At 30.0% G+C, this 202,980-nt stretch carries 191 protein-coding genes and 1 tRNA gene; 69 read left to right on the forward strand and 123 right to left on the reverse strand.

Annotation, left to right across the window (positions count from 1 at the left end):
* Nucleotides 1-214 precede the first annotated feature (214 nt).
* The 16 genes from OWK30_RS01055 to OWK30_RS01130 form a co-directional block, all read right to left on the reverse strand.
* A complete protein-coding gene (locus tag OWK30_RS01055; RefSeq protein ID WP_423322730.1) occupies nucleotides 215-676 on the reverse strand; it encodes a nucleoside deaminase in 462 nt (153 codons plus the stop codon).
* Nucleotides 663-1,373, reverse strand: coding sequence for an RsmE family RNA methyltransferase (locus OWK30_RS01060; protein ID WP_423322732.1), 711 nt, complete (start codon nucleotides 1,371-1,373; stop codon nucleotides 663-665). Before OWK30_RS01060 ends, OWK30_RS01055 begins: the two co-directional genes overlap by 14 nt.
* Nucleotides 1,361-2,122 carry a metallophosphoesterase family protein gene (locus OWK30_RS01065; RefSeq protein WP_423322734.1) on the reverse strand — a complete coding sequence of 254 codons (762 nt, stop codon included), beginning with the start codon at nucleotides 2,120-2,122 and terminating at the stop codon, nucleotides 1,361-1,363. The genes OWK30_RS01060 and OWK30_RS01065 overlap by 13 nt, the downstream gene beginning before the upstream one ends.
* Entirely contained in the window at nucleotides 2,116-2,892 is a 777-nt protein-coding gene (locus OWK30_RS01070) for a 50S ribosomal protein L11 methyltransferase (protein WP_423322736.1), read from the reverse strand. Before OWK30_RS01070 ends, OWK30_RS01065 begins: the two co-directional genes overlap by 7 nt.
* 7 nt (nucleotides 2,893-2,899) lie before the next feature.
* The gene (locus tag OWK30_RS01075; protein ID WP_423322738.1) at nucleotides 2,900-3,964 is read right to left on the reverse strand and encodes a hypothetical protein; all 1,065 of its coding nucleotides are present in this window, start codon (nucleotides 3,962-3,964) and stop codon (nucleotides 2,900-2,902) included.
* Between the two features lie 436 nt (nucleotides 3,965-4,400).
* Nucleotides 4,401-5,378, reverse strand: coding sequence for a DctP family TRAP transporter solute-binding subunit (locus OWK30_RS01080; RefSeq protein ID WP_423322740.1), 978 nt, complete (start codon nucleotides 5,376-5,378; stop codon nucleotides 4,401-4,403).
* Nucleotides 5,375-6,718, reverse strand: coding sequence for a sigma-54-dependent transcriptional regulator (locus OWK30_RS01085; protein WP_423322741.1), 1,344 nt, complete (start codon nucleotides 6,716-6,718; stop codon nucleotides 5,375-5,377). Before OWK30_RS01085 ends, OWK30_RS01080 begins: the two co-directional genes overlap by 4 nt.
* Before the next feature lie 10 nt (nucleotides 6,719-6,728).
* Complete coding sequence (locus tag OWK30_RS01090) at nucleotides 6,729-8,897, reverse strand: PAS domain-containing sensor histidine kinase (protein ID WP_423322743.1); 2,169 nt, start codon at nucleotides 8,895-8,897, stop codon at nucleotides 6,729-6,731.
* A complete protein-coding gene (locus OWK30_RS01095) occupies nucleotides 8,884-9,354 on the reverse strand; it encodes a tRNA (cytidine(34)-2'-O)-methyltransferase (RefSeq protein WP_423322745.1) in 471 nt (156 codons plus the stop codon). The genes OWK30_RS01090 and OWK30_RS01095 overlap by 14 nt, the downstream gene beginning before the upstream one ends.
* Complete coding sequence (locus tag OWK30_RS01100; protein ID WP_423322747.1) at nucleotides 9,351-9,623, reverse strand: transcriptional regulator; 273 nt, start codon at nucleotides 9,621-9,623, stop codon at nucleotides 9,351-9,353. Before OWK30_RS01100 ends, OWK30_RS01095 begins: the two co-directional genes overlap by 4 nt.
* A 9-nt stretch (nucleotides 9,624-9,632) precedes the next feature.
* Entirely contained in the window at nucleotides 9,633-9,968 is a 336-nt protein-coding gene (gene rsfS / locus OWK30_RS01105) for a ribosome silencing factor (protein ID WP_423322749.1), read from the reverse strand.
* Nucleotides 9,968-10,606: a nicotinate-nucleotide adenylyltransferase gene (nadD, locus tag OWK30_RS01110; RefSeq protein ID WP_423322751.1), complete on the reverse strand. Its 639-nt coding sequence runs from the start codon at nucleotides 10,604-10,606 to the stop codon at nucleotides 9,968-9,970. Before nadD ends, rsfS begins: the two co-directional genes overlap by 1 nt.
* 15 nt (nucleotides 10,607-10,621) lie before the next feature.
* Nucleotides 10,622-11,860, reverse strand: coding sequence for a glutamate-5-semialdehyde dehydrogenase (locus OWK30_RS01115; RefSeq protein ID WP_423322753.1), 1,239 nt, complete (start codon nucleotides 11,858-11,860; stop codon nucleotides 10,622-10,624).
* Complete coding sequence (gene proB, locus OWK30_RS01120; RefSeq protein WP_423322755.1) at nucleotides 11,861-13,003, reverse strand: glutamate 5-kinase; 1,143 nt, start codon at nucleotides 13,001-13,003, stop codon at nucleotides 11,861-11,863. It lies immediately after the preceding gene.
* An 11-nt stretch (nucleotides 13,004-13,014) separates the two neighbouring features.
* Nucleotides 13,015-13,087 (reverse strand) — tRNA-Gln (locus OWK30_RS01125).
* A 144-nt stretch (nucleotides 13,088-13,231) separates the two neighbouring features.
* Nucleotides 13,232-15,997 carry an ATP-binding protein gene (locus OWK30_RS01130; RefSeq protein WP_423322757.1) on the reverse strand — a complete coding sequence of 922 codons (2,766 nt, stop codon included), beginning with the start codon at nucleotides 15,995-15,997 and terminating at the stop codon, nucleotides 13,232-13,234.
* 109 nt (nucleotides 15,998-16,106) lie between these two features.
* Here OWK30_RS01130 and OWK30_RS01135 point away from each other — a divergent pair, with 109 nt between their 5' ends.
* The 7 genes from OWK30_RS01135 to nhaB all read left to right on the forward strand — a co-directional run bounded on the left by OWK30_RS01135 (nucleotide 16,107) and on the right by nhaB (nucleotide 22,434).
* The gene (locus tag OWK30_RS01135; protein ID WP_423322759.1) at nucleotides 16,107-16,628 is read left to right on the forward strand and encodes a nitroreductase family protein; all 522 of its coding nucleotides are present in this window, start codon (nucleotides 16,107-16,109) and stop codon (nucleotides 16,626-16,628) included.
* Nucleotides 16,621-17,091 carry a hypothetical protein gene (locus OWK30_RS01140; protein ID WP_423322761.1) on the forward strand — a complete coding sequence of 157 codons (471 nt, stop codon included), beginning with the start codon at nucleotides 16,621-16,623 and terminating at the stop codon, nucleotides 17,089-17,091. Before OWK30_RS01135 ends, OWK30_RS01140 begins: the two co-directional genes overlap by 8 nt.
* Nucleotides 17,092-17,096: 5 nt before the next feature.
* Entirely contained in the window at nucleotides 17,097-18,782 is a 1,686-nt protein-coding gene (locus OWK30_RS01145; protein WP_423322763.1) for a thioredoxin domain-containing protein, read from the forward strand.
* A complete protein-coding gene (locus tag OWK30_RS01150) occupies nucleotides 18,775-18,972 on the forward strand; it encodes a DUF1858 domain-containing protein (protein ID WP_423322765.1) in 198 nt (65 codons plus the stop codon). The genes OWK30_RS01145 and OWK30_RS01150 overlap by 8 nt, the downstream gene beginning before the upstream one ends.
* A gap of 182 nt (nucleotides 18,973-19,154) precedes the next feature.
* Nucleotides 19,155-20,159 (forward strand): aminodeoxychorismate synthase component I, encoded by a 1,005-nt coding sequence (locus tag OWK30_RS01155; protein ID WP_423322767.1) that lies wholly within the window; start codon nucleotides 19,155-19,157, stop codon nucleotides 20,157-20,159.
* The gene (locus OWK30_RS01160) at nucleotides 20,143-20,757 is read left to right on the forward strand and encodes an aminotransferase class IV (protein ID WP_423322769.1); all 615 of its coding nucleotides are present in this window, start codon (nucleotides 20,143-20,145) and stop codon (nucleotides 20,755-20,757) included. Before OWK30_RS01155 ends, OWK30_RS01160 begins: the two co-directional genes overlap by 17 nt.
* A 177-nt stretch (nucleotides 20,758-20,934) precedes the next feature.
* A complete protein-coding gene (gene nhaB, locus OWK30_RS01165; RefSeq protein ID WP_423322771.1) occupies nucleotides 20,935-22,434 on the forward strand; it encodes a sodium/proton antiporter NhaB in 1,500 nt (499 codons plus the stop codon).
* A 43-nt stretch (nucleotides 22,435-22,477) separates the two neighbouring features.
* Here nhaB and OWK30_RS01170 read toward each other — a convergent pair whose 3' ends face one another.
* On the reverse strand, nucleotides 22,478-23,899 hold the full coding sequence (locus OWK30_RS01170; protein ID WP_423322773.1) for a nitronate monooxygenase: 1,422 nt from the start codon (nucleotides 23,897-23,899) through the stop codon (nucleotides 22,478-22,480).
* A gap of 459 nt (nucleotides 23,900-24,358) precedes the next feature.
* On the opposite strand from OWK30_RS01170, the gene OWK30_RS01175 reads away from it, so the two are divergent.
* Entirely contained in the window at nucleotides 24,359-25,186 is an 828-nt protein-coding gene (locus tag OWK30_RS01175; protein ID WP_423322775.1) for a DUF4405 domain-containing protein, read from the forward strand.
* A 40-nt stretch (nucleotides 25,187-25,226) separates the two neighbouring features.
* On the opposite strand, the gene recO is transcribed toward OWK30_RS01175, so the two are convergent.
* The 10 genes from recO to deoC are packed head-to-tail and all read right to left on the reverse strand — an operon-like array spanning nucleotide 25,227 to nucleotide 35,728.
* A complete protein-coding gene (gene recO, locus OWK30_RS01180) occupies nucleotides 25,227-25,916 on the reverse strand; it encodes a DNA repair protein RecO (protein ID WP_423322777.1) in 690 nt (229 codons plus the stop codon).
* Nucleotides 25,916-27,271 (reverse strand): magnesium transporter, encoded by a 1,356-nt coding sequence (mgtE, locus tag OWK30_RS01185; RefSeq protein ID WP_423322779.1) that lies wholly within the window; start codon nucleotides 27,269-27,271, stop codon nucleotides 25,916-25,918. Before mgtE ends, recO begins: the two co-directional genes overlap by 1 nt.
* Nucleotides 27,272-28,156, reverse strand: a complete 885-nt coding sequence (era, locus tag OWK30_RS01190) for a GTPase Era (RefSeq protein WP_423322781.1) — start codon at nucleotides 28,154-28,156, stop codon at nucleotides 27,272-27,274. It abuts the gene before it with no gap.
* Nucleotides 28,156-29,433, reverse strand: a complete 1,278-nt coding sequence (locus OWK30_RS01195) for a hemolysin family protein (RefSeq protein WP_423322783.1) — start codon at nucleotides 29,431-29,433, stop codon at nucleotides 28,156-28,158. The genes era and OWK30_RS01195 overlap by 1 nt, the downstream gene beginning before the upstream one ends.
* Before the next feature lie 11 nt (nucleotides 29,434-29,444).
* Nucleotides 29,445-30,143, reverse strand: a complete 699-nt coding sequence (locus OWK30_RS01200; RefSeq protein WP_423322785.1) for a diacylglycerol kinase — start codon at nucleotides 30,141-30,143, stop codon at nucleotides 29,445-29,447.
* A 3-nt stretch (nucleotides 30,144-30,146) separates the two neighbouring features.
* A complete protein-coding gene (gene ybeY, locus OWK30_RS01205) occupies nucleotides 30,147-30,626 on the reverse strand; it encodes an rRNA maturation RNase YbeY (RefSeq protein WP_423322787.1) in 480 nt (159 codons plus the stop codon).
* Nucleotides 30,595-31,566: a PhoH family protein gene (locus tag OWK30_RS01210; RefSeq protein WP_423322789.1), complete on the reverse strand. Its 972-nt coding sequence runs from the start codon at nucleotides 31,564-31,566 to the stop codon at nucleotides 30,595-30,597. Before OWK30_RS01210 ends, ybeY begins: the two co-directional genes overlap by 32 nt.
* Nucleotides 31,550-34,183, reverse strand: a complete 2,634-nt coding sequence (locus OWK30_RS01215) for a CBS domain-containing protein (protein WP_423322791.1) — start codon at nucleotides 34,181-34,183, stop codon at nucleotides 31,550-31,552. Before OWK30_RS01215 ends, OWK30_RS01210 begins: the two co-directional genes overlap by 17 nt.
* Before the next feature lie 2 nt (nucleotides 34,184-34,185).
* Complete coding sequence (gene xerA, locus OWK30_RS01220; RefSeq protein ID WP_423322793.1) at nucleotides 34,186-35,067, reverse strand: site-specific tyrosine recombinase/integron integrase; 882 nt, start codon at nucleotides 35,065-35,067, stop codon at nucleotides 34,186-34,188.
* On the reverse strand, nucleotides 35,054-35,728 hold the full coding sequence (gene deoC, locus OWK30_RS01225) for a deoxyribose-phosphate aldolase (protein WP_423322795.1): 675 nt from the start codon (nucleotides 35,726-35,728) through the stop codon (nucleotides 35,054-35,056). Before deoC ends, xerA begins: the two co-directional genes overlap by 14 nt.
* A gap of 118 nt (nucleotides 35,729-35,846) precedes the next feature.
* On the opposite strand from deoC, the gene OWK30_RS01230 reads away from it, so the two are divergent.
* Both OWK30_RS01230 and OWK30_RS01235 read left to right on the forward strand, forming a co-directional pair.
* On the forward strand, nucleotides 35,847-38,141 hold the full coding sequence (locus tag OWK30_RS01230) for an NADP-dependent malic enzyme (RefSeq protein ID WP_423322797.1): 2,295 nt from the start codon (nucleotides 35,847-35,849) through the stop codon (nucleotides 38,139-38,141).
* Nucleotides 38,142-38,291: 150 nt separating this feature from the next.
* On the forward strand, nucleotides 38,292-39,524 hold the full coding sequence (locus tag OWK30_RS01235; protein ID WP_423322799.1) for an NAD(P)/FAD-dependent oxidoreductase: 1,233 nt from the start codon (nucleotides 38,292-38,294) through the stop codon (nucleotides 39,522-39,524).
* Nucleotides 39,525-39,528: 4 nt separating this feature from the next.
* On the opposite strand, the gene der is transcribed toward OWK30_RS01235, so the two are convergent.
* Both der and gltX read right to left on the reverse strand, forming a co-directional pair.
* Nucleotides 39,529-40,848, reverse strand: a complete 1,320-nt coding sequence (gene der / locus OWK30_RS01240; RefSeq protein ID WP_423322801.1) for a ribosome biogenesis GTPase Der — start codon at nucleotides 40,846-40,848, stop codon at nucleotides 39,529-39,531.
* A 22-nt stretch (nucleotides 40,849-40,870) separates the two neighbouring features.
* Complete coding sequence (gene gltX, locus OWK30_RS01245; protein ID WP_423322803.1) at nucleotides 40,871-42,334, reverse strand: glutamate--tRNA ligase; 1,464 nt, start codon at nucleotides 42,332-42,334, stop codon at nucleotides 40,871-40,873.
* Nucleotides 42,335-42,407: 73 nt separating this feature from the next.
* Between gltX and OWK30_RS01250 the strand changes: the two genes are divergently transcribed.
* Entirely contained in the window at nucleotides 42,408-43,715 is a 1,308-nt protein-coding gene (locus OWK30_RS01250; RefSeq protein ID WP_423322805.1) for a diguanylate cyclase, read from the forward strand.
* 174 nt (nucleotides 43,716-43,889) lie between these two features.
* Here OWK30_RS01250 and OWK30_RS01255 read toward each other — a convergent pair whose 3' ends face one another.
* Genes OWK30_RS01255 through OWK30_RS01275 form a run of 5 tightly spaced genes read right to left on the reverse strand, consistent with a single transcriptional unit; the run spans nucleotide 43,890 to nucleotide 52,194 of the window.
* The gene (locus OWK30_RS01255) at nucleotides 43,890-44,837 is read right to left on the reverse strand and encodes an MBL fold metallo-hydrolase (protein ID WP_423322807.1); all 948 of its coding nucleotides are present in this window, start codon (nucleotides 44,835-44,837) and stop codon (nucleotides 43,890-43,892) included.
* A gap of 42 nt (nucleotides 44,838-44,879) precedes the next feature.
* Nucleotides 44,880-46,658: an acyl-CoA dehydrogenase family protein gene (locus OWK30_RS01260; RefSeq protein ID WP_423322809.1), complete on the reverse strand. Its 1,779-nt coding sequence runs from the start codon at nucleotides 46,656-46,658 to the stop codon at nucleotides 44,880-44,882.
* Nucleotides 46,659-46,707: 49 nt separating this feature from the next.
* A complete protein-coding gene (locus OWK30_RS01265) occupies nucleotides 46,708-47,886 on the reverse strand; it encodes a thiolase family protein (RefSeq protein ID WP_423322811.1) in 1,179 nt (392 codons plus the stop codon).
* Between the two features lie 31 nt (nucleotides 47,887-47,917).
* Nucleotides 47,918-50,305 (reverse strand): 3-hydroxyacyl-CoA dehydrogenase/enoyl-CoA hydratase family protein, encoded by a 2,388-nt coding sequence (locus OWK30_RS01270; RefSeq protein ID WP_423322813.1) that lies wholly within the window; start codon nucleotides 50,303-50,305, stop codon nucleotides 47,918-47,920.
* A 59-nt stretch (nucleotides 50,306-50,364) separates the two neighbouring features.
* Nucleotides 50,365-52,194 (reverse strand): AMP-dependent synthetase/ligase, encoded by a 1,830-nt coding sequence (locus OWK30_RS01275; RefSeq protein WP_423322815.1) that lies wholly within the window; start codon nucleotides 52,192-52,194, stop codon nucleotides 50,365-50,367.
* A gap of 428 nt (nucleotides 52,195-52,622) precedes the next feature.
* On the opposite strand from OWK30_RS01275, the gene OWK30_RS01280 reads away from it, so the two are divergent.
* From OWK30_RS01280 to OWK30_RS01295, 4 genes are all read left to right on the forward strand, one after another.
* Entirely contained in the window at nucleotides 52,623-54,050 is a 1,428-nt protein-coding gene (locus OWK30_RS01280; protein ID WP_423322816.1) for an OmpP1/FadL family transporter, read from the forward strand.
* Between the two features lie 69 nt (nucleotides 54,051-54,119).
* On the forward strand, nucleotides 54,120-54,974 hold the full coding sequence (locus OWK30_RS01285; protein WP_423322818.1) for a PHP domain-containing protein: 855 nt from the start codon (nucleotides 54,120-54,122) through the stop codon (nucleotides 54,972-54,974).
* An 82-nt stretch (nucleotides 54,975-55,056) separates the two neighbouring features.
* Nucleotides 55,057-57,465 (forward strand): FapA family protein, encoded by a 2,409-nt coding sequence (locus tag OWK30_RS01290; protein ID WP_423322820.1) that lies wholly within the window; start codon nucleotides 55,057-55,059, stop codon nucleotides 57,463-57,465.
* On the forward strand, nucleotides 57,462-57,860 hold the full coding sequence (locus tag OWK30_RS01295) for a molybdenum cofactor biosynthesis protein MoaE (protein ID WP_423322822.1): 399 nt from the start codon (nucleotides 57,462-57,464) through the stop codon (nucleotides 57,858-57,860). The genes OWK30_RS01290 and OWK30_RS01295 overlap by 4 nt, the downstream gene beginning before the upstream one ends.
* Nucleotides 57,861-57,936: 76 nt before the next feature.
* Here OWK30_RS01295 and OWK30_RS01300 read toward each other — a convergent pair whose 3' ends face one another.
* The 12 genes from OWK30_RS01300 to OWK30_RS01355 all read right to left on the reverse strand — a co-directional run bounded on the left by OWK30_RS01300 (nucleotide 57,937) and on the right by OWK30_RS01355 (nucleotide 71,523).
* Nucleotides 57,937-58,935: an MBL fold metallo-hydrolase gene (locus OWK30_RS01300; protein WP_423322824.1), complete on the reverse strand. Its 999-nt coding sequence runs from the start codon at nucleotides 58,933-58,935 to the stop codon at nucleotides 57,937-57,939.
* Nucleotides 58,925-60,472 (reverse strand): bifunctional aminoglycoside phosphotransferase/ATP-binding protein, encoded by a 1,548-nt coding sequence (locus OWK30_RS01305; RefSeq protein WP_423322826.1) that lies wholly within the window; start codon nucleotides 60,470-60,472, stop codon nucleotides 58,925-58,927. Before OWK30_RS01305 ends, OWK30_RS01300 begins: the two co-directional genes overlap by 11 nt.
* Nucleotides 60,472-60,987 carry a cysteine hydrolase family protein gene (locus OWK30_RS01310; RefSeq protein ID WP_423322828.1) on the reverse strand — a complete coding sequence of 172 codons (516 nt, stop codon included), beginning with the start codon at nucleotides 60,985-60,987 and terminating at the stop codon, nucleotides 60,472-60,474. The genes OWK30_RS01305 and OWK30_RS01310 overlap by 1 nt, the downstream gene beginning before the upstream one ends.
* Nucleotides 60,987-61,832, reverse strand: coding sequence for a deoxyribonuclease IV (locus OWK30_RS01315; protein ID WP_423322830.1), 846 nt, complete (start codon nucleotides 61,830-61,832; stop codon nucleotides 60,987-60,989). Before OWK30_RS01315 ends, OWK30_RS01310 begins: the two co-directional genes overlap by 1 nt.
* Nucleotides 61,832-62,827 carry a class 1 fructose-bisphosphatase gene (gene fbp, locus OWK30_RS01320; RefSeq protein WP_423322832.1) on the reverse strand — a complete coding sequence of 332 codons (996 nt, stop codon included), beginning with the start codon at nucleotides 62,825-62,827 and terminating at the stop codon, nucleotides 61,832-61,834. Before fbp ends, OWK30_RS01315 begins: the two co-directional genes overlap by 1 nt.
* Before the next feature lie 9 nt (nucleotides 62,828-62,836).
* Nucleotides 62,837-64,408 carry a SpoIID/LytB domain-containing protein gene (locus OWK30_RS01325; protein WP_423322834.1) on the reverse strand — a complete coding sequence of 524 codons (1,572 nt, stop codon included), beginning with the start codon at nucleotides 64,406-64,408 and terminating at the stop codon, nucleotides 62,837-62,839.
* Entirely contained in the window at nucleotides 64,389-65,498 is a 1,110-nt protein-coding gene (locus tag OWK30_RS01330; protein ID WP_423322835.1) for a flagellar assembly protein T N-terminal domain-containing protein, read from the reverse strand. The genes OWK30_RS01325 and OWK30_RS01330 overlap by 20 nt, the downstream gene beginning before the upstream one ends.
* Nucleotides 65,499-65,534: 36 nt before the next feature.
* The gene (locus OWK30_RS01335; RefSeq protein WP_423322837.1) at nucleotides 65,535-66,539 is read right to left on the reverse strand and encodes a hypothetical protein; all 1,005 of its coding nucleotides are present in this window, start codon (nucleotides 66,537-66,539) and stop codon (nucleotides 65,535-65,537) included.
* Between the two features lie 16 nt (nucleotides 66,540-66,555).
* Complete coding sequence (locus OWK30_RS01340) at nucleotides 66,556-67,767, reverse strand: S-layer homology domain-containing protein (protein WP_423322839.1); 1,212 nt, start codon at nucleotides 67,765-67,767, stop codon at nucleotides 66,556-66,558.
* Nucleotides 67,768-67,779: 12 nt separating this feature from the next.
* Nucleotides 67,780-68,988, reverse strand: coding sequence for a CsgG/HfaB family protein (locus OWK30_RS01345; RefSeq protein WP_423322841.1), 1,209 nt, complete (start codon nucleotides 68,986-68,988; stop codon nucleotides 67,780-67,782).
* 325 nt (nucleotides 68,989-69,313) lie between these two features.
* Nucleotides 69,314-70,576, reverse strand: a complete 1,263-nt coding sequence (locus tag OWK30_RS01350; protein WP_423322843.1) for an ammonium transporter — start codon at nucleotides 70,574-70,576, stop codon at nucleotides 69,314-69,316.
* A 410-nt stretch (nucleotides 70,577-70,986) separates the two neighbouring features.
* Nucleotides 70,987-71,523 carry a 50S ribosomal protein L11 methyltransferase gene (locus tag OWK30_RS01355; protein WP_423322845.1) on the reverse strand — a complete coding sequence of 179 codons (537 nt, stop codon included), beginning with the start codon at nucleotides 71,521-71,523 and terminating at the stop codon, nucleotides 70,987-70,989.
* Nucleotides 71,524-71,662: 139 nt separating this feature from the next.
* Between OWK30_RS01355 and OWK30_RS01360 the strand changes: the two genes are divergently transcribed.
* On the forward strand, nucleotides 71,663-72,682 hold the full coding sequence (locus tag OWK30_RS01360; protein ID WP_423322848.1) for an aspartate-semialdehyde dehydrogenase: 1,020 nt from the start codon (nucleotides 71,663-71,665) through the stop codon (nucleotides 72,680-72,682).
* Between the two features lie 40 nt (nucleotides 72,683-72,722).
* Here OWK30_RS01360 and OWK30_RS01365 read toward each other — a convergent pair whose 3' ends face one another.
* From OWK30_RS01365 to murJ, 3 genes are read right to left on the reverse strand one after another with little or no spacing between them, the layout of a single operon-like run.
* On the reverse strand, nucleotides 72,723-73,346 hold the full coding sequence (locus tag OWK30_RS01365) for an MBL fold metallo-hydrolase (protein ID WP_423322850.1): 624 nt from the start codon (nucleotides 73,344-73,346) through the stop codon (nucleotides 72,723-72,725).
* A gap of 11 nt (nucleotides 73,347-73,357) precedes the next feature.
* A complete protein-coding gene (gene dtd / locus OWK30_RS01370) occupies nucleotides 73,358-73,816 on the reverse strand; it encodes a D-aminoacyl-tRNA deacylase (RefSeq protein WP_423322851.1) in 459 nt (152 codons plus the stop codon).
* On the reverse strand, nucleotides 73,813-75,294 hold the full coding sequence (murJ, locus tag OWK30_RS01375; RefSeq protein WP_423322853.1) for a murein biosynthesis integral membrane protein MurJ: 1,482 nt from the start codon (nucleotides 75,292-75,294) through the stop codon (nucleotides 73,813-73,815). Before murJ ends, dtd begins: the two co-directional genes overlap by 4 nt.
* Before the next feature lie 170 nt (nucleotides 75,295-75,464).
* Between murJ and OWK30_RS01380 the strand changes: the two genes are divergently transcribed.
* Entirely contained in the window at nucleotides 75,465-75,755 is a 291-nt protein-coding gene (locus tag OWK30_RS01380; RefSeq protein ID WP_423322855.1) for an integration host factor subunit beta, read from the forward strand.
* A gap of 246 nt (nucleotides 75,756-76,001) precedes the next feature.
* Here OWK30_RS01380 and ptsP read toward each other — a convergent pair whose 3' ends face one another.
* The 30 genes from ptsP to OWK30_RS01530 are packed head-to-tail and all read right to left on the reverse strand — an operon-like array spanning nucleotide 76,002 to nucleotide 102,519.
* Complete coding sequence (gene ptsP / locus OWK30_RS01385) at nucleotides 76,002-77,747, reverse strand: phosphoenolpyruvate--protein phosphotransferase (protein ID WP_423322857.1); 1,746 nt, start codon at nucleotides 77,745-77,747, stop codon at nucleotides 76,002-76,004.
* A complete protein-coding gene (locus OWK30_RS01390) occupies nucleotides 77,744-78,022 on the reverse strand; it encodes an HPr family phosphocarrier protein (RefSeq protein WP_423322859.1) in 279 nt (92 codons plus the stop codon). The genes ptsP and OWK30_RS01390 overlap by 4 nt, the downstream gene beginning before the upstream one ends.
* Nucleotides 78,023-78,024: 2 nt before the next feature.
* Nucleotides 78,025-78,726 carry a PTS system mannose/fructose/sorbose family transporter subunit IID gene (locus OWK30_RS01395; protein WP_423322861.1) on the reverse strand — a complete coding sequence of 234 codons (702 nt, stop codon included), beginning with the start codon at nucleotides 78,724-78,726 and terminating at the stop codon, nucleotides 78,025-78,027.
* The gene (locus tag OWK30_RS01400) at nucleotides 78,723-79,385 is read right to left on the reverse strand and encodes a PTS sugar transporter subunit IIC (protein ID WP_423322863.1); all 663 of its coding nucleotides are present in this window, start codon (nucleotides 79,383-79,385) and stop codon (nucleotides 78,723-78,725) included. The genes OWK30_RS01395 and OWK30_RS01400 overlap by 4 nt, the downstream gene beginning before the upstream one ends.
* A complete protein-coding gene (locus OWK30_RS01405) occupies nucleotides 79,382-79,864 on the reverse strand; it encodes a PTS sugar transporter subunit IIB (protein ID WP_423322865.1) in 483 nt (160 codons plus the stop codon). The genes OWK30_RS01400 and OWK30_RS01405 overlap by 4 nt, the downstream gene beginning before the upstream one ends.
* Nucleotides 79,857-80,255, reverse strand: coding sequence for a PTS sugar transporter subunit IIA (locus tag OWK30_RS01410; RefSeq protein WP_423322867.1), 399 nt, complete (start codon nucleotides 80,253-80,255; stop codon nucleotides 79,857-79,859). The genes OWK30_RS01405 and OWK30_RS01410 overlap by 8 nt, the downstream gene beginning before the upstream one ends.
* 6 nt (nucleotides 80,256-80,261) lie before the next feature.
* Nucleotides 80,262-81,116, reverse strand: coding sequence for an RNase adapter RapZ (gene rapZ, locus OWK30_RS01415; protein ID WP_423322868.1), 855 nt, complete (start codon nucleotides 81,114-81,116; stop codon nucleotides 80,262-80,264).
* Nucleotides 81,113-82,090, reverse strand: coding sequence for an HPr(Ser) kinase/phosphatase (gene hprK / locus OWK30_RS01420; RefSeq protein ID WP_423322870.1), 978 nt, complete (start codon nucleotides 82,088-82,090; stop codon nucleotides 81,113-81,115). Before hprK ends, rapZ begins: the two co-directional genes overlap by 4 nt.
* Nucleotides 82,090-82,554 (reverse strand): PTS sugar transporter subunit IIA, encoded by a 465-nt coding sequence (locus OWK30_RS01425; protein WP_423322872.1) that lies wholly within the window; start codon nucleotides 82,552-82,554, stop codon nucleotides 82,090-82,092. Before OWK30_RS01425 ends, hprK begins: the two co-directional genes overlap by 1 nt.
* 8 nt (nucleotides 82,555-82,562) lie before the next feature.
* Nucleotides 82,563-83,099: a ribosome hibernation-promoting factor, HPF/YfiA family gene (hpf, locus tag OWK30_RS01430; protein WP_423322874.1), complete on the reverse strand. Its 537-nt coding sequence runs from the start codon at nucleotides 83,097-83,099 to the stop codon at nucleotides 82,563-82,565.
* Nucleotides 83,100-83,107: 8 nt separating this feature from the next.
* A complete protein-coding gene (gene rpoN, locus OWK30_RS01435) occupies nucleotides 83,108-84,496 on the reverse strand; it encodes an RNA polymerase factor sigma-54 (protein WP_423322876.1) in 1,389 nt (462 codons plus the stop codon).
* 1 nt (nucleotide 84,497) lies between these two features.
* Nucleotides 84,498-85,217: an LPS export ABC transporter ATP-binding protein gene (gene lptB / locus OWK30_RS01440; RefSeq protein ID WP_423322878.1), complete on the reverse strand. Its 720-nt coding sequence runs from the start codon at nucleotides 85,215-85,217 to the stop codon at nucleotides 84,498-84,500.
* Nucleotides 85,218-85,673, reverse strand: a complete 456-nt coding sequence (locus tag OWK30_RS01445) for an LptA/OstA family protein (protein ID WP_423322880.1) — start codon at nucleotides 85,671-85,673, stop codon at nucleotides 85,218-85,220.
* Complete coding sequence (locus OWK30_RS01450; RefSeq protein ID WP_423322882.1) at nucleotides 85,657-86,196, reverse strand: hypothetical protein; 540 nt, start codon at nucleotides 86,194-86,196, stop codon at nucleotides 85,657-85,659. Before OWK30_RS01450 ends, OWK30_RS01445 begins: the two co-directional genes overlap by 17 nt.
* Nucleotides 86,169-86,660: a KdsC family phosphatase gene (locus tag OWK30_RS01455; RefSeq protein ID WP_423322884.1), complete on the reverse strand. Its 492-nt coding sequence runs from the start codon at nucleotides 86,658-86,660 to the stop codon at nucleotides 86,169-86,171. Before OWK30_RS01455 ends, OWK30_RS01450 begins: the two co-directional genes overlap by 28 nt.
* Entirely contained in the window at nucleotides 86,657-87,619 is a 963-nt protein-coding gene (locus OWK30_RS01460) for a KpsF/GutQ family sugar-phosphate isomerase (RefSeq protein WP_423322886.1), read from the reverse strand. The genes OWK30_RS01455 and OWK30_RS01460 overlap by 4 nt, the downstream gene beginning before the upstream one ends.
* Complete coding sequence (gene kdsA, locus OWK30_RS01465; RefSeq protein WP_423322887.1) at nucleotides 87,610-88,380, reverse strand: 3-deoxy-8-phosphooctulonate synthase; 771 nt, start codon at nucleotides 88,378-88,380, stop codon at nucleotides 87,610-87,612. Before kdsA ends, OWK30_RS01460 begins: the two co-directional genes overlap by 10 nt.
* Nucleotides 88,381-88,382: 2 nt before the next feature.
* On the reverse strand, nucleotides 88,383-90,002 hold the full coding sequence (locus tag OWK30_RS01470) for a CTP synthase (protein WP_423322888.1): 1,620 nt from the start codon (nucleotides 90,000-90,002) through the stop codon (nucleotides 88,383-88,385).
* The gene (kdsB, locus tag OWK30_RS01475; RefSeq protein WP_423322890.1) at nucleotides 89,995-90,723 is read right to left on the reverse strand and encodes a 3-deoxy-manno-octulosonate cytidylyltransferase; all 729 of its coding nucleotides are present in this window, start codon (nucleotides 90,721-90,723) and stop codon (nucleotides 89,995-89,997) included. The genes OWK30_RS01470 and kdsB overlap by 8 nt, the downstream gene beginning before the upstream one ends.
* A gap of 10 nt (nucleotides 90,724-90,733) precedes the next feature.
* Nucleotides 90,734-91,078, reverse strand: coding sequence for a holo-ACP synthase (gene acpS / locus OWK30_RS01480; RefSeq protein WP_423322892.1), 345 nt, complete (start codon nucleotides 91,076-91,078; stop codon nucleotides 90,734-90,736).
* 3 nt (nucleotides 91,079-91,081) lie between these two features.
* Nucleotides 91,082-91,810 (reverse strand): pyridoxine 5'-phosphate synthase, encoded by a 729-nt coding sequence (locus tag OWK30_RS01485; RefSeq protein WP_423322893.1) that lies wholly within the window; start codon nucleotides 91,808-91,810, stop codon nucleotides 91,082-91,084.
* Nucleotides 91,807-93,165 carry a phosphoglucosamine mutase gene (gene glmM / locus OWK30_RS01490; RefSeq protein WP_423322895.1) on the reverse strand — a complete coding sequence of 453 codons (1,359 nt, stop codon included), beginning with the start codon at nucleotides 93,163-93,165 and terminating at the stop codon, nucleotides 91,807-91,809. Before glmM ends, OWK30_RS01485 begins: the two co-directional genes overlap by 4 nt.
* Nucleotides 93,162-94,061: a CdaR family protein gene (locus OWK30_RS01495; RefSeq protein ID WP_423322897.1), complete on the reverse strand. Its 900-nt coding sequence runs from the start codon at nucleotides 94,059-94,061 to the stop codon at nucleotides 93,162-93,164. Before OWK30_RS01495 ends, glmM begins: the two co-directional genes overlap by 4 nt.
* Entirely contained in the window at nucleotides 94,051-94,818 is a 768-nt protein-coding gene (cdaA, locus tag OWK30_RS01500; RefSeq protein ID WP_423322899.1) for a diadenylate cyclase CdaA, read from the reverse strand. The genes OWK30_RS01495 and cdaA overlap by 11 nt, the downstream gene beginning before the upstream one ends.
* Nucleotides 94,802-96,013: a dihydropteroate synthase gene (gene folP, locus OWK30_RS01505; protein WP_423322901.1), complete on the reverse strand. Its 1,212-nt coding sequence runs from the start codon at nucleotides 96,011-96,013 to the stop codon at nucleotides 94,802-94,804. Before folP ends, cdaA begins: the two co-directional genes overlap by 17 nt.
* Nucleotides 95,988-97,811, reverse strand: coding sequence for an ATP-dependent zinc metalloprotease FtsH (ftsH, locus tag OWK30_RS01510; protein WP_423322903.1), 1,824 nt, complete (start codon nucleotides 97,809-97,811; stop codon nucleotides 95,988-95,990). Before ftsH ends, folP begins: the two co-directional genes overlap by 26 nt.
* Nucleotides 97,812-97,820: 9 nt before the next feature.
* On the reverse strand, nucleotides 97,821-98,354 hold the full coding sequence (hpt, locus tag OWK30_RS01515; protein WP_423322905.1) for a hypoxanthine phosphoribosyltransferase: 534 nt from the start codon (nucleotides 98,352-98,354) through the stop codon (nucleotides 97,821-97,823).
* The gene (gene tilS, locus OWK30_RS01520; protein WP_423322907.1) at nucleotides 98,332-99,597 is read right to left on the reverse strand and encodes a tRNA lysidine(34) synthetase TilS; all 1,266 of its coding nucleotides are present in this window, start codon (nucleotides 99,595-99,597) and stop codon (nucleotides 98,332-98,334) included. The genes hpt and tilS overlap by 23 nt, the downstream gene beginning before the upstream one ends.
* The gene (locus tag OWK30_RS01525) at nucleotides 99,581-100,939 is read right to left on the reverse strand and encodes a glucose-6-phosphate isomerase (protein WP_423322909.1); all 1,359 of its coding nucleotides are present in this window, start codon (nucleotides 100,937-100,939) and stop codon (nucleotides 99,581-99,583) included. The genes tilS and OWK30_RS01525 overlap by 17 nt, the downstream gene beginning before the upstream one ends.
* Before the next feature lie 26 nt (nucleotides 100,940-100,965).
* Nucleotides 100,966-102,519 (reverse strand): cyclic di-GMP-binding domain-containing protein, MshE-related, encoded by a 1,554-nt coding sequence (locus OWK30_RS01530; RefSeq protein WP_423322911.1) that lies wholly within the window; start codon nucleotides 102,517-102,519, stop codon nucleotides 100,966-100,968.
* Between the two features lie 174 nt (nucleotides 102,520-102,693).
* On the opposite strand from OWK30_RS01530, the gene mobB reads away from it, so the two are divergent.
* The 5 genes from mobB (at nucleotide 102,694) to mltG (ending at nucleotide 107,928) form a co-directional block, all read left to right on the forward strand.
* Nucleotides 102,694-103,362, forward strand: a complete 669-nt coding sequence (gene mobB / locus OWK30_RS01535) for a molybdopterin-guanine dinucleotide biosynthesis protein B (RefSeq protein WP_423322913.1) — start codon at nucleotides 102,694-102,696, stop codon at nucleotides 103,360-103,362.
* On the forward strand, nucleotides 103,346-104,512 hold the full coding sequence (locus OWK30_RS01540; RefSeq protein ID WP_423322915.1) for a molybdopterin molybdotransferase MoeA: 1,167 nt from the start codon (nucleotides 103,346-103,348) through the stop codon (nucleotides 104,510-104,512). Before mobB ends, OWK30_RS01540 begins: the two co-directional genes overlap by 17 nt.
* Nucleotides 104,482-105,723 (forward strand): trypsin-like peptidase domain-containing protein, encoded by a 1,242-nt coding sequence (locus OWK30_RS01545; protein WP_423322917.1) that lies wholly within the window; start codon nucleotides 104,482-104,484, stop codon nucleotides 105,721-105,723. The genes OWK30_RS01540 and OWK30_RS01545 overlap by 31 nt, the downstream gene beginning before the upstream one ends.
* Nucleotides 105,724-105,789: 66 nt before the next feature.
* A complete protein-coding gene (gene carA / locus OWK30_RS01550; protein WP_423322919.1) occupies nucleotides 105,790-106,908 on the forward strand; it encodes a glutamine-hydrolyzing carbamoyl-phosphate synthase small subunit in 1,119 nt (372 codons plus the stop codon).
* A gap of 12 nt (nucleotides 106,909-106,920) precedes the next feature.
* Entirely contained in the window at nucleotides 106,921-107,928 is a 1,008-nt protein-coding gene (gene mltG, locus OWK30_RS01555) for an endolytic transglycosylase MltG (RefSeq protein WP_423322921.1), read from the forward strand.
* On the opposite strand, the gene OWK30_RS01560 is transcribed toward mltG, so the two are convergent.
* Nucleotides 107,925-108,803 carry a LysR family transcriptional regulator gene (locus tag OWK30_RS01560; RefSeq protein WP_423322923.1) on the reverse strand — a complete coding sequence of 293 codons (879 nt, stop codon included), beginning with the start codon at nucleotides 108,801-108,803 and terminating at the stop codon, nucleotides 107,925-107,927. The two genes, mltG and OWK30_RS01560, sit on opposite strands and share 4 nt — an antisense overlap.
* Nucleotides 108,804-108,888: 85 nt before the next feature.
* Between OWK30_RS01560 and OWK30_RS01565 the strand changes: the two genes are divergently transcribed.
* Nucleotides 108,889-109,821, forward strand: a complete 933-nt coding sequence (locus tag OWK30_RS01565; RefSeq protein ID WP_423322925.1) for a YeiH family protein — start codon at nucleotides 108,889-108,891, stop codon at nucleotides 109,819-109,821.
* Nucleotides 109,822-109,843: 22 nt separating this feature from the next.
* Here OWK30_RS01565 and elbB read toward each other — a convergent pair whose 3' ends face one another.
* Nucleotides 109,844-110,509 (reverse strand): isoprenoid biosynthesis glyoxalase ElbB, encoded by a 666-nt coding sequence (gene elbB / locus OWK30_RS01570; RefSeq protein WP_423322927.1) that lies wholly within the window; start codon nucleotides 110,507-110,509, stop codon nucleotides 109,844-109,846.
* Nucleotides 110,510-110,646: 137 nt separating this feature from the next.
* On the opposite strand from elbB, the gene OWK30_RS01575 reads away from it, so the two are divergent.
* A complete protein-coding gene (locus OWK30_RS01575; protein ID WP_423322929.1) occupies nucleotides 110,647-111,471 on the forward strand; it encodes an SIR2 family NAD-dependent protein deacylase in 825 nt (274 codons plus the stop codon).
* Nucleotides 111,472-111,621: 150 nt separating this feature from the next.
* Here the strand turns inward: OWK30_RS01575 and OWK30_RS01580 are convergent, their stop codons facing one another.
* Nucleotides 111,622-112,119, reverse strand: a complete 498-nt coding sequence (locus OWK30_RS01580; RefSeq protein WP_423322931.1) for a flavin reductase — start codon at nucleotides 112,117-112,119, stop codon at nucleotides 111,622-111,624.
* Nucleotides 112,120-112,270: 151 nt separating this feature from the next.
* Between OWK30_RS01580 and OWK30_RS01585 the strand changes: the two genes are divergently transcribed.
* A complete protein-coding gene (locus tag OWK30_RS01585) occupies nucleotides 112,271-113,530 on the forward strand; it encodes a hypothetical protein (protein ID WP_423322933.1) in 1,260 nt (419 codons plus the stop codon).
* 176 nt (nucleotides 113,531-113,706) lie between these two features.
* On the opposite strand, the gene OWK30_RS01590 is transcribed toward OWK30_RS01585, so the two are convergent.
* From OWK30_RS01590 to OWK30_RS01605, 4 genes are read right to left on the reverse strand one after another with little or no spacing between them, the layout of a single operon-like run.
* Complete coding sequence (locus OWK30_RS01590; protein ID WP_423322935.1) at nucleotides 113,707-115,146, reverse strand: M14/M99 family metallopeptidase; 1,440 nt, start codon at nucleotides 115,144-115,146, stop codon at nucleotides 113,707-113,709.
* Nucleotides 115,143-116,384: a L,D-transpeptidase family protein gene (locus tag OWK30_RS01595; protein WP_423322937.1), complete on the reverse strand. Its 1,242-nt coding sequence runs from the start codon at nucleotides 116,382-116,384 to the stop codon at nucleotides 115,143-115,145. The genes OWK30_RS01590 and OWK30_RS01595 overlap by 4 nt, the downstream gene beginning before the upstream one ends.
* Nucleotides 116,381-117,664: a diguanylate cyclase gene (locus tag OWK30_RS01600; RefSeq protein ID WP_423322939.1), complete on the reverse strand. Its 1,284-nt coding sequence runs from the start codon at nucleotides 117,662-117,664 to the stop codon at nucleotides 116,381-116,383. Before OWK30_RS01600 ends, OWK30_RS01595 begins: the two co-directional genes overlap by 4 nt.
* On the reverse strand, nucleotides 117,661-118,992 hold the full coding sequence (locus OWK30_RS01605; protein ID WP_423322941.1) for an NOL1/NOP2/sun family putative RNA methylase: 1,332 nt from the start codon (nucleotides 118,990-118,992) through the stop codon (nucleotides 117,661-117,663). The genes OWK30_RS01600 and OWK30_RS01605 overlap by 4 nt, the downstream gene beginning before the upstream one ends.
* Nucleotides 118,993-119,174: 182 nt before the next feature.
* Between OWK30_RS01605 and OWK30_RS01610 the strand changes: the two genes are divergently transcribed.
* The 34 genes from OWK30_RS01610 (at nucleotide 119,175) to OWK30_RS01775 (ending at nucleotide 150,084) form a co-directional block, all read left to right on the forward strand.
* Nucleotides 119,175-119,600, forward strand: a complete 426-nt coding sequence (locus OWK30_RS01610) for an FKBP-type peptidyl-prolyl cis-trans isomerase (protein ID WP_423322943.1) — start codon at nucleotides 119,175-119,177, stop codon at nucleotides 119,598-119,600.
* A gap of 98 nt (nucleotides 119,601-119,698) precedes the next feature.
* Nucleotides 119,699-120,661, forward strand: coding sequence for an ADP-glyceromanno-heptose 6-epimerase (gene rfaD / locus OWK30_RS01615; RefSeq protein ID WP_423322945.1), 963 nt, complete (start codon nucleotides 119,699-119,701; stop codon nucleotides 120,659-120,661).
* A gap of 190 nt (nucleotides 120,662-120,851) precedes the next feature.
* Complete coding sequence (speD, locus tag OWK30_RS01620) at nucleotides 120,852-121,247, forward strand: adenosylmethionine decarboxylase (RefSeq protein WP_423322947.1); 396 nt, start codon at nucleotides 120,852-120,854, stop codon at nucleotides 121,245-121,247.
* A 31-nt stretch (nucleotides 121,248-121,278) separates the two neighbouring features.
* A complete protein-coding gene (gene speE, locus OWK30_RS01625; RefSeq protein ID WP_423322949.1) occupies nucleotides 121,279-122,112 on the forward strand; it encodes a polyamine aminopropyltransferase in 834 nt (277 codons plus the stop codon).
* Nucleotides 122,109-122,939, forward strand: a complete 831-nt coding sequence (gene speB / locus OWK30_RS01630) for an agmatinase (protein WP_423322951.1) — start codon at nucleotides 122,109-122,111, stop codon at nucleotides 122,937-122,939. The genes speE and speB overlap by 4 nt, the downstream gene beginning before the upstream one ends.
* A 70-nt stretch (nucleotides 122,940-123,009) precedes the next feature.
* Nucleotides 123,010-123,282, forward strand: coding sequence for an HU family DNA-binding protein (locus OWK30_RS01635; protein WP_423322953.1), 273 nt, complete (start codon nucleotides 123,010-123,012; stop codon nucleotides 123,280-123,282).
* A 30-nt stretch (nucleotides 123,283-123,312) separates the two neighbouring features.
* Nucleotides 123,313-123,867, forward strand: a complete 555-nt coding sequence (locus OWK30_RS01640; protein ID WP_423322955.1) for a helix-turn-helix domain-containing protein — start codon at nucleotides 123,313-123,315, stop codon at nucleotides 123,865-123,867.
* A 92-nt stretch (nucleotides 123,868-123,959) separates the two neighbouring features.
* Complete coding sequence (locus tag OWK30_RS01645; protein ID WP_423322957.1) at nucleotides 123,960-125,261, forward strand: phenylacetate--CoA ligase family protein; 1,302 nt, start codon at nucleotides 123,960-123,962, stop codon at nucleotides 125,259-125,261.
* A gap of 13 nt (nucleotides 125,262-125,274) precedes the next feature.
* A complete protein-coding gene (locus tag OWK30_RS01650) occupies nucleotides 125,275-125,706 on the forward strand; it encodes an ACT domain-containing protein (protein WP_423322959.1) in 432 nt (143 codons plus the stop codon).
* A 20-nt stretch (nucleotides 125,707-125,726) separates the two neighbouring features.
* A complete protein-coding gene (locus tag OWK30_RS01655) occupies nucleotides 125,727-126,851 on the forward strand; it encodes an ABC transporter substrate-binding protein (RefSeq protein ID WP_423322961.1) in 1,125 nt (374 codons plus the stop codon).
* 61 nt (nucleotides 126,852-126,912) lie between these two features.
* Nucleotides 126,913-127,776: a branched-chain amino acid ABC transporter permease gene (locus OWK30_RS01660; protein WP_423322963.1), complete on the forward strand. Its 864-nt coding sequence runs from the start codon at nucleotides 126,913-126,915 to the stop codon at nucleotides 127,774-127,776.
* Nucleotides 127,773-128,708 carry a branched-chain amino acid ABC transporter permease gene (locus OWK30_RS01665; protein ID WP_423322965.1) on the forward strand — a complete coding sequence of 312 codons (936 nt, stop codon included), beginning with the start codon at nucleotides 127,773-127,775 and terminating at the stop codon, nucleotides 128,706-128,708. Before OWK30_RS01660 ends, OWK30_RS01665 begins: the two co-directional genes overlap by 4 nt.
* The gene (locus tag OWK30_RS01670; protein ID WP_423322967.1) at nucleotides 128,695-129,450 is read left to right on the forward strand and encodes an ABC transporter ATP-binding protein; all 756 of its coding nucleotides are present in this window, start codon (nucleotides 128,695-128,697) and stop codon (nucleotides 129,448-129,450) included. The genes OWK30_RS01665 and OWK30_RS01670 overlap by 14 nt, the downstream gene beginning before the upstream one ends.
* Nucleotides 129,443-130,171, forward strand: coding sequence for an ABC transporter ATP-binding protein (locus OWK30_RS01675; RefSeq protein ID WP_423322969.1), 729 nt, complete (start codon nucleotides 129,443-129,445; stop codon nucleotides 130,169-130,171). The genes OWK30_RS01670 and OWK30_RS01675 overlap by 8 nt, the downstream gene beginning before the upstream one ends.
* 1 nt (nucleotide 130,172) lies before the next feature.
* Complete coding sequence (locus tag OWK30_RS01680) at nucleotides 130,173-131,474, forward strand: phenylacetate--CoA ligase family protein (protein ID WP_423322971.1); 1,302 nt, start codon at nucleotides 130,173-130,175, stop codon at nucleotides 131,472-131,474.
* Between the two features lie 60 nt (nucleotides 131,475-131,534).
* Nucleotides 131,535-132,410 carry a DMT family transporter gene (locus OWK30_RS01685; protein ID WP_423322973.1) on the forward strand — a complete coding sequence of 292 codons (876 nt, stop codon included), beginning with the start codon at nucleotides 131,535-131,537 and terminating at the stop codon, nucleotides 132,408-132,410.
* A gap of 111 nt (nucleotides 132,411-132,521) precedes the next feature.
* Entirely contained in the window at nucleotides 132,522-133,505 is a 984-nt protein-coding gene (locus tag OWK30_RS01690; protein WP_423322975.1) for a response regulator, read from the forward strand.
* A complete protein-coding gene (locus tag OWK30_RS01695; RefSeq protein WP_423322977.1) occupies nucleotides 133,498-134,991 on the forward strand; it encodes an ATP-binding protein in 1,494 nt (497 codons plus the stop codon). Before OWK30_RS01690 ends, OWK30_RS01695 begins: the two co-directional genes overlap by 8 nt.
* Before the next feature lie 5 nt (nucleotides 134,992-134,996).
* The gene (locus OWK30_RS01700) at nucleotides 134,997-135,668 is read left to right on the forward strand and encodes a flagellar brake protein (RefSeq protein WP_423322979.1); all 672 of its coding nucleotides are present in this window, start codon (nucleotides 134,997-134,999) and stop codon (nucleotides 135,666-135,668) included.
* A gap of 17 nt (nucleotides 135,669-135,685) precedes the next feature.
* A complete protein-coding gene (locus OWK30_RS01705) occupies nucleotides 135,686-136,030 on the forward strand; it encodes an STAS domain-containing protein (RefSeq protein ID WP_423322981.1) in 345 nt (114 codons plus the stop codon).
* Complete coding sequence (locus OWK30_RS01710) at nucleotides 135,984-137,225, forward strand: CheR family methyltransferase (protein ID WP_423322983.1); 1,242 nt, start codon at nucleotides 135,984-135,986, stop codon at nucleotides 137,223-137,225. Before OWK30_RS01705 ends, OWK30_RS01710 begins: the two co-directional genes overlap by 47 nt.
* Entirely contained in the window at nucleotides 137,222-138,535 is a 1,314-nt protein-coding gene (locus OWK30_RS01715) for a GGDEF domain-containing protein (RefSeq protein ID WP_423322985.1), read from the forward strand. Before OWK30_RS01710 ends, OWK30_RS01715 begins: the two co-directional genes overlap by 4 nt.
* Nucleotides 138,532-139,575 (forward strand): dual-specificity RNA methyltransferase RlmN, encoded by a 1,044-nt coding sequence (gene rlmN / locus OWK30_RS01720; protein WP_423322988.1) that lies wholly within the window; start codon nucleotides 138,532-138,534, stop codon nucleotides 139,573-139,575. Before OWK30_RS01715 ends, rlmN begins: the two co-directional genes overlap by 4 nt.
* A 21-nt stretch (nucleotides 139,576-139,596) precedes the next feature.
* A complete protein-coding gene (locus OWK30_RS01725) occupies nucleotides 139,597-140,076 on the forward strand; it encodes a peroxiredoxin (protein ID WP_423322990.1) in 480 nt (159 codons plus the stop codon).
* Nucleotides 140,069-140,299, forward strand: a complete 231-nt coding sequence (gene xseB / locus OWK30_RS01730; RefSeq protein ID WP_423322992.1) for an exodeoxyribonuclease VII small subunit — start codon at nucleotides 140,069-140,071, stop codon at nucleotides 140,297-140,299. Before OWK30_RS01725 ends, xseB begins: the two co-directional genes overlap by 8 nt.
* Nucleotides 140,292-141,194 carry a polyprenyl synthetase family protein gene (locus OWK30_RS01735; protein ID WP_423322994.1) on the forward strand — a complete coding sequence of 301 codons (903 nt, stop codon included), beginning with the start codon at nucleotides 140,292-140,294 and terminating at the stop codon, nucleotides 141,192-141,194. The genes xseB and OWK30_RS01735 overlap by 8 nt, the downstream gene beginning before the upstream one ends.
* Entirely contained in the window at nucleotides 141,194-143,056 is a 1,863-nt protein-coding gene (gene dxs / locus OWK30_RS01740) for a 1-deoxy-D-xylulose-5-phosphate synthase (protein ID WP_423322996.1), read from the forward strand. Before OWK30_RS01735 ends, dxs begins: the two co-directional genes overlap by 1 nt.
* Nucleotides 143,038-143,844, forward strand: coding sequence for a TlyA family RNA methyltransferase (locus OWK30_RS01745; protein WP_423322998.1), 807 nt, complete (start codon nucleotides 143,038-143,040; stop codon nucleotides 143,842-143,844). Before dxs ends, OWK30_RS01745 begins: the two co-directional genes overlap by 19 nt.
* On the forward strand, nucleotides 143,819-144,670 hold the full coding sequence (locus OWK30_RS01750; RefSeq protein WP_423323000.1) for an NAD(+)/NADH kinase: 852 nt from the start codon (nucleotides 143,819-143,821) through the stop codon (nucleotides 144,668-144,670). The genes OWK30_RS01745 and OWK30_RS01750 overlap by 26 nt, the downstream gene beginning before the upstream one ends.
* Entirely contained in the window at nucleotides 144,670-146,313 is a 1,644-nt protein-coding gene (gene recN / locus OWK30_RS01755; RefSeq protein ID WP_423323002.1) for a DNA repair protein RecN, read from the forward strand. Before OWK30_RS01750 ends, recN begins: the two co-directional genes overlap by 1 nt.
* On the forward strand, nucleotides 146,306-146,902 hold the full coding sequence (locus OWK30_RS01760) for a DedA family protein (RefSeq protein ID WP_423323004.1): 597 nt from the start codon (nucleotides 146,306-146,308) through the stop codon (nucleotides 146,900-146,902). The genes recN and OWK30_RS01760 overlap by 8 nt, the downstream gene beginning before the upstream one ends.
* On the forward strand, nucleotides 146,899-148,017 hold the full coding sequence (locus OWK30_RS01765) for a M23 family metallopeptidase (protein ID WP_423323006.1): 1,119 nt from the start codon (nucleotides 146,899-146,901) through the stop codon (nucleotides 148,015-148,017). The genes OWK30_RS01760 and OWK30_RS01765 overlap by 4 nt, the downstream gene beginning before the upstream one ends.
* Before the next feature lie 51 nt (nucleotides 148,018-148,068).
* Nucleotides 148,069-148,632 carry a CHASE3 domain-containing protein gene (locus OWK30_RS01770; RefSeq protein ID WP_423323008.1) on the forward strand — a complete coding sequence of 188 codons (564 nt, stop codon included), beginning with the start codon at nucleotides 148,069-148,071 and terminating at the stop codon, nucleotides 148,630-148,632.
* A 72-nt stretch (nucleotides 148,633-148,704) separates the two neighbouring features.
* Nucleotides 148,705-150,084, forward strand: coding sequence for a methyl-accepting chemotaxis protein (locus OWK30_RS01775; RefSeq protein ID WP_423323010.1), 1,380 nt, complete (start codon nucleotides 148,705-148,707; stop codon nucleotides 150,082-150,084).
* Nucleotides 150,085-150,199: 115 nt separating this feature from the next.
* Here the strand turns inward: OWK30_RS01775 and OWK30_RS01780 are convergent, their stop codons facing one another.
* The 20 genes from OWK30_RS01780 to OWK30_RS01875 form a co-directional block, all read right to left on the reverse strand.
* A complete protein-coding gene (locus OWK30_RS01780; protein ID WP_423323012.1) occupies nucleotides 150,200-151,549 on the reverse strand; it encodes a sigma-54-dependent transcriptional regulator in 1,350 nt (449 codons plus the stop codon).
* Nucleotides 151,549-153,705: an ATP-binding protein gene (locus OWK30_RS01785; RefSeq protein WP_423323014.1), complete on the reverse strand. Its 2,157-nt coding sequence runs from the start codon at nucleotides 153,703-153,705 to the stop codon at nucleotides 151,549-151,551. Before OWK30_RS01785 ends, OWK30_RS01780 begins: the two co-directional genes overlap by 1 nt.
* Nucleotides 153,705-154,517, reverse strand: a complete 813-nt coding sequence (locus tag OWK30_RS01790; protein ID WP_423323016.1) for an ExeA family protein — start codon at nucleotides 154,515-154,517, stop codon at nucleotides 153,705-153,707. The genes OWK30_RS01785 and OWK30_RS01790 overlap by 1 nt, the downstream gene beginning before the upstream one ends.
* A gap of 8 nt (nucleotides 154,518-154,525) precedes the next feature.
* Complete coding sequence (locus tag OWK30_RS01795) at nucleotides 154,526-156,766, reverse strand: tetratricopeptide repeat protein (RefSeq protein WP_423323018.1); 2,241 nt, start codon at nucleotides 156,764-156,766, stop codon at nucleotides 154,526-154,528.
* Complete coding sequence (locus OWK30_RS01800) at nucleotides 156,767-157,480, reverse strand: 7-carboxy-7-deazaguanine synthase QueE (RefSeq protein ID WP_423323106.1); 714 nt, start codon at nucleotides 157,478-157,480, stop codon at nucleotides 156,767-156,769. It abuts the gene before it with no gap.
* On the reverse strand, nucleotides 157,455-157,814 hold the full coding sequence (queD, locus tag OWK30_RS01805; protein ID WP_423323020.1) for a 6-carboxytetrahydropterin synthase QueD: 360 nt from the start codon (nucleotides 157,812-157,814) through the stop codon (nucleotides 157,455-157,457). The genes OWK30_RS01800 and queD overlap by 26 nt, the downstream gene beginning before the upstream one ends.
* Complete coding sequence (locus tag OWK30_RS01810; protein WP_423323023.1) at nucleotides 157,802-158,521, reverse strand: pseudouridine synthase; 720 nt, start codon at nucleotides 158,519-158,521, stop codon at nucleotides 157,802-157,804. The genes queD and OWK30_RS01810 overlap by 13 nt, the downstream gene beginning before the upstream one ends.
* A complete protein-coding gene (gene scpB / locus OWK30_RS01815; RefSeq protein WP_423323025.1) occupies nucleotides 158,497-159,009 on the reverse strand; it encodes an SMC-Scp complex subunit ScpB in 513 nt (170 codons plus the stop codon). Before scpB ends, OWK30_RS01810 begins: the two co-directional genes overlap by 25 nt.
* Nucleotides 159,002-159,709, reverse strand: a complete 708-nt coding sequence (locus OWK30_RS01820) for a segregation and condensation protein A (protein ID WP_423323027.1) — start codon at nucleotides 159,707-159,709, stop codon at nucleotides 159,002-159,004. Before OWK30_RS01820 ends, scpB begins: the two co-directional genes overlap by 8 nt.
* Nucleotides 159,710-160,690 carry a tryptophan--tRNA ligase gene (trpS, locus tag OWK30_RS01825; protein WP_423323029.1) on the reverse strand — a complete coding sequence of 327 codons (981 nt, stop codon included), beginning with the start codon at nucleotides 160,688-160,690 and terminating at the stop codon, nucleotides 159,710-159,712.
* A gap of 12 nt (nucleotides 160,691-160,702) precedes the next feature.
* Entirely contained in the window at nucleotides 160,703-161,335 is a 633-nt protein-coding gene (locus tag OWK30_RS01830; protein ID WP_423323031.1) for a site-2 protease family protein, read from the reverse strand.
* Nucleotides 161,336-161,449: 114 nt separating this feature from the next.
* Nucleotides 161,450-162,133: a 2-C-methyl-D-erythritol 4-phosphate cytidylyltransferase gene (ispD, locus tag OWK30_RS01835; RefSeq protein WP_423323033.1), complete on the reverse strand. Its 684-nt coding sequence runs from the start codon at nucleotides 162,131-162,133 to the stop codon at nucleotides 161,450-161,452.
* Entirely contained in the window at nucleotides 162,130-163,098 is a 969-nt protein-coding gene (locus OWK30_RS01840) for a PIN/TRAM domain-containing protein (protein WP_423323035.1), read from the reverse strand. Before OWK30_RS01840 ends, ispD begins: the two co-directional genes overlap by 4 nt.
* Nucleotides 163,099-163,101: 3 nt before the next feature.
* The gene (locus OWK30_RS01845; protein WP_423323037.1) at nucleotides 163,102-164,103 is read right to left on the reverse strand and encodes a potassium channel family protein; all 1,002 of its coding nucleotides are present in this window, start codon (nucleotides 164,101-164,103) and stop codon (nucleotides 163,102-163,104) included.
* Complete coding sequence (locus tag OWK30_RS01850; RefSeq protein WP_423323039.1) at nucleotides 164,104-164,925, reverse strand: YggT family protein; 822 nt, start codon at nucleotides 164,923-164,925, stop codon at nucleotides 164,104-164,106.
* 15 nt (nucleotides 164,926-164,940) lie between these two features.
* Nucleotides 164,941-165,621, reverse strand: a complete 681-nt coding sequence (locus OWK30_RS01855; RefSeq protein WP_423323041.1) for a YggS family pyridoxal phosphate-dependent enzyme — start codon at nucleotides 165,619-165,621, stop codon at nucleotides 164,941-164,943.
* Nucleotides 165,618-166,358, reverse strand: a complete 741-nt coding sequence (locus tag OWK30_RS01860; protein ID WP_423323043.1) for a purine nucleoside phosphorylase YfiH/LACC1 family protein — start codon at nucleotides 166,356-166,358, stop codon at nucleotides 165,618-165,620. The genes OWK30_RS01855 and OWK30_RS01860 overlap by 4 nt, the downstream gene beginning before the upstream one ends.
* Nucleotides 166,334-167,911: a radical SAM protein gene (locus tag OWK30_RS01865; RefSeq protein ID WP_423323045.1), complete on the reverse strand. Its 1,578-nt coding sequence runs from the start codon at nucleotides 167,909-167,911 to the stop codon at nucleotides 166,334-166,336. Before OWK30_RS01865 ends, OWK30_RS01860 begins: the two co-directional genes overlap by 25 nt.
* A 196-nt stretch (nucleotides 167,912-168,107) precedes the next feature.
* Entirely contained in the window at nucleotides 168,108-169,943 is a 1,836-nt protein-coding gene (locus OWK30_RS01870; protein WP_423323047.1) for a hybrid sensor histidine kinase/response regulator, read from the reverse strand.
* The gene (locus OWK30_RS01875) at nucleotides 169,943-170,776 is read right to left on the reverse strand and encodes an HDOD domain-containing protein (protein ID WP_423323049.1); all 834 of its coding nucleotides are present in this window, start codon (nucleotides 170,774-170,776) and stop codon (nucleotides 169,943-169,945) included. Before OWK30_RS01875 ends, OWK30_RS01870 begins: the two co-directional genes overlap by 1 nt.
* A gap of 130 nt (nucleotides 170,777-170,906) precedes the next feature.
* On the opposite strand from OWK30_RS01875, the gene OWK30_RS01880 reads away from it, so the two are divergent.
* The gene (locus OWK30_RS01880) at nucleotides 170,907-171,821 is read left to right on the forward strand and encodes an AEC family transporter (protein WP_423323051.1); all 915 of its coding nucleotides are present in this window, start codon (nucleotides 170,907-170,909) and stop codon (nucleotides 171,819-171,821) included.
* Between the two features lie 306 nt (nucleotides 171,822-172,127).
* On the forward strand, nucleotides 172,128-173,726 hold the full coding sequence (locus OWK30_RS01885; protein WP_423323053.1) for a DUF342 domain-containing protein: 1,599 nt from the start codon (nucleotides 172,128-172,130) through the stop codon (nucleotides 173,724-173,726).
* Here the strand turns inward: OWK30_RS01885 and OWK30_RS01890 are convergent.
* From OWK30_RS01890 to panB, 5 genes are all read right to left on the reverse strand, one after another.
* A complete protein-coding gene (locus tag OWK30_RS01890; protein WP_423323056.1) occupies nucleotides 173,718-176,594 on the reverse strand; it encodes a bifunctional diguanylate cyclase/phosphodiesterase in 2,877 nt (958 codons plus the stop codon). The genes OWK30_RS01885 and OWK30_RS01890 overlap by 9 nt on opposite strands.
* A 217-nt stretch (nucleotides 176,595-176,811) precedes the next feature.
* Nucleotides 176,812-178,524: a methyl-accepting chemotaxis protein gene (locus OWK30_RS01895; protein WP_423323058.1), complete on the reverse strand. Its 1,713-nt coding sequence runs from the start codon at nucleotides 178,522-178,524 to the stop codon at nucleotides 176,812-176,814.
* Between the two features lie 335 nt (nucleotides 178,525-178,859).
* The gene (gene panD, locus OWK30_RS01900; protein ID WP_423323060.1) at nucleotides 178,860-179,231 is read right to left on the reverse strand and encodes an aspartate 1-decarboxylase; all 372 of its coding nucleotides are present in this window, start codon (nucleotides 179,229-179,231) and stop codon (nucleotides 178,860-178,862) included.
* A gap of 1 nt (nucleotide 179,232) precedes the next feature.
* The gene (gene panC / locus OWK30_RS01905; RefSeq protein ID WP_423323062.1) at nucleotides 179,233-180,078 is read right to left on the reverse strand and encodes a pantoate--beta-alanine ligase; all 846 of its coding nucleotides are present in this window, start codon (nucleotides 180,076-180,078) and stop codon (nucleotides 179,233-179,235) included.
* 15 nt (nucleotides 180,079-180,093) lie between these two features.
* Complete coding sequence (gene panB, locus OWK30_RS01910; RefSeq protein ID WP_423323064.1) at nucleotides 180,094-180,906, reverse strand: 3-methyl-2-oxobutanoate hydroxymethyltransferase; 813 nt, start codon at nucleotides 180,904-180,906, stop codon at nucleotides 180,094-180,096.
* A 224-nt stretch (nucleotides 180,907-181,130) separates the two neighbouring features.
* Between panB and OWK30_RS01915 the strand changes: the two genes are divergently transcribed.
* The 8 genes from OWK30_RS01915 to OWK30_RS01950 all read left to right on the forward strand — a co-directional run bounded on the left by OWK30_RS01915 (nucleotide 181,131) and on the right by OWK30_RS01950 (nucleotide 189,222).
* Nucleotides 181,131-182,291 carry an MFS transporter gene (locus OWK30_RS01915; protein ID WP_423323066.1) on the forward strand — a complete coding sequence of 387 codons (1,161 nt, stop codon included), beginning with the start codon at nucleotides 181,131-181,133 and terminating at the stop codon, nucleotides 182,289-182,291.
* A gap of 180 nt (nucleotides 182,292-182,471) precedes the next feature.
* Nucleotides 182,472-182,693, forward strand: a complete 222-nt coding sequence (locus tag OWK30_RS01920; protein ID WP_423323068.1) for a 4Fe-4S binding protein — start codon at nucleotides 182,472-182,474, stop codon at nucleotides 182,691-182,693.
* Nucleotides 182,694-182,696: 3 nt separating this feature from the next.
* Nucleotides 182,697-183,749 (forward strand): 3-methyl-2-oxobutanoate dehydrogenase subunit VorB, encoded by a 1,053-nt coding sequence (locus OWK30_RS01925; RefSeq protein WP_423323070.1) that lies wholly within the window; start codon nucleotides 182,697-182,699, stop codon nucleotides 183,747-183,749.
* A gap of 1 nt (nucleotide 183,750) precedes the next feature.
* On the forward strand, nucleotides 183,751-184,497 hold the full coding sequence (locus OWK30_RS01930; protein WP_423323072.1) for a thiamine pyrophosphate-dependent enzyme: 747 nt from the start codon (nucleotides 183,751-183,753) through the stop codon (nucleotides 184,495-184,497).
* 1 nt (nucleotide 184,498) lies between these two features.
* Nucleotides 184,499-185,044: a 2-oxoacid:acceptor oxidoreductase family protein gene (locus OWK30_RS01935; protein WP_423323074.1), complete on the forward strand. Its 546-nt coding sequence runs from the start codon at nucleotides 184,499-184,501 to the stop codon at nucleotides 185,042-185,044.
* 9 nt (nucleotides 185,045-185,053) lie between these two features.
* Entirely contained in the window at nucleotides 185,054-185,329 is a 276-nt protein-coding gene (locus OWK30_RS01940) for an acylphosphatase (RefSeq protein WP_423323076.1), read from the forward strand.
* 70 nt (nucleotides 185,330-185,399) lie between these two features.
* Complete coding sequence (locus tag OWK30_RS01945; protein WP_423323078.1) at nucleotides 185,400-187,523, forward strand: Tex family protein; 2,124 nt, start codon at nucleotides 185,400-185,402, stop codon at nucleotides 187,521-187,523.
* A gap of 64 nt (nucleotides 187,524-187,587) precedes the next feature.
* On the forward strand, nucleotides 187,588-189,222 hold the full coding sequence (locus tag OWK30_RS01950; RefSeq protein WP_423323080.1) for an oxygen-binding di-iron domain-containing protein: 1,635 nt from the start codon (nucleotides 187,588-187,590) through the stop codon (nucleotides 189,220-189,222).
* Nucleotides 189,223-189,346: 124 nt separating this feature from the next.
* On the opposite strand, the gene ruvA is transcribed toward OWK30_RS01950, so the two are convergent.
* The 12 genes from ruvA to OWK30_RS02010 all read right to left on the reverse strand — a co-directional run bounded on the left by ruvA (nucleotide 189,347) and on the right by OWK30_RS02010 (nucleotide 202,886).
* Entirely contained in the window at nucleotides 189,347-189,922 is a 576-nt protein-coding gene (gene ruvA / locus OWK30_RS01955) for a Holliday junction branch migration protein RuvA (RefSeq protein WP_423323082.1), read from the reverse strand.
* Nucleotides 189,906-190,400 (reverse strand): crossover junction endodeoxyribonuclease RuvC, encoded by a 495-nt coding sequence (gene ruvC, locus OWK30_RS01960; RefSeq protein ID WP_423323083.1) that lies wholly within the window; start codon nucleotides 190,398-190,400, stop codon nucleotides 189,906-189,908. Before ruvC ends, ruvA begins: the two co-directional genes overlap by 17 nt.
* A gap of 4 nt (nucleotides 190,401-190,404) precedes the next feature.
* A complete protein-coding gene (locus OWK30_RS01965; RefSeq protein WP_423323085.1) occupies nucleotides 190,405-191,154 on the reverse strand; it encodes a YebC/PmpR family DNA-binding transcriptional regulator in 750 nt (249 codons plus the stop codon).
* A 182-nt stretch (nucleotides 191,155-191,336) separates the two neighbouring features.
* Complete coding sequence (locus OWK30_RS01970) at nucleotides 191,337-192,887, reverse strand: 2-isopropylmalate synthase (protein ID WP_423323087.1); 1,551 nt, start codon at nucleotides 192,885-192,887, stop codon at nucleotides 191,337-191,339.
* Between the two features lie 70 nt (nucleotides 192,888-192,957).
* A complete protein-coding gene (gene pssA / locus OWK30_RS01975) occupies nucleotides 192,958-193,695 on the reverse strand; it encodes a CDP-diacylglycerol--serine O-phosphatidyltransferase (protein WP_423323089.1) in 738 nt (245 codons plus the stop codon).
* Nucleotides 193,692-194,312: a phosphatidylserine decarboxylase family protein gene (locus OWK30_RS01980; RefSeq protein ID WP_423323091.1), complete on the reverse strand. Its 621-nt coding sequence runs from the start codon at nucleotides 194,310-194,312 to the stop codon at nucleotides 193,692-193,694. Before OWK30_RS01980 ends, pssA begins: the two co-directional genes overlap by 4 nt.
* Nucleotides 194,313-194,394: 82 nt before the next feature.
* On the reverse strand, nucleotides 194,395-195,411 hold the full coding sequence (gene ilvC / locus OWK30_RS01985; protein WP_423323093.1) for a ketol-acid reductoisomerase: 1,017 nt from the start codon (nucleotides 195,409-195,411) through the stop codon (nucleotides 194,395-194,397).
* A 26-nt stretch (nucleotides 195,412-195,437) separates the two neighbouring features.
* Nucleotides 195,438-195,944 (reverse strand): acetolactate synthase small subunit, encoded by a 507-nt coding sequence (gene ilvN, locus OWK30_RS01990; protein WP_423323095.1) that lies wholly within the window; start codon nucleotides 195,942-195,944, stop codon nucleotides 195,438-195,440.
* Nucleotide 195,945: 1 nt separating this feature from the next.
* Complete coding sequence (gene ilvB, locus OWK30_RS01995; protein WP_423323098.1) at nucleotides 195,946-197,637, reverse strand: biosynthetic-type acetolactate synthase large subunit; 1,692 nt, start codon at nucleotides 197,635-197,637, stop codon at nucleotides 195,946-195,948.
* A 12-nt stretch (nucleotides 197,638-197,649) separates the two neighbouring features.
* Nucleotides 197,650-199,305: a dihydroxy-acid dehydratase gene (gene ilvD / locus OWK30_RS02000; RefSeq protein WP_423323100.1), complete on the reverse strand. Its 1,656-nt coding sequence runs from the start codon at nucleotides 199,303-199,305 to the stop codon at nucleotides 197,650-197,652.
* Nucleotides 199,306-199,480: 175 nt separating this feature from the next.
* Complete coding sequence (locus OWK30_RS02005) at nucleotides 199,481-202,684, reverse strand: SpoIIE family protein phosphatase (protein WP_423323102.1); 3,204 nt, start codon at nucleotides 202,682-202,684, stop codon at nucleotides 199,481-199,483.
* A 1-nt stretch (nucleotide 202,685) separates the two neighbouring features.
* Nucleotides 202,686-202,886, reverse strand: a complete 201-nt coding sequence (locus OWK30_RS02010) for a hypothetical protein (RefSeq protein ID WP_423323104.1) — start codon at nucleotides 202,884-202,886, stop codon at nucleotides 202,686-202,688.
* Nucleotides 202,887-202,980 lie beyond the last annotated feature (94 nt).

The raw sequence follows: 202,980 nt of genomic DNA on the forward strand, positions 1-202,980 counted from the left end.
ATTAAACTCACCTATTTTTTTGTAAAACATAAGTTTGAGAAAAACACATTTTGGTTCACTATAAAGAAACTGTTTACTTAATGCTCAGGCTACGTAAAACTGATATCACCAGCAAAGAGGAAAACAGTGAACCGTAAAGAGAAACTAAGGGAAATTATCTATATTATCTCTAATATCAGTGCCACTTTTTAAACGTAAATTGAATACATCACTACTATTGGCGCAATTTCCTAAAAAATCTTTTCATAATATATTTTATTTCATTTGCCAATAAACCATATTTATATATAATTTTATGATTGTAAGGAATGTCAAAAAGTCTTGCATTAGAAATAACTCCACCAAATTTGGGTTCAATAACCCCAAATATTATTTTATCTAATCTACAATGAAGCAACGCACCTGCGCACATTACACAAGGCTCACACGTAACATACATCTTACAATCTTTTAAACGCCAATCTCCCAACAGTTTAATAGCTTTATTTAAAGCATCAATTTCCGCATGTAATAATGCATTCCTTTTTTCTTCTTTTCTATTCCTTCCGTACGCAATAATTTCATTATTTTTCACAATAACAGCTCCTACAGGCACATCACCTTTCTCACAGGATATAAGTGCCTGAGAAATAGCTTTCTTCATAAAATATATATCCCAATTATTAAACAAATTCATTGCAATCCATCAACGATCTAACCATGCCTGCAAAAACTACTGCAGCCGTTTCAGCCTTAATTACACCTTTTAGTGGTGATATTAAAACAAACCCTTGTTCTTTTAGTGCAGTTACCTCATTATCCGACAAACCGCCTTCAGGACCAATAAATATAGAAACTGTTTTTTCAATTTTGTTAATAAATTTCTTTTTTTCAACTTTTTCATAAAAACATAGCTTCATAGCACTATTATCATTAATATTAAATACTGACTCACACAAACTTAATTTTGGTAAAAAGTTCAAATCTGCCTGCATAGCTCCATTAATCAATAATTTTTTATATCTTAGTAATTTTTTTTCTGTAACATTTTTTATACTGTATTCAGTTAACACTATAATTACCTCATAAACCCCTAATTCACCATACTTCTCAATCACAAAATCCATATATTCACGTTTCATATTTCCTTGATAAACTTTTATTATTTTTTCACTCACCTCATATTGTTTTACTTCAATCCTTTCACAAAGTATAAACTTCTTTTTTATACTTTTTATGTTATATAACCCTTTTTCCAATTTTGAATAAACATATAGATTATCACCAACTTTTTTCCTTAAAACATTTTTTACATAATGTGTATTTTCGTAAGACAACAAAATTTCTTTAGATAGTCTATCGACATCCTCGTAAACAGATGCTAATCCAGACATCGTACTACCTCAAAATCAAACTCTCCGGTTGTTTCATTAAGTATTAAAGCACTTAAATTAAAACCATAAACACAACCAGTATCAATATTAATTGAAACTATCCCTTCTTTATTCCTATTCACAAAAGGCTTATTTTCCTCACTGAATTTTTGTACGGGTGTATGTCCATGAATAATAATCGTATTTTCAATTTTTTTATTAAAACTATCAATCTCTCTGCTCCAAATGTAAGGATAAAATATCTTTTTTTCATTCTCTGTAGCTATATCGTTATGAAACTCAGGTGGGATATTCATTTTTAAACACCCAGCATGACTAAAAAAGTATTTCTCAACCCCCTTCACGATATAATAAATTTTAAAATTTTTTATAATGTTTAAATAATCACCATATTTTCTAACAAAATCTTTTTTTATATCCTGAAAAGAAATCAATCGTAAACACATCTCATCGTCAAAAGATTTTACAGTCATTCTACCTCCATTTTCAAACCAAACATTAACATCATACTTACCTTCAGAAAAAAAATAATCTAACATCATATCTTCATGATTACCTAATAGAAAAATTGAATTGTAATGTTTGGAAAAATTATTAATAAAATCCAATACAACTTTAGAATTACTGCCTCTATCAATCAAATCACCTAAAAAAATAAACGTTTCTACATTATACTTAGCAAACAATCTATCCATAAGTTTATTTAATGTTTTTATACATCCATGAATATCACCAATAGCAGCTAACATCTTTTTAATCTTACTCCCCACCAACCATCAACAATACTTTCCCTATCAATTTGGTAATTATTTAATACTTCGTTAAGAAATATATCTCTCTCCCCATACAATATACCTGAAAATATAATAAATTTAGGATTCAACCCAAAGATTAGGTCTTTAATCGCCAGAAGAACGCTGCTTACAATATTTGCAACCACAATATCCACATAAACAGATGTTTTAAAAGAATCAACTGAACCACACCACATATGAATATTACTAACATTATTCAATTGGCAATTTTCTTTAAAGTTAATAAATGTGTTAATATCATAATCACATGCATAAACTTTTTTAGCACCTTTCATAGCAGCAAATATCGATAGTATTCCACTTCCAGCACCAACTTCTAACACCACACTATCTTTTACTAATGTTTCCAATAGTCTTGCTGCAATTTTCGTAGTGGGGTGTTCACCTGTACCAAAAGCCATTGAGGGATTAATATATATAACATCTCTATCATCAAATTGTTTTAAAGAATGTGTATAATATGTAGTATATGTAAGCCAACCATCTTTTAAATATTCTTTCCATTTTATACTCCAATCTTCATCTTTAATTATTTGTAGATCAAATCTTACATTATATTTTTTTAATTTTTCAGTTAAATCATCTTCTGAATAAATGTTATACTCTTTTTCATCTTTAAAAAATTCTTCCACAACCATTGATGATAAGTCCTCATCCTGCTCTAATAAATAAAAATCATCTTTGTTGATTTTAAATTTGTACATAACACCCTCATATAAAAATCATAATAACAGAAGATAAAAGTGAAATTAATAACATTATTTTTAAAAAATAATTCCCAAGGTATTCATAACTTATCTTAAATTTTAAAATATAATTTTCAATTACTAAATTTTTAATATAACTAAAAAAACCTAAAGATAAAAACAAAATGTAACCCATACCAAAAACATATTTATTAAAATTATATTCATTTATTAAAATGCGATAAAAAGGATAAAGAATAATAAGTACAGCCATAGGATCTATAACCTGCAATAAAATAAAACTCACACATAATAGAAATACAATAATTATATATCTATCAGAAAAAAAAGAAGTAAAAAAATTTGATGTAAGTATATTATATTTACCATAAATAATTACCATATTCATAAAAAAAAGCATAATTAGAATAGAAACTATCACACCACTTCTAAATAAAACATCCCTAACCAACAAAGCATTTTTCACAACATTTAATTTACCTGTAAATAAAAAAAATAAAAATGTAAACATTACAGTAACAGATATAACCTTCATAATTGATTCTGGAATAAAAATATAGTAGTAAAAAAAGATTGTAATAAATATATAAAACAACACATCAAACATATCAGTTTTTTTATTTATAAATCTAAAATTTTTATTTCTCAACAAAAACAGATAACCTACTAAAAAAAAGATATGCGATAACAATATAAACATTATTATAACTGTTTTTATAGGTAACCTTAAAAGATAAGCATATATCAATATAGGAATAGAAATTGGACTTATAAAATTAAATACTGAAAAAAATTGCGCTAAACATATTTTATTTTCATCACTAGCAAAACAATTTATTTTAAGAAACCTAACTATATAACTATTCGCAAATACTGCTGAAGGTAAAAAAGTAGTAGTTAAAAAAAACATCATATAAAACTTAAAAAATTTAGGAATTTTTAACTTCAAAATACAAAACAAAATACTATCAAACACTTTATATTTTATCAAAAACTGTGATAATAACAACAAAAACGGAATCACGAACAACTCATCAGATGCTACAACTCTTTTTAATGAAATGTACATTAGAAACTGCAACTGATCTAAATTTATATTTAAAAAAAAAGCAAACAGCAAGGAAATACTTACCAAATATGTAAAAATGTTAACTCTAAGATATAAAAAAAGCACTGTTAAAACAAAAACAAATATCAAAACCATTTTTTCATTCTGCCATAAATAAAAATCATCATTATACTAATATAAAAATAGAAATATTTTGTATTATAAGTAAATAAAGCAATAAATACTATTAAGAATAAGTTATTCAAGACGTTCTGTTGTTTATTTTTATATTTTTCAAAAGAATACATTTTTCCACTAATCAATGATATGATAGAGATTAAAACTAAGAAATTTATCAAAAAATTATGCAAATTTATATTAATATCAAAATCATTAAAATTATTTACATATACCAAAGAAATAAAAAGCATAAAAGCAAATATTAAGTTGTAAAATATTATTCTAATCGAAACACCTCATCTACAATTTTTTTATCAACAAACTCATAAAATACATTATAATGTTTGTAATAAAAGTTCTCCCAAACTTTTTTCTCTTTATCAGTTAATGGTATAATCTGAATATTGGAATGTAATATAATCCTGTAATAATCATCAAAATTTATTTTTTCAGCCAATTTATATTCATATATAGTTGCCTTCTCTAATGCATCTAAAATTATTTTTTTAGTTTTCAAATTTAGTTCTTTCCAAAATCTCACGCTACTAATAAAAGCATACCCTAAAAAACCATTATTGGTAATAGTTAAATATTTTTGATACCTAAAAAATTGCTGTGTATAAATATTATTGTAAGTGTTTTGCTGACCATCTATCAAACCCGCTTTAAGTAAATCCACTACAATCCTAAACGGTTTTGTAACAGGGACTGCATCAACAATCTCTAGAGATTTATTTATAACTTTACTTCCCTGGGTTCTTATCTTCAGTCCTTTTAAATCTTGTGGATATTTTATTCTTTTTTTATTATTTGTAAAAACTTTAAATCCATTATCCCACATAGCCAATAAAACATAACCTTTTTCATATGATTTATTTCTCAATAAACTACCAATTTTACCAAAATAACTTCTATGAACATGCTGAATATTCTTAAACAAATATGGTATGTCATAAATCTGAAATTCCGGTACTATATCTGCAAATTTTGAAAAACTAGGAACTGCAAATTGTATCAAACCTTTCTTTAAAGCAACTAATGCTTCTCTATCATCAAAGAGAATACCTTCTGGATAAATTTCTATCTTTATTGCACCTTTGCTCTCTTTCTCCACAATTTTTTTAAAGTATACTACAGCTCTTCCTTTAGGACTATTATTTTTGACCACATGACTAATTCTCAACAACAATTGTGACCAAACAATTCCATTGAAGAAAAAAAACAAAAATATTGTTAGTAAAATTTTGTTCTTCATTTCTTTAAATATTTATTAATTTTTCTATGAAGAGTTGAAATATCAATTTTTGCAAACTTGGCAGCTTCAGACATATTGTTACCAGAAATCATTAAAAGTTTTCTAATATAATCCTTTTCAAATTCTTCCTTTGCAATTTTATAAGGTTTAATCCTCTTTATATCTACTTGACTTAACTCATTTGGTAAGTATTTATCTGTTAAAACTTCTCCATCTTCTAATGCAACACACCTTTCAATTACATTTTCCAATTCTCTCACATTCCCGGGCCACTCATACTCATAACAAAACTTATAAAATTCGGATGAAATCTTTTTAATATTTTTACAAAACTCTTTAGAGTATTTTTTCACGAAATACTCCACTAAATATGGGATATCCTCTTTCCTTTCCCTTAATGGTGGGACTTCAATTTTTATCACATTCAGTCGATAATATAAATCTTCCCTAAAACTACCTTTAGCCACCTCTTCTTTCAAATTTTTATTAGTTGCAGCTATAATTCTAACATTCACATTAACTATATTAGAAGACCCCAATCTTTTTATCGTTCTTTCTTGAATTACCCTAAGCAACTTTGCCTGAAAATTAAGCGTTGTTTCAGCAATTTCATCCAAAAATATAGTACCACCATTTGCTTCTTCGAAATACCCCTTTTTATTAGTATATGCACCGGTAAAAGCTCCCTTTTCATATCCAAAAAAAAGACTTTCATATAAATTTTCTGGTATTGCAGCACAGTTTACTGGTAAAAATCGATTATTCCTTCTGTCACTCAAACTATGAATAGCCCTTGCAATCAACTCTTTGCCTGTGCCTGATTCTCCAGTAATTAGCACATTACTATTGATACTAGCAATTTTTTTTATAAGAGACAAAATATCAAGCATTTGTTTACTTTTAGCAATAATATTCTCAATACCATAAACTTCTTTAATATTTTCTTGTAAATTTTTTAACTCAGTTTTTAATTGACTATTTTCGAGGGCTTTTTTTATTCTAACAGTTACTTCTTCCAAATCATCAAACGGCTTTGTTATAAAATCAAAAGCTCCTTTTTTAATAGCTTCTACAGCTTTCTCAATGGAAGCATAAGCTGTAATTAATATAACAGTGATATCTGGATAGTTTTTGATTATATAATCTAATACTCCCAACCCATCTATTTCAGGCATTAAAATATCAGTAATCACTAAATCAGGATAAATCTTATCTATGTCTTCTAATGCTTTTAAGGGAGAATCATATTTATACACCATTATATTTTTATCATCCATCAATAAAGCCTCAAAAAAATCAAGAGTATAACGTTCGTCATCAATAACAAATATTTTATTCATTGCTACTACCTCATGAGATAATTATTTTAAATTCCGTATAAAAATTTTCTTCCGATTTCACAGCAATATTCCATCCATGCTCTTCCACTATGCTCTTAACAATAGCAAGCCCCAAACCAGTACCCTTTCCAACCTCTTTGGTAGTAAAAAAAGGATCAAAAATTTTAGATTTAACATCACTTGATATACCTATACCATTATCTCTCACAGTAAGAACCTTTTTCCCTTCAATATATTCAAATTTTATATCAATATTTCCGCCAATATTTAATGCATCTATAGCATTGGATAAAATATTAATGATTACCTGATGAACTTTGCCTCTATTACCATAAATTATGGAATCACATGAAATTTCTACATTAACATTTATATTTTTCTTTTTTAAAGATGAACCAAGAATTTTTAGAGCAAAATCAATTGACTCCTTTATATCAAAATTACTGTATTCTCCCTCCTTATGTCTTGCAAACAATAATAAATTAGAAACAATATTCTTTGTATCCTTGCTAGCATCTATAATTGTTTTAACAAGTTTTTTTTCATAACTACCCTCAGGAAGTCTCTTATCCAAAAGCTGAGCAAAATTTAAAATTCCTACAAGTGGATTATTGATTTCATGTGCAACTCCCCCGGCAAGCAACCCCAAAGCAGATAATTTCTCTCTTTCGATCAGCTGAGCTTCAAGCGCTCTTATTTTAGACATATCTCTAATTATCATTAGGCTATGTTTATCGCTTTCATTAATTATTTCTAAAGCTGAAATTCTTACTGGTATACTTTTATCATTTTTTTGTATATAAGTATCGTAATGTTCAACAAATCTATTGTCTTTTAAGAGTTCAAATAACTGATTATCATTTATAAATTTCCTTATATCATCATCTTCCAGTTTTTTGCTAAAGAAAAGTTTTTGAGCTTGAATATTTGCTGTTAAAATTTTGTAATTGGCATCAAAAGTAATTATAGCATCAGGAATATTTTCAAGTATATTTCTCAAATAATTCTCGCTCTCCTGCACTTGAATTTGCAAATTAACCAAATCCGTTAAATCCCTTATGAGCTCTACAACAGCTACAACTTCACCTTGACTATTAAGCAATGGAGACAATATAACATCATAATGCCCAGTTTTACCTTTTATAAAATCCTTGTATCTACGAGTTTTAACTTTTTTATCTTTTACCACATCTTTTAAATTGCAATTTTCACAAATATCTTCATTTCCACAAATTGACAAAAAACACTTTTCACCATCGCTCAAATTAACTAAGTTTTTAATAAAGTTATTTGCCCACAAGATATTGTAATTTTTATCAACAAGAACAACACCTTCTCCAATAGCTTCAACTATACTTTCAAACTTCTCATGCTCAAACTCAAATAAATGTTCAAACTTTTCCCTCTCATAATAAAATTTTCCAATATAATATCTAATGAGAATTAGCATGGTTATAAAAATAATACCAATTAAAACGTTTATGAAAGAAATTTTCTTTAATTCATTGAGTATTCTAAAATAGTCTGTTTTATTTGATAAAATGAATACCCTAATATTATCATAAAGTATATCTGAACTAACTATATAATTTAAATTTTCATAACTTACCGTATAATACTTTTTATTTAAAAATTTTAGGCCATACAATGAATCACTTAAAAAATAAGTTTTATCATCTTTTATTAAAGCAAAATAAAAATTATTCGGAACGACTTCGTCCACTATTTTCTTAACTTTTTGATATTTAATAACTAAATAATTATCTTTTTTATAAACGTAAATTATATAAGGAACCTCCCTAATAATTCTAATTAGATATAAATCATTGATTCCACTTAAAAAAGAATATATGTCATTAATATAAACATCAGAATTATCAAGAATAAGCTTTTTATTTTTAAAAATTTGAATCCCATCATTATCTACAGTTCCATTATCCTCAATTAAATCGATTATATTTGCAGCCTTTCTTTGAAATTCAATAAAATTACTTTCAATTTTATTTTTAAATTTTGATATCAATTCATTCTGAAAAGAGTAAGCATAGTTTATCAATTTTGAATTGCTTTTTATGTCTATAAAAACAGCAGAACCAAAAATGAACAGTAAAAAAATGAATAAAAAAAGTAATATTTCATATGTTTCAATATATTTAAAATAATTTTTAACAAAGTCCATCAAAGCCTTTTTTAGCTAAAAGATGATACACAACTATAGCAACAGAATTTGATAAGTTCAAGCTCCTCATCCCTTCTATCATCGGAATCCTATATAAATAATCTTTATATTTTTCCCTTATCCATTCCTGTAAACCATAAGATTCGTTTCCAAAAATTAAAATAGTATCCCTTTCAAAATCCTCTTCTATTTCGGTAAAATAGCTGTTCCCAAATTTTGAAATAAATCTGTAATCATATTCCTTTTGTTTAAAGTTCTCAAAAAATTCATTTATACTTTTTATCCACTCCCAATCCACATAATCCCAGTAATCCATCCCTGCTCTTTTAAGATATTTATTTGAAAGACTAAAACCAAGTCTTCCAACTAATAATAACTTCACACCCGTAGCTGCGCAAAGTCTTGCAATGTTACCTGTATTTTGTGGTATTTCTGGCTCAAAAAGAGCAACAATCATTTTCTAACCGTAAATTCAGGTTCACTAATAAATGTTGATTTGCAAGAAGGACATTTAGAAAGCTTTTTAAAATGCTTTAAATTTGTAAATTTAAAACCACATTTCTTACATTGAGAATTACGAATTTCAATTCTAAAATGACTTTTATTTATTTCCTTCAAGTGTTCTATAATCTCTTTTTCACTCAAAGAAAGTGTTTTGGAAAGTTCCTTTGCAGTGAAATAACCACTAGTTAAAATAGAAATTATTTCCTGTCTAACAGTTCCCATAATACTGCCCTACACAAAAACATTAACTCTATCACAATCACCCCATATAGATTCCAAATCGTAAAAACTTCTACTATCTTCAGTCATAAGATGAACAATCACATCTCCAAAATCAACACAAACCCATTTCGACTTACCTATCCCATCTACCCCAGTTGGAATCACACCTTTTTGTTTCATTTCAAAAAGCAAAGCATCAGTTACGGCATTTAGATGTACTTCTGAATTACAAGTACAAATTACCATATAATCAGCCAAAGAGGAAACAGGTGAAATATTAAAAGCAACAATGTTCTCACCTTTTTTATCATCAAGTATTTTTACAATTTCTTTCAAATTTTCCATCACACCTCCTGATATAATTTATTTTTTTGAATATAATCTCTGACAACCTTAGGTAAACAGTCAAAAATAGTTTTATCTTTAAATTTTTTTCTTATCACAGTACTAGAAATAGGAATCTCATTAATTTTATACAAAATTATTACTCCTTCTTTTTGATCAACATAATCAGATAAATCAATAACTAATGATTTTAATTCTTTAGGTATTTTACTCATCATTTTATCAAAAGGCATTTCTTTTCTATTTGCAACAATAAAATTAGAAAATTTAAACAACTCTTTCCAATTCTGCCAAGTATCTATAGTAGCAAAAATATCACTACCAGTTAAGAAAAAAAGTGTATCTTCAGGATACATCTTTTTAAAATGTTTTAATGTTTTATAAGTAAAAGAAACTCCTTCTTGCTTTAACTCAAAATCTGATACTTCAAAGTTTCCTGTCAAACAATTATCCAAAGCCAGCTTTACCATTTCATACCTCTTCTCAGCAGGCACTAAGCCTAGGTTTTTATGAGGAGGTATTTTTGCAGGAATAAAAAAGAATTTACTTACATTAAAATCTTCATATACCTTCTTAGCTAACTCTATATGACCATTATGTATTGGGTTAAATGTCCCTCCAAAAAGTACTATTCTCAATTAATCAACCCTTCATCACCTTATATGTCCATTACCATAAATAACATATTTTGTTGTTGTTAAATCATAAGCTCCCATGGGACCTCTACAGTGAAGCTTTTGAGTACTGATTCCAATCTCAGCTCCAAGTCCAAATTCTGCACCATCAGTAAACCTTGTAGAAGCATTAACATAAACTGCAGCAGCATCTACTTCGTCTAAAAATTTTTGTGCAATAGAGTAGTTCTCAGTAACAATTGCTTCCGAGTGTGAAGATCCGTATCTATTTATATGATCTATCGCTTCATCAATAGATCCCACTATTTTTATAGACAAAATTAGATCTAGATATTCTGTTTCCCAGTCATCTTCAGTAGCGGGAATAATATCAATTATTTTCATTGTCCGCCAACACCCTCTTAATTCTACACCCACTTTTTCGTACTCATCTTTAAGTATAGGTAAAATCTCTTCAGCCACATCTTTATGAACTAAAAGTGTTTCCATAGCATTACATACTCCAGGACGCTGAACCTTAGCGTTAAAAGCAATCTTTACAGCTTTATCAATATCTGCATCCTTATCGATATACACATGGCACAACCCTTTATCATGCTTAACAATTGGAATTAGACTGTTTTCTGTCACAAACTGAATAAGCCCTTCTCCACCTCTTGGTACAATTAAATCTATGTAATTCTTTGCTTTTAGCATATCATAAATAAGTTTTCTCTCACTGTCTTCTATTACCAAAACAGTCTCTCTCATCAAGCCACAATTAACAATGGTATCTTGGATTATATTACCTAAAATTCTATTTGAGTTAAAAGCCTCTTTACCACCTCTTAAAACAGCAGCATTACCCGACTTTAAACAAAGAGCAGCTGCATCAACAGTAACATTTGGTCTTGACTCAAAGATAATACCTATTACACCAATAGGCACTCTTACTTTATATATTTTCAAACCATTAGGTCTTTTATACCCTTTTTCAACCACTCCTACTGGGTCATCCTGACTTAGTATATCCAAAACCCCTTGTATCATTGAATCTATTCTATTATCATTTAATAGCAATCTATCCATAAGAGCTTTATTTAGCCCCACTTTTTCACCATTAGCTAAATCTTTAGCATTTTCTTCTTTTATCTTGCATCTATTTTTATCCAAATTATCAGCAAGTTGTTTTAAAATATCATTTTTAGTTTCAGTTTTTAAATGCATTAATTTTAGTGAAGCTTCTTTTACCTTTTTTAACTGCTCTAAAAAACTCATCTACTCCTCCAAAAAATCTGATAAAACAAAATCATCTCTATGTACTACCTCATCGCTAAATTTATAACCCAATATATTTACTATCTCAGAAGTCTTTTTTCCTTTAATTTTTTCAATTTCAATATTACTGTATCTCACCTTGCCTCTTCCAAGCTCCTTACCCTTTTGATCAACAATTCTTACTACATCTCCTATATTGAAACGACCATTAACTTTCACTATACCACTTGGTAAAAGAGACTTTTTATCACAAACCACGGCTTTCTTTGCTCCCTCATCCACAACAATCTCCCCTTTTGGAATAGCTGCATATGCAATCCATAGTTTTCTTTTTTTTAGAGGATCTTCAAGATGAGAAAAATATGTACCTATATTATTACCATTTAAAAATCTTTTAATATTTTCAGGGTTTCTTCCATTTACTATACCAACATAACACCCAGCATTCAGTGCTTTTTTTGCAGCTAAAACCTTAGATTTCATCCCACCCGTTCCAACAGATGTAATAGAATCTCCAGCCATACCAAGTAACTTACTATCAAAATATTTTATTTCAGAAATCAAAGTTGCATTACTATCCTGGGAAGGATCAGCTGTAAAAAACCCATCCACATCAGATAAAATCAATAACAATTCAGCACTTATTAAACCAGCCATAAGAGCAGATAAGTTATCATTATCACCAAAGCTGTCAACAAACTTTAACTCTTCCACAACCACAGTATCATTTTCATTTACGATAGGTATTACATTATTATTAAAAAGTTCTCTAATAGTATATTTAGCATTAAGATATCTTCTTCTGTTTGAAAAATCATCTTTCGTTATCAAAATTTGAGCCACTTTTAGACCATAATATTCAAATGCATTTTCATAAATTTGTATTAATTTTGGTTGTCCAACAGCCGCGCAAGCTTGCCGTTTAGAAATCTCTTTTGGCTTCTCTTGTAATCCCAAAACCTGGATTCCTGCTGCTACAGCACCAGAACTAACAATAAGTATGTTTTGTATTTTTGACTTAATTTCAACTATTACTTGAGCAAGACTTTTAATATAATTATGATCGATTATAGAAGATTCATTTGTTAAGATATTACTACCAATTTTGATGACTAAAGTATTAATACGTGGCAATCTTCTCATAAATTTATCAGCTGGGGCGGCAGGATTCGAACCTGCGAATGGCGGATCCAAAGTCCGCTGCCTTGCCAGCTTGGCGACGCCCCAATTAAAATCCGTCGCTCTAAATATATAAATTTCTCAAACTTGTCAAGCGATTTATGTTCTGACGTCTACTCATTTCTTATAAAACCTTGTATTTATAAATTTCCAACCAAAATATTTTTCATAGTTTTCCGACAACAACAAACTTCATTTATTTTTTTTATATCTCAAATATCTATCAATCACTCTTTTTATTTCATCAAGACTAAAAGGTTTTATAAGATAATCGTCAAATCCATATTCCTTATAATTAGAAATTGCATCATTATTCGAATAACCACTAGTAACTACTACATACAAATCAGGATTTTCATTTTTAATTTTTCTTACAGTTTCAACACCACCAATTCCACCAATAATTGTTAAATCTAAAAAAATTATATCAAATTTAGCAACTTTAATTGCTTCAACAACTTCTTCACCACTCTTAGACACCTCAATTTGACAACCAAGAGATCTAATCAACATTTCAAATGAATCTCTTAACATTTTTTCGTCATCCATATAAAGTATTTGAAGATTATATTTAGGCATCATTTCCATTTGAAATGTTTCCGTACAATCATCATCATATACTTCTAACAAAATTATAAACTCAGCACCTTTATCAACTCTTTGATTTAAATATATTATCCCATTATGTTTTTTTATTATTGAATAACATACTGACAATCCAAGACCATGCCCTTTTTCTTTTGTACTAAAATAAGGCTCAAATATTTTATCAGATAATTCATGTGGTATACCAGGACCATTATCCTTAAATCTAATCTCAATATATTTTCCAGGCAATAATCCAAAAAAATTATTTTCATTTAACAATTTTTCTGTTGTGCTTATTACTATTTCACCATCGTTTTTTATAGCATCTCTTGCATTTAAAAGTAAATTTGTAAACACTTGTGCCAGTTGATGTGGATCAGCCTCACAAATAACGGGTTTTTCAAGAAAATTTCTTTTTACTTGAATAGCAGTACCACTTAAAACAATTTCAACACAATCATTAATAATACTAATTATATCAACCTTCTTTTTAACAGGCTCTCCACCTTTAGAAAATGTAAGTAACTGCTTAGTAATCCCAATCGATTGCTCTACTATTTTATCTATACCAACAGCAATATTTTTAACAAAAACATCATCATAATTTGCAAGAAGATTTGCATAATTTCTTATGGCTGCAAGGTAATTATTAAAATCGTGAGCCAACCCCCCAGCAAATTTACCAATTGATTCAAACTGTTTTGCTTGATATAAACGGCTCTCTATCAATCTTTTCTCAGTGATATCACTAAAAACAAAAACAGCTCCAGATATCTTGCTCTTCGCATCATAAAGTGGAGCAAAACTATCACTTATATATATTGGTGAACCATCATGTAATTTTAATATACAATCATTTTCCAACTCACCTTTTATCCCTTTTTTGAAGATTTCATTGAAAGGTATATTAATTCTTGTACCATTTTTATAAATTTTTATTATTTCATTAAAATCTTTTCCATATAAATTAAAACCCCTAAGCTTTAAAATATCCAATGCAGCTTCATTATAAAAAATAATCTTCATATTTTTATCTATACCTATTACACCTTCAGATATTGACTTTAAAATTGCATTTAGTTTTTCTTTTTCTTCAACTACTTTATTTATGGCATTTTTAAGCTCTGTGATATCAATAGCATACCATGCAATTGTTTTTTTAGAATATCCCAAATCAATGGGTATTACTCTTCCTTCAAAATATTCATACCCTTCTTTTACAGATAACTCATATCTAATTATTTGTAATTTATTGGTCTCAATCACTTTTTTTATAATATTCATAAACTCTCTGGATTTCGATTCATCCATTACTTCACTAATCTTTTTACCTAATAGTTTTTCTTTAGAATCATATAGTAAACCTTCATTAGATGTTATAATCTCTAAATAAGTGCCGTCTTCATCAAAAATAAAAATAACATGAGGTGCAGAATTGAGAATTAAGTTTAGTCTTAATTCACTTTCAGATAATTTTCTAAGAGCATTTTTTAACTCTGCAGTTTTAATCTCAATTTTTCTATGTAAGTATTTATTGAAAATAAATAAAAGAAAAGATACTCCTATTAAAATTACTAATATAGTTACAACTAAAAAGTTAAAATGTTTATGGCTATCAACATAATTATTAAAAAATAAATTTAACCTCTTATAATAGTAAGAGTGCCTATTTTCAATTAATTTCCTCAATTCATCATCTATTTTTGAAATTACATTATCGTCAAAATCCTTATTAAAGGCAAAAACAACCTTAACAGGATTAAAAATCAAATTAGTTTTATATAATTTACTATTTTTTAATTGTGTTAAATAAAGCCTACTTACTAAACCAGCCTCCCCTTCTCCTTTGATCAGTCCACTAATTATATGATCATAATCCTCTTTTACAATAATATTCGATTTTACATTAAAACTACTTAAATTACTTGCTAATCCTTGTGAACCTTTAAAAAAAACATCATTATTGACTACAAGAATTGTCTTTCCACTAAGATCCTGCATAGATTTTATGTTATTATCAATAGAAATTATTTGCCCCCAGTTAGTCAATAAAGGAAAATCAGGAGAGGTGAATTTCATAAATTGTAAACGTTCAATAGAATAACCAATAGGTAATAAAATATCTATTTTCCCTTCTACTAGTTCTTTATATAACTTGTCCCAACTCCCTGTTATTATTTCATATTTTATACTCCTCTTTTCAGCAACATATTTGAAAATATCTACAATGAATCCACCTATTTTATTACCTTTCACATACGAAAGTGGGGGATTATGCCAAATACCAACCTTAAAAGTTTCAGCGTAATTTAAATTTGGTAAAAAAAGAATAAATAGAAATACAATGTATAATATAAGCCTTATAAGCATAATAAATTATAACACTTTATAAATTTTTTATCAATATCAATTGACTTTAATAAATTCTATTTTATTTTGTAGTTATGCTTATTAAAGATTAAAATTTGAGGAGATGAACATGATAGAGCTATTAAGAAAAAGAAGAAGCATTAGACAGTTTCAAGACAAACCAATTGAGGCCGAAAAAATTGAAATTTTAAAGGAAGCTATCCTTCGCTCACCATCATCAAGAAACTTAACCCCTTGGGAATTTATCTTCGTTGATGACAAGAATATTCTAAAACAGCTATCAACTGCAAAAGCACACGGATCATCTTTTATTAAAAGTGCATCTTTAGCCGTAGTAATAATAGCAGATACAAACAAATCAGATGTTTGTATTGAAGATTGCTCAATAGCAGCAATTACATTACAGTATACGGCAGAATCTTTGGGACTTGGTAGTTGTTGGGCTCAAATAAGGTTAAGAGAACATAATAATGAAATAAGCGCGGAAGATTATGTAAAAAACGTACTAAATATTCCAAGAAATTATATGATTGAATGTATCATTGGGATTGGCTACCCAGCTGAAAAAAAGGAAGGACACCCTAAAAATAGCTTACAATACAATAAAATTCATTGGGGGAAATATGAATAAAACGTTAATAATTATATTACTTATTTTACTACCTTTTTATCTATTCGCACTTGAAATACCAAGTAATATTGCAGACTATAAATTAGTAGTTTTAAAGAGAGGTAAAGACGCTAAAAATGATATTTATATGCTACATGGAAAACATATAAAACTAGAAGATGCTTACGTTGCTACATATAAATTGAAAAACAATATTGCATATATATGGTTATCAAAATCTTACACTCCAATAGAAGCAAAAGAACAAATTGAAATAATGGCTCAAAAAATACAAAATAGCAAAGTTTATTCACAGCCTAAATTACTAAAAGTAAAAGATGTTGCAATTTATGAAACTTTTGGTTTTAATATGGTAAACTATTTTTACAATATTAAATCATGGAATGTATGGATTGCAATTAAGTCAGATAAACCAAAAATATTCCTTGAATCATTTTTTAAAATATTTAACGGGAAATTTTAGCTATCATGATTGAAAATGTATTGTATAAAGAACATAGTCATTATTTAAAACGACATGCAAACAATCCCGTTGCATGGCAAATTTGGAATAATGAAACACTAGAGCTTGCCAAAAGATTGAATAAACCCATTTTCATAAGTATCGGATACTCATCCTGTCACTGGTGCCACATAATGGCTCACGAATCTTTTGAAGATAATGAAACTGCAAGTATTTTAAATGAAAATTTTATCCCCATAAAAATTGATAAAGAAGAATACCCAGAGATTGATAAAAAGTATCAATTCTATATTCAAATTACAAATAAACAAGGTGGATGGCCTTTATCCGTTTTCGCAACTCCTGAAGGAGAACCTTTTTTTGCTGGTACATATTTTCCAAAAGAGGAAAAATACGGAATAATATCTTTAAAAAATTTATTGAATCAAATGATAAATATCTTCCATAATCAGTCTGAACAAATTGATAAATCTATTAAGAAATATAACCAATTTATTTCAGATTTTTATAAAATCGATAATTTTCCACTTCACTTAATAAACATTTCACAGATTCACGAAAGAATTATATCCCTTTTAGATTTTAAAAAGGGAGGACTAAAAGGCAACAATAAATTCCCAAACATCCCTTATCTTCTATATTTACTGGAAAGTGAAGATGAAAATCTTCTGGACTATCTCTATCTCACTGGTAAAAAGCTAGCTCTTTCAGGATTATATGACCATATAAACGGTGGATTTTTTAGATATTGTGTGGATGAAAACTGGAGTTATCCACATTTTGAAAAAATGCTTTATGACAATGCACTCAATTCACTGTTTTTAATTAAACTTTATGAAAAAACAAAAGAACCGTTATTTTATCACATTGCAAGGAAAACTCTTGACTTCATTTTAGAAGAGTTTAATACCGAAAACGGCCTTATAGCATCGATGAATGCAGATAGCCTAAATGAAGAAGGAAAATTTCAAGAAGGCTATTTTTACCATCTACATGAAGAACAATTATCTATCTTACCTCAAAACTTACAAAACTTTATAATAAATAACAATGGGTTCATATACTTGAAAGATAACGTTGATTATGAAACATATAAAAAACTTGATATTTACTTTGAAAAAATATCAGAAAACCATACCAAAGAAAAACCTGAAAAAGACAATAAAATAATCTGTAGCTGGAATATGCTTTTTGTGGATGCACTGCTGACATTTGCAGAAATTACTAATGATGATTACTATTTCAACCATGCAGTCTCACTATTTAACAAGTTGAAAACCTTTCAAATATCAAAATCTCGTATTTACAGAATCAACTATCACAGTGAAATATTTAAACATGAAACCCTTGAAGATTACTCATTTACCATTATGGCACTCATTCACTTTTTTGAAATGACAAAAGAAAAGGAGTTTTTATCTCTAGCCAACTCAATAACTAAGACAACATTTGAAAAGTTTTACAATGAAAACTACCTTTTTCTCGACATAAACAAAAGTATCTTAGATACCTTTGATGATGCAATCTATTCCCCTGTTGGAATTATGGGGTTAAATCTGCATAAATTAACCAATTATATCAGTAACGATAACTTTAATACTATAAAATCAATTTTTATTGATAGAGGAATAAAATATTCAACAGGTCATCCTACAATATTAAGATTAATAAGGAGGGTTGTTGATGATTGACAAAAATACAACCATTGAAGAACTGGTAAATATAAAACCATCCAGCGTGGATTTTCTAAGAAAAAAGGGAATTATATGTGTCAAGTGTGGCGAACCTATCTGGGGAACAGTTTTTGAGGTGTGTAAAGAAAAAGGCTTTAGTGATGAAGAAATAGAAAATATAATTAAAGAGTTAAATAACCTTCCTTAATCAACTTTAAATCATTATCAAAATAACATATATCCTTTCACCAGTTATTAGATATGAAAAAATCCTTTACATCTAAGCAATCTTACATTAATTTCTGCAGACTTTATGAAGAACTCTTTAAAAATGAAAATAACAAAATACCCGTAACTTACTCAATTCTTTATATTCGGGGTGTTAAGTAATTGACTACTGTAGCAAACAGTAAAAAGAATTTATACGTTGATAAATATTCTTTCATAAAAGATTTTAATTATTATATTAAAGCTGAAACTCCATTCTTATTTTTAATTGACTTTCATATGAAAAATTTTTTCATATCACCGTTAGATCAATTAAAAACAAACGAAATAATGTTTAATTTCAACGGAATTTCAAACTTTCACAATAAGCAGATTGATAAAAAAGTAGAACTTACATCAACGCCTGTGGATTATGAAACATATTTGAAAAGCTTTAATATAGTTCAAAATCACCTGAAACTTGGTAACAGCTATCTTGTTAACCTCACTTTTCCCACTGAAATTTACTCAAACTTAAGCTTTGATGAAATCTTTTGCAAAAGTAAGGCATTATATAAATTGAAATTTTATGATCACTTTATCTTCTTTTCACCTGAAACTTTTATAAAAATAATAGATGGGTTCATATATACCTACCCTATGAAAGGAACAATTGATGCCTCATTACAGGACGCAGAAGAAAAAATCTTAAAAGATGAAAAAGAGCTTGCCGAACATATAACAATTGTGGATTTGCTGAGAAATGACTTAAATATGGTATCAACTGATGTCACTGTAACAAAATTCAGGTTTATCTCAAAAATCAGATCAAACAACAAAGATCTTTTACAGGTAAGCTCAGAAATAATAGGAAAATTACCATTGGATTACAAAAACTATTTAGCAGAAATTTTCTTAAAACTTCTTCCTGCTGGTTCAATATCTGGTGCTCCAAAAAGAAAAACTGTGGAAATAATTAAAAATGCTGAAATCTATGACAGAGGTTTTTATACAGGTATTGCAGGCATTTTTGATGGGAAAAACATTGATTCATGTGTTATAATCCGATTTATTGAAAGGATTGATGGCAAGTTAATTTATAAAAGTGGTGGTGGGATTACAATCTATTCTAATCCTGAAAAAGAATATATGGAGCTTATAAATAAGATTTATGTCCCTACTTGTTGAAACAATTAAATTAAAAAATGGAATATTTTATAATTTAGATTATCATAATAAAAGATTCAATCGTTCTAGATTTGAATTGTTTAGAATAAAAAAAGAAATTGATTTAATAGATATTTTACAAACAACCAATTATCCAACATCAGGTCTTTTCAAAACCAGAATCATTTACGATGAAAAAATAGTAAAAATAGAATTTGAAGAATATCAAATTAAGCATATTGAAAAGTTAAAAATGGTTGTCAATAATAATATAACTTACCCATACAAATTCCTTAACAGACAGGCATTTGATACAATTAAAAAAAATTTATCCAAAAATGAAGAAGCAATTATAGTTAAAAATGGCTTTATAACTGATACAACTTTTTCTAATCTTGCTTTTTATGATGGACAAAATTGGTTTACACCAAAGACTTATCTTTTGAATGGCACAAAAAGACAATTTTATATTGATAAAAAATTACTACTTGAATCCACAATCACATTGCATGATTTAAGAAAATTCTTAAAAGTATCTCTAATAAATACCATGCTTGATATAGCTGAAATAGAAATTTCTACAAAAAACATCTTACTATCAAAACAAAATAGTGTTTGACTTAATTAAAAAATATCTTTAATATATAATTAGTTAATTTAGACTAGCTTGTTTAATTAGTAGTAGTTTATAGAACGGAGTTTTATGTTTTTATAAAAAAATATAAGATCAAATAAAAATTATCTTTTAGTTTAGTTATCTTAATTTCTAATACATTTACATAAAAATGGAGGTTTTATGCAAAAAAGTATTTTGAAAAGCATGATGAATAACTTTCTTGGTAATGCACCAAACTGGTATAAATATACCATCATAATCTTTCTGTTAATCAACCCTGTTCTTTTAAAAGTTTTAGGACCTTTTATAACTGGTTGGATTATTATGATTCAATTTATATTCACATTGTCTATGGCTCTAAAATGTTATCCTTTACCTGCTGGTGGTTTAATAGCTCTTGAAGCCATTATATTAAACATGACATCTCCTAAAACAGTATACAAAGAAGTCGTGGTCAACTTTCCTCTTATTTTACTTATGATATTCATGGTAGCCGGAATATATTTTATGAAAGAAGGGTTACTTTTTATCTTTTCTAAAGTTTTAATTAAAGTAAAATCAAAACTTTACTTATCTCTATTATTTTCATTTTTTGCAGCACTACTTTCGGCTTTTTTAGATGCTTTAACTGTTATGGCAGTTATCATAGCGGTTATATACGGATTTTATCAAATTTACCATAAAGTAGTATCAGAAAGTCATACGGATAAGGAATTTGATTTATCAGATGATAGTCAGTTTAAAGATAATCTCAAAAAAGATTTAGAAAATTTCAGAGGGTTTTTAAGAAACTTATTAATGCATGGAGCTATTGGGACTGCTCTTGGTGGAGCCACCACACTAGTTGGTGAACCACAAAATTTACTTATTGGAAAGATTGTAGGCTGGGACTTTGTAGATTTTTTCATCCATACTGCCCCTGTCTCAATTCCCGTATTAATCACAGGTCTAATTACATGTATCATATTAGAAAAATTTAAAATTTTCGGATATCACTATGAAATACCACAAAGCGTTAGAACTATTTTGGAAAAATATAAAGAAGAACAAAACCTAATGTCAGATAATAAATATAAAGCAAGACTACTGACTCAAGGATTTATAGGGATAATTCTTATTATCTCCCTAGCTTTCCATATTGCAGAAATTGGCCTTATTGGTCTAATGATTATTGTATTACTTACAGCATTTACAGGAATAATCGATGAACACAAAATAGGTAACGCATTTACAGAAGCATTACCTTTTACTGCACTCTTAGTAGTTTTCTTTGCCATTGTTGCTATTATTCATGATCAAAATCTTTTTACACCTATAACCAAACTTGTAATAGGTCTTGATGGGAATACCCAAAAAGTTGCCTATTTTACAGCAAATGGGATATTATCTATGATAAGTGATAATGTCTTTGTTGCAACTGTTTACGCAAGTGAAACATTAGAAGCGTTTAAAGCTGGACTTATATCCAAAGCTCAATTTGAAAAGTTGGCAATTGCTATAAATATGGGAACAAATATCCCCTCGATAGCAACACCTAATGGACAAGCAGCATTCCTATTTTTATTAACTTCTGCTGTTGCACCACTAATCAGATTATCCTATTTTGAAATGATAAAGTTAGCCATTCCATATTTTTTCACAATGACAACTGCGGGCTTAATTGGGATGTATTTCTTATAATTCAAAAAAATATCAAAGTATCTAATTTCAAGCTGTCACTTCTTTAGTGGCAGCTGTTTATATACTCTTTTAATTTTGTAATCACACTTTTGACAGTCGGTAACCCTTTATCAGGAAGTAAATGTTCTAAAAATCTCACACTATCACCTAGTGTAATAAGGTACGGTTCTCTATATCCATTTTTATATACATTTCCATAACCAATATTTGCTAACAAGGCATTGCAAAGACATTTTCTACCTTTGGTATTTTTCACATCTCCGCCTTTTTTCACATATTCATCAACTGGTTCAGCAGGGCACCTATAACCTATTTTACCTTTTTTATCTTTGTAAAGCTCTGCTAAATATCTAAAGTTACATATTCTTTTCCTTTCTAAGTAAATCTTCTCATCAGATAAAGTGCCTTCAACTTGTGCAACTTTAAAAGGAAAACCTGTAGGAGAAGCAAGTGGATCAGCAAATACTTTTATAGTACCACCTTTTATCATTTCTATTAATTTAAGTTTAATATCTTCATTAAAACCAGATTCTTTTGTCAAAGCAAAGATAGTTCCTACCTGAACACCTGTAGCGCCAATTTTTGATAACGCTTCTGATATTTTTTCTTGAGTTACATAGTTTCCTGCTAAATAAAAAGGTACCTCAAGTTTTTTAATTTTTTCAAAATCAATTTTATCCTTTTCACCATAAACAGGAGCTCCGTTTACATCAAAAACCCCTTTTACTCTTGGAGGAGCATTGTGCCCCCCAGCCATATAATTTTCAATAACTAACCCATCAACTTTTCCTGTGGATTTTTTAACAAGCGTTGTTGCCAATACATTTGAAGAAACAATAGCAAAGAAATATGGACGTTTTAGCTCAATTGCTTTTTTCTGCATAAAACTTCTAGGACTAAAAAACATTTTAAATTTTTCATCTTTTGAAGCTCCAGTCACATTCAAAGTAAGTTCAGCATCTAACCCTTTTGAAAATCTATCCAAAATTCCAGGTATTTCCCGTGGAATTCCAGCACCCATAATTACATAATCCACATCAGCTAACATTGCCCCATATAGTGAATAGAGTGTAGTTAATTGAACTTTTTCAAGTAAGTTTATACCAACTGGTGAATTATGCCCTTTTTTAGCTAAAAATACTTCTACAAAATTTGCAGCAACTGTAAGCTCAATCAATTCATCAGAAGGATTTAAGCTAAAAAAAGGGACAGGTAAATAGCTCCCATCCTTTCTTTTTTTTCCAAAAAATCTTGTATAAATTCTTTCTGCAACCTCTTTGATCGGAAAATGTAACAATGCATAAACAACATCTTCATCTTTCTCTTGTAACCTTCTAGCCAAAATTGTTTCTAGAGCCGTTGCTGAAACAACCCCTAATCCTCCTGATGCAGATACTGCTCTAGCCAACCGCCAATTCGATACTCCAACTCCCATACCCCCTTGAATTAAAAATGGATGATTCATACCTTACCTCATTCCTATTTTTCTTAATTTTAAAATAACATTGTGTTCTTTTACAATAAAAATGAGTGAATGAATAATCAACTTATTAAATCATAAATGAACCAATATCGAGATAAATCTTTAAAAACAATTAAAAGATTCCATAAAAATGACAACTAATTAATAACAAATATATTTCTACACTGTTCATTTATATTCATGAAATAACTAATTAACCACTACAAAGTGTAAATTTTACACATTAGTGTGTAATTTTTTCTCAAAACTGACTAATTTTGAAACTTTTACTAAACATAACTTATTCGTTTTTAAATTAAGTTTGTATTACCAAATTAATAATTAACTATATACAACCTATTCTAACACTATACACTACCTTTCAAAAAACAAAAATTAAATGTAACATATTTAATTTGGCACATTTTTTGTTTCTAATTCTACAAAAACGGAGGTCTGTTTATGTTATCTTTAAAGAAAATTACTTCTATTATTCTTCTATTATCTTTTTTAATACTCGCCTATACAGGATCTATGCTTTATATTGCACCACAAGGAAGAGTAGCTTATTGGGCAATATGGAAATTTGCAGGTTTAACAAAAACTGAATATACAAATATTCATATCATGTTTTCACTAATTTTTCTAATTTTTGGAATCCTTCATATTTACTATAACTGGAAAGCTATAATACATTACTTAAAAAACAAACATAAAAAACTTGTTATCCTTACCCCAAACTTCATAATAGCCTTATTAATAACATTGCTCACATTCTTGGGAACTTATTATAATCTGAAACCCTTCAACACAGTAATCATTTTTAGTGATAATATTAAGACATATTGGGAAAAAGTACTTGGAACTCCTCCAATATCCCATGGAGAACTGTTATCTTTAGAAAATTTCTGTACAAAATTTAACATAGATTTACAAAAAGCAGAGTCAATTTTAAAAGAAAACGAAATCAAAATTAACAGTCCTAACGATACCCTTAAAACCATTGCAATAAAAAATAACACAACACCACAAAAAATTTACGAATTAATTAGAAATGCTAAAGAACTATCGCAGAACAAAACCACAAATAGTACAGAAGAAAACACACCAACAGGTCTTGGAAAACTAACATTAAAAGAAATGAGTGAATTATATAATATTAACTTTGAAAAAGCAAAAGATATATTAAAAACAAAAGGATTTAAATTTGATGACAATACAAAGATTAAGGATATAAGTATTCAAAAAGGGATGCTACCCGTTGATATTTACAAAATGCTAAAAAAATAGAAAACAAACTATTAATCTAGATGCCGCTTTCCTGCGGCATCTAGATATAAAGTATATCAAAAACTTTAAAACTTTTTTTTAAAGTTTGAGTTACCACGTTTTTTATATAGTTCATATAAAGTTTTTCTAATCGTTTATCAATATGTGTAGCTTTGTATTTTCTCGCATTTTCTAGCAATTTAAACAAATCTACTATTTTATCTTCAATCACAATACCAGTTCCTGCACAACATTTTTTACATTTTACTGTACCATCATCTTGAAGTAAAAGATCTCTTTTCTTACCACATTCATAACAATTTATTTCAGACAAAAATCCAGAATGTTTTAAAATAAAATATGTTATATAAACCGTAGATTTATAAATATTATCATTTCTTATACCCAAAATCATTTTCCACAATAAATTATTATGCTCATAATCTAATCCAAATTCATCTAATAATTTAAATATTAAGTTAAGTCTCACAAGTATATATGGGTTTTCAATAAAAAAATAATATTTAATATTAGGCTCAAATCCATAAAATTTATGCAGTCCAGAACTTTCTTTTAAAAGAAAATCAACTGTACCTGGCAAAAACTTAAATACTCCACCCTTTTTTCCAAAAGCCCTTGATATAAAAACCTTTATAACCCCATATTCTCTTGTAAAGAGAAAACCAATAGCTGATCTGTCAGAATAAGTTAACAATTTGTATATTATTGCCTCAGTTTTAACTCTGTTCATCAAAGAATTGATAATAATAACATTGAAATGGTAAAATAAATTGTTAAACCTGTAATATCATTTAAAGTTGAGATAAAAGGGCTTGAAGCAACAGCTGGATCAAAGTTAAACCTTATCAAGGTAGCAGGCACAAAAGTCCCCGTAAAAGTAGAAAACGTCACAGCTGCAAACATAGCAGTACCAACTATTATTCCCAATTTAGGATCACCGTGCCAAATAGGAGCAACTAAAGCAAGTAACAATCCCATAATCAATCCCATAATCATACCAACTCTTATCTCTTTAAAAATAATCTTACCTAGATTCTTGCTATCAATTCTACCTAAAGCCATTCCTCTAATTAGTATTGTTGCTGACTGACTTCCCACATTACCACCCATTGCCATAATAAGAGGCATAAAACTAGCCAAAACAACAAATTCCTGAACCCTTCCCTGAAAAAAAGTGATGACAAAACCTGAAACTAATTCTCCTACAAAAGTAATTAATAACCATGGAAGTCTAACTTTTGCAATTTTTAGAGATTTATTACCCATTAAAACTTCATCATCTGTAGTACCAGCCATTTTATAAATATCTTCTGTGGCTTCTTCACGAATAATATCAATAATATCATCAACAGTAATAATACCCACAAGTCTGTTCTGTTCATCCACAACAGGGACTGCAAGTAAATCATACTTTTCAACAACTTTAGCTACATCTTCCCTGTCCATATCGACAGTTACTCGAATAATGTCTTTAGTCATTATTTCTTTTAGTTTCTTCTCAGGCGGGTTTAAAATAAGCTGTCTAAGAGAAATTACTCCCACAAGTCTTCCTTCATCATCAACTACGTAAAGATAAAAAACCATTTCCACATCTTCAGCTTTATGCAAAACTTTAGTAGCTTCCTTAACCGTCGTATCCTCATGGAGGGCAAAAAAGTTTGGATTCATTACAGCCCCTGCACTATCCTCAGGATAGTGTAGAAGCTCTTCTACAGCTTCAACTTCATCTTTTTTCATATATTTTAAAATTTCATTTACCTTTTCCTGCTCAAGTAATCTTAAAATATTCGCAGTATCATCACTTTCCATCTCATTTAAAATCAATGCTATTTCATTAGGTTGCATATCTTCAAAAAATTCAATTATTTGAGAGTCATCTAACTCAAGAATTATACTAGCAAGCTTACTTTTATCGGAAATAGATTCCCATATTTTTTTTCTATCCAAATCACTTAAATGCTTTATTATTAGTGCAATATCAGCAGGATGCAATTTGTTTAAAACCTTTTCAAGGCTAGTCTTTGCATTTTTTCTTACCAACTTTTTTACTGTTTCAATTTTTACTCTCAATGCAGGTGTAATCATCTACAATAACCTTTGAATTTTTAAATATTCATCCTTTTCTTGCCAATTATTTACTACTTTTACCCATAAATCAAGATATACCTTAACACCAAAAAATTTTTCCAAATTTTCCCTAGCTCTTTTACCAATTTCTTTAATAGTTCTTCCATGTTTTCCCAAAAGTATAGCTTTCTGTGAATCTCTAGAAATAATTATCGAACAAGAAGTATAAAGTAAATCACTACTCTTATCTTCCACAAGCTCACATTCAACTACGGTATCATATGGTACTTCATCTTTTAAGAGCTTAAAAATTTGCTCTCTAACAAACTCTGCTATTAAAAACTTCTCAGGTATATCGGTAATATAATCATTATCAAAAATTTTATAGTTCTCAGGTAAATCTCTTATAGTTAAATCAATCAATTTATCAATATTGATCCCTTTAAGAGCTGAAACAGGTAATACATAATCAAACTCCAGATATTTAAAAATTTTATTAGCTGTGATAATCGCTTTTGATTTTGTAGATTTATCAATCTTATTAATCAATAAATATTTTTTCCCTTGGTATTTTTTTAGAACCTCAAGTATAAATAATGTTTCTTTGCCAATAAGTTCACCAGGCTCAACTACAAAGTACACAATATCCACCATATCAAGACTATCCAGTGCATTTTGAACCATAAGTCTGTTTATTTTATCTTTTGCATTATGAATCCCTGGTGTATCAATCAAAATAATCTGATAGTTTTCGCCTGTTTTAACCCCTTTAATGTTTGTTCTTGTAGTATTTGGTTTGTTTGATACAATTGTAATTTTCTCATCTAGCATTTTATTTAATAATGTAGATTTACCTACATTAGGTCTCCCAATAATAGACACAAAACCACATTTAAATCTCATTACTCTTTATCCTCTTCATCTTTTATAACTGTAAGTTGAAGCTTTTCCAATTTTTTACCATCCTTTTCTAAAACTTTAAAAATAAAGTTTTTATATCTGTACTCCTCTCCAATTTCTGGAATTTTTCCTGCTAAAAAATAAATAAGTCCTCCCACTGTTTCATAATCATCCATACTATCATCCCTCTCAAGCTCAAAAAACTCACAAAAATCATCAATATCTAATAAGGGATCAATTAAAAAAATATTATTATCTACCTGTATAATTCTATCTTCCTCTTTATCAAACTCATCCCTTATCTCTCCTACAATTTCTTCGATTATATCTTCAAGTGTCACAAGCCCAGCTACCCCCCCATACTCATCAATAACAATTGCAAGATGGATATGGTTTAATTGAAACTCTTTTAATAAATCATCAATTTTTTTTGTTTCTGGGACAAAATAAGGTTTTCTCAATATTTTTTTCATATCAAAATTTACAAAACCATCTTTCAACTCTTTTAACAAATCCTTTGTGTATAAAATACCTATAATATTATCCATTCTTCCTTCATACACAGGAATTCTAGAATATTCTGTCTCTATTACCACTTTTAAAACATCATCAATCGGTAAATCTACTTTAACAGCTACCATATCAGTTCGAGGAACCATAATTTCTTTCACAAGTGTTTCACTAATTTCAAAAATATTATGCAACATTTCTTTTTTTTGACTCTCTAAAACTCCTTCTTCCCCACCTACATTTATCAGAAATTCTAATTCATCCTCTGTAATTTTTGGCTGATCATTTTCTAGTTTACCACCCATAATTTTTATTAAGAGTTTTACAAGTATATTTAAAGAAAAAGTAAAGGGGTAAAAAAGCTTATAAAAAATTTTAAGTATTTTAATAAAAATTCTTGATATTTTCTCAGCATTATGTTTAGCAAATGTTTTCGGCATCACTTCGCCAAAAACAAGTACTAGAAATGTCATTACTCCAGTAGTAAGCGCTATTTGAGAATTGCCATAATATTTTTCAGCTATATCTGCAGCCATTATCGAACCAAATATATTTACAATGTTATTACCTATTAATATCGTATTTAATACTTTATTAGGATGTAAAAGCCACAATTCCAAATCTTTCGCACGACTCCCATTCTCTTCCAACATATGTTTAACTTTTAATTCATTAAGTGATGTAAGTGCAGTTTCACTCGCAGAAAAAAAACCTGACATAAAAATACATCCTATCACTATAAAAACTTCAGTCATTATACTAATTTCCAACTTTTAACCTCCTACAGAAAAAATTTATACATAAAAAATGTAATAACAGCTCCCAAGATTGCACCAATAACAACTTCTGTTGTATTATGTATCTTCAGCTGAACACGCGATTGACAAACAAGAATCGTAAGCAAAAATACCATAATAATAACCATAACATCCTTTGTTAAATAAATTATGGAAACAAGAATTGAAAACGCTGTTGCAGCATGCCCAGAAGGCATTCCACCATGCAATGGCTTACCTCGGCCAAAGATTGCCTTTAAAATAACCACTAACAATACTGTAATTGATAAAGACATAACCGTCAAATGGTAAGGTAAATCGGGCAACCTTTTTAAAGCAAAACCAGCATATTCTCTAACTTTATCAAATAAAACAAAATAACCGACAAAAATTGCCCCAAAAGCAGTTGTCAATACGGCACCAGCCGCAACATCTTTTATATGTTTTGCATCTTCACACTTTTCCTTACATATATAATCAACAATATATTCAATCGCTGTATTAAAAAGCTCAGCAGCAATAACCAAAGTAACCGTAATAGCAAGTATAATATATTCTAAAAACTTTAACTTAAAAAAAAGAGCAAAAAATAAAATCAATACCGCTAAGATAGTATGAATTTTTAAGTTTCGTTCATGCCTTACTGCATATATTATCCCCTCAATAGCAAAACCTAGAGATTTCCACCAACTGTCAGATTTCATACACTAACTACATATTTTTTCATTTATTAAACTCTTTAAAATATCTTCTTGTAAATCAAACATTTCTTTTTCACTTTCTTTACTTTTTTCATGATCATATCCTAACAAGTGTAGCAATCCATGAATAAATAAAAATGAAACTTCTCTATCTAATGAAAATCCATGTTTATTACTAAATTCTTTTGCTTTATCAATGCATATCACAATATCACCTAAAATTCCATCAGATATTTCATCATCATTCATAGGAAAAGACAAAACATCTGTAGGCTTATCTACCCCTCTAAACTGTTTGTTAATTCCCTTTATTTCCGCATTATCACACAAAACAATTGAAATTTCAGCAAAATCTAGAGAATATCCAACAACATCGAAAACTTTACGTGTGATTTTTTTAAAAAAAATCTCCGAAAAACCAGAATCAACACGATCATCAATAAGTAGATTTATTTCACACATCACTTTCAGACTCATATTTTTCATAGGCTTTAATTATCCTCTGAACAAGAGGATGCCTTACCACATCTTTCTCTGTAAAATTGATAAACTTTATACCATCAACATTTTTTAATATTTTTTTTACCATCACAAGACCTGACTGTTTATCTTTAGGTAAATCTATCTGAGTTATATCACCTGTTATAACTGCTTTTGAATTAAATCCTAGCCTTGTCAAAAACATTTTCATTTGTTCAACGGTAGTATTTTGTGCCTCATCAAGAATAATAAAGGAATCATCCAAGGTTCTTCCTCGCATAAAAGCTAGTGGTGCTAGCTCTATAACACCCTTTTCTATCAGTTTTGCTGCTTTATCAATACTTAACATACTGTAAAGAGCATCATACAATGGTCTCAAATAAGGAGTTATCTTATCAGCTATATCCCCTGGCAAAAACCCCAATCTTTCACCTGCTTCCACTGCTGGACGTGTCAATATAATTCTATTTACTATCTTATTTAGATATAAATTTATTGCCATAGCCATAGCAAGATATGTCTTTCCAGTTCCTGCAGGACCAATACCAAAAACTACATCAAAATTTCTTATTGCATTGATATATTCATGTTGCTTCTTTGTTTTTGGTGTAACTCGTTTTACAAATCCTGCTACCTTAATATGATCGGTAAGTATAGATGAAACTTTCTCGTTTTTATCATCTTTAATCATATTTATAGCATCAGTAACATCTTCTGCACTAACATCCCTAACAAGAGCCACATGCTTTAAGTGATCTAATAGTTTTGCCGTCTTTTCTACATCATCATAATCGCCTTTAATAATAATCTCTGAACCCCGCACCACTATTTTTACATCCATTCGATCTTTTATCCTTTTTAAATTATCATCATTTGCACCTAAAATAATTGGTATTATTGGCTCTTGTATTGTAATAACCTTTTTAATTTCAACAATCTCCTTCACACGCAAGCTCCTCAAAAATCTTTTTTGCCATCATTTTTTCGTCCTCTATATTTTTTACTACTCCATCAAGTTTCATTTCCAATAACCTATCAAACACAATCTTAAATTTACTTGAAGGCTTATATCCTAAAGATATAAGAATATCACCATTAATTTCAAGACAAACATGCTTAATTTTAAGGAAATAATTTTTTATATACTCCTCATAATCTTCTCCTATAATTGCAGCAGTATAGAAAACAAATTCATCTTCAACCTCTTTGAATTGATTATAGACAAAAGAAGGTGTTATTATTTTTTGTTTTTTGAACTTGATAGCAGCATTTCTCGCTTTCAATATTTGAGTTATAATATGTTTTTTATAATTTTTTGTAAATTCAAATCTAGTCATTAATTTCTGCAAAGCAGATACTTTAAGCGGATGAAACAATAGAGAAAACCTTGTTTTCCAGACTTCTATTTCCTTTTTAAACTGTATATTAAACCAATTTAATAATTTTTCCAAATATTCAAAATCCTCTAATCTTTCTTTAGTCAAATATATGTTATCACTGAAAAATTTTAACACTTCATAATTCTGCAACATTTTTAACGCTTTTATGTAATCCTTTTCACTTAATATGTATTTAATTTCTAAAAATAATCTTTGTCCAACTATTCTATCTATAAGCTTTAAATTTACAGCATGTTTTAATAATCTATCTGTATGGGGGCCAATATTAAAATTAAAACGAACCGCAAACCTTATCGCTCTAAATATTCTCGAAGGATCGTCTACAAAGCTTAAATTATGCAACACCCTAATTTTTTTATCCTTAATATCAGACTGGGCACCAAAATAATCTATTAATTGACCAAACTCATCTTTATTTAGTTTTATCGCCATAGTATTAATTGTAAAATCTCTGCGGTATAAATCAGTTTTAATAGAGGAATCTTCTACAACTGGTGCTGCAGCAGGAAAATCATAATATTCTATTCTTGCAGTAGCAAAATCTATTCTAAATCCATCTTTGAATATCACAACAGCAGTCTTAAATTTGTAATGAGCAGATACTTTAGCTCCTTTCACCTTGGCATACTTTTTAGCTAGGATAACAGCGTCACCTTCCACCACTATATCTATATCGTAATTTTCTATCTTCATGATAAGATCCCTTACAAAACCTCCTACAACATAGGCATTCATACCTAACTCTTGAGCCATCTCACCAATTTCTTTTAAAATATTATATATTTTTTCTGGTAGTCTTCCTTTCATCAGATTTTTTACATTTTTAAATCTTCTATTACCCATTTGAGAAATTCTACCTAAAATATATTTAGGGGTTTTACTCAATTCAGACATTGCTCTAATAAAATCGGTTCTAGTGATAACTCCTACAAGCTTTCCATTATCTTCCACAGGGACAAGCTTCTGTCTTTTTTCAAGAATAATATCTTCCACCAAATGAAAAGGTGTATCTGGATTTACTGTATAATACTCTGTCTGCATAATAGAACTCACAGGCTCATCTGATAACCCATGCTTAATACCTTGTAAAATATCTTTCCTCGAAATTAGTCCAACTGTTTTTCCTTTTTTTACAACAGGCATTGTATTAAGATTATATTTCATAAATAACTCTAAAGCTTCCTTAAATTTTTTATCATGTTCAATAAACTTAACAGGAGATGTCATAAATTCCTTAGCAACTTTAATAGGTTTGATATTTTCTTTTATTAAATATTTCAACTTCTCAAGAGATTCATGCAACGTCATATCTTTAATAATAGCACTTGCAGCATAAGAGTGACCACCACCTTTAAACCCTTCTGCAATTTTACTTACATCAATTTCGTCTGTATTGCTTCTACCAATAAAAAGGACTCTATCTTCAACTCTGACAAGAATAAAAAGAGAGTCAAGTCCTTCAATATTTATAATTTTATGTGCAAGAATAGAAACCTCACTAACATATTCATCATAACTAGCAAATGAAACACCAACAGAGAAGTTTGCAATTTTTAAGACAGTCAAGTTCTGTAATAATTGATTTAAAATAAAAACTTGAGATCTGCTTAACTCCCTATTTATATGGATTGGTACGGCAGATAATTCACCTCCATTTTCAATCAAATAAGCAGCTGCATATAAATCTCTTGGAGTTGTATTACTATACGTTAAAAATCCTGTATCTTCATAAATTCCTAAAAGTAGAAGAGTGGCAAGCTCACTATCAATTTCTAGGCTTTTTACTTTTATCCTCTCAGTTATAATAGTAGATGTAGAGCCAAAACTAAAAATAAACTCTTCATCTGCTTCTATATCTTTACCACTTACAGGATGATGATCATAAATAATAACTCTTTTTGCTTTATCTAGTAGTGAAGCAGCATCCCCCAAACGTTCTCTAACTTTACAATCTGTTATAATTATTAGCTCAATATCCTCAGCTTTTATTTCATTGATATGTTTTAAAGGGATGTTAATATCATAGTGTCTTATAAACTTTTTAATATTTTCATCAAAACCTGTTGTATAAACAATAAAGTCACAAGAATGAATTCTAAGAGCAGCATAAGCACTAGCAATTGCATCAAAATCAGGATTCACATGAGTTAAGACAACTTTCAAGATTACCTCTTAAACCTAGGATGATAATTAGTTAGACTTTCACGCATTTTATCATCTGCAACTTGTGTATAAATTTCTGTTGTAGAAATAGATGCATGTCCAAGTAATAACTGAATTATTCTCAAATCAGCTCCATTAGCTAATAAATGAGTAGCAAATGAATGACGAAAACTATGAGGTGAAATATTTTTCTTAATACTTGCTTTTTTTACATACTTTTTAATAATTTTCCAACAATAAACTCTACTCAACCTTTTCCCATTTTTATTCAGAAATAGATAACCTTCATCCCTTCCTTTGACAAAGTAATTATGTCTTACATGAAAATAAGTTTCCAGCATTCCAACAATTTTTCTATTTAAAGGGACAAAACGCTCTTTATTTCCTTTCCCTTTTACTTTGACTACTCCCCTTTTTAAATCACAATCCGATATTTTTATATTTAAAAGCTCCGAAACTCTAACCCCAGAAGAATATAATAACCTAATAATTAAATTATCCCTCAAACCAACTGCAGAACTTGTATCTATAATGTCAAAAATTTTTTTAACCTCATCTTCTGTTAAAAACTCAGGTAACTTAAACCATTTTTTAGGCTTATCTAAAAATAAAATCGGGTTTTTATCAATCTTCTTTTCTTTTATTAAAAAATCAAAAAAAGAAGATAAGCTTGATAACTTCCTCAAAACAGTTTCCACTGCATATTTTTTATTTAAAAGCTCTTTTATATACAAAAGTATAGATTCCAAACTGTCATATTTTATTTTATTTATTTGAACAAACTTAAGATAACCCTTTAAGTCTCTAATATAAGCATCAACACTATTTTTAGTTAAAGACTCCTCATTAATCAAAAAATGCCTATAAAATTCAATTTCTTTCATATTGAGCTATAATATCCTCCACACTACTCATCCCTAACCTATCAGCACCTGCTTTTAAAAACATAACAGCTTGTCCATAAGTTTTTATACCACCAGCTGCCTTTATTTTAATAGTATCACCAAACTTATCTTTAATCAATGCTACATCAGATAATTTTGCACCATAACTTCCAAATCCTGTACTAGTTTTAACATATTCAACATTGGCATCAATTAAAAGTTTAACTGCATCAATTATTTGCTCTTCTGATAAATAACATGTTTCAATGATAACTTTCATAACTTTACTTTTAATTAACCTTCTGATTTTTGTTAACTCATGCAAAACTATCCTATAGTCGTTATCGAGAAATTTAGAGATGTTCATAACCACATCATATTCATCAATTTCTAAATTTTTTCCATAAACTATATCAGTTAATTTATTATCTATAAAATCATACCCAAAAGGGAACCCTATCACAGTTATAATCTCAAAACTTCTATTTTTAAATAACTCTTTATTTTCAAATAGTTTTGTTATAGGTAAACATAATCCATAAAAATTATATTTTTCACAAAGGGCTAAATATTTTTTTATTATTTTATTAGTAATGTTACCCTTTAAATAAGTTATATCAATTTTACCTATAACATCCCTAGGTTCAATATCAATTTTCATAATATTGAATTCCTCCTCACAAAAAATTAGATTTTTTTGTTTACATATCAATTCAGTTGATTTATAGTTTACAATAAATATTATATTTGGTCAATAATAATATATTTGGAGGTCTTTGATGGAAAAAAAAGGCAAAATAACAAGAGAAGAAGCTCTTGAATACCACTCAGGAGCAAGACCAGGTAAAATTGAGGTAGTACCAACTAAACCATGTTACACACAAAGAGAATTATCATTAGCTTACACTCCAGGTGTAGCAATCCCTTGTAAAGAAATTGAAAAAGATCCTAATTTAGCTTTTGAATACACTGCTAAGGGTAATCTTGTTGCTGTAGTATCTAATGGTACTGCGGTTTTGGGGCTTGGAAATATTGGTGCGCTTGCTGGTAAACCAGTCATGGAAGGGAAAGGTGTGTTGTTTAAGAGATTTGCAGATGTTGATGTTTTCGATATAGAAGTAAATTCACAAAACCCTGATGATGTTATAAAAGTCTGCGAACTTTTAGAACCAACCTTTGGCGGGATTAACCTTGAAGATATTAAAGCACCAGATTGTTTCTACATTGAAGAAGAATTAAAAAAGAGATTATCAATACCTGTTTTTCATGATGATCAGCATGGTACTGCTATTATTGCTGCAGCTGCATTAATCAATGCTCTTGAACTTGTTGATAAAAAAATCGAAGAAATAAAGATTGTAATTAACGGTGCAGGAGCTGCAGGAATTGCCATTGGAAAGCTTCTCATTTCACTTGGTGCTAAAAAAGAAAATATTATTATGTGCGACACAAAAGGTGTTATTTATAAAGGTCGCAAAGAAGGAATGAATAAATATAAAGAAGAATTTGCAATAGAAACAGACAAGAGAACATTAGAAGAAGCAATGGATGGTGCTGATGTTTTTATGGGGTTATCTGTTAAAGGTGCTGTTACAAAGAAAATGGTCAAAATGATGTCTAGGAACCCTATTATTATGGCAATGGCTAATCCTGATCCTGAAATCACTCCAGAAGAAGTGGCTGAAGTTAGAGGCGATGCGATTATGGCAACTGGAAGATCGGACTATCCAAACCAAGTTAATAATGTTCTTGGATTTCCATTTATTTTTCGAGGAGCTCTTGATGTTAGGGCAAAAGCCATCAATGAAGAAATGAAACTTGCTGCTGTAAAAGCCTTAGCCGCATTAGCCAAAGAAGATGTACCAGAAAATGTCTGTAAAGCTTATGGTGTTGAAAGAATAGAATTTGGAAAAGATTATATTATACCAAAACCTTTCGACCCAAGAGTGTTAACATGGGTTGCTCCTGCTGTAGCTAAAGCCGCTATGGATTCTGGTGTAGCAAGAAAACCAATAAAAGATTTTGAAAAATACAAAGATTATCTTGAGTCAAGACTTTCCTTTGCAAAAGAATTTACAAGAGAAATCATTCATATAGCAAAACAAACTCCTAAAAGAATTGTAATGCCAGAAGGTGATTTTGAAAAAATACTTCGTGCAGCACAAAAAATTGTTGAAGAAGGGTTTGGAACACCTATTTTACTTGGAGATAAAGCAAACATCCTTTCCCTCGCTGAAAAATATAACATTAACCTAAATGGCTGCGAAATTGTTGAGCCTGCAAAATCTGATAAACTGGACGAATATGCTAAACAGCTCTTTGATATGAGAAAAAGAAAAGGCATGACTTTGGTAGAAGCAAAAAGAAAGTTATCAAAAGTTTATAATTACTATGCTGCTTTAATGGTTTTAAACGGTGAAGCCGATTGTTTACTTACTGGTTATTCAAGAAGTTATGGAGATTCAATAAAACCTCTTCTCGAAACATTATCTCTCCAAAAAGGATACTCAGTTCCTTCAGGTTCATACTTTATGGTATTTAAAAACAAACTAGTGCTCTGTGCAGACACTACCGTTAATATTGATCCAGATGCTGAACAACTTGCTCAAATAGCCATCCAATCAGCTGAAACCTTGGAAAAATTCGGTATCGAACCCAAAATAGCAATGCTTAGCTTTTCAAATTTTGGTAGTGTAAGAATTCCAAGAACTATAAAAGTAGCAGAAGCTATTAAAATCGTTAAAGAAAAATATCCAGAACTTGTTATTGATGGAGATATGCAAGCTGACACTGCTACTTATCCACCTATTGCAGAAGAAGCTTTTCCTTTCTCAGAAATAAAAGGAGATGCTAATATACTTATCTTCCCTAACCTTGAAGCTGGTAATATTGCATACAAACTACTCTACAGACTAGGTAATGGTATCGCAATAGGCCCCATTCTTCAGGGATTTTGCAAATCAGTTCATGTATTACAAAGGGGAAGCGATGTTAACGAAATAGTTAATATGGCAGCAATTGCGGTAGTAGATGCAGAATGGAAAGAAAATAATAAAGATAAAATTTGTTTATAAAAAATAGTCAACTAGTCAAACCATTATATAAAGGGCGCTTTTTAAGCGCCCTTTTCTATTTCTAAACCAATTCTTCTACTATTATGCTTGAAATTATAATTATTTTAATTTATAAAAATATAATATTCAAATTTTTAAGGAGTATTCATATTGAAAAAAGTTGTAATAATCGGAGCAGGTTTTGGTGGACTTAATACAGCTAAGGTTCTCAGTAAAAATAAAAAGTTAAAAATTACTATTATTGACAAAAAAAACCATCACTTATTTCAGCCACTTCTTTATCAAGTTGCCACAGCAGGACTGAATGAATCTGACATAGCCTATCCTATCCGTAGTATTTTCAGAAACTATAAAAATGTCAATGTGTATAAAGAAACAGTTGTTGATTTTGATTTTAACAGCAAAATCGTAATCACAGATTCAAACAAACATAGCTACGATTATCTTATTATATCATGTGGCACCGTCGAAAATTATTTTGGTAAAAACAATTGGGTTAAATATGCTCCGACCTTAAAAAATCTTAGTCATGCACAGCAACTTAGAAATAAAATCTTAAATGCATTTGAATTAGCAGAAAAAACAAATGATGACAATGAAAGAAAAAAATATTTAACATTTGTGATAATAGGTGGTGGCCCCACAGGGGTGGAACTTGCAGGAGCCATAGGTGAAATGACAAGGTTTACTTTAGCGAAAGATTTTAGAAATATTGATCCACGTCTTTCTAGAATTATCCTTATCGAAGCAACCAATAAAATCCTTCCAACATTTGATCATAAACTAATTAATAAAGCAGTAAAAGATCTTGAATCTTTGGGTGTTCAGGTATGGACAAAAAGTATGGTTACAGAAATCGATGATAATGGAGTTCGAATTGGCAACGAAATATTAGAATCTGCAACAATAATCTGGGCTGCAGGAATAAAAGCTAATCCATTAACTGAAAAAATACCAGGTAAAAAAGATAAGATGGGAAGAATCATAGTAAATAAAGATCTTTCACTTGAAAACTATCCAAATGTTTTTGTTATAGGTGACCTTGCTCATTTCGAGCAAAATGGTAAAGTACTACCTGGTATCGCACCTGTTGCCATGCAACAAGGTAAATTTGTAGCAAAACTAATTTTATCTGAAGTTAAAGGTAAAAAAAGAACAACATTTAAATATTTCGATAAAGGTCAGATGGCAACAATAGGTAGAAGTAAAGCCATTGCTGAGATTAAGAATTTAAAATTATCAGGTTTCATAGCATGGGTTACCTGGATTTTGGTACATATTATGTATTTAACTGGATTTAAAAATAGAATATTCGTAATACTTCAATGGGCATGGTCCTACCTCACATTGAAAAAAGGAGCAAGACTTATAATAGACGATTAACAAACTAAAACTCTTTCTTCTCTCCTCGCTTTCTATAATTAACAATTAGCGGAACACCTCTAAATCCAAAACTTTCACGAAGTTGATTAACTATAAATCTTCTATACGAAAAATGAACAGCATCAGGATAATTAACAAAAACAACAAACTCAGGAGGTTTTATTCCAACTTGAGTCATGTAATAAAATTTGACTCTTCTGTTTTTAACAACAGGTGGTTGATGTTTCATCTGTACATCTTCAAGTAGCCTGTTCAATTTCGAAGTTTGAATTCGCATAGTATATTCTTTATATAGCTCATTAATAGCGTCAAAAACCTTATACACATTTTTGCCTGTTACTGCTGAAATAAATAACACAGGGGGAGTATGTAAAAACTTGAATTTCTCTGCTATTTCTCTTCTAAATTTATTACCAAGCTGTTCATCTTTTTCAACAGCATCCCATTTATTTACTGCTATCACTACTGGCCTACCAGATTCATAAGCATCTGCAATCACTTTTACATCTCTTTCAGTAACACCTTGAGTAGCATCAATAAGCCCTACAGCAATATCAGCTCTTTCTATAGCATCATAACTTCTATAATAACCATATTTTTCAATCCTATCTTTAAACATTACAGACTTTTTGCGAAGTCCAGCCGTATCTATAAGAATATATTTTTGTCCTTTATACTCAAAAAAAGTATCTACACTATCTCGTGTCGTTCCTGGAATAGGAGTAACAATTAATCTTTCTTCATTTAACCACTTATTTATTAGACTAGATTTACCTACATTCGGCCTTCCTACTACAACAATCTTTATAATATTTTTTACATCAATTTCATCTTTATCTACAACATACTCAACAACTTTATCTAACAGTTCATCTACATTTTTCCCATGAGTAGCACTAATTGGAATTACTTCTTCAACACCCAAAGAATAAAACTCCCAAATATTACCTTCACTTTTTTCATTATCAATTTTGTTAACCGCTAAAATGAAAGGCTTCTCTTTTTCTCTTAAAATATTACAAACAATTTCATCTAAAGGGTGTACTCCATCCCTTCCATCCACCAAAAAAATAAATAAATCAGATTCATCAAGAGAAGCATAAAACTGTTTTAACATTTCTTTTTTTAAAAGGTCTTCTTTTAAATCATATCCACATGTATCTAAAATCTTAAATTTCTTTCCTTGCCATTCTGCAATATATTCTATCCTGTCTCTAGTAACTCCAGGCACATCATCAACGATTGCAATTCGCTTACCAGCTATTCTATTAAACAAAGTGGATTTTCCTACATTTGGTCGTCCAATTATTCCAACAGTAAACATTAAAACTCCTAAATTAAATCATTTAAAAATCATGATTCCCAATCAATCTTAATATTTCTCTAACCCTCTTCACAACTTCATCTTTACCAAGGTTAACTACTAGCTTATCAAGCTCAGGTCCCTTCGTTAATCCAGAAACACCAATTCTTATAACCATAAAAAGATTTTTCCCTTTAGCACCAGTAGATTTTTGCACACTCTTTACTATAGTTTTATAAATTTTTTCATTTAGTTCATCCACTTTTTCAATCTCTGATAAAAAAGTTCTTAAAACAGGTATTGAGGTATCCTTTACTAGCAATTCTTTTGCTTTTTCATCTAAGATAGTATTGAGTTTAAAATAAACCTCAATATATTGAGCAACATCGGATAGCAACTCTAAATTATCTCTTATAGACTCTATCATATCTGCTAACTTATCAAAATTTTCATTAACATATCTATCAGTTACCAATCCTTCCGATATTAGATATGGCACACATAATTTTGTTAGCTCTTCTTTACTTTTATTTCTAATATATATACCATTCATCCATTTAAGTTTTTCAAAATCAAAAACCGCTGCACTTTTTGATACTCTATCTAGAGAAAATGCTTCTATCAACTCATCTTTTGACAGTATTTCTTTTTCCTCAGGGTGAGACCAGGATAAAAGTGCTAAATAATTAAACAAAGCTTCTGGTAAATATCCTTTTTCCCTAAATTGATTAACACTAGTATCACCATGTCTTTTACTAAGTTTTGAGTGATCAGGACCTAATATCATTGGAATATGAGCAAATTTAGGGACTTTAAAACCTAAAGCATTATAAATTAAAACCTGTTTAGGAGTATTGCTTAAATGGTCATCACCTCTAATTACATGAGTAATTTCCATAAGTGCATCATCTATTACAACAACAAAATTATATACAGGCATCCCATCAGGCCTAACAATAATAAAATCACCAAAAGCATCAGTTTTGAAACTAATTTCTCCTTTAATTATATCACTGATTCGAACTTCTAAATCTTCTACTTTAAAACGAATAGATGCTTTTTTACCTTCTTTTTCAAAAGATTCAATTTCTTGAAGGGTCAAATTACGACATTTTCCATTGTATCTTGGAGGCCTCCCTTCTTTCAACGCTTTTTCTTTCATCTCTTCAAGTTCATCTTTAGAGCAAAAACATTTGTAAGCCTTACCTTCATCAAGTAACTTTTGTATATATTTTTTATATATTTTATAACGTTCAGTTTGTTTATAAGGACCATAATTGCCGCCAATTATCGGCCCCTCATCCCAATCAAGTCCAAGCCATTGTAAATCTTCATAAATAAGTTTCTCACTTTCCAAACTTGATCTTTCAAGATCAGTATCTTCTATTCTTAGAATAAATTTTCCACCTTGATTTCGAGCAAACAAATAATTAAACAGAGCTGTCCTCACATTACCTACATGTATATGACCAGTAGGACTCGGTGCAAATCTTACTCTTACAGACATATTCCCTCCAACTAAATATTGAATATTTATTTTTTTTATAGTAAACTTCTTTAAAGTTTAAGGTTTATTTATTATGAGAAAACACATACTTATAGCAGACACTTCTAAAGTGTCAAGATATGTTTTAGAAAATTACCTGTCTGAAAAGTTTAGAGTAACTTCTGTTTCATCAATATCTGAAGCACTTGAAATAATAAATGATATTCAACCAGATTTAATAATAATGAGTTATGAATTAAGTGATGGCAATGCTTTTCAATTTTGTGAAACACTGAAGGAAAAAAACATTAATATTCCTTTCATTATTATTACTTCTAACAAAGAAGAAATCTCAAAATACGACGCATATGAATATGGTATAATAGAATTTTTAGATAGAGACAATATAGATGAATCCATTGTTGACATTGTTGATGAAATAATCAATTTATACTCAAATATTAATTTATCAGATTCTTATATAGTAGTTGTGGATGACAGCATTACTCAATTAAAATTCATAGAAAACATATTACAACAAACCAACGCAAAATATAAGTTATTTTCTAATCCAGAAAAATTCTTAAAAGAAGTTGAAAAACAAACCCCAGATATATGTATCATTGATATTTTCATGGATAAAATCGATGGTATTGAGCTTACAAAAACCATAAGAAAAAATAAAAAACTTATGAACACCAGAATTATAATACAAACTGGTTCAAGAGAAAGTAGTTTAATTAGAACTCTTATTGTTTTTGGAGCAGATGATTATTTATTAAAACCATACTCTCCTGAGGAGTTAATACTCAGAATCATAAACAACATGAAAATTAAAAAAATTAATGATGAACTTGATGAAATTAATAAAGAACTATTTTTAAAAGCAACTACTGATCCTTTAACAAAACTTTACAATAGAAGATTTATTCTAGAACAGTTAAATATCTTAATTGCAAATTTTAATAGATATCTCACTCCGTTTGCTGTATTAATTTTAGATTTAGATCACTTCAAACACATAAATGACACATATGGACATGATGTAGGGGATGATGTCCTTATTCATTTTTCAGGTATTTTAAGAGCAACATTAAGAAAAACAGATATAATCGGCAGATTTGGTGGTGAAGAATTTTTATGTTTAATCCCAAATGTATCTAATAATTCTATGGCTACGGTCATAAGTAAACTATTACATAACGTTAGAAACCATAAAATTAAAACTAATGAGAGTACAATAACTTTCACGGTAAGCATTGGTTGTTGTATTTTCAACAAAAACTACAAGACTAGTAACGAGATTATAAAATGTGCTGATAAAATGTTATATATGGCTAAAAACAATGGTAGAAACAAAGCTTATTTAAAAATTGATGATGATATAATAGAAATTTCTTAACTTCTCACTAGAAAAGTGAAAACTATGTAATAAAACAATATTATGATTTCCTATCCCTAAATTAGTTTTCGAAGAAAATTTAATTTAATTAATAAAAAATTTTTTACTACTTTTATCCTGTATTTAAAGTAACTTATTGGTAGTATACCTCTTATAGACATAAAAAAATAAATCTCAATCAATACACATCATTATTAAATTTTTATTAAAATTGATTTTGGCTTCCTTTAAAGAGTCTAATAATAAGTTTGGGTTTTCATAAAAATCATTAAAAAATAAAATCTCAGATAACTTAATATATGTGTTAAAAGGTTCATCTTCTGGGTTAGGTATAATTTTTTTCAATGCTTTTAAAATATCACCCTTCTTCAAGAAATCTTTCAAAGTTATAATCCTTTCACACATTTTATTAACATAAAACTTTACCCTCTCTTCAACACTATCTATAAAATCTCTGTGTCCAGGTAGAAGCTGATATTTTTCCTCTAGCTTTTTAATTTTTTGAATCGTTTCGCAAAAATATAGATAATTTTTAAATCTACTATCACTGTTATCAGCATCAATATCAAGAAGAGGTGTTTGAAAAATTCCATTTAAAAATACATCTCCTGTAATAGCCTTATTACCTAATAAATATACAATATCACTTTGGGAATGACCAGGACACCTTAGATATGAAATTTTAAGACTTTCTAAAATATCATCTGCATCTTCTAACACTTGTATGTCACCAGGTACTGGAACTTCTCTTGCAAACATATACAATACACCTATTATCTTTTCAATAGTTGAACTCATCATACCTATCTCTTTTAAAATTCTACTCATGGATTTAATTCTTAAATCCAAATTATAAAGTCTAAATAAATCATATTTTGAGATAAAAATTTCTGCATCACTATTTTCTTTAATATATTTAACAAGACCATAATGATCAGCATGACAATGAGTTATAAAAAGATATTTTAACCTATTCAAATCTATTGATTGCTTTAAAAACTCTTTTGCATGGTTAGTATTTGGACCAGTATCAAAAAGAACAATAAAATCATTATATTCTTCAACATAAAAATGAACAGGACCTACAGGATAAGGAGTATCTACAGTATATTTCTTAACCACCACACCTCCTAATTTATAAAAGAGGGACTATTTAAGCCCCTCTTAAAAAATGTATTTTTCCAATTCAATTGCTGTATCAGCAAGCAACCTTTTTGATTGCAATAATCCAGTTGCATTGTATTTTGTAAATCTTCTAATACCACTCAAAATCATCATAAGATTGTCACCTTCTTCAATATAAAAAGCAGCCTTCCTAGCAGCTTTTGCAATAACTTCAACTGCATCAAATGTAAATACCTTTACAGCAGCTTCCATCAATTTTGCTTTTTTATCACTAACTCTTTCAATATTCTTTTCAGCCCTAAGCATAGCACTTTCTATTGCAAATATCTGAATTGCAATATCAGCAAGTGTGAGTAAAACTTCTTGTTCATTAACAATCTTATCCATATACTTTTGCACAGCAGCACCTGCAATTACAAGATAAAGAGTTTTTAAATTATTTAATGTATATTTTTCTTGAGCAAAAGGAACAGTTTCATCGATTTCATCAAAAGAAGGAGTCATTAAAGCATCTACCGCTTTCATTGCTTCTTGTTGTAATGGAATTTCACCTTTCATAGCTCTCTTAAGCATCATACCAGGGATAAGCAACCTGTTAATCTCATTGGTACCTTCAAATATTCTATTTATTCTTTCATCTCTATAAAATCTTTCTGCAGGATACTCTTGAATAAATCCGTAACCACCATATATTTGAACTACTTCATCCACAACCTTTGCAAGAACTTCACTACAGAATACCTTAGAGATAGAACATTCAATAGCATACTCTTCTATACATTTTTGATAAAGATCATAATAATTTTCTGCTGATTTATCTATTGTCGCTAACTTATCATCAAGTAATCCAGCAAGCCTGTAGATAAGAGATTCAGAAGCATATGTATGTGCAACTAAATCAGCAATTTTTTCTTTTATAGCACCAAAACTGCTTATTTGTTTACCAAACTGTTTCCTTTCGTTAGCATATTTTATACCTTCAACAAGTGCATATTTAGCAGCACCTGTTACCGCTGCACCTAATTTAAATCTTCCAACATTTAAAATATTAAAAGCAATTTTATGCCCCTTACCTATTTCTCCTAACACGTTTTCAACTGGAACCTTACAATTATTTAAAATCACCTGTCTTGTAGAAGAACCTTTGATACCCATCTTTTTTTCTTCTGGGCCAAGCTCAACACCTTCAAAAGTTCTTTCAACTAAAAACGCAGTAAAATGTTCTTTATCTACTTTTGCAAAAACTGTAAAAAGATCAGCAAATCCGGCATTTGTTATAAACTGCTTTGTACCATTTAATATATAATATTTTCCATCCTCACTAAGTGTAGCTGTTGCCTTTGCACCTAGCGCATCACTACCTGAGCCAGGTTCAGTTAAACAGTAAGCAGCAATCCATTCACCTGTAATAATTTTTTCAAGATATTTTTCTTTTTGCTCTTTTGTGCCATAATAAACAAGCGGTAAGGTACCAATACCTGTATGTGCTGAATAGGCTACAGAGAAAGAACCAGCAGGAGCAATTTTTTCAGCAACTAACATACTTGTGGCCTTATCCAAATCCAAACCACCATACTCTTCAGGTGCGTCAATCATCAATAGTCCAAGTTCTCCACATTTTTTCATATGTTTCACAACTTTCTCAAAATCTTGATTATCAATATCTTCAATATCTGGAAGCACTTCATTCAACACAAATTGCTCTGTAGTTTCAGCAATTTGCTTCTGTTCATCTGTAAAATCTTCTGGCGTAAAAACATCATCTTTTGCTACATCAGCAATTAAATATTCAGCACCTTTCAATAATTTTTTCTCCATTTCACACTCCTCAAATATTTATTTTTCAATTCATATTTAAAAATTATCATTATTTAATTATTTCAAAAATACCAGCTGCACCCATACCACCACCAATACACATTGAAACCATACCATATTTAACATCCCTTCTATGCATTTCATGAAGCAAAGTTGCTGTCAATTTTGCTCCAGTACAACCAAGAGGGTGACCAAGCGCAATAGCACCACCATTTACATTCACAATATCTTTGTTTAAACCAAGTTCTTTAATAACCGCTAAAGACTGAGCTGCAAAAGCTTCATTTAATTCTATCAATCCAATATCCTCTAATTGAAGACCTGCTAGTTTAAGAGCAGCAGGTATTGCAGCAACAGGTCCTATCCCCATAATCTCAGGGGCAACACCTTTGGCTGCAAAGGCTACAAATCTTGCAATCGGTTTAAGACCATGCTTTTTCAAATAATCTTCACTTACCACCAATACAGCAGCAGCACCATCAGTCATTTGAGAAGAATTACCAGCTGTCACTGAGCCATTTGCTCTAAAAACAGGTTTTAATTTAGCAAGTCCTTCAATAGTAGTATCAGGCCTAACACCATCATCCACTTCAACAACTTCTTTAATTTTATTAACTTTATTTTTATCATCTATACTTGTATGTTCAACCTCAACAGGGATTATTTCATCTTTAAACTTCTCATTTTTAATAGCTGCAGCAGCCTTCATATGGCTGTTATATGCAAATTCGTCCTGCTCTTCCCTCGAAATTTTATATTTTTCAGCTACAAGTTCAGCAGTAATCCCCATTGATGCATATGTTTCAGGCCAACTTGCTACAAGATCTGGATTTGCACTATATTTATTACCACCCATTGGCACCATAGTCATAGATTCTGTTCCTCCAGCAATTATACAATCCGCAAAACCAGCCATTATCCTTTCAGCTGCTAATGCTATCGTCTGCAAACCACTTGAACAAAACCTATTAACTGTCATAGCAGGTACTTCAATTGGGAGGCCAGCCTTGAAAGACGCAACTCTAGCCACATTCATACCCTGCTCACCTTCAGGAAATGCACATCCTATAATTACATCTTCAACGTCTGCAGAGTTAATACCAGTCTTTTCCACTAGCCCTTTAATAGCTACAGCAGCTAAATCATCTGGTCTCATATCTTTAAATTTACCTTTTTTTGCTTTACACCCTGGTGTTCTATAGGCAGCTAAAATATATGCTTTTCTCATTTTAAAATCCTCCATTATCTATTTTATAAGTTTAGTTTCTTAATGGCTTACCTTTTTTCAACATATGCTGGATTCTCTCTATTGTTTTCTTCTGCGAACAAAGCTTCACAAATGCATCTCTTTCGAGTTTTAACAAATATTCTTCTGTAATAAGAGTTCCAGCATTCACATCACCACCAGTAATCACATCAGCAATAACACTCCCAAGATATTCTTCATATTCAGTAATAAAGTTACCTTTCTTCATATTCCAAAGTTGCGTTTTAATACTTGCAGCAACACTTCTGCCTGGCGCTTTTAAATTAGTAAGCGGTTTTTTAGGCCTATAGTTTTGAGCCAAATCAAGTACCTTCATTTTTGCATCATAAATGAGGTTATCTATATTCATTACAATAGCATCACCATCAGAAAGATAACCAAGATTATAAAGTTCGTAAGCTCCCATAGAAACCTTAGCCATTGCAATGTTCATAAAGTTTTTGAAAACAAATGGTGAAACATCCGTATTATATTTTTCTGCTAATTTTATAGCACGAATAGCCATCTCTTTCGTACCACCACCTGCAGGAAGTAAACCAACTCCAATTTCAACTAATCCCATATATGTTTCAGCATGGGCTACCCTGGCATCTGCATGTAAACAAAACTCACAACCACCACCAAGAGCCATTTGAAACGGAGCTGCTACTACAGGTATTTTAGAATATTTTATTGTCATCGCAGTGTCTTGGAAAGCTTTTACCATCATATGAATATCATCAAATGCACCTTCAGCTATAGCTACAGCAAGCATTGCAAGATTTGCGCCAACACTAAAAGCTTTCCCTTGGTTAGCAATCACAAGTCCCACACCATTTTCTTCAACATATTTGATAGCCTTTTTAGTCATAGAAAGGATATCGCCACTAATAGAGTTCATTTTAGAATGGAATTCTAGACAGTAAACACCATCACCAAGATCAATAAGAGACGCACCTTTATTAGAATCTACAATTTTACCAGCATTTTTAAGAAGAGATAAATTGATTGTTTTCTCATCAACAGGTACTTCTTTGTAATCTCCAGTTAAAATATCATAATAATATTTTTTGCCGTTTTCAACTTTGTAAAACTTCTCTATTTTTTTCAGTTTCTCAGGAATCTGTTTACCTTCTTTCTCTGCCCTTTCTACAAAATATTTAACACCAATGGCATCAAACACCTCAAATGGACCCAGCTCCCAATTATACCCCCATTTCATTGCATTATCAACATTCACTATATCATCAGCAATTTCAGGAATTCTGTTAAAGGTATAAATTAAAGAATCCCTCAATAATCTCCAGGCAAACTCGGCAGCCTTATCTTTACCAGTAACTACAGTTTTAATTCTTGTTGCCACATCATCAATCTGTTTTGCCGTTTGTGTAGATGGAAACTTTGGTTTAGTAGCTTCTTTATACTCACCAATTTTATAATCATAAAAGTATGTTTTTCTGCCTTCTGCTGTTTTTTCTTTTTTATAAAACCCTTGTTTTGCCTTGTTTCCAAGTAAACCTTTTTCAACCATTTTAGATAAAAATTCAGGAACCTTATAAATTTCTCTTTCTTCATCATCTTTCAACAAAGAGTATGAGTTATTACCAATATGAACAATAGTATCTATACCTACAAGATCAGCCAATCTAAAGATAGCTGTTTTCGGCATACCAATAGCAGGACCAGCAGCTACATCTGCTTCTTCCACAGTCATATTCAAATCATTCAAATGTTTAAATGCAGAATAAATTACGTAAACGCCAATTCTGTTACCTATAAAATTAGGAGTATCTTTGGCATAAACTATACCTTTACCTAAACGTTTACTGATAAAGTCAGCCATAAATTTAACAACACCTGGATCAGTGTACTTGGAAGGAACGATTTCCATCAATCTCATATATCTTGGCGGATTAAAAAAGTGCGTTACTAAAAAGTTCTTTTTAATTTCATCAGGAAGCACTTCTGCCATTTCATTTACAGAAAGCCCACTTGTATTAGTGGATAATATTGCACCTTTTTTAAAATTTGGTACTACTTTCTCTGTTAATAACTTTTTCTTAATATCCATATTTTCAACAACAACCTCAATAACCCAATCACAATCTGAAATTTTATGCATATCATCTTCAAAATTTCCCACATCAATCTGATTTGCAAACTCTTTCAAATAAAATGCTGCAGGCTTAATCTTTTTCACATTTTCAAGCCCGTTTCTAGCAATCCTGTCTCTAACAACCTTATCATTTAAAGTTAATCCTTTAGCCTTCTCTTCTTCTGTCAACTCTCTTGGTACAATATCTAAAAGAACAACATCAACACCTGCATTGGCTAAATGTGCAGCAATTGTGGCACCCATAACTCCTGCGCCTAAAACAGCAGCCTTATTAATTTGCCTCATCACTTCCTCCTGATTTAACATTCATTTATTTACAAACCATTTTATAGCACAATTGTACTTTACGTGCAAGTAAAACAATTGCCATTATTTTCATATAAACATTCTATTTTATCTTTATACTTTTCGTAAATTACTCTTCTTTTCAACTTTAATGTCGGAGTAAGTTCTCCACCCTCTATAGTAAAATCTACAGGGACAAGAGAAAACTTTTTAATAGTCTCAAACTTTGCAAACTTTTTGTTAATCTCTTCAACTCTCTCTTCATATAATTTCAAAACCTTCTCATGAGCAACAAGATCATTCATATCAAAATACTCTATATGGTGTTCTTTAGCAAATTCCACCAGTCTTTCAAAGTTTGGAACAAGCAATGCAACTAAATATGGTTTTTTATCACCATATACAAAAGCCTGAGAAATATATTTATCGAGTTTTAATTCATTCTCTATTGGTTGAGGTGCAATGTTTTTACCACCAGCAGTTATAATAAGCTCTTTTTTTCTATCTACAATATAAACAAACCCATTTTCATCTATTTTACCGATATCTCCAGTTTTAAACCAACCATCTTTAAAGACCTCTTTTGTTGCCTCTTCATTTTTATAATACCCTTTCATAATAACTGGACCTTTCAGCAATAACTCTCCATCATCAGCTAACTTAGCATAACAATTATCAAACATCGTCCCCACAGAACCAAATCGAACCTGCTTCAAAGTATTAATACAGATTCCTGGACTTGTTTCTGTAAGCCCGTATCCTTCAAGAATCGGCATCCCAATCACCCAAAAGAACTCATTAATTGTTTTATCAAGCGGAGCACCACCAGAAACAAAAGCTTTAACCCTACCACCAAATCGCTCCCTAATCTTTGAAAAAATTAATTTATCAAAAATTTTATATTTAAATCCTAAAAAACCTGTATTTTCTCCCTTTAAGTATTTCTTTTCTATATAAATTTTACCTACTTCAATCGCCTTGTGAAAAAGCGTCTTTTTTAACCCACTCATAGCATGCACGTTTTCATATATTCTAGAATACATTTTCTCAAAAAGCCTAGGTACACTTACCATACACGTTGGCTTAACTTCTAAAATATTTTCAGGAACTTTATCTATACTTTCAGCAAAAACTATCTGAGCACCCACATATACAGGAATATAGTACCCTACTGCTCTTTCGAGAGCATGACTCAAAGGCAAAAAACTTAAAAAAATATCATTAGGCTCTAACATATCAACTTTTCGTGCACCTAAAATTATCTCAGACACAAGGTTATAATGTGTAAGCATAACACCTTTAGGCACGCCAGTAGTTCCTGAAGTATATATCAGCGTTGCAGTATCATCTGGGCTAATAGATTCTATAATTTTTTCTATTTCTTTCTTTTCATCATCACCTAAGGGAACAGAAATTTCAGCTAACTGAAGATGTGTATTAACAGGAAATCCTTTATGCCCTAAAAACCTATCAAAAGATATTATGTGTTCTATATGCGGAATCTCATCTTTTATTTCCAATAACTTTTCATATTGAAACCTATTTGAAATAAATATTACCTTTGACTCTGAATGATTTAAAACATATTTCACTTGTTCTGGTGTATTTGTAGCATAAATTGGTACTGTAACTGCTCCTGCAGAAAGAATACCCATATCAGCAATAACCCATCCTGGGCGATTTTCAGAAAGAATAGCTACTTTATCACCAGGTTTAATTCCAAGTTTTCTTAAACCACGAGCAACCATCAACGCAAGCTCATAAAATCTTGCATAACTAACATCAACAAACTTTCCACCCTTCTTATAACCAAGTGCTGGTTTATCAGAAAATTTTTCAGCATTATGTTTTAAAATCTGCGGAACCGATTTAAATGGCCATTTTTCCATAATTCCTCCCATTGAATAACTATTCATTAGATACATAAACTCATTTAACGTTAATGTCAAGTGTTTTAAAATACCATTTTAATTTAACTGCGCTTAAGATTCATAACAACAGTACTTTTAACACCCCAACAATCAAAACAACTATTCACTAAACAAAGATCATATCATTAATCACCTTACCAACAAAATAATAAATCATTATTAACCGCGAAAAAACAATTTAACATATTATTCAAACTTTTATTAAACTTTATCTTAGTAAAACCTATTTTTGTATTTTTAACACATTTCACACCCACCTTTTTCTTTATCTAACCGACAGTTATACTTATAACAAAACAAAAATTGTTTAAAAAAATATTATTTTCAATTGACTATTCAATAATAATATAATAATGTTTGTATATAAAACACTTAAAGGAGGTTTTATGAAAAAGTATTTTATAATCTTACTTCTATTAGTCTTTTCAATCTCGTTTTCCTATGCAGGAAATGTTGATACTTTCGGTATTGGTTCAAAAGCCACAGCTCTAGGTGGTGCCTTTTCAGCTTACGCTGACGATCCATTTGCCGCTTACTACAACCCAGCTGGTCTTGTACAAATGAAAAGTTTTACAGCAAGTGCAGGTGTACACATTTTAAACCCCAATTTAAAAATTTATGATTACTCTGCAACAGACGGTGTAGGTAATAATGTATCTCCATATGGGCAAGATTTTGGTGATAAATCACCTACATTAATTGTACCACATATCGGTTTTGCAACGCCTATTAACGATAGGATTGCCTTTGGTTTGGCTGCTTATGTACCATATGGACTTCATGTTAAATGGGAAGATAATCCAGCACAAAATGCTGGTGCATACAACTCATATGAATCATACTATTACAGATTGGTAGTTTCTCCTACCATTGCTTATAAGGTAAATGACAAATTCTCAATAGGTTTTGGCATATCTGTTGGTAGAAGTGAAAGTGGTGTATATAGAAGAATATATAATGACGCAACAATAAATACTTTAAATAATTTAATAACAACATACTCAATTAATTGTAATAGTAACCCAACAAATATATATTGCCAAAAATTAGCCGTAGCACAAGCAACTAACGGGAAAAAAATTGAAACAGACGTGACAGACAGTGTAAACTGGTCATATAATGTAGGTATTATGTACAAACCTATGGATCAACTGACACTCGGCCTTACCTACAGAAGTAGAACTCACACAAAATTTAAAGGTGAAACTGAAATAAAAGGGTTGGACCCAATAACTGAAACAACTTTAAATAAAGCAAGAGTTTATACCAGCGTAGATGTTAACTTTTCGGTTGACCACCCAGAGCAAATTCAGCTTGGTATTAGATATCAACCTCATAAAAGAGTTTCTATTGAAGCAGATGTGGTTTGGACAAATTGGAGTATCATAGATCAATACACAGCTAATTTTGAAGATCCTCTCCTCAGTTCTACGGAAAAAGAAACATTTCCAAGAAAATGGGAGGATACAAAACAAGTTAGAGTAGGTATAGAATGGATGGTCACAGATTTGTTGACTCTTAGAGCTGGTTATTTCTATGATCCATCTCCAATCCCTGATGATACATTTGATCTAGTTTGGCCTGATGCTGATAAAAAGGTCTACTCACTTGGTGCCGGTTTAAATTTTGGAAGACTCAGTATTGATTTAGTACTACAATATATTGTTGCTGAATATCAAAGACAAATTGGTGGTGAAAGTGAAAATTTAAATGATACATATGCTGATGATGTAACGGGGAATGAAGGTGAAGTTTCAATGAAAGCTGATGGTAACCTGTGGGGTTATGGTGTCACACTAAATTATAAATTTTAATTCGTAAGCGGCTCGAATGAGCCGCTTTTTTTATTTGATTTCATTTATTTTTTCTAATATAAAATCAATATGATTGACTTGCATATGCATTCCACATATTCTGACGGCACATTAACACCCCAAGAATTACTAAATTATGCAAAAGAAAAAAAATTGAAAGCCATTGCACTTACCGATCACGATACTGTGAATGGTATTGAATCTTTTTTATCAGTAGAAACAGATATTTTGCAAATCTCAGGTGTTGAAATAAGTATCGATTTTGATCCAGGAACCTTTCACTTAGTTGGCCTTTTTATCAATCACAACGACAAAAACCTAAAAACAAAACTTGAAAAACTAAAAAAATACAGACGTAAAAGAAACATTAAACTAGTTGAATTAATAAAAAATCATTTCGGAATTGAAATATCACTATCGGATCTGCAAAAAGATATAGATGGTGAAATTGGAAGACCTCACATTGCAAAATTCCTAATAGACCAAGGTATCGTATCCTCTACTCAAGAAGCCTTTGACAAATATTTAGGTAAAGGTAAACCTCTTTACATAGCTAAAAAAAGGTATTCGGCCATCGAAGGAATAGACATGATTAAAAAAGCAGGTGGTATCTCAATTATTGCTCACCCTATCACTCTTGATTTAGAAAATGAACAATTCGATAAATTTACAAAAGAGTTAATAGAATATGGATTGGGTGGTATAGAAGTTTTCTGCTCACTTCATACAAAAAATGATAGCAAATTTTATCTTGAAATTGCTAAAAAATATAATCTATTCATTTCAGCAGGAAGCGATTTTCACGGATTAAATAAAACTGATGTTGATCTTGGAATAACAAACTGTCCTGAAAAATACCAAAAAACAATTTACACTAATCTGTTAACATACTACGAAAAAAAAACAAAAATAATCCTCTCATAAACTTCTACCAACTCCCAAAAAGGGTAACTCCAGTTATTAAATTCATTGAAATTATTTCATAATTCTTGTAAATCATATTTATATGAGTGAATTAGTTTTAGACCGTTATAAAAAAATAGATTTTTTAGCTACTACACCAACTGGTGACTCTTATCAAGCAATCGACACAAATTTTAATCGAAAAGTTCTTTTAAAAACAATTCCTAAAACATCAAAAGATCTAAACAAGCGTTTTCGTAATTTAATCAGTACAGCAGGCCAAATCATTCATCCAAATGTACTCACTATCCTAGATTATGGTGAAGATGATATGTGTTTTTATTTAATCCAAGAGTTTGTTAATACAAAAAATGATTCATTAACTTTATCTAAAATAAATCAATTGGATGATAAAAATAAAATCACCATTTTAACAGATCTTATTGATGCACTTCAATTTGCAAAAGAAAGTCATATTATCCATAAAAATCTCTACCTTGATTCATTATTCCTCACAAAATCCCTAAAAATTAAAATAGACAATTTTAACTTAGAAAGAGTAATCACAAAAAACCACCTGATTAGTGAATTAGGCTTTTCAACATTTTCTCCACCATTTATACCACCAGAAAAAATCAAAGGAAAACAATCTACATACCTATCAGATATTTTTCAACTCGGATGTATTATTTACACCCTATATACCGGGCTATATCCTTTTGGAGAAAAAATAAATGATGAAAATATACAAAAAATAAAATTTTTAAAATATCCTGACTTGAAGCTGTTTCCAAAGATAAATAAAAATATTAGGCAAGCAATTCTCGCCTGTTTAAAATTACAACCTGAACAAAGAATTAATAGTTACACAGAAATTCTAAAGCTATTAACCGAAACAAACAAAAAATCAGTATTAATTGCTAAAGAACCATACAATATTCTTGAGCTTGATAATAAACTTTATTTAATCATTAATGATAATAAGATATCATTTGATACAATTGAAAATGCTCTTATACATGAAGGTTTTATTGTAAAAAATAAGAATAAAATTTTAGAAGCTATTAATTTATCAAATGGTTCTCCTTATCTTATATCTGATTACACTCAGAAAATTGATTTAAAAAAATTTAAAGATGTCACAATTGAAATTACTCCGGATAAAATTAATGCATTTATTACCCTCCCACAAACATTGGATTTTACAAAGGATGAAATCATATATTTTTTAAAAAGAAACAACATTAAATACGGTATAGATGAAGTTGCAATAGAAAAATTAATTCAAGAAAAAGGGAAAATACACATACCTGTCGCAAAAGGTAAACCTCCAATAAATGGAAATGATGCATTTATTATCTACTTTTTTGAAAAAGATAATATTTTAAAACCAAAACATGGTGATTCAGACAGAGTCGATTATAAAGAAACCAACTTCATTCAGCCAGTTAGAAAAAATGATATTTTATGCATTAAAATTCCATATACAGAGGGGATAGATGGAATAGATATTTACGGTAACAGGATAAAAGCAAAACCTGGAAAAGATATTAAGCTGCCAGTTGGTAAAAATACTTATATTAGTTCTGACGGATTAAAATTAATTTCTACAGTTGATGGACAAATTACTTTCGATGGAAAACATGTTAATGTAATAGAAGTGATTATTATTCATCAAGACGTCGACTATTCTGTGGGAAATATCAATTATCATGGTGATGTCATAATAAATGGTGACGTTTTAAGCGGATTCAATATTATTGCTGGTGGAAATATCAAAATTAACGGTATAGTAGAAGGATGCAATATTATTTCAGAAAAAGGAACAATCACTATTAAAGGTGGTATTTTTGGTAAAGAAAAAGCTGAGATTAAAGCACTAAAAAAAATTACAGCTGAATTCGTGCAAGATGCTACATTGATATGTGAAGGTGATATCGAAGTTCTCGATTACGTTAGAAATAGTGATGTTATTTGTGGTGGATATTTTAAATGCACAAAAAAAACTGGAACAGTTCATACATGCTCAATTACTTCATCTGATTTCATAGAGGTAGACATTGCAGGTACAATTCCATACACTAAAACTTTTTTGAAAATAACCCCATTTCATAAGGTTATAATAAAAAATAAAATTAATACTCTAGTTGATAAAAAGAAAAAATTAACAGAATCGTTTAATTACCTAAAAGAACAATTAAAGAAAATCATTATTAAATACGGCAATATTGAAGATGCTCTTTTAGATAAAGAATATAAATTATATATTGAGAGAATGAAAGCTGTAGAAGATAAACTTCATTTTATAAATGAAAATCTACTTTTATTAGAAAATTTATATGAAAGATCAATTAAACACATACCGTTTATTAAAATTAACAAGTTATTATACACAGATGTTACACTAAAAATTGGTAACTATTCTATTAAAACAACAAATGATCATAATGGACAACATATCATAAAAATAGAAAACGGACAATTATCAGTACCAGAAGAGGATATATTATGAATAAAATAAAAGTAAACTTAATACAAGATAAGATTAATATCCAAAGCTTATACGATGAATTTTATAATAAACTGAACGATTCTACTGGCACAATACTCATCCATCATGGAAAAGCAAAGTATCCAGGAAAATACAAAAAAAATTATAGTAAGATAAAGCTCTATATCAAAGATGAGAAAGCCTATGAAAAAATTTATGAATTTACAGAGCATGTATCTAAAAAATACAACTTAAACAAAATATTTGTATATCATCAAATAGGCACGATTGATAAAAATGACACTATCCTTTTTTTAGCAGTTGAAGCAAAAGACAGAAATAGCGCTTTTAACGCAGTAAGAACAATTCTGGAATTCATTAAATCTGAAACATTAATCGGTTTAGAAGAGGTTTAACTAACTGACACTGAATACGCTTACGTATTGATAGTGTTTAACTAGAAAAAACTACAAATAAAACACGGCGCAACCTTTATAATGTTTTGAAAATTCTATCTGAAACACTAGAAAATAAATTTGAGAAAAAAACACCTTTATCCTTCTCATATTTAGGAGAAAAATGAAAGAATTTAACATAAGTAGAGTTACTTGACATAAAAATTTCTTTTGCAAGATCAATAGTTAAATGTTTTTTATAAATTGCATCCGTAATATCTCTTTTTAAAAACATAGCCTCTATAAGTAATATAAATGTATCCTTAGCGAAATTCACTGCTTTCACAAAGTTTTCATAAGTAGGTGCTATATCTGTAATATATGTAATATCTTGAGGTTTTTTATAGATAACCAGCTCACTTTCTAATTGCTCAAGCTTAATTTCTTTAACACCACATTTAGTTTCAACAGGTATCTTTTCATTTAAATCGGTACAGTTTCTGAGTTTAGTCTTTAAATTGCTAAGCCAAGGTCCCGGAACATAACCATACTTATCAAATACATCCTTTTTTATGTTTACGTGTTTATCTTCTTTTATTCTATAGCCCACAGAAATTATATCATGGTCAAAAAATTCATATTCTAATACAAAACCATCTTCAAGTTCAATTCTATCTATAAAACTTTCTTCAAAATAAGGGTTAAAACCATCCTCAGCATTAAAAAAAGCGTGTTTTACTTTGCCATCTCTACATAATTCGACTACTTCAATTTTAAATGTATAATTTTTTATCAAATTCCATGTATATCCCTGTATTTTGCCCCTTACATTATTTATAATGCCAGGAGGCCCAAATATTCTTATTTTTTTATCAGATCTTAAAGACCCCCTTAATATCCTATCAAATCCATAAAAATGATCGATATGTGTATGTGATACAAAAACATCAGATATACTAAGAATTTCAGAGTTTTCTATATTACCTAATCTACCACAATCCAGCAAAAATGCCTGTCTTTTATAAACATTTCTAACAAAAAATGCTGTATCTTCAAAAGGAGAATTTATCTGTTTTATTATAAAGTTATGCCTCATTATCTAATATAAAACCAACTATCCTTTTTAAGTTTTTTTCAACAGGTCCTGTTGTCTCCACCACTAAATCGGCTAAATGTTCAGTTTCAAAACTTTCCACTTGCTTGTTTAAAAGCTCTAACCTTCCATCCGAAACAGATATCTTTTCATCTCTTTCAATAAGCCTTTCTTTAAGAGTTTCCACAGGAGCCATAAATAAAATCTTGTAATAATTTAAATTTTGCTCATTTAACAAAGAAAAATATTCTTTTTTTGAAAAACTTCCGTCAATAACAATAGCTCGCCCAACTCTATTTAATCGGCTAACTTTTTTTGCAATATGCTTATAAGTTTTTATACTGCTTTCATAACTATATAACCCTTTATTAAAATCAACTCTCACCGGCTCTTCAGGGTTATATCCAAAAAGCAATTTTCTTTCCACATCCGTATTTAAATGTCTAAAAGGGTATTTTTTTACAAAAAACTTTGAATTTTTTGTTTTACCTGACCCCATAACCCCATAAAAAACACAATTTTTAATTTTTTCCATATTTAAAGCATAAGTAACGGAAGCATCTAACAATTTATCTAGATCTTGTTTAATAACATTATAGGCATCCCATTCTTTCCCCTTTTCTTCAAGAAGAAAACATGTAACTTTAGCTCTCACATAAGCCCTATAACATCTGTAAAAGTTTATCAATCTTCTACTATCATCATCATCAAAAATAGAAAAGAATCCTTCTAATATATTATCAGAAATCTCATAATAACCTTTTGTGTCCAACTCCATACTTAAAAAAGCAATTTCAGAAACAACATCATTAAATCTAAACCTTCTGTTAAACTCAATACAGTCAAGAAGTCCTATCTTCTTCTCTCCATCAAAAAAAACATGATCAATACGTAAGTCACCATGACCATCTTTAACAAAACCATCCTCGACTCTTTTATCAAAAAGCTCCTTATTATCATTTATAAAACTTAAAGTTTTACTCTTAATAAATTCAAAAACTTCTTTATCTATTAAGCTGCCTACATATTTTTCGGTTTGAGTAAAATTTTCGTCACAATTAAACTTTATCACTTCACAAGAACCATTCTCCATTGCATGGTTAATAGGTGTTTCAATCTTTTTAAAAAGGGTTGCAATTTGCTTGCCTATTTCATATGCAGTTTTACCATCAATCTCTCCATTTTTTAATTTTGTCATAAAAAAATCTTTTTCCTTAATCCTTTTCATCTTTAAAACATAGTCAATTGCATACATAGTGTTGGTATGAGGTACTAATTTGAACTCTTTCCCTGTTTTTATTATTTTTAGTACATCTATATAAACATTTTTGCAAAATCTAGAATTTAACTCTTTTTCTAATATACAATACTTTCTCCTATTTTTTGAAAGTCTGTAATCCAAAAAACCAAAATCAACTGATTTTTTTAATTTGTACACATACTCATCTGTTATCATTGCATAAGAAATATGTGTTTCTTCAATTCTCTCTGGATTTACAATCTCTTTTAAAATAATAGCTTCTGGAGATAGTTCCTTCATCAAATCAGCTCCACATTATGAACTTTTTCCAACTGATACATACCAAATTCATGGGTTTTTTCATCAAGGCCCACAATACAATCTTTCGGCACTAAAACTTTATAACCATAACTAACTGCATCGGCTACAGTATACATAACACAAATATTTGTAACTAATCCTGTGACAATTATTGTATCTATTTTTAGATCTTTAAGTATATTTTCCAAGTTTGTGTTGAAAAAACCGGAATATCTTGTCTTTTCCACAATATAATCATCTTTACTAGGAGATAGTTCATCAACTATCATAGCTCCCTTGGTATTTTTAACACAGTGTTTAGGCCAAATTTCAAATTCAACATCATCTTCATCATGCGCATCACATATATAAATTATCGGATACCCAACTTTTCTTGCCTTTTCAATTTCTCTTTTTATATTAGGAATAATTTTTTTCGCATTAGGTACTTGCAATGGAGCTCCTTCTAGAATAAAATCATTTAGCATATCAATTATTAAAAGTGCCTTCTTCATTAATCCCTCCTAAGGGACTTTAAAATATTTATTTGTTCTTTATAAGTTTCCTCTTTATTAATAGGCGTTTCTAAAATGCCTAGCACTCCTCTCAACCTTTTATCATTAACCACTTTTTCAAAAAATTCCAAACCCAAAATACCTCTACCTATGTACTCATGTCTATCTACTCTTGAACCACAACTTTTATTAGTATCATTAAGATGAAAAACCTTTATTTTGTTACCAAATTTACTCAGAAAAAGCTCTAACACATCATCATAATTATTTTTCAAATCATATCCTGCAGCATAAAGATGTGCCGAATCAAGACATATTCCTATTTTTTCAGAGAATTTTGAATGTTCAATGACATAATGTATATGCTCCCATTTATATCCAAGATTTGTACCTTGTCCAGCCGTTGTTTCGAGTAGCAACATAGTATTAAAACAATACTCAGAATATACTCTATCAATATTGTTTACAAGTTTTTTTAAACCATAATCCTCTCCTTTGCCTAAATGGGAACCTGGGTGCATTATATAAAATGGTATTTTAAGCTGTTCACATCTTAACAATTCATCAATAAAACATTTAATTGATTTTACCTCAGTTTCTTTTTTTGGAGAACAAAGATTAATTAAATACGAACTATGGGCACATATTTTGTCAAAACCAAATTTCATCGCTTTTTCAATAAACAAGTTTACAAAATCTTTTAAAAGAGGCTTTGATTCCCATCTATTCGCATTTTTTACAAAAATTTGTAAACACTCACCACCATTAGAATTTGCAAAATCTATACTTTTAAAAATACCACCTGATATTGATTCATGTGCTCCAATAAGAAGGAAGCCCGTCATTAGGCCTCATCTCTCATAAACTTCAAAAATGTCTCTACTTCCCACTCAGAACCAATGATTAATGGTGTTTTCTGATGTAAATTCTCAGGCTGAATATCAAGAATCATTTCCTTGCCATCTGTTGCAAGTCCACCGGCCTGCTCAATTATATAAGCCAAAGGATTTGCTTCGTACAATAACCTGAGTTTTCCTTTAGGATTCTTTGAATCTCCAGGATAAAGAAATACGCCTCCTTTTAAAAGGTTTCTATGAAAATCAGCCACAAGAGAACCTATATATCTCGATGTATATTGTCTATCTTTAAAATTTTTTATATATTCCACATACTTTCTGACTCTATCATCCCACCTATGATAATTAGCCTCATTGATGGAATATATTTTACCATATTCTGGAATTTTTATATTTGGATGTGAAAGTAAAAACTCACCAACACTTGGATCTAAAGTAAAACCGTTAACACCATTTCCTGTGGAATAAACAAACATTGTACTAGAACCATAAATTACATAACCAGCACCAACAAGTTTCCTACCTTTCTGTAAAAAATCTTTTTCACAACCATCATCACCATCATGAACTTTTTTGTAAATTCCAAAAATAGTACCAATACTAATATTCACATCTATGTTACTAGATCCATCAAGAGGATCAAAAACAACTACATATTTTCCTTTAGGATATTTTTGAGGCACATGTATCACTTCATCTACCTCTTCACTAGCCATAGCACATACCTTACCTATATGATCAAGGGCCTGTATCATTTTATTGTTTGCATATACATCAAGTTTCTGTTGTTCTTCACCATGAACATTTACAGAATCAGTTTTACCAAGGATATTAATCAAACCAGCTTTATTTACCTCTCTACTGATTATTTTAGCTGCAAAGGCTATTTGCTCAAGAATAATAGTAAAATCACCTGTTGCTTCAGGATATTTTCTCTGTTCTTCAATTAAAAACCTACCTAGACTTGTAACTCCTTTTTGCATCTTTTACCCTCACCACATTTTTTTTAAAACAGCACCTTCATAATAAAATTTTAGTATTTCGTCAAATCTTTTTCCCATATCACCAAGAGCTTTACCTCCCCATTGAGAATAACCAATACCATGTCCAAAACCACCACCAGTAAAAGTTATATTATTGCCTTGCTGGCTTATCTTAAATAGAATATCATATAATCCCACAGCTCTCCTAACTGTGGTATAAGTTCTTAAAACTTTGCTACCTCTTGAATGAATTATTTTTACTTTGATTACCCTGCCGGCAGGAGTTACTTTGTAAGGTTGTATTGAGTAAATAGTACCTATGTTTACACCTTTTTTCTTTAAATAAATCTCAATTTGACTTAACGTTGCTTTCTTTACCCATTTCCCCATTTTCTCTTTAGCACTATAAGGATCTGGTTTAGCGCGTAAATAAGGATATCCAGAGCCAAAAATATATTTGGGATCATCAATATACCAACCTGTACTCGCAGTAAAAAAAGATAATATTGGTCTATCACGATAAGTTAACACCAAACCTGTAGTTTCAACTACCGATTTGATCCCTTTACTTGTTTCATTCTTTACCCCTTTGTAAGCCTGGTCCCCCTCATTATCAACAACATCGTAACTCCAATCTTCCCTATGCAATTTTTGATACAATGCATAGGTTCTGGCTGCCACTGCTTGAGCTTTCAAGGTTTCTAAAGGCCAGCTTGAAGGAGATTCACTTGTCACAACACTCTTTAAATAATCTTCAATATTTAAAATATTTATAACATATAAATTCCCCTTTTTAATAAAAACTTTAAAATAACCTCGATATTTATTAAAATTATTCTTTTTGTATAAAAATAAAAAATTGTTATTACTGTAAATAAATAACGTTCGTGTATTAATTGGTCTAAGATTAACCATCAAAGTTTGACCTTTTACAGCAATGTTGATTACACCGTTATATTGATAAAGTATTCTCCCTACATTATCTTTTAAAATCACATTACCCTTCAATTTTGCAGATTTACCTTTATATAACCTAACCCTAATATTAGGAGCATTTTTAATTGTAATTGGAGGTAACAAAAATTTTTGTTTTGGAGTATACAACTGCTTTTTCGTAAATCTTTCTATAAAGAAAGAAGCTGTAAACCTAAATCTTCCCATTGGATAATATTTTAAATACAATTTGAAATAATCCAAGGCTTTTTTCTCATCCTGAAAATCATTGTAAAGCAATGCTAACTTATAAAGGGCTGTCTCTCCCTGAGGTAAATCTGGATACTCTTTAAAAAGCTTTTCATAAATTTTAGCTGCTTCTTCAGGTTTATCAAGATAATGTGCAAAAAGTGTAGCTTTTTGCAAAAGGGCATCAGCCACAATATATTTATTATTTGTTGATTCAAGAGCTGTCTCAAAATATTCTAAAGCATCAAGATATTTTCCCACTTCAATATAATACTTTCCTTCAGCTATTGATTGACGAGCAAAAAGAATATCTAATACCTCACTATTACTATTTGCCGCTAAATTATCAGCATAAACAACAGAACAAAAAAATAATAAACTAATTAAGAACTTGTACATCGATCTCATATTCACTAAACTTTATTACTTTATAATTTGGTCTGCTATTTATAGCAGAAGCTAAATATAAGGCCTTTTCTGGATATTCAACTAATAATGCATTCATTCCCTGATCTTGCACAGATAACACCCAACTAACATATTGAATAAAATTTTTAAATTCCATCATCTTTTGCATATCATTCACATTTTTTAAAACTACTCTGATTTTCTTAGCAGATCCTTTAATCTTACTCACTATAGTGCTTACCAATTGATTAGCCACTTTCTCACTCATATCTTCTAACATTTTGTATGTAGCATCATCAACTGACGGTCCCATACCACGGCCAGATATATAACCACTAGCAAGTATCACTCTCTCCCCTCTTTTTACTGTAATCAAACGATAAACTAATCGACCTGTTACAATATTATAAGGCAAACTAACACCATAACCTATGTTTTTACCTTCTTTTGCAGTCATTGTGGTAGTCACTTTCCCTACCAACATTACATTTGATAAATACTGATATGCTAAGTTTCTAATCATTAAGAAATCATTTGTTTTCAATGCTTGATCAAGCTGATAAACAGATACATTAGTACCACCAGCTATATCCACAACATCATAGCCTTGAACAGACAATTCATTTATCAATCTTTCACTCAAAGGATTAGATTCTTCCACCCTTCCATCAGGAAAAATTAAAGGCATAATCACAGAAATAGTAGTATTTCTTGAAACTACTCCTAAAGCATCTTTAGCTTTACTTGGTACTACAAATGCATTTATTTGAACCCAATAAACTCCTTGATTTTGCCCTTCTTTAATAATCTGAAACCCTTTAATAACCCCCTGAACTTCAGACTTTATTGCCTCATCTACTAGGATAGCATTTTGTACTACACTTTGCGCTTTAACTTTAACACCAGCTGCTTGCTCTAAAGCAGACCATTTCGCTCTTGCCACAGCTTGTAATTTTGCTGTCTGAACATCATTATTAATAATATCAGCTTCACCATAGGCCTGAACAAATATCCCTTGTTCCCCCATCGAAAAAACAACTAAAGGACACAACATTATGATAAAAAATAACAGTTTTTTCATACCACCCCCTTTTTGAAAAATAAGGGGAATTCCCCCTTACCTAAGAACAAATACTACTTTTGCACCCTCTAAAAAATTTGTTTTCTGGTTTGACGCAAAAACTGCAGTAGCATCATCAGCAGAAATTTTAACATCAGTATATTTCACAACCCCAATTGCTTTTACAATTAATGGGTTATTTACACCTCTTTCAGAAAGAATTGCTTTAGCTTTACCTATTTCATTTGTGTAATCTCCACATCCTCTTTGTGCTAAAATATCCTCAGCAATTTTAGTAGGATCATATAATATTTCCCCTTTATCATTTAGAATTCTATTGATCAAAGCAGGTCTAAAATTTGTACCAGTTGTATCTACAATTAAACCATCATAAACTTGAGGCGTTGGCGGAACAACCTGAGGTTGAAATGAAGGAGCAGGTGAAACAGCTTGGAATATTGCCTGTCTTGCATTCTGATCCCTAAACATTGCTGTAACAAATGATTTTGTACCCACTTCAAGGCATACGTATCCAACTCCTTGAGTCATATCATAATATCTACCGCACTCTCTAGCTCCTTGCAAAAATCCTTGAACAGTTGATCTTATAACATCATTCACTAACAAGCCATTTTGAACAGTTGTATCACCTGAAACAGTTACACCTTGAATCACCTCAAGTAAATCCCTTTGGGCAACAACCTTTGCTGCTCTCAAAGCTGCATACCTTCTCTGACCAGCCTCAGATTCCCCTATAACCCTCATATACCCAAGAGAAAATGCTGCTGAAGGATTAGTTATTGGTTGAGGAAGAGGTGGCATACCACCCTGTATCATTGGTTGCCCCATTGGCTGATTTTGCATCATTGGCTGTCTCATCTGAGGATTATAAGGCATATTCCCATATGGAGGTTGGTTATATGGTTGAGGCTGTTGGTATCCAGGGGTATATGGTTGTTGATATCCAGGATTATATGGCTGTGGTTGATTATATTGTTGCGCAAAAACAAATGTAGAACACAAAGTAAAAATCAAAATTATTAATAATCTAGAAAACTTCATTTTATCCTCCTAAATTCTAATACACATTCAAAGTCTGTCTAAGGACCCTAATAGCTAACAATGCCTCTGCACCATCCACATAATCATTAGGCCTAAATTCACCTGATAGCTCTGTCTCCATAAGTCCTCTAGTCACAACGTTCATCACTGCATTAAACCATGGTGCTGTAGGACTAACATCAGGATATGGTGAATTTTCTTGTCCAAAATATTTTCTTGGTAACGATTCATCTCCAGTAAGTTTTACTAGTACATCTTCTAATATCAAAGCAAACTCTTTTCGTGTTAAAGGCTTATTTGGGAAAAAAAGATATGCCTTAGTTGTTTCATCATATATTGGGGATAATCCCCTTATATTCCATTTCAAAATGATTTCAATTTCAGGCCTAAATGGATTATTTAAAATATCAGCTGGTATAAATTCGGGCTTCATGTTGGCAATTTTAGACTTCACTGGTATTCTACCCTCCATAATCTTTTCTATTCTAAGTTCATCCACAAGCAAAGCTGCAAAATCTGCCCTAGAAACCGAATCTTTTACCGCAATTTTTTTACCTACATCACCAATAGTTATACCAGCCATTGCTCGAACAATTTTATCAACTTTTTTCCACATTTTATTAGCTGGAGCATGCCATTTACTCTGTCTAGACATATTTAATACATTTGCAAAAGAATCTCTCGATTTTTGAAAATTTTCTCCTTTAAGGTAAGCTACACCCATAAAATATTCTAATGCCTCTGGACCTTGATAATAAGGGAGCTCATTATAATTAACTTTTTTCTCAATAGACTTAGCATCATCGTAAAAATCTTTTGTTTTATCAAGCCAGTCTTCTACTCTCAATTCTGTATAAGTTCTTATTGCAGTAATATAATAAATATATTTCTCCGATTTATTTTTTGCATATTTTTTTGCCTTTTTAAGAGTATCAAGACTTCTTTCAACCCAAACCTCTTTTTCTCCCATATCTTTTTTTGCATTTGCAATCTTCGCAAGCACTAACGATTCTCCTGCATAACCAGGAGAAAACTTAGGATCACACTGAATCGATCTTTCAAATTTCATCTTAGCATTATTCACATCACCTTTTTCTAACAATTCCATACCAGTAAAATAGTTATGTTGAGGATTATCTGTAGGCGAGTTGCATACAGTTTTAGGTTTTGAACAACTAACAAAAAGGAATGCAGCAATTATAGTTAATAATAAAATACTTTTTTTCATAACTTAATCCTCCTAAAACAATTTTTCCATAACACCCTGACCATGGAGCTTTGCCCTCTTAACAAGGGTCCCAATCTTTAATCTCTGCTTATTTCTTTCATCACCTTCAATTTTTACCCAACATTGATTTTCATCCACCTGATCTGATACAATCATTTTTACAGGTATTCTAGCTTTACTACATGACACAGTCCCTTTAAAAGGATCTTTGATTTCTAAGAATTCGTATGCTTCAAGCTCTTGTCCAGGCTGAATTCCATTTACTTTTCCAAGATTAACTAAAGCAACTTCTTTGTTTCCTCTAAGCTGAATAATATACCCTTTAACCGCAAATAAGTCTGACAATTCAGGTTTTATATCTTCAGCAGCCTCTCCCATAGCTTTTTTAGCCGCAGTGATTATCAACTCAGGATTGAAATTTGGTTGAGTCCCAGCTAATTCACGTCCCTTTACCTTTTTCGAAGCAATAATCCTACCCGTTGACACATCAATAACCTGAACTGTCATTTCCACATTTACATTCCAACCCTCAGTTGCTGCCTTCACAACTGTTTTTGTCAATGTAAGAGCTAAATTTGCTAAAGCATTACCAGTATCAGAATTTTCACTTTTCTTTGGTGGAACATAATAAGCCTTAATATTATCAACTGTACCTGTAATAATATAACTTACTCCAGCAATCTTTCCAAACTTAACAAGTGTGTTTTGATCAGCCACATTAATCTGAAATCCTTGCTCCTGCATTACTTTCTTCATATTAGCCCTTGTAAAAACATCCACTCCACCCATATTGACTAGTATATCTTCCACTGCACTTTGTGCATAATTACCAATATTTGGAGCAATTTGACGCATAAAAGTATTAATATTTTTTGAATATTTATACTTAGTTTTACTCGCTTCTGCATATCCAATACCTGCTGCCCCTGGTGCAACAACAATACCTGCCACCCCTGCAGAAGTATGTGTTGTTGTCCCTTGCCCTTTTATACTTGTGTTAACACCTGTCATCTTTCCAAAAGTTGTATTATTAGCAAAATCCACTACAGCGACTCTCAACTTTCTAGATTCATATTGTACTCTACAAACATCAGGAACCTTGACCTGCTCTGTGTCAGCAGGAATAACGGATAAAGACATAGGATCTAACTTCGGCGGTCCACAAGAAATTAATGTCAATATAATAATTACTACACCAGATAGTACAAAAAACTTTTTCATAAACTCCCTCCATTTTCATTACATTCGTTCAATATTATATTATATCATAAAAAGGAACATTGTAAAAAAAATTTTGATACATTTTGTCTTAACTAATTAATAACAACACTATCGATTTTTAATATAAAATAATTATCGGAATATTAACAAACCTGATATAAAAAGGAATTAGTAGAAATGTTTAATTAATTGAAAAAACACTCACAAATTTTCTACTGATAAAATTAACAGTAGTCGCCAGTAATTAACATTAAATTTTGGTTTTTCAAAAATTAACCACATCATCATTTATACATAAAAAATACATGTAAGGAATAAACATTCCTTACATGTTGTATGCATTCTCTCCATGTTGTGATAAATCAAGGCCTTCTACCTCTTCATCTTGTTCAACTCTCAGACCAATAATATTATCTACAACTTTTGCAATAATTAGTGTACTTATTGCAGTAAAAAACACTGTAACAAAAATACCCACTATTTGATAAAAGAATTGACTTACATTTCCTAAAAATAATCCTTTTCCGTTAATAGAGGCAAATAATCCTGTCATTATAGCACCTATTAAACCACCAACACCATGAACACCCACAACATCTAAAGAGTCATCATAGTTAAATTTAAATTTTAATTGAATTGCATAAAAACATATAAAACCTCCCATAAGACCTATCAAAATGGCAACAGGAGGAGTTACAAACCCTGCTGCATTTGTAACAGATGCTAAACCAGCAATGATTCCAGAACAAATTCCTAGAAAACTTGGTTTTGCGCTCCTCATCTCAAGAATCATCCACATAAAACCACCAGCTGCACCTGCAATAAATGTATTAACAAAGGCATAAAAAGAAGTAGGGTTAACTGCTAAGGCACTACCAGCATTAAAGCCAAACCAGCCAAACCAAAGTAACCCTGTCCCTATACCTGTAAGAACAAGATTGTGAGGTAAAAATTGTTTAGTCTGAAAACCTTTACGATTCCCAACAAGTAAAATCAATGTCATTGCTGCAACAGCAGACGATAAATGTACCACCAATCCACCAGCAAAATCTAAAACTCCTAAGCTTGCAAGCCATCCATTATTTCCCCACACCCAATGTGCAAGAGGAGCATATACAAATACAGACCATAAAGCAATAACGATAATATAAGCAGAAAACTTCATCCTCTCAACAATAGCTCCACTAAATAAAGCAACCGTTATAATTGCAAACATCCCCTGAAAAAAAGCAAATACAGACTCTGGAATAGTCCCATGAATACCATTCATAAACTCTTTATTCATAAACAAATACTTCATGCTACCAATAAACGGAGATCCATCAGGACCAAACGCAATAGTATGTCCAAACAAAAACCACAAAACACCAACGACAGTCATTGAAACAAAACTATAAGACATAGTTGATAAAATATTTTTTGCCCTTACCATACCACCATAAAATATTGAAAGAGCAGGTGTCATAACCAACACCAATATTGCAGATAAAATTACCCATAGAGTATCAGTCTTATCAATTTTACCATTAGCAGCAAAAAGATTAACTGAAAAACACATTAATATAATAATGTTCAACCATTTTCTCATTAAAACCTCCATTGTTGAATATACAATCTTTTTTTTTCAAAAAACATGCCACAATCAAAAACTATCAAAAATCCATTATTTTACTTATTTATATTTAACTTAATCAAACATAATGAGAAAATTTTGAGCAATCACCGATAAAATTTTAATCAAACAAGATTAAAAATTATAAACTGCTTAAACAATGCAATAAAAATCTGGAAACTCCATATTTTTTGTTACAAATAAAAAATATTTTTATACACAAATATATTACACCTTGTTGTTTAAGAAAAAACACAATTAAACAAGGTTTTTCAAAAAAATTGTTAACTCAAAAAATATATCGAAACAATTTCCAGTTAATCGTAAGAATACGTTTTTTGGTATTAAAAAACTTTTCTCATACTTTTCGTTAGCCTATAACTAATTCAAACCTCTTTCTTCAGTAAAAAAGTAGAATACTCTTCACCAAAGAAACCTTTTATAACTGAATACCCCCTATTTCCATAGTTTTTTCTAATCTCAAAATTCTCCTCTATTGGTATTCCTGATAAAATTAAATATCCACCTTTTTTAGAAATCCAATTATCAATTTTATCCACTAATTTCAGAATAATATCAAAATATATATTAGCCATGATAACATCATAGCTACCATTAATTGCATTTTCATCACCACAAATCACAAAGCAATTTTTTACACTATTCAAAGAAATGTTTTCCATAAACACCTTACAAGCATTAAAAGAAATATCGTATCCAACCACTCGTCGAGCCCCTAAAATAGACGCATATATACTTAAAATCCCTGTGCCACACCCAACATCGAGAACATTTTTCATCTCTAAAGGAATAAGTTCAAGAAAATTTAAACAACTTAATGTGGTCTCATGGTCACCATTCCCAAAAGCTCCAATCTTTATTTTAAAAGCTTTTTTCCGCTTAATTTCTTTCCAATACATCATATCAATATACTATTTAACTATTAAAAAGATTTCAACCTAAGAAAATAAAACTTTTTTTTAATTCAAACTTATTTTATTAAAAAATTGACTTAATAACTAAATAATAATATTAAATCTAAAAATTATCGGGGGGTTTAAAATGACATTAACCAAAAAAGAAAAGTATAATGTAGCAGTTGTTGGAGCAACAGGCGCCGTTGGCCAAGTTTTTCTTGATATCTTAGCAGAAAGAGATTTTCCAATTAATGAACTAAAACTTCTAGCATCCAAACGTTCCGCTGGAAAAAAGGTAAAATTTAAAAATATAGAATATATTGTTGAAGAATTAACACATGACAGTTTCAAAGGAATAGATATAGCTCTTTTTTCTGCTGGTGGAGGTAGAAGTAAAGAATTTGCACCTTCAGCAGTAAAAGCCGGTGCAATTGTAATTGATAACAGTTCTGCTTTCAGAATGGATAAAGATGTACCATTAGTAGTTCCTGAAGTAAACCCTGAGGATGCTTTCAAGCATAATGGTATCATTGCTAATCCTAATTGTACTACAATTATTATGGTAGTGGCTCTCAAACCATTACACGATTATGGAAAAATAAAACGTGTTATAGTTTCTTCATATCAATCAGCTTCCGGAGCAGGGGCTAAAGCAATGCAAGAACTTATGGATCAGGCAAAAGATTGGTCAAATGGAAAGCCATTAAAAACAGAAGCATTTCAACACCAAATACTTTTTAATGTTATCCCACATATCGATGTATTTATGGATAATGGATACACTAGAGAAGAAATGAAAATGTACAATGAAACTAAAAAAATAATGGGAGATGATTCTATCGAAGTTACAGCGACATGTGTAAGAGTCCCAGTTTTAACAGCACATTCTGAAGCTGTCACTGTGGAAACTGAGAAAAAAATCACATCTAATAAAGCAAGAGAACTGTTTAATAATGCTCCTGGCATTCAAGTATTAGATAACCCAAAAGAAAATGAATATCCAATGCCACTTTTTGTATCAGGAAAAGATGATTGTTATGTAGGAAGAATAAGAGAAGATATTTCAAAAGAAAACTCTTTAAATTTTTGGGTTGTAGGTGACCAGCTTAGAAAAGGTGCAGCATTAAATGCTATCCAAATTGCAGAACTTCTAATTTATCAATAAAAATCTAGGTGGCATTTTTGCCACCATCTTTTTATAAAACTCAAGCTTTTACAAATGCATTCATTTTGCGTTCATAACCAATAGATGTCGAAGGTCCATGCCCAGGAAAAACTTTTGTTTCTGAATTTAAAGAGTACAGTTTTTGCTGAATACTTTTTTTAAGTTTATTAAAATCAGCATAAGAAAAATCTGTCCTACCAACCGACTCATAAAAAAGAGTATCACCTGTAAATACTGAATTTAACTCTTTAATATAAAAACATACTCCTCCTGGTGAATGCCCAGGTGTGTGAATAACTTCAATTTTTATATCTCCAAATGTTAATTTCTCTCCATTGTCAATATAATAATCTATATTAGATGTTTTTACTTCATTCAAACCAAACATCATAGCATGTTGCGAAGCATTTCTTAATAAAAATTCATCATCTTTATGCATATAAAGTGAAATCTTAAACTCATTTTTAATATCTTCGATTGCACCCACATGGTCAAAATGACCATGGGTATTCAAGATAGCTAGCGGTTTTAAAGAATTTGATATTATAAACTCTTTTATCTTATCAAAATCACTTCCTGGATCAATAATAATTGCTTCATTATTTTTACTTATAATATAACAATTTACAAATAAAGCACCGACAGTTATAATATCAACTCTCATAAAGCACCTCACTAAGAATTTTTTAATGGATGTTCTAAAATAATTGTTACAGGACCATTATTTACTAAACTCAGTTTCATGTTTGCACCAAAAATTCCTGTTTTAACTTTACTATCACCTAACATCTTTTTACATTCTAAAACAAATTGTTCATAAAATTTTTTTGCTACATCTGGTCTCATTGCTAATGTAAAATCTGGACGACGTCCTTTTTTTAACGTACCAGCCAATGTAAATTGACTCACAATCATCACTTCTCCATCTATATCAACAACACTCAAACTCATTTTGCCGTTATCATCGCTAAATATTCTTAAATTACAAGATTTATCAGCTAACCAAGTTATTGAATCTTCAACATCCCCTTTCTCCACTCCAAAAAGAATTAAAAGTCCCTTACCAATCTGCGAGTAAAAAGTATCATTCACATCGACTCGACAACTATCAACCCTTTGTATTACACATTTCATCTCAATACCCTCCATATATTAATTCTAAGTAAAATTAAAATTACATAGTAGATAATTATAGTAAGAAAAATAATTAATAAAATATGCAGTTTAATTTTAATTAGCATTATTATTAAAAATACTAAAATCACATTTGCAAAAACAATTTTTATAAGTAGTAAAAATTTGTTTTTAATAAAATCTATAAAATCAAAAAGCTTCCGCTTTTTTAATAGATAAATATAAATTATGCTACCAATAAAAGCAGAAATGGTTGCACTCAAAGCAATACCTGAGTGTTTAAAATTTTTTAATAGTAATATTGAAAACACTAAATTTGATATCAACAAGATAAATGAAATTCTTACTGGGGTTTTTGTATCAAGTACAGAATGAAATATTTTTGTAAAAGTCATATTCATAGAAAAAAAAACCAACCCAATTGAATACATAATCAAAGCAGAAGATGTATTTAAAACATCAGTATAAGTAAAAGCTTTCCTTTGAAAGATCAGTTTTATAATATCATCTGATAAAAGAACTATACCTATGGTTGATGGTATAATTATCAAAAAAATAGAAATTAAAGCTTTTGAAACTATATCATTTCTTTTCATTTCATCGCTTTTACTTAGCTCTGTTAACGAAACGGTACCAATAGTAACAGAAAATAACCCAAACGGAAATTGAAACAATCTATTAGCATAATACAAGTAAGAAATACTTCCATACTGTAAAAAAGATGCAAGAATCCTACCAATAAGAAAATTTAGCTGATTAACTCCAACACCTAATACTGAAGGTACTATTAATAAAAATGTTTTTTTAACATCAGGGTCTTTGTTATACACTTTTGTAAAATAAAAGCCTTTTGCTTTTGCATAAAAGAAAACAAACAACAGTTGTAATACTCCTCCAAAAAACACTCCCCATGCTAAAAAATAAATATTTTTATAAAACAAATACGATAAACCAACTGATATAATCATTGCAGAATTCAGCAACGCTGTAGAAGCATAAGGAACAAAATAACTTCCTTTCAAATTAAGGTATCCTGCAAAAAGAGCTGAAACACTTACAAAAAACAAATATGGCATTACAATAATTAGAATTGTAGACGCAGTCTTCACCAATGTAATATCATTTGAATAACCTGGCATAAAAATCAAAATAGTTTGCTTTGAGAAAATTGATATAATTATAATTACACCAACAATTAAAACAGATAGATATAACATTATATTAGTCAAATATATATTACCAGTTTCATTCTCCTGCTTTAGCTTATTGCCTAAAATCGGTACAAAAGCAGAAGATAAAGCTCCTTCGGCAAATAACGCCCTAAATAAATTTGGAATAGCAAACGCAACAAAAAAGATATCAGTAATTGCATTTGCACCAAAGACCGCAGCAATTGAAACATCTCTAATTAAGCCTAATATCCTACTTGTCAAAACTCCAAAAGACGATCTTAAAACATAAGAGAGAAAACCTTTCACACCCAAACTACCTCTAAATTTTGGATTCAATATATTTCAAATATCCTTTTTAATAAAGCTAAAAGTTTATTAAAAAATTTCACAATTTGACTTTACTATAATTTATCATTAGGTTATAATCTTGTAGAATAAGATGCAGTTTAATATCTAAATTTTACGGAGGTTATAAAATGACCAAATCTCAACTTATTGAGAAAATTTCTGAGAAGTATCCTAAGCTAACAAAGAAGCAGATAGAATTTATTGTTAATGGTGTTTTTAACACAATAAAAGAGGCATTAAAAGAGGGAGAACCTGTTGAAATTAGAGGTTTTGGGAGTTTTAAAATAAGAGAAAAAGAGGCAAAAATAGGTAGAAATCCTAAAACAGGAGAAAAAGTTCAAATTCCTGCCAAAAAAGTTCCTTATTTCAAACCTGGAAAAGAAATAAAAGAACAGCTTATTGAAAAACCAGCTGAATAGTTTTCAAATTTAAATTAACAATTTTAAATTTTATAAAAATTTGAGGTAAGGAAAACCTTACCTCCAATCCTAAGTTTATTGTTACATATCGGGGAAATTGTGTGGTATTGTAGTAATCTATTAAATTTTTTCTCATTATTTTCTACATGTAACACCGGTAAGGGTGTAATCGTCATTAAAACATATAACTTAACAGCTTATCATAGATATCCATACTTTTAACGATTTTTTTGTACTATCCATTTTTTAATGGAAAAATAAATCTAATGCATGCTCTTCGATAAATTTTTGCAATTTCTCTTCTGCAATCCTTGCTACCTTACACCTTTTTAAACTTCTAACCAATTTTTCACAATCAGAAATATTAACACGCCTAATTATCATTTTTGCTTTCAATATAGAAGCAGGAGACATGCTTAAATTTCTATATCCCAATCCCAAAAGTACAGGAATATACTTAGGATCTCCAGCCATCTCACCACAGACAGTTGCCTCTATCCCTGCTCTATTTGCATCCTTTAATATTTTCTTAAGTAAATGTAATACTGCTGGATGCGTTGGTCTATAAAGATATGCAACGTATTCATTATTTCTATCAATACCAATTGTATATTGAATAAGATCGTTTGTCCCTACACTGAAAAAGTCAACTTCTTTATTAACAAGATGAGTAATAAGAGCTAGAGACGGTAATTCAACCATAACACCAACAGGAACATCTTTTCTAAATTCCTTCCCCTCTGCCTCAAGCTCTCTAATTGCATCATCTAAAACAGATTTTGCAAGTATTATCTCTTCCATTCCAGATATCATTGGGAACATAATCTTAACATCACCATAAATTGCAACTCTAAGTATAGCCTTTATTTGTGACATAAAAAAATCTTTAAACCTTAAAGAGTATCTTATTGCCCTTAAACCCATAACTGGATTTTGTTCATCTGGATGAGGTAACAGGTCAGAAAGCTTTTCACCTCCAAGGTCAAATGTTCTTATTACAATTGGCTTATCACCATTTTTTATAACTGCATCTTTTAAAATCTCAAACTGTTCATCTTCAGACACATTCCCATTTTCTAAATATATAAATTCAGTTCTATACAATCCAATCCCTTTAGAATTATAACTGTTCGATATTTCTATCTCATCATTTATTTCAACATTAGAAAAAATATTAACCTCAACCCCATCGTTAGTTTTAACTTCTACATCAATAAGTTTTTCTAATTCTTCAATATACTTAATATACTGTTTTTCTTTTTCCTCATACTCTCTCAATACTTCCTCATTAGGATCTATTATTACAACCCCATTAAACCCATCCACTATAACAACTTCATCACTAGAAACAATATTATCTGTTATTTTTTCTAATCCTACAACAGCAGGAATCCCCATAGCTCTAGCTATTATTGATGTATGAGATGTTTTGCTACCCAAATCTGTTGCAAAAGCTATTATATTTTGTCTCAATAAAGAAGCAGTTTCTGAAGGTGATAAATCATGAGCAATAGCAATTCTTTTTTCTCCAGTTGTCTCATTAAAAACAAAACCATCATTAGTCATAAATCTCATTAATTTATCTACAATGTGCTTTATATCATTTTTCCTTTCTCTAATATATGGATCTTCAGTTCTATCAAAAACATCCATCAAGCTTTTTGCCACTTTTTTTAAAGCATACTCTGCATTAATTTTCTCATTTCTAATAACTCTTTCAGTTTCCCCAATCAACATATCATCCTTTAATAAAAGTAAATAAACATCAAATATAAAAGTATGTTCTTCACCAATATCACTTAGACTTATCTCTTTTATATGTTTTATATAATCCTCACATTTTTTCACAGCATCTTTAAACTTTCTCAATTCTATCGCAATTCTATCATCAGATATTTGATATTTTTTAACCTTAATTATTCTTCTATCAATAAAAAAAGCCTTACCAATTGCAATACCATCACTTACACCAATCCCTTTTAAAATAATCACCTATCCTCTCCAAATTTATTTTTAATCAAATTACTAAGTGCATCTAGTGCCTCATCAGCATCATCACCAGCAGCTTTAATTAAAAGCTTTGAACCCTTCGGAGCAACAAGCATTAAAATCCCCATAATACTTTTACCATTAACCTCCAACCCATCCTTTTCAACTAAAATTTCTGAATTGTACTTTGATGCTTCCTGAACGAATGAAGCCGCAGCCCTCGCATGCATTCCTAACTCATTAATAATTTCAACTTCAATCTGCTTTTTCCCTTTCATAGTTAAATACCTACCGATATTTTTAATACTAAAGTTATTATTATGACCATTATTAGACTAAACATCACATCAACCTTTTTAGCTAAAGTAGTCCCTACTAAAAAATACCCCAAGCACATTATATAAAAATTAAAATTATTTTCAAATCCAGTCTTGTGCAACATTACAACCAAAAATAAACCCATAAAAAAAGATGTTATAATATCAAAATAACTTGCCCATTTATTGAAGAAAATCTTATTAAACCAGCTTATAGTTTCCTTACCATATGTAAAACCAATATCAAATCCCTTATATAAAAAGAAAAAATGAAAGAAATTAAAAAATAATAAATAAAATATTAATGCAATCATAGGATTATAAAACGCAATTATAGCAGCAAACACAAAAGAAGCTGGTCGTAAAGCGTGCCAAAAAAAACTATCTCCCAAAGCACCAAATGCTGAAGAATAAATTCTTTTATATGATTCTGGATCACCTTGATTCAAAAATTCCTTAAACCATACACCAACAACGAACATAAATAAAAAAGGATGTGTATTAAAATAGCTAAGTTCCCTTTTTATTATTTTATCAGGTACATTAAATTCCTTTTCTTTATTTATTTCATCCAACAAATAAACAAATCCTGTACCTTGCATATTCTCGTAATTCCAGTTAGCTTGATAAAACAAACTTTTAATAAATCTTTTAAATTTACTCATATAACCAACCACCCTAAAATGACACCTATAATAAAAACTATATATTTGGTTAAGCTTTTAAAACTTAAGAATCTAATTAAATACCCTGATAAGAAAAAAATCAGTAATATCAAATAATCTGTTACATATTTATTAAATATAAAATTAAAATTAATAACTACAAGTTGGTTATATACAAAATATATAACAAAAAACAAAAAATTATAAACTATAACACCTCTAAAAAATGAGATTAATACTCCCCAAGCTAACACTCTTGTAACAGGGAAATCATTCCACTTAACTTTGTTTTTTAAAAAAATACCTTGATTTAACCGACGAGTAAGAGTATCAGTAAAAGTTACAGGATAAGAGGAAATAATTAGCAATAACAACAGTATAAACAACTTGAATACATTATCAATACTAACAAAATTTATCATAAAACATCCAACATAACACATAAAAGAATCATCTCGTGGAACATGAGTCCCTACAGGTAAATCTATTAAACCAATAAGCTCAAAAACTACACCGAGTAATAAACACATTGTTAAATTACCCAATATCAATCCAATTATAAGAGCAATCAATATTGGGCGCGACACCATAATATTAAAAGCACTGTTTCTATCAACTGAAATTAATCCTGATAAAAAAAATAAAAACAGATACTTCATTTTACCAATTTATGGAAATTTTTAATATCTACATTTGTTTCCCATGGCAATTTTTTAGTAAAAATCATATACTTATCCCGAAGAGTACATAATGCTAAAATCTCTTCTTTGGTTAAATAAACAGTATCAGAAACTTCTATCTTATGCTTCCTGTTTGCAACACAACCTATATTAATATATATTTCATCTGATAAAAGATCTGAAACCTGCATAAAAGTATTTACATCTTCAAAAAGTACTAAAAGATCATTTTTAATCTTTTTAATATCAAATTTTTTCTTAAAATCAGATACTGAGTAAAAATTCAGACTAACACTATTTGGTATAATACTCTTATATATTGTTTTTTTAAGCTCATCTTTAACAATATTATCACTAACAATAATTACATCATTAATTTTATAGTATTTAATCCAGCCTTCAATAACTTGCCCATGTATTAATCTATCATCCACGCGAAAAATTATGCGTTTATCCATTTAACAAATCTCCAGGTCTTTTAATACTCTGCTTACCTCTTTCTACAACCTTTCTTGCAATTTCCTCCACATCATTAGTTTCCTCTCTTAAAGTCAAAGCTTTTATTAACATCGGTAAATTAACACCCGTTACAACATCTACTTTTTCTTCACCTAAATACGCCATTGCTATATTGGATGGACTCCCACCAAACATATCAGTAAATATTAATAAACCATCCTTTTTGTACTTAATTATGTATTCTTCTAATACCCCAGCAATATCATTTAAAGACGATCCAGTTTGCACAGCTAAAATCTCAACTCTATCTTTTTTCCCTAAAATCATTTCTGCTGTTTTTAACAATGCAAGTCCCAAAGAACCATGAGTTAAAATTACAATTCCAACCATATAACCTCACCTTTCCATATCTCTATGTTTAATTTTAACATTTAAATCAGTTTTTTCTAGCATATATTTATAAATAAAATCTGCTATTGCCACTGACCTATGCTTTCCTCCTGTACAACCTATTGAAATTGTAAGATATTTTTTCCCTTCTCTCATATAATTTGGAATTAAAAAATCTAGTAAATTCTTCAATTTACGTAAAAAAATTCTACTTCTTTTATCCGAAAAAATATAATCTTTCACTTCATTATCTAACCCAGTCAACGGCCTATACTTATCAACATAATGAGGGTTTTTTAAGAATCTCACATCAAAAACCATATCAGACTCAGGAGGAATTCCATATTTAAAGCCGAAAGATTGAACCGTTAAAACCAAATTAGTTTGTATTTTTTTAGAGAATAACTCACTTATTTTTGTAGACAATTCATTCACATTAAGATTAGAGGTATCTATTATAAAATCAGCTAAATCCCTTATTTTGCTTAACAACGAAACCTCTTTTTCTATAGCTTTAATAAGATCATCCCCTAAAGGATGCTTTCTTCTTGTTTCTTTATACCTATTAAGCAAAACATTTTCATTAGCTTCAAGAAACAAAATATCTGCTTCATAATTATTTTTTATTTCCTTTATAAAATTATATGCTTTATCAAACTCCTTATTCCTAACATCAATAACAAATGCTATTTTTGAAATTTCTACATTAAAATCATAGGTAAATTGAAAAAATTTTTCAGCTAAAAATAAAGGGATATTATCTATAGTATAATATCCTTGATCTTCCAGAGATTTGGCTGCAGTAGATTTTCCTGCCCCAGAAAGTCCTGTTACAATAACAATTGACAAATCTTTTTTCATTCAATCCCTTTTTTAAACATAACATTCTTTATTACTTTCTCTTCATTCCTTTTAATAATCCTATTTAACCTCTCACTAAACTCATGTGCTGCATCAAATCCCATCAGTTTTAAAAGATGATTTCTTGCAGCAGCTTCAATTATGATCGCAATATTTCTTCCAGGAGAAACAGGTATGTTAAGCAAAGGTAGTTCTACTCCTAAAATATCCACTGTGTTCTTATTCAACCCTGTTCTATCATAATTGTCCTCTTTGTCCCAATCCAAAAGTTTCACAACCATTTCCACTTTTTTTCTAAGCCTTATAGATCCAATCCCATACATTTCTTTAATATTCAAAATCCCCAATCCGCGTACTTCTATATGGTTTCTTAAAATATCATCACTGTTACCAACTAAATATCCCTGCTTCCTTTTTACGATTACCACATCATCAGCAACAAGTCTATGTCCTCTCTTAACAAGCTCTAACGCACACTCACTTTTACCAATACCGCTTCGTCCCATAATCAATACACCGACTCCATGCACATCGACTAAAACACCATGTAAATTTGTCATAGGTGCAAGTTTTTCTTCTAAATATGAAGATATTTCACTGATAGCCGCAGAGCTAACTAGTTCAGTTCTAAAGATTGGGACATAATTCTCTTTACAAGCTTGAATCACAATTTTAGGAATATGTAAGTTTTTAGTAACAACAAAGCATGAAATATTTTTCTGACATAATTTAGTTATAGATTTATACTTTTCTGTAAAAGGTAATGTCTTTAAATAAGAAATTTCTGTATTACCCAATATCTGAACTCTTCCCTCATGAATATGCTCTGTATAACCAGCCAACCCCAAACCAGGCTTTTGAATCCTATGATTGTTTATAAATTTTTTATCTAATAGCTTTCTACCATAAATCAGTTTTAATTTAAGACTTGCAGCTTCAGGAGCTAATAGCTCTGAAACTGGTATTTTCTTCATTACAAATTACTTTCCTCTTCTTTCAAAATATTTAATACTTCAGATGGAGTATTTACAGATAAAACTCTACTTTTGAAATTAGTCATCTTCATCAATCTAGAAATCCTTGCAAGTGTCTTCAGATGTAATTGCATTTGATTAGCTGGTGCAATAACAACAAAGAATAACTTTACAGGCAACCTGTCTGCTGCATCAAAATCTTGTCCTTCTTTTGAAATTGCTATCAATATCTTAATTTCATCTAAATCAGTAATTTTAGCGTGGGGAATTGCAACTTCTTCCCCCACTGCAGTAGAACTTAACTTTTCTCTTTCGATAAGAGAATTATAAACCAGACTCTCATCTTCAATAAGATCAATCTCTTTAAATTTCCTAGCAAAATATTCTAACAACTCTTCTTTAGCATATTTACCATCTAAAAATATGATATGATTTTCATCAATATAATCAGCAATTTTCATCATAATTTCCCTTATGGTTCAATTAATCCAATATTACCATCATCTCTATGATAAACAACATTTACCTCGCCAGTATCAGCATTTCTAAACACAAAAAAGTTCTTGTTTAATAACTCCATTTGCATTACAGCCTCATCTATAGTCATCGGTTTTGCTGGTATTTGTTTAGAAATAATTGTTTTAGGCTTTTCAGTCTCAAAAATAGAATCAACATCAATAACATTAAGTCTTAATGAAGAACCAGGAGTATTTTCCATAATTTTCTTGTTTTTAAGTTTTTCTTTATATTTTACCAGCTGTTTTTCAATTTTATCAACAGCCAAGTCAATTGATGCATAAAGATCTTCAGATTTCTCCAGTCCCTTCAAAAAAACACCTTTTGCATCCACCAAGATTTCAGCAATATGCACATTCTTCTGAACTTCTAGAAGAACATGCACATCTATAATTTGATTAAAATACCTCTTTATCTTGGATACTTTCTTTTCCACATAATTTCTAATTGGATCTGTTAAGTCAATATTTCTTGCAGTTATTTGAATATTCATAAAACCTCCTATCTTTGTTTTCTTTTACTTGTAGATGGTATTCCTAATTCATCTCTATATTTTGCAACAGTCCGCCTTGCAATTTTTATACCTTTTTTTGACAAAATTTCCACAATTTTTTCATCACTAAAAGGTTTCTTCTTATCTTCACTATCTATTATTTCTTTAATTAACGTTTTGATTGCATCAACACTTATTGTTCCATCAATAGTTTCAATCCCTTTTACAAAAAAACTTTTAATCTCATAAACACCATATTCACATGCTAAGTACTTATTAGACGTAACCCTACTTATTGTAGATTCATGAAGTTTAGTTTCAGCTGACACATCCTTTAACTTAAGTGGTTTTAAGTTCCTATCACCATAAAGAAAAAAATGCTTTTGGTGCTTTACAATAGTTTCCACTACTTTTAAAATTGCTTTTTTCCTCTGATTTAAACTTTTCAATATCCATAACGCATTTTTTACTTTCTCTTCTACATACTCTTTAGTCTTTTCGTCAAGCTCCTTACTCTTAAATAATTTAACATAATAACTATTTAATTTTATCGAAGGAATATATTCTTCGTTTAATCGAACTTCCAAATCATCACCTTTCTTGATAACATAAACATCTGGGATAATATAAACTGTCTCACTATTAAACTTTAACCCAGGCTTAGGATCAACTTTTTTAATTAACCCCATAAGATAATCAAAATAATCCTTATCAATACCCAAATCAGCTATAATATACTCGTAATTTCCACTTATCAGTTCAGTCTCATACTTATCAAGAATAACATTAATATAGTTAAGATCTTCTTCTTTAACTTTAAAATCTTTCAACTGAATATTCAAACATTCTTTTAAGTTTCTACTCGCAATGCCAGAAGGATCAAATTCCTGAATCTTTCTAAGAACCCGTAAAAAGCGCTCTTTTGTAACCCCCAGTTCTTTAGCTGATGAATCAATATCTAGTCTAAAATAACCATTTTCAGTCAAATTACCTATTATATACTCCCCTATTCTGTAATCATCACCTTTTAATGAAGAAATATCTAATTGAAAAAGTAAATGTTGATACAAATTGGGTTTCTTACTAACAAATTTTTCAAAATTGATATCATCATCTTCTTTTATATAATATTTAAATTCATCATCTTCATCAAAGAAAAACTCCATATCTACTTTTTTCAATTCTTCAATATAAGAGTCAACATTAATATCGTCTTCTACCAAATCTTCTTTTTTCTCAATTTCTTCTAAAACTGGATTTTCTTCCAGAATACTATTGATCTCTTGCGACAATTCAAACATTGGAAGCTGAAGAATATTTAATGACTGTTTCATTTGAGGAGTAATAAGAAGTTTTTGAGACAGTTTATTCTTTAGGGTGATGTTTAATTTGCTCATTTTATAATCTATACCCTTCTCCGAGATACGTTTCTCTCACTTTTTCATTTTCAATAATCTCTTCAGGTGTGCCATGTGTTAATATTTTTCCATTATGCATAATATATGCTCTATCAGTAATTTGCAATGTTTCCCTAACATTATGATCAGTTATTAAAATTCCAATATTCATTTTTTTCAGTCTTTCAATCATACATTGTATTTCCTGAACAGAAATTGGATCAATCCCAGCAAAAGGCTCATCAAGCAAAATTATTTCTGGTTCAATGGAAAGACATCTAGCAATTTCAGCTCTTCTTTTTTCTCCTCCACTAAGTGAATATCCTATCGTATCTTTCACTTTCTCTAATCCAAAATCCTTCAACAATTGATTTATTCTTTCTTCTATAAATCCTACATCTTTATATTTAAGCTCCATCGCTGCATATAAGTTTTCATATACTGTAAGCTTTCTAAAAATAGATACTTCTTGAGGAAGATACCCAATCCCTTTTTCTGCTCTTTTATAAATAGGCATTTCAGTTATTTCATCACCTTTATAAAAAATTTTCCCTTCATCAGGCTTTATTATTCCAACTAACATATAAAATGTAGTAGTTTTGCCTGCACCATTCGGACCAAGAAGCCCAACTACCTCACCTTTATTCAAAACTAAATTAACACCATCAACCACATTCCTGTTTTTATACCTTTTTATTAATCCTTTAGCTTCTAAAGTCATCTATTTTACCTTTTCATCAGGATAAAAAATAATCTTAACCTTTTTATCCTTAATATTCTTCACTTCCAGCCTTTTTTCTTTATTATAAATGTATACTTCGTCTCCTTCTAAATAATTTTTATTCTGCCAAATTTTTACATTCCCTTTTAAAACAGTTAAATCTTTAATTATATCCATCTCGGCTCTATCAGATAAAGATAATATATTATCCCTTACAACTTTAACATTTCCTATGCAAATAATTTTTACAGGTCTATTATTTTCATTTATATAAACTATCATCTTATCACTATTAACTGTAGTATTATCATAAACTGCTTCTACATTACCTTCAAAAAGAGATTCCCTTTTCTCTCCATCATAAATCAACTTATCAGATTTTATTTTTATAGCATTTGAAGCATGTATATTAAAAGAAAATAAAAAAATAACAAATAAACTAATTAACCACTTCATAATTTACCTCAACATTTCCTATAAAAATAATCTTATTAGTTTTGATAAAAAAAAGTACATTATCTGCCTTAATATAATTTGTTTTTTGATGAAATACAACCCTACCATTAATATTACCACTTCCATTATCAAAACCGTATTCACAATTTGCCATATCACTAACCGTACTAAACTTAATATCATTATAAAAACCAAAAATATTTCCTGAAAGAATCACTTTTTTATCAACAACATACTCACAACTATCTGCATTCAACTCTAACTCATTCTTTCCATTCTTGTATACAACATTACAACCTTCCATCTTTATTTTATTAAGATCTTTACTATACTCAGCTTTAGAAGACTTTATATTATAGAATTCATCTTTAGAAATCCTCTTAGACATATCAAAGTCACTAACTGTGATACTATTTTTTCTAATTTTTACACTTTCAAATCTAACTTTATTTTTATAATAAAAAAGAAAAAAAATCAGTAGAAGCAAAGTAGTAATCAATAAATACTTAAAACTTTTTCCCACTGTCCATTTCTCTTTATAATTTCCTCAATAAATATCCTTACAGCTCCTTTTCCTCCATCCACAGGTACTATAAAATCAACAACATCTTTAACGTAATCTGGTGCATTATTTACAGTGGCAGAAAAACCCACTTTTTTCAGTAAAGCTATATCGTTTATATCATCACCAATATAAGCTGCCTCACTATCACTAAAACCTAAATCATTTTTTATTTTTTCATATGCTTTTACTTTGTTATTAAGCCCTTGAAATATATTTTCAATCCCAAGATCCTTGCATCTTTGAATAGTAACAATAGAACTTCTACCTGTTAAAATAAAAAACTCATATCCAAGGGTCATTGCAAGTCTAATACCCAAGCCATCCCTTACATTAAAATTTTTTATCTCACCACATTGTTCACTATATATTATTGCCCCATCAGTTAAAACACCATCAACATCTAAAAAAATATATTTAATCATATAACTCCTGCCTTCAAAATATCATGCAAGTGAATAATACCATAAGGTCTTTCTTTATCATCTACTACCAACAAACTAGTAATAGAGTGTTTTTCCATTATCTGCAATGCCTTTGCAGCTAAGGCATCTTCTTCTATAGTTTTTGGATTTTTAGACGCTATATCCATTATGTTTCTTGTAAAAAGGTTGTTGAATTTTTCAAGTCCTCTTCTTAAATCCCCATCTGTTACAATCCCTACCAACCTACCATCATCATCCACAATAGCTGTACAACCAAAACCTTTAGAGCTCATCTCAAGGATTGCATCAGTTACAGTAACATTTTTATTAACAACTGGTACTCTATTACCTATATGATATATATCGCTAACTTTTAATAAAAGTTTTTTACCAAGACTTCCAGAAGGATGAAACATTGCAAAATCTTCTTCCTTAAATCCTCTTTTTTCTAATAAAGCTACTGCCAAAGCATCACCCATAGCAAGAGCAGCAGTAGTACTAGCTGTTGGGGCCAAATTTAACGGACAAGCCTCCTTTTCAACTGAAGCATCCAAAACACAATCACTTTTTTTAGCAAGAGTTGAATCTAGTTTACCAACAATGGAAATCAGAAGTATATCTAGCCTTTTAATTATAGGTAATATAGATACAATTTCCTCAGTCTCTCCACTATTAGATATTGCTAAAACCACATCACCTTTTACCAACATACCCAGATCACCATGCACTCCCTCGGCAGGATGCATAAAAAGCGAAGGTGTACCTGTTGAAGCAAAAGTAGAAGCAATTTTTTTACCAATCAAGCCGGATTTTCCCATACCTGTAACAACTAATCTACCTTTACAATTAAATATTATATCCACAGCCTTTACAAAATTATCATCTATTTTATTAAGCAACTTATAAATTGCATCAGCTTCTATTTTCAATGCTCTTCTAGCAATTTCCCTTACATCCATAAAACATCCCTAATTTTTTTAACTTCATCCAATAACTTTTCTGTCATTTTGAAATCTAACATATTAGCCCCATCGCAAAGTGCAATATCAGGATTAGGATGAATTTCCATGAATAAACCATCCACACCACAAGCCACTGCACTTCTAGCTAAGTATGGTGCAAACCTTTTTTCACCACCAGATACATCCCCTCTACCACCCGGCAATTGTACTGAATGAGTAACATCAAATATTACAGAATCACAAAATTCTCTCATAATAGGAAAACTTCTAAAATCTACCACTAAATTATTATATCCAAAACTGTAACCCCTTTCTGTCAACATAATATCTCTTGCACCAAAGAACTTTAGTTTTTCCACAACATTTCTCATATCCCAAGGTGCCATAAACTGACCTTTTTTCACATTTACTACTTTTCCAGTTTTAGCAGCTGCCCTCAAAATATCAGTTTGTCTACAAAGAAAAGCTGGAACTTGTAATATATCAACATAATCTTTTATAATTTCTGCTTCTTTCTCAGAATGAAAATCTGTTAAAATCTTAACATTATATTCTTTTTTTAACTTTTCAAAAAACTTTATTCCTTTTTCAATTCCAGGCCCTCTATAAGAATGTACAGAACTTCTATTGGCTTTATCATATGATGTTTTATAAACATAACCAAATCCATACTTTTCGCACAAATTCATCAAAAAATCACATGTCTTGAATGCAATATCATCATTTTCATAAACACATGGACCTGCAATTACTATCATCATCAACTCTCAGCATTCATTTTTTTATCAAGTTTATACTTATAAGCAGCCTTTACAAAATCTCTAAATAACGGATGTGGCTCTAAAGGCCTTGACTTAAATTCCGGGTGAAATTGACACCCAAGAAACCATCTATGAGCTTTTAATTCAATAATCTCCACTAAATCTCTATCTGGATTTACTCCAGAAATATTTAAACCTGCTTTAATAAAATCTTCTTTATATCTATTGTTAAACTCCAATCGATGTCTGTGTCTTTCGCTTATTTGATCTATTTTGTATGCTTCATAAGCAATTGAACCTTCTTTGAGCTTACATTTATAAGCACCAAGTCTCATGGTTCCACCTAATTGCTTTATATTTTTTTGTTCTTCCATATAATCAATCACAGGATATGGAGTTTTATCATCAAACTCAACACTATGTGCACCCTCCAATTTCATCACGTTTCTTGCAAATTCAATTACTGCACACTGCATTCCTAAGCAAATCCCAAAAAAAGGTATATCTTTGTTCCTTGCAAAATTCACTGCATTAATTTTCCCTTCTATTCCTCTATCACCAAATCCACCAGGGACTAAAATACCATCCAATTCTTCAAGATACCTTCCAACATTACCATCTTCAAGATCTTCTGCATCTATCCATTTTATATCAACCTTTAATTTATTAGCAATACCACCATGAATTAATGCCTCATTCAAACTTATATAAGCATCTTTCAAATTCACATATTTACCAACAACACCAATAATTACAGTATCATCAGGATTTTTCAGTCTATATACCACATCTTCCCATTTTGAAAGATCTATATCACTTTCTTCCAAATCAAGTTTTTTAAGAATTATTCTATCTATGCCCTCTTTATGTAAAAGCAAAGGTACTTGATAAATAGTAGAGGCATCAATTGCATTGATAACTGAATTTTTAGAAACATTACAAAATAATGCTATTTTCTTACGAATACTATCATCTAAAGGATACTCAGATCTACAAACCAACACATCAGGTTGAATACCAATTGCCCTCAGCTCTTTCACTGAATGCTGTGTCGGTTTTGTTTTTAATTCACCAGCACTTTTAATATAAGGGACTAAAGTTACATGAACATACGCAACATCCTTATCATCCATATCATATTTCATCTGCCTAATCGCTTCTAAAAACGGTAAACTCTCTATATCCCCTACTGTACCACCAATCTCTGTTATGACTATATCATAATCTTCAGACAACTTAAAAATACTATCTTTAATTTCATCTGTTACATGTGGTATTACTTGAACAGTTGCTCCTAAATAATCCCCTTTTCTTTCTTTGTTTATAACATTATAATAAATTTTACCTGTTGTAACATTACACTCTCTGCTTGTCCTTGTTGTTAGGAATCTTTCATAATGACCTAAATCAAGATCTGTTTCTGCGCCATCATCAGTTACATATACTTCACCATGCTGAAATGGACTCATTGTACCAGGATCAACATTCAGATAAGGATCAAATTTTTTAATAATTACTCTATAACCACGATTCTCAAGTAAGGTACCCAAAGATGCAGCAGTTATCCCTTTACCTAACGAAGAAAGAACTCCACCGGTTACAAAAATAAATTTAGCCATTTTCCATCTCCCTAATAATTTCTTCTACTACTTGCAAATCATCTTTTGTATCTACTGACAATGAGTTGTATGTTGTATGTATTACTTTTATTTTATAACCATTTTCAATAACTCTCAACTGCTCAAGTTTTTCTAGGTTTTCTAGTTCACTTTCAGACAACTCTGTAAATTTCAACAAGAAATCTCTTTTAAATCCATAAATTCCAACATGTTTCTTATATTTTATATCTCTACTTTCTCTTACATAAGGTATCAACGATCTTGAAAAATATATTGCATAATTGTTTCTATCTACAACGACCTTAACATTGTTTGGATTCATAGCATCTTCTTTATCCATATCACAATAAGCAGTTATCATGTCAGCATTCTCATCTTTCCTTAACTCATCGATTAAGCTGTTTATCAATTCAGGTTCAATTAAAGGTTCGTCACCTTGAACATTTATTATTATCTCTTCATCCAAATATTTTGCTACTTTAGCTACCCTATCAGTTCCAGATTTAATGTTTTTATCACTCATTACACACTCAAGTCCGTCTATTTTGTTACACTCATCTAAAATCTTCTCACTGTCAGTTACAACAATCACTCTATCAGCTTTTGATTTCAAACATCTTGTTGCTACCCTATTTATCATGGCAATTCCATTTATTTTCAATAATGGTTTACCTGGTAATCTAGTTGACTCATATCTGGCAGGAATCACTACAGCAGACATATAAACTCCTTTATTTATCCTTTAATAAACTAACAGCCATAGCGTAATCTTTTGTATGTGAAATAGATAATTCCAAATTCTCTAATATTTTTCCCATTATCTTTACAACAGGCTTTCCTGAGTTACTTCTCAAAATTTCAATATCTCTAAACGATACAACAGTTTTATCCAGTGATTTAATTATCGATTCTTTAGCAGCAAATCTACCAGCAAGAAACTCAGCTTTTCTATTACCACTAAACTCATTAAAAAGCTTTATCTCATTATCAGTTAAAATTCTTTTTATAGCTTTTTCACCAAACTTATCAAGAAACTTTCTAATCCTATCAATCTCAATTAAATCACACCCAAGCATAAACTAACATTCCATAGAATGTTTGCAAATAATTTCTTTCATTTCTCTGACAGCCTCTTTCATACCCACATAAATTGACCTTGCTACAATAGAATGTCCTATATTCACTTCATATATATGTGGTATCTTAATTATATCTATTATATTAACATAATCCAAACCATGACCTGCATTTACTACAAATCCTAGATTATTTGCAACTTTAGCAGATAATTTTAATCTTTTTAATTCATTTATTTTATTTTCTCCTTTTGCATCAGCATACCTACCAGTATGCAATTCCACGCATTTAGCACCAGTATATATTGCTTTTTCTAACTGAGATTCATCAGGATCTATAAATATAGATACATCAATACCTGCAGCATTTAATTTCTCTACATATTCTTTAACTAAATCAAAATTATATATCACATCCAAACCACCCTCAGTAGTTAATTCTTCTCTTTTTTCTGGAACAAGAGTACACATGTCAGGTTTTATATCAAGAGCAAGTTTTAGAATTTCTTCATTACAAGCCATTTCAAGATTCAATCTTGTTTTTATAATTTCTCTTAATAGCCTTAAATCCCTTTCCTGTATATGACGTCTGTCTTCTCTAAGATGAATCGTAATACCATCGGCACCACCTAGTTCAGCTAAAACAGCTGCTTTAACAGGATCAGGCTCATTTGACAACCTTGCCTGTCTCACAGTAGCAACATGGTCAACATTTACACCAAGCTTAATCATAAATTACTCCTTTTACTTGCTATTTCTGCTATTGCTTTTTCAGCAATAAGTTCAATATATTTATCTATAATTTCTTCATTAGTAGCTTCTACCATAATTCTAAGTTTATTCTCAGTACCAGAATACCTAACAAGAATACGTCCATCATCTTTCAGTTCATTTTCAAGTTCACTTATAAGCTTATTTAAACCTTTTAATTTCTCCAAAGGAACTTTTTCATCAACAGGTAAATTTTTAAGTTTTTGAGGATATACTTCAATAAATCTTTTAATTTCACTTAACGGTTTATCCTTTCTAACCATCACTTTAAGTAATTGCAAAGCACTAATCAATCCATCTCCTGTTGTATTAAAATCACTAAAAATAATATGTCCAGACTGTTCACCACCTAAGTTATACTTACCTTTTAGCATCTCATCTAGGACATATCTATCACCAACCTGACTTCTCACCAAAGATATTCCCTTTCTTCTAAGTGAGTTTTCAAACCCCAAATTACTCATTACTGTGGCAACTATAGTTGAATAATTTAGCAACCCTTTTTCATTCATATAATCCGCACAAATCCCCATTATAAAATCTCCATCAACAATCTCCCCCTTTTCATCCACAAAAATAACCCTATCACCATCTCCATCAAAACTTATTCCAACATCAGCATTATTTTTAATAACTTCACCAGAAAGAGTTTCAGGATTAACAGCACCACATCCATCATTTATATTAAAACCATTAGGTTTATCATTGATTACAATTACATCTGCCCCTAACTCTGATATAGCCATAGGTGCCACTTTGTAAGTAGCTCCATTTGCACAATCAATTACTATTTTCAAACCCTTCAAATCAATATCTTTATCAAAAGTAGCTTTAACATACTCAACATATCTTCCAATGGCGGTCTCAATCCTATATGCTTTACCAATATTGGTTGGTGAAACATCAAAATCATCCTTTTCTATTAATGATTCAATCTTTTTTTCTATATCATCACTTAACTTATACCCATTTGGATCAAAAAACTTTATTCCATTATCATAATAAGGATTATGAGAAGCTGAAATTACAACTCCTGCATCCGCTCTTAGACTCTTAGTAATAAAAGCAATCGCAGGAGTTGGCAAAACACCTAATAGTATTGCATCAACCCCCACTGAACAAATACCTGATACAATAGCATTTTCAAACATATATCCTGATATTCTTGTATCTTTACCAATTACTATTTTATGTCTTTTTCTACCGTTTTTATAAATAGTTGCAATCGCTTTTCCAAGTTTTAAGGCAAAATCAGAAACCATAGGAAAAACATTTGCTCTACCTCTTATTCCATCAGTCCCAAAATACTTCCTCATTTTATCACCTCTACCCTCACTTTATCTGGAATTATTTTCAAAACTTCTACTTTTTTCGCATTATTATATTGAACTTCTTTTAAATATCTGCCAGGTTCCAATACATCTGAAACATCAATAAAAAATCTAACTGTATTTTTAATTTTTTCATCATCAATCACATCTTTTCTCCCCTTCAGTTTAACTTTTACTTTTTCATTTAAAAGTTTTACCTTAAAGTTTCTTTTACCAATTACCACAACAGGAAGCTCAACTGTTTTAGTAACTATATCCTCGGTAAATTCTATATACACCTCAACATTTGGTGGTGTTATTTTCCTAATACCTGTCTCTTTTTTAACTGATATGTTATATGTTAAGTCCCTATATCTGTTGGTTATATCGATTGGCAAAGTTTCTATCAACTTAATATTATTAATGCTTTTTTTAGCTCCTTTCACTGTTACTATATTAGGCAGTATCCGTACTTTTTTTATTTTAAATCCAATCTTTGGCGAACCAATAAAAACCGGCACAACTTTAACCTTTTTTTCAATCATTTCATCTATGGTAATTGTAATAAATTTTGGTTCTACTTTTACAACCTCAAGGCCTTTAGGAGTTAAAACATCATTAAATGAAATAGTATATCTGTTCTTTCCATACCTTAAAACACTAGCATCAATTTTAATTCTAACATCATTATAAGAAATAGTTTTCAAAAGATAACTAGGGCCTTTTAAAGTAACTCTTATTATATTAGTGTCATAAACTGCTATTAACCCTTTATTAAGATTATCTAATACAATAGGCACATCAAATGTAAATTCCTGATAATCGGAAGTAACCACTATAAACCACAAAAATAAAGCAAGTAAAACACTTATTATTTTTAGCTCAATATTTTTAAGAAACATTTTTGCTTTCCATTCCAAGCAATGTCTTCAATGCATTTCTCAGCATTTCTGCATCAAGCTCTGTGGAAATTCTTCCATTTGCAGCCACTGCGATAGTCCCTCTCTCTTCACTTACTACAACGCTCACAGCATCTGTTTCTTCAGTTATCCCTATTGCTGCTCTATGTCTTGTACCAAAAGATTTATCGAGATCTTCTCTTTTAGATAGTGGTAAAATTGCACCAGCATACACCATTCTATCTTCTTTTATAATCACTGCCCCATCATGCAAAGGAGAGTATGGGATAAAAATACTTAACAAAAGTTCTTTTGACACAATGGAATCTATTTTTTGCAATGTTTGAACATAATGAGTCAGGTCTGTTTTGCGCTCTATAACAATTAACGCACCAATTTGTCTATTTGCTAATATTGTGCAAGCTTTAACTACTTCATCTATTACTGCTGCTCTTTTCTCAACAAAATTTCCAAAAACTCCAGTTTCACCTATTGCTGCAAGAGCTCTCCTAATCTCAGGTTGAAATAATATAATAATTGTCAAAAACAAATAACCAGAAAAGTTACTAAGCATCCAACTTGTAGTTTTTAGCCCAAAATATCTAGCGACAAAGGAAAATACAACAAGAAACACTATACCAAAAAACATGTAAAAAGCTCTTGTCCCCTTAATCAATAAAAGAAGTCTATAAATCACAAAACTAATAATTGTAATATCGATCAAATCAATAACAGAAAAATCTTTAATTATTTCTAGCATACAACTCTACCTTATTATAAAAATCACAAAGCTTAATAACATCATTAAGTTCAGCTACATCATGAGTTCTAATGATATCAGCACCATTACTAATTGCTATTGCTTCTATTACTTTAGAACCTATTATTCTCTCACCCACATCTTTACCCAAAATATTTCCAATCATAGATTTTCTTGAAACACCAGCCAACAAAGGGAAACCAAGGTTCTTAAACTCTTTCAAATATTTTAAAATTATATAATTATCTTCCAAGGTCTTACCAAAACCAAAACCAGGGTCTATAATTATACTTTCATCACTAATCCCAGCATCTAATGCCAATTCAACAGAATTCTCTAAATAAATTTTTATCTCTTCAAGGATATTCTCATATATGGGGCTTATCTGCATATTTTTGGGAGTACCTTTTATATGCATAAGGCAAACAGCAGATTCATAATCAGCACAAATTCTTGGCATTTCTGAATCAAACTTAAATCCGCTAATATCATTGATAAGATGGACCCCCATATCAAGACACTTTTTAGCAACTAACGATTTATAAGTATCAACAGATACAATAAAGCCCATTTTTAATGCTTCTTTAACAGCAAATTTAATTCTTTTTAATTCTTCTTCAGCATCAACAGGATCAGAACCAGGCCTTGTAGACTCACCACCTATATCAACAATGGTAACATTGTGTTCGTAAAAATACTTTAATCGTTCTATAATCTCGCTTTCTTTTACATATTTACCACCATCACTAAAGGAATCCGGTGTTACATTCAAAATCCCCATAACAACAGGTCTATCAAGTTTTAAATTCTTATCTCTTAATTTTAAATATTTTCTATTTTTAGCTACAATCTGTTTCCGAAGACATTGCGCAAGTTCTTTTAGACCAAAAGGTTGTTTTTTTAGTTTACTGATTAGTTTTTTTAAATTATTCTTGTTGGATAATATTAAAATATCTGTTTTATTCACCTTACAATTAATAGTACCTTTACAAACGGCAACATCAGCTCCTACAGATATAGCCTCCTGTTTTATAATATTTGCCTGTCCAGGGGATAAGTCTTTTACTTTAATACAAAAATCTATCCCTTTTTCATACATATATAGTGCATAACTGTCTACGCCGATTTTAGATAACTCAAACAATATCCTACTTTTATCATTTTTTATTCTATACAGTCTGAACTTCTGCTTCACTTTCACCCTTTAACTTTTTTATTATCTCTTCAATTTCTCTACCTTCTATAGTTTCTTTCTCCAGTAATAAATTCGCAGTCTCATGAAGAACCTCAATATTGTCTTCTAAAATCTGCAAGGCTCTCTTATAATTATTCATAACAATAGATTTTATTTCCTCATCAATCATAATAGCAGTTTTTTCACTAAAATCCCTATGAGTTGCGATCTCTTTTCCTAAGAAAATAGCATCATCCTTTTTTCCTAAGGCTAAAGGGCCCAGTTTTTCACTCATTCCCCAAATACAAACCATTTTTCTTGCAATCTCAGTAGCTCTTTCTATATCGTTCCCAGCTCCTGTTGTATATCTTTTAAAAATAATCTGCTCAGCAGCTCTACCACCCATAAGCACACTTATCATACCTTCAAGATACTCCTTAGAATACATATGTTTATCATCTTGTGGTAACTGTTGAGTTACACCAAGAGCCATACCTCTTGGTATAATACTTACTTTGTGAACAGGATCACTACCTGGTATAAATTTTGCCACAATGGCATGACCAGCTTCATGAAATGCGGTAATTTTTTTCTCCTCTTCACTTATTGTCATACTTTTACGTTCTTTACCCATTGTAATTTTGTCTTTGGCCTCTTCAAAATCATCCATTTCAACCTTTTCTTTATCTTTCCTTGCAGCAATCAAAGCAGCCTCATTTACAAGATTTGCTAAATCAGCACCAGCAAATCCAGGAGTACCCTTTGCAATAATTTCTAACTTAACATTATCTCCAAGAGGTACTTTTTTCGTATGTACTTTCAATATTTCCAATCTTCCTCTTACATCTGGCCTGGGTACAACCACCTGTCGATCAAAACGACCCGGTCTTAACAAAGCTGGATCTAAAACATCTGGCCTATTGGTAGCAGCTATGAGTATAACTCCTTCATTAGATTCAAAACCATCCATTTCTACTAACAACTGATTTAATGTTTGCTCTCTCTCATCATGACCTCCACCTAAGCCGGCTCCTCTGTGTCTACCAACTGCATCTATCTCATCAATAAAAATTATACATGGAGCATTTTTCTTCCCTTGGTCAAAAAGATCTCTCACCCTTGCAGCACCAACACCTACAAACATTTCCACAAAATCAGAACCAGAAATACTAAAAAATGGTACACCAGCTTCACCAGCTACAGCTTTTGCCAATAAAGTTTTTCCTGTTCCAGGAGGTCCCACCAAGAGAACCCCTTTAGGAATTTTTCCACCAAGTCGTTGGAATTTATGAGGATCCTTTAAAAAATCGATTATCTCTTGTAATTCTTCCTTAGCCTCTTCTACTCCAGCCACATCTTTAAAAGTAACTTTTTGCTGATCTTGTGTAAGCAGTTTTGCACGACTTTTCCCGAAGGTAAAAGCCTTACCACCTGCTCCTTGCATCTGACGCATAAAAAATATCCATATCGCTATCAATATTATCATAGGTAGCCAAGAAATTAATACCTGAACGTACCATGGATTTTGATCAGGCGGTTTGGCATAAATTTGTACTTTATGCTCTCTTAAAATTTTTATTAGCTCATCATCGGGTGGATAATAGGTCTCAAATTGTGTTCCATCCAAATATTCTCCGGAAATATGATTTTGTTTTATAATCACTACTTTAACTTTATCTGCTTGTACATTATCTACAAACTCGGAATAAGAAACTTTCTTTCTAACCCCTTGAGTAGAATTAAAAAAATTAAACATAATCACCATCATCAAAGCAATAACCATCCATAGCATCATGTTTTTATAAAAGTTATTTTTCATAAATCTCTCCTACTTAAACCTTAATATTGAAATTTCAGGTAAATTCCTAAAATAACCATTGTAGTCAAGTCCATAGCCAACTACAAATTCATCTGGTATTGTAAAACCTACATATTCTGCTTTTATATCAGTCATCCTACGCTCAGGTTTATCTAATAATGCACAAATTTTAAAACTTTTTGGCTTCCTAACTTCTAATAATTTTTTCAAGTAACTTAGCGTAAGTCCTGTATCCACAATATCTTCAACCAAAATAACATTTTTATTACTTAATGGTTTGTCTATATCGCAAAGTAATCTCACGACACCACTCGTCTTAGTTGTTTCTCCCACATAACTTGATACAGATATAAAGCTTACTTCTATTGGAAGCTCAATTTCTCTCACAAGGTCCGCCATAAAAATCCATGAACCTTTAAGTACGCCTACTAAAAACAGCTCTTCCCCACGATAATCTTCAGAAATTTTCCTACCAAGCTCTTTAACTTTACTCTGTATATCATCTTTTTTTATAAATGGTTCAAGATAGTAACTCTCTTTCATAAACCCCTTCCATTTTTTTTATTTTTATCGAACCTTCTTTTGAAATATATTCAGCCCATATAATTTCGCCATTTTCTTCCACTAAAATTGCCGTATCTCTTATAATCAAATCAATTTTTTTATCAATAAAAACATCTTTCAATTTCTTACCTTCAAATTTGTCTCCTTCTTTTCTGTTCCTAACTATCAATTTTCTATTTTTCAAATCATTATCAAATGTAACAATCTTCCCTAGATGCTCAATCAATATCTCTGTCTCACCACAATCTTTCACAATTTCAAATCTTTTAACATACTCATTTTTAAACAAATAGCAACGAGATATTGATTTTTCAAATAAAAAATTTTCAGGGAGATTAATACGTTTAGACGTTTTTTTCTGAAAAAGTTTAATAATTTCATCTACATATTTTTTTTCTGCCTTTATAAACTTTAACAATAAATTCATCAAAAAATACCGTTTTTCATAATATTCAAGCTTGTTAAATTGTTCCAATTCAAAAGATACAAAATTCGAACGAATGATTTTATAATCAAGACTAATTCTCTTATCTAAATATCTTTTTAAGTCTTTAGATTCATGTAACAATCGTTCAATATTATTATAAAAACCTTTGTTATAATTTTTAATTTCCTTTAATATTTTGTTTCTTATCCAGTTTCTAAGATACCTTTCATCTTTGTTTGTCATATCCTCTACAAATGGTATTTTAAAAAAATTAACATAATTATCAATCTCTTCTCTTCCAACATTTATTAATGGCCTAAATATTCTTTTATCATTGTTAAACCCAGCCAAGTTATAAATTGGCGTCCCCCTGAAAATCCTGATAAAAAAATTTTCTATTAAATCATCTTTATGATGAGCTGTTACAATAAAATCATATTCCAACTTTTTTAAAAGAGAATAAAGCTTCTCATAACGTAAAACTCTTGCAGCCTCTTCAATACTCATACCAAATCTTCTTACATAATCATATACATAAATATCAAAAAGGTAAAATTTAACCCCTAAATCTTCACAAAAATTCTTACAAAACATAGCATCCTTGTTACTATTCTCGCGAATATGATGGTTTATATGACAAGCAACAATAAATTTTATCCCAAGAACTGATTGATTTTTTATAAAAAAATGAAGAAGCGATACTGAATCCTTACCGCCAGAAAGTGCAATTAGGATACTTTTACCCTTAAGTTCTCGGCAATTTTCAAATACCTTTTTTTCATATAATGTATTCATCAAGTTTCAAATAACCCTGCTCAAAATTCTTAAAATAACCCTCATATCCCTTTCGTCCCAGCAACCCATAGGCATAATTCTTACCTTCTTCAACACCTGGCTGGTCAAAAGGGTTTATGTTAAAATATAGGCCAATAATTGGAACTACATACATGAAAAGCATCATTAAGTAACCAATCCTATATTCATCTAAAATATCGATAATAATTTTAACTGATGGTCTATTGGCATTTTTTAAAGCTAGCTCTGTAGCATAAAGCTCATAATTTAAAAGCTCCCCTAAGGATTTACCTTTCAAATAATCCATATCATTATCAACAACTGTCACAATTTCTTTATCCCCATCATGACTTAAAACTTCAATAAAAGTAAATACTTTATCTTTTGGTCCTTCTTTAAACAGTTGTATAAGTGAATGTTGATCAATAGCTCCAACAGACTTTAAAGGTGTCGTTCCAAAAAAAACTTCATTACCATCAACATCATAACGCTTTCCAAGACTTTCAGCCCATAACTGACAGTACCAGTCAGCAAACTTCGAAAGCCTAGAAGTATAAGGCATCAGCACATTAATTTTATACCCACTTTCTATATAGAAAATATAGATAGCTGATAATAACAGTGCTTGTTCAATGTTATTAACAACAAAATCTTTTGCTCCCTCCACCATTCTTTCTATTTCCAGCCCTAAAATAGAGGCTGGGACAAGCCCCACAGGAGAAAAAACCGAAAAACGCCCCCCAATATTCTTAGGAATAGAAAAAGAGCTTATTTTACATTTGTTACTCCATTTTCTAAGTAAACCCTTATCAGGATCTGTAATAACAACAATATTATCTTTAGGATCTGCAACCTCTTCTGATAACCACTTATAAAAAACGTTGAAATTAGATATTGTTTCTACTGTGCCGCCAGACTTAGATACAACACAAAGTAATGTATCTGATGGATGACAGTGTTTCATTATCCATTTAATCTTATACGGATCTACATTGTCTGCAATCCATATACGAGGGAAACCACCACGCTCTGAAAAGGTTAAACTATTATATCCGTAAGGTAGCAGAGCATTCAGAATTGCTTCTAAACCTAATGATGAACCTCCAATACCAATCACTATCAAATCATTGAATTTCCCAACTTTTCTTTTGGCATAAACAGTAATATCTTCACAAGTTTGTTCCAATAGTTTAGGAAAACCTACATCACCTTTTTCAATAATCTCTAATAATTTTTGATAACCAATTTTAGCTTTATCTTTATACTTATCTATTTCAACACTGTTTAATCCAAATTCTACATTTTTTTCGATAGCAAAATTAATATCAATTTTAATATGCATTAATTACCCCCCTAAAAAACAAAACTTTAATGTTTTAAATATGTTTTAAGAAAATCATAATCTACACTATATCTAAATATATCTTCTTTTTCAATCACACCTTTTAAAACTAATTCAGCAAATTTCTTTTCCAATGGAACATATTCACTTGACCCCTTCAGTTGTGTATCAATATTAGTAAAAGACTCTTCTAAAATAAATTTTTTTAATTTTATATTCATCATTACATATTCATAAACATATAACTTTTTATCAGAATTTTTCAAATTTACCAAACGCTGAGCCATGCATAATCTTAAAATATTTGAAAACCTGTTTAACAATATACTCTTATTTCTCTCACGAATTAGATTAATTAAACAGTAAATAGCACTAGTAACATTTGGAGCCTCCACAGAAAGATAAATTTTTTTACCAGCCTCTGCAAGATTTATCAATAACTCTAGTTCATCATAGTTAGTCACTCTTGAAACAAAAATGATATTTGAGTTTAAAAAATAATCTATCTTTATGGCATCATAAAAAGACTGAAAATCGTTACCAACCTCAAACTGGTAAACCAGAGAATTATTAGAGTTAATATCATAATTCATAAAATCATTAATAAACAAAATTGTATACGATTCTTTTATACTAAAATTATTAGCAATTGAAGCCATCACCGTCGACTTTCCATGTCCGAATGGAGCACTTATAATATATAATCCACTTCGATCACTTAATAACTCACCCAAAATTGAATCATCTATTTCAAAACTCATAATATCTGGGATAAATTTTTTAAACCTATTAAAAGTAAGGCTATATGCATTCTTCTGCTTGAGAACTGTAACATAAAAATTTTTATTATTAATTTTTACTAGAACCCTTATAAACCCTTTTATTATTAAATCTTTTTTTAATTTATCACTCAAGTAGTTCTTGATAAATTCTAGAATTTTAGCATGAGTAATTATATTGTAATTCAATTTTATTACTACATTATCTTTTTTCAACATAGGAGGCATACCATCTGTAAAAACAATTTGCTCATAATACTTTTCTATTTTATCTATGAGCTCAGCTATTTTATCAACTCCAACATCGATCTTACCAAAATTTTCAAGAACTATGCTTTTTAAACTGATATATTTATAATCCTTTAAACCGTAAGGAAAGTGTCTTAGGTCTTCTAAGATTTTTTTAAAAATATCATCTTGTAGTAGAAAAGGAATAATTTTTTTCCCACATTCAAATTCAAGCTCATTCAAAGAATTCAAAGCATTATAATTAGTAATACCGATAGCCAATTTATCATCAATAATTTCTAGTGGAATCACTTCTTTTTCCAGCACTGTTTTTAAACTCAATTTTTTTTGAACTTCTTTAGTAATTATAATTTCTGATTTATCGTATTTTTTCAAATTGTATTGTTCAGCCAAAAAACTATAAAATTTATCTTCATCAATAAATCCCATTTTTATTAAAACACTACCCAGTTTTTCTCCAGTAACCTTTTGTCTCCTCAAAGCTATTTCTAATTGTTGCTCAGAAATAACCCCTTTTTCCACAAGAAGTTCACCAATTCTTTTAATTGCCATCTCATCTCTCCGTATAAAATACAATTTTAACTAAATTATATCATAATATGCAAAAATTTACAAACATATTGATATTTTTATATATTCATAAAAATTAAGTAGATCCCAATACTGATGACTTCGGTATTGATAATTTTCTGATTGTCATGTAATATTTCTTATGGAGGTGATAAAATGATACCAGTTATTTCCATAGTAGGGACTTCTGATTGTGGCAAAACAACACTTATCGAAAAATTATTAAAATACTTCAATAACAAAAATCTTAAAGTTGCAACAATAAAACATGATGTTCATGGTTTTGATGTGGATAAAGAAGGTAAGGATACTTATAGACATAAGCAGGCTGGTGCTTACACTGTTATTATCTCATCCCCATGGAAATTTGCTCTTATTAGTGATGTTGAAAAAGAGCTTACTCTTGACCAACTAACGTTCAAATTATCTACTGATGTAGATTTGATTTTAACAGAAGGATTTAAAAGTGCTAATAAACCCAAAATAGAAATTTTCAGAAAAGGTCATTCCAAAAAGCTTTTATGTAAAAACGACCCAACACTTTTAGGTGTTGCCACTGATGATTTTGATAATCCAGAACTGAAAGGGGTTAAAAATATTTTTGATTTAAACAAACCTGAAGAAATAGCTGACTTTTTAATTGCACACTATATAGAGAAAAAAAAGAGAAAAATAACAATCACTGTTGACGGCAAACCGGTGCACATGAAGGATTTTGTAGCAGATATAGTCTCTGCCACAACTGTTTCAATGATTAAAGCTTTAAAGGGGTGTGAAAACGCCAAAGAAATACTTATCAAGATAAAAGATGAACAGAACAGTTGACCTCTATGAAGCTCTAAAAATCCTAAATGAAATTAATATAATAAGAAACACTGAACTTATTAATATTGAACAATCTTTTGGTAAAACCTCTTGCAAAACTATCACTTCTCCTTTTGATCTTCCTGACTGTAACACTTCAAGAATGGATGGATTCGCAATAAACTCATCTATTTCTGATTTCTCCAAACCTTTCGATGTAGTTGATGAAATCTATGCAGGTGAAATAAGCTCCAAAACAATTAAGAGAAATGAAGCAATCAAAGTTGCAACAGGAGCAAAACTAAACAATGACATAGACATGGTAGTACCATTTGAATATATCACTAACGTTAATGAAAAACTTTTTTTAACTCCTCAAAACAATACTTATATTCAGAAAAAAAGTAGTACTATCAAAAAAGGAGATGTTATCATCAGTACAAATGAAATAATTGACCACAGAAAAATTGAAATTTTAGCTACTTTAAGAATTAATTGCATAGAAGTTTACAGGCCAATAAAGATTGCACTTATATCTACAGGATCAGAATTAACAGAGTATTTCGCAAAATACTCTCAAACTTTAAACAGCAACTATTATATGATATCAAGTTTCTTAAATAATTTTGATACAGAAATAACATATTTAGGTATTGAAAAAGATGATTTTAACTCTATTAAAAACAAGATAAAAACCAATTTAAAAGATTTTGACATTATGATTACAATCGGTGGAACAGGTTATAGTAAAGCTGATATTATAGAAGATGTAATAAATTCATTAGGTGGAAAAATTTTAATTAATGGAATTAATGCAAGTCCTGGTAAAACTTTTAAGTTTGCTGTTATTGAAAATAAACCTTTATTTATAATTCCTGGAAATCCACAATCAGCAATTGTCTGCACAGAACTTTTCGTAGGTTTTTTTCTACGAGGACTATCGGATAAAAACCTGCTAATCAAAACTCCAGTAAAATTCGCTTTAAACAAAAAACAAGACTTTTACAAAGTTATAAAATCAATAACTGTAATTGAAAATGATAAACTTGTTTCATATGATTTATATCAATATAACAACAAAGGGTTTAGAAGTTTAACTATTGTAAGTAAAGATAAAACAAAATTAAATGAAGGTGACCTATGCGACACATTTTTATTATTCTATCTTTAATTATAACTTTTGCTCTTAATAGCGCTGCCTCACGAAGAATAAATGATGTTGTAATTGCCATTCAAAAAATAGAAAAATCAGTTGTAAACATTAGAACAGAAAAAATTATAAAAAAAACTTTCAACCCTTTTTTTAATGATCCATTTTTTAACGATTTCTTTGGTTTTGAAAGAACATATAAAACTCAGAGTTTAGGCTCAGGTTTTTTTGTAAAAAATAATATTGTTGTCACAAATTATCATGTTATTGAAGCAGCAAATAAGATTTTTATTATCCCTTATGATAATAATCAGTATGAAGCCGAGCTGATAGGTGGAGATAAGCTCCTAGATGTAGCTCTTTTAAAAATTAAAAGTAAAAAAAGGTTCCCGTCTGTCTCGCTAGGTAACAGTGACGATATCTATTTAGGTGAAACTGTAATTGCCATGGGTAATCCTTACGGCTTAAGTAACTCTGTAACTACAGGTGTTGTAAGCAATACAAAACGTATCCTTAAATCAAAAAATGGCTTTTCCATTTTTATCCAAACAGATGCATTAATCAATCCTGGGAACAGTGGTGGTCCTTTAGTAAATCTAGATGCAGAAGTTATTGGTATTAACTCTGCAATTTATAGAGACGCTCAAGGTATCGGATTTTCAGCCCCCATTAATATGTTAAAAAGGATAATGCCAGAAATATTAAAATACAAAAAAATTAGAAGGGGATATATTGGGTTTCTTGTTGAAGAAACAGAAAACAGTAACCTAATAATTTCTCATGTTGATAAAAACTCTCTTGCTTATAAAATAGGGATAAAAAGGGGTGACATCTTATATTCAATTGAAGATATACCTGTTTCTAACAAAAAAGCAATAAATTATATATTAAGAAGCTATCCTCCAGGTTCTTCATTAAAAATAGTTATTAAAAGAAAAGGTGATTTCCTAAAAACAAAAATCAAACTTAGTAGTTTTCCTAAAAACTATGGAATTAAACTTCTAAAAGAAGTGTTTGGACTACAGTTTCGACAAAAAGGGGATTATATTGTGGTTATAAGCACAGGAATCCCTGCTTATATTAAAAAAGGGGATATTTTAATAAAAGTTAATGAAAAAGATATAACATCTATAAATGAGCTGAACGAATGTGTCATTAACAACTTTTTTAATGACATGAAATTTTCTATTTACCGAAAAGGGCAAATATTTACAATATTATTAAATTTATAACAAATTATTGAAAATTTCATATAATTACATTATAGATTCGACAATTTAAATATTGGGAGTGAAGTAATGAAAAAAGCCTACCTAGTACTAGAAGATGGAACTGTTTTTGAGGGTAAAAGCTTTGGTGCAGATGGTGAATGCTCTGGTGAAGTGGTATTTAATACATCTATGACTGGTTACCAAGAAATTTTAACAGACCCATCATATTTCGGACAAATGGTTTGCATGACTTACCCTTTAATTGGTAATTATGGTGTAAATGAAGAAGACTTTGAATCTATAAAACCATTTGTTTCAGCATTCATTGTAAAAGAATATAGTAAAATATATTCTAATTACAGAGCCACATCATCTTTGAGTGATTTTTTAACAAAATATGGGATATTAGGAATAGAAGGGATTGACACCCGTAAACTTGTTAGACACATTAGAGAACAAGGATCTATGAATGCTATAATTTCAACTAAAACAAATAATCTGGATTATTTAAAAGATAAAGCAAAAAAGATTCCCTCTATTGTGGGGCAAGATCTAGTTCAATATGTTACCACTAAAAATAAATATGAATGGACTGAAGGAAGTTGGCAGCTCGGTAGTAATTTCTATAAGCCTAAAAAATTTAAACACCACATTGTAGCTATAGATTTTGGAATAAAGCGAAATATTTTAAGGTATTTTGTGGATAATGATTGTAAAGTAACAGTAGTTCCAGCTACTACGAACTTTGAAGAAATAGAGAAACTTAACCCTGATGGTATATTTTTATCAAATGGACCAGGTGATCCTGAACCAGTTACTTACGGTATTGAAATAGCAAAAAAGTCTATTGAAAAATATCCTGTCTTTGGGATATGTCTTGGAAACCAAATACTCTCTTTAGCACTTGGTGGCAAAACATATAAGCTAAAATTTGGTCATCACGGAGGTAATCAACCTGTAATGGATTTAACTACTAAAAAAGTAGAAATTACGGCTCAAAATCACTGCTTTGCTGTTGATATTGACTCTTTATCCAATATTGTTGAAGTAACTCATATAAATTTAAACGATAAAACAGTTGAAGGTATAAAACATAAAACAAAACCTGTTTTTGCTGTTCAATATCATCCTGAAAATGGGCCTGGACCTCACGATGCTGTATATCTTTTTAAGAGATTCATAGATTTAATAGAAAAATCAAAATAGTATAATTGATGGATGACTAAATTATTAAAATTTTTCATTATTATAATATCAATTTTATTTTCGTTCACGTTCGTTGTCGGTTTATGGATATTAAAATGTGAAAAATTTTTAAATAACAACTATATTTCTCTAAATTTAAAAATTGAAAAAGGTGAATCTGTAACCAAAACATACAATAAAATTTTTGGGTATTTAAACCCTCCCCCTTTTTTTAAAAAATATCTAATCTATTCGTATAATTTCGCTAAAAATAGAAAATTTGGTGATTATAAATTCAATAATAAAAGTTTAAAAAAAATATTATACGATATAAAAAACGGAAATGTAGTAAAAGTCAAAATAACAATACCAGAAGGGTTTAATATTTACGAAATAGCAAAATTATTAGAAAGTAAAAAAATCACAACGTACAAAGATTTTATCAAAACTGCTCATAATAGAAATTTTATTCAACAATTAACTGGTCTTGATTTAACTACAATAGAAGGATTACTATACCCTGAAACATATTATTTTAGTAAAAAACAAACACCAGAAAATATTATTTCTACCATGTATAGGCTTTTCAAAGAAAGATTACCTGACAACTTTGAAAAAGAGATATCTAAACATGGGTTAACCTTTTATGAAGGAATAATTTTAGCATCCATTGTCCAAAAAGAAACTTATTTAGAAAACGAATACCCTATTATAGCATCAGTTTTTTACAATCGATTAAAAAGAAAAATGAAATTGCAGTCTGACCCAACAGTAATATACGGTATCTTTGAAAATTTTAACGGAAATTTGCAAAAAAAAGATTTACGCAACAACAATAATCCTTATAATACTTATAAGATAAAAGGCTTACCACCATCTCCCATATGTAACCCTTCTATACAAGCTATAAAAGCCGTTATGTACCCTGCAGTTACAAATTATCTATACTTCGTCGCAGACAAAAATGGTAAACATCATTTCAGCAAAAGATATCTTGAACATAAGAAAAAAGTTTACCTTTATCAAATAAAAAAAAATTAATGTAAGTTAAGATAATCCATAAATTTTCTAATTACAGTAGTAATATATTTCTTTTTATATATAACAAAATAAAATTTTCTTTTCAAATCAAGAAAAGGAACATTTAAAATCTTAATCTTTTTTAATTTTACCAAATCTTCCAATACTGCTTTTGATAAACATCCTACACCTACTCCTTGTGAAACAGCATTTTTTATAGATTCTGTATTTCCAAGCTCAAGTAGCACATTTACAGGAATATTCGATCTACTCATTGCATACTCAAATACTTCTCTTGTTCCAGACCCTCTTTCTCTTAAAATCCATTCACACTCTTTTAATTCATCTTCAGAAACAACATCCCTCTTTGCTAAGTAATTATTGATATTTACAAAAACAGCTAATTCATCCTCTATCCATTCGATCATTTTAAGATCGGTATGAGTAGAAAAACCTTCTATAAAACCAAAATCAACATCAAAACTCAAAATTTTATTCAATATTTCTTCAGTATTTCCAACTTCTAACGTTATCTTAACATTTTTATTTTTAACAATAAACTCTGAAATATATGCTGGCAAAATATAATTGCCAATTGTAGAGCTTGCGCCAACTCTTAACTCTCCTACAACTTTATTACTTTTAAATATTCTTGATAACTCATATGATTTTTCAATTATTTCCAAAGCATATTCTTTAAGATACCTACCGTTCTCATTTAAATACAACTTCTTGCCTACTCTTTCAAACAATTGCTCGCCAAGCTGATTTTCAAGCTCTTTCAAAGCCATACTAGCAGCTGCCTGAGTCATGTTTAATTCTTCAGCAGCTTTTGTAATATTACCTGTTTTAATAATTGAAACGAATACTTCAAGCTGTCTCAAAGTAATATTCATAAATTTTCCTTATATGTTTTAATCATTTTATTTATTTTACTTATTAGCACAAAAATTATATATTTTCTACAATAAGGAGGTAAACATGAAAAAGTCTAATGTAAAATTAATCTTTATAACATGCTTTTTTTTAACAGCCATACCTGTTTTCAGTTCAGCATACGCACTCATTCTAGGACTAACTTTAAGCCTTATTTTCGGTAATCCGTTTCCAAAACAAACTGCACAATACAGCAAACAACTTTTAAAACTTTCCGTAATCGGTTTAGGGTTTGGCGTTAATTTCTATGAAGTAATCAAAACAGGTAAAAATTCGATAATTCTAACTTTTTTAACTATAACTACAACAATCCTTATCGGTTATTTTTTAGGAAAAATTTTAAATGTTGAGAAAAAAACTTCGATACTAATTTCTTTTGGCACGGCAATTTGCGGTGGTAGTGCCATCGCTGCTATGGCACCAACTATAGATGCTGATAACAAATCAATAGCAGTATCTTTAGCAACAGTGTTTACTTTAAATGCCATCGCACTATTAATTTTCCCACCCATAGGTCATTTTCTAAACTTAAATGAACAACAATTTGGGCTCTTTTCAGCTCTTGCAATACATGACACTAGTAGTGTTGTGGGAGCTGCAGCAACTTACGGCAGTGTCGCCCTTGCCATTGCGACCACAGTAAAACTTACAAGAGCTTTATGGATTGCCCCTTTTTCAATGGCTGCAGGTTTTATAACAGGAAAAAAGAAAAAAACTTCTTTCCCTCTTTTTATATTAGGATTTATTGCTGCAGCATTTATAAACACTCTCTTTAATAACCTAAACACTATTTGGCATTCAATTGCTATTTCTTCAAAACAGCTACTTGTAATGACACTTTTCTTAATTGGCACAGGACTCAGCAAAGAAGTATTAAGGGAAGTGGGGATAAAACCGCTTATTCAAGGAATAACTCTTTGGATAATAGTTTCATTTTCCACTTTAGGATTAATTTACACTGGATTATTAAAACAATAGGGAGCTAATGCTCCCTACTTTATTAGTTGATAAAACCTAATAGTTGTTTCACAGTTTTTTCTATCCCTTCCGCTACTTCAGATATACTCTGTCCAAGCATATATGCAGGTGTTGTAATAATTTTATTTTCTTCATCAACTACAGCTTCTTTTACAGGACAACTAATGTGAGTTGCTCCAAGATTTTCAATTGCTGATGCTACATTTTCATCTGTTCCTATAGTAATTTTAGATTTAATACCTGCCCCTTCAAGAGCTTTCGCAATCAACACCGGAGCAATACAAATAGCAGCGAGAGGCTTTTTAGCTTCAACAGTCTCTTTTACTATCCTTTTCACTTCCGGATCAATATTACAATTTACACCATCTACGGCAAAGGTAGTTAGATTTTTAGCAGCACCAAAACCTCCTGGAAAAATAAGTGCATCAAAGTCATCAACTTTCACATCTTTAAGATCTCTAATATCTCCTCTTGCAATTCTTGCTGACTCCACAAGAACATTTCTAGTTTCACCTTCAACAACTTCACCTGTCAGATGGTTTACCACATGCATTTGCTCTATGTTAGGTGCAGCAATAAGCAATTCAGCACCATATTTGTCAAGAAAATACATTGTCAAAACTGCTTCATGGATTTCACTTCCATCAAAAACCCCACATCCACTCAAAACCACACAAACCTTTGCCATTTTACACCTCCAATATCATAATTTTTGAATCACTATATTTAAATTTAACTCAAACAAAACAATCTTGCAATTATAAAATATCATTTTGTTTTCACACAAATGTTGAAAGGAATCATTTTTTATATTAAATATATAATATGTTAATAGAAGAAAAATATAAAACTGCAGCAAATACAATAAAACAAGCACAATGTTTAGTAATAACTGCTGGTGCAGGTATTGGAGTAGATTCTGGTTTGCCTGATTTTAGGGGAGATAAAGGCTTTTGGAAAGCCTATCCAATGTATGAACGGCTTGGACTTAGTTTTGTACAGTGTGCAAACCCTGCTCATTTTGAAAATGACCCTGCTTTTGGATGGGGTTTTTATGGTCATCGTCTTGAAATGTATAGAAATACTACTCCCCACAAAGGGTTTTACCTAATACATGACTGGATAAAAAGATTTAAGCTGGATTATTTTATAGTCACTTCTAATGTTGATGGACAATTCCAAAAAGCAGGTTTTTCTGATGATAAAATATATGAAATACATGGATCTATTCACTATCTTCAGTGCGTAAAACCATGTACAATGTCAATATGGAAAAACGAAGAGCATATTGACATCGACTATAATACAATGAGAGCTAAAAATATCCCTAAATGTAAATTTTGTGGCGAAGTAGCAAGACCAAATATTCTCATGTTTGGAGATTACTCATGGATAGCTGACAGAAGTCATGCTCAATCAGTAAGATATGAAACCTTTATGGAAAATAACAAAAACAAAAAATTTATTGTTATAGAAATAGGTGCAGGCACAGCTATCCCTTCAATAAGATATACAAGTGAGCGTATTAGTAAATATTATGATGCAACAATAATAAGAATCAACCCGAGAGAGCCACATATAAGCAAGCCACATATATCTCTTGCAGTTGGAGGGCTTCAAGCTCTTACTGAAATTAATAAATATTTATAAATAGTACTTGAAAAAAAATATATATAAGTAATTTAAAATTATTTATTTATATTAAAAAAATAAATATTCAAAAAATCAAATCGTACCTTTAAACACACTAAAAAAAGTAATATAATCTATAAAATATAAAAAATAAGCTTGCTTAACTACTCAGTCTTTCTTCAAAATTTTAACTATTTCTCCAACAAACATCCTATGATAATCTTTTTTTGGATAATAAGAATCTATTTTTTTATCTAAAAAATTTGCCGACTTTATATCATCAAAATAAATCTTTTTACAACAATACACTAAACTAGCCTCTTTAAAAAAGATAAAACCATTACTTTCTAGCGTAGTCAACCCTGTTTCCTTTATTTTATCTACATTAAATCCTGACTCTGTACCACAATACTTAAGAATATCTCTATATTTTTCATCATAAAAAGTAAGAGTAAAATAATCGTTTTCTACCAACAAATTATAAGTAAATCTTGTCGGTCTTACAAAAATAAACACAACATTTTTATGCCATAAAACACCCATACCACCCCAACTAGCAGTCATAGGGTTTATTTTTTCTGCAGAAAGAGTAACAAGCATCCATTTTTCTCCAATTTCATAAAAAGGATTTAATTTTAATTCTCTCGATAATACTTCTTTAAACATAATACCTCCCTTATATGTTAATTATTATACAAAGTAAACAATTTATTATTGTTTTTAAATATCTTTTTTGCTATTCAAAGGCATGCAAAATGAAAAATTAACTTATTCAAAGATATTTAAATTTTGGTTTCCCCTTGCTTCGACTTGGATAATGATGGCATTAGAGGGACCCATTCTTGCAGCAATTATTGCAAGAAGTCCCGAAGAAAAAGTAAACTTAGCAGCTTATGGTATTGCATTAGCTTTTGGTTTAATCCTTGAATCACCAATAATTATGATCATGGCTGCAGCAACTGCATTAATAAAAGATAACATCTCTTATAAAATGCTACGCAACTTTACTATGATATTAAACTTTTCTATTACACTTCTTTTTTTAGTTTTATTACTACCTCAAGTTTTTAATTATATTGCAGGTACACTTATAGGTTTAAAAGATCCTGTCTATTCTCTTACGTTTAACTCAATAATGTTCTTATTGCCATGGCCCGGAGCTATTGGTTATAGGAGACTTTATCAAGGAGTATTAATTGTCTCAGAAAAAACAAGATATATTGCTTATAGTACTGTAATCAGGCTATTATCAAACATATCAACGGCTTTATTACTTTTTTTTCTATTTCCTATCAAAGGCGCATATATCGGCACCATTGCACTATCCACAGGTGTTGTAGTTGAAGCTATTGCTGTAAGATTTTTGGCTAATAATTCTGTTAAACAACTTATACAAACTTACAACAAAGAAAAACTAACATACTCATTCATTGCAAAGTATTATTATCCACTAGCACTTACCCCATTTATTGCCCTATCATCTCAACCTATAGTTACATTTTTTCTTGGAAAAAGCTTAAAAGCTCTTGAATCATTAGCTGTTATGCCAGTAGTTTATTCTTTAGCTTTCATTTTCCGAAGTCTTGGCTTGTCATACCAAGAAGTTATCATTGCTCTAACATCAAAATATCCAGGTGATTTTAAAAAGATTAAAAATTTTGCTCTTTATTTAGCCATAACTACAACTTTATTACTGTTTATTATAACCTGGACACCATTTTCAAAATTTTATTTCAAAATTTTAAGTGGGTTGACAGACGAACTAGCAAACTTTGCAAAATATCCGGCCATGATAATGTCTATAATGCCAGCGCTAACTGTCCTTCTTACCTTTCAAAGAAGTTCTCTAATCCTTATGAAAAGTACCTTACCTATTACAATAGGTACAATCATAGAAGTTTCAGCAATCATCTTTGTCATATCCACATTAATAAGTTTAAAAATTTTTGTCGGTGCAATTTGTGCTGCCTTCGCCTTTGTCTTAGGGCGGCTTCTTGCCAACTTTTACTTTTTTCTAGTTTTTCTTTTAATTAAAAAGAAGTCTCAAAATCTTGATTCACCCAAATCGCCGTATTGAATTATGAAATTCGTTGAAATGCATAACAAAAATTTTCTTCTTCATCATCCAATAGTAGTGAATACAACTGAACAACCTCATTATTATAAGTATAATAAGTGAGTCACTGTACATTCAAAAAATATTCAGCTGTGTACCGTAAACATCTTAGTTAATTGACACAAACAAAGTGACAACTATTTATTTCTTATCTCAATATAAAAAGTGGCTAAAGTTATATTATTATTTTTTGCTACAACTGGATAAACTTCTTTATCTTTGTAAAGGGAATACTTTTTCATGAAATTTGAGTCAATTATAATCTTATATCCTCTATCATCTCCAGTATTATTCACAACATTAGAAGGAACAAATCCTTTAAAATTAATTTTTATGTTATCACCCACAACACCTTCACTAAAAACCTTTAACAACTTAATAACATCACCCTTTTTTAAAACAATTTTTTCACCATTCATAACAGCCCGTTTTTTACCATTAATCTCTACTATAAAGACCCAATTTTGTTCATCTAACGATTTACTTATCTTTATAAAAATCCTTCCCATTACTTTATTATCTTTTCTAAAGATAATTTCAGTATCTTTTGTAATTTTTACAGGTATTCCCATATCATTTAAACCATTCACTCCTAAAACATCACATGACAACCCTCTCTTATAATTTGATTCAATATGAATTACTTCCAAAAGAGAGTTTTTTGATAAATATAATATTTTGTTGTTTTCTATAATATGCGGTTCACCGTTAACTTGTAATACCACATATTTGAACTCAGGTTTTGGTAAGAAAATCTGTGGTTGTTCTGGTATAATATTAAAAAGTTTCATAAATGCATTCACCGCGTAATTGTGATGTAAAACCTTCATTTCTACTGTAGGCAAATTCTTAGATGCTTCTATGCCAAAAGCTGGTATACAATATGTCTTCAATGCATAATATGTAGCTGTTTTTCTCATATCTTTAAAAGAAGTTTTTGGATCTTCAGTGTTCGTATTAAAATAGTGCATAAAATATTGCTCATCTGCAATTTTCTCATTTACCTCTTCTAAAACCTCATAAGCCCAATCCCTTAAAGGTAACACTTTTCCGTTTTTACATTTAAATTCATCAGCATCTGTTATTATAGACTGACCAAATCGTTTTGGATTTCTTAAATTATCAATATACTTTGGATTATGAAACCCCCAGCCGTCATGTAAGTGAAGAAATATATCAGATTCTGACATAAGATTTTTGATTATTGAAACAACTTTATCCATATCTGTTTCAATTTTATTTTTATGGAATATCCTATTCATGTCACCATCAACACCACGATTAAAAAGAATAATTGACTTAAAGTTTGCCCTTGGAACAACTATTAAATTACCTTGTTCCAATGTAAGTTCAGAATATAAATCTGCAGACAAAAAACCACCAGGCTCATCTCCCTGTATCCCCCCAACAATAAGCATAGTTTTACCATCTCTTCTCCCATATATTTTATAAACATGTAGTTCATAATCAGAACCTTTAAAATATACTTTATGTATTGTAGATGGCCTTTTAACATCTGCAGCATTTAATGGAAAAGAAAAAGTAAATAATAAGAGTATGATAAAATAACGAATCATTTAATTTTACTCCATGACTCTCTATAAATTTTATAATCTCCAGGACACCCTTTTAATATAAGCTTTTTTAAACCATAGTCTTCAAATGAATCAGCTTTATACCTTTGCTTAAAAACAACTTCAACTAATAGTGGGTTAACTATTTTAAAATTCATATCACTAATTTCTAAACTGATTTTCTTATATTTTTTAAAAATGTTTCTCTTATACTCTTTCCAGCCATCCCTTTTAAACCCTTTCGCAAAAAATTTTTTGGAATAGAAAGTGATATATTTATCAAGATTTTTACTTTCCCAAGATTTTTTCCAATTATCTACAAAAGATTTGATAAACTGTTCCAGCATTTCATAGTTTTTTGTAGATTTATAAGATTCATAAATAATCTGGAATTTTCCTGTATCATTATACAAAAACAATTGCTTATACCCTTCATTGAGTAAATTTGGTGCACAATACAATTGTCTAAAATTAATAAAAACTTCTTTATCATCTTCTTTTAAAATCTTCATTTCATCAACATATATCCTCTTATATGGGTAAATGTTCATTAATTTCTTCTTCATTAATAAATATTTTTTTAAATTCTGTCCTATATTGTTTTTGAATAAGATATGGTAAAAGTTACTAAATTTCTGGAAATCATTATTTTCCCAAGAATTTAAATATGAATCTATATAGTTTATCCAATAACTTTTTTGAGAAATATAATCCGTAACATCTAAATATTTTGTCTCTTTAGTTATTATTACATCCTTTCCTATTGGATTAAATGTCCCCAAGTTTTTTAAATCGCCATTATGTAATGCTACACACCCCTGGGTAAAAGTTTTATTTCCCCCTTCTTCTAAACCGTGAATCCAAATGCCATAACCAGTTTTACCAAGAATTTTATCCACAGGATTTGGATAATTTAAAGGGTACGCTCCATCTCCATAAATTTTTGACAGCTTTGATGGTGGGATAAAACTTATTATTTTATAAACCCCTTCAGGTGTTTTCTTGTCACCTTCTTTCTGTTTATCACCCTCGATTTCACCGAGTAAAATATTGCCATATTCTTGAATAACACTTATCTCATCATTGACAATTTCTACAACTTTTAACTTTTTAGCCTCTTTATCAACTATAAAAATATAGTCACTTTTGACACCTTTAGTGAAAATATTACCTAAATACTGTGAGTATCCATTAATACTACAAATTAGAATTAAAAATAATAGTATTAATCTCATAATCATTCTATCACCACCTTGTTTTTTCCTGTCTCTTTTGCTTTGTATAATCTATTATCAGCAAGCTTTATTACTTCATCAAGGCTATTAACTTCGTCACGACTTGCTACTCCTAAACTAACAGTTATTTTCTCGTCTATATCATCAAACACTATTTTCTCCACTTTATTCCTAATCTTTTCAGAAACTAAAAATGCTTTATCCTTATCAGTTTCCGGAAGTAAAACTATAAACTCTTCTCCACCAAATCTTGCCAATGTATCAGAATTCCTTAAACTATATTTAATAGTTTCTGCTAATTTTTTTAGCACGTAATCACCAACACCATGTCCATAAGTATCATTTATTTTTTTGAAATCATCTATATCTAACATAATAATTGAATATACGCTTCCATACCTTTTTACTCTAGTCTCCTCTTTCCTGGCAACTTCCCAAAAAAACCTTCTGTTATAAATTTTTGTTAAATCATCTGTTGTTGCTAAAATAGATAACATCTTATTTTTGGTATCCAACATATCTATAAGGTATTTTATTCGTAAATGTGATTTGACTCTTAAATAAAATTCCCCCACATCAAACGGCTTTGATAGAAAATCTGATGCACCTAATAAAAACAAATCATATTTTACAAAGGGTTCATTTGCAACCGTAATCATCATAATCGGGGTATGCTCATAAAGTTTTATTGACTTTAAGAATTTAATAAACTCTTTAGATGTCCCGTCATCCATATAGTAATCAAGTATCACCAAGTCAATTTTTGGCATACTTATATTTATCATTTCTCTCGCTTCTTTAATGCTATAATAGCTATAAACATTAATTCCTGCATACTCCAACAAGCCTTTAATGTACAAATTTTGAGTTTTACTATCCTCAATCAACATAACATTATTTCCACTATAATCAATTGTTTTAATAAGAATATCAATATTAGTAATGAACTCAATAAGCTTCTTTAAATTATCTCTCTTACTAAAAAAAGCTACTGCACCTACCTCATAAGCCTTCTTTTTTTCATTTTCACTTGCATCAGAAGTAATAATAGCAATTTGAATTTTATAATATCGTGGATCGTTTTTTATTTTTTTACAGAATTCATATCCATTACCATCTGGTAAACAAACATCTAATGTAACCAAATCATAAATATTTTTTTGCAGCTTTTGCCAAGCCTCAGATACACAACTAGCTGTATCTACTAAATAATTTAACATACTTAGGTTATTCTTCAAAATTGTCGAGAAAAAATCACTATTTTCCACTACTAAAACTTTTCTCATGGTAAACCTCTAATAAAATACCTATCAATCTTATTTTTCAATTTTCCATTAACATTTTTAAACATCCCAACAGGTATATTTTTAAAGAAAAGTACCCCCCTTTTATTCTTCACTTCCTTATCTATAATTAAATCGTTACCCTTTAAAAATGTCATTGCAGTGTCATAATCTACCTCTAAACTGTCCATATTTATTTTACCCCCAAACTCCCAGCAACATTGAGTTGAATACTCAATTTCATTACCAATCAATTTTGCAAACCTAATTCCATTTCTTTCGTATTTTATACCTTCAATTAAATATTTTGAAGATAGAAACAAATAACCTCGCGATTCATAAAAAAAATGAGAATCATTCACTTGTAATTTATAATCTGAAACATTGCTTCTGCTTACTTTAGCCAATACCTCATCACCAAAATTTTTTCTAAACCCAGCCACAAAAAATCCATCATAACCAACCAAAGATTTACCATGAGGAAAAACCCTTACCACTCTTTCATCTATAAACATATCACCTGACAACCCTTCGGAAAAATTATTTTTATTCAAATCCAACAATTCCATATCATATTTATCTAAAATATACTTCACAATATCTTCATTTTCTTCAGGTGAAAAAGTACATGTTGAATATATTAAAATTCCGCCTTTTTTCAACAGCTTAACAGCAGAGTCAACTAATTCTTTTTGAAGTTTAGACAATTTATTAACTAACTCTTCAGACCAAGAATTTAGCACAGTTTTATCTCTAAAAATTTTATTTTCATTACTACATGGCGCATCAAGCAAAATAGCATCAAAAACACTATCACAAAATTTATGTAAATATCTACCATCATATGATATTGTTGTTACATTCCATGCACCATATTTTTCAATGTTAAACTGTAAGTTTTTTAATCTTTTCCTAGAAGGTTCATTAGCTACAATCAAACCTTTTCTTTTTAAATATTCACTCAATGCTGTAGTCTTACCACCAGGTGATGCTGCCATATCAAGAATTATAGGCTCTTTAACATTTCTTATTTGTTCCAATAAAAACTTTACAGGAATTAAAGAAGAAGGATTCTGAATGTAAAAACCTCCTGTTTTAAAAGATATAGTATTAGAACATACAAACTCATCATCAATAAGCCTAATTACGTTTTTAAAATGATTATCTAATTTATATTTCACACCTAAATGATCAAGTTCTATCAAATAGTTAATATCTCTTGCACAATTTACCCTAACAAATTTATTTTTTTGCTTTTTCAGTGAACCAATAAATGGATCAAATTCATCACCTAATAATTTTTTATATTTTACTAAAAAATCCTTATTCATACGTTATATATCAAATCACTTATTAAAAAAGAACCATAATTTACTATAGTAGTTAATCTTTCTTGTTTTTACAACAAAAAAATACTAAGATATTTAACTTTATATGGCATTTTTAAAATTTCTATTTATTTTAATGGGTAAATGTGCTAGCATTTTACAAATTTTTTTAAAGGAGATTTTTTATGACAGTAAAGAACGATTCAACAGTAACATTTGTCTACACTGTTACACTAGAAGATGGAACAGTAGTAGATACCGTAACACATGAAGAACCATTAACCGCAGAAATGGGGCAAAATCAACTTTTACCAGTTTTAGAGGAGCAAATTTTGGGAATGACAGTTGGCGACAAAAAAGATGTAGTCTTAAGCCCAGATGACACTTTTGGACCTTACAATGAAAGTCTTGTAACAGAAATACCACGTGATGAAATTCAATTAGATCCTTCAATCAAAAAAGATATGTATATCGATTTAGAAGATGAACAAAACAATCTTTATAGAGGGAAGGTTTTAGAATTAACTGATGAATATGTAAAAATCGATTTTAACCATCCTTTAGCAGGTCAAACACTTACCTATTCTATAGAAATCATCGACATCAAATAAAACACAGGGGAACTTCCCCGTGTTTTATTTGAAATATTATTTACAAAATCATCTAAATTATATTAAATCTTTATAACAAAATTTTTAAGAGGTATGGAATGATAGTATTAACAGGGGCGGCTGGTTTCATTGGTAGTGTAATTTTAAGACACCTAAATAATAACGGAATTTCTGATATAATGTGTATAGATAGACTCGGAGAAAAAACCAAATGGAAAAATTTAGTAGGAAAAAAATTTATAGACTTTATAGATAGAGAAAAATTTATAGATTCTTTAGATAACTTTAACAATATTGATTTCATTATTCATATGGGAGCATGTACCGATACTACAGAATTTAATTTAAACTACCTTATGAAGGTTAACTATGAATATAGTAAAAAACTATTTCAATATGCATCTTTAAATAAAATCCCTATAATATATGCTAGCAGTGCAGCAACATATGGTAATGGTGAACATGGCTACAATGATGACGAATCAACAATACCTGAATTAAGGCCTTTAAACCCTTATGGATTTTCTAAACAACTATTTGATATTTGGGTTTTAAAACAAACAGAAAAACCACCTTTTTGGGCCGGTTTAAAGTTTTTTAATGTTTACGGACCTAACGAATACCACAAAGGTCGAATGGCAAGCGTTATATTTCATGCATTTAATCAATTAAAAGAAACCGGGGTCATTAAACTGTTTAAATCTCACAGAAAAAATTATAAACATGGTGAACAAAAAAGAGACTTTATTTACGTAAAAGATATTGCAAAAGTAATTTATTACCTTTTCTCAAAATCAAAAAACAGCGGAATTTATAACTTAGGAACAGGTAAAGCAAGAAGTTTCAATGACTTAGCAAACAATGTAATAAAAAACTATGGTAAAGGAAAAATTCATTACATAGATATGCCAGAAGACATCAGAGACAAATATCAATATTTTACAGAAGCTAATATGGAAAAACTTTTTAATTTAGGTTATCCAGAGAAATTTTACTCATTAGAAGAAGGAATTCAGGATTATGTAACAAATTTTTTAATGAAAAATTATAAAATTTATTAAAATTTTCCTTACATTAATTTTTTTTAGCCTAAGAAAACATTAAACAATATACTTATCAAATAATTGTAATTTTCTATATTTTTTATTATTGACATATTTTTTCATTTAATTTATAAGTTCGTGCCTTTGAATTAAAATAAAAAAAAACGGAAATATTACTTTTTTTGATCTTTTTTAAATGGAGGTGTTAATGAAAGCACTTGGAAGACATATACTAGTTGAATTTTATGGTTGTGATACTGACATTTTAAATAATAATGAGCTTTTAGATAAAGAAATGCAAGAAGCTGCAAAAAAAAGTGGCGCTACAATTATTAATAGTACATTTCACACATTTAGTCCTTACGGAGTAAGCGGTGTTGTAGTTATAGCTGAATCACATCTTACAATTCATACATGGCCGGAATATGGTTATGCCGCAGTTGATCTGTTTACCTGTGGAGATACAGTGGATCCATGGATCGCCTTCGAACATCTCAAAAAAATCTTAAAAGCATCTCATACATCAACTATTGAAATGAAAAGAGGCCAGTTAAACGACATTCAAGGTGAACTAAGACACAAACCGATCAATGCTGCAATTTGAAACTAGTATGAGTAATTAGTAGGAGGATATCATGGAACTTTGGTTCACAGAAAAATATGAAAACAATACAGCTTTCTCCATAAAAATAAAAAAAACTCTATATAGTGGTAAATCACCCTATCAAAAAATTGATATTTTAGAATCGGAAGATTTAGGCAGAATATTATTACTTGATGATTTTATAATGCTTACTGAAGCACATGAATTTGCATATCACGAAATGATTGCACATGTACCACTTTATGCTCATCCTAACCCAGAAAATGTTCTGATTATTGGTGGTGGTGATGGTGGGACTGCAAGAGAAGTTGTAAAACATGATATTGTTAAAAAATGTGTTATGTGCGAAATCGACGGAATGGTCGTTGAAAAATCAAAAGAATTTTTACCAACAGTAGCATCAGCTTTTGATAATCCAAAATTAAATCTAATGATTGATGATGGAGTTAAATTTATTAAAGACAATAAAGATAGTTTTGATGTGATAATCATCGATTCCACCGATCCTATCGGACCAGCTGAAGGATTATTCAAACAAGAATTCTATAGACATGTCTTCAAATGTTTAAAAGATGACGGTATTATGGTAGCTCAGGCAGAAAATCCTTATTATTATACAAATATTCAAAAAGATATGTTCAATAACTTAAAAGCGGTTTTCCCTATAGTAGCTATGTATTTGTCTTTTATTCCGTTTTATCCAAGTGGAATGTGGGCATTTGCATTTGCCTCTAAAAAATATAGGTTCAACGACAACCCAAGAATTTCTGATATTAAAAATATGGAAAAATCTTTTAAATATTTTAACAAAGATATCTTTTATGGCTGTTTTGCATTACCTAATTTTGCAAAGGAAGTTCTATGAATCCTATTTCAAACTGTTTTATTGAATGCAATAATAATTTTAATGATTCTGAAATTATTATATTAGGTATACCTTATGATGGTACTAGCAGTTATCGTCCAGGTTCAAGGTTTGCTCCTGATGAAATCAGAAAAGCTTCTTATGCTTTAGAAACATTTTCACCAATACAAAACAAAGATCTACATGACAAAAAAGTCTGTGACATCGGTGATTTAGAACTATCTTTTGGAAACAAATTAGATATTCTTAAAAAAATTGAGAAAGAAATAGAAAAATTTGTCTATCATGACAAAAAAATCCTATCAATAGGGGGAGAACACCTTATAACGCTCCCTATAATAAAAAGTTATCTAAAAAAATATCCTGATCTTTTCCTTATACATTTTGATGCTCACGCTGACCTAAGAGATGATTATTTAGGTGAAAAATTATCTCATGCCACTGTTATTAGAAGAATTTCAGAGCTAATAGGTCTTGATAAAATTTTTCAATATGGAATTAGAAGCGGTACAAAAGAAGAATTTGAAATTATTCGTAAAAACAACTTACTGAACAGAGGCCTTGATGAAGTAAATAGAATAATAGGAAATACTCCTGTTTACATCACAATAGATTTGGATATTCTTGACCCGTCTGTTTTCCCGGGTACTGGCACACCAGAACCAGGAGGGATAAGTTTCAATTCACTCATGAATAAATTATATGCTCTTTCAGATCTAAATATCGTAGGTTGCGATGTGGTTGAATTAGCTCCTGATTACGATAACTCAAAAGTATCTACCATAGTCGCAACAAAAATTATCAGAGATATTTTAATTTTTGTTTGAAATCTCTTTTTTTATGATATATAAGCTATTGAACGCTGTCTTTAATAATAAATATATTTAGGAGGTAGATGTGAACAAAAAAGAATTGATTGAAAAAATTGCATCAAAAGCTGGTTTGAAAAAAGCCGAAGCTGAAAGAGCACTTGCTGCTTTTGAAGAAACTGTAATTGAAGCACTTAAATCTGGAGACAAAGTTACACTTGTAGGTTTTGGCACTTTTTCTGTAAGTGAAAGAAAAGAAAGAAAAGGTAGGAATCCTCAAACTGGTGAAGAAATTATAATCCCAGCAACAAAAACACCAAAATTTACAGCTGGAAAAATATTTAAAGAATCTGTAAAATAAACGGCTCCAAAAAGAGCCGTTTCCCCCCTTATGAAAAATAACATCCTTGGTGAAAAATTAAGAAATCTTAGAAAATCTCAAGGCTATAGTCTCAATCAGCTTGCAAAAGCAATTGGCAAAACAAAAAGTTATATTTCTATGATAGAAAATGGTAAAGCTATACCATCTATGGCTACGTTAAAAGCCATAACAAATTTTTTTGGAGTCAACATCTCAGATCTTCTAGAAAATGATGAAAAAGATATTCATCTTAACAAAGAAAGCTTCCAATTTGATAAAGATGCTGAACTTATCTACGCCAAAAAAGATCTTTACAATTTATATCTTTTAATAAAGAACCCTCTTTTAAAAATGAAAACATACCTTGTAGAAATTCCTCCAGGCGGTGGCTATCATCAAGAGATAAAACATGAGGGCGAAGAATTTGGTTATGTTATAGAAGGTGAAATAGAACTAACATTAAACAACCAGATTCATACCATCACACATGGTAATTATTTTTATTTTCAGTCTCATAAAAAACATAAAGTTAAAAATAAAAAAAATTTACCTGCAAAAGTTCTTTGGATTTACCTACCAAAATAAAAATCATTTTAACAAAGTTAAATAATATTTGACTTAAAATACATATTTTGTTATTATTTAACCGGTTAAATAAATATTTTTTGGAGCTACAAATGATATGGAATGAAGAGTACGAAACCCTCCCTAGAGAAGCTCTTGAAGCATTACAACTTAAAAGATTACAAAATTTAGTGGAAAGAGTTTATGCAACAGTACCCTTTTATCGGAAAAAGCTTGACGAAGCCGGTGTAAGACCTGAACAAATAAAAAGTCTTGACGACCTTAGAAGATTACCTTTTACAACAAAACAAGATTTAAGAGATAATTATCCTTTTGGACTATTTGCTGTTCCAAAAGAACAGGTTGTTAGAATACATGCTTCAAGTGGCACCACAGGAAAACCGACCGTAGTTGGTTACACAAAACGTGACATAAACACCTGGGCAGAGATTATGGCAAGAACATTTCAGGCAGCAGGTGTAGGAAAAGGAGACGTCCTTCAAAATGCTTATGGTTATGGCTTATTCACAGGAGGTCTTGGTGCTCATTATGGAGCAGAACTAATTGGTGCCTCAGTAATCCCTATTTCTGGTGGTAACTCTAAAAAACAGATTATGATAATGCAGGATTTTGGAACAACAGCAATTTCATGCACCCCATCTTATGCTCTCAATCTATATGAAGTGGCTGAAGAACTTGGTATAAGTTTAAAAAAATTACCTGTTAAAGTAGGTGTGTTCGGTGCTGAACCATGGACAAATGAAATGAGAAAAGAAATTGAAGAAAAATGGGGAATAGATGCTATTGATATTTACGGATTAAGTGAAGTAATCGGTCCAGGAGTTGCTTTTGAGTGTGTAGAAGCTAAAAACGGAATGCATATCAATGAAGATCATTTTTTAGTTGAAATTATAGATCCAGAAACGGGCGAACAACTTCCTTATGGTGAAAAAGGAGAAATTGTTTTCACAACATTAACCAAGGAAGCAATCCCTCTTATCAGGTATAGAACAAGAGATATTACAAGACTCATTAAAGCACCTTGCATTTGTGGAAGAACTTTTGTTCGAATGGAAAAAGTCATGGGTAGAAGTGATGATATGTTAATCATAAGAGGTGTAAATGTCTTCCCTTCACAAATCGAATCTATTTTGATGGAAACAAAAGGTATTCTGCCTCATTATCTCATTATAGTCGATAGAGAAAATAATCTTGATACTCTGGAAATACTCGTAGAAGTTAATGAAGAATTCTTCTCTGATGAAATAAAGAAATTACAACAACTTGAAACTAGTATAGAAAAAAGCATAAAAGAAATGATAGGAATTTCTGCAAAAATAAGACTTGTAGAACCTAAAACTATAGAAAGAAGTCAGGGTAAAGCAAAAAGGGTTATTGATAAAAGAAAGATTTAATCAGGAGGCAACAATGAAAATTACTCAAATATCTATTTTTATAGAGAATCAATCCGGGAGGTTATGGGAAGTATGTGATCTTTTAGGAAAAAACAACATAAATATTCGCGCTCTATCATTAGCAGATACATCAGACTTTGGGATTTTAAGACTTATTGTAAATGATCCTGAAAAAGCATATAGAAAATTAAGAGAAAATGAATTCACTGTTGGAAAAACAGAAGTTATCGCTGTAGAAGTCCCTGATTCACCAGGAGGATTGGCAAAAATCTTAAAAATTTTAAAAGATAATAATATAAATGTAGAATACATGTACGCTTTTGTTGAAAGAAGTGGTGATTGTGCAATTATGATATTTCGCTTTGATGAAACCGATAAAGCTATAGAAGCACTAAACAATAATGGCATTAAAACAATAAAGGGTGAAGAAATCTACGGTTTATAAAATAAATCTAGGAGTAAGGGATGAAAAAAATATTACTTATTGTTTTTTTTGCAATTTTAAGTGTTACTTCATATGCAGAAATGAAAATAGGTGCCTTATTTTCTACAAGTGGTCCTGCCTCCTTTTTGGGACTTCCTGAAAAACGAACATTGGATATGGTTGTAGAAGAAATAAATAAAAAAGGTGGCATAAATGGAGAAAAAATAAAAATAATTTTTTATGACACCAAAGGAATAGATGGTGAGGCAAGAAAAAAGTTTATAAGACTTGCCACAAAAGATAAAGTATTAGCAGTGATAGGCCCAACCAGAAGTGGCTCTACTCTTGCCATCAAAGATCTTGCAAAAAAATACAAGCTACCTGTAATAAGTTGTGCTTCTAGTAATAGAATTATAAATCCTTTATACAAAGAAGTATTCAAGGTTGCACCATCTGATATCCACGCAGTTGAAAAAATTTATGAATACCTTTTATCCAAAAGGTTAAAAAAAGTTGCTATAATCACTGCCCAAAGTGGATTTGGATACTCCGGTCGTGATGCTCTGCTAAAAAAAGCAAAAGAAATGAATATAAATATTGTAGCAGACGAGAAATTTAAAGATACAGATAAAGATATGAAAAGTCAGCTATCTAAGATAGCATCAGCAAAACCTGATGCAGTGATTTGTTGGGGAGTAGGCCCTGCACCTGCAATTGTTGCTAAAAACTTTAAAGAACTTAACATTAATGCTTTGTTAGTAATGAGCCATGGAGTTGCTTCCAAGAAATTCATAGCTTTAGCTGGTAGTGCTGCAGAAAACATCATACTGCCTGCAGGCAGATTAATTGTTGCTGATCAGTTATCAGATAAAGACCCTTTCAAAAAAATACTTTTAAAATACAAAAAAAATTATGAGACTAAATACAAAAGTGAAGTTTCCACTTTCGGTGGTCATGCGTATGATGCAATGAACATTTTAAAAATAGCTTTAGAAAATGTCGGTAAAGACAAACATAAAATAGCTAATTCGATAGAAACCATAAAAGGATATAAAGGCACCTATGGTGAATTTAATTTCACCAAAAAAGACCATAACGGTCTAACAAAAGATGCTTTTATAATGGTTAAAATTGTAAACGGTAATTGGAAGTTAATTCATCAGTAGTTAATGGCATTATTTTAAAAATGCATATATATACACAAATTGTAAGGAAATTATAACAACTATGCAATTTTTATATTCTGGTCTTACAACAGGGAGCATTTACACCCTTGTTGCAATAGGATTTAATATTATATACAATACTACTGGAATAATCAATTTTGCTCAAGGTGAATTTGTAATGCTAGGTGGTATGTTGATATATACCGCCTTGCATTATTTAAATTTTCCTATTTACATCTCTTTTATAGTTGCTTTAGCATCATCATTTATTCTAGGAATAATTACTGAAAGATTATTCCTTAATAGTATCAAAATAAAAACTGAAATAAACCTCATAACTATAACACTGGCCCTTGCAATTATTTTGCGTGGAGCATCTATGATTATCTGGGGCAGAGATTCGTTGAAAGTTGACCCTTACATTACTGAAAAAACCATTTCTATGCCAGGAGGGGTTTTAACTACAAGTAGTCTGCTGGTTATTGTAGTCTCTATTGTTGTAGCAACTTTACTTTCTTTTTTCTTCAAGTTTACTAAATATGGAAAAGCATTTAGAGCATGTCATAATGACCCCTATGCAGCATCAAATTGTGGTATAAGTGTTAATAAGATAAAAATGCTATCATTTGCTATTGCTGCTACCATTGGTTGCATTGCCGGAATCCTTATCACTCCTATTACATTTGTCACATATAACGACGGAATTATGACAGGTTTAAAAGGGTTTTCTGCTGCAATTTTTGGAGGGCTAGGCAGATTTTCAGGCGCCATTGTGGGCGGATTTTTTCTAGCTATAACAGAAAGTTTTTTTGCTTCTGTGTTACCTTCTGGTTATAAAGACGCTTTTGCTTTTATTATTTTGCTCATTATTTTATTTGTTTTGCCAAATGGAATATTAGGAAAAAAGAAAGCTGATAGAGTATGAAACCGTTAAACAAAACGTTTTTCATCTTTAATATAATATTAATTATAATAATCGGCTCAACAGTAAAAAACGATTATTATCTTAGTCTTATTACATATATTATGATAAATGCCATTTTAGCTTCAGGATTAAACATTTTACTTGGTTACGCAGGTATTATTTCTTTATGTCAAGCAGCTTTTTTCGGCATAGGAGCATATCTTTCAGGTATACTGACAGTACATTACTCATTTTCCCCCTTTCTAACAGTTTTAATTGGAATTATTGTGACTTTTTCTGTAGCATTACTCGTCGGCTATCCAGCCCTAAAATTACATGGACACTATCTGGCAATGGCAACTTTAGGTTTTGGAATGATTATCTATATTTTTGCAAACGAACTAGACATGTTTACAGGTGGTCCTTCAGGTTTGGTAGGAATTCCTTATTTTTCAGTATTCGGACTAGAATTTGATACTGAAATAAAGAATTTTATTCTGTTTGCTATACTCTATCTATTTAGTTTAATATTACTTGAACTTTTTGATAAGTCTTTCATAAGTTATGACTTTCGTTTTATCAGAGAATCAGAACACGCTTCCAGTGCTTTTGGAATTAACTTTAAGAAAGAAAAAGTTATACTATTTGCTGTCATAGCTGCTTATTCATCCATGATAGGCTCATTCTATGCATTTTATTCCCAGTTTATAAGCCCTTCTTCTATAGGAATAAATTATTCCATTGAAATATTAGCAATGACAATAATTGGTGGATTAGGAACTACCTATGGAGGAATTATAGGAGCTATAATAATTTCATTGATACCAGAGCTTTTTGCTTCTTTTGAAGATTATGAAATAATCATATATGGTGGAATTTTAGCATTCTGTATTATATTTTTCCCTTATGGAATAGTTGGTTTTTTTAAGAGGTTAAAAATTGTTAAAAACTGAACATATTTGCGTAAATTTTGGTGGAATTAAAGCACTAGTAGATGTAAATATTAATGTAAAACCAGGAAATATAGTTGCATTAATTGGACCAAATGGTGCCGGTAAAACCACTTTATTTAACGTTATTACTGGTTTCATAACCAAATACAGTGGAAAAGTTTTCTTTAAAAATGAAAATATATCTTATAAACCTCCCAATGTTATTTACCAAAAAGGAATTTCTAGAACATTTCAAAATCTTAAAATTATTAATGAAGTAACGATAAAGGATAATTTAATTTTAGGACTGTTGAAAAAAAAGATAAAAAAATATTACTTCAAAAACTTTTTTCGTTTTGATAAAAAATTTAGAAAAGAAATCGAACAAACATTAGATTATACTCTTGAGCTTTTTGGAATTTCTGAATGGAAAGATAAGACTCCTGATGAAGCTCCTTATGGCGTGCTCAAATACCTTGAATTAGCAAGAAGCTATCTGTCTTCACCAGCTCTACTGTTACTAGATGAGCCTGCTGCAGGTTTAAACAATTTTGAAAAAGAAAAAATGATAGAGCTCATTAAGAAGCTTAAGAACGAAGGAATCACCATATTAATGGTAGAACATGACATGAACTTCATCTCAAGTCTTGCGGACAAAGTATACTGTTTAAATTTTGGGAAAATTATTGCTGAGGGTTCATATATTGAAATCAGAAACAATCCTGAGGTTTTGAAGGCTTACCTTGGAGATGAAGATGCTTAGAGTTACTTCATTAACCTCATATTATGGGAAAATTAAAGCTTTAAAAAATGTTTCAATACATATTAAACCTAAAGAGTTTGTATCACTAATAGGTTCAAACGGAGCCGGTAAAACCACACTTTTAAATTCTATAATGGGACATATCCAAAAAAAAGAAGGGGAAATATATTTCAACAGTAAAAACATAACAAATTTAAAACATGAAAAAATAGTACATCTAGGCATCGGTTTTGTACCTGAAGGTCGAAGGATTTTTACAGATATGACCGTAGAAGAAAATCTTGAGATGGGGGCTTTTACCATAAAAAACAAAAATAAAATTACTGAAAATTTAGAATTCCTCTTCAACATCTTTCCTATTCTAAAGGAAAGAAGAAAGCAACAGGCCGGAATGCTTTCGGGTGGTGAACAACAAATGCTTGCCATCTCAAGAGCGTTGATGTCTAGCCCCAAAATATTACTCATGGATGAACCATCTATGGGACTTGCTCCTAAAGTAATAACTGAACTTTACGAAAAGTTATCTTTTTTAAAAAACTCCGGGCTTACAATTTTCCTTGTGGAACAAAATGCCAAAATTGCTTTAAAATATTCTGACAGAAGTTATGTCCTTGAAAACGGAAGAATTATTTTACAAGGAAAAAGTAATGAATTATTGAATGACAATGAACTTTTAAGAGCTTATTTAGGTAAAGAATACAAAGAGAAGTGGGAGAGATAATATGAGAATGTGGCAAATGAGCGAAGAAACCATCTCTTTATCTGAGTTAAAACAACTTCAATTAGAGAGACTTCAATCCACACTAAACAGAGTTTATAATAATGTAGAATTTTATAATAAAGTATTTAATAAGTATAATATAACACCTGATGATATTAAATCTCTTGAAGATATCAAAAAACTACCTTTTACCACAAAACAAGATTTAAGAGACAATTACCCTTATGGAATGTTTGCCGTACCACTAAAAGATATTGTTAGAATTCACTCATCAAGCGGAACAACTGGTAAACCTACTGTAGTAGGCTACACAAAAAGGGATCTTGAAACCTGGAAAAATCTTGTAGCAAGAATCATGGTAGCAGGGGGAGTTTCAAAAGAAGACATAGTTCATATCGCCTTTACTTATGGCCTTTTCACAGGTGGGTTTGGTTTACATTATGGAGCAGAACATATTGGAGCAAGTGTTATCCCCGTATCAAGTGGAAATACTAGAAGGCAAATAATGATAATGCAAGATTATAGAAGCACTGTTTTAATCTGCACCCCTTCCTACGCATTGCATATAGCCGAAACATTAGAATCAATGGAAATATCTAAAAACGATTTGCATTTAAAATATGGTCTTTTAGGTAGTGAACCATGGGGTGAAAAAATAAGAAATGAAATCGAAGCAAAATTAGGTATAATTGCTACAGATAATTACGGACTTAGTGAAATAATAGGTCCAGGTGTCTCTGGTGAGTGTCTTTATAAAAACGGATTACACATAAATGAAGACCATTTTTATGTAGAAGTTATCGATCCAGATACTGGAGAAGTATTACCTGAAGGAGAGAAAGGAGAACTTGTCATCACCACTCTTACAAAAGAAGCAATGCCTTTAATTAGATACAGAACAAGAGATATTACAAGAATTTACAGAGATAATTGCAAGTGCGGAAGAACTTTCATCAAAATGGAAAAACCTTCTGGTAGAACAGATGATATGATTATAGTAAATGGTGTAAATATTTTTCCATCACAGGTTGAAGAGGCCTTAAAAGAAATAGAACACACTACTCCTCATTTCATGATATATGTTAAGAAGAAAGGTGCTCTGGATATGATGGAAATACATCTAGAAGTTTCTGAAAATCTGTTTTTTGATGAGATGAAACGACAAAAAGAAATTCTTGATCAGATAACTGACAGGCTTTTTAATTATCTTGGTATTAAACCAAAGGTAAAACTTGTAGAACCAAAATCATTAGAACGCTTTGAGGGAAAAGCAAAACGAGTGGTTGATGAAAGGCATCAGTAATAATACATTTTGAGTTATTTAATAATTGATTTTTCTCAACAATTCAATAAAATCTACTGGATGCTGAACAAAGAAATTAAAGGCTCCATTTTTATCTTAATTGCAGCAATGCTGTGGGGAACAACGGGCACAGCACAAGGACTTGCCCCTGAGAATGCATCATCAGCAGTAATTGGAACTTTAAGAATCCTTATTGGTGGTTTAGCTCTAATGCTGATAGCAATCTTAAAAAGAGAATTCAAAGATTCTTCTCCATGGCCTAGGCTTCTCACATTTACTGGCATGATAGGAGTGGCTTTATATCAAATAACTTTTTTTTATGGTGTTAAACTTGCTGGTGTCGCTGTGGGAACTGTAGTAGGTATAGGGAGTGCACCCATTTCTGCGGGTATTTTATCCATATTATTTTTGAAAGAAAAAATTCATAAAAAATGGCTCATCAGCACTATCCTCGCATTATTAGGATTATTCTTTATAAGCTTTGGTGGAAAAAAATATGATTTAAACTTTAACTTATTTGGTATACTACTAGCATTAATGGCAGGCTTTTCTTATTCTTTTTACACTATGATCAGTAAAAAACTTATTATAAAGCATACTGTGGACTCAGTTATGGCAGTATTATTTTTAGGTGGGGCAATTCTGCTCAGTCCCATTCTTTTTATTTATGATAATAGTTGGATTTTTACTCTCAGAGGAATTGCCGTTTCTCTTCATTTAGGATTATTCGCAACAGCTATCTCTTATATGTTTTTTATAAGAGGTTTAAAATTTGTAAAAGTCTCTACTACAGCAACATTGTCTCTTATGGAGCCATTAACAGCAACAATTTTAGGCATTACTATCCTTAAAGAAAAACCTAACTTTTATTCTATAATAGGTATTACTTTTATTTTCATTGGTATTTTTTTATTAACTTTCAACAAAAACAATTAAAAAACTAAATAAAAACCTTAACATTAAACTTTAATTTTTTAGCTCAAATTCCCCATTCAAAATTCAGTATATCTTCTTTACACATCATTTACCCTATGTTATCATAACATTATGAAAATTTTATACATTGAGGACAACAAAAATAATTTACTATTAATAAAAAAAATCTTAAAAGAAATATTTCCAGATTTTGTTACTGCTAAATCAGGCAGAGAAGGGCTAAAACTTTTACTAACAGAACAACCTGATATTGCCTTAATTGATTTAAATTTGCCTGACATAAATGGCTTCGACATTATAGAAAGTTTAAAAAGAGAAAAAGTATTGGATAAAATAACCGTTATTGCTATTTCTGGCTATACTGACAAACATACAGTAAAATCTGTTTACGAAGCAGGATTTGATGGATTTATTGAAAAACCCGTTAATATAGACAAAATGGTAGAATATCTCATTAAAGTTCACAACACTAGAAATTATAACAAAAATCGAAGAATAAAAAATACTGTAAAAAACAATCAGGTAAATCCATCAGAAACTAAATATATTTCTGATAATATAGTTGAAATTATATCTCATGAATTAAAAACACCCATAACATCATTAATAATTGATATCAAAAACAATAATATAAGACAAGACTTAATACTTGATAAATTATATAATTATATCGATTTAATTAATAAAACATTGAGTTTCTTTCAAACTCAAATACTATCTAAAACCATAATATGTCACTCTTTTAAAATCAAAGAATTTGTTGAATATTTAGAAAAAAAATATCCAGTAAGCATCAATTATTCATTAGAAGATATAAATATTTATCAAAATCTCGAATTCGTTAAATATTTATTTGACACATCTTTAAGTTTTATATTATCTTTATGTGAAACAAATACAACAATAGAGCTATTATTAAATATTAATAACTCTTATTTGGATTGTGTGATTAAAAAAGAAATAAACATGATATTACTAGAAACATTAAAAAAAGATAATTATTACAAAACAATCTTAGAAATAACTGGCACATCTTTAGAGTTACACAACAAGAACTTGCTTCTCAAAATACCTGTCTGGGGTAAAAATGTTTAGAGTTTTATATGTAGAAGATGACTTTCAAAGTTTCAAGCTCGTAGAGCTAGTTTTAAAAAAATACAATATAAAAGTAATCTTAGCTAAAGATGGACTTGAAGCAATAGAACTTGCAGAAAAAATAGCACCTGATTTAATAATTATGGACATTAACTTACCAAAATTGAAAGGATATGAGGCTGCAGCAATTATAAAATCTAACAAGGCAACGAATCACATTCCCATTATTGCTTTAACAGCTGTTTCGGATAGTAACTATGAAAAATTATCTATGCTTGCAGGCTGTGATGCCTTTTATACAAAACCAATAGATCCGCAAAAATTCGGCAAAGAAATTATAACATATATTGAACAAAGAAAATTTGATGAAAAAGAAATAGATTTCCTATCAAAAGAAATAAGCGTATCATTAAAACATAAAACTGAAGAATTAGTTAAATTAGAAAAAATAGTGTTAAATTTGAATTATAAACTTAATAAAATTCTTAGTTCATTACCGGATGCAATTTTCATAATAAAAAAAGATTTTACTATAGAATATATGAACACTGAAGGATTAAAACTTAAAATAACTGACAACAAATTCTTAAACACTTCTTATTTTTTTGATATTTTTTCTACAATTGACTACCCCTTAGAAGATTTAAAAGACAATTTAATTAAACTTAATAAATTAAGTGGGATATATCTTACTTTAAACAATGATTCAAAACGTTTTTTTCTCACAACTTTTTCTACTATAGACAATAATTACCTAGTAACTCTTAAAGAAATCACCAATATCAAAAAATTTGAAGAAAATGTTCAACATATTGAGAAATTAGCCACAATAGGACAAATAACATCGGGAATCATTCATGAAATAAACAATCCAATTACTGCCGTAAAAAACTATCTTACTGCGCTAAAGAATACAATTAATAATGAAAATCAACTTTCAATTTTAGAAAAAATTGAATTTGGAATTGATAGAATTTCTACTCTATCTAATAATCTTATGACTTTCACAAGAAAACCATCAGGGAAAAAATACCCTCTAAATATCAATCATATAATAAAAACAGTTTTTGCTTTTAGTGAATATGAAATTAAGAGAGGAAATGTAAATGTTGTTTTTAATCTTGATGAAAATCTTCCTCTAATTTTAGGTAATAAAACGAGTATAGAGCAGTTGGTATTAAATATACTAATTAATGCCAATCACGCTGCAAACGAAAAAGAAAACCCAGAAATTCATATTAAAACACATTCTGATGACAAAAATATATTTCTTGAAATAACAGATAATGGAAATGGAATTCCTGAAGAAATTAGAAATAAAATCTTTGACCCTTTCTTTACAACAAAGCCTGAAGGTAAAGGAACAGGACTAGGATTAGCAATAGTAAAAAAAATAGTAGAAGATCATAACGCTAATATAACATTTAAAACTGGGAAAAACGGCACAAAATTCGTTATTAAATTCCCTAAATATGAAAAGGAATAAATATAATGGAAAAAATTACACATGTAGACAATTTTTTAGAACCTAATATAAAAGTCACAGTAGATGTGTTATCCGGTGAATTTCAAGATAGATACGATTCTAGAATAGAAATAGTTAACAAAGATTTTCTTTATATCACTGTCCCCACTAAAAACGCCATCCCAGCCCCTTTAACTCCTGGAACAAAAATTGAAGTTTCATTTATCACTGATAAAGGTAGATTTAGTTTCAATAGTGAAGTTGTAGAAAGAATTAAAGAAAACATTTTAATGCTAAAAATAACTAAGCCTAGTTTTTTAACAAGAAAAGAGCTTAGAAGATATTTTCGAGTAGAAACATATCTTAAAATTATTATATGTAAAATCAATTATAATGCTAACGATAATATCCCTGAAATGTTAAAAGAATGTGATTACGGAATTATTAAAGATATTTCTGGTGGAGGAGTTAAACTTGTTACAGAATTACCATTAAAAGTAGAAAATATTGTTGAATTAGATTTTAATAACACAATTAATAATATAAAAGAGATTTTTGGAAAGGTTGTCAGAGTTATAAATCTAAACAATAAATATGAAGCAGGAATTGAATTTATATCAATAAGAGAAAATGATAGGGATAAAATAATACAATATGTCTTTAAACGTCAAATAGAATTAAAAAAAATGCAAAAATAACGTTTGGGGGATGTTATATGGCATATAAAAGTGAAAAAATTAATGATATTGAAATCATTTATCCAATGAACGAAATAGATGCCATTACTGGCAATGAAATCAAGAAATACATTAATTCATTAAAAGAGTTAAGCGGTATAATAATTAATTTTAATAGAGTTAATTATTTAAACAGTTCTGGCTTACGTGAATTAATTCAGTCATTAAGAATCTTAAAAGACAAAAACATCTCAATGGCTTTATGTAATCTATCTGATAATATAAAAAAAATATTCACCAATACTAATCTTCACAAACTATTCGATATTTTTAACAATGAAGATGATGCTATCAAATATATTCAAGAAAAACACTCTGTTTGAAATAATATCAGAGTTTTTATTAACTGAATATGGTCTAAAAATTACTTCTGCTAACATTGACCTAATAACTAAGTTTATTAGTGAAAATCAATATTTATCATCATTATTAATAGATGAACTGTACTTAACTCTAAAAAAGAATCTTAAGTCTTTCATGTTAAACAATGAAACATATTTTTTCCGCCATAAAAAACAAATTAATAATGTTTTGGATTATGTAAAATGCACGCAGGATTTAAAAGTTAATATTTTATCTTTCGGATGCTCTTCAGGGGAAGAATGTTATTCCATAGCGATTGAGTTTTTTATAAACAATATTACTAATTATGAAATTATTGGGATTGATATTGATGATGAAGCATTAAAACAGGCTAAAAAAGGGACTTATAATATTAGATCATTTAAAAAGTTTCCTGAGCCTTATTACTCATTTTTTACGAAAAAAAAAGAACAATATACAATAAAACCTTTTTTGAAAGAAAAAGTACGATTTTTAAATATCAATTTAATTAAAGAAAATATCAAAAATTTTTTTAAAAGTAACTATTTTAACATAATTCTCATTAATAATGTTTTGATTTATTTAGATATGAGATTCATAAAAATAATACTTGATCAACTCAACACAGTTTTAAAAGAAAATGGTAAAATCTTCACTACAGTTGAGGAATTCAACCTAATTCTAAAATCAAATGTATTTTTTAAAGATGATACTTACAGTTACGCTTTTAAAAAGAAAAACTTAGAAGAACTAATTAAAAAAGAATTTAGAGAACTTTATGAAATGAAACCTATTTCTAAAAACCCAGAAAGTGAACGTATTTATTATTTTGCAGAAAAATACAACAATTTTGATGAAGAAACATTAAAAAACATATTGCAAAAAGAAAAAAAACCTGAAAAAATATGCGCAATATATTATTCACTTTTTACAAAAACATTAAACCCAGAATTTTTAGAAATTTTTATAAAAAAACTTATTACATACAATCATCATTATGAGGCAAAAAAATGGTTAAAAACTTATATCCTTCTAATTAACCCTACCGAGAAAGATATTAATGATTATATTGAATTATGTATTAAAGCAAAAGACTACGAGGAAGCAATCAAAATGTTAGAAAAAAAAGTTTCTCTTTTTAACAGAAAAGAAGATATTGAAAAGTTAAATATTATAAAATATGGTAAAAAATGAATGATATTTTATTATGTATAGATAAAGATGAGACTATTCAAGAGTGTTTATTAGCAAATAATATAATTGTTAGGACTACTTTGGCTTCAGTAATCAATGAACTGCTGATAAATAAATATTCTGCAGTAATTATATCAGAAAAATTCTTTGAACAAAACTCATTAATCCTACAAATTTTATCGCAGCATATTAACACAAATCCACCAAAATTTTTTCTTTTAACTTCCAAAAATTACACTTTTCATGATGTTGGTATTTTAAACACTCAAAATTTAAAAATATTACTGGAAAAGCTAAAAGAAAAAAGTTTAACAAATAATTGTACAAATACTGATAAAAACAAAATTGAAATATTTACAAATAATATTTTTAAGTTGGCATTTACTAATAGTATTTTTCAAATAATATACAAGAATCAAAACAAGTTTGAAGATTCAATATATCAACTGCTTGATATCCTCGAAAAAACATTAATTCCATTAAATCTTTTAATAGCTTTAAAAACAGATACAACTCTTAAAGTTTTTATAAGCAATAATTCAAACTCAATATGCTGCAGTCTTATTAACAAGTTAATAAAAAAGTTTGATCTAAATGACTTAGATATAAATATTGTAAAAAAAAATATAACAAATGAAGTATCATTAATAAACAAGCCTACAACAGAGAGGTTTTTTCATCTCAATGATAAAATTTATATTTATTTACAATTTGTTGCAGACAAAAAACCTGCTGACGAAATTTTAGAATATTCTATTTTTTACAGCAATCTTTTAATAAACTCTCTTTTATCCACACAAAAACATTATTATGAGGTAACCACAGACTATTTAACAAAATGTTACAATAGACGTTTTTTTGAAGAAACTTTAAAAAACTTAATTAAACGCTCAAAAAGATATAAATATCCATACGCTTTTATTAGTTATGATATCGATGACTTTAAAAAAATTAATGATACCTTTGGCCATATAACTGGTGATAACACTTTAATAGAATTAACAACCTTAATAAAATCTATTTTAAGAGAATCAGATGTTTTAGCAAGATTTGGAGGTGAAGAATTTGCTATATTACTACCTCAAACCAATAAAAAAGGAGCAGTAGTTTTAGCAAATAAAATCAGAAAAACTGTAGCTAATCATAATTTTACCTGTTTAAAAAAACATAAACTTACTATTTCAGTTGGTGTAGTATGCGTTGAAAATAATTTTGATATTGATTATAACTCAATTTACAAGCTTGTAGACGATGCAATGTATGAAGCAAAAAATACAGGAAAAAATAAAGTAGTTATAAAAGTAATATGAATTACAAAATAGACTGTTTATCTAAAGCTGAATTGCAAAAATTAGTAGAAGTCTTGGGGGAAAAGCCGTTCAGAGGAAAACAACTATTTAAGTGGATTTATCAAAAAGGTGTAATCGATTTTTCATCAATGACTGACATATCTAAAACCTTTCGTGAAAAACTAAGTAAATCTTACTCTTTTACAAAACTAAAAAAAGAACATATTGTTACATCTAAGCTCGATGGTTCAAAAAAAATACTTTTTAAATTAGAAGATAATAATTTTATAGAATCAGTTCTTATGTTTGATGAAAACAGAATCACTGCCTGTATTTCAACACAAGTTGGTTGTAAAATGGGGTGTAAGTTCTGCAATACTGCTAAAATAGGATTTGTGAGGAATTTAACTGCCGGAGAAATTCTAAGGCAAGTTATTGAACTCAACAACATTTTATCAGAATCAGGGAAGAAACTTACTAACATAGTCTTTATGGGAATGGGTGAACCTTTAGATAACTTAAAAAATCTTGAAAAATCACTTGAAATTATCCTTGATGAAGATGGGTTAAATTTTAGTCATAGAAAAGTAACTATTTCAACAGCAGGACTTCTCGACAAACTTGAAAAACTAGTAAATAAGAATTTTAAGGTAAATATTGCCATTTCTTTAAACGCTTCAGACAATAAAAAAAGAAACCTGATAATGCCTATAAATAAAAAATTTGATATAAATGACATAGTGAAAGTAATAAAAAAATTACCAGTTCCTAAAAGAAAACGTATTACATTAGAATATGTAATGATAAAAAATTTCAACGATTCCACTGCTGATGCTTTGAAACTTGCAAAACTTCTCAACGGATTACCAATCAAAGTAAATCTAATAATTTATAATAAAACAAAAAGAAGTAACTTAGACTCACCAGATCTAAATAGTGCTTTAAATTTTCAGAAGACTTTGATAAATAATGGTATAGCAACATTCATAAGAAAAAGTTTTGGAGCAGATATTGAAGCAGCATGCGGCCAACTTTATGCATCATACATAAAAACGCTATAAATATGTCCTCAGGAGAATATAATGAGTATTAGATTACAACCATCTGATAAAGCAATCGACTTCAAATTATTAGGCGACGATAATAAAGAGCATACATTAAAAGAATTCTTAGGGAGTAAGTTAATACTATATTTTTATCCAAGAGATAACACATCCGGCTGTACAAGAGAAGCTGTAGAATTCAGTGATTATTATGAAGAAATAAAAAAACTGGGAGCAGAGGTCATTGGAATAAGTCCTGACTCTATAAACTCTCATAAGAAATTTAAAGAAAAACATGGTATCAAATTTTTGCTTTTATCAGACCCAGATAAAAAAGTTGCAGAAAGCTATGGAGCCTTTGGCGAAAAGAAAATGTATGGAAAAATAACAAAAGGAATTATCAGATCTACTTTTATTATAGATGAAAATGGAGTAGTAATAAAATCTTTTTATAACGTAAAAGTTAATGGACATGTAGAAAAAGTACTAAAAATTTTAAAAGGACTTGCCAATGAGTAGTGAAAAATACAGTTTTGAAAAAAAAATGCAACGTCTTGAAGAAATTGTAAATATACTCGAAAATGAAGAGCTTGGAATTGAAGAATCACTTAAACTCTTTCAAGAAGGGATGAAAATCGGAAAAGAATGTAAAGAATTTTTAAAAAAACTTGAACTTAAGGTAAATAAAATCTTAGAAGTAAATGAGGATGGTACATTAGATTCGGAGCCTTTTGATGAGTGAAAATTTCAATTTAAAGAACTATATTAAGTTTTTTGCAAATAAAGTAGATGAATGGATGCGTAATAATATCGTTTATCCAAATAAACATATTGTTGGTCTGTTAGAATCCATGAGATACAGTCTCTTTGCAGGTGGAAAAAGATTAAGACCAGTACTTATATATTCATCTTATGGAATCTTTGAAAGTTATTTTGATAAAGTAACTCCTTACGCAGCCGCTGTAGAAATGCTTCATACCTATTCTTTAATCCATGATGATCTTCCAGCTATGGATAATGATGATTTAAGAAGAGGTAAACCCACAAATCACATTATGTTTGGAGAAGCTACCGCAATTCTTGCAGGTGACGCTTTATTAACCTATGCATTTCAAGTTATGCTTGATAAAACTTTAAACCCTGATATCCCTGAAGATGTTATGATTGAAGCAGCTTATAAGCTTGCAAAACATTCTGGATTTGAAGGTATGGTTGGTGGTCAATATGCAGATATAAATAATGAGGGAAAAGTTATTGATGAAGAAACTTTGTTTTTTATTCATATACATAAAACTGCAAAATTAATATCTTATTGTTGTGAGCTAGGAGCCATACTTGGCTTTGGAGATGAAATAGATAAAAAGAGAATGTGTAGTTTCGGTAACAAAATTGGTTTAGCCTTTCAAATTGTGGATGATATACTTGATATCACAAGCACAACAGAACAGTTGGGGAAAAATGCAAAAAGTGATGAAAAAAACAATAAAGTGACCTATCCTCAGATTTATGGTCTTGATAATTCAAAGAAAAAAGCTAAAACATTGATTGATGAAGCAATAGATGAAATTTCTGTATATAAAGAAGCTGCTTCTCCTCTTGTAAAAATAGCCAAATATATTTTTGAAAGGACAAATTAATGAAACTTCTAAAGCAGTTGAAATTACCTGATGACATAAAGAAGTTAAGTTACAACGATTTAAAAAAACTAGCATCAGAAACAAGACAACTTATTATAGATGTTTGTGCTAAAAACGGTGGACACATAGCTCCATCTTTAGGTGTCGTAGAACTTACATTATCTCTATTAAAAAACTTCGATCCTCTTCACGATAGAATTATTTGGGATGTGGGACACCAATCCTATGCTTATAAGATTCTGACTGATAGATTAGATAAATTTCATACTCTAAGGCAGTTTAAAGGGATTAGCGGCTTTAACAAACCTTCAGAAAGCCCCTATGATGCTTTTGGTGTGGGACATACCAGTACATCCGTTTCTGCAGCATTAGGAATAAGAATGGCTGACGAAATAATAGGAGAAAAACGTAAAATTGTAGCAATAATTGGTGATGGAGCATTAACTGCAGGACTTGCCTTTGAAGGTTTAAACAACCTTGGACATTTAGACAAAGACACGATTGTAATCTTAAATGATAATGAAATGTCCATAAGCAAAAATGTGGGAGCAATTTCAAGTTACTTATCAAGAGTAATGACAGGTGAATTTTATACTCATTTTAGAAAAGATGTTCAACATTTATTAGAACATGCCCCTCTTGGTGATAAATTGTTAAAAATGGCAAAAAAATTTGAAGAAGGTGTAAAAGGGTTCTTCACTCCAGGTATTTTGTTTGAAGAATTGGGATTGAAATATATAGGCCCCATCGATGGACATGATTTAAAAGAGCTTGATAAAGCAATATACAATGCAAAAATACAAGACGGTCCCACATTAATCCATATTATTACAAAAAAAGGGAAAGGTTTTAAACCTGCAGAAGAAAACCCTGAAAAATTCCATGGTGTATCTTCTTTTGACATAAAAACCGGAAAGCCGATAAAATTTAAAAGTAAAACTTTTACAGAAGTTTTTGGTGATACACTTTTAGAATTAGCTAAACAGTATGATAATATTGTTGCAATTACAGCAGCTATGAAACCAGGAACTGGTCTGAATAAATTTGCTGAAGTATTTCCAAAAAGGTTCTTTGACGTAGGAATTGCTGAACAACACGCAGTTACATTTGCAGCAGGACTTGCAATTGGTGGATGTAAACCATATGTAGCAATATATTCGACTTTTCTTCAAAGAGCTTATGACCAAATAATACATGATGTTGCTTTACAAGATTTGCCTGTTGTATTCTGTATTGACAGAGCAGGTCTTGTTGGTGCCGACGGTCCAACTCACCATGGAAGTTTTGATATTTCATACCTTAGAACTGTTCCAAATCTCCATATAATGCTTCCAAAAGATGATTTTGAATTAATTGAAATGCTAAAAATAAGTTATGAATTAAATAAACCTATAGCCATAAGATATCCCAGAGGAAATATAAAAGCATATGATTTACCAAAAACACCAGTTACACTTTATGAACCAGAAATTATCAATGATTCTGGTGAAATTCTAATTATTAGTGCAGGCCATATTTTTGAAGAGGTGTTTGAAGCCTATAAGAATTTAATAAACAAAATCCCAGCAGCTCTTATAAATTTGAGATTTATAAAACCGTTAAATTATGAAAAAATTGTTAAAATAGCTAAAAATAAAAAAATGATAATAACTGTTGAAGAAAACAGTATAAAAGGTGGTGTTGGCGATGAAATAATTTCCATATTAATAGAAAACAATATTTATCCTGATAAGTTTATAAAATTAGGAATACCCGATAAATTTATTGAACATGGGCCTATCATTGAGCTTAGAAAACTTATAGGATTGGATGCTAAATCAATTGAAGAGAAGATTATTTCTGAATGGGAAAAGATAGATTAGATAAAATTCTTGTCTCAAAAAAGCATGTGGAATCAAGAGAAAAAGCACAACGATTAATAATGGCAGGTCTTGTTTTTGTAAATAATCAAAAAATTGAAAAACCTGGCACTAAAATAGATGAAGATGCAGAAATTTTTATTAAAAACACCCTACCCTACGTAAGTAAAGGGGGATTAAAACTAGAAAAAGCTGTCAAAGTTTTTAATCTAAATTTCAAAGACAAAACAATTTTGGATATTGGTGCTTCAACGGGTGGCTTTACCGATGTTGCTTTAAAAAATGGAGCCCTTAAAGTATACGCCGTTGATGTAGGTAAAGGTCAATTGCATTACACTTTACGAAATAATCCAAAAGTTATTAATATTGAAAAGTGTAATTTCCGTTACATAACATTTGAACAAATTGGAGAAAAAGTAGACATTATCACAAGTGATGTCTCATTCATTTCATTAACCTTAATAATACCCAAAACTCTACAGTTTTGCAAAAAAGAAACCGAATTTATTATGCTTATCAAACCACAGTTTGAAGCCGGAAGAGAGCAAGTAGGTAAAAAAGGTGTTGTGAGAAATATTGAAGTGCACAAAGAAGTAATAAAAAAAATTATTGATTGTGCAGAAACTAACGGTTATAAATTAAAAGGGCTAGCAAAATCACCCATTAAAGGTGCAAAAGGAAATACTGAATACCTAGCCTATTTTGTCTATTTAGAAAACATTAATGAAAAAGCTGATTATAATGATTTAATTGAGAGAGTGATTAATGAACAATATTGCACTGATTGCTAAACCACATTCTGAAACATCTAAGCCTGTAGCTCAAAAAATATATACCTTTTTAAAGGAAAAAAACAAAAATATATTACTTGACAAAAGAGCCGCCTACGTTTTGAATTTGCCGTCAAACAGTGAAGAGGAAATTAAGGAAATTTCTGAGTTGATTATAGTGCTTGGAGGAGATGGAACATTAATTTCTGCCATACGGTTGATTGATAATAAAGATACTCCAATTCTTGGTATAAATTTAGGTAGATTAGGATTTCTCACAGAAACCAAAGTACATGAAGCAATCCAAATTTTGGAAAATATTTTACAAGATAATTACAAATGTGAAAAAAGAATGAAGCTACATGGAAAAATTCTCAATAATGATAACGACAATTATCACATGGAAGTATTAAATGACATAGTAATCCATAAAGGTGCTCTTGCTAGAATAATTGAAATGGATGTTTTTATTAATGATATGTTTGTAAACACTTACCGCTCTGATGGTCTTATCATTGCAACTCCCACGGGTTCTACAGCTTACTCTCTTGCTGCTGGAGGACCTATAGTATTTCCTACTATGGACTCAATTTTAATTACTCCTATCTGCCCACATTCACTTACTCACAGGCCCATTATAATTCCTGATGATTCTGTTATTAAAATAGTTATAAAAAGTGAGGATGAAAAAATATTTATTACATTTGATGGACAGATTGGTAAAAAATTAGAAAAAGGTGACAATATAATAATAAAAAAATCAACCAATTTTGCTAGATTAATTATCCCTCACAACAGGAATTATTTTTCACTTCTCCGAGAAAAACTAAATTGGGGTAACAAGTAATGCTATCATACCTCAAAGTTAAAAATTTCTCAATTTTTGAAGAAATTGAAGTCGAATTCGATAAAGGACTCAATATTGTCACTGGTGAAACAGGTGCAGGAAAATCTTTATTTATCGAAAGCATAAAAATGCTTCTCGGAGATAGGTTCTCTCGCGATAAGCAAAGAAACACTCTCCAAAAAACTGTATTTGAAGCTCTTTTTGAGGATACAACATTGGACAATGAGACTAAAGAAAAATTCGAAATAGACAATTCACTAATCTTAAGAAGAGAAATAGATTCATCAGGAAAAAACAGAATCTTTATTAACGGAATTCTTGCTACACTAAATGAGTTAAAAGAAATTGGTAAAAAACTTGTGGATATTCATGGACAACATGATCATCAAGTTCTTTTAAATCCAGACGCTCATAAAACTTTTATAGACAAGTTGGTCAATGAAACAATTATTAAAGACTTTAAAAACACATATAAAAGTTACATTGAAATCAAAACAAAGCTTGAAAACATCATAAAAAACAGGCAAGAATTAGAAATTAAAAAACAGATATTACAAGAACAACTCTCTGAAATTGAATCCTTAGATATTAAACCTGATGAAGATTCACAATTGGAAGAAAAAATTAAATTCTTATCTAACATTGAAAAAATTAAAAATGCTATTGATGCTTCTTTGCAAATCTTAAACTATGGTGAAATTAACATCGAAAAACTTCTTTCTGAACTTTCTCACCACCTACTTGCTATAAAAGATTTAAAATCAGAATTATCATCCGTATACGAGAAGATTGATAACATCTCTTATGAGATAAATGATATTGCACATACACTGGAAAATATAATTGATTTTGAAGATTTTAATGTTGATGATTTAAATAATCTGATAGACAGAAAAATTACTTTAGACAAGTTATTAAAACGTTACGGCCCAACTATTGAAGACATAATAAATCATAAAGAAAATATAAAAAAAGAACTTGACTCCCTTGATACGGGAGAGGAATACATCGAGAAACTTCAAAATAAAGTATTGGACACCTTTGAGAAACTTAAAAACAAAGATAGTTTACTGTACAAAGAAAGAAAAAAAATAGCACTAAATTTGAAAAATGAAATCATGGCAATCCTCCATGAACTAGAATTAAAAGATGCAATTTTTGAAGTAAAATTTACTGAACATGGTAAAATAACTGCCAATGGAAGTAAAATCCCAGAATTCTATATTACAACAAATAAAGGGTTTAAACCTGCACCACTATCCAAAGTGGCTTCAGGTGGTGAACTTTCAAGAATTATGCTTGCACTAAAAGAAATTTTTGCAGAAATCGATGAAATAAGTACACTGATTTTTGATGAGGTAGATACTGGAATAAGTGGTAAAACTGCAAAAAAGGTTGGTATTAAACTAAAAAATCTATCAACCAAAAAACAGCTTATAGTAATCACTCACCTACCTATAATAGCAGCTATGGGTGACACTCATTTTCATATTATAAAAAATATTAATAATAATAAAACATTCACAATAATTAAAAAACTCAAAGAAAATGAAAGAAAAAAAGTACTTGCAACCATGATTTCAGGAACAGATTCGCAATCATCTATTTCACAAGCAGAGGAGCTTCTAAAATTAAATGAATAAAATTATAGCGTTTATTGTAACAAGTATATCTCAAATAGGTTATGTTGGAATTATACTTCTTATGGCACTTGAAAGTTCTTTTTTTCCTTTCCCTAGTGAAATAGTAATCCCTCCGGCAGGATATCTTGCTTCTTTAGGTAAAATGAGCCTAATTGTGGTTGTTATTTGTGGAATTACAGGGAGTATTTTAGGTGCTCTTTTTAACTACTATATAGCTTACAAATTCGGCAGGAAATACCTAATAAAATATGGGAAATACCTTTTCATTGATGAACATAAATTCAAAAAAATTGAAGTCTTTTTCCAAAAACATGGGGAAATAACTACCTTTGTAGGCAGGCTACTTCCAGGTATTAGGCAATACATTTCTTTTCCTGCAGGACTTGCAAAAATGAATCTCGTTAAGTTTATTCTTTATACCGGAGTAGGATCTGGAATATGGGTAATAATTTTAGCATATGTTGGATTTTTTGTAGGAAATAATATTGAACTTGTGAAAAATAATCTTCACAAAATAACTTTTTATATGATACCTTTTATTGTTATACTTATTGTTATATATATTTTTAACAAAAGGAGAACAAATTGAAAAAATTCTATACAATAATTTTCCTTTTTTATTCTATTTTTAGTTTTGCAAACACATTAACTGTTAAAAATGGAGATTCAATTTACTCAATCTTAAACAACAAATTAACACCTAAAGAAATATTAGTACTCAATAAAAACCTTAAAAAGGCTGATCCTAAGTTTGTTTTAAAGAAAGGTATAAGTTACACACTTCAACCTAGTAAAATGATAATTCATGATAGTTTTACAAAAGATATTATTCTTGATTTGAATTCGTTGCAGGTAAAAATAATAAAATACCCAGTTAAAAAAATTGATACTGTAGTTTCCGGCACAATAAATAATAGCCTTTTTACAGCTATCAAATCAATAGGTGAATCAGATGAATTAGCAGTCAGACTTGCTGAAATATACGAATGGGAAATAGATTTTTTTAAAGATATCAGACCAGGAGATCAATTTACTATAGTTGTTGAAAAACTTTTTTGTAAAAATAAATTTATAGGGTACGGTAAAATACTTGGTGCTGATTTTGTAAATAATGGGAGACTGATAAGAGCTCTTTATTTTGAAGAGAAAAACATCAGAGGTTTTTTCACTCCTGAGGGCAAATCTCTTAAGAAAGGTTTCTTAAAGGCTCCTTTAAAGTTTGGAAGAATTACATCAACCTTCAAACTAAAAAGGTTACATCCAGTTTTAAAAACATACAGACCTCACTATGGCGTTGACTATGCTGCTCCAACAGGAACACCTGTTCATGCAACAGCAGATGGTATTGTGGCAAAAAGAAGTTATTCAAAAGCAAATGGATATTACATCAAACTAAAACACAATAACGGATATTATACTTATTATTTACACTTCTCTCGATTTAAAAAAGGATTAAAAATAGGTCAATATGTAAAACAAGGTGATATAATTGGATATGTAGGAATGACTGGTTATGCCACTGGACCTCATGTAGATTATCGAATAATGAAAAACGGTAAATTCATAAATCCGCTAAGATTCAAATCTCCCACAAAAACATTACCAAAAAACCTTCGGTTAAGTTTTAGAGAAAAGACAGAATACGTCGAAGCTCTGCTCAACTCAACTTATTACAAATATGCAAAACTACAATTATTACAATAATATTAAAGTTTTTAACTCTTGTACCGATTGTTTTTTTATCTGGAGGTAGTCATGAGCATTAAATTTAAGATAATTTTGTCTTATATGTTGATTTCATTCCTTTTCTTAATCGCTGGTTTAATTTCAATAACATCTTTTAAAAAAATTTCCAACCAATTACACAAAGATATTTCTAGCTCTATCAAATTACAAACTTTTTTAAAGGATATTCAATCAGATTTTCTCAAATTATCCTCAACCCTAAAAGATATAAAAGCAGAAGAAAAAATTGAACAGGTGAATAAATATAAAAAAAACCTTAATAATTCCATTCAAAAAATAGACAAAAATCTTCAATCTATTAATTTTGACTTAAATGGTTTGGAAAGCAATTTACAATCAATAAAAAAAGACTATAAAAAATTTTCATTACTTTCACAAAAACTTATTTCTTTAAAAACAGATTACTTGAATACATCTGCAGAAGTTATAGAAATCTTTGATAAGATAGACAGTTTGTACAGACAACAAAAGGGTGAAACTTTTATAATCACATCTAACACCAAAAACAATAATGAGCTAATGTTGCTCAGTAAAATAATGGAAGATATACTTCAAATCAAAATCTACTCTTAGTTATTAATCAACTTTACAGATGAGTTTGACATTGAAGATGCAAAAGATTCTATTATTAGTTACTCAAGAACAATGGTAGCCATTATCAATACTTTTTTAAAAGGTGGGACATATCAAAAAACCACTATCACTAAAGTAACTGATAAGAAAAAAATAAAACATTTCAAAAAACTAATAAAACTAAATAAACAGATTCAAAGTGAAGCCACAAATCTCTTCGAAAAACATATGAAAAAAAACAAAATTAATGCACAACTATTTAATGTTTTAGAAGAGGTTAATAATTTAAATAACTCTCTAGAAATGAAAATAAATAAAATAGTCTCTATCTCTAACCAAAAAGTATCAAACTCTTTCAAAAAAATTGACTCATCAATTAACAAAACAAATAGTATATTAATAGTTACAGTCTTTATAGTTATTTTAGTGGGACTTATTATAGGTATTATATCTTCAAATAAGATTGCAAAAACAATCAATCATGCTGTAAGTCTTGCTAAGAAAATTGAAGATGGAGATTTGACTGCACAAGATATTACTTCAACAGGTAAAGACGAGCTTGCAATTTTAAGTAATTCGCTAAATGAAATGAAAACAGGATTAAAAACAATTGTAAAAAAAATTATGAATACAATTAATACCTTAAAAGATATTAGTTTAAAGTTAGAACAAGAAATGCAAGGTATGTCATGCTCTTTCAACGATGTCAGTTACAATATAGAAAATACCGTAGCAGCAACAGAGCAACTTTCTCAAAGTACATATGACATAAATAATAATATTAATACTAGTATTTCAAATTTAAATACTGTAAGAGATGATGTATTGAAAAGCAATGATTTGTTAATCAGATCCATAAATGACGTCTCAAATATCTCAAAAGATTTAGGAAAGGCATCTGTAAATTTAACAAATTTAAAAGAAGCTAGTAAAAAAATACATAACGTAGTAAACATCATTATCGATATAGCTGACCAAACTAACTTACTTGCCTTAAATGCTGCCATTGAAGCTGCAAGAGCAGGTGAACATGGTAGAGGTTTTGCTGTAGTAGCAGATGAGGTTAGAAAGTTAGCGGAGAAGACTGCAAAATCTGTAAACGATATTTCTGAAATGATAAAAACTATAAATAGTGAAATTGACAACTCCGTATTAATGGTAAATGATGGAATATATGCTATTGATGAAGGAATAATAAACTTAAAAAATTTAGGAAATAACTTTAATAACAATATTCAAAAACTTGAGGAAGCAATCAATGCAATTAACCCAATAGTCAATATGATTGAAGAATTAAACTCTGCAGTTAACTCAATTGCAGAATCACTTAATAATATTAACAATACAAACGCCGAATGTAGCCATAAAGTTCAGAACGTTTTTGATTTGTCTAATAAACTTATCAATATAAACAAAGAATTATCTAAAATAATTGAAAAATTTAAAGTATAAAAAAACCCTTTATCCTTTAAAAATTGGCAAACTAGCTGTCAAACACATGAACAATCTTATAAAAATCATTTAAAAGCTCTGCATTGTCCATTTATTATTCAAGTAATATCAATCATTACCACTTTTTAAGACCAAATTGGTTTATTTTCCTGTGAAGATATGTCCTTTCAATTTCAAGAACTTTTGCAGATTGTGATATATTCCAATTATTACTCTTCAATACTTTTGCAATATAATTCTTTTCAAAAATTTCTTTGGCTTTTTTCAATGGCAAACCCATGCTAATAATTTCAAAATCATCATTTTTAATCCCCTTCAAAAATCCAGGAACATCATCTACAGTAAGTTTATCCGATTCAGATAAAACAACCATTCTCTCAACTGTATTCTTAAGTTGCCTCACATTACCAGGCCAGTCATATTCAATAAATAACTCCATCAAATCATCATCTATCTCTTTCAAATCTAATCCATTACTATAACATGATTCTTTAAGAAAATGTTTTACCAACAATGGGATATCTTGCTTTCTTTGTTTAAGAGGTGGGACATGAATGGGCACAACATTTATCCTATAATATAAATCTTCCCTAAATCTTCCCTCAGCAATCTCTTTTTCGATATTTTTATTTGTTGCAGAAATTAACCTAAAGTCAGATCTAATAATTTCATTCCCCCCAAGTCTCGTAAATTCAAATGTTTCCAATACTCTCAGCAACTTTGCCTGCATTACCAAATCCATATCTCCAACTTCATCTAAAAATAAAGTTCCTTTGTCAGCAAGTTCAATTTTGCCTATTTTTCTATTTATAGCCCCCGTAAACGCACCTTTTTCGTATCCAAACATTTCACTTTCTATCAATTCAGATGGAATAGCAGAACAATTCAATTCTACAAACCTTTGGTTCGAACGCTTACTTAAAAGATGAATAAGTCTAGCTACATGCTCTTTCCCTGTCCCATTATCACCAGTAATAAGTACCCAAGCATTTGTTGGAGCAATTTTTTCAATCCTACGCTTCAATTTTATAATTTCATCACTTTCTCCTATCAACTCATACCTTTTTAATAAATCAAATTTATAATATTTTAAGTCTCTTACCAACTCAATTTTATCATTTATATGTTTGAGTAATAATATTATCCTATCTAATGAAAGCGGTTTTTCTAAGAAATCATATGCACCATTTTTTATTGCATCAACCGCATTCTCTATATTACCATGTCCGCTTATAATTATGACCTCTGTTTCTGGAAAATATTTTTTAATATCTTTCAATCCCTCATTACCATCCTTATCAGGAAGCCAGATATCTAGAAATATAACATCATAAATCTCGTTTTGTAATTTTTTAAAACCATCTTCAAATGTTAAAGCAAAATCAGCTTCATGCCCCTCATCTTCTACAATATCTTTTATTGTACCACATATATTTTTCTCATCGTCAATAATTAATATTTTCATTACTTACCCCAGTCACTTTTCTTAAACTTAATATTAAAAATTGTATATTCATTTTCAACACTTTCAACAAATATCTCCCCATCATGCTCCTCCACAATCTTCTTTACAATTGATAAGCCAAGACCCGTACCTCCTGATTTTTTACTAAAATAGGGTAAAAATATTTTATCAACATCCTCTTTTTTTATACCTACCCCATTATCTTTAAATGAAAGTACTATATACTCTTTATTATCTGACATATTGATTTCAATCATGCCATTATCATTAACAGCTGCAATGGCATTATTTAGCAAATTGTGGAATAATCTTTTAATTTGAGAAACATCTCCATAAAAATAAATTTTTTCTTTGATATTAAATATGAAATTGATTTTATTATGAGAGATTTTATAAAATTCTACAACTTCATTCAAAACATCACTTAAATTAAAATAGGACTTATAAATATTAGGCATTCTAGCAAATTCATTAAACTCATTCACCATTTTGTACAAATCATTTACTTCAAAAATTATGGTCTTGATACTTTTTTGTATCGTTTGTGATACATGACAATTCTCTTCTTTTAATTTCTTCAATATTCTTTCTGCATTTAATTTTATAGGTGTAAGTGGATTTTTAATTTCATGAGCTATACGGTTTGCTATTTCTTTCCATATTTCATATTTTTTCACATTAAGTATATCCGTTATATCATCCATAAAAAGAATAATATTGTCAGGTTCATCGTGACTTAAGTAAACCTTCGATAAAGTAATTGAAAATGTCTTTTTAATACTATGAATTTCCAAATCCTTTTGAAAACTCTTAATCTTTTCATTATGTTTATTAAAAAATTCTTTTAATAACTCAAGAATTTCATCCCACCACTCTTCTCCAATTTCTAATATTTCTTTTGCTTTGTCGTTTAGCTTTAAAATTCTGAGATTCTCATCAAAAAGAAAGATAGCTGATTTAGTGTTTTTAAAAATAGTATCTATATACTGGTTATCTCTAAATATTTGCCTGTACATTTTATCAAGTTCTATATTTTTCTTATTCAACTGTTCAGTATGTTCTTTCAATCTACTAGCCATTTCATTAAATGATTTAATTAAAACCAGCAGCTCATAATCCCCTTCTTCCTCTAGTTTTACATCCAAGTCACCTTTTGATATTTTTTTCGAAGCTTCTGCCAATGCTCCTAACGGTTCAGTAATATTTTTAGAAAAAACAATACTTCCCCAAATTCCTGCTAAAGCTACAAGTAATGTCATCAAAATAAGAAGAATTTTATAAGAGTTTTTAACAGGTTCTGCAAAAAATTTTATCTGGCTATAATTTCTATAAGAATCCATTATTTTAGAAACTTTTTGAGCTTGCGCTGGAGGTACTATTTTATAAACAAACAGTGCTCCTAAAATTAACTTTTTGGATGTTTTAGCAGAAACAGGTGCACCAACCCAATAAATTTGATTGTCACCAAAAAATTCATATTTCGCTACCTGTTTTGCATTTTCCACTATTTCTACCACAGTTTCCTTATCAACCAAAAAGTTTATATAATATTTTTTATCTTCTGATAAAATTCTATTTCCCTCTTTATTATAAACGGCAACACCATCAATCCTATTATTTTGAAGATACTCAACAATAAAATTTTTAAGCTCACCATAATTCCTCTGATATAAAAAACCTTTAGTAGTCAAAAGCTTCGATAGTATAGAGGTTTGTTCAACTAAATCCTGTTCTAATTGATTCTGGTATCTTTGCATTAAATCTACAGAACTTTTTAATGCCTGTTCTACTTGTGCATCAAACCATTTATTAATACTATTATTAATAATACTAATTGAAAAAACAAAAACTATTGATACAGGTATTACACTAAGTATAATTGAAAATATCACCAATTTACTCTGAAGAGATGTACCAAAAACTCCTTTACTCTTAGTAAAAAAAATTTTTGCTAAATTTCTAAAGATGACAATTAACAAAGCAAGCAATAGCACTATATTTAAATTTATGAGTAAAAAAATAGATATATTTGAGGTAAAAGGAAATTCAGAATTAACAAGTTTTGAACTAACAATAAAATTTATTAAAATTAGTAATACTAGTAGAATGAAGTAAAAGAAAATTCTTTTATGCTTAGTTTTATCTCCAATAAGCATTAAACAAGGCCTAAATCCTGTGCCACTTGTTCAATTAATCCCTTATCTATCATATGATTCTTTATCAAAAAACCTTCAAATAAAGCATTATCACAAATAGTATTTATTAACCTAGGAATTCCTTTGGAATATTCATAAATTTTATTTACAGCTTCAGAATCAAAAATCATCTCTTCTAAGCCAGCAATTTCTAATCTATGTTTAATATATTGAGAAGTTTCATCTAAGCTCAACGGTTCTAAAGTAAATCTCATAGAAACTCGCTGAAAAAGTGGCTTGTCCTGTCTTAAATTATCTTCTAACTCAGGTAAACCAAACAAAACAAATGTAATTAACTTACCTTTCTCATCTTCGAAATTTAAAAGCCCTCTCATCTCTTCCATTACTTCTTTTTTAGAAAGCATCTGAGCTTCATCAATTAATATAACTACTTTTTTTCCCATTTCATTAATCTTAGAAAGCTCTTGATAAAGGGCATTAACCATCTCATGCTTTTCAGTAGGAATATTTTGCACTCCTAATTGTAAACAAAGCTTTTTTAAAAACCATTTAGATGTCACTTCAGAATGCACAACTACAATTAATGCGGCGTCATACTTATCCGGATCAAGCTCTTCAAAAAACAGTCTTGCTAAAATAGTCTTACCTGTACCTATTGGACCTAAAACCACACCCAAACCTTTTTTATAATCAATAAGATAATTCAATTTATTTAACACTAAAGAATGTTTTTTTGTCTTATAAAAATATTTCAAATCAGGAGTATTGTTAAAAGGCAGTTCTTTCAATCCGTAAAATTCTTTTAATCCCATTATTTAACCTACAAAAATGATATCTTTCTTTTTACATTTTTCTTTTTAACTGTTTGTCCGAGTTCTTCATAAACTTCTTCTGAAACACTTTCAGTATAGCCAGAATATTGCTTAAGCTTCTCTTTTAAATCACGAAAATTTATATCAATATTTGCTAATTTATCAAAATATACTTTTGCAGTATCTTTGTCACCTTTAGTTTCATAAATAAGAGCAAGCTCATACAAAGAATTTTTCACTTTTTCTATATCTTCAAAATCAGCCAAAATTAGCTTATGAATATTTATAGCATTATCATATCTACCCATTCTCTTATAACATTCTGCGAGCATATATAAGCTTTCATATTTTTTATCTCCATAAGAAGCTTTTTTAAATTCTTCCACAGCATCTTCATACAACTCCATTTCAAAATAAGCTAAGGCTAAATCATAATGTGTCTCATAATCATCTTGTGAAACAACATCATTAATACTTTTTCTTATATTTTCAATTAAACTTCTTTCATCTTTATCTAATTGTATGATCTTTTTATCTGCATCTGTTTTATCTTCAACAAACTCATCCAAATCTATAAGCTCACCACTATCTTCCAATTCATTAAAAAACAAAAATATTTTTGATGCATAATCCTTAACTTTCTCATTATCAGGATATTCAAGCAATAAATCATCTACTATTTCTTTAGCTTTTTCATATTCTCCAGAGTTAATAAGCTCTTCAATCTCATCCAACTTTGACTCTAACGACTCATCATCTTTTCTTTCATCTTTAACCCCAATTTCAGGTAAGTCCAACTTATCCTCAGCAATAATATCATTAAAATCATCTTCTAATAACATTTCATTATCTTTATCTTCATCTTTATCTTCTTCTTTTTCAATCTCTTGCACATCTTTCAAATCAAGATCTAAATCAAGTTCAAAACCATCATTAGCTTCAGTAACAAAATCTGTGCCTAAAACTGTGCTCTCAAGCCCAGAAATTGCTGTTTCAACTGTATCGTTGTTATTCTCTGATATAATTTCATCAAATTTACCAAATTCTAGATCTTCGAGATTAGTTTTGCTTTCTTCTTCTAAATCAATATCATATTCTTCATTACTTTCCAGTGATATCCCATATTCCAATTCATTAATATAATTCAAAATTCTTTCAGCTTTTTCAGTATCGTTTCTCAAAGAATAAATTTCAGCTAATTTCTTATATATTGCAATTTGTAAATCTTTTGCTTGGCATTTCCCAGCTAGTGTTACCATTAAATCCAAAAGCACATCGTCATCTATTTTATTATATATATCTTCAACAACCTGAACAAACTCGATTTTGAAATCATATTCTGGCAACTCATTTATTTCTTTAATGAGATCAGATATGTTGTCATAATCATCATTATTTAAATAATAATTTATCAAATCTTTATATATAACAGGCTCTTTATATTTATTTTTCAATTCACTATAAAAATCCAAGTCCATATTTATGGGATAATACTTTTTTAGAATATTATAAAAATTTAAATCAAAAGTTTTTTTAAGATAACTCTTCCCAAATTCAATGAATATATCCTTCTTATCTTCATTTTCTTGAAAGTATGGTAACATAAAAGGAATAACGTCAGTAAGATCACATTTATGTTTTAAACCTATTTCAGAAAAATACATTATGTATTCTTTTAAATGTTCTGTTTGTTCTTTTTGGTATCTTTCATAAGCAACCTTTAGTGCAGAATAAAGAAATTTACAAATCTCAAAACTTTTTTGAAACTTATCCAATCGTTCCAATACAAGCTTAAAATTAAAAATATTGTCCCTATCTATTTCAGTAATCTCTTTTAAAATATCAATAGATTTATCAACAAAACCTTTCTTTTCATAAATATCACTCAAATGAATTAAAGTGCTTAATTGCTCACCAATAAGACCTTTTCTTTCATATGCCTGAGCAAGTTTTCTATAAAATTCAAACTCCTCAGGAAAAAGTTTTAAAACTTTTTTTATTTGAGCTATAACTTTATCAGTATATTTTGCATCTTCTAATTTTCCAATCAAGCGTTTATATGTCTCTAAGGAATCAGACTTTTTCCCTAATCTATACTGAATATCTCCAAGTAAATTCCAGGCGACATAATCATTTTCTTTTTCAGATAAATATTTTTTACATTCTTTTAGTGCCTTCTTTAACTGCCCTTTTAGAAATAATTTTTTTATATCCTGTAAATCCAACTCTTTACTCTTAAATAGTCTCATTTAAAATATTCCTATTAACTTATGAACTTGAGGTACAAAAAAAATTTTTATACCATAACTATAACCTATATCAGATAATTTATCAAGTAAATCTAAGTTTAAACAATTGTTTATAAACTGTATATAAAGTTCATCAACCCCATTCTTTACCATTTCAACAAAAACAGCTTTTATCTCTTTTAAATCTATATCTTCACTAATAACTACTTTATAATATACCTTGTGATCGATTTTTTTCAAATCTCTAATTAGATTAGCTGGATATCCATAACCAAAAACTGACTTCATTTTGATATCCACACTAATTATATCAAAATAATCTGATAGCTCAATGATTTCATCTACTAGATAACCACTTGTCTCTAGAAACATTTTTATTCCGCTATCTTTCATGATGGGTAAAAAGTCCCTCAAAAAATCTTTCTGTATCAATGGCTCACCACCGGTAATTGAAACAGAATGAAATAGATCAAAATCATAATGTTTTCTTAGTATTTGAAAAAAATCCTTTGGTGAAATAGGATTTCTATATTTAGTACCTTCACATAAGAAATTTTCAGAAAAAGAAAAGTCTGTATCACATCCTTTACAATTAAACACACAGTTGGCTAGTCTGATAAAGATTTGTCTAGCCCCAACAAACTTACCTTCCCCTTGATATGACTTAAAAACCTCTTTTATAAAACCTTTACTCAAAATATTCTGCTGCAGCATTATCACTTTCCCAAACAACAACCGATTTTATAAGATTTCCAAATCTCTCTTTCATTTTATCATATATATATTTTGCAATATTCTCACTTGTAGGATTAACTTTTTTAAAATACTCATGATCATTTAAAAAAATGTGGTCTAAACCATTCAATAGGCTCTTCAATTCTTTTTTAATCTCTTTAAAATCTATCAGCAAACCTGTTTCATTTAATTTCTCACCTTCAAGATAAACCTCAACACGCCAGTTATGTCCATGAAGGTTTTCACACTTCCCCTCATAGTTTCTTAAAAAATGAGCACTTGCAAAACTATCAATCACTCTTAACCTATACATTTTAATAACCCCTCCAATTCATCATTTGTTAGTTCTTTGTATTCTCCAACATCCAGCCCTTTTATAGTAACATTCCCAACTCTTACCCGTATCAACCTCTCTACTTTAATTTTAAAATGTGAAAATATATTCCTTACCTGTCTTTTTTTTCCTTCCACTAAAATAACTCTATAACGATTCCTACCTTCATACCAAAGTTTACAAGGCAAATATTTAAAATTGTCAGTTTCTAACCCATTTATTATTGTTTTCTCTTCTTTTAATTTTAGCTTTTTATTTACATATACAATATATTCTTTCTCCACTTTATTTTCTGGCCTTTGGAGGTTATAAATCAACTCACCATCATTTGTAAAAATTATTAGCCCTTCACTATCATAGTCTAACCTACCAGAATAACCAAGCTTATGATTTCTAAAAAAAGGGATATCAAGTAAACTTTTTTTACATCTAAAACTATCATAGGAAGTAAGCATCCGTCTCGGTTTATAAAATCTCAAATAAATTCTTTTAGAAAGTTCCAACAACTCACCATTAACAATGATCCTATCTTGCACCGAAAATCTTTCAGCTGGGTTGTATACCATTAGACCATTTACAGTTACCCTACCTTCAAAAATAAGCTTGTCAGCTTCTCTTCTAGAATATTTGCCACTTGATGCAATTAGTTTATTTAATCTAATCAATTTTTTTTCAACTCTTGCCATTCTCTAAATGTTGGTAGTTCACTTAAATTATTCAACCCAAAATATTCAAGAAATTTGTTGGTTGTACAGTAAAGAAGCGGCTTCCCGGGAACATCTTTTCTACCTATTATCTTAATAAACCCTTTATCTAAAAGATTCTTTATAATGGACGAGCTATTAACCCCTCTAATTTCTTCAATCTCTGCCTTAGTAATCGGTTGTCTATACGCTATAACAGCAAGAGTTTCAAGAGTTGCTTTGGTAAGAGAATCTTTCTTTTCCCCAAAAACTTCCACCAAAAATTCATACACACTCTCATCACTTACCATTTGATAACCATTTGCCACAATCCTAATTTTAAGACCAATATCAAGAGAATTAAAATAATCTATATAATCAATCAATCTATTTTCAAGGTTAACTGGATCCATAATCTGACGGAAAGTCTTAATAGAAACAGGTTTACCAGATAAAAAAAGAGCAGAATAAAAAAGTTTTCTTTCATCCATTCTTAACTTTCACCATAAAATTACTAAAATTTGATTCTTGAACAGCGATAATCACTTTTAATTTTATAAGTTCTAATATTGCCAAAAAACTCACAGCCACTTCCTTTTTATCAATACACTTTTTTATAATCTCACTCCAAAAAACTTCTCTTCTCTCAAGAACAAAGCTTTTTATTTTTTTTATTATTGTATTAATATCAAGACTCTTTCTTTCTAACGTTATAGTTCTTTCCCCTTCCTTTTTCAATAAATCAAAAAAATGTCTTGCTATAGTATAAGCATCACCAATAGGTTCAAAATCTTTTTCTAAAAAAATTGTATCTTCTCTCGTCATACACATAGAAGCTTTAGACTCTTTGTCACGTAAAATCTCAGCTACATCCTTATAAAAAGAATATTCTATTAGACGCTGAGTAAACAAAAACTTTTCTTCTTCCACATCCATTTCTTCATCTACAACCTTATTTTGTGGTAGCAACATCTTTGATTTTAAATAAACTAAGTAGGAAGCCATCTGTATAAAATCTGAAGCAATTTCAATATCCATTTCTTCCATTTGCTTAATAGTATTTATAAACTGATCTGCTATAACAGATATAGATATATCATAAATATTCATCTCATTCTTATAAATAAGATGAATAAGTAAATCCAAAGGACCTTCAAAATTCTCTAATCTTACCTCTAGAAGGTCGCTCATCTACACTCTCATTGCTTTTCTCACTTTATCCATAATTGCCCCTGCAGTTTCCTCTGCTTTTTTCTGTCCAGGAGCTAAAAATTCATCTATATCCTTTATCAAGGTTTCATAATATTTTCTTTTCTCTTGAATAGGCTCAAGAAAAGCAAATAAATGCCTCAACAATATCCTTTTACAATCTATACACCCAATCTTTGCATTTTTACAACCATCAATAATCTCTGTTCTTTCTTCATCGGTAGAAAATACTTTATGATAATCAAAAACCGGACATATATCAGGATCTCCAGGATCACTTCTTCTTTTTCTATTGGTATCGGTCATCATAGTCAAAATCTTTTTTTCAACACTTTTCAAATCTTCACTCAACATTATTGTATTTCCATAAGATTTGCTCATTTTCCTACCATCTGTTCCCAATAATTTTGGAACCTCAGTTAATAGACCTTCTGGTTCAACAAAAATCTCACATTTATATAAGAAATGGAACCTACGTACAATCTCTCTACTAATTTCAATATGTGGTAACTGATCAACACCTACAGGAACGTATTTTGCGCTATATAATATGATATCTACTGTTTGTAAAAGAGGATAACTTAAAAAACCAATATTATTTAAATCCCTATCTTTCAACTCTTGTTTAATCTCCTTATAAGAAGGGCATCTCTCAAGCCAACTTACAGGTGTAATCATTGATAAAAGAACAAACAGTTCGGCATGATATAAATTTTTAGATTGTATGAAAAGAGTGCTTTTTTTTGGATCTATACCAACACTCAACCAATCAAGGACTAAATCTCTTCGATATTCCTCAATATTTTCAGGATTCTCATAACTAGTTGTTAAAGCATGCCAATCAGCAACAAAATAAAAACATTCATATTCATCTTGAAGTTTTACCCAGTTTTTCAAAGCACCAAAATAATGACCAATATGAAGCTTACCCGTTGGTCTCATACCACTCAAAACTCTTTTCATAACCACCCCTTGTTAAATTAGCAACCTTATCAAAAAATGTATTATAGGAAAAACTATGTAGTCGACTACTCGAGTAATAATGAGAAGTAAAATAATTATAAATCCATATCTTTCAAATTGTGCAAACTTTATCTGTTTATTAAGTGGTAAAAATGATTGTAGAATCCTGCCACCATCAAGAGGAAGAACAGGAATCAGATTAAAAATACCAAGAGCAATGTTAATCTGAACAGAAAATATGAGCATCATTGTTATAGGAAACAAAACTTTTAAAATCAAAGGGTTATTTGTGTTAATAGATGAAACTATGTGGTAAAGTAATGCTGATAAAACTGCTACCAAAAAATTTGCAGCAGGCCCAGCCGCTGCTACCAAAGCAACTCCATACTTTTTCCTGGCAACCACACTGAAATTAACAGGAACAGGTTTTGCCCATCCAAACAATCTTGTAATCAACAGAAATAACAAACCAAGAATATCAATATGAACAAAAGGATTCAATGTAAGCCTGCCAGCTCTCTTTGCAGTATCATCACCTAACAAATATGCAGCATAACCATGAGAAGCCTCATGAACAGTTACTGCCAAAAGAAACGGTACAATAGCAATGCTTAAATCACGTAAAAAAGAATTTATATCAAACATAATTTTTATAAATATCAGAAGGATATTATAATGTCAAAACATTTATCAATCTTACTTTTTTATATTCTAGATATAATAGATTAAAATATCTTTCATTATATTTTATTTACTTCACTATACTCTATTTCCCTTTAACATAGCTTCTATATAAGCAATATCTTCTTTATAGGTAATTTTAATATTTTCAGGGTATGATAGTACATAACCAACTTTTTCACCCAACATCTCTAAAGCTTGTGCCTCATCAGTAATTTTTAATCCTTTATCACATACATACCTCAGTGCTTCAATAAGTTTAAATCTGTCAAACCCCTGTGGCGTATGGGATAATAATAATTTTTCTCTGTCAACAGTTTCTTTTATTATACCATTTTCAATAATTTTTACAGTGTCTCTAATCCTTAATCCACAAATTACCCCTTTGTATTCGCCTAGCTTATCAACAAGTTCTCTCACAACTTCTTTTTTAACTATAGGTCTTACCGCATCATGAATTAAAACATATTCCGCATTAGACGCTAATAAGCAGTTAAATACTGTGTTAAATCTCTCTTTGCCACCCTCTACAATTGTCACATTATCAATATTTAACTCATCTAATAAATTTTTTATAAAAATTTCATCACTATCTACCTTACAACCAATAATAAAATTATTGAAACAATAGCTTTCTTTTAAATGTTTCAAAGTATAATAAAAAATTGGTTTCCCAAATATTTCGTAAAATTGTTTTTTTACAGTACCACCAAATCTCTTTCCAACCCCAGCTGCAGGTATCACAATATCAATCTTTTTCATATTAGCTTAGTAAAAATAATCCTGCCAGTTTCTGTCTGTAAAAGACTTGTAACTTCAACCTTAACTTTTTCTCCTATATGTCTTTTCCCATTTTCTACCACTACCATCGTTCCATCTTCCAAATAGCCAACTCCCTGATTATGCTCTTTCCCTTCTTTCACAAGGATTATTTCCAATTCTTCGCCAGGTAAAACCGTCTGTCTTAGAGCAATAGCCAAACTATTAATATTCAAAACTTCTACATTCTGTATTTCAGCCACCTTCAATAAGTTATAATCAGTTGTAATAATCTTACCTTTTAGCTTTTTAGCAAGCATTACAAGTTTTTCATCCACCGTACCCACATCAGTAAAATCCGATTCATCTATAATTAGTGGAATTTTCTTCTGTTCTTTTAATCGTTGCAAAACATTTAGTCCTCTTTTCCCTTTTTGTCTTCTCAAATGTTCATGTGAATCTGCTATATTCTGTAATTCCTTCAACACAAATATAGGAATTATTAACACCCCTTCCACAAATCCAGTATCAATCACATCAACAATCCTACCATCAATCAGCGTAGAAGTATCAAGAACTTTTGGAATTTTAAGAATCTTAGTTTTAACAGGTTTTAAACTTATTTTTGAAAAAAGATTTTCTACTATTGTATAATTTTTATAGCCTAGCAAAATTCCAATATAAGTTACAACAAAGTAAAAACCTAGTTTTATCGGTTCATTTGTAATAAATGTACTCAAAGGATACATTATAAGATATCCAAGTATTAGAAAAACGATGCCACCAATTAATGCACTTACAGTCTTTAAGCTCTTCAAGTCGCTGATAAGAGTTTCGATTAAATTAATGGCTAAAATTACACCTAAAGAATATGCTACAGCATAATAAATATCAATCCCAATCTTGTTTCTTAAAAAAACAAAAACCACAATTATTATAGCAGAATAAATAAATCTAAACAACCACATAAATTATCCCCTTATATAAGAAAACAAAGATTTAAAATCCTCTTTCCTTCCAAGACATATAAGAACATCATCCTCTTCTAAAATTTCTTCTGGACCAGGATTATATAAAAACTGACTGCCTCTCTTCTTAATTGCAATTACAATTATCCCGTGTTTCCTTAAGTTAGACTCTAAAATAGATTTGTTTACAAGTTTTGAACCTTTAGAAATGGTTATTTCTTCCACTTCAATATTATAATCATTCTTACCCAAAGCAAGATCTAAAAACTCTGAAACATTCGGTTTTACAATAGCATTTGCAATCCGAAGACCACCAATTACAAAAGGAGAAATAACATTGTCTGCTCCAGCCCAAAACAATTTTGCACTAGCTTCATCATCAACTGCTCTAGCATATACTTTTAAATCCTGATTAAAACCTTTTGCTGTAAGCGTAATATAAACATTTTCTGCATCTGATTCCACAACAGAAATTATCCCTTTTGCATGCAAAATACCTGCTCTAACCAAAGTATCCTCTTTTGTAGCATTACCTATTATATACAAATACCCTTTCTCATCAAATTCAGGAGCCAAACCCTCATCCTTCTCAATTATAACAAAAGGTATATTTCTTTCATCTAACTGTTCACAGATTATTTTTCCCATTCTCCCATATCCACAAATTATATAATGTTCTCTTAATTTATCAATTTTCTTATCCATCTTCTTTCTCCAAAAAGTTTTTCTAATTTCACCAGCCACTATTAAATCAAAAACTTGAGTACCAATATAAGCAAGAGTTCCTGTTCCTGTTAAAATCAAAAATATAGTAAAGATTTTTCCATTATCAGATAACTGAATAACCTCCTCATAACCAACAGTTGAAATTGTAATTATAGTCATAAACAAAGCATCTAAAATACTAGCATGCTCAATTACTACATACGTAAACGTCCCTATAAAAGTAATGAATAACAAAAATATAAAACCAATTACAATATTTCTAATTTTTGTTTCATACATTTAAAGTAATAATCCTATAAGCCGTTTTAAAAATACTCTCAAAAATTCGATGATAAATATTGCAATAATAGGAGAAATATCTACTATCCCTATTGTAGGTATTAACCTTCTAAAAGGTCCCATCACTGGCTCTGTAAGTGCTACTATCAGCTGAACCAAAGGATTGTAAGGATCAGGGCTTACCCATGATATTAAAGCCCTTATAATTATCAACCATGTTAAAATCCCAAGCAAATCTATTAATGAAAATAGCCCATATTTCACTGAAAAAACTAACGTACCTAACAAATTAAAATTACCATAAAAAGTCAAACTAAAAATCACCTGAAACACCGAATCCACTATTACATAAACACTAAAAACCAAAAATACCGCCACAACAGTTATCCAATTATTAGGTATGTTAATAATATTTCGCGCAATTTTTACCCAAAACAGCCCAATTCTATAAAAAAAAGTTGTGTAAATAGAAGTTTGATAAGCAGTATTTAAAAGACTACCAAGAAAAATTGATATAATATAAAAAACCATTAAAAATCTAACTACATCGTCAACAGCATCAACTATGCTCCCCAACAAAGTCTGCCCAGATAACGTCCAGTAAACCATCCCAAGCAACAAAGTAAAAAAAGCTATTATAAATACTGTATACTTTTTACTTTTCTCATGAGGCATACTTTTAAAAAGTGTACCATATATAGGTTCTGTCAATGATGCTACAATCTTACCTAATGGATTCAAATAAAGCTCCTGTCTTGTCATAACATTACGTAAGATAAGAACAACAATATAACTTTTTATAATAATACTAAAAAATCCCATAACATCCCCTATCTATTATTTTCTTTTTCCAAAAATTGCAGAACCAATCCTAACCATATTAGAACCTTCTTCTATAGCAATTTCAAAATCATCGCTCATCCCCATAGAAAGATACTTTATATCATATTTAGATTTTAAATCTAAAAAAAGTTCACGCATTCTTGAAAAATAAACTCTATTATTTTCTGGATTTTCTTCTAAAGGAGGAATCATCATTAACCCTCTTAGTCTCAAATTCTCACACTTCACAACATATTCCAATAAATCATCAAAGTGTTCCATCAAAACACCTGATTTTTGAGGCTCCCTAGCTATATTTACTTGCAATAAAATATCCTGCACATAATTTATTTTCTTTGCTCTTTCATTTATCAGTTTTGCCAGCTCTATTCTATCAACAGATTGAATAATCGAAAAATTTTCCTTTAAATATTTCACCTTGTTAGTCTGTAAGTGTCCAATAAAATGAAATTGTGCATCTATTTTCATCTCTTTCAATTTTTCTATCTTACTTAAGGCCTCCTGGACCCTATTTTCTCCAAAAATTTTCTGACCATACTTTATTGCCTCAACAATAGACTCCACTGGAAAAGTTTTACTAACCGCCACAAGGACAATATCATCCTTACTTCTACCACTTTTTAAGGCTGCTTTATCAATTTTCTCCCATATTTTTTCTAGATTTTCTTTTATCATCTTCTCCTCATCAAAAAAGAAAGCATTCTACCAGTAACTCCATCCCTTCTATAAGAATAAAACATATCATTGCAATATGAACAATATCTTATATGCTCTATGCAATTTTTTTCAATACTATTTTCTAATAAAATTTTCTCAACCTGTAAACGAAGATTGAAATACATTTTCCCGTTGTTAATTAAAAGACATTCTTCCATATCAAACTTTTTCTTAACTATATTGATAAAATCATTTCTTACTTCAAAACATTTCTCACATATTCCCACTCCAACAATAACCTTTTTTATCTTCTCATCCTTAAATTTCTCTAAACATCTTTCAATAATCCCATTATATACTGATCTCCAACCACAATGTAAATTGGCAATACTTTCATTTTTACCAATTAACTGTACATTGAAACAATCTGCTGTTAAAATTCCAAGTCCAAGCCCAATATATTTAGTAAAAAGTCCATCACCATCAATAAAAGATGGTGTATTTATATCACATGTCACTACATGTGCTCCATGCACTTGGTTCAAAATAATAACTCTTTTGACATTAAACAACTTTTTTATTAACAAATAATTTCTATTCACCTCAATTAAATCATCACCGCAAAAAAAACCAAAATTCAAACCATCATAAACCCTTTTTGAAAAATTTCCCAATTTAGAAGAAGTAAAAGAAACAAATTTCTCTTCTATAGAATTAGGTAAAATCAGTTTTATTCCTCCAATATTTTTAAACATTTTTTAAACTCACTTTTTAATATATCTTTATCAAAATTAGGGTCCACCAGCTTTTCCCATAAAAATATATAATTCTCATCAAAACATCTTGTAACCACACTTTCAGCATTCATTAATTTTAAAGTTTTTTGAATATTAAATCCTTCTTCCAAAAGTTTTTCATAAAAATTATAAAGATAACTTTCACCTCTTGCTAAAAAAGCTTGCAATATTGCACTTTTATAACTCATTATATCATATTTTATATTAGGAATTCTACCCAACTTTTTCCTGAGTCCTCTTACTTTTTCCTCAATTATTTTTTTTTCTTGCAATCCAAAATATTGGAGTGGTGTAAAAGGTTTAGGAATAAAAATATTTATAGAAACTTTTATTTTACCAAGCCTATTAAACTTTTTCTTTTGAGCATTAAAAAAAATCTCAGCTATTTCTTTTATTCTATCAACTATCATCAATGCTTCATCATAGGTTTCTGTTGGAAGTCCTATCATATAATATAATTTTAAATTTTCCACCCCACAATCAGCCACCATATTTGCCACATTTAAAACACTTTCTTTACTAACCATTTTATTTATAAGCTTTTTAAGTCTATCAGAACAAGTTTCTTCTGCTATTGTAATAGACTTCACACTACCTCTTTTTAAAATTTCTATAAGCTCTCTGTCTAAAGTATCTGCTCTAAGTGATGAAACTGAAATTTTAAAACCTTTTTCAATAAAAAATTGCAGCTTATCTTTCACATCAGGCAAATCTCCAAAAGCTGCAGAAATTAGACCTAATTCTTTTGAAAAACTTTCACTTAAAATTTTTTCTTTAACTTTATTAAAATTAAATACTCTAAAAGGTCTATATGCAAATGTAGCCGTACAAAATCTGCATGAATATTTACACCCACTTGAAAGTTCAACAAGATATTCCCTTGCAAATTCTCCTTTCGATGTCTTGATTGTAGATGCAATAATATAATTTTTATTTCTCAACACAACTTTGGCTGGATATTTATCTTTGGTAAGAGCATAAGGTAATTTTTTTAAACTTTTTATTGCATCTTCTTTATTAAGATAATGAGAAAAAATCAACTCCAAATCATTAGACATCACCACAATATCACCAAGCAATTCCACATCCACAATATCTATCAGTATTGATGGATTAATAAAAGTAAGTGCGCCACCAGCTATTATTAGAGGATAACTATTATCCCTTTGATAATTAAAAATAGGAATTGATTCATTACTTAAGAACTTAATAAAATTAATAATATCTTCTTCATAATTTATTGAAAGAGCAATAATATCAAATTCTCTTAAAAATCTCTGATTTTCAATAGAAAGATTGTTTTCAAGAAAATCTAAAACAAAACGCTCACAGGAAACAGAATCAAATGAATTAAAAATCCTATAAACATCCTGATATCCAATATTTTGCATGGCAATTTCATATTTATTAGGATAAACAAGAGCAATTTTCACTCTTCCAAATTTCTGAATATAATTACTTTCTGCAGACAACAAATTCCTATAGTGATTTATAACAGACCATTTTTCCATAAACTTACCAGTATAATTAAAGTAAATATAATTTATACATACACAATAATTAGAGACTTAGTTACTAAAAATATCCAAAAATAATTACAATAACCAACGAAAAAACATAAATAAATATAATCCTTTAGAACTATACTATTATAAAAAAATATATAATAATAGAGAAATTTTTTATGATATAATGACAACATTTAAGTTAGTCTTCTAGAAGCTTTTTCACCTTTTGAAGAATATCGGGTAATTTGAAAGGCTTTTTTATAAAATCGTATTGTACACCAGGTATATCAGGCACTTCACTGCCAATATAACCAGAAATATAAATGACATTACAAAAACCAAATCTATCTTGATATTTCTTCACAAACTCAAAACCTTTACCATCATCCAACATGATATCAGATATTATCAAATCAAAAGGATTATTTAGTTCAGATAATAATTTCAGCGCATCTTTTAAAGAAGTTGCACTTACAACCTCATAACCATTTGCTGTTAAGAATTCCTTTAAAGATAGTACAATAATCTCTTCATCATCTAAAACAAAAATCCTTCCATTTATATCTTCACTATTAACAGTAGCAACATCAATATGTTCTTTTTCAACTACAGGCAACATTACTGTAAATTTTGTATATTCACCATATTTACTATCCACAAATACAATGCCACCATTATCCTTAATATACCCATATACCATAGAAAGCCCTAACCCCATACTTCTATCAAATTTCTTAGTAGTAAAAAAAGGATCAAAAATTTTATCCAAATCTTCCTCTCTAATACCCGAAGCATTGTCATAAATTTCAATCTTAACGTATGATCCTTCTTTTAATTGAAGGTTGCTTTTGTGTTCATTTAAATATTTTTCCACCGAAATCCTTATAATTTTTTTATCTTTATTTACTCCATGAAAAGCCTCAATAGAATTCACTATTAAGCTGAAAATTATATTCTTAAAAACCTCTTTATTTAAACTAACATAACACTCACATTTGAAGTCAGTATCAATTTTTATATCAGCATCAAAAATATCTTTATACTCTTGTAACAACTCCTTTATTGCAACATCAATTCTAAATTCATTTTTGGATATATCCTTCATTCGAACAAAAAACATCAATTTATCAACTATTGTAGCAATCCCATCAGCTATTTCTTCTATTTTGTCAAGATAGGAAACTAGTTCCTTATCATTTCGTAATTTATTTTGACAAAGATTTGTGTAAGTAATTATCCCTGTTAAGTCATTATTTATTCTGTGCGCAACCCCCCTAATCATCCGCTCCAATGCCTCAAATTTCGTTTTTTTTGCCAATTCTTCTTCTAACATTATTTGATATGTTATATCTTTAAAAATAAATACATAAAAGCTATCATTTTCAAACTCAATCTTAAAGACAACATAAGTCAAATAATTCTTTTTACCATCATTAATGAAAGATAAAGTGTCATTAAAAACATCTTTTTCCTTTAAATAACTTTTTAACTTTTCTTTAAATATATTAAAATCCTTAAAAAACGGTAACTCATCTACTTTTAACACTTTGCTCTTTAAAAATTTTTCTAATGAATTGTTAATATACAAAACATCGAATTTTTTATCTGCAATTAGTACAAAATGAGGGGTTTTGTTTACAACTTCAGCAAACAAATAAATATTCTTATCTTTTTCATACAAATCAGAAACATCATTAACTATTGCCATCAGACCTTCTATTTGCTCATTTTCATGAACATATTTAGCAACGCTAACAAGAGCTGGGAATCTCTCACCATTATTCCTTTTTAAAAACAATCTATAATTTTTAACATAACCATCCTTAGCAATTAAATTAAGTATATTTTGCCTATCATCTAGATTTACATAAAACTCAAAAGACCTTCTACGCAATAAATCATTTTTATCAATTTTTAAAATCTCAGAAATTTCATCATTAGCAAAAACTATAGTACCATCAAGCTTGACAACTAATATACCATATGGAATATGCTCCAAAAAATACTTATAATTTTTCAATTCTAGTTTGTACATTAATCACCTGAAAATATTTTTTTCTCCATCTCATATATATCAGAAAAAGCTTCACAAACACTCTTCATAATATCTTCATCTAAATTTAAAATATTTACCCCTTTTTCAAAAATAACACTATCTGATAAATTCAAACCAATCCCTTTAGTATTTACTAAATAATTTGATACACCTAACAATGCAATCATTTTATCTTTATACCCAGCAATATCATGATGGTAATATACCTTTTCATAATAATCTCTGGGAAGTTTCCATTCTTTCAACACATAACCACCAACCTCAGCGTGATTAAACCCAATTAAATTGGATTCTATTTCACATATATTAACATTCGTTTTTTTTGCAATTGTTACAATCTCTTCATAAAACTCAGTAGTAATTAATAAAATAACTTTTCCAATGTCATGAAGAATCCCTAATAAAAAAGCCTCACTACTATCAATATCACTGATATGCTGACTTAACAGCCTAGCCATTATTGCAACACTAAGTGAATGTTCCCATATATTATTGGCTAAATCCTTCTTCGATTCATTCTTATAAAAATAACTCTTCATTGAAAGAGCAGCTAATAAACTTTTTAAATTTTTCTCACCCAATATAACAATAGCATGTCTTAAATCTTTTATCTCATCCCTAGGAGAAAAAATGGCAGAATTAGCCACTTTTAAAATCTCAGCTGTTAAAGCAACATCTTTAGATGCATAATACACAACATCAGTAATAGAATAATCCTTAGTATTCATCACGGCCAAAATTCTACTAGCTATTTGAGGTAATGGAGGAATATCCTTAACCTTTTCTAAAATTATTGAACTGTCAAACTTCATCGTGCAATTATATTTTTAATTATTTATTTTTTCAAGCAATTTTGGTACAAGTTTAAATAAAATCAAAGCTGAATTAAATCTCACAACAATAAATTATTTACTTATAAAAAAGTTAAACTATAATTATTTTATGATAAATAATATCTTACCTATTTTTTTAACTATATTTTTTGGAAATTTTTTAAAAAAAACCGATTTTATTGATGATAATTTTATAAAAAAAACCAATAAATTAATTTTTTATTTTTTATTACCATTCCTTTTATTTTACAAAATCGCAAAATCCAATATTGAGACTACTTTAAGTTTTAAACACATAGGTATTATATATACTTCAATTATATCTATAGGATTCATAAGTTTCATATTTCTAAAGGTTTTAAAAATAGATTCAAAAACAATAGGAACATTCATAATGAATAGTTTCAGAGGTAATTATGCATATATTGGGCTACCCGTTTCTTACTTCACGTTTGGAGACCAAGGACTCGTAATAGCTAGCATTTATATGGCATTCATCGTTCCATTTGTTAACTTATCTTCAATTATATCTCTAACTATATTCAGCTCAACTAAAAATAGCTCATCAAAAATATTTAAACAGATAATATTTAATCCTTTAGCCTTAGGTTGTATTATTGGAATAATCTTTTCATTTTTTAAAATAAAAATCCCCTTATCCATAGATCGGTTCTTAAATATCAACTCTAATGCCACACTTCCACTAGCTCTTATGGCTATAGGTGCAAGTATTAATTTTGACAAATTAAAATCTTCATTAAAATTATCTCTTATTAACTCACTATTCAAATTATTTTTTTTACCTTTAATAGGATATATAATTATCCAAATAATGAAAACACCTATGGACCTCAAAAGTAAAGTTATTATCATCCTTTTAGCCACCCCTTCAGCTACAGTAAACTTTGTCTTAGCATCCACTATGAATGGAGATGTTAACTTGAGTGCAAATACAATTATAATATCAACAATCTTATCTTTTTTCACTTATTCTATCTATCTATACTTTTTTAATTTCTTATAAAAAATAAATTTAGTAAAATATGTAATCATGGTATTCTTCTAACTAGCAAATAACATCTTTCGGTAAAAAATTTTATTCCCTACCAAACTATCAATTTAAAAAGTATCACTAAATATTATAAAATATCGATTATAAAAATATGATACAACCTATTGATGTATAATTATAATTAATAATAGCTTATAAAAATACATAGTAATTTAGAGTTTTTTACTTGATTTAATAAGTGAAAATATTATAAAGTCTAAATAATAAATACTAAATTAATAATTAGTTATATAATATTACTTAAGAGCTCGTTTACTTATGGGATACATTATAAAAGCCAAATCATTAGAAGAAGCATTTCATAAAGCTCAAAAATATTTTAATCGCAATATTGCAGATTTAGAGTATAAAATAATATCTATCAATCCTGAAGATAATGACGAAAAATATGTCTTGGATTTTAGTGTTAAAGAAGAAGTTATTGGAAAATCAGGAAAACTTTATGATGAAATTTTCACAGATGAGTTTGAAGTAATTATTTCTGAAGATGAAATGAAAGCCTACCTTTTCATACCTCAAAACCCAAAGAGAAATATTGATAAAAAATACCTTCTAAATCTTTTAAATGAACATGGCGTTAAAAATGGAATATTAGAAGCAGAATTAGAAAGAATAGTTTATTATCTAAAAAATGAAAAACCACTTGAAAGTTCTATTTTAGTTGCACAAGGGAAACCTCCTAAAAATGGTAGTGATGGTGAGTTGATAATTAAGACAAAATCTGAAGATATTTTTGAGTCAATTTTAGGTGCAGATGAAGTACATGATAAAGTTGATTATAAAGAAGCTTTTAAGAAAAAGCTTTTAATAGTAAATGAAAACGAAGAAGTTGCTATGATTATCTCTCCTTCAAAAGGTGAAAATGGTTATACTGTAACAGGTAAAACAATCGAAGCAGTTGATGGAGAAGAAATTGAAGTAACTATTAGCGAAAATTTAGAACGAATTGACAACAAAATCATTTCTAAAATCAAAGGTCTACTTTCCATACAACAGTTTGATAAACTACACTTCATACTTGATGTAACAAAAACATTTATAGTAAATGGAGATGTAGATTACTCAACAGGAAACATAGAATTCCCAGGTTCAGTTATAATAAAAGGTGAAATCAAACCAGATTTTACTGTAAAAGCAGATGGTGATGTAATTGCTAAATCAGTTTCAGGTAACATTATCACAAAAGGAAATATCAAAGTCTCAGAAGGAATTACCGGCAAAAGCTTCGTCAACAGATTGATTATCAATGCAAAAGGAGAAATAACTGCAAACTATATTCAATTTGCACAAATAACCACAGAATCGATGATTAAAGTAAAAAAATACATAAGAGATTCTATCATTTTCACTGAAAATTTCGTAGAAGTTACAGGTACACCTGGAATGATATATGGTGGTAAAATTAGTGCTCTAAAAGGAATCAAGGCTAAAGTGTTAGGCTCTCCTTCTTTTGCCAAAACAGTCGTAACTGCTGGTATTTCATCAAAAATAGTTAGTGAAATATCTCACTTAACTGTAGAAAAAAATTCTATCAACGAACAAATTACTAAAATTAGATTATATCTAGGTAATGCTGAAAACCCACTAGTTAGAGATAAATTAAAAGATAAAATAGAAAAATTAAAAAAAATAAAAAAAGAATTAACAAAAAAACTACTTCAAATAGATATTAAACTAAGAGAACTTTATGAACAAGTAAAAAAGCACAAAGATGCAAAAATTGAAGTATTAAAGGAAGTGAATCCAAATGTAAAAATTATTATAGGAGAAGCCACCCTAATAGTAGAAAAAAGGCTTAGAAATGGCTATTTCTTTTACAATCGAGACAAAAAAGCAATTGACTACATGTTAAAATAATTTTTTCTTTTTTATATAATTTATAGCATCATCCAAAGATAACGGTTTTGAAAAATAATAACCTTGAACAAAATCACATCCCAATTTTTTTAGAATATTATACTGTTCTGCTGTTTCAACCCCTTCTGCTACTGTTTTTAAACCTAGTCCTTTAGCTAATTCTATAATTGTCTTAACGATAGCTTCAGTTTTTGTACATTCAGTCAATTTTCTGACAAAAGACATATCAATTTTTATAATGTCTGCAGGAATTTTCTCAATATAGCTAAGAGAAGAATACCCTGTACCGAAGTCATCAATTTCAATTGCAAAGCCATAAGATTTTAACTCATTCATCACATAAATTATATCTTCTGAATTTTCAGCAAATACCCTCTCTGTAACCTCAATATTTATATAATTTACAAGCTCTTTAGAGATATTTTTTACATAAGACATTATGTCTCTAGTTTTAAAGGAGTTAACACTTACATTAATTGCAATATTATAATAACAATTAAAAACAGAGTGAATTCTACTTAAATAATCAGATATCAATTTAAATAGGTATTTTTCAAAGTCACCCAACAATGCTGATTTTTCTACAATATCAATGAATTTTGCCGGAAAAATTAATCCTTTTTCCGGATCATTTATTCTTACTAAAGCTTCAAAACCTATAAGTTTCATCGTCTTAGTCTCTAAAATCGGCTGTAAATGAAAAATAAATCTATTTTCTTCTAAAGCTTTTATTATAATTTTCATGTTATCAAAATACTCAGTAATTTCTTTATTAAGCTCCTCATTGTAAAACCTAAATGTATTCTCACCATCTTTTTTTGCTACATTTAAAGCAAGTTCAGCCTTAGACAAAACATCCGTAATATCTTCATTCTCAAATTCAAAGGTTTTTATTCCAATATTAACATTAATTTTTATCTTTTCATCTTCGCTTATCTCAAGTGGTTTATCTAATGAATCAAGTATTTTTTTCAACATTATTGATAATTCGTCTGAATCATTCATCATTAAAAATATTGCAAATTCATCACTACCTATTCTACCAATTATGTCATTACTAAAAAAGATATTTTTTAGTTTTTCAGCAAACTTAATCAATAGAGTATCACAGAAAGACGCTCCATATATTTCGTTCAAATGAGAAAAACCTAAAATATCAATGACTATTATTACCTGCAATGGTTTTAGCTTTTTATATTTGTCAATCTCTCTATCTACTTCCTTAACAAACCCTTGTCGATTTAACAAACCAGTTTGCAAATCTTGAAATTTAAATCTCAAAATTTCTTGTTCTAATGCAAGTTCTTTAGAAATATCTTTCGCAATTGAAACAAACTTCTTGACTTCATTATTTTCAATGATTGGAATTATTGTGTGGTCTAGCTGAAAAAATGCCCCATTTTTACCTTTATTGATAACTATACCTTTAAACACTTCACCTTTTAACAAGCGTTTCCAAAAGCTACTATAAAACTCTTTATCATGTAAACCTGACTTAAAAATTGAAGGAGTTTTACCTAATAACTCTTCCCTTTTATAACCACTTATTTTTTCAACTGCATTATTAACATATTCTATTACACCATCTTTATCAGTTATCATTACCCAATCATGGGTATTTTCAATGGCTCTAAATAAAAACTCTTTAAATTCTAACTCATCAATATTTTTGAGAAAAAAAGTTATATTCTTTTGAATATTTTTTAATACTGGCATTAACTTATCACTAAAATAATAAGGAATATTTGAATAAAGATTTAAAACATATTTGTATTTATCTTCATACATCACAGGTATAGCACAAGACGAATAAAATCTTCTTTTTAGCATTTCATCCCGCCAAAATTGAACATCAGGATTCTCTTCGGTGTTTGGATTTATTGTTATTTCTCCACTTTTTATGGACCTAGCAGTAGGACCATAAACTGAAGATTCTTTTTCTGAAATAACAAAAATCCTCAAATGCTCTGTGTAACCTTCATCATAACCTGCTACAAAAATAGGGTTTATTCTATTTTCTGATAACTCTCCAATCCATGCTAACTTTATATTTTGTAGTGAAGTTAAATATCGACAAACAGATTGAAAAAACTGATCAACTGATTTTGATACAAAAATTAATTCATTTATACCGTTTAATATATTATAAAAATCTTTTATAATTTTTTCTTCGGTAACATCAATAAGTGTCATACAACCTGCTAATTGACCTTTGTACCTTATAGTTATATCATGAGCAGAAATATATTTAAAATAGCCTGACTTGGTTTTAATAGAAATTAACTCATAGTACTTTTCAAAAAAATCTCCTTTTTTATGCAATGTATCTACGTTAGTAATAACATCCACCATATCTTCAGAAAAGAGTGATGAAAACTTAATAAACTCTAAATCTTCTTCATTAAAACCTGTAATATATTTAAAACCTTCATCAATAAATACAACTTTATCATCACAATATACAACAACCCCTACGAATTTATTTTTAACCAAACCATAAAATATATCTTTATAAACCTGCTCACTCTCCTCAATAAACTCTAAAACAACAATTCCATTTTCTTTTCTCTCAATAACAGAAGAATAAAAACTAAGGTCAATTATTTTATTATCTTTTGTACGAAACCTTATAATATCACTAAAGTTGTTTATATAACCAATTATCATTTTTTTATAATTGTTAAATAATACATCTTTATCAATTATAGATTCTATTATTGAATCACTCTCATAAACTTCCTTAATATCAATGTTAGTTATTTTATCTAAATCATGACAAAATATTTTTATGCGATTTATCTTAATAGAATCACCATGAAGATATATTTCTTTAAGTAGTTGACAATAAGGTTTATATATTTTGTCCATAAAAATTTTATAAGTGAAAACCAACTAAAAATCAATAACAACAAAATATATATAAAGCCATTAGATTACTTCATTTCGAGCACCCAATATCTTGGGTGCTCAGTCTTCGTAAAGTCAAAAATGTATTTGTCTTTGCTAATATTAGTGAAGCAATCTTTTACCTATCACAAAATATCATAAAATCACCTTTTTACTCCACAAATATTAACGCAATTTTTTATATCTTAAATTTGTTTATCTGAACCTGAAGTTCATTAGCTAAATTTGAAAGCATATCCACAGCCTTTGCCATCTCCTGAGCAGCAATGGAATTCTCATTTGTTATTTTAGAGATATTTTCCACAGACTGAGCCATCATTTCTGTAGCTTTTGCCTGCTCATCTGTAGCCCTAGCAATATTTTCTACCTCCAATGACACGTTTTCAACATTATTTTTAATTATATCCAAAGCCTCTTTAGCTTCTTCGGCTTTAGTTTTACCATGTTCAACCTGTTCAACACCTTCAATCATACTTGCCACCGCACCACCTGTATCAGCCTGAATATTTTGGATCATTTCTGTAATATCTTTAGTAGCCTTCACAGTTTTTTCGGCAAGTTTTCTAACTTCATCAGCAACCACTGCAAAACCTCTGCCATGCTCACCAGCCCTAGCAGCTTCGATGGCTGCATTTAAAGCTAGCAAATTAGTTTGATCTGCAATATCATTTATCACTTGTATAATTTCGCCAATCTGTTCACTAGATTCGCCAAGAGTTTTAACTGTTTCTGCAGCCTGTTGGACTGTATGAGCAATTTTGTCCATCATTTCTTTTGTTTCTTCAACTAATGCATGCCCTTGAATAACAGATTCTCTAGCTTCATGAGCACTATTAGCCACATTCGCTGCATTCTGAGCCACTTCTGATACGGTAGCATTTACCTCCTCTACAGCACTAGCCGTTGTAGCTGCCTGTTCAGCCTGTTCCTGAGCTCCAGCAGCAATTGCTTCAGAATTTGACGAAAGCTCAGCAGAAGCAGAAGCTAGCGACTCCACAGATTCAGATACAACATTTATAATACCTTTGATATCATCAACCATCTTATTAACAGCTTTAGCAACAGCACCCACCTCATCATCATATTTAACATCAAGTTTTACAGTAAAATCACCACCTGCAATTTGTGTTAATGCCTCGTTTATTTTATCAAATCTTGAAAAAATCATTTTAGAATTCATCCAGTATAAGACTCCAATAATAATTACAAGTATTACAATTAAAACCGAGAAGTCACGCATTAGATTTTTATTTACCATTGCAATAATCGGTTTTAAAGGGATGAAGATTTCAAAAGCACCATGAACCTCACCTGCTTTCCAACCCTCCATTTTAACACCAGTGGGATCAAGTCCTTGATCATTACCCCAATATTTAATACTATCAGCTGGATTCCCATGGCACCATTCACATTCTTTGGTAAGTCTTACTGCCTTAAAATACCTAATATAACCACTCTTCTCATCAATTATCACCTTTTCAGGAGTATTACCCATTCCTTTATCCATTTTTTTCAATTCATTTAATATTTTTATCTCATTTTCATCAGGCGTATTTTCCGGATTTCTTGGGGAAATTTTAGGTACCTTAAATTTTATTCCTAATTCATCAGCCTTTTCTCTAATTATCCTAATGGAACTAACAACAGGAACAGCATAAAGAAATTTATTTACATCCTTTTTTATTTTATCAAAATCGTATATCCCAGCCTCCCACTTTTCAGCCATAAATTTTCTTACCCCTTCAGCAACTACAATTATATTTCTAGCTCTTTCTACCTGTGACGCAATAGCCGTCTTCCTTGCAACTTTTGCACTAAAAACAAAAAGAACACTAAAAGAAATAATCATTACAACAGAAATAATAGCAGCCAATTTAAATTTAAGACTCACTGTTAACCCCCTAAACCGTCATTTCTCATATTCTAAACACATTTATAATATAATAATATAATATCGAACAATATAAAAAATAATTTATATATATTTTTTAACAATATCATATTTATATTATAACACGTATTTTACAACGATTAGCAAAATAAGTATATCATATCTCTACAAAATAAAAAAATCCCGGCTGATTGCTTCAGAGGGGAGGAGGGTAGAAGCATAGAAACAGCCGGGCAACAAGAAAAACTTTTAACTTGTTTTAACAAATTATGAACTATTTTTCAACTAAATATTTTTATTCAAAGCTATTAATTGAATATGTTTACACTGTAAAACTATACTAAAGCTGTTTCTTCCTTTCTAATAATTCTATTTTTCTCATCCACTTGTATTACAACTGGTCTTAAATCTTTAAGTTCATCCTCATCAAATAAACCATAAGATACAATTATAATCATATCTCCAGGTTGCACTAATCTTGCTGCAGCACCATTCAAACATATTTCTCCACTGCCTGGTTTTCCTTCTATGGTATAAGTAGAAAATCTTGAACCATTAGTAATATTGTATATATCTACCTTTTCATAAGGTAGAATACCTGCAGCATCCATCAACTCTTTATCGATGGTAATACTACCTTCGTAATGCAAATCTGCATCTGTTACAGTAGCCCTGTGAATTTTTGACTTAAACATAATTCTCTTCATATCACACCTCAAATATATTATTATCTATTAATCTAGCCTTTCCTACAAAAACAGCTAAAGCTAAAAGAAAAGGCTTATTTATCACATCCAACTTTTCCAAAGTTTCAGGATCTACAATTTCTATATAATCAATCTTCGTGTAAGGATGTGAACTTATAAATTTATGGACTCTTCTCTTTATTTCACTTACATCTCTAACCCCTTCATCAAGGGCAGACTTAACCACATTAAAGGATTTGTATAAACTTAAAGCTGACTTTCTCTCATCATCACTCAAATAAACGTTTCTTGAGCTCATAGCAAGCCCATCACTCTCTCTTACAATGGGCATTCCAATTACCTCAACATCCATATCAAGATCTTCCACAAACTTTTCTATCACCTTTAACTGCTGATAATCTTTTTTCCCAAAATATACCCTATGAGGCTTAACAATATTAAAAAGCTTTGTTACCACAGTGCATACACCATCAAAGTGCCCAGGCCTACTTGCACCACAAAGAATTTCTGTAATTTCTTTAACAGAGACCTTTGTCAAAAATCTATCAGGATACATTTCTTGCACATCAGGATAAAATAATATATCCACCCCTTCTTTTTCCAATAAAAAACAGTCCCTTTCAAAATCTCTCGGATATCTATCTAAATCTTCCTGCGGACCAAATTGAAGCGGATTTATAAAAATACTGACTACTACCACATCATTATCTTTCTTGGCAGCTCTCACAAGGGATAAATGCCCAGCATGCAGATATCCCATTGTCGGTACAAAGCCTATACTTTTACCTTCTTTTCTGTAATCATCAGAGATTTTTTTCATTTCTTTTTTTGTTTTAACAACTTTCATTTTCCCACCTTATTTTTAGAAAAAAGAATGTTCATCATCAGGAAATTCAAAGTTTTTTACATCATTCACGTACTTTGTACCACCTTCTACAATTACTCTTTTTACATCCGCATATCTTTTTACAAATTTAGGAACAAAATCATCAAACATTCCGAAAACATCATGAAAAACAAGAATCTGTCCGTCACAGTATTTACCTGAACCTATTCCAATAGTAGGCACATTTACTGACTCTGTTATCTTTTTTGCTACATCCACTACCACACCTTCTAAAACAATAGAAAAAACACCTGCTTCTTCCAAAGCCTTCGCATCTTCCAATAACTTTTCACCGCCATCTCTACCCTGTATTTTATAACCACCCATAGCATGAACAAATTGCGGCATCAATCCAATATGTCCCACCACATTAATTCCAGCTTGAGTTATTTTTTTGATTAAAGGCGCTATTTCTTTACCACCTTCAAGTTTTACAGCCTCAGCACCTGCCTCTTTAATCACTCTCACACAATTCTTCAAGGTTTCCTCATCACTCACATGATAAGTCCCAAAAGGCATATCAGCTACTAAAAAAGCTCTTTTTAACCCTCTTTTGACTGCCTTTGTGTGATATATAATTTCATCAAGACTAACCCTAAGGGTATTTTCATAACCATTAATAACCATGCCTAATGAATCACCCACTAAAACAAGATCCACACCTATCGAATCCACAAGCTTAGCGGAAGTATAATCATATGCAGTGAGACATGCTATCTTCTCACCATCTTGCTTCATCTTTTTCAAATGACTAACAGTAATCTTCTTAATCTCTTTATATTTACTCATCCTATCACCTCATACAAAAAAAAAGCCTTCCGGCGGTGACCGGAAGGCTATTTATATGCAATAATCCCTTATTGTTTCTCTATAGCCGTCTCGGTCCCGCCAGGGATCCAAGCGTCGCCTTTGTATAAATATTCATTTTCTTTTAATTGTCAACTAAAAACTAAAATCATTTTAATACTAAATTCTTATTTACTTAAATTAATTTTGTTTTATATTTTTTTACTATGAAAAATTTTAGCTTTTCTAAAGAAAGTCTGAAAATGTATATCTTTTTGTTAATTTTAACCTTAGCTGCTTTTTCAGGCCTTCAAGGATGGAGAACTCTGTTTAATAATTTTGCTGTAGAAGTTGCAAAATTAGAAGGTTTCCACATCGGTGTGATACAATCAGTCAGAGAAATCCCGGGCTTTCTCGCTCTTTTAGTGATTTATCTTTTGCTAATATTTTCCGAACACAGATTGGCTTCCATTTCAATAATAATTTTAGGAATTGGTATAGGACTTACCGGATATCTACCCACATTTTACGGCATAATTTTTACAACATTATTGATGTCATTCGGGTTTCATTACTACGAAACACTTAACCAGTCACTCACATTACAATATTTCAACACATCTGAAGCACCTCTTGTATTTGCAAAACTCAGATCCATAGCCGCTCTTACAAATATTTTTATCGGAGTCATACTGTTCTTTATTGTAAGATATTTTACATATACTCAAATCTTCACAGCCATAGGAATTTTCATTGTAATCTTAGGAGTAATAACACTCTTTTTTGATCCCACTAGAAACGACCTACCGCCACAAAGAAAAAAGATGATTTTTAGAAAAAAGTACTGGTTATTTTATGTCTTAACATTATTTGCCGGTGCAAGAAGACAGATATTTGTGGCCTTTTCAGTTTTTTTACTGGTAAAAAAATTCCATTTTTCCGTTGTTGAAATATCAACACTTTTTGTAGTTAACAACCTCATAAACTATTTCATCAATCCACTAATCGGAAAAGCAATCAATAGGTTTGGAGAAAGAAAGGTTTTAAGCTTGGAATATTTTTCCCTAATCATTATTTTTTCTATTTATGCCTTTTCAAACTCTAAGATTATTGTTGGATTGATGTACATTTTAGACCATATATTCTTTAACTTTGCTATAGCCATCAGGACATTTTTTCAAAAAATTGCTGATCCAAAGGATATCGCCCCAAGTATGGCTGTGGGCTTCACAATCAATCATATTGCAGCAGTAATTTTCCCTGTCATTGGTGGTATTTTATGGAGCATTGACTATAAAATATCCTTTTTATTGGGTGCTTTCTTAAGTCTCATTACATTGATTTTTAGCCAATATATCGACACGGAAATCAGAAAAAACAGTACTTAAAAAACCTAATTTTGAAAATTTTAAACAAAGCTAAAAAGTAATACACTAAGCATTTAACCCCTTATCTTAATAGTTACCATTTTTCAGTAAAATTTAAAAAACTAAACTTAAATAAAAAGTATTTGATTTTTTTTACTACTTCAAATAATAATGTTGGACTGAAACTTAGCGGAGGTCAAAATGCCAAAATTAATTATTGATATAGAAAAATGTAAAGGTTGTGGTCTCTGTATTACCGTGTGTCCAAAAGAAATTTTGAGTTTTTCAGGAAAATTTAATACATCCGGTTATAACTACATAACGTGTACTGATGAAGATAAATGTATAGCTTGTAAAAGTTGTGCACTAATTTGCCCTGATGTTGTATTTACAATTTTAAAAGAAGAAATGATTAAGGGGTAATATATGAGTAATAAAATCTTAATGAAAGGTAATGAAGCAATTGCTGAAGCTGCTGTAAGAGCTGGACTTGCAGGTTATTTTGGTTATCCCATCACTCCTCAAAATGAAATTACAGCATATATGTCATGGAGAATGCCTGAACTTGGTAGAGCTTTTGTTCAAGCAGAAAGTGAGCTTGCTGCTATAAATATGGTATATGGTGCTGGAGCTACAGGAGTAAGAGTAATGACTACTTCTTCAAGTCCAGGTATTGCACTCATGCAGGAAGGACTATCCTACATGTGCGGCGCTGAAGTGCCTGCTGTAATTGTAAATATTACTAGAGGTGGTCCAGGACTTGGTAATATTGGTCCAAGTCAATGCGACTACAATCAAGCTACAAGAGGTGGAGGAAATGGAGATTATAAATTAATTGTTTATGCACCTCATACCGTGCAAGAAGCTATAGATATGGTTTATAAATCTTTCGATGTTGCTGAAAAATACAGAAATCCCGTGCTTATACTTGGAGATGGAGCCCTTGGTCAAATGGCCGAAGCGGTAACTTTACCAGAAATGAAGGAAATTACAAATGAAGATAAAGGTTGGGAGTTGAATGGTGCTCAAGGTAGGCCTCCTCGTTCAATTAAATCTCTACGTCTCGCTGAAGGAAAACTAAAAGAACATAACTGGTATTTAAAAAATAAATACAATGAAATAGAGAAGAATGAGTCATTATATGAATACAATGAAAATAATTACGATGTTCTTGTGGTTGCTTTTGGGACAGCTGCAAGAGTAGCAAAATCCGCCATAAAAGAATTAAGAGAAATGGGGATAAATGTAGGACTCTTTAGACCTATCACCTTATGGCCATACCCTTACCAATCTCTTAAAAATGCATCAAAAAATGCTAAGAAAATTCTTGTAGTTGAAATGAATACTGGACAAATGCTATTTGACGTAAAACTTGCTGTATGTAATAATGAAATAGTTGATTTTCTTGGCAAACCTGGGGGAGAAGTTTTCACACCAGAAGAGATTGTAAATAAAGTAAAAAACATGGTAGGTGATTAAAATGAAAGTTGTTTTTGAAAAACCGGAAAGCTTACTTGATAATAAAACAATATACTGTCCAGGTTGTAATCACGGTATTATTCATAGAATTGTGGCTGAATGTATTGACGAGTTAAAAATTCGAGAAAAAACTATCGGTATAGCTCCTGTGGGATGCGCTGTGCTTTTATACGATTATTTTAACTTTGATATAATTGAAGCACCCCATGGCAGGGCTCCTGCAATGGCAACAGCTATGAAGAGAGTTAAGCCAAATTTGACAATATTCACTTATCAGGGAGATGGTGATCTTGCATCCATAGGAATGGCAGAAATTATGCATGCTGCTAACAGAGGAGACAGTCTCACAGTGGTTTTTGTAAACAATGCAAATTATGGTATGACCGGTGGACAAATGGCACCCACAACACTCCCAGGACAAAAAACTACAACCACACCAGCAGGTAGAAAAACTAATGAACATGGATTCCCTTTTAGAATGGCAGAAATTATTGGTTCATTACCAGCTGTTGCATTTTCATGTAGAACATCTGTTACAAATCCTAAAAATATAATGAAAACAAAAAAAGCAATCAAAAAAGCTTTCCAAAATCAGCTGGAAAATAAAGGTTTTTCTTTTGTAGAAGTGTTATCCACTTGTCCAACAAATTGGGGGATGAGTCCTATTGAGGCATTAAAATGGGTAGATGAAACAATGACAGCCTTTTACCCCCTTGGCACTTTTAAAGATATAGATGAAGAGGTGTAAAATGTTTTTCGATTGTATTATGGCAGGATTTGGAGGACAGGGTATCTTAAGTGCAGGTATGATACTTGCTCAGATGGCAGTTAGAAAAGACCTAAATGTAACATGGTGGCCTTCATACGGTGCTGAACAAAGAGGTGGTACTGCAAACTGTACTGTTATAATTTCAGATGAAGAAATTGGTTCTCCAATAGTTTCAAAACCAAGTTATGGATTTATAATGAACAGACCTTCTTTAGATAAATTTCAACCAAAATTAAAAAAAAATGCAAACGTTATTCTCGACACATCGCTTATAAATACAAATTTAATCGATAGAAATGATATTAAATTCTACAGTATAAAAGCCACAGAGATAGCAAACAAACTTGGCAACACAAAAGTAGCAAATATGGTAATGATAGGTTCACTACTTGCTGTATCCAATTTATTCGAACTAAAGGATGCCGAAGAGGCTTTGTATTATGCCATACCAAAAAAATATCATTCGTTACTCCCTATAAATAGGGATGCTTTAAAGTTAGGATATACTGAGGTTGATAAGCTTTAGAGGGCAGTAATGTACAAGCGTTTACATGCTATCGTTTTTGGTAAAGTTCAGGGTGTGGGATATAGAGCTTTTATTTATGATAAAGCTCTATACCTTGGATTAAAAGGTTTTGTAAGAAATTTACCCGATGGAACTGTAGAAATCGAAGCAGAAGGAGATGAAATATCTATTTATAGATTATTAGATAGTGCGAAAAAAGGTTCACCACTTGCAAATGTTACAAATGTTGATTATAAGATTTATGATGATCTAAGAGGTTATACCAAATTCGAAATTACATACTAAATAACAGTCTTAAAAATCGTTAAGATATTCATCAACTTTATATTAAACACACATATTTAAGGAGGTAGTGGTGATTGAAGTTATTTATTCTGAATTTGATTTTGAAAAAAAACATATTAACAATCTTATATCACTTTATAAAGGAGGAAGTTCTGTACCTTTCATAGCCAGGTATAGAAAAGAGATGACAGGAGGAATGAACGAAAACGTAATCAGAGAAATAATAGAACGATACGAATATATTGAGAAGCTTGAGCAGAGAAAACAGGAAGTCATAGAACACATCAAAGAAAAAAACAAACTCACCGAAGAATTAAAAACGAAAATTTTGCAGGCTAAGACACTCAAGGAAGTGGAAGACCTTTACGCTCCTTATAAATCGAAAAGAAAAACAAAAGCAGATATTGCAAGAGAACTGAAGTTAGAACCTCTCGCAAATTTTATAAAAAATGAATCCAATACTGATAATATAATTACTGAAGCAAAAAAATATATTAGTGACAAAGTGCAAACAGAAAAAGACGCCATAGATAAAGCTCTTGATATAATAATTGAAGAAATTGCACATAATATTGAAATAAAAAACAGACTCAGAGAATTTTTCTGGGAGCATGGCAGTATTTTAAGTGAAAAGAGAAAAAAAGATATTACAGAAAGAACTAACTATGAAGATTACTATAATTACAAAGAGTCTTTAAAAACTATTCCACCACATAGAATTCTTGCCATATTTAGGGGTGAAAAGGAAAATATACTTAAGGTTAAACTCGATATTGACGCTGAGTTGTGTGAGCAAATCATTAAATCAATTTTAGTAGAAAATAAGTGGATTGTGAATGAATTGGTTGATGATAGCATAAAGAAAGCATTTAAAAGAATGCTTTTGCCATCATTAGAACTGGAAATTAGAAAAGAATTAAAAGAAAAAGCAGAAGATAAAGCAATAAAAGTCTTTGCTGAAAATCTAAAAAATCTACTGTTGACCCCTCCTGTAAAAGGAAAAAAAATATTAGGAATTGATCCTGCTTTCAGAACTGGATGCAAATATGCTTGCATAGATGAGACTGGAAAATTACTAAGTTATGGAGTTATTTACCCCACTGAGCCACAAAATGATTACATAAATAGTAAAAAAACAATCCTAAAAGAAATAATAACTCACAATATAGATATTATAGCCATTGGTAATGGGACTGCAAGCAGAGAAACAGAAGAATTTATTTCAAAAATTATTGAAGAAGATAATTTGCCCATTGTTTACACTATTGTAAATGAAGCCGGCGCAAGTGTTTATTCTGCAAGCGAAATTGCAAATAAAGAGTTTCCAGACCTTGACATAACAATTAGAGGTGCAATCTCCATAGCAAGAAGAGTTATTGACCCTTTAGCAGAGCTTGTAAAAATAGAACCCAAATCCATTGGTGTGGGTATGTATCAACATGATGTAAATGAAAAAAAATTAAGTGAAAAATTATTTGAGATTGTAGAGGACGTTGTAAATAATGTTGGAGTAAATCTTAACACTGCTAGTATATCCCTTTTGAAATATGTCTCTGGTATAAACGAAGGAGTTGCAGAAAATATTGTGGCTTATAGAGAAGCAAACGGTAAATTTAAAACAAGAAAAGAGCTTTTAAAAGTTGAGGGGATTGGTGATAAAATTTATGAACAAGCAGCTGGTTTTTTGAAAATTTATGATGGCGATGAGCCTCTCGATTCACTTTTTATCCATCCTGAAAATTATGATAATGTTTATCAATTATTATCAGAACTAAACTTATCCATTGAAAATGCCAATTTGATAAGGTTAAGTTTGAAAGATAAAGATTTGAAAAAAGTTGGAAAAAAGTATGGTATTGGTGAATTAACATTAAAAGATATTATCGAAAATCTTGAAAAACCCGATAGAGATATTAGAGATAACGTGGATCCTCTCATTTTTAAACAATCAGCCCTCACAATTGATAAACTTAAAGAAGGTATGACAGTTAAAGGAAAAATTACAAACGTGGTTGATTTTGGAGCTTTTGTAGATATAGGTTTAAAAAATGATGCATTGATACATATTTCGGAACTTACAGACAAATTTGTTAGACATCCATTAGAAGTAGTAAAGGTAGGACAAACAGTCTCTGCTAAAATCATAAATATTGATAAAGAAAGAGGACGAATAGGCTTATCTTTAAGAAAATAAAACTTTTAATGTTAATATAAAAAAAATGTTTGATTTTATCATTAAACAAAATTAACATAAACTTATGGAAGATCACACGAAACCTGTTAAAATTGCAAAGGATATTTACTGGGTGGGTCATAAAATCGAAAATGACCCATTCCAGTGCCATGTTTATTTAATAAAAAATGGTAAAGAATCCATTTTGATTGATCCTGGTTCAAACCTTACTTTTAAAGAAACTCTTTATAAAATTGAACAAATAATACCTTTTTCTCATATAAAATATTTCATTTGCCATCATCAAGACCCTGACATAACTGCAGCATTAGCTACTATACAACATATACTAAATAGAAATGATGCTCTAATTATTAGCCATTGGCGAGCAATAGAACTTATCAAGCATTATAATCTTAATATACCTTTTGAATGTGTAGAAAAAAATAACTGGGAAATAAATTGTGGTAACAGAAAGTTAAAATTTATATTTACACCATATCTACACTTTCCAGGTGCTTTTTGTACATACGATGTAAAATCAAAAATCCTTTTTTCTAGTGATTTGTTTGGAGGCTTTACAGATGAATGGAGAATTTTTGCCGAAAATGAAAGTTATTTTGATTCCATAGCTGCATTTCATTCCCATTATATGCCATCAAAAGAAATCCTGATTCATTCATTAAAAAAAATTGAACAATTAGAAATTGAAATGATTGCACCTCAGCATGGTTCCATTATCAAAAAACATCTAATATCATCTATAATTAAAAAACTTAAAAATCTTGATTGTGGAGTTTTTCTTCTTACACAAACAAGCACACAGATAGAAAAACTTAGAAAGTTAAACAAAATGCTTAGCTCATTTTCACAAACAATGGCAACTTATAAAAATTTCAGTGATTTGATAAAAAAATTTTCAAAAGAAATCGATAATATATTACCAATAAAAACGATTGATTTTTACACATTCTTTCTAAATAAATATTACTATTTCAATCATAATACTCCGCAAATCTGGGAAGAAGTTTGTATTGACAACCATTTGTTAAAATATCTTGGTAGAAGTAAATCCGAGTATTTTAAGAAAAATTCCTACATAATTTTGCTTGATAACACAATTCTAATACCAATATTAGACTCAGAGTTTAATATTATTATAGCATTTATTAACATAAGAATTACTAAAAAAGTTACTTTAGATTTAGAAACTAAAGAAATTTTACAAAAAATAGCAAATTTTCTTACCATAGCTTTTGAAAGAGAGTTTATAAGAAGAAGAATCCTCATTGAAAAAGATAAATACTATGAAATTTCGATTAAAGACCCACTAACAAATTGTTATACAAGACACTATCATAATGAAGTTATCAAAAGATTTGTAGCCTTACAAGATAGAGGAGAAATTAAAGCATTAGGAATCACTTTTATAGATATTGATAATTTTAAACAAATAAACGATAATTATGGGCATGATATAGGAGATACTGTTTTAGTTAAAATAAGTAATATTTTAATGGAAGAAATTAGAACCGGAGATATACCAGTAAGATATGGTGGTGATGAATTTTTGATTATGGCAGTTTGTGATAATATATCTAAACTTTACTTAATAGCAAAAAGAATTAGAGAAAAAATAAGAAACACACAATGGCCTTTACCATTAGAAAATGAAGAAATAACAGCTAGTTTTGGAATTGCTTTACGAAAAAAAAAATGAAGGATTTAAAAGTGTTTTAAAAAGAGCAGATATTCAATTATATAAAGCAAAACAATCAGGAAAAAACAAAATCTGTTTAGATACATCAACTTGATATATCAGAGATTTTCACAACCAAAGAATATTAATTTTTTGTAAGTTTTTTTAATGATTCTTTCAAGATTTCTTCAAAGTCTTTATTTTTATAATCAATTTCTTTCAGAATTGCAGTACAATCTTGTTTTTTATAACCTAGATTCATCAATGCACTTATTACATCATCAAGTACACTATTATCAACAACTTGATATTTTTCAACCTCCCCCAACTTATCTTTTAATTCTAAAACAATTCGTTCAGCAGTTTTCCTCCCAATTCCTGGTATTGTAGAAAGTTTCACGGCATCTTTGGATAAAATGCATTCTTTTAATTTTGCAACGTCAAAACCTGATAAAATAGCAAGTGCAAGTTTAGGCCCTATCTTAGAAACCTTATTTAATAAGTTAAATATTTCTTTCTCACTTTCTGTTAAAAAACCGTATAGAAAAATCCCGTCATCTTTTACAATTTGTTGAATAAAAATAAATACTTCGCTCCCTTCTTCGGGAAGATTAGAATATGTAGTTATAGATACATGAATTTGATATCCAATCCCATAATTCTCAACAACGATATGATCAGGTTTTTTAACAGTAAGAATACCTTTAATATAATTTATCATGCAATCTACCGTTCAAAAATACACCTAGGCATATAGCACATGCAAGAGCATCTGAAGCATCATTTAAAACACCATCAAGAGTAATTCCAAGCTGTATTTCAACCATTTTTTTTACTTGATTTTTGTCTGCTTTACCATAGCCAACTACAGCTTTCTTAATTTGTAAAGCTGTAAATTGATGCACACTAACACCTTTACTAAGTAAAGTGGCAATAATTGCCCCTCTAGCAACACCCAAACCTATAGCAGTCTTAACATTTACAGAATAAAAGCTATCTTCTACAGCTGCATAAACTGGTTTATATTTTAAAATAAATGCCTCTACCTTATTTACCAAATTTTTTATTTTATCAACAGGTTTAATTCCTTGTTTATTTTTTATTACTGAATAGCCTATACAATCAAACTTACTGCCTTTATTTTCTAAAATACCTATACCAGTTTTATTTAAGCCTGGATCAATTCCTAATATTATCAAATAACTATGCCCCCATCTCCTCCATTACTTTATCTTCAATGTCAAAATTTGCATACACTTCTTGCACATCGTCCAAATCTTCAAGAGCCTCAATCAACGCTAACAATTTTTTAGCATCTTCTCCTTCAACCTTCACAGTATTTTTTGGTCTCATAGTTAGCTCTGCATATTCTATAGCAATCCCTTTTTCTTCTAGTGCTTTTTTAACATTATAGTATTCAGATGGCTCAGTAATTACCTCATAATTATCACCTTCTATTTTCAAATCTTCAGCTCCTGCCTCAATGACAATATCCATTAGTGTATCTTCATCTATAACTTCCTTCTTTACCCCAATAATACCTTTCTTTTCAAAAAGCCAAGCTACACATCCAGCTTCTCCTAAACTTCCACCTTTTTTAGTAAGAGTACTCCTAACTTCTGCTACCGTCCTGTTTTTATTATCTGTTAATGCTTGAACCATAATTGCCACACCACCAGGACCATATCCCTCATAAATCACATCTTCATAATTTGCCTCATTACCTTCACCAGTCCCTTTTTTAATTGCTCTTTCTACATTCTCCTTTGGCATATTTGCAGCCCTTGCTTTCTCAAGAGCTACCCTTAATCTTGGATTCATTTCTGGATCGCTTCCACCCATTTTTGCTGCAACTGTAAGTTCTCTAGCAATTTTAGTAAAAATTTTGCCTTTTTTTGCATCCTGTGATGCTTTTCTATGTTTTATATTAGCCCATTTACTATGTCCTGCCATTAAAACCTCCTAACTTTTGGTGCGCTTGTTTATAAATTATTTCTTTTATATTTTCAATAAAAAGATTACCACTGGAATGTAGTAACACCAGAAAGATTACTAAAACAATTCCCCCCTTTAACTATTAGCTGATAACTAAAGAATTTTGGTTAGCCCTTTTAAAAAGAGCTAACCAAAACTTTTTAGATACTATCATTTAACACTTTTTTATTACCTTTTCTATTCATATATCTATTCAATGCATGTAAGTAAGCTCTTGCACTAGCTACAACAATATCTGTAGAATACCCTTTACCTGTGATCTCAAAACCAGAATTTTCAAACTCAACACTAACAACCACTTCACCTTGTGCATCTTTACCTGCAGTTACTGCATTTATTCTGTATTTTTTCAATCTACCTTGTATCCCAGCTATGCGCTCTATAGCCTTAAAAGCTGCATCCACAGGCCCATCCCCTATTGACGCATCAACAATAACATTCCCATCATCTTTTAAAAGTTCTATTGTAGCAGTTGGAATTGCATTAACACCACTCACAATTGTAAGATTTTCTAAAGAATAATATTCTCTTACCTTACTCATTTGATTTTCAACAATTGCCTCTAAATCCTCATCGTAAACCTCTTTCTTCTTATCTGCCAATTCCTTAAACTTTGCAAAAGCTATCTCTAATTGCTCTCTTGAAAGTTCATAACCAAGTGATCTAAGTCTTTCTATAAACGCATGACGACCAGAGTGTTTACCAAGCACCAATTTATTGGAAGGAAATCCAACACTTTCTGGAGTCATTATTTCATAAGTTGTCCTTTCTTTTAACACACCATCTTGATGAATACCAGCTTCATGTGCAAATGCATTTTTCCCAACAATCGCTTTATTAGGCTGTACATCAACCCCCGTAATTGAAGTTAATAATCTGCTAGTTCTATAAATTTCTTTGGTATTTATATCAGTATAGACATAATTAAACTCATCCTTCCTAACATTTAAAGCCATAACAATTTCTTCCAATGATGCATTTCCAGCTCTTTCACCTATACCATTAATTGTACACTCAACTTGCCTAGCACCAGCTACAACTGCTGCAATAGAATTTGCTACAGCTAGTCCAAGATCATTGTGACAATGTACACTTATAATAGCTTTATCAATATTTGGAACTTTATTTAAAAGAGTATTTATTATCTTTTCAAATTCCCTTGGCACAGTATAGCCAACAGTATCTGGAATATTAACCGTTGACGCCCCAGCATCAATTACTACCTCCACAATCTTACAAAGAAAATCAAGATTTGTTCTTGTTGCATCTTCTGCACTGAACTCCACGTCATCACACAAATTCCTAGCAAATTTTACAGCGTCTCTAGCAATCTCAATCACCTCTTCAGGATCTTTTTTAAGCTTATATTTCATATGGATATCCGATGTTGCGATAAAAGTATGAATACGTGGCCGTTTAGCCCCTTTTAAAGCCTCCCAACCTACTTCAATATCTTTTTTGTTTGCCCTACAAAGTCCAGCAACAGCTGGATCTTTAACTGTATCAGCAACCCTCTTAACAGCCTCAAAATCTCCTGGAGACGATATCGGAAAGCCTGCCTCAATGACATCCACTCCTAACCTTTCAAGTTGAATAGCCATTTTCACCTTCTCATCAACATTCATACTAAAACCTGGTGCCTGCTCACCATCTCTTAATGTGGTATCAAAAATTATCAACTTCTCATTCATTTTATAACCCCCTATTGTAGTTTAATCTAAAAAAAAAGGCCTCAGCCCTGAAGGCTGAGGCCTTTTTATGCTATTCTGCATGGCCTTCTTTGACCTCCAGGGACCGATATTTCAAAAACCTTAATAGTTGGAGGAGAAGACCTGAAAATGTGTATCCAATAAAAAATACAAACAAAAATATTTCAGGATACATCCCAATTACAAAAATTAGAAGTGCAAACCCCACAAGCAAGCTAAAAGGCTTGATCCCGTGTAACTCAAGTTTTTTAAAACTGTAATATTTCACATTACTAACCATTAAAAAAGCAAGTAAATATATAAACAAAACAAAACTCAAAGGTATTGATATACCTTCAGGTTTCCCAAATATCTCTTTTACAAAAAGAACGCTTGAGGCAATTACACCTGCCGCTGCAGGAATCGGCAATCCTATGAAGTATCGATTATCACTCTTTTTAGTTATAACATTAAATCTCGCTAATCTTAAAGCTCCACAAGCTACAAAAAGAAAAGAAGCCATCCAACCAACCCTACCATAGGGAGTTAACACCCATTCATAAATCAGCAGTGCCGGAGCAAGACCAAATGCTACTAAATCACTCAAAGAATCCATTTGAATACCAAATTCACTCGTTGCATGTAGCATTCTTGCAACTTTTCCATCAAGCCCATCAAAAACAAAAGAAAAAATTATCGCATAAGCTGCTAATACAAAATCACCATTAATACTCGCTATAATAGAATAAAAACCGGAAAATAAGCTCAATAATGTAATAAAATTAGGTAATAAATATTCACGTTTAATCATTTACTTTCAAACCTCGCTATTATTGACTCACCAGCCTTAACTCGGTCATTTAACTCTACAACTACATGAGCATTCATCGGTAAATAGAGATCCACTCTTGAAGAAAATTTAATTATACCTAACCTCTCTCCTATCAAAACCTTATCTCCAGTATTTAAATAAGACACCGTTCTACGCGCCACTAGACCTGCAACCTGTTTTACAATAACATTACCATATTCAGTAATAATTTTTATAATATTTTGTTCATTCTCGATGGAACTTTCAGGTCTATTAGCCGCTAAAAATTTTCCTGGTTTATGCTCTACACTAACTACCTCACCTGTAAGAGGAACCCTGTTAACATGCACATCAAACACATTCATAAATATTGATATTTTTTTAAATTCTTGCTCATCTACTTTCTCTTCACTAATATCAACAACTTTTCCATCCGCAGGAGAAACCACAATCCCTTCAAAAGGTGGAATATCCCTTTCAGGATCTCTAAAAAACCACACAAACAGCGCAAGCAAAATAATTATCATTAACAGAAGCAATTGCTTAGAGATAACTAATACCACCAAAAAAGCAACAACAGCTGTTAAAATAAATGGAAAACCTTCTTTTGCTATCAACTAGAACTCCTTTTTTGATTATTATAATTCACAGATTAAATATTAGCAATAGAAAAAAAAATGGGGGGACAAAAGCCCCACCTTAATTTTTCTCTGTATCAACTATTTTACTTTTACCAAGCCAACTCATCATTTCTCTAAGTTTTTTACCCACAACCTCAATTTGATGATTTTCATCTGACTTTGTCAATGCATTAAAAACAGGTCTTCCTGCTCTATTTTCCAAAAGCCACTCTTTTGCAAATTGACCACTTTGAATCTCATAAAGTACTTGTTTCATATTTTCTTTCACTTCAGGAGAAATAACTCTTGGCCCCCTAGTCAAATCACCATATTGAGCTGTATTACTAATAGAATATCTCATATTCGAAATTCCCCCTTCATAAAGCAAGTCAACAATAAGCTTTACTTCATGAAGACATTCAAAATAAGCCATTTCAGGAGAATAACCTGCTTCCACCAATGTTTCAAAACCATATTTAATAAGCTGGGTCAAACCACCACACAAAACAGCTTGTTCACCAAAAAGATCTGTCTCTGTCTCCTCTTTAAATGTTGTTTGCAAAATTCCTGCTCTTGCTCCACCTATTGCAGCCGCATAAGAAAGAGCTACTTCCAAAGCATCACCATTATAATCTTGAGCAACGGCAACAAGACACGGAACACCTCCACCTTTTTCATACTCTGCACGTACAAGATGCCCAGGCCCCTTTGGTGCTATCATTATAACATTAATATATTCAGGAGGAATGATCTGCCCAAAATGAATATTAAATCCATGTGCAAAAGCTATATAATCCCCCTCTTTAAGATTTGGAGCTATCTTTTCTCTGTACAAATCACCCTGAGTTTCATCAGGTGTTAAAATCATGATAACATCAGCCCATTTAGCTGCTTCTTCAACTTCCATTACTTTTAAACCAGCCTTTTCAGCCTTATCCCAACTTTTACTCCCTTTTCTTAAACCAACAACTACATCAACACCACTATCTTTAAGATTGTTAGAATGTCCATAACCTTGGCTTCCATAACCAATAACTGCTACTCTTTTGTTTTTAATTAAATCAAGATTTACATCTTTTTCATAAAAAACTTTCATCTTCCACCTCTTGTAATATTTTATATTTATGATGTTTTGCTATAATCAGGTGTTGCTTTACTACCTCTTGCTATAGCAACAAACCCTGTTTTTATTACTTCAATTAATCCATATGGCTCTAATACTTTTAGGAATGCCTTATTTTTATCATCTGTACCTGTTATCTCAACAATGAGCGACTCTCCAGTAATATCAACAACTTTTCCTCTAAAGGTATTAACAATATTAAAAATATCTGGTCTGGTTTTAGATGTAGCATGAACCTTTACAAGCATCATCTCACGTTCTATATGATCCATTGGTGTAACATCACGAACTTTTATCACATTTATTAACTTTCTCAATTGCTTAATTATCTGCTCGATTATTCTCTCATCACCACTAGTAACAATTGTCATCACTGAGAATCTCGGATCATGAGTAGTATTCACAGATAAGCTTTCAATATTATATCCCCTACCACTAAAAAGACCGGCAACTCTAGATAAAACACCAAATTTATTTTCTACTAATACTGATATAATATGTCTCATATCAGTCCCCCAATATCATTTCATTTAAAGCAGCACCTGCAGGCACCATAGGAAACACATTTTCTTCCCTATCAACCACAAAATCCATAAGAACAGGTAAATCCTTAATCTTCATGGCCTCTCTTAAAATTGGCTCTACATCCTCTGGTTTTTCAGCTCTAAACGCCGGACAACCATAACTTTCTGCAAGCTTTAAAAAATCAGGCTGACATTCCAAACAAGAATACGAATATCTGTTATTAAAAAAGAGACTTTGCCACTGCCTAATCATCCCTAAAAATTTATTATTTAAAATTGCAATTTTAACACCCACTCTATACTGAACAGCGGTACAAATTTCTTGTATATTCATAAGAAAACTACCATCACCCGCAATATCAAATACTTCCTTTTCTGGTCTACCTATTTTTGCTCCAATGGCCGCAGGAAAACCAAATCCCATCGTTCCAAGACCACCTGAAGAAATAAATTGACGATGATCTTTAAATTTATAATATTGCCCTGCCCACATTTGATTCTGTCCAACTTCCGTGCATATAATAGCATCACCTTTAGTTACTTCATATATCTTCTCAACTACAAATTGAGGTTTAATCACTTTATTACTTTTTTTATAAGTAAAAGGATGTGTACTGTTCCAAGCTTTTATTTGTTTCAACCAAGAATCTCTATCTTTTGCACGTTTATCCCAATTGTAATCACCCAAATACTTTGACACCTGTTCCAATACTACCTTACAATCTCCCACAATCGGTATATCTATAACTACATTTTTACTTATTGAAGCTGGATCAATATCAATATGAGCTATTTTTGCCTTAGGAGCAAAACCATCCAATCTACCTGTTGATCGGTCAGAAAAACGCGTCCCTACAGCAACAATAAAATCTGTTTCTGTCATTGCCATATTAGAAGCATAATTCCCATGCATACCAAGCCAACCAATAAAATTAGGATGATCACCAGGAAAGCCACCAAGCCCCATAAAAGATGAAATAACGGGTAAATTAATTTTTTCTACAAACTCTACTAGCTCCTTAGTGGCACCACTAATCCTAATACCTCCTCCCATATATACTACAGGTTTTTTAGCAGATTCCAATGCTTTCAACAATTTCTTAATCTGCATAGGATGTCCTTCATAATTTGGATTATAACCTAGTAATTCTACTTTTTCAGGATATCTAAACTTTGTTTTTGAAGCTACCACATCTTTTGGCAAGTCTATAACTACCGGTCCCGGCCTTCCAGTCTTTGCAATATGAAAAGCTTCCTTAATTGAAGGAGCAAGTTCTTTTATGTCTTTAACTAAATAGCTATGCTTAACTACAGGTCTAGTTATACCAATAATATCTGCTTCCTGAAAGGCATCTCCTCCTATCAATGATGTAGGTACCTGTCCAGTAAATATTACAAGAGGCACAGAGTCTAGATACGCTGTAGTAATACCTGTTATAAGATTTGTTGCTCCTGGTCCACTAGTTGCCATACAAACACCCACTTTACCTGTAGCCCTAGCATATCCATCTGCAGCATGAATACCACCCTGCTCATGTCTCGGTAAAATATGTTTAATATCAGTATCGAATAATGTATCATAAATTCCTAACAATACCCCGCCAGGGTATCCAAATATAACCTCTACATCTTCTTTTCTTAAACATTCCACTAATATTTCGGCACCTGTCATCATAGTTTTCTCCTACTACAATTTTTTAAAAATAGCACCCTCAGCAGCACTACTAACATTTAAAGCATATTTGTACAAATAACCTGTTTTGATTTTAGGTTCAGGTTTGACCCATCTCTTTTTTCTCTCTTCCAATTCTGAGTCGCTAATTAGCAGCTCAATTCTTCTTTCTTTTATGTTAATATAAATATCATCACCATCTTGAACAAAAGCAATGACTCCACCTTCGGCGGCCTCAGGAGAAATATGTCCAATACATGGTCCCCTGGTACCACCTGAAAACCTCCCATCTGTAATGAGAGCAACTCTATTCAACCCTAAACCAGCAATAGCTGCCGTAGGAGCAAGCATTTCCCTCATACCAGGACCGCCTTTTGGTCCTTCATAGCGTATTACCACTACATCACCATTTTTAATTTTTCCCTCCATAATAGCATCCATAGCATCCTCTTCAGAATCGAAAACTTTTGCTTTACCAGCAAATTCAAACATTTCAGAAGCAACAGCAGATTGCTTCACTACGCAACCATCAGGAGCAATATTCCCTTTAAGTACAGCTATCCCTCCTTCTTTATGGTAAGGATTATCTATCGGCCTAATCACATCCTCATCAAAAACAATTGCTGATCTTGCAATTTCCTTTACAGCTTTTCCTGATACTGTTAAATTATCTTCAATTAATGTTTCAAGTCTTTTTAAAACAGCAGGTATCCCGCCCGCATAATCCAAATCTTCCATGAAAAATTCACCACCTGGTCTCAAATTTGTAATATGCGGTACTCTCTTGCTTAAATCATCAAACAACATTAAATCAAGTTTTACCCCAGCCTCATGTGCAATTGCAGGTAAATGTAATGTAGTATTTGTAGATCCACCAAGCGCCAAATCTACAATAACTGCATTTCTAAAAGCTTTTTCATTCAAAATATCTTTTGGTCGTATATTGTTTCTTACTAACTCACATATCTGTACACCACTATCAAAAGCAATATGCCTCTTTTTTGACATAACTGCCAATGCAGTCCCACACCCAGGCAAACTCATCCCCATAGTTTCGGTAAGACAAGCCATTGTATTTGCAGTATATAATCCTTGACATGAGCCTGCAGAAGGACACGCACATTGCTCCAAATTATTCATCTCAAAATCATCGATTTCACCTTTTTTATATTTAGCCATAGCCTCAAATGTATCTCTTACAAAAGATCTTCTCTCTCCTCTCCAATTACCACTCAACATAGGTCCAGCAGTTACAAAAATTGATGGAATATTTAATCGAGCAGCTGCCATTAACATGCCAGGGGTAATTTTATCACAATTTGTTAAAAAAACTACACCATCAAGTTGATGAGCTTCCACAACACATTCTATTATATCAGCAATTGCATCTCGACTAGGTAAAGAATAATGCATACCTTTATGTCCCATTGCAATACCATCACATATCCCAGGTACTGAAAATAAAAAAGCATATCCACCACCTGAATGAATACCCTTTTCAATAAATCGTTCTAAATCCCTCATCCCAGAATGACCAGGAATTAAATCAGTAAAACTAGAACAAATCCCTATAAAAGGCTTATTCATAGAACTTTTTGGCACACCACTCCCATGTAAAAGAGCCCTATGTGGAGCCCTATCCAACCCTTTTTTTACATTATCACTTCTCATAAGTATCTCCTGTTAAATCTTACTTAAAATTGTTTAATAATTATCACACTAAAAGTTTATTTTCAATTATTTTTTAATGGAATCACATTTATTTTTACAGATAACATATCATGAATAAATGTGGCACAGTTTTCACTAAAAAAATTAAAACTAAAATATAAGATAACTGTAAAGTTTACTTTATCTTTAACGCCATCATTGTTATATCATCCTTTTGCTTTGTATCATTTGTGAATTCAAGCACTGATTCATAAATATAAGCTATTAAATCGTTTGGCGAAATACCACAACTCTTCACAATAACCTTTTCAAGTTTTTCATAACCAAAAAACTCACCATTCTCATTTTCTGCTTCTATGATCCCATCTGTATATAAAAAAATCATATCATTTGGTTTAAAATGAAATTCAGATTGCGAATATCTATAATCTTTCAATACCCCTAATAAAATATCACCATCTTTTAATTCAAAAGCTTGAAAAGCTCTGCATATAATCGGTTTAGGATGTCCAGCATTTGTATATATTATTTTTTTATTTATAAAATCTATTCTCAAATAAACTAAAGTTATAATAAATTCTAATTTTTCCAAATCTTCATAAATTTCTCTATTTAATTTAGTTATTATATCTTTTGGCTCATAATTAGGATTTGTAGCTATAATACTCTTCAATAATGTTCTAACCTCCGACATAATAAGAGCAGAAGCGACATTATGGCCAGAAACATCAGCAATAACAATATCTAATATATTATCAGAAAGCTCAAAATAATCATAATAATCTCCGCCAACAAACTCATAAGTATAACACACACCTGCAAATTCAACATTTGATATATTAGGTGGTTTATCAGGCAACAACGAACTTTGAATTGTTCTAGCAATTTCCAATTCCTTTGAAATCTCTCTCATCTTTATCAATTCTCTTGTTTGTTCATGACTTTTAATAGAAAAGGCAATCTGATGTGCAACACTCTCCAATAATGCAATAAACTCATTTGTATACATACCCTTGTAAATTTTTGAAAAAAACGAAATAACCCCTTTTACTTCTCCTTCAATTATTAGTGGCAAGTGACAAAAAGATACAAAACCAGCCTTTTTAATATCAATTACTTTCTCATTTAAAGCAATCAAATTAATATCATTGATAGCAATAGGCTTTTTCTCTTCAATAGATTTCCCCAAAAAAGTATCCTTTACTTCTTCAACAGTTCTGTCTAAATCTAAGTTTTGAGCAAGCTGACCAGCATAAGCTGTCATCTTTAATACATCATTCTTCATAACTCGCAAAACAACCAAATCAAACTTAAATGTTCTTTTTAACAGATTAAGAGATTTGATAATCTTTTGATTCAATCCGCCCGGGCTAGAGAATATCTTTGAAATTTCCAACAGTACATTTAGCTCAGAAACCCTTTTAATTAAAGTATCTTTAGATTCACTTATAGAATAAGAAACTAAATCTTTAAAAATATCAATAACTTTGTCCTCACCTTTTCCAAGCATCTCAAGATAAGATTCTACCACTAATTTTGAAGCACTTGGTCCAACTATTTCAGAAATAATCTTCTCAGTATAATCTCTTAATTCTGCAATATCAGATAGTGTCAGCTCACCAACATCTTTTCCTCGCATTTCAATATGAGATTTCAATTTCTCTTCTGCAATTTTTTCTCCAATAAATTTAGAAAGTAGTGAATAAATATCCTCATAACTCAAATCAACAATAGTTTTCTTTTTTACTTTTAACAGTTCTCTTAGATAAAATTCTTTTTCAAATATAAGAGATGTTTCAATTTCAGTTTCTGTTTGTTTTGTATAAAGAGAAACTATTACTATAGCCGTAATATTAAAAAACATACTCCAAAAAAACGAATGGGACCAAATATCTAAACTATCTAAACCAAATAAAGAATAAGGCTTTAAAAAAGAAACTCCAAACAACCCATCAAATATAATCTTTTCAGATAATATTCCAGCATTCACCATATCAGGAACAATCAAAGTATAAAGCCAAATTAAAAAGCCTGCAGTTATACCTGCAATAGCACCTTTCTCATTTACTTTGCTCCAAAACATGCCCAAAAATACAGAAGGTGCAAACTGGCTTACTGCAGCAAAAGATGTCAAACCAATACTTACTAGAGAAAAATGAGCCCCAATATATTTATAATAAAAAAAGCTAACTAATACTATTAAAACAACAAGTAATCTTTTAAAAAAAAGAAGTGTATAAGTTAAATTAATTTTTACCAATTTCTTTACGAATAAAGGTACCAACACATTATTCACTACCATATGTGTAATACTAACCGAAGAAACAATTATCATCCCTGACCCAGCGGCTAAACCACCCAAATAAACTAATAAAGCCAATAAATATTTTTGATTTGAAACAAAAATGTTAATAATATAATAATCTGGATCACCAGTGTTATTAAATATCAAAACTCCCGCAAAGGCAATAGGCACTACAAACAAATTAATCAAAAATAGGTAAAGAGGAAACATATACATTGCTTTATCAACATGTTCACTATCCATATTCTCAACAACCGTAACATGGAATTGTCTTGGCAAAAACATAACTGCAAACATACTCATCATCAACATTGTAAACCATTGAAAATAACTGGAAATGGAATCTTTAATTGTTATAAGACTATCAAATTTGTTTGAAATTAAATAATTTGAACTGTTTGCTATTTTATTAAAAATATCTCCAAATCCATCAAATATAAAAAAAGTAATATAAATCCCAGCAATCAAAAAGATTGTTAACTTTACAATTGATTCAAAAGCGATAATACTTATTAAACCAGGATGTTTTCTTGCTTCTGTTACATGGCGAGTTCCAAAAACAGCACCAATTAACCCAATAATCAAAGAAAAGTAAAAAGAAAAGTCATGTATTAAGCTTTGATTATATCTTAAATTAATATTCGTAATGATTGCATATGTCTCATTAATTGCTTTTAACTGTAGTGCAATATAAGGAATTATCCCAAAGATACAAAATAATGATACAATAACACCTAAATATTTTGATTTTCCATATCTAAAACTAATAAAATCAGCAATAGAAGTAATATTATATTCTTCAGAAATCCTTATTATATGTTTTAGAAAAATCCACCATGTAAAAACAACTAAAGTGGGACCAACATATATAGTAATAAAATCTATACCAGTAGTTGCCGCTTTACCTATAGAACCATAATATGTCCACGTAGTACAATAAACACCTAAAGTTAAAGAATATACATATGGATTTGAAATAATTTTTTTATTCTTTTTAAAAAATTTTTCCCCATAATAAGCAATCAAAAAAAGTAATGCAAAGTAACCAAAAGTTATTAGTATTATAGTATCCATTTCATCTTTTTCTCTTTTTCAACGCTAATACAAAAATAAATTCAACAATTATTGAAATAAACCATCCCATAAAAAAATATACATAAATCAAAGGAATACCTCTCACTAATACCCTTTTATCAAATATTGTAATGAATGGGTAATTTATAAATATACATCCAAGCACGAAAAGAAATATCCAAACAGCCGTTATTCTACTCATAGTAAAATTATATCATTGTAATATGTTTTATCAACATAAATATAATCCTTGGAGTCACCCCATTTTTTGCACTACCTTGCATGAAATTGTTTAT

Source organism: Deferribacter abyssi (genome assembly GCF_049472655.1).
In the GTDB taxonomy this organism is placed as follows: Bacteria; Chrysiogenota; Deferribacteres; order Deferribacterales; family Deferribacteraceae; genus Deferribacter; species Deferribacter abyssi.

What these genes read in the sequence shown, in the direction of transcription:
- OWK30_RS01055 (WP_423322730.1), bottom strand. Translation starts at nt 676, where the DNA reads ATGAATTTGTTTAATAATTGGGATATATATTTTATGAAGAAAGCTATT.
- OWK30_RS01060 (WP_423322732.1), bottom strand. Translation starts at nt 1,373, where the DNA reads ATGTCTGGATTAGCATCTGTTTACGAGGATGTCGATAGACTATCTAAA.
- OWK30_RS01065 (WP_423322734.1), bottom strand. Translation starts at nt 2,122, where the DNA reads ATGTTAGCTGCTATTGGTGATATTCATGGATGTATAAAAACATTAAAT.
- OWK30_RS01070 (WP_423322736.1), bottom strand. Translation starts at nt 2,892, where the DNA reads ATGTACAAATTTAAAATCAACAAAGATGATTTTTATTTATTAGAGCAG.
- OWK30_RS01075 (WP_423322738.1), bottom strand. Translation starts at nt 3,964, where the DNA reads ATGTACATTTCATTAAAAAGAGTTGTAGCATCTGATGAGTTGTTCGTG.
- OWK30_RS01080 (WP_423322740.1), bottom strand. Translation starts at nt 5,378, where the DNA reads ATGAAGAACAAAATTTTACTAACAATATTTTTGTTTTTTTTCTTCAAT.
- OWK30_RS01085 (WP_423322741.1), bottom strand. Translation starts at nt 6,718, where the DNA reads ATGAATAAAATATTTGTTATTGATGACGAACGTTATACTCTTGATTTT.
- OWK30_RS01090 (WP_423322743.1), bottom strand. Translation starts at nt 8,897, where the DNA reads ATGGACTTTGTTAAAAATTATTTTAAATATATTGAAACATATGAAATA.
- OWK30_RS01095 (WP_423322745.1), bottom strand. Translation starts at nt 9,354, where the DNA reads ATGATTGTTGCTCTTTTTGAGCCAGAAATACCACAAAATACAGGTAAC.
- OWK30_RS01100 (WP_423322747.1), bottom strand. Translation starts at nt 9,623, where the DNA reads ATGGGAACTGTTAGACAGGAAATAATTTCTATTTTAACTAGTGGTTAT.
- rsfS (WP_423322749.1), bottom strand. Translation starts at nt 9,968, where the DNA reads ATGGAAAATTTGAAAGAAATTGTAAAAATACTTGATGATAAAAAAGGT.
- OWK30_RS01115 (WP_423322753.1), bottom strand. Translation starts at nt 11,860, where the DNA reads ATGAGTTTTTTAGAGCAGTTAAAAAAGGTAAAAGAAGCTTCACTAAAA.
- proB (WP_423322755.1), bottom strand. Translation starts at nt 13,003, where the DNA reads ATGAGAAGATTGCCACGTATTAATACTTTAGTCATCAAAATTGGTAGT.
- OWK30_RS01130 (WP_423322757.1), bottom strand. Translation starts at nt 15,997, where the DNA reads ATGCTTATAAGGCTTATATTATACATTGTATTTCTATTTATTCTTTTT.
- OWK30_RS01135 (WP_423322759.1), top strand. Translation starts at nt 16,107, where the DNA reads ATGATAGAGCTATTAAGAAAAAGAAGAAGCATTAGACAGTTTCAAGAC.
- OWK30_RS01140 (WP_423322761.1), top strand. Translation starts at nt 16,621, where the DNA reads ATGAATAAAACGTTAATAATTATATTACTTATTTTACTACCTTTTTAT.
- OWK30_RS01145 (WP_423322763.1), top strand. Translation starts at nt 17,097, where the DNA reads ATGATTGAAAATGTATTGTATAAAGAACATAGTCATTATTTAAAACGA.
- OWK30_RS01150 (WP_423322765.1), top strand. Translation starts at nt 18,775, where the DNA reads ATGATTGACAAAAATACAACCATTGAAGAACTGGTAAATATAAAACCA.
- OWK30_RS01160 (WP_423322769.1), top strand. Translation starts at nt 20,143, where the DNA reads ATGTCCCTACTTGTTGAAACAATTAAATTAAAAAATGGAATATTTTAT.
- nhaB (WP_423322771.1), top strand. Translation starts at nt 20,935, where the DNA reads ATGCAAAAAAGTATTTTGAAAAGCATGATGAATAACTTTCTTGGTAAT.
- OWK30_RS01170 (WP_423322773.1), bottom strand. Translation starts at nt 23,899, where the DNA reads ATGAATCATCCATTTTTAATTCAAGGGGGTATGGGAGTTGGAGTATCG.
- OWK30_RS01175 (WP_423322775.1), top strand. Translation starts at nt 24,359, where the DNA reads ATGTTATCTTTAAAGAAAATTACTTCTATTATTCTTCTATTATCTTTT.
- recO (WP_423322777.1), bottom strand. Translation starts at nt 25,916, where the DNA reads ATGAACAGAGTTAAAACTGAGGCAATAATATACAAATTGTTAACTTAT.
- mgtE (WP_423322779.1), bottom strand. Translation starts at nt 27,271, where the DNA reads ATGATTACACCTGCATTGAGAGTAAAAATTGAAACAGTAAAAAAGTTG.
- era (WP_423322781.1), bottom strand. Translation starts at nt 28,156, where the DNA reads ATGAGATTTAAATGTGGTTTTGTGTCTATTATTGGGAGACCTAATGTA.
- OWK30_RS01200 (WP_423322785.1), bottom strand. Translation starts at nt 30,143, where the DNA reads ATGAAATCTGACAGTTGGTGGAAATCTCTAGGTTTTGCTATTGAGGGG.
- ybeY (WP_423322787.1), bottom strand. Translation starts at nt 30,626, where the DNA reads ATGAAAAATATGAGTCTGAAAGTGATGTGTGAAATAAATCTACTTATT.
- xerA (WP_423322793.1), bottom strand. Translation starts at nt 35,067, where the DNA reads ATGAAAGAAATTGAATTTTATAGGCATTTTTTGATTAATGAGGAGTCT.
- deoC (WP_423322795.1), bottom strand. Translation starts at nt 35,728, where the DNA reads ATGAAAATTGATATTGAACCTAGGGATGTTATAGGTAAAATTGATATA.
- OWK30_RS01230 (WP_423322797.1), top strand. Translation starts at nt 35,847, where the DNA reads ATGGAAAAAAAAGGCAAAATAACAAGAGAAGAAGCTCTTGAATACCAC.
- der (WP_423322801.1), bottom strand. Translation starts at nt 40,848, where the DNA reads ATGTTTACTGTTGGAATAATTGGACGACCAAATGTAGGAAAATCCACT.
- gltX (WP_423322803.1), bottom strand. Translation starts at nt 42,334, where the DNA reads ATGTCTGTAAGAGTAAGATTTGCACCGAGTCCTACTGGTCATATACAT.
- OWK30_RS01250 (WP_423322805.1), top strand. Translation starts at nt 42,408, where the DNA reads ATGAGAAAACACATACTTATAGCAGACACTTCTAAAGTGTCAAGATAT.
- OWK30_RS01260 (WP_423322809.1), bottom strand. Translation starts at nt 46,658, where the DNA reads ATGGAGAAAAAATTATTGAAAGGTGCTGAATATTTAATTGCTGATGTA.
- OWK30_RS01265 (WP_423322811.1), bottom strand. Translation starts at nt 47,886, where the DNA reads ATGAGAAAAGCATATATTTTAGCTGCCTATAGAACACCAGGGTGTAAA.
- OWK30_RS01270 (WP_423322813.1), bottom strand. Translation starts at nt 50,305, where the DNA reads ATGAGGCAAATTAATAAGGCTGCTGTTTTAGGCGCAGGAGTTATGGGT.
- OWK30_RS01275 (WP_423322815.1), bottom strand. Translation starts at nt 52,194, where the DNA reads ATGGAAAAATGGCCATTTAAATCGGTTCCGCAGATTTTAAAACATAAT.
- OWK30_RS01280 (WP_423322816.1), top strand. Translation starts at nt 52,623, where the DNA reads ATGAAAAAGTATTTTATAATCTTACTTCTATTAGTCTTTTCAATCTCG.
- OWK30_RS01285 (WP_423322818.1), top strand. Translation starts at nt 54,120, where the DNA reads ATGATTGACTTGCATATGCATTCCACATATTCTGACGGCACATTAACA.
- OWK30_RS01290 (WP_423322820.1), top strand. Translation starts at nt 55,057, where the DNA reads ATGAGTGAATTAGTTTTAGACCGTTATAAAAAAATAGATTTTTTAGCT.
- OWK30_RS01295 (WP_423322822.1), top strand. Translation starts at nt 57,462, where the DNA reads ATGAATAAAATAAAAGTAAACTTAATACAAGATAAGATTAATATCCAA.
- OWK30_RS01300 (WP_423322824.1), bottom strand. Translation starts at nt 58,935, where the DNA reads ATGAGGCATAACTTTATAATAAAACAGATAAATTCTCCTTTTGAAGAT.
- OWK30_RS01305 (WP_423322826.1), bottom strand. Translation starts at nt 60,472, where the DNA reads ATGAAGGAACTATCTCCAGAAGCTATTATTTTAAAAGAGATTGTAAAT.
- OWK30_RS01310 (WP_423322828.1), bottom strand. Translation starts at nt 60,987, where the DNA reads ATGAAGAAGGCACTTTTAATAATTGATATGCTAAATGATTTTATTCTA.
- OWK30_RS01315 (WP_423322830.1), bottom strand. Translation starts at nt 61,832, where the DNA reads ATGACGGGCTTCCTTCTTATTGGAGCACATGAATCAATATCAGGTGGT.
- fbp (WP_423322832.1), bottom strand. Translation starts at nt 62,827, where the DNA reads ATGCAAAAAGGAGTTACAAGTCTAGGTAGGTTTTTAATTGAAGAACAG.
- OWK30_RS01325 (WP_423322834.1), bottom strand. Translation starts at nt 64,408, where the DNA reads ATGTACAAGTTCTTAATTAGTTTATTATTTTTTTGTTCTGTTGTTTAT.
- OWK30_RS01330 (WP_423322835.1), bottom strand. Translation starts at nt 65,498, where the DNA reads ATGAAAAAACTGTTATTTTTTATCATAATGTTGTGTCCTTTAGTTGTT.
- OWK30_RS01335 (WP_423322837.1), bottom strand. Translation starts at nt 66,539, where the DNA reads ATGAAGTTTTCTAGATTATTAATAATTTTGATTTTTACTTTGTGTTCT.
- OWK30_RS01340 (WP_423322839.1), bottom strand. Translation starts at nt 67,767, where the DNA reads ATGAAAAAAAGTATTTTATTATTAACTATAATTGCTGCATTCCTTTTT.
- OWK30_RS01345 (WP_423322841.1), bottom strand. Translation starts at nt 68,988, where the DNA reads ATGAAAAAGTTTTTTGTACTATCTGGTGTAGTAATTATTATATTGACA.
- OWK30_RS01350 (WP_423322843.1), bottom strand. Translation starts at nt 70,576, where the DNA reads ATGAGAAAATGGTTGAACATTATTATATTAATGTGTTTTTCAGTTAAT.
- OWK30_RS01355 (WP_423322845.1), bottom strand. Translation starts at nt 71,523, where the DNA reads ATGATGTATTGGAAAGAAATTAAGCGGAAAAAAGCTTTTAAAATAAAG.
- OWK30_RS01360 (WP_423322848.1), top strand. Translation starts at nt 71,663, where the DNA reads ATGACATTAACCAAAAAAGAAAAGTATAATGTAGCAGTTGTTGGAGCA.
- OWK30_RS01365 (WP_423322850.1), bottom strand. Translation starts at nt 73,346, where the DNA reads ATGAGAGTTGATATTATAACTGTCGGTGCTTTATTTGTAAATTGTTAT.
- dtd (WP_423322851.1), bottom strand. Translation starts at nt 73,816, where the DNA reads ATGAAATGTGTAATACAAAGGGTTGATAGTTGTCGAGTCGATGTGAAT.
- OWK30_RS01380 (WP_423322855.1), top strand. Translation starts at nt 75,465, where the DNA reads ATGACCAAATCTCAACTTATTGAGAAAATTTCTGAGAAGTATCCTAAG.
- OWK30_RS01390 (WP_423322859.1), bottom strand. Translation starts at nt 78,022, where the DNA reads ATGAAAGGGAAAAAGCAGATTGAAGTTGAAATTATTAATGAGTTAGGA.
- OWK30_RS01395 (WP_423322861.1), bottom strand. Translation starts at nt 78,726, where the DNA reads ATGAGTAAATTTAAAAGATTTATTAAAAGTTTGTTTTATCAAGCTAAC.
- OWK30_RS01400 (WP_423322863.1), bottom strand. Translation starts at nt 79,385, where the DNA reads ATGAAGTATCTGTTTTTATTTTTTTTATCAGGATTAATTTCAGTTGAT.
- OWK30_RS01405 (WP_423322865.1), bottom strand. Translation starts at nt 79,864, where the DNA reads ATGGATAAACGCATAATTTTTCGCGTGGATGATAGATTAATACATGGG.
- OWK30_RS01410 (WP_423322867.1), bottom strand. Translation starts at nt 80,255, where the DNA reads ATGGTTGGAATTGTAATTTTAACTCATGGTTCTTTGGGACTTGCATTG.
- rapZ (WP_423322868.1), bottom strand. Translation starts at nt 81,116, where the DNA reads ATGAAAAAAGATTTGTCAATTGTTATTGTAACAGGACTTTCTGGGGCA.
- hprK (WP_423322870.1), bottom strand. Translation starts at nt 82,090, where the DNA reads ATGAAGAAAATACCAGTTTCAGAGCTATTAGCTCCTGAAGCTGCAAGT.
- OWK30_RS01425 (WP_423322872.1), bottom strand. Translation starts at nt 82,554, where the DNA reads ATGATGAAAATTGCTGATTATATTGATGAAAATCATATCATATTTTTA.
- hpf (WP_423322874.1), bottom strand. Translation starts at nt 83,099, where the DNA reads ATGAATATTCAAATAACTGCAAGAAATATTGACTTAACAGATCCAATT.
- rpoN (WP_423322876.1), bottom strand. Translation starts at nt 84,496, where the DNA reads ATGAGCAAATTAAACATCACCCTAAAGAATAAACTGTCTCAAAAACTT.
- lptB (WP_423322878.1), bottom strand. Translation starts at nt 85,217, where the DNA reads ATGACTTTAGAAGCTAAAGGATTAATAAAAAGGTATAAAAACAGGAAT.
- OWK30_RS01445 (WP_423322880.1), bottom strand. Translation starts at nt 85,673, where the DNA reads ATGAAGTGGTTAATTAGTTTATTTGTTATTTTTTTATTTTCTTTTAAT.
- OWK30_RS01455 (WP_423322884.1), bottom strand. Translation starts at nt 86,660, where the DNA reads ATGATTAAATATATTTTTTTAGATGTTGATGGTGTTTTAACTGATGGG.
- OWK30_RS01460 (WP_423322886.1), bottom strand. Translation starts at nt 87,619, where the DNA reads ATGGATGTAAGGGAAATTGCTAGAAGAGCATTGAAAATAGAAGCTGAT.
- kdsA (WP_423322887.1), bottom strand. Translation starts at nt 88,380, where the DNA reads ATGATAGTAATTGCAGGTCCATGTGTTTATGAAAATGATGATATTGCA.
- OWK30_RS01470 (WP_423322888.1), bottom strand. Translation starts at nt 90,002, where the DNA reads ATGGCTAAATTTATTTTTGTAACCGGTGGAGTTCTTTCTTCGTTAGGT.
- kdsB (WP_423322890.1), bottom strand. Translation starts at nt 90,723, where the DNA reads ATGTCTGCTGTAGTGATTCCTGCCAGATATGAGTCAACTAGATTACCA.
- acpS (WP_423322892.1), bottom strand. Translation starts at nt 91,078, where the DNA reads ATGCTTGGGTGTGATTTAATTGAGATTGATAGGATTAGAAAGTTTCTT.
- OWK30_RS01485 (WP_423322893.1), bottom strand. Translation starts at nt 91,810, where the DNA reads ATGATTAAGCTTGGTGTAAATGTTGACCATGTTGCTACTGTGAGACAG.
- glmM (WP_423322895.1), bottom strand. Translation starts at nt 93,165, where the DNA reads ATGAGGAAGTATTTTGGGACTGATGGAATAAGAGGTAGAGCAAATGTT.
- OWK30_RS01495 (WP_423322897.1), bottom strand. Translation starts at nt 94,061, where the DNA reads ATGTTTCTTAAAAATATTGAGCTAAAAATAATAAGTGTTTTACTTGCT.
- cdaA (WP_423322899.1), bottom strand. Translation starts at nt 94,818, where the DNA reads ATGCTAGAAATAATTAAAGATTTTTCTGTTATTGATTTGATCGATATT.
- ftsH (WP_423322903.1), bottom strand. Translation starts at nt 97,811, where the DNA reads ATGAAAAATAACTTTTATAAAAACATGATGCTATGGATGGTTATTGCT.
- hpt (WP_423322905.1), bottom strand. Translation starts at nt 98,354, where the DNA reads ATGAAAGAGAGTTACTATCTTGAACCATTTATAAAAAAAGATGATATA.
- tilS (WP_423322907.1), bottom strand. Translation starts at nt 99,597, where the DNA reads ATGAATACATTATATGAAAAAAAGGTATTTGAAAATTGCCGAGAACTT.
- OWK30_RS01525 (WP_423322909.1), bottom strand. Translation starts at nt 100,939, where the DNA reads ATGCATATTAAAATTGATATTAATTTTGCTATCGAAAAAAATGTAGAA.
- OWK30_RS01530 (WP_423322911.1), bottom strand. Translation starts at nt 102,519, where the DNA reads ATGGCAATTAAAAGAATTGGTGAACTTCTTGTGGAAAAAGGGGTTATT.
- mobB (WP_423322913.1), top strand. Translation starts at nt 102,694, where the DNA reads ATGATACCAGTTATTTCCATAGTAGGGACTTCTGATTGTGGCAAAACA.
- OWK30_RS01540 (WP_423322915.1), top strand. Translation starts at nt 103,346, where the DNA reads ATGAACAGAACAGTTGACCTCTATGAAGCTCTAAAAATCCTAAATGAA.
- OWK30_RS01545 (WP_423322917.1), top strand. Translation starts at nt 104,482, where the DNA reads ATGCGACACATTTTTATTATTCTATCTTTAATTATAACTTTTGCTCTT.
- carA (WP_423322919.1), top strand. Translation starts at nt 105,790, where the DNA reads ATGAAAAAAGCCTACCTAGTACTAGAAGATGGAACTGTTTTTGAGGGT.
- mltG (WP_423322921.1), top strand. Translation starts at nt 106,921, where the DNA reads ATGACTAAATTATTAAAATTTTTCATTATTATAATATCAATTTTATTT.
- OWK30_RS01560 (WP_423322923.1), bottom strand. Translation starts at nt 108,803, where the DNA reads ATGAATATTACTTTGAGACAGCTTGAAGTATTCGTTTCAATTATTAAA.
- OWK30_RS01565 (WP_423322925.1), top strand. Translation starts at nt 108,889, where the DNA reads ATGAAAAAGTCTAATGTAAAATTAATCTTTATAACATGCTTTTTTTTA.
- elbB (WP_423322927.1), bottom strand. Translation starts at nt 110,509, where the DNA reads ATGGCAAAGGTTTGTGTGGTTTTGAGTGGATGTGGGGTTTTTGATGGA.
- OWK30_RS01575 (WP_423322929.1), top strand. Translation starts at nt 110,647, where the DNA reads ATGTTAATAGAAGAAAAATATAAAACTGCAGCAAATACAATAAAACAA.
- OWK30_RS01580 (WP_423322931.1), bottom strand. Translation starts at nt 112,119, where the DNA reads ATGTTTAAAGAAGTATTATCGAGAGAATTAAAATTAAATCCTTTTTAT.
- OWK30_RS01585 (WP_423322933.1), top strand. Translation starts at nt 112,271, where the DNA reads ATGATGGCATTAGAGGGACCCATTCTTGCAGCAATTATTGCAAGAAGT.
- OWK30_RS01590 (WP_423322935.1), bottom strand. Translation starts at nt 115,146, where the DNA reads ATGATTCGTTATTTTATCATACTCTTATTATTTACTTTTTCTTTTCCA.
- OWK30_RS01595 (WP_423322937.1), bottom strand. Translation starts at nt 116,384, where the DNA reads ATGATTATGAGATTAATACTATTATTTTTAATTCTAATTTGTAGTATT.
- OWK30_RS01600 (WP_423322939.1), bottom strand. Translation starts at nt 117,664, where the DNA reads ATGAGAAAAGTTTTAGTAGTGGAAAATAGTGATTTTTTCTCGACAATT.
- OWK30_RS01605 (WP_423322941.1), bottom strand. Translation starts at nt 118,992, where the DNA reads ATGAATAAGGATTTTTTAGTAAAATATAAAAAATTATTAGGTGATGAA.
- OWK30_RS01610 (WP_423322943.1), top strand. Translation starts at nt 119,175, where the DNA reads ATGACAGTAAAGAACGATTCAACAGTAACATTTGTCTACACTGTTACA.
- rfaD (WP_423322945.1), top strand. Translation starts at nt 119,699, where the DNA reads ATGATAGTATTAACAGGGGCGGCTGGTTTCATTGGTAGTGTAATTTTA.
- speD (WP_423322947.1), top strand. Translation starts at nt 120,852, where the DNA reads ATGAAAGCACTTGGAAGACATATACTAGTTGAATTTTATGGTTGTGAT.
- speE (WP_423322949.1), top strand. Translation starts at nt 121,279, where the DNA reads ATGGAACTTTGGTTCACAGAAAAATATGAAAACAATACAGCTTTCTCC.
- speB (WP_423322951.1), top strand. Translation starts at nt 122,109, where the DNA reads ATGAATCCTATTTCAAACTGTTTTATTGAATGCAATAATAATTTTAAT.
- OWK30_RS01640 (WP_423322955.1), top strand. Translation starts at nt 123,313, where the DNA reads ATGAAAAATAACATCCTTGGTGAAAAATTAAGAAATCTTAGAAAATCT.
- OWK30_RS01645 (WP_423322957.1), top strand. Translation starts at nt 123,960, where the DNA reads ATGATATGGAATGAAGAGTACGAAACCCTCCCTAGAGAAGCTCTTGAA.
- OWK30_RS01650 (WP_423322959.1), top strand. Translation starts at nt 125,275, where the DNA reads ATGAAAATTACTCAAATATCTATTTTTATAGAGAATCAATCCGGGAGG.
- OWK30_RS01655 (WP_423322961.1), top strand. Translation starts at nt 125,727, where the DNA reads ATGAAAAAAATATTACTTATTGTTTTTTTTGCAATTTTAAGTGTTACT.
- OWK30_RS01660 (WP_423322963.1), top strand. Translation starts at nt 126,913, where the DNA reads ATGCAATTTTTATATTCTGGTCTTACAACAGGGAGCATTTACACCCTT.
- OWK30_RS01665 (WP_423322965.1), top strand. Translation starts at nt 127,773, where the DNA reads ATGAAACCGTTAAACAAAACGTTTTTCATCTTTAATATAATATTAATT.
- OWK30_RS01675 (WP_423322969.1), top strand. Translation starts at nt 129,443, where the DNA reads ATGCTTAGAGTTACTTCATTAACCTCATATTATGGGAAAATTAAAGCT.
- OWK30_RS01680 (WP_423322971.1), top strand. Translation starts at nt 130,173, where the DNA reads ATGAGAATGTGGCAAATGAGCGAAGAAACCATCTCTTTATCTGAGTTA.
- OWK30_RS01685 (WP_423322973.1), top strand. Translation starts at nt 131,535, where the DNA reads ATGCTGAACAAAGAAATTAAAGGCTCCATTTTTATCTTAATTGCAGCA.
- OWK30_RS01690 (WP_423322975.1), top strand. Translation starts at nt 132,522, where the DNA reads ATGAAAATTTTATACATTGAGGACAACAAAAATAATTTACTATTAATA.
- OWK30_RS01695 (WP_423322977.1), top strand. Translation starts at nt 133,498, where the DNA reads ATGTTTAGAGTTTTATATGTAGAAGATGACTTTCAAAGTTTCAAGCTC.
- OWK30_RS01700 (WP_423322979.1), top strand. Translation starts at nt 134,997, where the DNA reads ATGGAAAAAATTACACATGTAGACAATTTTTTAGAACCTAATATAAAA.
- OWK30_RS01705 (WP_423322981.1), top strand. Translation starts at nt 135,686, where the DNA reads ATGGCATATAAAAGTGAAAAAATTAATGATATTGAAATCATTTATCCA.
- OWK30_RS01710 (WP_423322983.1), top strand. Translation starts at nt 135,984, where the DNA reads ATGAAGATGATGCTATCAAATATATTCAAGAAAAACACTCTGTTTGAA.
- OWK30_RS01715 (WP_423322985.1), top strand. Translation starts at nt 137,222, where the DNA reads ATGAATGATATTTTATTATGTATAGATAAAGATGAGACTATTCAAGAG.
- rlmN (WP_423322988.1), top strand. Translation starts at nt 138,532, where the DNA reads ATGAATTACAAAATAGACTGTTTATCTAAAGCTGAATTGCAAAAATTA.
- OWK30_RS01725 (WP_423322990.1), top strand. Translation starts at nt 139,597, where the DNA reads ATGAGTATTAGATTACAACCATCTGATAAAGCAATCGACTTCAAATTA.
- xseB (WP_423322992.1), top strand. Translation starts at nt 140,069, where the DNA reads ATGAGTAGTGAAAAATACAGTTTTGAAAAAAAAATGCAACGTCTTGAA.
- OWK30_RS01735 (WP_423322994.1), top strand. Translation starts at nt 140,292, where the DNA reads ATGAGTGAAAATTTCAATTTAAAGAACTATATTAAGTTTTTTGCAAAT.
- dxs (WP_423322996.1), top strand. Translation starts at nt 141,194, where the DNA reads ATGAAACTTCTAAAGCAGTTGAAATTACCTGATGACATAAAGAAGTTA.
- OWK30_RS01745 (WP_423322998.1), top strand. Translation starts at nt 143,038, where the DNA reads ATGGGAAAAGATAGATTAGATAAAATTCTTGTCTCAAAAAAGCATGTG.
- OWK30_RS01750 (WP_423323000.1), top strand. Translation starts at nt 143,819, where the DNA reads ATGAACAATATTGCACTGATTGCTAAACCACATTCTGAAACATCTAAG.
- recN (WP_423323002.1), top strand. Translation starts at nt 144,670, where the DNA reads ATGCTATCATACCTCAAAGTTAAAAATTTCTCAATTTTTGAAGAAATT.
- OWK30_RS01760 (WP_423323004.1), top strand. Translation starts at nt 146,306, where the DNA reads ATGAATAAAATTATAGCGTTTATTGTAACAAGTATATCTCAAATAGGT.
- OWK30_RS01770 (WP_423323008.1), top strand. Translation starts at nt 148,069, where the DNA reads ATGAGCATTAAATTTAAGATAATTTTGTCTTATATGTTGATTTCATTC.
- OWK30_RS01775 (WP_423323010.1), top strand. Translation starts at nt 148,705, where the DNA reads ATGGTAGCCATTATCAATACTTTTTTAAAAGGTGGGACATATCAAAAA.
- OWK30_RS01780 (WP_423323012.1), bottom strand. Translation starts at nt 151,549, where the DNA reads ATGAAAATATTAATTATTGACGATGAGAAAAATATATGTGGTACAATA.
- OWK30_RS01785 (WP_423323014.1), bottom strand. Translation starts at nt 153,705, where the DNA reads ATGCTTATTGGAGATAAAACTAAGCATAAAAGAATTTTCTTTTACTTC.
- OWK30_RS01790 (WP_423323016.1), bottom strand. Translation starts at nt 154,517, where the DNA reads ATGGGATTAAAAGAATTTTACGGATTGAAAGAACTGCCTTTTAACAAT.
- OWK30_RS01795 (WP_423323018.1), bottom strand. Translation starts at nt 156,766, where the DNA reads ATGAGACTATTTAAGAGTAAAGAGTTGGATTTACAGGATATAAAAAAA.
- OWK30_RS01800 (WP_423323106.1), bottom strand. Translation starts at nt 157,480, where the DNA reads ATGCTGCAGCAGAATATTTTGAGTAAAGGTTTTATAAAAGAGGTTTTT.
- queD (WP_423323020.1), bottom strand. Translation starts at nt 157,814, where the DNA reads ATGTATAGGTTAAGAGTGATTGATAGTTTTGCAAGTGCTCATTTTTTA.
- OWK30_RS01810 (WP_423323023.1), bottom strand. Translation starts at nt 158,521, where the DNA reads ATGGCAAGAGTTGAAAAAAAATTGATTAGATTAAATAAACTAATTGCA.
- scpB (WP_423323025.1), bottom strand. Translation starts at nt 159,009, where the DNA reads ATGGATGAAAGAAAACTTTTTTATTCTGCTCTTTTTTTATCTGGTAAA.
- OWK30_RS01820 (WP_423323027.1), bottom strand. Translation starts at nt 159,709, where the DNA reads ATGAGCGACCTTCTAGAGGTAAGATTAGAGAATTTTGAAGGTCCTTTG.
- trpS (WP_423323029.1), bottom strand. Translation starts at nt 160,690, where the DNA reads ATGAAAAGAGTTTTGAGTGGTATGAGACCAACGGGTAAGCTTCATATT.
- OWK30_RS01830 (WP_423323031.1), bottom strand. Translation starts at nt 161,335, where the DNA reads ATGTTTGATATAAATTCTTTTTTACGTGATTTAAGCATTGCTATTGTA.
- ispD (WP_423323033.1), bottom strand. Translation starts at nt 162,133, where the DNA reads ATGAAAAAGATTGATATTGTGATACCTGCAGCTGGGGTTGGAAAGAGA.
- OWK30_RS01840 (WP_423323035.1), bottom strand. Translation starts at nt 163,098, where the DNA reads ATGTGGTTGTTTAGATTTATTTATTCTGCTATAATAATTGTGGTTTTT.
- OWK30_RS01845 (WP_423323037.1), bottom strand. Translation starts at nt 164,103, where the DNA reads ATGTATGAAACAAAAATTAGAAATATTGTAATTGGTTTTATATTTTTG.
- OWK30_RS01850 (WP_423323039.1), bottom strand. Translation starts at nt 164,925, where the DNA reads ATGGGATTTTTTAGTATTATTATAAAAAGTTATATTGTTGTTCTTATC.
- OWK30_RS01855 (WP_423323041.1), bottom strand. Translation starts at nt 165,621, where the DNA reads ATGATAAAAGAAAATCTAGAAAAAATATGGGAGAAAATTGATAAAGCA.
- OWK30_RS01860 (WP_423323043.1), bottom strand. Translation starts at nt 166,358, where the DNA reads ATGTTTAAAAATATTGGAGGAATAAAACTGATTTTACCTAATTCTATA.
- OWK30_RS01865 (WP_423323045.1), bottom strand. Translation starts at nt 167,911, where the DNA reads ATGGAAAAATGGTCTGTTATAAATCACTATAGGAATTTGTTGTCTGCA.
- OWK30_RS01870 (WP_423323047.1), bottom strand. Translation starts at nt 169,943, where the DNA reads ATGTACAAACTAGAATTGAAAAATTATAAGTATTTTTTGGAGCATATT.
- OWK30_RS01875 (WP_423323049.1), bottom strand. Translation starts at nt 170,776, where the DNA reads ATGAAGTTTGACAGTTCAATAATTTTAGAAAAGGTTAAGGATATTCCT.
- OWK30_RS01880 (WP_423323051.1), top strand. Translation starts at nt 170,907, where the DNA reads ATGATAAATAATATCTTACCTATTTTTTTAACTATATTTTTTGGAAAT.
- OWK30_RS01885 (WP_423323053.1), top strand. Translation starts at nt 172,128, where the DNA reads ATGGGATACATTATAAAAGCCAAATCATTAGAAGAAGCATTTCATAAA.
- OWK30_RS01890 (WP_423323056.1), bottom strand. Translation starts at nt 176,594, where the DNA reads ATGGACAAAATATATAAACCTTATTGTCAACTACTTAAAGAAATATAT.
- panD (WP_423323060.1), bottom strand. Translation starts at nt 179,231, where the DNA reads ATGAAGAGAATTATGTTTAAGTCAAAAATTCACAGGGCTACTGTAACA.
- panC (WP_423323062.1), bottom strand. Translation starts at nt 180,078, where the DNA reads ATGAAAGTTGTTAAAACAAAAAAAGAAATGAAAAAAATCTCTGATGAT.
- panB (WP_423323064.1), bottom strand. Translation starts at nt 180,906, where the DNA reads ATGAGTAAATATAAAGAGATTAAGAAGATTACTGTTAGTCATTTGAAA.
- OWK30_RS01915 (WP_423323066.1), top strand. Translation starts at nt 181,131, where the DNA reads ATGAAAAATTTTAGCTTTTCTAAAGAAAGTCTGAAAATGTATATCTTT.
- OWK30_RS01920 (WP_423323068.1), top strand. Translation starts at nt 182,472, where the DNA reads ATGCCAAAATTAATTATTGATATAGAAAAATGTAAAGGTTGTGGTCTC.
- OWK30_RS01925 (WP_423323070.1), top strand. Translation starts at nt 182,697, where the DNA reads ATGAGTAATAAAATCTTAATGAAAGGTAATGAAGCAATTGCTGAAGCT.
- OWK30_RS01930 (WP_423323072.1), top strand. Translation starts at nt 183,751, where the DNA reads ATGAAAGTTGTTTTTGAAAAACCGGAAAGCTTACTTGATAATAAAACA.
- OWK30_RS01935 (WP_423323074.1), top strand. Translation starts at nt 184,499, where the DNA reads ATGTTTTTCGATTGTATTATGGCAGGATTTGGAGGACAGGGTATCTTA.
- OWK30_RS01940 (WP_423323076.1), top strand. Translation starts at nt 185,054, where the DNA reads ATGTACAAGCGTTTACATGCTATCGTTTTTGGTAAAGTTCAGGGTGTG.
- OWK30_RS01950 (WP_423323080.1), top strand. Translation starts at nt 187,588, where the DNA reads ATGGAAGATCACACGAAACCTGTTAAAATTGCAAAGGATATTTACTGG.
- ruvA (WP_423323082.1), bottom strand. Translation starts at nt 189,922, where the DNA reads ATGATAAATTATATTAAAGGTATTCTTACTGTTAAAAAACCTGATCAT.
- OWK30_RS01965 (WP_423323085.1), bottom strand. Translation starts at nt 191,154, where the DNA reads ATGGCAGGACATAGTAAATGGGCTAATATAAAACATAGAAAAGCATCA.
- OWK30_RS01970 (WP_423323087.1), bottom strand. Translation starts at nt 192,887, where the DNA reads ATGAATGAGAAGTTGATAATTTTTGATACCACATTAAGAGATGGTGAG.
- pssA (WP_423323089.1), bottom strand. Translation starts at nt 193,695, where the DNA reads ATGATTAAACGTGAATATTTATTACCTAATTTTATTACATTATTGAGC.
- ilvC (WP_423323093.1), bottom strand. Translation starts at nt 195,411, where the DNA reads ATGAAAGTTTTTTATGAAAAAGATGTAAATCTTGATTTAATTAAAAAC.
- ilvN (WP_423323095.1), bottom strand. Translation starts at nt 195,944, where the DNA reads ATGAGACATATTATATCAGTATTAGTAGAAAATAAATTTGGTGTTTTA.
- ilvB (WP_423323098.1), bottom strand. Translation starts at nt 197,637, where the DNA reads ATGATGACAGGTGCCGAAATATTAGTGGAATGTTTAAGAAAAGAAGAT.
- ilvD (WP_423323100.1), bottom strand. Translation starts at nt 199,305, where the DNA reads ATGAGAAGTGATAATGTAAAAAAAGGGTTGGATAGGGCTCCACATAGG.
- OWK30_RS02005 (WP_423323102.1), bottom strand. Translation starts at nt 202,684, where the DNA reads ATGGATACTATAATACTAATAACTTTTGGTTACTTTGCATTACTTTTT.
- OWK30_RS02010 (WP_423323104.1), bottom strand. Translation starts at nt 202,886, where the DNA reads ATGAGTAGAATAACGGCTGTTTGGATATTTCTTTTCGTGCTTGGATGT.